General features: G+C 69.7%; 203 protein-coding genes, 9 pseudogenes and 2 riboswitches (2 of these 214 cut by a window edge). Of the genes and pseudogenes, 103 read left to right on the top strand and 109 right to left on the bottom strand.

The genetic code is table 11. The annotated features are described in order from the left end of the window. The 3 genes in view from OG953_RS31670 to ybaK are tightly spaced (at most 28 nt apart) and all read left to right on the top strand, a layout consistent with a single transcriptional unit that may run on beyond the window. A protein-coding gene (locus tag OG953_RS31670) for a hypothetical protein (RefSeq protein ID WP_405688637.1) crosses the window boundary here: on the top strand, nt 1–669 show its 3' portion. The gene continues 369 nt to the left of window position 1, outside the view; only the last 669 of its 1038 coding nucleotides appear in the window; its start codon lies off the left edge, out of view; it ends in the stop codon at nt 667–669. 5 nt (nt 670–674) lie between these two features. After that, nucleotides 675–1418, top strand: coding sequence for an LON peptidase substrate-binding domain-containing protein (locus tag OG953_RS31665; protein WP_405688636.1), 744 nt, complete (start codon nt 675–677; stop codon nt 1416–1418). Nucleotides 1419–1446: 28 nt separating this feature from the next. Further along, the gene (gene ybaK / locus OG953_RS31660) at nt 1447–1950 is read left to right on the top strand and encodes a Cys-tRNA(Pro) deacylase (protein ID WP_405688635.1); all 504 of its coding nucleotides are present in this window, start codon (nt 1447–1449) and stop codon (nt 1948–1950) included. A 164-nt stretch (nt 1951–2114) separates the two neighbouring features. On the opposite strand, the gene OG953_RS31655 is transcribed toward ybaK, so the two are convergent. The 4 genes from OG953_RS31655 to OG953_RS31640 all read right to left on the bottom strand — a co-directional run bounded on the left by OG953_RS31655 (nt 2115) and on the right by OG953_RS31640 (nt 6210). Next, nucleotides 2115–2861 (bottom strand): ABC transporter permease, encoded by a 747-nt coding sequence (locus tag OG953_RS31655; protein ID WP_405688634.1) that lies wholly within the window; start codon nt 2859–2861, stop codon nt 2115–2117. A 34-nt stretch (nt 2862–2895) separates the two neighbouring features. Continuing rightward, on the bottom strand, nt 2896–3783 hold the full coding sequence (locus OG953_RS31650) for an ABC transporter permease (protein WP_405688633.1): 888 nt from the start codon (nt 3781–3783) through the stop codon (nt 2896–2898). 28 nt (nt 3784–3811) lie between these two features. Continuing rightward, nucleotides 3812–4786 (bottom strand): ABC transporter ATP-binding protein, encoded by a 975-nt coding sequence (locus OG953_RS31645; protein WP_405692171.1) that lies wholly within the window; start codon nt 4784–4786, stop codon nt 3812–3814. A gap of 152 nt (nt 4787–4938) precedes the next feature. Continuing rightward, nucleotides 4939–6210: an NYN domain-containing protein gene (locus OG953_RS31640; protein WP_405688632.1), complete on the bottom strand. Its 1272-nt coding sequence runs from the start codon at nt 6208–6210 to the stop codon at nt 4939–4941. A gap of 224 nt (nt 6211–6434) precedes the next feature. On the opposite strand from OG953_RS31640, the gene OG953_RS31635 reads away from it, so the two are divergent. Further along, complete coding sequence (locus OG953_RS31635) at nt 6435–6620, top strand: hypothetical protein (RefSeq protein WP_405688631.1); 186 nt, start codon at nt 6435–6437, stop codon at nt 6618–6620. Nucleotides 6621–6720: 100 nt separating this feature from the next. On the opposite strand, the gene dnaE is transcribed toward OG953_RS31635, so the two are convergent. Beyond that, nucleotides 6721–10260: a DNA polymerase III subunit alpha gene (gene dnaE, locus OG953_RS31630; protein ID WP_405688630.1), complete on the bottom strand. Its 3540-nt coding sequence runs from the start codon at nt 10258–10260 to the stop codon at nt 6721–6723. A 169-nt stretch (nt 10261–10429) separates the two neighbouring features. Between dnaE and OG953_RS31625 the strand changes: the two genes are divergently transcribed. From OG953_RS31625 to OG953_RS31605, 5 genes and pseudogenes are all read left to right on the top strand, one after another. Next, entirely contained in the window at nt 10430–11755 is a 1326-nt protein-coding gene (locus OG953_RS31625; RefSeq protein ID WP_405688629.1) for a DUF2252 domain-containing protein, read from the top strand. 66 nt (nt 11756–11821) lie between these two features. Next, on the top strand, nt 11822–12544 hold the full coding sequence (locus tag OG953_RS31620) for a hypothetical protein (protein ID WP_405688627.1): 723 nt from the start codon (nt 11822–11824) through the stop codon (nt 12542–12544). Nucleotides 12545–12592: 48 nt separating this feature from the next. After that, on the top strand, nt 12593–13408 hold the full coding sequence (locus OG953_RS31615; protein ID WP_405688626.1) for a DsbA family protein: 816 nt from the start codon (nt 12593–12595) through the stop codon (nt 13406–13408). An 88-nt stretch (nt 13409–13496) separates the two neighbouring features. Next, a pseudogene (locus OG953_RS31610) lies at nt 13497–13952 on the top strand (PhoD-like phosphatase N-terminal domain-containing protein); the annotation flags it as partial. Nucleotides 13953–14329: 377 nt separating this feature from the next. Continuing rightward, nucleotides 14330–15331 (top strand): zinc metalloprotease, encoded by a 1002-nt coding sequence (locus OG953_RS31605; RefSeq protein ID WP_405688625.1) that lies wholly within the window; start codon nt 14330–14332, stop codon nt 15329–15331. Nucleotides 15332–15382: 51 nt separating this feature from the next. On the opposite strand, the gene OG953_RS31600 is transcribed toward OG953_RS31605, so the two are convergent. Continuing rightward, nucleotides 15383–15961: a dienelactone hydrolase family protein gene (locus tag OG953_RS31600; RefSeq protein ID WP_405692169.1), complete on the bottom strand. Its 579-nt coding sequence runs from the start codon at nt 15959–15961 to the stop codon at nt 15383–15385. Between the two features lie 37 nt (nt 15962–15998). On the opposite strand from OG953_RS31600, the gene OG953_RS31595 reads away from it, so the two are divergent. Continuing rightward, nucleotides 15999–17123: a mechanosensitive ion channel family protein gene (locus OG953_RS31595; protein WP_405692168.1), complete on the top strand. Its 1125-nt coding sequence runs from the start codon at nt 15999–16001 to the stop codon at nt 17121–17123. Nucleotides 17124–17141: 18 nt separating this feature from the next. Here OG953_RS31595 and OG953_RS31590 read toward each other — a convergent pair whose 3' ends face one another. Then, the gene (locus OG953_RS31590; protein ID WP_405688624.1) at nt 17142–18728 is read right to left on the bottom strand and encodes a Na+/H+ antiporter; all 1587 of its coding nucleotides are present in this window, start codon (nt 18726–18728) and stop codon (nt 17142–17144) included. A gap of 129 nt (nt 18729–18857) precedes the next feature. Here OG953_RS31590 and OG953_RS31585 point away from each other — a divergent pair, with 129 nt between their 5' ends. From OG953_RS31585 to OG953_RS31575, 3 genes are read left to right on the top strand one after another with little or no spacing between them, the layout of a single operon-like run. After that, on the top strand, nt 18858–19235 hold the full coding sequence (locus OG953_RS31585) for a glycosyl hydrolase family 95 catalytic domain-containing protein (protein ID WP_405688623.1): 378 nt from the start codon (nt 18858–18860) through the stop codon (nt 19233–19235). An 11-nt stretch (nt 19236–19246) separates the two neighbouring features. After that, the gene (locus OG953_RS31580; RefSeq protein ID WP_405688622.1) at nt 19247–19504 is read left to right on the top strand and encodes a hypothetical protein; all 258 of its coding nucleotides are present in this window, start codon (nt 19247–19249) and stop codon (nt 19502–19504) included. A 57-nt stretch (nt 19505–19561) separates the two neighbouring features. Beyond that, nucleotides 19562–19843: a hypothetical protein gene (locus OG953_RS31575; RefSeq protein WP_405688621.1), complete on the top strand. Its 282-nt coding sequence runs from the start codon at nt 19562–19564 to the stop codon at nt 19841–19843. 67 nt (nt 19844–19910) lie between these two features. Here the strand turns inward: OG953_RS31575 and OG953_RS31570 are convergent, their stop codons facing one another. The 4 genes from OG953_RS31570 to OG953_RS31555 are packed head-to-tail and all read right to left on the bottom strand — an operon-like array spanning nt 19911 to nt 22858. Beyond that, nucleotides 19911–20387: a GNAT family N-acetyltransferase gene (locus tag OG953_RS31570; RefSeq protein WP_405688620.1), complete on the bottom strand. Its 477-nt coding sequence runs from the start codon at nt 20385–20387 to the stop codon at nt 19911–19913. Next, a complete protein-coding gene (locus tag OG953_RS31565) occupies nt 20384–21325 on the bottom strand; it encodes an RluA family pseudouridine synthase (protein WP_405688619.1) in 942 nt (313 codons plus the stop codon). The genes OG953_RS31570 and OG953_RS31565 overlap by 4 nt, the downstream gene beginning before the upstream one ends. A gap of 23 nt (nt 21326–21348) precedes the next feature. Beyond that, nucleotides 21349–21939: a signal peptidase II gene (gene lspA / locus OG953_RS31560; protein WP_405688618.1), complete on the bottom strand. Its 591-nt coding sequence runs from the start codon at nt 21937–21939 to the stop codon at nt 21349–21351. A 58-nt stretch (nt 21940–21997) separates the two neighbouring features. Continuing rightward, nucleotides 21998–22858: a TraR/DksA family transcriptional regulator gene (locus OG953_RS31555; protein WP_405688617.1), complete on the bottom strand. Its 861-nt coding sequence runs from the start codon at nt 22856–22858 to the stop codon at nt 21998–22000. A gap of 539 nt (nt 22859–23397) precedes the next feature. Between OG953_RS31555 and ileS the strand changes: the two genes are divergently transcribed. Further along, the gene (ileS, locus tag OG953_RS31550; protein WP_405688616.1) at nt 23398–26547 is read left to right on the top strand and encodes an isoleucine--tRNA ligase; all 3150 of its coding nucleotides are present in this window, start codon (nt 23398–23400) and stop codon (nt 26545–26547) included. A gap of 329 nt (nt 26548–26876) precedes the next feature. Here the strand turns inward: ileS and OG953_RS31545 are convergent, their stop codons facing one another. The 16 genes from OG953_RS31545 to rsmH all read right to left on the bottom strand — a co-directional run bounded on the left by OG953_RS31545 (nt 26877) and on the right by rsmH (nt 44863). Beyond that, nucleotides 26877–28019 (bottom strand): DivIVA domain-containing protein, encoded by a 1143-nt coding sequence (locus OG953_RS31545; RefSeq protein WP_405688615.1) that lies wholly within the window; start codon nt 28017–28019, stop codon nt 26877–26879. 49 nt (nt 28020–28068) lie between these two features. Beyond that, on the bottom strand, nt 28069–28353 hold the full coding sequence (locus OG953_RS31540; RefSeq protein WP_405688614.1) for a YggT family protein: 285 nt from the start codon (nt 28351–28353) through the stop codon (nt 28069–28071). Nucleotides 28354–28423: 70 nt separating this feature from the next. Beyond that, nucleotides 28424–29041: a cell division protein SepF gene (locus OG953_RS31535; RefSeq protein WP_266420478.1), complete on the bottom strand. Its 618-nt coding sequence runs from the start codon at nt 29039–29041 to the stop codon at nt 28424–28426. Between the two features lie 126 nt (nt 29042–29167). After that, complete coding sequence (locus OG953_RS31530) at nt 29168–29887, bottom strand: YggS family pyridoxal phosphate-dependent enzyme (RefSeq protein WP_405688613.1); 720 nt, start codon at nt 29885–29887, stop codon at nt 29168–29170. Between the two features lie 6 nt (nt 29888–29893). Further along, nucleotides 29894–30652, bottom strand: coding sequence for a peptidoglycan editing factor PgeF (gene pgeF, locus OG953_RS31525; protein WP_405688611.1), 759 nt, complete (start codon nt 30650–30652; stop codon nt 29894–29896). Next, nucleotides 30649–31863 (bottom strand): cell division protein FtsZ, encoded by a 1215-nt coding sequence (gene ftsZ / locus OG953_RS31520; protein ID WP_405688610.1) that lies wholly within the window; start codon nt 31861–31863, stop codon nt 30649–30651. Before ftsZ ends, pgeF begins: the two co-directional genes overlap by 4 nt. Nucleotides 31864–32140: 277 nt before the next feature. Continuing rightward, nucleotides 32141–32935 (bottom strand): cell division protein FtsQ/DivIB, encoded by a 795-nt coding sequence (locus OG953_RS31515; protein WP_405688608.1) that lies wholly within the window; start codon nt 32933–32935, stop codon nt 32141–32143. A 51-nt stretch (nt 32936–32986) separates the two neighbouring features. Beyond that, nucleotides 32987–34081, bottom strand: coding sequence for an undecaprenyldiphospho-muramoylpentapeptide beta-N-acetylglucosaminyltransferase (gene murG / locus OG953_RS31510; RefSeq protein WP_266361976.1), 1095 nt, complete (start codon nt 34079–34081; stop codon nt 32987–32989). Nucleotides 34082–34087: 6 nt separating this feature from the next. Then, nucleotides 34088–35533, bottom strand: a complete 1446-nt coding sequence (ftsW, locus tag OG953_RS31505; RefSeq protein ID WP_405688607.1) for a putative lipid II flippase FtsW — start codon at nt 35531–35533, stop codon at nt 34088–34090. A 113-nt stretch (nt 35534–35646) separates the two neighbouring features. Beyond that, nucleotides 35647–37074: a UDP-N-acetylmuramoyl-L-alanine--D-glutamate ligase gene (gene murD, locus OG953_RS31500; RefSeq protein ID WP_405688606.1), complete on the bottom strand. Its 1428-nt coding sequence runs from the start codon at nt 37072–37074 to the stop codon at nt 35647–35649. Beyond that, entirely contained in the window at nt 37071–38141 is a 1071-nt protein-coding gene (mraY, locus tag OG953_RS31495; RefSeq protein WP_405688604.1) for a phospho-N-acetylmuramoyl-pentapeptide-transferase, read from the bottom strand. Before mraY ends, murD begins: the two co-directional genes overlap by 4 nt. Further along, nucleotides 38138–39544 carry a UDP-N-acetylmuramoyl-tripeptide--D-alanyl-D-alanine ligase gene (gene murF / locus OG953_RS31490; protein WP_382298728.1) on the bottom strand — a complete coding sequence of 469 codons (1407 nt, stop codon included), beginning with the start codon at nt 39542–39544 and terminating at the stop codon, nt 38138–38140. Before murF ends, mraY begins: the two co-directional genes overlap by 4 nt. Nucleotides 39545–39548: 4 nt before the next feature. Beyond that, the gene (locus OG953_RS31485; protein WP_405688603.1) at nt 39549–41276 is read right to left on the bottom strand and encodes a UDP-N-acetylmuramoyl-L-alanyl-D-glutamate--2,6-diaminopimelate ligase; all 1728 of its coding nucleotides are present in this window, start codon (nt 41274–41276) and stop codon (nt 39549–39551) included. An 18-nt stretch (nt 41277–41294) separates the two neighbouring features. Next, complete coding sequence (locus OG953_RS31480) at nt 41295–43277, bottom strand: penicillin-binding transpeptidase domain-containing protein (protein WP_405688602.1); 1983 nt, start codon at nt 43275–43277, stop codon at nt 41295–41297. 4 nt (nt 43278–43281) lie between these two features. Continuing rightward, nucleotides 43282–43848 carry a septum formation initiator family protein gene (locus OG953_RS31475; protein WP_405692166.1) on the bottom strand — a complete coding sequence of 189 codons (567 nt, stop codon included), beginning with the start codon at nt 43846–43848 and terminating at the stop codon, nt 43282–43284. A gap of 49 nt (nt 43849–43897) precedes the next feature. Continuing rightward, on the bottom strand, nt 43898–44863 hold the full coding sequence (gene rsmH, locus OG953_RS31470; RefSeq protein WP_405688601.1) for a 16S rRNA (cytosine(1402)-N(4))-methyltransferase RsmH: 966 nt from the start codon (nt 44861–44863) through the stop codon (nt 43898–43900). A 379-nt stretch (nt 44864–45242) separates the two neighbouring features. On the opposite strand from rsmH, the gene OG953_RS31465 reads away from it, so the two are divergent. The 4 genes from OG953_RS31465 to OG953_RS31450 all read left to right on the top strand — a co-directional run bounded on the left by OG953_RS31465 (nt 45243) and on the right by OG953_RS31450 (nt 50902). Further along, nucleotides 45243–45806: a beta-class carbonic anhydrase gene (locus OG953_RS31465; RefSeq protein WP_405688599.1), complete on the top strand. Its 564-nt coding sequence runs from the start codon at nt 45243–45245 to the stop codon at nt 45804–45806. A 244-nt stretch (nt 45807–46050) separates the two neighbouring features. Then, nucleotides 46051–47100, top strand: a complete 1050-nt coding sequence (locus OG953_RS31460) for an AAA family ATPase (protein ID WP_405688598.1) — start codon at nt 46051–46053, stop codon at nt 47098–47100. Next, nucleotides 47100–48485: a DUF58 domain-containing protein gene (locus OG953_RS31455; protein ID WP_405688597.1), complete on the top strand. Its 1386-nt coding sequence runs from the start codon at nt 47100–47102 to the stop codon at nt 48483–48485. Before OG953_RS31460 ends, OG953_RS31455 begins: the two co-directional genes overlap by 1 nt. Beyond that, a complete protein-coding gene (locus tag OG953_RS31450) occupies nt 48482–50902 on the top strand; it encodes a DUF3488 and DUF4129 domain-containing transglutaminase family protein (protein ID WP_405688595.1) in 2421 nt (806 codons plus the stop codon). The genes OG953_RS31455 and OG953_RS31450 overlap by 4 nt, the downstream gene beginning before the upstream one ends. Nucleotides 50903–51282: 380 nt before the next feature. On the opposite strand, the gene OG953_RS31445 is transcribed toward OG953_RS31450, so the two are convergent. From OG953_RS31445 to OG953_RS31435, 3 genes are all read right to left on the bottom strand, one after another. Next, nucleotides 51283–51672: a DUF3040 domain-containing protein gene (locus OG953_RS31445; RefSeq protein WP_405688593.1), complete on the bottom strand. Its 390-nt coding sequence runs from the start codon at nt 51670–51672 to the stop codon at nt 51283–51285. Between the two features lie 295 nt (nt 51673–51967). Then, a complete protein-coding gene (locus OG953_RS31440) occupies nt 51968–52726 on the bottom strand; it encodes a class I SAM-dependent methyltransferase (RefSeq protein WP_405688591.1) in 759 nt (252 codons plus the stop codon). A 102-nt stretch (nt 52727–52828) separates the two neighbouring features. Next, nucleotides 52829–53356 (bottom strand): SAV_6107 family HEPN domain-containing protein, encoded by a 528-nt coding sequence (locus OG953_RS31435; protein ID WP_114244081.1) that lies wholly within the window; start codon nt 53354–53356, stop codon nt 52829–52831. A 168-nt stretch (nt 53357–53524) separates the two neighbouring features. Between OG953_RS31435 and OG953_RS31430 the strand changes: the two genes are divergently transcribed. From OG953_RS31430 to OG953_RS31410, 5 genes are all read left to right on the top strand, one after another. Further along, on the top strand, nt 53525–54313 hold the full coding sequence (locus OG953_RS31430) for an ATP-binding cassette domain-containing protein (protein WP_405688589.1): 789 nt from the start codon (nt 53525–53527) through the stop codon (nt 54311–54313). Further along, entirely contained in the window at nt 54285–56372 is a 2088-nt protein-coding gene (locus OG953_RS31425) for a YhgE/Pip family protein (protein WP_405688588.1), read from the top strand. The genes OG953_RS31430 and OG953_RS31425 overlap by 29 nt, the downstream gene beginning before the upstream one ends. 29 nt (nt 56373–56401) lie before the next feature. After that, on the top strand, nt 56402–57013 hold the full coding sequence (locus OG953_RS31420) for a TetR/AcrR family transcriptional regulator (protein ID WP_405688586.1): 612 nt from the start codon (nt 56402–56404) through the stop codon (nt 57011–57013). Nucleotides 57014–57446: 433 nt separating this feature from the next. Beyond that, complete coding sequence (locus OG953_RS31415) at nt 57447–58064, top strand: DUF4126 domain-containing protein (RefSeq protein WP_405688584.1); 618 nt, start codon at nt 57447–57449, stop codon at nt 58062–58064. A gap of 30 nt (nt 58065–58094) precedes the next feature. Continuing rightward, entirely contained in the window at nt 58095–59606 is a 1512-nt protein-coding gene (locus OG953_RS31410) for a phytoene desaturase family protein (protein WP_405688583.1), read from the top strand. A 104-nt stretch (nt 59607–59710) separates the two neighbouring features. On the opposite strand, the gene OG953_RS31405 is transcribed toward OG953_RS31410, so the two are convergent. The 6 genes from OG953_RS31405 to OG953_RS31380 all read right to left on the bottom strand — a co-directional run bounded on the left by OG953_RS31405 (nt 59711) and on the right by OG953_RS31380 (nt 65975). Further along, a complete protein-coding gene (locus tag OG953_RS31405) occupies nt 59711–60619 on the bottom strand; it encodes a hypothetical protein (protein WP_405688581.1) in 909 nt (302 codons plus the stop codon). A gap of 50 nt (nt 60620–60669) precedes the next feature. Beyond that, nucleotides 60670–61587, bottom strand: a complete 918-nt coding sequence (gene metF, locus OG953_RS31400; RefSeq protein WP_405688580.1) for a methylenetetrahydrofolate reductase [NAD(P)H] — start codon at nt 61585–61587, stop codon at nt 60670–60672. A 99-nt stretch (nt 61588–61686) separates the two neighbouring features. Continuing rightward, nucleotides 61687–62340, bottom strand: a complete 654-nt coding sequence (gene thiE, locus OG953_RS31395; protein WP_405688579.1) for a thiamine phosphate synthase — start codon at nt 62338–62340, stop codon at nt 61687–61689. Nucleotides 62341–62443: 103 nt separating this feature from the next. After that, the gene (locus OG953_RS31390) at nt 62444–62809 is read right to left on the bottom strand and encodes an Rv2175c family DNA-binding protein (protein WP_405688577.1); all 366 of its coding nucleotides are present in this window, start codon (nt 62807–62809) and stop codon (nt 62444–62446) included. A gap of 43 nt (nt 62810–62852) precedes the next feature. Continuing rightward, nucleotides 62853–64601 carry a peptide-N4-asparagine amidase gene (locus OG953_RS31385; protein ID WP_405688576.1) on the bottom strand — a complete coding sequence of 583 codons (1749 nt, stop codon included), beginning with the start codon at nt 64599–64601 and terminating at the stop codon, nt 62853–62855. A 117-nt stretch (nt 64602–64718) separates the two neighbouring features. Next, on the bottom strand, nt 64719–65975 hold the full coding sequence (locus tag OG953_RS31380) for an NAD(P)/FAD-dependent oxidoreductase (protein WP_405688575.1): 1257 nt from the start codon (nt 65973–65975) through the stop codon (nt 64719–64721). 456 nt (nt 65976–66431) lie between these two features. After that, a riboswitch (TPP riboswitch) is annotated at nt 66432–66546 on the top strand. On the opposite strand from OG953_RS31380, the gene thiO reads away from it, so the two are divergent. The 6 genes from thiO to OG953_RS31350 all read left to right on the top strand — a co-directional run bounded on the left by thiO (nt 66543) and on the right by OG953_RS31350 (nt 72336). After that, nucleotides 66543–67727 (top strand): glycine oxidase ThiO, encoded by a 1185-nt coding sequence (thiO, locus tag OG953_RS31375; protein ID WP_405688573.1) that lies wholly within the window; start codon nt 66543–66545, stop codon nt 67725–67727. (Overlaps the previous riboswitch by 4 nt.) Further along, nucleotides 67724–67942, top strand: coding sequence for a sulfur carrier protein ThiS (gene thiS / locus OG953_RS31370; RefSeq protein ID WP_405688571.1), 219 nt, complete (start codon nt 67724–67726; stop codon nt 67940–67942). The genes thiO and thiS overlap by 4 nt, the downstream gene beginning before the upstream one ends. Nucleotides 67943–67944: 2 nt before the next feature. After that, nucleotides 67945–68739, top strand: a complete 795-nt coding sequence (locus OG953_RS31365) for a thiazole synthase (RefSeq protein ID WP_405688569.1) — start codon at nt 67945–67947, stop codon at nt 68737–68739. Nucleotides 68740–68860: 121 nt separating this feature from the next. Next, nucleotides 68861–70777 carry a Stk1 family PASTA domain-containing Ser/Thr kinase gene (gene pknB, locus OG953_RS31360; protein WP_405688568.1) on the top strand — a complete coding sequence of 639 codons (1917 nt, stop codon included), beginning with the start codon at nt 68861–68863 and terminating at the stop codon, nt 70775–70777. Between the two features lie 6 nt (nt 70778–70783). Then, complete coding sequence (locus OG953_RS31355; RefSeq protein ID WP_405688567.1) at nt 70784–71641, top strand: deoxyribonuclease IV; 858 nt, start codon at nt 70784–70786, stop codon at nt 71639–71641. 101 nt (nt 71642–71742) lie between these two features. Next, the gene (locus OG953_RS31350; protein ID WP_405688566.1) at nt 71743–72336 is read left to right on the top strand and encodes a DUF4396 domain-containing protein; all 594 of its coding nucleotides are present in this window, start codon (nt 71743–71745) and stop codon (nt 72334–72336) included. 32 nt (nt 72337–72368) lie between these two features. On the opposite strand, the gene OG953_RS31345 is transcribed toward OG953_RS31350, so the two are convergent. Next, nucleotides 72369–73001 carry a sulfite oxidase-like oxidoreductase gene (locus OG953_RS31345; protein ID WP_405688564.1) on the bottom strand — a complete coding sequence of 211 codons (633 nt, stop codon included), beginning with the start codon at nt 72999–73001 and terminating at the stop codon, nt 72369–72371. A 154-nt stretch (nt 73002–73155) separates the two neighbouring features. Here OG953_RS31345 and bfr point away from each other — a divergent pair, with 154 nt between their 5' ends. After that, nucleotides 73156–73635, top strand: coding sequence for a bacterioferritin (gene bfr / locus OG953_RS31340; protein WP_405688561.1), 480 nt, complete (start codon nt 73156–73158; stop codon nt 73633–73635). 15 nt (nt 73636–73650) lie between these two features. Here bfr and OG953_RS31335 read toward each other — a convergent pair whose 3' ends face one another. Further along, nucleotides 73651–73947, bottom strand: a complete 297-nt coding sequence (locus tag OG953_RS31335) for a bacterioferritin-associated ferredoxin (protein WP_405688559.1) — start codon at nt 73945–73947, stop codon at nt 73651–73653. 169 nt (nt 73948–74116) lie between these two features. Continuing rightward, nucleotides 74117–75463 carry a class II 3-deoxy-7-phosphoheptulonate synthase gene (locus OG953_RS31330; protein ID WP_405688558.1) on the bottom strand — a complete coding sequence of 449 codons (1347 nt, stop codon included), beginning with the start codon at nt 75461–75463 and terminating at the stop codon, nt 74117–74119. A gap of 73 nt (nt 75464–75536) precedes the next feature. On the opposite strand from OG953_RS31330, the gene OG953_RS31325 reads away from it, so the two are divergent. Then, nucleotides 75537–75623 (top strand): trp operon leader peptide, encoded by an 87-nt coding sequence (locus OG953_RS31325; protein ID WP_107451293.1) that lies wholly within the window; start codon nt 75537–75539, stop codon nt 75621–75623. 94 nt (nt 75624–75717) lie between these two features. Further along, entirely contained in the window at nt 75718–77655 is a 1938-nt protein-coding gene (locus OG953_RS31320) for an anthranilate synthase family protein (protein WP_405688557.1), read from the top strand. Between the two features lie 21 nt (nt 77656–77676). Here OG953_RS31320 and OG953_RS31315 read toward each other — a convergent pair whose 3' ends face one another. From OG953_RS31315 to OG953_RS31295, 5 genes are all read right to left on the bottom strand, one after another. Next, nucleotides 77677–78678: a 2-hydroxyacid dehydrogenase gene (locus OG953_RS31315; protein WP_405688556.1), complete on the bottom strand. Its 1002-nt coding sequence runs from the start codon at nt 78676–78678 to the stop codon at nt 77677–77679. Between the two features lie 99 nt (nt 78679–78777). After that, on the bottom strand, nt 78778–79806 hold the full coding sequence (locus OG953_RS31310) for a 6-phosphofructokinase (RefSeq protein WP_405688554.1): 1029 nt from the start codon (nt 79804–79806) through the stop codon (nt 78778–78780). A gap of 109 nt (nt 79807–79915) precedes the next feature. Next, nucleotides 79916–80608 carry a response regulator gene (locus tag OG953_RS31305; protein ID WP_405688553.1) on the bottom strand — a complete coding sequence of 231 codons (693 nt, stop codon included), beginning with the start codon at nt 80606–80608 and terminating at the stop codon, nt 79916–79918. Beyond that, on the bottom strand, nt 80605–81828 hold the full coding sequence (gene macS / locus OG953_RS31300; protein ID WP_405688551.1) for a MacS family sensor histidine kinase: 1224 nt from the start codon (nt 81826–81828) through the stop codon (nt 80605–80607). Before macS ends, OG953_RS31305 begins: the two co-directional genes overlap by 4 nt. A 50-nt stretch (nt 81829–81878) precedes the next feature. Then, on the bottom strand, nt 81879–82607 hold the full coding sequence (locus tag OG953_RS31295) for a lysophospholipid acyltransferase family protein (protein WP_405692165.1): 729 nt from the start codon (nt 82605–82607) through the stop codon (nt 81879–81881). Between the two features lie 209 nt (nt 82608–82816). Here OG953_RS31295 and OG953_RS31290 point away from each other — a divergent pair, with 209 nt between their 5' ends. Together OG953_RS31290 and OG953_RS31285 are read left to right on the top strand one after the other, a co-directional pair. Next, nucleotides 82817–83596 carry an alpha/beta hydrolase gene (locus tag OG953_RS31290; RefSeq protein WP_405688549.1) on the top strand — a complete coding sequence of 260 codons (780 nt, stop codon included), beginning with the start codon at nt 82817–82819 and terminating at the stop codon, nt 83594–83596. Continuing rightward, a complete protein-coding gene (locus OG953_RS31285; RefSeq protein WP_405688548.1) occupies nt 83589–84290 on the top strand; it encodes a hypothetical protein in 702 nt (233 codons plus the stop codon). The genes OG953_RS31290 and OG953_RS31285 overlap by 8 nt, the downstream gene beginning before the upstream one ends. A gap of 42 nt (nt 84291–84332) precedes the next feature. Here OG953_RS31285 and OG953_RS31280 read toward each other — a convergent pair whose 3' ends face one another. The 6 genes from OG953_RS31280 to OG953_RS31255 form a co-directional block, all read right to left on the bottom strand. Beyond that, complete coding sequence (locus OG953_RS31280; RefSeq protein WP_405688547.1) at nt 84333–85091, bottom strand: endonuclease/exonuclease/phosphatase family protein; 759 nt, start codon at nt 85089–85091, stop codon at nt 84333–84335. Between the two features lie 78 nt (nt 85092–85169). Then, nucleotides 85170–86111, bottom strand: coding sequence for an ROK family glucokinase (locus OG953_RS31275; RefSeq protein ID WP_405688545.1), 942 nt, complete (start codon nt 86109–86111; stop codon nt 85170–85172). A 74-nt stretch (nt 86112–86185) separates the two neighbouring features. Beyond that, complete coding sequence (locus OG953_RS31270; RefSeq protein WP_351258497.1) at nt 86186–86644, bottom strand: DUF5304 domain-containing protein; 459 nt, start codon at nt 86642–86644, stop codon at nt 86186–86188. 83 nt (nt 86645–86727) lie between these two features. Next, on the bottom strand, nt 86728–88053 hold the full coding sequence (locus OG953_RS31265; RefSeq protein WP_405688544.1) for an ArsA family ATPase: 1326 nt from the start codon (nt 88051–88053) through the stop codon (nt 86728–86730). 4 nt (nt 88054–88057) lie between these two features. Beyond that, on the bottom strand, nt 88058–88507 hold the full coding sequence (locus OG953_RS31260) for an SRPBCC family protein (protein ID WP_405688542.1): 450 nt from the start codon (nt 88505–88507) through the stop codon (nt 88058–88060). A gap of 107 nt (nt 88508–88614) precedes the next feature. Next, the gene (locus OG953_RS31255; protein WP_405688541.1) at nt 88615–89421 is read right to left on the bottom strand and encodes a metallophosphoesterase; all 807 of its coding nucleotides are present in this window, start codon (nt 89419–89421) and stop codon (nt 88615–88617) included. Nucleotides 89422–89701: 280 nt separating this feature from the next. On the opposite strand from OG953_RS31255, the gene OG953_RS31250 reads away from it, so the two are divergent. Then, complete coding sequence (locus OG953_RS31250; RefSeq protein WP_405688539.1) at nt 89702–91498, top strand: AMP-dependent synthetase/ligase; 1797 nt, start codon at nt 89702–89704, stop codon at nt 91496–91498. 93 nt (nt 91499–91591) lie between these two features. On the opposite strand, the gene OG953_RS31245 is transcribed toward OG953_RS31250, so the two are convergent. Continuing rightward, nucleotides 91592–92734 carry a glycosyltransferase family 4 protein gene (locus tag OG953_RS31245; RefSeq protein ID WP_405688538.1) on the bottom strand — a complete coding sequence of 381 codons (1143 nt, stop codon included), beginning with the start codon at nt 92732–92734 and terminating at the stop codon, nt 91592–91594. Nucleotides 92735–92844: 110 nt separating this feature from the next. Between OG953_RS31245 and OG953_RS31240 the strand changes: the two genes are divergently transcribed. Beyond that, nucleotides 92845–94095 carry a glycosyltransferase 87 family protein gene (locus OG953_RS31240; RefSeq protein WP_405688536.1) on the top strand — a complete coding sequence of 417 codons (1251 nt, stop codon included), beginning with the start codon at nt 92845–92847 and terminating at the stop codon, nt 94093–94095. An 11-nt stretch (nt 94096–94106) separates the two neighbouring features. Here the strand turns inward: OG953_RS31240 and OG953_RS31235 are convergent, their stop codons facing one another. The 5 genes from OG953_RS31235 to OG953_RS31215 form a co-directional block, all read right to left on the bottom strand. Further along, nucleotides 94107–95363: a hypothetical protein gene (locus tag OG953_RS31235; protein ID WP_405688535.1), complete on the bottom strand. Its 1257-nt coding sequence runs from the start codon at nt 95361–95363 to the stop codon at nt 94107–94109. 17 nt (nt 95364–95380) lie between these two features. Further along, nucleotides 95381–96412 carry an NlpC/P60 family protein gene (locus OG953_RS31230; RefSeq protein ID WP_405688533.1) on the bottom strand — a complete coding sequence of 344 codons (1032 nt, stop codon included), beginning with the start codon at nt 96410–96412 and terminating at the stop codon, nt 95381–95383. A 238-nt stretch (nt 96413–96650) separates the two neighbouring features. After that, the gene (locus OG953_RS31225; protein ID WP_405688532.1) at nt 96651–97679 is read right to left on the bottom strand and encodes an NlpC/P60 family protein; all 1029 of its coding nucleotides are present in this window, start codon (nt 97677–97679) and stop codon (nt 96651–96653) included. 284 nt (nt 97680–97963) lie between these two features. Next, on the bottom strand, nt 97964–99325 hold the full coding sequence (locus OG953_RS31220) for an NYN domain-containing protein (protein WP_405692163.1): 1362 nt from the start codon (nt 99323–99325) through the stop codon (nt 97964–97966). A 37-nt stretch (nt 99326–99362) separates the two neighbouring features. Beyond that, a complete protein-coding gene (locus OG953_RS31215; RefSeq protein WP_093893615.1) occupies nt 99363–99605 on the bottom strand; it encodes a hypothetical protein in 243 nt (80 codons plus the stop codon). Between the two features lie 161 nt (nt 99606–99766). On the opposite strand from OG953_RS31215, the gene OG953_RS31210 reads away from it, so the two are divergent. Together OG953_RS31210 and OG953_RS31205 are read left to right on the top strand one after the other, a co-directional pair. Then, nucleotides 99767–100519, top strand: a complete 753-nt coding sequence (locus OG953_RS31210; RefSeq protein WP_405688531.1) for a rhomboid family intramembrane serine protease — start codon at nt 99767–99769, stop codon at nt 100517–100519. Further along, on the top strand, nt 100516–100797 hold the full coding sequence (locus tag OG953_RS31205) for an Lrp/AsnC family transcriptional regulator (RefSeq protein WP_093543818.1): 282 nt from the start codon (nt 100516–100518) through the stop codon (nt 100795–100797). The genes OG953_RS31210 and OG953_RS31205 overlap by 4 nt, the downstream gene beginning before the upstream one ends. 80 nt (nt 100798–100877) lie before the next feature. Here the strand turns inward: OG953_RS31205 and OG953_RS31200 are convergent, their stop codons facing one another. The 6 genes from OG953_RS31200 to OG953_RS31175 all read right to left on the bottom strand — a co-directional run bounded on the left by OG953_RS31200 (nt 100878) and on the right by OG953_RS31175 (nt 108058). Continuing rightward, a complete protein-coding gene (locus OG953_RS31200; RefSeq protein WP_405688529.1) occupies nt 100878–102329 on the bottom strand; it encodes an aminotransferase class V-fold PLP-dependent enzyme in 1452 nt (483 codons plus the stop codon). A 174-nt stretch (nt 102330–102503) separates the two neighbouring features. Beyond that, a riboswitch (SAM riboswitch) is annotated at nt 102504–102621 on the bottom strand. Nucleotides 102622–102704: 83 nt separating this feature from the next. Continuing rightward, nucleotides 102705–103769, bottom strand: coding sequence for an anthranilate phosphoribosyltransferase (gene trpD, locus OG953_RS31195; RefSeq protein ID WP_405688527.1), 1065 nt, complete (start codon nt 103767–103769; stop codon nt 102705–102707). A 125-nt stretch (nt 103770–103894) separates the two neighbouring features. Next, on the bottom strand, nt 103895–105520 hold the full coding sequence (locus OG953_RS31190) for a cytochrome bc complex cytochrome b subunit (protein WP_405688526.1): 1626 nt from the start codon (nt 105518–105520) through the stop codon (nt 103895–103897). Beyond that, a complete protein-coding gene (locus tag OG953_RS31185) occupies nt 105517–106569 on the bottom strand; it encodes a Rieske 2Fe-2S domain-containing protein (RefSeq protein ID WP_405688525.1) in 1053 nt (350 codons plus the stop codon). Before OG953_RS31185 ends, OG953_RS31190 begins: the two co-directional genes overlap by 4 nt. Further along, nucleotides 106566–107375, bottom strand: a complete 810-nt coding sequence (locus OG953_RS31180; RefSeq protein WP_405688523.1) for a c-type cytochrome — start codon at nt 107373–107375, stop codon at nt 106566–106568. The genes OG953_RS31185 and OG953_RS31180 overlap by 4 nt, the downstream gene beginning before the upstream one ends. Before the next feature lie 62 nt (nt 107376–107437). After that, nucleotides 107438–108058 (bottom strand): heme-copper oxidase subunit III, encoded by a 621-nt coding sequence (locus tag OG953_RS31175; protein WP_072483270.1) that lies wholly within the window; start codon nt 108056–108058, stop codon nt 107438–107440. A gap of 187 nt (nt 108059–108245) precedes the next feature. Between OG953_RS31175 and OG953_RS31170 the strand changes: the two genes are divergently transcribed. Further along, on the top strand, nt 108246–108647 hold the full coding sequence (locus tag OG953_RS31170) for a response regulator transcription factor (RefSeq protein WP_114244129.1): 402 nt from the start codon (nt 108246–108248) through the stop codon (nt 108645–108647). 57 nt (nt 108648–108704) lie between these two features. Here OG953_RS31170 and OG953_RS31165 read toward each other — a convergent pair whose 3' ends face one another. From OG953_RS31165 to coxB, 4 genes are all read right to left on the bottom strand, one after another. Beyond that, nucleotides 108705–109967, bottom strand: a complete 1263-nt coding sequence (locus OG953_RS31165; protein ID WP_405688521.1) for an Ig-like domain-containing protein — start codon at nt 109965–109967, stop codon at nt 108705–108707. A 160-nt stretch (nt 109968–110127) separates the two neighbouring features. Further along, nucleotides 110128–110526 carry a cytochrome c oxidase subunit 4 gene (locus OG953_RS31160; protein ID WP_405688520.1) on the bottom strand — a complete coding sequence of 133 codons (399 nt, stop codon included), beginning with the start codon at nt 110524–110526 and terminating at the stop codon, nt 110128–110130. Beyond that, nucleotides 110523–112259 carry a cytochrome c oxidase subunit I gene (gene ctaD, locus OG953_RS31155; protein ID WP_405688518.1) on the bottom strand — a complete coding sequence of 579 codons (1737 nt, stop codon included), beginning with the start codon at nt 112257–112259 and terminating at the stop codon, nt 110523–110525. Before ctaD ends, OG953_RS31160 begins: the two co-directional genes overlap by 4 nt. Next, nucleotides 112256–113218: a cytochrome c oxidase subunit II gene (gene coxB / locus OG953_RS31150; protein WP_405688517.1), complete on the bottom strand. Its 963-nt coding sequence runs from the start codon at nt 113216–113218 to the stop codon at nt 112256–112258. The genes ctaD and coxB overlap by 4 nt, the downstream gene beginning before the upstream one ends. Before the next feature lie 270 nt (nt 113219–113488). Here coxB and OG953_RS31145 point away from each other — a divergent pair, with 270 nt between their 5' ends. Continuing rightward, nucleotides 113489–114871, top strand: a complete 1383-nt coding sequence (locus tag OG953_RS31145) for a cysteine desulfurase/sulfurtransferase TusA family protein (RefSeq protein ID WP_405688515.1) — start codon at nt 113489–113491, stop codon at nt 114869–114871. Nucleotides 114872–114885: 14 nt separating this feature from the next. On the opposite strand, the gene OG953_RS31140 is transcribed toward OG953_RS31145, so the two are convergent. Then, the gene (locus OG953_RS31140) at nt 114886–115860 is read right to left on the bottom strand and encodes a carbohydrate kinase family protein (protein ID WP_405688513.1); all 975 of its coding nucleotides are present in this window, start codon (nt 115858–115860) and stop codon (nt 114886–114888) included. A gap of 159 nt (nt 115861–116019) precedes the next feature. On the opposite strand from OG953_RS31140, the gene OG953_RS31135 reads away from it, so the two are divergent. Next, on the top strand, nt 116020–116217 hold the full coding sequence (locus OG953_RS31135) for a hypothetical protein (protein WP_405688511.1): 198 nt from the start codon (nt 116020–116022) through the stop codon (nt 116215–116217). Nucleotides 116218–116356: 139 nt separating this feature from the next. Continuing rightward, nucleotides 116357–117835, top strand: coding sequence for a hypothetical protein (locus OG953_RS31130; RefSeq protein WP_405688510.1), 1479 nt, complete (start codon nt 116357–116359; stop codon nt 117833–117835). 86 nt (nt 117836–117921) lie between these two features. Here OG953_RS31130 and OG953_RS31125 read toward each other — a convergent pair whose 3' ends face one another. Then, nucleotides 117922–118278, bottom strand: a complete 357-nt coding sequence (locus OG953_RS31125; protein ID WP_030933606.1) for an iron-sulfur cluster assembly accessory protein — start codon at nt 118276–118278, stop codon at nt 117922–117924. Between the two features lie 222 nt (nt 118279–118500). Here OG953_RS31125 and nadA point away from each other — a divergent pair, with 222 nt between their 5' ends. The 4 genes from nadA to OG953_RS31105 all read left to right on the top strand — a co-directional run bounded on the left by nadA (nt 118501) and on the right by OG953_RS31105 (nt 126966). Continuing rightward, nucleotides 118501–119697 (top strand): quinolinate synthase NadA, encoded by a 1197-nt coding sequence (gene nadA, locus OG953_RS31120; protein ID WP_405688509.1) that lies wholly within the window; start codon nt 118501–118503, stop codon nt 119695–119697. Nucleotides 119698–119817: 120 nt separating this feature from the next. Next, nucleotides 119818–121236, top strand: coding sequence for a lipase/acyltransferase domain-containing protein (locus tag OG953_RS31115; RefSeq protein WP_405688506.1), 1419 nt, complete (start codon nt 119818–119820; stop codon nt 121234–121236). Further along, nucleotides 121226–126274, top strand: coding sequence for a tetratricopeptide repeat protein (locus OG953_RS31110; protein ID WP_405688504.1), 5049 nt, complete (start codon nt 121226–121228; stop codon nt 126272–126274). Before OG953_RS31115 ends, OG953_RS31110 begins: the two co-directional genes overlap by 11 nt. Beyond that, nucleotides 126271–126966, top strand: a complete 696-nt coding sequence (locus tag OG953_RS31105) for a CHAT domain-containing protein (protein ID WP_405688501.1) — start codon at nt 126271–126273, stop codon at nt 126964–126966. The genes OG953_RS31110 and OG953_RS31105 overlap by 4 nt, the downstream gene beginning before the upstream one ends. Here the strand turns inward: OG953_RS31105 and OG953_RS31100 are convergent. Next, the gene (locus tag OG953_RS31100; protein ID WP_405688500.1) at nt 126896–127234 is read right to left on the bottom strand and encodes a hypothetical protein; all 339 of its coding nucleotides are present in this window, start codon (nt 127232–127234) and stop codon (nt 126896–126898) included. The genes OG953_RS31105 and OG953_RS31100 overlap by 71 nt on opposite strands. 177 nt (nt 127235–127411) lie before the next feature. Between OG953_RS31100 and OG953_RS31095 the strand changes: the two are divergent. Together OG953_RS31095 and OG953_RS31090 are read left to right on the top strand one after the other, a co-directional pair. Continuing rightward, nucleotides 127412–128256, top strand: a pseudogene (locus OG953_RS31095) (Scr1 family TA system antitoxin-like transcriptional regulator). Beyond that, nucleotides 128235–128429, top strand: coding sequence for a DUF397 domain-containing protein (locus OG953_RS31090; protein ID WP_405688498.1), 195 nt, complete (start codon nt 128235–128237; stop codon nt 128427–128429). The pseudogene OG953_RS31095 and the gene OG953_RS31090 overlap by 22 nt, the downstream one beginning before the upstream one ends. Before the next feature lie 81 nt (nt 128430–128510). Here the strand turns inward: OG953_RS31090 and OG953_RS31085 are convergent, their stop codons facing one another. The 5 genes from OG953_RS31085 to OG953_RS31065 all read right to left on the bottom strand — a co-directional run bounded on the left by OG953_RS31085 (nt 128511) and on the right by OG953_RS31065 (nt 135037). Continuing rightward, complete coding sequence (locus OG953_RS31085) at nt 128511–131678, bottom strand: efflux RND transporter permease subunit (protein ID WP_405688496.1); 3168 nt, start codon at nt 131676–131678, stop codon at nt 128511–128513. Nucleotides 131679–131843: 165 nt separating this feature from the next. Beyond that, nucleotides 131844–132539, bottom strand: coding sequence for a response regulator (locus OG953_RS31080; protein WP_405688494.1), 696 nt, complete (start codon nt 132537–132539; stop codon nt 131844–131846). Next, the gene (locus tag OG953_RS31075; RefSeq protein WP_405688492.1) at nt 132536–133795 is read right to left on the bottom strand and encodes a sensor histidine kinase; all 1260 of its coding nucleotides are present in this window, start codon (nt 133793–133795) and stop codon (nt 132536–132538) included. Before OG953_RS31075 ends, OG953_RS31080 begins: the two co-directional genes overlap by 4 nt. A gap of 171 nt (nt 133796–133966) precedes the next feature. Further along, a complete protein-coding gene (locus tag OG953_RS31070; protein WP_093893563.1) occupies nt 133967–134245 on the bottom strand; it encodes a PspA-associated protein PspAA in 279 nt (92 codons plus the stop codon). Between the two features lie 9 nt (nt 134246–134254). After that, nucleotides 134255–135037, bottom strand: a complete 783-nt coding sequence (locus tag OG953_RS31065; RefSeq protein WP_093893567.1) for a PspA/IM30 family protein — start codon at nt 135035–135037, stop codon at nt 134255–134257. Between the two features lie 296 nt (nt 135038–135333). Here OG953_RS31065 and OG953_RS31060 point away from each other — a divergent pair, with 296 nt between their 5' ends. From OG953_RS31060 to OG953_RS31050, 3 genes are all read left to right on the top strand, one after another. Then, the gene (locus OG953_RS31060) at nt 135334–135933 is read left to right on the top strand and encodes a DUF3043 domain-containing protein (protein ID WP_405688490.1); all 600 of its coding nucleotides are present in this window, start codon (nt 135334–135336) and stop codon (nt 135931–135933) included. 83 nt (nt 135934–136016) lie between these two features. Further along, nucleotides 136017–136775 carry a class I SAM-dependent methyltransferase gene (locus OG953_RS31055; RefSeq protein WP_405688489.1) on the top strand — a complete coding sequence of 253 codons (759 nt, stop codon included), beginning with the start codon at nt 136017–136019 and terminating at the stop codon, nt 136773–136775. Nucleotides 136776–136867: 92 nt separating this feature from the next. Then, nucleotides 136868–137941, top strand: a complete 1074-nt coding sequence (locus OG953_RS31050; protein WP_405688487.1) for a S1C family serine protease — start codon at nt 136868–136870, stop codon at nt 137939–137941. Between the two features lie 132 nt (nt 137942–138073). On the opposite strand, the gene OG953_RS31045 is transcribed toward OG953_RS31050, so the two are convergent. Further along, nucleotides 138074–138283 carry a hypothetical protein gene (locus OG953_RS31045; RefSeq protein WP_093893560.1) on the bottom strand — a complete coding sequence of 70 codons (210 nt, stop codon included), beginning with the start codon at nt 138281–138283 and terminating at the stop codon, nt 138074–138076. 127 nt (nt 138284–138410) lie between these two features. Here OG953_RS31045 and OG953_RS31040 point away from each other — a divergent pair, with 127 nt between their 5' ends. The 5 genes from OG953_RS31040 to OG953_RS31020 all read left to right on the top strand — a co-directional run bounded on the left by OG953_RS31040 (nt 138411) and on the right by OG953_RS31020 (nt 144386). Next, nucleotides 138411–139613, top strand: a complete 1203-nt coding sequence (locus OG953_RS31040; RefSeq protein WP_405688485.1) for a bifunctional adenosylcobinamide kinase/adenosylcobinamide-phosphate guanylyltransferase — start codon at nt 138411–138413, stop codon at nt 139611–139613. A 69-nt stretch (nt 139614–139682) separates the two neighbouring features. Continuing rightward, a complete protein-coding gene (locus OG953_RS31035; protein ID WP_405688483.1) occupies nt 139683–140522 on the top strand; it encodes a class I SAM-dependent methyltransferase in 840 nt (279 codons plus the stop codon). A 94-nt stretch (nt 140523–140616) separates the two neighbouring features. After that, complete coding sequence (cobT, locus tag OG953_RS31030; RefSeq protein WP_405688481.1) at nt 140617–141729, top strand: nicotinate-nucleotide--dimethylbenzimidazole phosphoribosyltransferase; 1113 nt, start codon at nt 140617–140619, stop codon at nt 141727–141729. Nucleotides 141730–141813: 84 nt separating this feature from the next. Further along, on the top strand, nt 141814–143619 hold the full coding sequence (locus OG953_RS31025; protein ID WP_405688479.1) for a phosphatidylglycerol lysyltransferase domain-containing protein: 1806 nt from the start codon (nt 141814–141816) through the stop codon (nt 143617–143619). Continuing rightward, nucleotides 143616–144386 carry a hypothetical protein gene (locus OG953_RS31020; protein WP_405688477.1) on the top strand — a complete coding sequence of 257 codons (771 nt, stop codon included), beginning with the start codon at nt 143616–143618 and terminating at the stop codon, nt 144384–144386. The genes OG953_RS31025 and OG953_RS31020 overlap by 4 nt, the downstream gene beginning before the upstream one ends. Here OG953_RS31020 and OG953_RS31015 read toward each other — a convergent pair. Beyond that, nucleotides 144287–145048, bottom strand: coding sequence for a hypothetical protein (locus OG953_RS31015; protein WP_266361871.1), 762 nt, complete (start codon nt 145046–145048; stop codon nt 144287–144289). The two genes, OG953_RS31020 and OG953_RS31015, sit on opposite strands and share 100 nt — an antisense overlap. A gap of 88 nt (nt 145049–145136) precedes the next feature. Here OG953_RS31015 and OG953_RS31010 point away from each other — a divergent pair, with 88 nt between their 5' ends. After that, on the top strand, nt 145137–145916 hold the full coding sequence (locus OG953_RS31010) for an adenosylcobinamide-GDP ribazoletransferase (protein ID WP_405688474.1): 780 nt from the start codon (nt 145137–145139) through the stop codon (nt 145914–145916). On the opposite strand, the gene OG953_RS31005 is transcribed toward OG953_RS31010, so the two are convergent. After that, nucleotides 145913–146740 carry an endo alpha-1,4 polygalactosaminidase gene (locus tag OG953_RS31005; RefSeq protein WP_405688473.1) on the bottom strand — a complete coding sequence of 276 codons (828 nt, stop codon included), beginning with the start codon at nt 146738–146740 and terminating at the stop codon, nt 145913–145915. The two genes, OG953_RS31010 and OG953_RS31005, sit on opposite strands and share 4 nt — an antisense overlap. 248 nt (nt 146741–146988) lie before the next feature. On the opposite strand from OG953_RS31005, the gene OG953_RS31000 reads away from it, so the two are divergent. The 7 genes from OG953_RS31000 to OG953_RS30970 all read left to right on the top strand — a co-directional run bounded on the left by OG953_RS31000 (nt 146989) and on the right by OG953_RS30970 (nt 157644). After that, nucleotides 146989–148545 (top strand): leucyl aminopeptidase, encoded by a 1557-nt coding sequence (locus tag OG953_RS31000; RefSeq protein WP_405688471.1) that lies wholly within the window; start codon nt 146989–146991, stop codon nt 148543–148545. Between the two features lie 383 nt (nt 148546–148928). Continuing rightward, a complete protein-coding gene (gene lpdA / locus OG953_RS30995) occupies nt 148929–150317 on the top strand; it encodes a dihydrolipoyl dehydrogenase (protein WP_405688469.1) in 1389 nt (462 codons plus the stop codon). Nucleotides 150318–150378: 61 nt separating this feature from the next. Next, nucleotides 150379–152199 (top strand): 2-oxoglutarate dehydrogenase, E2 component, dihydrolipoamide succinyltransferase, encoded by a 1821-nt coding sequence (gene sucB / locus OG953_RS30990; protein WP_405688467.1) that lies wholly within the window; start codon nt 150379–150381, stop codon nt 152197–152199. Nucleotides 152200–152346: 147 nt separating this feature from the next. After that, nucleotides 152347–152970 (top strand): GntR family transcriptional regulator, encoded by a 624-nt coding sequence (locus OG953_RS30985; protein WP_093895367.1) that lies wholly within the window; start codon nt 152347–152349, stop codon nt 152968–152970. Between the two features lie 257 nt (nt 152971–153227). Further along, a complete protein-coding gene (aceE, locus tag OG953_RS30980; protein WP_405688465.1) occupies nt 153228–155897 on the top strand; it encodes a pyruvate dehydrogenase (acetyl-transferring), homodimeric type in 2670 nt (889 codons plus the stop codon). Between the two features lie 192 nt (nt 155898–156089). After that, nucleotides 156090–157061, top strand: a complete 972-nt coding sequence (locus tag OG953_RS30975) for a helix-turn-helix transcriptional regulator (protein ID WP_405688463.1) — start codon at nt 156090–156092, stop codon at nt 157059–157061. Between the two features lie 61 nt (nt 157062–157122). Further along, nucleotides 157123–157644, top strand: a complete 522-nt coding sequence (locus OG953_RS30970) for a DUF4240 domain-containing protein (protein ID WP_405692161.1) — start codon at nt 157123–157125, stop codon at nt 157642–157644. A 25-nt stretch (nt 157645–157669) separates the two neighbouring features. On the opposite strand, the gene OG953_RS30965 is transcribed toward OG953_RS30970, so the two are convergent. Beyond that, nucleotides 157670–158440, bottom strand: coding sequence for an SDR family NAD(P)-dependent oxidoreductase (locus tag OG953_RS30965; RefSeq protein ID WP_405688461.1), 771 nt, complete (start codon nt 158438–158440; stop codon nt 157670–157672). Nucleotides 158441–158586: 146 nt separating this feature from the next. On the opposite strand from OG953_RS30965, the gene OG953_RS30960 reads away from it, so the two are divergent. Beyond that, on the top strand, nt 158587–159222 hold the full coding sequence (locus OG953_RS30960) for a TetR family transcriptional regulator (RefSeq protein ID WP_405688459.1): 636 nt from the start codon (nt 158587–158589) through the stop codon (nt 159220–159222). A gap of 15 nt (nt 159223–159237) precedes the next feature. Here the strand turns inward: OG953_RS30960 and OG953_RS30955 are convergent, their stop codons facing one another. Next, nucleotides 159238–159756, bottom strand: coding sequence for a GNAT family N-acetyltransferase (locus OG953_RS30955; RefSeq protein WP_405688457.1), 519 nt, complete (start codon nt 159754–159756; stop codon nt 159238–159240). 101 nt (nt 159757–159857) lie between these two features. On the opposite strand from OG953_RS30955, the pseudogene OG953_RS30950 reads away from it, so the two are divergent. The 5 genes and pseudogenes from OG953_RS30950 to OG953_RS30930 all read left to right on the top strand — a co-directional run. Continuing rightward, nucleotides 159858–160028: pseudogene (locus OG953_RS30950) on the top strand (FCD domain-containing protein); the annotation flags it as partial. A gap of 267 nt (nt 160029–160295) precedes the next feature. Further along, nucleotides 160296–161195 carry a TIGR01777 family oxidoreductase gene (locus OG953_RS30945; RefSeq protein ID WP_405692159.1) on the top strand — a complete coding sequence of 300 codons (900 nt, stop codon included), beginning with the start codon at nt 160296–160298 and terminating at the stop codon, nt 161193–161195. Nucleotides 161196–161365: 170 nt separating this feature from the next. Further along, the gene (locus OG953_RS30940; protein WP_405688454.1) at nt 161366–162679 is read left to right on the top strand and encodes an NAD(P)/FAD-dependent oxidoreductase; all 1314 of its coding nucleotides are present in this window, start codon (nt 161366–161368) and stop codon (nt 162677–162679) included. A 250-nt stretch (nt 162680–162929) separates the two neighbouring features. Next, the gene (locus OG953_RS30935) at nt 162930–163439 is read left to right on the top strand and encodes a LamG domain-containing protein (protein ID WP_405688451.1); all 510 of its coding nucleotides are present in this window, start codon (nt 162930–162932) and stop codon (nt 163437–163439) included. 16 nt (nt 163440–163455) lie between these two features. After that, entirely contained in the window at nt 163456–165714 is a 2259-nt protein-coding gene (locus tag OG953_RS30930) for an alpha-L-fucosidase (RefSeq protein WP_405688448.1), read from the top strand. Between the two features lie 113 nt (nt 165715–165827). Here OG953_RS30930 and OG953_RS30925 read toward each other — a convergent pair whose 3' ends face one another. Next, entirely contained in the window at nt 165828–167588 is a 1761-nt protein-coding gene (locus OG953_RS30925; protein WP_405688446.1) for a regulator, read from the bottom strand. Nucleotides 167589–167850: 262 nt separating this feature from the next. Between OG953_RS30925 and lipB the strand changes: the two genes are divergently transcribed. The 4 genes from lipB (at nt 167851) to OG953_RS30905 (ending at nt 171018) form a co-directional block, all read left to right on the top strand. Continuing rightward, a complete protein-coding gene (lipB, locus tag OG953_RS30920) occupies nt 167851–168663 on the top strand; it encodes a lipoyl(octanoyl) transferase LipB (protein ID WP_405688444.1) in 813 nt (270 codons plus the stop codon). Between the two features lie 132 nt (nt 168664–168795). Continuing rightward, nucleotides 168796–169761 carry a lipoyl synthase gene (gene lipA, locus OG953_RS30915; RefSeq protein ID WP_405688443.1) on the top strand — a complete coding sequence of 322 codons (966 nt, stop codon included), beginning with the start codon at nt 168796–168798 and terminating at the stop codon, nt 169759–169761. 329 nt (nt 169762–170090) lie between these two features. Further along, nucleotides 170091–170291: a hypothetical protein gene (locus OG953_RS30910; protein ID WP_405688440.1), complete on the top strand. Its 201-nt coding sequence runs from the start codon at nt 170091–170093 to the stop codon at nt 170289–170291. 19 nt (nt 170292–170310) lie between these two features. Then, nucleotides 170311–171018, top strand: a complete 708-nt coding sequence (locus OG953_RS30905; protein ID WP_405688439.1) for a DUF4191 domain-containing protein — start codon at nt 170311–170313, stop codon at nt 171016–171018. A 107-nt stretch (nt 171019–171125) separates the two neighbouring features. Here the strand turns inward: OG953_RS30905 and OG953_RS30900 are convergent, their stop codons facing one another. Next, on the bottom strand, nt 171126–171593 hold the full coding sequence (locus tag OG953_RS30900) for an RDD family protein (RefSeq protein ID WP_383081109.1): 468 nt from the start codon (nt 171591–171593) through the stop codon (nt 171126–171128). A gap of 253 nt (nt 171594–171846) precedes the next feature. Here OG953_RS30900 and glnA (OG953_RS30895) point away from each other — a divergent pair, with 253 nt between their 5' ends. Together glnA (OG953_RS30895) and OG953_RS30890 are read left to right on the top strand one after the other, a co-directional pair. After that, entirely contained in the window at nt 171847–173256 is a 1410-nt protein-coding gene (gene glnA / locus OG953_RS30895) for a type I glutamate--ammonia ligase (RefSeq protein WP_405688437.1), read from the top strand. 689 nt (nt 173257–173945) lie between these two features. Beyond that, nucleotides 173946–174854 carry a helix-turn-helix transcriptional regulator gene (locus OG953_RS30890; RefSeq protein WP_405688435.1) on the top strand — a complete coding sequence of 303 codons (909 nt, stop codon included), beginning with the start codon at nt 173946–173948 and terminating at the stop codon, nt 174852–174854. Here OG953_RS30890 and OG953_RS30885 read toward each other — a convergent pair. Together OG953_RS30885 and OG953_RS30880 are read right to left on the bottom strand one after the other, a co-directional pair. Then, nucleotides 174820–175305, bottom strand: a complete 486-nt coding sequence (locus tag OG953_RS30885) for a hypothetical protein (protein ID WP_405688432.1) — start codon at nt 175303–175305, stop codon at nt 174820–174822. The two genes, OG953_RS30890 and OG953_RS30885, sit on opposite strands and share 35 nt — an antisense overlap. Nucleotides 175306–175734: 429 nt before the next feature. Further along, nucleotides 175735–176004, bottom strand: coding sequence for a hypothetical protein (locus tag OG953_RS30880; protein WP_093897585.1), 270 nt, complete (start codon nt 176002–176004; stop codon nt 175735–175737). A gap of 120 nt (nt 176005–176124) precedes the next feature. Here OG953_RS30880 and OG953_RS30875 point away from each other — a divergent pair, with 120 nt between their 5' ends. Beyond that, entirely contained in the window at nt 176125–176484 is a 360-nt protein-coding gene (locus tag OG953_RS30875) for an arsenate reductase family protein (RefSeq protein WP_405688430.1), read from the top strand. 226 nt (nt 176485–176710) lie between these two features. Here OG953_RS30875 and OG953_RS30870 read toward each other — a convergent pair whose 3' ends face one another. Next, the gene (locus OG953_RS30870; protein ID WP_405688428.1) at nt 176711–177622 is read right to left on the bottom strand and encodes a Gfo/Idh/MocA family protein; all 912 of its coding nucleotides are present in this window, start codon (nt 177620–177622) and stop codon (nt 176711–176713) included. A 26-nt stretch (nt 177623–177648) separates the two neighbouring features. Between OG953_RS30870 and OG953_RS30865 the strand changes: the two are divergent. Further along, nucleotides 177649–178101, top strand: a pseudogene (locus tag OG953_RS30865) (ARPP-2 domain-containing protein); the annotation flags it as partial. A 297-nt stretch (nt 178102–178398) separates the two neighbouring features. Further along, a complete protein-coding gene (locus tag OG953_RS30860; protein WP_405688427.1) occupies nt 178399–179019 on the top strand; it encodes a winged helix-turn-helix domain-containing protein in 621 nt (206 codons plus the stop codon). A gap of 70 nt (nt 179020–179089) precedes the next feature. Here the strand turns inward: OG953_RS30860 and OG953_RS30855 are convergent, their stop codons facing one another. Continuing rightward, a complete protein-coding gene (locus OG953_RS30855; RefSeq protein WP_405688426.1) occupies nt 179090–181234 on the bottom strand; it encodes an MMPL family transporter in 2145 nt (714 codons plus the stop codon). Nucleotides 181235–181520: 286 nt separating this feature from the next. Between OG953_RS30855 and OG953_RS30850 the strand changes: the two genes are divergently transcribed. Further along, the gene (locus OG953_RS30850; RefSeq protein WP_405692157.1) at nt 181521–182789 is read left to right on the top strand and encodes a sensor histidine kinase; all 1269 of its coding nucleotides are present in this window, start codon (nt 181521–181523) and stop codon (nt 182787–182789) included. Beyond that, nucleotides 182774–183421 carry a LuxR C-terminal-related transcriptional regulator gene (locus tag OG953_RS30845; RefSeq protein WP_385131051.1) on the top strand — a complete coding sequence of 216 codons (648 nt, stop codon included), beginning with the start codon at nt 182774–182776 and terminating at the stop codon, nt 183419–183421. Before OG953_RS30850 ends, OG953_RS30845 begins: the two co-directional genes overlap by 16 nt. A gap of 214 nt (nt 183422–183635) precedes the next feature. Here the strand turns inward: OG953_RS30845 and OG953_RS30840 are convergent, their stop codons facing one another. Beyond that, nucleotides 183636–184139, bottom strand: coding sequence for a MarR family winged helix-turn-helix transcriptional regulator (locus OG953_RS30840; RefSeq protein WP_405688423.1), 504 nt, complete (start codon nt 184137–184139; stop codon nt 183636–183638). Nucleotides 184140–184221: 82 nt separating this feature from the next. Between OG953_RS30840 and OG953_RS30835 the strand changes: the two genes are divergently transcribed. The 4 genes from OG953_RS30835 (at nt 184222) to OG953_RS30820 (ending at nt 188580) form a co-directional block, all read left to right on the top strand. Continuing rightward, a complete protein-coding gene (locus tag OG953_RS30835) occupies nt 184222–184773 on the top strand; it encodes a carboxymuconolactone decarboxylase family protein (RefSeq protein WP_405688421.1) in 552 nt (183 codons plus the stop codon). Nucleotides 184774–185003: 230 nt separating this feature from the next. Beyond that, complete coding sequence (locus tag OG953_RS30830) at nt 185004–186938, top strand: hypothetical protein (protein ID WP_405692156.1); 1935 nt, start codon at nt 185004–185006, stop codon at nt 186936–186938. Between the two features lie 499 nt (nt 186939–187437). Beyond that, entirely contained in the window at nt 187438–187695 is a 258-nt protein-coding gene (locus OG953_RS30825) for a hypothetical protein (protein ID WP_405688419.1), read from the top strand. Between the two features lie 162 nt (nt 187696–187857). Continuing rightward, a complete protein-coding gene (locus tag OG953_RS30820; RefSeq protein WP_405688417.1) occupies nt 187858–188580 on the top strand; it encodes a TetR/AcrR family transcriptional regulator in 723 nt (240 codons plus the stop codon). 12 nt (nt 188581–188592) lie between these two features. Here OG953_RS30820 and OG953_RS30815 read toward each other — a convergent pair whose 3' ends face one another. The 5 genes and pseudogenes from OG953_RS30815 to OG953_RS30795 form a co-directional block, all read right to left on the bottom strand. Then, the gene (locus OG953_RS30815; RefSeq protein ID WP_405692154.1) at nt 188593–188943 is read right to left on the bottom strand and encodes a 5-carboxymethyl-2-hydroxymuconate Delta-isomerase; all 351 of its coding nucleotides are present in this window, start codon (nt 188941–188943) and stop codon (nt 188593–188595) included. A 123-nt stretch (nt 188944–189066) separates the two neighbouring features. Then, nucleotides 189067–189207, bottom strand: a complete 141-nt coding sequence (locus tag OG953_RS30810; RefSeq protein WP_405692481.1) for a hypothetical protein — start codon at nt 189205–189207, stop codon at nt 189067–189069. Between the two features lie 96 nt (nt 189208–189303). Continuing rightward, nucleotides 189304–192822, bottom strand: a pseudogene (gene pulA / locus OG953_RS30805) (pullulanase-type alpha-1,6-glucosidase); the annotation flags it as partial. Then, nucleotides 192777–192959: an alpha-amylase family glycosyl hydrolase gene (locus OG953_RS30800; protein WP_405692152.1), complete on the bottom strand. Its 183-nt coding sequence runs from the start codon at nt 192957–192959 to the stop codon at nt 192777–192779. The gene OG953_RS30800 and the pseudogene pulA, both read right to left, overlap by 46 nt. Before the next feature lie 186 nt (nt 192960–193145). Then, on the bottom strand, nt 193146–194306 hold the full coding sequence (locus OG953_RS30795; RefSeq protein ID WP_405688414.1) for an RNA-guided endonuclease InsQ/TnpB family protein: 1161 nt from the start codon (nt 194304–194306) through the stop codon (nt 193146–193148). 300 nt (nt 194307–194606) lie between these two features. On the opposite strand from OG953_RS30795, the gene OG953_RS30790 reads away from it, so the two are divergent. The 3 genes and pseudogenes from OG953_RS30790 to OG953_RS30780 all read left to right on the top strand — a co-directional run. Beyond that, nucleotides 194607–195467 carry an alpha/beta fold hydrolase gene (locus OG953_RS30790; protein WP_405688411.1) on the top strand — a complete coding sequence of 287 codons (861 nt, stop codon included), beginning with the start codon at nt 194607–194609 and terminating at the stop codon, nt 195465–195467. A 21-nt stretch (nt 195468–195488) separates the two neighbouring features. Beyond that, nucleotides 195489–195746, top strand: a pseudogene (locus OG953_RS30785) (hypothetical protein); the annotation flags it as partial. Nucleotides 195747–195770: 24 nt separating this feature from the next. After that, nucleotides 195771–195911: pseudogene (locus OG953_RS30780) on the top strand (cytidine deaminase); the annotation flags it as partial. A gap of 193 nt (nt 195912–196104) precedes the next feature. Here OG953_RS30780 and OG953_RS30775 read toward each other — a convergent pair. The 5 genes from OG953_RS30775 to OG953_RS30755 all read right to left on the bottom strand — a co-directional run bounded on the left by OG953_RS30775 (nt 196105) and on the right by OG953_RS30755 (nt 202126). Beyond that, nucleotides 196105–197163 (bottom strand): LacI family DNA-binding transcriptional regulator, encoded by a 1059-nt coding sequence (locus OG953_RS30775; protein ID WP_405688409.1) that lies wholly within the window; start codon nt 197161–197163, stop codon nt 196105–196107. Continuing rightward, a complete protein-coding gene (locus OG953_RS30770; RefSeq protein ID WP_405688407.1) occupies nt 197148–198824 on the bottom strand; it encodes a glycoside hydrolase family 13 protein in 1677 nt (558 codons plus the stop codon). Before OG953_RS30770 ends, OG953_RS30775 begins: the two co-directional genes overlap by 16 nt. A 101-nt stretch (nt 198825–198925) precedes the next feature. Continuing rightward, nucleotides 198926–199822 (bottom strand): sugar ABC transporter permease, encoded by an 897-nt coding sequence (locus tag OG953_RS30765; protein ID WP_405692150.1) that lies wholly within the window; start codon nt 199820–199822, stop codon nt 198926–198928. Then, complete coding sequence (locus OG953_RS30760) at nt 199816–200832, bottom strand: carbohydrate ABC transporter permease (RefSeq protein ID WP_405688405.1); 1017 nt, start codon at nt 200830–200832, stop codon at nt 199816–199818. The genes OG953_RS30765 and OG953_RS30760 overlap by 7 nt, the downstream gene beginning before the upstream one ends. A 19-nt stretch (nt 200833–200851) precedes the next feature. Continuing rightward, nucleotides 200852–202126 (bottom strand): extracellular solute-binding protein, encoded by a 1275-nt coding sequence (locus tag OG953_RS30755; RefSeq protein ID WP_405688404.1) that lies wholly within the window; start codon nt 202124–202126, stop codon nt 200852–200854. 357 nt (nt 202127–202483) lie between these two features. Here OG953_RS30755 and OG953_RS30750 point away from each other — a divergent pair, with 357 nt between their 5' ends. Both OG953_RS30750 and OG953_RS30745 read left to right on the top strand, forming a co-directional pair. Continuing rightward, nucleotides 202484–203551, top strand: coding sequence for a LacI family DNA-binding transcriptional regulator (locus OG953_RS30750; protein ID WP_405688402.1), 1068 nt, complete (start codon nt 202484–202486; stop codon nt 203549–203551). Nucleotides 203552–203638: 87 nt separating this feature from the next. Further along, the gene (locus OG953_RS30745; protein ID WP_405688400.1) at nt 203639–204613 is read left to right on the top strand and encodes a phosphatase PAP2 family protein; all 975 of its coding nucleotides are present in this window, start codon (nt 203639–203641) and stop codon (nt 204611–204613) included. A gap of 110 nt (nt 204614–204723) precedes the next feature. Here the strand turns inward: OG953_RS30745 and OG953_RS30740 are convergent. Together OG953_RS30740 and OG953_RS30735 are read right to left on the bottom strand one after the other, a co-directional pair. After that, nucleotides 204724–204852: pseudogene (locus OG953_RS30740) on the bottom strand (amidohydrolase); the annotation flags it as partial. A 279-nt stretch (nt 204853–205131) separates the two neighbouring features. After that, nucleotides 205132–208122 (bottom strand): bifunctional [glutamine synthetase] adenylyltransferase/[glutamine synthetase]-adenylyl-L-tyrosine phosphorylase, encoded by a 2991-nt coding sequence (locus OG953_RS30735; protein WP_405688398.1) that lies wholly within the window; start codon nt 208120–208122, stop codon nt 205132–205134. A 330-nt stretch (nt 208123–208452) separates the two neighbouring features. Between OG953_RS30735 and OG953_RS30730 the strand changes: the two genes are divergently transcribed. Then, nucleotides 208453–208545: a DUF6191 domain-containing protein gene (locus tag OG953_RS30730; protein ID WP_405688397.1), complete on the top strand. Its 93-nt coding sequence runs from the start codon at nt 208453–208455 to the stop codon at nt 208543–208545. Nucleotides 208546–208583: 38 nt separating this feature from the next. Here the strand turns inward: OG953_RS30730 and OG953_RS30725 are convergent, their stop codons facing one another. The 4 genes from OG953_RS30725 to OG953_RS30710 all read right to left on the bottom strand — a co-directional run bounded on the left by OG953_RS30725 (nt 208584) and on the right by OG953_RS30710 (nt 211257). Continuing rightward, nucleotides 208584–209384, bottom strand: a complete 801-nt coding sequence (locus tag OG953_RS30725) for a putative protein N(5)-glutamine methyltransferase (protein WP_405688396.1) — start codon at nt 209382–209384, stop codon at nt 208584–208586. Nucleotides 209385–209549: 165 nt separating this feature from the next. Continuing rightward, nucleotides 209550–209996 (bottom strand): putative immunity protein, encoded by a 447-nt coding sequence (locus tag OG953_RS30720; RefSeq protein WP_405688395.1) that lies wholly within the window; start codon nt 209994–209996, stop codon nt 209550–209552. 133 nt (nt 209997–210129) lie between these two features. Beyond that, a complete protein-coding gene (locus tag OG953_RS30715) occupies nt 210130–210744 on the bottom strand; it encodes a hypothetical protein (RefSeq protein ID WP_405688393.1) in 615 nt (204 codons plus the stop codon). A gap of 267 nt (nt 210745–211011) precedes the next feature. Beyond that, nucleotides 211012–211257: a group II intron maturase-specific domain-containing protein gene (locus tag OG953_RS30710; protein ID WP_405688391.1), complete on the bottom strand. Its 246-nt coding sequence runs from the start codon at nt 211255–211257 to the stop codon at nt 211012–211014. 242 nt (nt 211258–211499) lie between these two features. On the opposite strand from OG953_RS30710, the gene OG953_RS30705 reads away from it, so the two are divergent. Continuing rightward, nucleotides 211500–211697 carry a helix-turn-helix domain-containing protein gene (locus OG953_RS30705; RefSeq protein ID WP_405688389.1) on the top strand — a complete coding sequence of 66 codons (198 nt, stop codon included), beginning with the start codon at nt 211500–211502 and terminating at the stop codon, nt 211695–211697. 78 nt (nt 211698–211775) lie between these two features. Beyond that, nucleotides 211776–212399, top strand: a pseudogene (locus OG953_RS30700) (tyrosine-type recombinase/integrase). A 75-nt stretch (nt 212400–212474) separates the two neighbouring features. Here OG953_RS30700 and glnA (OG953_RS30695) read toward each other — a convergent pair. Continuing rightward, complete coding sequence (glnA, locus tag OG953_RS30695) at nt 212475–213836, bottom strand: type I glutamate--ammonia ligase (RefSeq protein WP_093897617.1); 1362 nt, start codon at nt 213834–213836, stop codon at nt 212475–212477. A gap of 243 nt (nt 213837–214079) precedes the next feature. On the opposite strand from glnA (OG953_RS30695), the gene OG953_RS30690 reads away from it, so the two are divergent. The 5 genes from OG953_RS30690 (at nt 214080) to OG953_RS30670 (ending at nt 219983) form a co-directional block, all read left to right on the top strand. Continuing rightward, entirely contained in the window at nt 214080–214757 is a 678-nt protein-coding gene (locus tag OG953_RS30690; RefSeq protein WP_405688388.1) for a DUF3105 domain-containing protein, read from the top strand. 2 nt (nt 214758–214759) lie between these two features. Beyond that, nucleotides 214760–215476, top strand: a complete 717-nt coding sequence (locus OG953_RS30685; RefSeq protein ID WP_405688386.1) for a DUF305 domain-containing protein — start codon at nt 214760–214762, stop codon at nt 215474–215476. Nucleotides 215477–215603: 127 nt separating this feature from the next. Continuing rightward, a complete protein-coding gene (locus tag OG953_RS30680; protein WP_405688384.1) occupies nt 215604–216029 on the top strand; it encodes a CBS domain-containing protein in 426 nt (141 codons plus the stop codon). 383 nt (nt 216030–216412) lie between these two features. Continuing rightward, nucleotides 216413–218152 carry a multicopper oxidase family protein gene (locus tag OG953_RS30675; RefSeq protein WP_405688383.1) on the top strand — a complete coding sequence of 580 codons (1740 nt, stop codon included), beginning with the start codon at nt 216413–216415 and terminating at the stop codon, nt 218150–218152. 76 nt (nt 218153–218228) lie between these two features. Next, on the top strand, nt 218229–219983 hold the full coding sequence (locus tag OG953_RS30670) for an NAD+ synthase (protein WP_405688381.1): 1755 nt from the start codon (nt 218229–218231) through the stop codon (nt 219981–219983). Between the two features lie 280 nt (nt 219984–220263). Here the strand turns inward: OG953_RS30670 and OG953_RS30665 are convergent, their stop codons facing one another. From OG953_RS30665 to OG953_RS30655, 3 genes are all read right to left on the bottom strand, one after another. Continuing rightward, on the bottom strand, nt 220264–221295 hold the full coding sequence (locus OG953_RS30665; protein ID WP_405688379.1) for an endonuclease/exonuclease/phosphatase family protein: 1032 nt from the start codon (nt 221293–221295) through the stop codon (nt 220264–220266). A gap of 189 nt (nt 221296–221484) precedes the next feature. After that, entirely contained in the window at nt 221485–222147 is a 663-nt protein-coding gene (locus OG953_RS30660) for a TetR/AcrR family transcriptional regulator (RefSeq protein WP_405688378.1), read from the bottom strand. A 136-nt stretch (nt 222148–222283) separates the two neighbouring features. Then, complete coding sequence (locus OG953_RS30655; RefSeq protein ID WP_405688377.1) at nt 222284–223888, bottom strand: DHA2 family efflux MFS transporter permease subunit; 1605 nt, start codon at nt 223886–223888, stop codon at nt 222284–222286. Between the two features lie 203 nt (nt 223889–224091). On the opposite strand from OG953_RS30655, the gene panB reads away from it, so the two are divergent. The 3 genes from panB (at nt 224092) to OG953_RS30640 (ending at nt 227016) form a co-directional block, all read left to right on the top strand. Then, nucleotides 224092–224979 (top strand): 3-methyl-2-oxobutanoate hydroxymethyltransferase, encoded by an 888-nt coding sequence (gene panB / locus OG953_RS30650; protein WP_405688376.1) that lies wholly within the window; start codon nt 224092–224094, stop codon nt 224977–224979. A gap of 169 nt (nt 224980–225148) precedes the next feature. Beyond that, a complete protein-coding gene (locus OG953_RS30645; protein ID WP_405688374.1) occupies nt 225149–226171 on the top strand; it encodes an ATP-binding cassette domain-containing protein in 1023 nt (340 codons plus the stop codon). Next, nucleotides 226168–227016 (top strand): ABC transporter permease, encoded by an 849-nt coding sequence (locus OG953_RS30640; protein ID WP_405688372.1) that lies wholly within the window; start codon nt 226168–226170, stop codon nt 227014–227016. Before OG953_RS30645 ends, OG953_RS30640 begins: the two co-directional genes overlap by 4 nt. 109 nt (nt 227017–227125) lie before the next feature. On the opposite strand, the gene OG953_RS30635 is transcribed toward OG953_RS30640, so the two are convergent. Next, entirely contained in the window at nt 227126–227362 is a 237-nt protein-coding gene (locus OG953_RS30635) for a hypothetical protein (RefSeq protein ID WP_405688370.1), read from the bottom strand. A 20-nt stretch (nt 227363–227382) separates the two neighbouring features. Between OG953_RS30635 and OG953_RS30630 the strand changes: the two genes are divergently transcribed. Together OG953_RS30630 and OG953_RS30625 are read left to right on the top strand one after the other, a co-directional pair. Then, nucleotides 227383–227808, top strand: coding sequence for a hypothetical protein (locus OG953_RS30630; protein ID WP_405688369.1), 426 nt, complete (start codon nt 227383–227385; stop codon nt 227806–227808). Between the two features lie 58 nt (nt 227809–227866). Then, nucleotides 227867–228664 (top strand): site-2 protease family protein, encoded by a 798-nt coding sequence (locus OG953_RS30625; RefSeq protein WP_405688368.1) that lies wholly within the window; start codon nt 227867–227869, stop codon nt 228662–228664. An 8-nt stretch (nt 228665–228672) separates the two neighbouring features. On the opposite strand, the gene OG953_RS30620 is transcribed toward OG953_RS30625, so the two are convergent. Beyond that, nucleotides 228673–228846: a hypothetical protein gene (locus tag OG953_RS30620; RefSeq protein WP_405688366.1), complete on the bottom strand. Its 174-nt coding sequence runs from the start codon at nt 228844–228846 to the stop codon at nt 228673–228675. Between the two features lie 95 nt (nt 228847–228941). Further along, nucleotides 228942–229532: the 3' portion of an NADPH-dependent F420 reductase gene (gene npdG / locus OG953_RS30615; RefSeq protein WP_405688365.1), read on the bottom strand. The gene runs 120 nt beyond the window's last position; the window shows 591 of its 711 coding nt (coding positions 121–711); its start codon lies off the right edge, out of view; the stop codon is at nt 228942–228944.

The following is a 229532-nucleotide window of genomic DNA, read 5'->3' as shown; positions in this document are numbered from 1 at the left end:
GCAGAGCAGCTGCGCGAGGTGGGACCGCTGATCACCGCGGCGGCCGAGAGCGACCCCCGTGACCCGGTGCCGTGGCGGCTCGCGCTCGACCATGCGCGCGGCACCCATGCCACGCACACCATGTTCGAGGCGCTGTGGGAGCAGGCGATCCAGCGCTCCTCGCACCACTACGGCTGCCATGTCGCGGCGCTGCGGTACCTCTCCGCCGCCTGGTACGGCTCGCACCGCGAGTGCTTCGACTTCGCCGAGCGGGCCGCCGAGGACTCGCTGCCCAGCTCACTGGTGCAGGCGCTGCCGCTGCGGGCCGCCTTCGCCCTGCTGATCGAGGGGCCGGACGTATGGACCACCTCGGTGCAGGAGGAACGGATCGACGCGGCAGCGGATCTGGCGATCATGCTGTCCGCCTCGTTCGCGCCCGGCGATCCCTGGCCCGCCGAGGTCCGCAACCTGCTGGCGTTCGTGCTGGTCGCGCGGGGCCGCTGGGGCGAGGCACTGGAACAGTTCCGGCAGATCGGACTCCATGCGGCGTCGTTCCCGTGGTCGTCGGTCTCCGACGATCCGCTCGGCCGGTTCCTCGACGCGAGGGACGAGGCGCGGCTCCGGGTGGCCTGCGCGACGCCCTTGCCGGGCCGGGCCGACCTGGGTCGGCCCCGCGGCCATTACGCTTGACCGTTGTGACCACCGCTCGCCTGCCTCTGTTCCCGCTGAACGCGGTGCTGTTTCCCGGCCTCGTGCTGCCGCTGAACGTCTTCGAAGAGCGTTATCGCGCCATGATGCGTGAGCTGCTGAAGACCGACGCCGACGAACCCCGCCGCTTCGCCGTGGTCGCGATCCGCGACGGCCGCGAGGTCGCCCCGACGGCCGCCGGAATGCCGGAGGCGGTGAGCACCCCCGCCGAGCGTGGTCCCGCGGACGGCTTCGGGCCCGACCCGATCCAGACCTTCCACCGGGTCGGCTGCATCGCCGACGCGGCGAAGATCCGGGAACGGCCGGACGGCAGCTTCGAGGTCCTCGCGACCGGCACCACCCGGGTCAAGCTGCTCTCCGTCGACGCGAGCGGCCCCTATCTGACGGCCGAACTCGAAGAGCTGGACGAGGATCCCGGCGAGGAGGCCGGCGCACTCGCCGAGGGCGTCCTGCGGGCCTTCCGCAGCTACCAGAAGCGACTGGCCGGGGCGAGCGAACGCTCTCTGACGACGGGTGCGGACCTGCCCGACGACCCCTCCGTCGTCTCCTACCTGGTCGCGGCGGCGGCCGTATTCGACATCCCGTGCAAGCAGCGGCTGCTCCAGGCACCCGACACCGCGACCCGGCTGCGCGAGGAACTGACTCTGCTGCGCTCCGAGACCGCCGTCATCCGGCATCTGCCGTCGCTGCCCGCGGTGGACCTGACGCGTGCCCCGACCCACCCCAACTGACTGACGACCGACCCGAGGACCCTCCCCCGTGGCGAAGAAGCCGAAGAAGCAGCAGCAGTCCGGCGGCACCCCGGCAACGGTCGCATTGACCGCGGCCGGCACGGCGTTCACCGTCCACTCCTACGACCACGACCCGGCGTCGGCCTCCTACGGCGAGGAGGCGGCCGAGGCACTGGGCGTCTCCCCCGACCGGGTCTTCAAGACCCTGGTCGCGGACGTCGACGGCACACTCACCGTGGCGGTCGTCCCGGTGGCCGGCTCCCTGGACCTCAAGGCCCTGGCCTCCGCGGTGGGCGGCAAACGAGCCGCGATGGCCGACCCGACAGCCGCAGAACGCACCACCGGCTACGTACGGGGCGGCATCTCCCCCCTGGGCCAGCGGAAGCGGCTGCCTACGGTGCTGGACGCGTCGGCACAGTCCCACGAAACAATCTGCGTCTCGGCGGGCCGCCGCGGCCTGGAGGTCGAACTCTCCCCCACGGATCTGGCGTCCCTGACGGGGGCGGTGTTCGCGGAGATCGGCCGGGAGTAGCCGCCCTGGGCACTTCTCGGCCCGGCGCTTGCGGGTGCCGTTCAGCCTGCCCGGCGCTGGAGGACGCTTTCAGCCCGTCCGGCGTTCGAGGACCGGCGTCCGGGGCGGAGCCCCGGTCCGGGAAGAGGCAGGCAGGGGACAAACCCCCCGCACCGGCACCCTGTCTAAGACTCAGCCGGCGGCACAGGCGGCACGCCCCCACCTGCGGGCGACGGCCCCGCCCCCGGTACAGGCCCACCCGCGGCCCACCCCGGAAACACCCCCCACTCCGGCTCCGGATCCCGCGGCCCGAACCACGCCGTCAACCCGAGATGAACCGCCATCGCCCCCAGCGGCCACGCCAGCAACGCCGCCTTCGCCCGCAGCTGAAGCGGCGCATCGAAGACCACGCCCTTGCCGACCGCTCGCGCGTGCGCGACCACGTCCTGGTCCGGCCCGAGCCACACCCCCAGCCGCCAGGCCAGCAGCGAACCGAGCAGCCCGCCCAGCGCGAGCCCCACCACCAGGGCGATTCCGCCACGCCGCTGGAACAGGAAGACCAGCGCCGCGGAGAGCGCACCGAAGGCCAGCGCCAGCAGCACGAACGTACCGTCGGCGCCGATCGCCTCCTCGCCCTCACTGTCACTGAGGAAGACGGCCGTGCTGTCGGAGATCAGCGGAACCCGCGGCGCCAGCCACAGCCAGAGAAGTCCGAGCCCGATGCCGGTGACGGTCACGAGAACGGTGACAACAGCGGCACGCAGCAGATCCGACCGGAGATTCCGCTCCTCCTGCGACTCCAGCAGGGTGCCGGAGTGGGCGGCACCCGGGCCGCCGGGACGACCGGGCCCACCCTGACCACCCCATTTCGGCGGGGTCTGCCAGGGGCCGTTGGACGAGGGCTGGTGAGGCGGCGTCAGAGGTGCGGTCACCTTGCCATCGTGCCAGGCGTCCCTGTGCCGCGCCTCACCGGACCGCTGCCCTGCGGTACGCCCAGGTGGCCGCAGCCAGCGAGAGGACGCCGACGACGGCGCAGACCGCGAGATCCAGTGCGACGACCGCCCAGTCGGGGTGGGCGTCGAAGGACCGGGAGAGCGCCTCGACACCGTACGTGGAGGGCAGCAGATCGCGGGCCCAGCCGATCGGCCCGGGCAGCCGGTCGGCCGGCAGGACGCCGAGCAGCAGCGCCGCCGACATGCCCAGCTGCCCGAGCAGCGTGGCCAGCTCCTGCCGGGGCGCGAGGAGCCCCATCGCGGCGCCGAGCCCGGAAAGCGCCGCCCCGGAGAGCGGGATGACGGCGACGAGCACCCACAGATGCGTCAGCGGCAGTCCGAACAGCACGCTCCCCGCCACGGCCGTGACGATCGTGCCGGGCACGGTGAAGGAGGCGTACGCCCCGGCCGCGCCGAGCACCACCGCGGCGGGCGGCACCGGCAGGGTGGCGTAGTAATCGAGTCCGCCGCCGGCCCGCAGCTGCCCGAAGTACTGGGCGAGCAGGTTGAGCGCGACGAAGGCCACCACGAGGACGCTGGATCCGGCGACGACGGCGCGCGCCTCGGAGCCGCCGTCGACGACCCCGCGCATCAGCACCATGATCCCGACGGACTGGAAGGTCGCGACGAAGAGCAGCGGAATACGCGCGACCCTGGCCCTGGACAGCTGGGCACGGTAGACGGCCGCGAGCGAGGGGAACAGCCGGGCCCGTGGCGCGAGCGGCGCGGGAGCTGCCCCCTCCTGGACATCGCGGCCGGCACGGCCGTCATCGGCGGTCCGGACGGGTCCGGTCACCGACTGCGCGGGAACGATGCTCGTCACCTGGCGCTGCTCCTGTTCGCTCCCTGCTCGGCCACGCATGTGCATCCGGTCGCCCCGCCCGCCGCGGTCATGACTTCACCAGCCCCTTGGTCGCGTCCCCGCCGAGCGCGAGATAGACGTCCTCCAGGCTGGGCGTCGCCAGCGTGAAGTCGTCGAGTGCGGCAAAGGCCGCGCCGCCGGTCACGGCGGCGACCGCCGCCCGTGCCTCGTCGGGACCGAGCCTCAGCACCCAGCGCCGCCCGGACTCCTGGGCCGAGCCGCGAAGCACGGCCACTTCGGGCACATCCAGGGGCGCCCGTTCGCGCCACACCAGCTCGACCCGGACCTCGCCGGCGACACGTTCCTTGAGCCCGGTCGGCGTGTCGCAGGCGATGACCTTGCCGCGTTCGATCACGGCGACCCGGTCGAGAACCGTCTCGGCCTCGATGACGTTGTGGGTGACCAGCAGCACCGTCGTGCCGCGTTCGGCCCGGCGCCGGTCGACGGCGGCCCAGACGGCGCGCCGCGCGACGGGGTCCATGCCGGTCGTCGGCTCGTCCAGCACCAGCACCGGCCGCTCGCCGACCAACGCGGCCGCGAAGCAGGCGAGCCGCCGCTGTCCGCCGGAGAGCTTCTTCAGGGGGCGTCCCGCGATCTCGGTGAGGCCGAGTTCGTCGAGTACGTCGTCGCGCTCGGCGCGGGCGTCCCGCACCGCGAGGCCGCGCAGCCGTCCGGTGGTCTCGGCGGCGAGCGAGACGGTCAGCTCGTCGAGGGCGGTGGACTCCTGCCCGAGGTACCCGATCAGCCGGGAGGCCCGCTCGGGATGGCGTACGAGATCGTGGCCCAGCACGGTGACGCCGCCGGAGTCGGGCCTCATCAGCCCGGTGAGCTGCCGCACCAGGGTGGACTTTCCGGCGCCGTTGGGGCCGAGGAGGCCGAAGATCTCGCCGCGCCGCACATCCAGGCTGATCCCGTCGGTGGCGCGCACCTCGGGTGTGGCGGGTGCACCGCGGCGGCCGCGGGCGGCGGGATAGGTCTTGACCAGATCACGCACCGCACACACGGTCCCGGTCACCGTCTGCGCCTGTGCTGTGCCCGTACTCACGAGGTACGAGAGTACGGGGTCGGATGCCCCGTATTGCGCCCGGGGCCATGCCGGTCGGACGCCGACGCCGCAGTCGCAGACCGGGTTGCGCCCGCGTGACCGTTGTGCCGTCAGTCGCCGGACGGGCTCGTCCGCTCCACCGCCGGGGCGTGTTCCGCCGCGGCCCGAACATCGATCTCCCGCCAGAATCCGGCCCGGATCGCGTAGCGGTCGTGCTCGTCGATCTGGTCGTCCTTGTGGGCGAGCAGGCCGAACCGTGCCGCGTACCGCAGCAGTTCGCCGTCGATGCGGTGCGGGATGCGCGGATACATGGTCGACAGCTTCTGCAGATGGGCTGTCTCCGTCAGCCGCTCCATCCAGCGCCGGGCGAAGACCTGGCCCACCTCGAAGGGGTCGCCGCCCACGGTGGTGATGTCCTCCTCTCGGTCCGCCCAGCGCTGCTCGGCACTGGTGAGCTGGGCCAGCGTCGGGAGGGAGGCGGTTTCGGCGGGCTCGCCCAGCGGTCCGCCGCGCTCCATCCAGCCCTTGTCGGAGGACCAGCGCAGTGTGGCGTTGGCGGGCGGCGGCTGGGTGGGCTGGGCGCCGGGGCCGCGCAGGCTGCCCGCCAGGTCCTTGGGTGTGGGGACGCCCCTTCCACCGTGGCCGGGCCGGTCGGCGGTGGAGCTCTCCTCGGGCGGCGGCGCCGCACCGTTGCGGGCGGCCGCAGCCTGGGCCTCCGATGCCCGCTCGGCGGAGGCCGCGAGGGCCGCCTCGGGCAGCGGTGCGGAGAGGATCGCGGCGATCTCCGGTCGGGGGGCCGGGGGCGGGGCGCAGACGCCGCCGGTCTCCTTGGCCCGTACGGCCTGCGTGATCCAGGCCCGGTCGAGCACCCTTCGTTCGTCGGCCTCGGCGACCAGGTCCTCGGACTGGTTGTAGTCGCCGTCGGCGGCCTGGACCGCCCACAGATGGACAGCGACGCCGTGTTCCTTGGCGGACATCAGGCCGGGCAGCAGATCGCCGTCACCGGTCACCAGCACCACGTCGGAGCAGGCCCGGTTCCTGGCCAGTTCGGTGAGCTCGGCGTGCATCGCGGCGTCGACGCCCTTCTGCGCCCAGCGCCCGTCACTGCGGGTGAGAGCGCCGAGCCGGACGGTCACCCGGGGCATCACACGAAGTCTGCGGTGCTCGGGCTGCGGTACGCGGTCGGGGGCGCCGTCGAACCAGTAGATCCGCAGCAGCGGCTGCTGCGTATCGGCCTCTGCCAGCTCACGCAAGCCCCGGATGAGGCCCGCGTGGTCGACGGTGATGCGGGAACGGGCGGGCTCCCCGGCCAGCAGACTCGCGGCTGCACCCAGCAAGTAGCCGGCGTCCACCAGGACGACGCAACGGTCCACGCGTTCCACCCTCTTCCAGAAGTTCGGGTGTGGTCTTTGCCAAGGGTTTCCTTCGAGTCTGCCCGACGGCGCAGGGGTTGACGGCCGGAACTCGATCATCGGCGTGGCGGAACCTGAAAACGGCGCATGATACCCCCTCACTACGCACGGTAATGATCCAACATGCACGCTTTATCCCGTCATGTGAATCTGAACGCGGTCCTGGCCCCGAGAGTCCCCGTAGGAGGAACACCATGGCCAAGAACAAGAACCGCAAGCAGAGCAGCCAGCAGCAGAACCGCGCGTCCGGTCCGGAGCGCGGCGCGAATGCGGAAGAGGCCAAGCCCGCGTACGAGTCGCAGATACAGCCTCAGTCGCAAGCCCAGGGCAGCCCTGCTGATGTTGCCCGTAAGCACCAGCGTCGCTTCGGCCACAACTGACCGGGCGGATCTCCGGTCCCGGCCGCAGGCCGGGTGGCCGAGAGGGGCGCTCCCGCTCTCGCGGGGGCGCCCCTTTCTCGTACGTCGGCCGTGAACCGGCTCAGCCGGCCAGGCAGGACGGTCCGAGCAGCACCTTCAGGTCACCGAAGAGCGCCGGGTCGGGCTTCACCCGGTGCCGGTCGAGCCGGAGCACCGTGGTCTTACGGGGGCCCTGGAGCTTGATCCGCACCTCGGTGTCGCCCCGGTGGTTGCTGAGGACCTCGCCGAGGCGGCTGACCATCGGCGGGGTGATCTTGACCGTGGGGATGGTCAGGACCACGGGGGCGTTGGTGCCGGCCGACGAGATGTCGGGGACCTGCATCTCCATGGCGACGAGCCGGGGCACGTCCTCCCGCTTGTCGAGACGTCCCTTGACGAAGACGACGGTGTCCTCGACGAGCTGGGTGGAGACCAGCTGGTAGGTGGCGGGGAAGAACATGCACTCGATGGATCCGGCCAGGTCCTCGACGGTGGCGATGGCCCAGGCGTTGCCCTGCTTGGTCATCTTGCGCTGCAGGCCGGAGATGATGCCTCCGACGGTGACGATGGCACCGTCGGAGTGCTCCCCGCCGGTCAGCTGGGAGATCGAGGAGTCGGCCTTGTCGGACAGTACGTGTTCCAGACCGAAGAGCGGGTGGTCGGAGACGTACAGGCCGAGCATCTCGCGCTCCTGGGCCAGCAGGTAGGACTTCTCCCACTCGATGTCGGAGAACTCCACGTCGAGCCCGAAGCCCGGCTCGTCGCTCTCCTCCTCGCCCATGCCGCCGAAGAGGTCGAACTGGCCCTCGGCCTCCTTGCGCTTGACCTGCACCACGTTGTCGATCATCGGCTCGTGGTGGGCGACCAGGCCCTTGCGGGTGTGGCCCATCTCGTCGAAGGCGCCGGCCTTGATCAGCGATTCGACGGTGCGCTTGTTGCAGACGACTGCCTCGACCTTGTCCAGGAAGTCGGGGAAGTTGCTGTACTTCCCCTTCGCCTTGCGGCACCGGATGATCGAGTCGACGACGTTCTGACCCACGTTCCGGACGGCCGTGAGGCCGAAGAGGATCACGTCGTCGCCCTGCGCGGCGAAGTTCGACAGCGACTCGTTCACATTGGGCGGCAGCACCTTGATGCCCATGCGACGGCACTCGTTCAGATAGACCGCCGACTTGTCCTTGTCGTCCTTGACCGAGGTCAGCAGCGCCGCCATGTACTCGGCGGGGTAATTCGCCTTGAGGTACGCGGTCCAGTAGGTGACCAGGCCGTACGCGGAGGAGTGCGCCTTGTTGAACGCGTATCCGGCGAACGGGACCAGAACATCCCACAGCGCCTTGATCGCCGCGTCGGAGAAGCCCTTCTTCTTGGCACCGGCCTCGAAGAGAACGAAGTTCTTCTCCAGCTCGTCGGCCTTCTTCTTACCCATGACGCGGCGCAGGATGTCGGCCTCGCCGAGCGAGTAACCGGCGACGATCTGGGCGGCCTTCTGCACCTGCTCCTGGTACACGATCAGGCCGTAGGTCAGGCCGAGGACCTCCTTGAGCGGTTCCTCCAGCTCCGGGTGGATCGGGGTGATCTCCTGGCGGCCGTTCTTGCGCTCGGCGTAGTTCGTGTGCGAGTTCATGCCCATCGGGCCCGGCCGGTACAGGGCCGAGACGGCGGAAATGTCCTCGAAGTTGTCGGGCTGCATCTGGCGCAGCAGGGAGCGCATCGGACCGCCGTCGAACTGGAACACGCCGAGCGTGTCGCCGCGGCAGAGCATTTCGTACGTCTTCGGGTCGTCCAGCGGGAGGCCGAGCAGGTCCAGCTTGACGCCCTTGTTGCTCTCCACCATCTTGACGGCGTCGTCCATGATGGTCAGGTTCCTGAGGCCCAGGAAGTCCATCTTCAGCAGGCCGAGCGACTCGCACTGCGGGTAGTCCCACTGCGTGATGGTGACGCCGTCGGTGTGCCGCACCCAGATCGGGGCGTGGTCGACGATGGGCTCGCTGGACATGATGACGCCTGCGGCGTGCACGCCCATCTGCCGGACCAGGCCCTCGACACCCTTCGCGGTGTCGATGACCTTCTTCACGTCCGGCTCGTTCTCGTACATCCCCCGGATCTCACCCGCCTCGCTGTAGCGCGGGTGCTTGGGGTCGGTGATGCCGTTGAGGTCGATGCCCTTGCCGAGGACGTCGGCGGGCATGGCCTTGGTGAGCCGGTCGCCCATCGCGTACGGGTAGCCGAGGACCCGGGCGGAGTCCTTGATGGCGTTCTTCGCCTTGATCTTGCCGTACGTGCCGATCATGGCGACCTTGTCGGCGCCGTACTTCTCCGTCACGTACCTGATCACTTCGACGCGCCGACGCTCGTCGAAGTCGATGTCGACATCGGGCATGGAGACACGCTCGGGGTTGAGGAACCGCTCGAAGATGAGTCCGTGCTCGATCGGGTCGAGGTCGGTGATGCCCATCGCGTACGCCACGATCGAGCCGGCCGCGGAACCACGGCCGGGGCCGACCGCGATGCCGTTGTTCTTCGCCCACATGATGAAGTCGGCGACGACCAGGAAGTACCCCGGGAACCCCATCTGGATGATGATGTCCATCTCGTACTCGGCCTGCTTCTGCCGGTCGTCGGGGACACCGCCCGGGTAGCGGCGGTTCATGCCGACCCGGACCTCTTCCTGGAACCAGGTGATCTCGGTGTAGCCGTCCGGGATGTCGAACTTCGGCATCAGGTCGCGCTTCTCGAACATGCCGACGGTGTCGATCTGCTCCGCGACCAGCAGGGTGTTGGCGCAGCCCTCCTGCCAGGCGTCGGAGGAGTCGACGGCGTACATCTCGTCGGTGCTCTTGAGGTAGTAACCGGTGCCGTCGAAGCGGAAGCGGTCCGGGTCGGAGAGGTTCTTGCCGGTCTGGATGCAGAGCAGCGCGTCGTGCGCGGTGGCCTCGTGCGCGTAGGTGTAGTGCGAGTCGTTGGTCACCAGCGGCGGGATGCCCAGCTTCTTGCCGATTTCGAGGAGCCCGTCACGGACCCGGCGCTCGATCTCGATGCCGTGGTCCATCAGCTCCAGGAAGTACTTGCCCTCACCGAAGATGTCCTTGTAGTCGGAGGCCGCCTGGACCGCCTCGTCGAACTGACCGAGCCGCAGTCGCGTCTGCACCTCGCCCGAGGGGCAGCCGGTGGAGGCGATCAGGCCCTCGGACCACTGGGCGATGGTCTCCTTGTCCATACGGGGCCACTTCTGCAGCCAGCCCTCGGCGTACGCGTCCGAGGAGAGCCGGAAGAGGTTGTGCAGCCCCGTCGCGTTCGACGCCCAGATCGTCTTGTGCGTGTAACCACCCGAACCCGAGACGTCGTCGCGCTTCTGGTGCGGCTGGCCCCACTGGATCTTCCGCTTGTGCTTGCGCGACTCCGGAGCGACGTACGCCTCGATCCCGATGATCGGCGTCACGCCCGCCTTCTGCGCCGAGTGGAAGAAGTCGTAGGCACCGTGCAGGTTGCCGTGGTCCGTCATCGCGATGTGCGACATGCCCATTTCATTGCAGGCAGCGAACATGTCCTTGAGCCGCGCGGCACCGTCCAGCAACGAGTACTGGGTGTGGACGTGAAGGTGCGTAAAGGGCGGCTTGGTCACGGCGTCGGGCCTCCGGGGAAACAGGCAATGACTGACTGGGGGGACAGCGTGGAAGTCTACGTCTCCGAGGTGACAACCGAGGGGCACTCCCGGGTACGGTCGCGCGTTGAAGGGGCTGAGAAGCCCGTCCCATTTGTCATGCACGTCAGGCACCAGGAGGCACCCAGAGATGTCGGAAGCGCAGACCGGCGCAGCACAGCGCGGGGAGCAGATTCTTGAGGTCTTCGACACCGCGTTCGGGGAGCTGCTGGCCGCCGATCCGGCTGCCTTCCGGGTCAAATTCCGCAAGATGGCGGGCTCGGCGTTCGCCTTCTACCGGGGCACGGCCTGCCTGTATTACGCCGATCTCAGCTCGACGAGGAACGCGGACCCTTATCTGGACGAGCGAACCAGCAGGGTGTGGGTGCACGGCGATCTGCACGCTGAGAACTTCGGCACATACATGGATTCCAATGGCCGCCTTGTCTTTAATGTGAACGACTTCGATGAAGCCTTCGTAGCCCCCTTCACCTGGGACCTCAAGCGGTTCGCCGCCTCCGTCGCGCTGATCGGGTACGCGAAGGCGCTGGGCGACGACCAGATCACCGAACTGGTCCGGATCTACGCGGCGGCCTACCGTGAGCGGATCCACGCACTGGCGACGGGCGCGAAGAGCGACGAGGTACCGCCCTTCACGCTGGACACGGCGGAGGGCCCGCTGCTGGACGCGCTGCGCGACGCCCGGTCGCTGACCCGGTTCTCGCTGCTGGACTCGATGACGGAGATCCGGGACTTCGAGCGCCGGTTCGCGACGGGCGGCGGCTCGATCGACCTGGACGCGGCGACGCGCTACAAGGTGCTGGCCGCCTTCGACGGCTATCTGGAGACGCTGCCGGAGTCGAGCCTGACCCGCCCCGACTCGTACCGGGTCAAGGATGTCGTCGGCCGTCGTGGCATCGGTATCGGTTCGGCCGGGCTGCCCTCGTACAACATCCTTCTGGAGGGCAACAGCGACGCCCTGGAGAACGATGTGGTGATCTATCTCAAGCAGGCGCAGACCCCCGCGGTCTCCCGACACATCACCGACACGGCCGTGCGCGAGTACTTCCAGCACGAGGGCCACCGCACGGTCATCTCGCAGCGCGCCCTGCAGGCACACGCCGACCCGTGGCTCGGCTGGACCGAGCTGGACGGAGCCGGACAGCTGGTCGCCGAGGTGTCTCCGTACGCGGTCGATCTGGACTGGTCGGACATCGACGAGCCGGAGGAGATCGCCGCGGTCGTCGCCGACCTCGGCCGGGCGACGGCGACGATGCACTCCGCGGCGGACGACGAGAGCGGCCACTCGCTGGTGCCGTTCTCCACCGAGCGGGCGATCGACGCGGCGATCGCGGCGGACGAGGAGGGCTTCGCCGGCCTGCTGGTGGACTTCGCCCACAGCTACGGTGCCCGGGCCCGCGCCGACCACCAGATCTTTGTGGATCTTTTCCGCAACGGCCGCATCCCGGGACTGTAGGGCTCCGCACCCAACCGGCCCCCCTTCAGGGGTCACTTACAGGTTCGCATGCGACACTCCTCGACGATGGACATATCCGGGACGCAGCTCAGAGTCGTTCGCGCGGCGCTTTTCACAGCGCTCGTCGTGACGCTCTCCGCTGCGTCCCATGTGCTGCTCTCCCAGGTCTCGCTGCCGCTGACCGTCGTCGCCCTGCTGGCCGGCGTGGTCTTCGCCGTGGCGTACGCGCTGGCCGGCCGGGAGCGCGGCTTCGGGGCGATCGCCGGACTGCTGGTCCCGCTGGAACTGGCCGCCGACACCGTGTTCACCACCGGCCAGCACCTCTGTTACGGCGCGGCAGGCGGCCCGATCGCGGGGCCGCTGCGCTCGGTCGGCGTCGATGTGCTGTGCGGCGGCGGTGACATCGGGGCCGGCGCGCCCCAGGTCGATGACGTCGGCACGCCGCTCACTTCGGTGACCGGCGGCGGACACACGGCAGCCGCGCTGCTGGCCTCCCCGGGCCCGGCGGTGCCGTGGCTGCTGCTCGCCGCCCATGTGACGGTCGGTCTGCTCGCCGCGGCCTGGCTGCGGCGCGGCGAGTCCGCGCTCGTCGGCCTGCTGGGCGCGGTCGCCGTTCTGGCGTTCCGGCCGCTGCTGATCGCGGTCGCCGTGGTGGGTACGGCCGGCCGCTCCGTACACCGCAGGCTGCACCCCGCCGGGCACGGCCCGCACCTGCTCGTACACGCCCGTCTGCTCGTGCACTCCGTGGGACGGAGGGGTCCGCCGCGCTCGGCCCGCGCCATCGCCTGAGCACGCACGTCCCTGACGACATACCACCCGCACCATGGAGAGACGAACATGAGCAACCGCAACAGCCAGGCCAACAAGGCGGCAGCCCGCGAGCGTCTGCGCGCCGAGCGCGAGCGCCAGGCCAAGAAGGACAAGACCCGCAGGCAGATCCTCGTCGGCGTCTCGGTCGTCGGCGTGCTGGCGATCGCGGGCGCCGTCGGCTGGGGTGTCATGCAGATGAACAAGCCGTCCCAGTGGGAGGCGGCCAAGGACGCGAAGAACGTCACGGCACCCAGGAACACCTCGGGCAAGGACGGCACAACCGTCGTCATCGGCAAGCCGACCGCCAAGAAGACCCTCGAGCTGTACGAGGACTTGCGCTGCCCGATCTGCGGAACGCTTGAGCAGTCCATCGGCGAGACGGTGCACAAGGACGTCGACGCCGGAAAGTACAAGATCAAGTACGTCGGCGCCACGTTCATCGACGGCATGACCGGCGGAGAAGGCTCGAAGAACGCGCTGAGCGCGGTGGGTGCCGCACTCAATGTCAGCCCGGAAGCCTTCCTCGACTACAAGTCCGCGCTCTACTCCGCGAAGTACCACCCGGAGGAGACCGACGACAAGTTCAAGGACGACGCGTACCTGATCAAGATCGCCGACACGGTCGACGCTCTGAAGGGCAACAAGGCGTTCCAGAAGGACGTCGAGGACGGTACGTACGACGGCTGGGCGATGAAGATGTCCGCGACGTTCGACAAGAGCGGCGTGCAGGGCACTCCGACGCTGAAGATGGACGGCAAGACGCTCACCGGCGCTGACGGCAAGAACGCGCCGATGACGGTGGCCGACTTCAACACCGCGATCACTGCCGCGCTGAAGGGCTAGCGGCAAACTCCCGGCAGCGGCTCTCCGACGGGCAGGCGAACTTCCTTCATTCGCCTGCCCGTTCGCTATACCGGTCAGTAGGGTTCTCCTGACCAGTCGACACCTTTCTTCGCCGATATCCGCCCCCAGCCGCCGCACGGTCGTCATGGCCGCTGCCGCCACCGCCGTCGCCGCGCCGGTGCTCGGCACCGCCACCACCGCGCGTGCCGCGGACGGGCCCGCCTTCCTGCACGGCGTCGCCTCCGGCGACCCCCTCCCCGACGGCATACTCCTGTGGGCCCGCGTCACCCCGGCCCCCGACGCCGTGCCCGGCTCAGGACGTGGCGCCGATACGGCGGTGCGCTGGGAGGTCGCCGAGGACGAGGAGTTCGCCCGGGGAACGACCGTCGCGAAGGCCGCTTCCGACCACACCGTCAAGGCCGATGTGCGGGGGCTGAGCCCAGCCACCACCTACTGGTTCCGCTTCTCGGCGGGCGACGGTACGGGGATCTCCTCGCCGGCGGGCCGCACCCGTACCGCGCCCGCGGCCAAAGCCGCCACGCCCACACGCAGGGTACGGAGGGCTCCTGGGCCGACCGGGCCGCGGGCGCCAAGCAGGCTTACTTCGAGTGGATGCCGGTCCACCCGGTGCACTGAGGGTCGTTTTTCAGCCACTGCAGTCCATATTGACGGCGCATTACATCGCTACGGCGCGTGGCGTGTTTCCCGACCCCAATGGGGACACACCGCCCTCCGGGGTAACGCGGGACGTTACGTCCGCGTCTCAAACTCTGGAACACGCAGAATTATTTCTTCCCGTCTCCCCGTTTTGCCCCACGATCGATTGGGCCTGATCGATTCTCCTCAAGATCTGACATGCGCACGTAATCTCCCGGCGGCGGGTGAGGAAATTCCTCCCCCACACATCCGCGAGGAGTCCCTGTGCGCGCTCTTGCCCGTATATCGCCGCGTATACGTAACCGTGCGATCGGCACCGCCGTCCTGGCCGGAACCCTGGCCCTGGCACCGCTCTCCGCTTCCACCGGCTCCGCCGCCGCAAAGGCATCCACCTCCTCCGCGTCCGCCGCATCCGCCGAGAAGTGCGCGAGCGAGGCGAGCACCGGCGCCACCGCGCGCGAGGCCCGCCCCTCGGGCACCAACCACGCCGCTGACCCCAATGAACTCACCACGTCCCAGGCCAAGGCCATGGACACGCAGCTCAAGGAGAGACTCGCGGACCGCCGGGTCAGCGGCTCCACGCTCGCTGCCGGAGCGACGATCCCGGTCTACTTCCACGTCATCCACTCCGGCACCACCGGCAAGCTCACCGCGGGCGACATCAGCAGCCAGATGAACGTGCTGAACGCGGCCTACAGCGGTCAGGGCACCGGAAACACCGACTCCGGCTTCCAGTTCTCGCTGGCCGGCACCGACTACACGGACAACGCCTCCTGGTACAACCTCTCGTCGGGCTCCGCCGCGGAGAAGTCGATGAAGTCGACGCTGCGCAAGGGCGGCAAGAACGCGCTCAACGTCTACACCGCCAACCTCGGCGGCGGGCTGCTCGGCTGGGCGACCTTCCCCAGCTCGTACAACTCCAGCCCGAGCATGGACGGCGTGGTCATCCTCGACACCTCGCTGCCGGGCGGCTCGGCCACCAACTACGACGAGGGCGACACCGCCACCCACGAGGTCGGCCACTGGATGGGGCTCTACCACACGTTCCAGGGCGGCTGTAGCGGCAACGGCGACTACGTCTCCGACACGCCCGCCGAGAAGAGCGCCGCGTTCGAGTGCCCGACCGGGCGCGACACCTGCACCAACAAGACAGGGGTCGACCCGATCCACAACTTCATGGATTACACCTACGACGCGTGCATGACCCAGTTCACCGCGGGCCAGGTGCAGCGGATGAGCGACAGCTGGATCGCCTACCGGGGCTGATCCTCCCAGTCCGCGCGAAGGGCCCCGCGCTGTGCGGGGCCCTTCGCGCGGTCACAGCGTGGCGAGGAAGCCGAGCGCGACCTTCCAGGCCAGCTCGGCCGAGGCCGCGTCGTGGTCCGGCAGTTCGGGGTCCGTGAAGAGATGACCCGCGCCCGGATAGCGGTAGACCTCGACATCGGCACCGGTCCGCTGCATCTGCAGATACCAGGAGTTCAGCCAGTCGTGCGTCTCGAACGGGTCCGGGTCCGCGACATGCAGCTGTACGGGCAGTTCGTCCACCGAGGCGTTCTCGGCGATGTCCGAGGTGCCGTGGAACAGCAGCAGACCACGCGCCTTCTCGTCGCCGAGCGCCAGGGTCTGCGCGGTGGACGCCCCGAAGGAGAATCCCGCGTACACCAGGCCCCGGTCGGAGTAGGGCGCGGCGGCCAGTACTGCCTTCCTGAGAAGCTCGTCCTTGCCCACCTCTTCCTTGAAGGCCATGCCTTCCTCGACGGTTTCGAAGGTGTGCCCCTCGAAGAGATCGGGCACGTGCACCTCGTGCCCGGCGGCGCGCAGCCGGTCGGCGGCCGCGTGCACCGCGGGGCGCAGACCGTACGTCGAGTGGAAAAGCATGATGTTCATGAGGCCAATGGTGCCAGCTACGGTCGGGAGCATGGAGAACGACAGGATGGAGATCGTGCTGCGTCCGCTGATCGTCGTCGGCGGCTCGGTCGTGATCACGCTGCTGGTCGGCTGGCTGGTCGATCTGCTGCTCAGACGGGCCGACCGCCGACACCGCGAGACACCGCTGTGGGGTCTGCTGAGACGCTGCCGGATCCCGCTGCAGCTGACCCTGTGCACTGCGCTGCTGCGGGGCACGTACACCCACACCCGGCTCGAACTCGTCAAGGACCACGGGGCCGGGATCGGCCAGGTCCTGACTCTGGTGCTGATCGGGACGTCGGCCTGGCTGGTGGTGCAGATCGCGGCGGCCGTCGTGGACTCCGTCTACGCCCGGTACGCGGCGAGCACCCGCGATCCGGCACGGGTGCGGCGGGTCCGTACGCAGGTGACGCTGATCCAGCGGGTGGTCACCGCGATCGTGGCGACCGTCGCCGTCGCCGCGATGCTGCTGACGTTCCCGGCGATGCGGACGGTCGGCACCTCGATGCTGGCCTCGGCCGGTGTGCTCGGCATCGTCGCGGGCATCGCGGCCCAGTCGACACTCGGCAATCTCTTCGCGGGGCTGCAGATCGCCTTCGGCGACATGGTGCGGATCGGCGACACGGTGGTGGTGGACGGCGAGTGGGGCACGATCGAGGAGATCACGCTGACCTTCCTCGCGGTACGGACCTGGGACGAGCGGCGGATCACGATGCCGGTCTCGTACTTCACCAGCAAACCGTTCGAGAACTGGTCGCGCGGCAGCGCCCAGATGACCGGCTCGGTCTTCTTCCATCTCGACCACTCGGCCCCGGTCGCGGCGATGCGTGACCAGTTGCGGGACATCCTGGGCGAGTGCGCCGCCTGGGACGGCCGTAACTGGTCCCTGGCGGTCACGGACACCACACCGTCGACGATCCAGGTCCGCGCGGTGGTCACGGCCAAGGACGCGGACGACATCTGGACGGTGCGCTGTGCCGTGCGGGAGCAGCTCATCGGCTGGCTGCGCGACCACCATCCGTACGCACTGCCGAGGATCGCGACGGCGCCCGCGACGCTTCCGCCGGGCGACGAGTGGCCCAACTCGCCCCACCCTACGGACGAGAAGCCGACGGGCTGGGACAAGTCCCCCCGCACGGGACGCGGCTGACCGGGCGCGGGCGCCGCGTCACCGCAGGCTGCGCACGTCCAGCTGCCGCAGCACCCGGTCGACGACCTCCGGGTCCGTGCCCGCCTCGTTGCGGGCCGAGAGCACCGCGTGGCGGGCGGCCGACATCATTTCGCGCTGGACGCGGTTGATCGCCTTGAAGCGTTCGGCGCGCTTCGCGTACGCCTCGCGGCGCTCGTCGTCGACCATGTCGGGGCTGATCCGCGCCCCCACGTCGTACGCCAGCCGCTGCAGCCGCTCCGCGACCTCGTCCGGGAACTCCTCGACCTCCCGGATCTCCTTGAGCCGCTGCTTCGCGGCCTTCGCGGCGCGGATCGCGAGGTCCTTCTCCAGCATCTCCTCGGCGTCCGTGTCCGCCCGGACCCGTAGCTTACGGACCAGCCACGGCAGGGTGAGTCCCTGGACGACGAGCGTGGCCATGATCACGGCGAAGGCGATGAAGACGATCTCGTCACGGCCCGGGAACGGCTTCCCGTCGTCCGTCTTCAGCGGAATCGCGAGCGCCAGCGCGACCGAGGCCACTCCCCGCATCCCGGACCACCACATGACGACGGTCTCCCGCCAGCTGGTGGGGATCTCCTCGCTGACGTCGCGCCGGGTGTGCAGCCGCTTGGCGAGCCAGGTCGCGGGCAGCAGATACAGCAGCCGTACGCCGACGACGACCGCGACGACGACCAGGCCCCAGCCGAGCATCTGGAGCTCGCGCCCGTCGGCCGTCCCGAAGACGTTGTGCAGTTCGAGGCCGATCAGCCCGAAGGCGACCCCGGTGACGAGGGTGTCGACGATCTCCCAGAACGTACGGCCGGTGAGCCGCCCGAGGACGTCGTCGGCGTCGGCGGTGTGCTCGGCGAGGAAGAGCGCGGTGGTGAGGACGGCGAGGACACCCGACCCCATCAGCTCCTCCGCGAGGACATAGCTGACGAACGGCACCAGCAGGGTGAGGCCGACCTGGAGCGTGGCATCGCCGAGCAGGCCCATGAGTTTGATGGTGATCCAGCCGAGCGCGACACCCACCGCCACGGCGACGACCGCGGAGAGGATCAACAGCCCGAACGCCTCCGGCAGCGAGAACGTGCCGCTCACCGCGGCGGCGATCGCCACGTGGTACAGCACGATCGCGGTCACATCGTTGAACAGCCCCTCGCCCTCCAGGATGGAGACGAGTCTGCGCGGCAGCCCGACCGAGCCCGCGACGGCCGTCGCCGCGATCGGGTCGGGCGGGGCGACGAGCGCGCCGAGCGCCACGGCGGCGGCGATGGGCAGTCCGGGGACGATCGCGTTGGCGACCGCGGCGACGGCGGCCGTCGTGATGAAGACCAGCGCCACGGCCAGCAGAAAGATCGGTCGTTTATTGGCTGCGAACTGCCGCCAGGAAGTGCGCTGCACGGAGGCGTAGAGCAGCGGCGGCAGCAGCGCGGGAAGAATGATCTCGGGCGGGATGTCCACATTCGGCACGAAGCTGAGGAACGCCATGCCGACTCCGGCGAGCGTCATCAGCACCGGCGCGGGCAGTCCGAGACGCTCCCCGAGTGGCACCGTGACCACAGCTCCGAGCAACAGCAGCAGGAGCAGTGCCATTTGGTCCACGAGGTGCCTTCCGGAACGCGGCGAGCCGACCTCTTCGGTCGGTCGATCTGGACTTCAAGCCTGCCACGCAAGGCCCGCAATCCGGACAACACCCCCTCCGCATCGCCTCTCTGACCGACCATTCCTCCGATGTATCCGATCCTCGCGAAGGCCATCAATTTCTACGCGCACTTCCTGCACGAGGGCCCGGACGGCAGGCTGCATCTGCTGGAGACCCGCTCCCCCGAGTACGCCAACGCCGAGGACTGCACCTGCGACCTCTCGCTCGTCCGCTGGGGTGTGCGCACCCTGATCGCGTCGGCCAAGCTGCTGCGCAACAACGATCCGCGGCTGAAGCGCTGGCAGGACATCGATCAAAGGCTCACCCCGTACGCCGAGGACCCGGCGGCCGGCGTCTTGATCGGCAAGGACGTCCCGCTCGCCGGCTCGCACCGGCACCATTCGCATCTTCTCCGGCTCTACCCGCTGCGCGAACGGAACGGGACCGGGCCGGGGACCGCGATGTGATGCAGCGCTCCATGGACCACTGGATCTCCATGCAGCAGCTGTGGCACGGCTACAGCTACGCCACCGCCTCGTCCATGTACTCGGTGATGGACGAGCCGGAGAAAGCCCTCGACTTCCTGACCTTCTTCACCGATCTGAAGGTGGTCGCGGACTGCCGGATGACCGTCAACACGATGTACCGGGAGGGCAAGAACCTCGCCCCGGAGAGCCCGCTGTCCGCCGCCCAGTCGATGCTCGACATGGTGGCGCAGGGCCACGAGGGGTGGTGAAGGTCTTCCCGTCCGTCTCGGACCGCTGGGCGGACGCGTACCCAGGGCGCCTTCCTCGTGGACGCGGACCGCTCCGGCGGTGCCACGCGCTGGGTACGGGTGCGCAGCGAGGCGGGCGCCCCGCTGCCCCTGAACCACTCCATCGCAGGCCGGATCGACGTGCGGGACGCGCACGGGCGCCCGCTTTACTGGCGGGAGACCGGACCGGGCCGGATCACGGTCGCCCTGCCACGCGGTGGCACGGCGGTGGTCACTCCGCACGGCGCGCGCCACCCCGGGACGGGACCGCGCGATGTGCCGTCGAACGGGGCGTGGACGCGCTGGGGCCTGCCGGACTGACCCGGACGTATGCGGGGGTGCCGCTCGCTCCGTACGGCCGGGGCGACACCCGGCACTCGTCCGCTCGCTACAGAGCGCGGCGCATCGCCCGGTGGGCGATCCCGGCGTCCGGGAATTCGGGGCCGTACACCACATACCCGAGCCGCTCGTAGAAGCCGAGCGCATGGGTCTGGGCGTGCAGATCGACGGCGGCCAGACCGAGCTCACGGGCCGCGTCCTCAATGGCCCGGACCAGCGCCACGCCGACGCCGAGACCGCGCGCCTCCTTGGTCACCGCCAGCCGGCCGAGCGAGCCCACGGTGAGGTCGCCGCCGGTCTTGGCGAGGGCGGCCGGACCGTGCAGAAGTCGCCCGGTACCGAGCGCGGAGCCGTCCGCCGCGACGGCGATCACATGCACCGCGTCAGCGTCGTAGGCGTCGTACTCGATCTCCTCGGGCACGTTCTGCTCGCCGACGAACACGTCCTTGCGGACCTGGAAACAGGCGGCGCGGTCCTGCTCGTCGGCGACGGTACGGGTGGTGTACGGGGCGGACGTGCCGGTCATTCGCTCTCCGCCGCGATCTTGTCCAGGGCCTGCTGGAGGTCGTCCGGGTAGTTGCTGGAGAACTCCACCCAGCCACCGTCGGACGGGTGCTCGAAGCCGAGCCGGACGGCGTGCAGCCACTGCCGCGTCAGGCCGAGGCGCTTGGCCATCGTCGGGTCGGCGCCGTAGGTGAGGTCACCGACGCAGGGGTGGCGGTGGGCCGACATGTGCACCCGGATCTGGTGTGTACGGCCCGTCTCCAGCTTGATGTCCAGGAGGCTGGCGGCGCGGTAGGCCTCGATGAGGTCGTAGTGCGTCACGGAGGGCTTGCCCTCGGCCGTGACCGCCCACTTGTAGTCGAGGTTGGGGTGGCGCCCGATGGGGGCGTCGATGGTGCCGCTCATCGGGTCCGGGTGGCCCTGCACCAGCGCGTGGTACTTCTTCTCGACGACCCGGTCGCGGAACTGGGCCTTCAGCAGGGTGTAGGCCCGCTCGGACTTGGCGACGACCATCAGGCCGGAGGTGCCGACGTCGAGGCGGTGGACGATGCCCTGGCGCTCGGCGGCGCCGGACGTCGAAATCCGGTACCCGGCTGCGGCGAGACCGCCGATGACGGTCGTGCCGGTCCAGCCGGGGCTCGGGTGGGCGGCGACCCCGACCGGCTTCACGATCACGACGATGTCGTCGTCGTCGTGCACGATCTCCATACCCTCGACGGGCTCGGCGACGATCTGCACCGGAGCGGGTGCCTGCGGCATCTCCACTTCCAGCCAGGCGCCGCCCCGTACCCGCTCGGACTTCCCGACCACCGAGCCGTCCACCTGCACCTTCCCGGCAGCAGCCAGGTCGGCGGCCTTGGTGCGGGAGAAACCGAACATCCGGGAAATGGCGGCGTCGACACGCTCGCCCTCCAGACCGTCGGGTACGGGCAGGGTGCGGACCTCGGGATACGTACTCACCTGTCGAGTATGCCTTGCGCCCGCTAGTCCTCGTGCACGGTCCCGTCGGGGTCCAGGCCCTTGAAGGAAAGGATCACGATCAGGATGCCGCCGCAGACGATCGCGGAGTCGGCGAGGTTGAAGACGGCGAAGTGCGCGGGGGCGATGAAGTCCACCACCGCACCCTGGAAGGTGCCGGGAGCGCGGAAGATGCGGTCGGTGAGGTTGCCGAGTGCACCGCCGAGCAGCAGGCCGAGTGCGATGGCCCACGGCAGGCTGTAGAGCTTGCGGGCGAGGCGGGCGATCACGACGATCACGCTCGCGGCGATGAAGGTGAAGATGATCGTGTAGGCCTCACCGAAGCCGAACGCGGCGCCCGCGTTGCGGATCACGTCGAACTTCAGCCAGTCGCCGAGGATCTCGATCGGCGGGTGGTGCTCCAGCTTCGCCACCACGATCGTCTTGCTGATCAGGTCGAGCAGATAGGCGAAGACGGCCACGGCGAAGAGCACCATGATCTTCCGCTTGCCCCTGCTCGGGGCCGTCTCCTCGACCCGGTTCTCGGCCTCGTCCCCTTCGGTCCCCTCAGCATCGGGGATGTCCGGCGTACCGATGATGCGCTCCGCCTCTGCCACGTGAGTCCCTCAACCTAGGTTCCTGACTGAGGACGAGGGTACGGCACACGGCCACGGATCAACCGCGGCGCTCCTGCTTCTGTTTGTCCTCGACGCAGAGCGTGGCGCGGGGGAACGCCTGCATCCGCGCCTTGCCGATCGGATTGCCGCAGACCTCGCACAGTCCGTACGTCCCGGCGTCGAGCCGGGCCAGGGCCCGCTCGGTCTGGTCCAGCATCTCCTGGGCGTTGGCGGCGAGCGACATCTCGTGCTCGCGAGTGATGTTCTTGGTGCCGGTGTCCGCCTCGTCGTCACCCGCCCCGTCGCCGGAGTCGCGCATCAGCCCCGCGAGTGCGGCACTCGCGGCCTCCAGCTCACTGCGCAGCCGCATGATCTCGCTGCTCAGCACGGCCCGTGCCTCTTCGACCTCTTCCGGCGTCCAGGGGTCCTCACCCGGCCGGACCGCCAGCTCGCCGGGGGCTGTCGTCGCGACTCCACGGGCCGGGGGCACGGGCGCCGCGCCCTTGCCGGCCGTGCGGGTCCGGGCCGCGCTCTTCTTGGCTACCACCGTGTGGGCTCCCGTCTGCTCGGCGGCCTCGGCCGCCACCGTGGCCGCCGCAGCGGCCTTCTTCGACGCCTTCTTGGCCGCGCTCTTCTTCGCAGGTGCCTTCTTGGCCTGCGCCGTGTGCTCGGCGGGCGCCGCCCGCTTCCGGGCTGCGGCCTTCTTCGCCGCGGTCTTCTTCGCAGCCGCCTTCTTCACGGCCGCCTTCTTCACGGCCGCCGCCGTCGGGCCGGTCTCGGGAACGGTCTCCGCGTCCGCCGTCTCCACACCCGCCTGCGAACCGCCCTCCGCACCCGCCTCTCCGCTCGTCCTCCCGGCTGCCGCACCCGTGGATCTCGCCGACGCCGACTTCTTTGCGGCGGTCTTCTTCGCCACCATGGCCGCGGCCCCTTCACATATTGTGATCTTGCACGCGAATCGTGCTGGGACGATAAATCGACCCCAGCCCCGCGGCAACGGGGCACGCCGCCGAATCGCCCCTCCCCGTGTCCGGATACCGACGCGCCTGAATCCGTTGTGCCCAGCTCCCCGCCGGGTAATCCGCCTCCCGCCCCCCGCCCGGACTCCGTACGTCCGCGTCTGCCCATTCGGGTCACGCCCCGCCCCACGGGTTGAACCGGTCGGCCGTCGCCCGTACGGGCCCGTACACTGGCCTCAGCGAGAGGCGTGGATGGGACGAGTAGCGTCGTACGCAGCCAGGAGCGACCCGGGGACGGTGCGAGCCCGGGGGCGAGCGCGTCGTGAAGATCACCCGGAGCCGTCGGAAGAAAGCCGCAAGGCGAGTAGAACCGGCATCGCGACCCAATGAGGGGGCCACGGGTGCACACCCGGGGCCAAGGAGGGTGGTACCGCGGGAGTCGACGAGGCTCTCGTCCCTCCGACGGAAGTGGAAAACGTCCGCCGGAGGAAGTCCGCCCATGACATCGCCGCAGTACCGCCAGGTACCCGCCCAGGTCGACCTGCCCGCGCTGGAGCACGCCGTGCTCGATTTCTGGCGCGAGAGCAAGGTCTTCGCCAAGAGCCTCGAACAGTCCGAGGGCCGCCCCGAGTGGGTCTTCTACGAGGGCCCGCCCACCGCCAACGGTATGCCCGGCGCCCACCACATCGAGGCCCGCGTCTTCAAGGACGTCTTCCCCCGCTTCCGCACCATGCAGGGCTACCACGTCGGCCGCAAGGCCGGCTGGGACTGCCACGGACTGCCGGTCGAGCTCGCGGTCGAGAAGGAGCTGGGCTTCAACGGCAAGCAGGACATCGAGGCGTACGGCATCGCCGAGTTCAACGCCAAGTGCCGCGAGTCCGTGACCCGCCACACCGACGCGTTCACCGAGCTCACGACCCGAATGGGCTACTGGGTCGACCTCGACGACGCCTACCGCACGATGGACCCCGAGTACGTCGAGTCGGTGTGGTGGTCGCTGAAGGAGATCTTCAACAAGGGCCTGCTGGTCCAGGACCACCGCGTCGCCCCCTGGTGCCCCCGCTGCGGCACCGGCCTCTCGGACCACGAGCTGGCGCAGGGTTACGAGACCGTGGTCGACCCGTCGGTCTTCGTACGCTTCCCCCTCACCTCCGGCCCGCTGGCCGGCGATGCCTCGCTCCTCGTCTGGACGACCACCCCCTGGACCCTGGTCTCCAACACCGCCGTCGCCGCGCACCCCGACGTCACCTACGTCGTCGCGACCAACGGCGAGGAGAAGCTCGTCGTCGCGCAGCCGCTCGTCGAGAAGGCGCTGGGCGAGGGCTGGGAGACCACCGGCCAGACCTTCACCGGCCGCGAGATGGAGCGCTGGACGTACGAGCGCCCGTTCACCCTCGTCGACTTCCCGGCGGAGGCCCATTACGTGGTCAACGCCGAGTACGTGACGACCGAGGACGGTACGGGTCTGGTCCACCAGTCCCCGGCCTTCGGCGCCGACGACCTCGTCGTCTGCCGCGCCTACGGCCTCCCGGTCGTGAACCCGGTCCGCCCCGACGGCACCTTCGAGGAGAACCTGCCGTTGGTCGGCGGCGTCTTCTTCAAGAAGGCCGACGAAGCGCTCACCGAGGACCTGGCCGCCCGCGGCAAGCTCTTCCGGCACGTCCCTTACGAGCACAGTTACCCGCACTGCTGGCGTTGCCACACCGCGCTGCTCTACTACGCGCAGCCGTCCTGGTACATCCGTACGACCGCCATCAAGGACCGGCTGCTCCAGGAGAACGAGAAGACCAACTGGTTCCCCGACTCGGTCAAGAACGGCCGTTTCGGTGACTGGCTGAACAACAACGTCGACTGGGCGCTGTCCCGTAACCGCTACTGGGGCACCCCGCTGCCGATCTGGCGCTGCGAGGACAGCCACCTCACCTGCGTCGGCTCGCGCGCCGAGCTCAGCGAGCTCACCGGCACCGACCTCTCCGGCCTTGACCCGCACCGCCCGTTCATCGACGAGATCACGTTCACCTGCTCGCACGAGAACTGCCAGCTGGAGGCGTACCGCGTCCCGGAGGTCATCGACGCCTGGTACGACTCGGGCTCGATGCCGTTCGCGCAGTGGGGCTACCCGTACAAGAACAAGGAGATCTTCGAGAGCCGCTACCCGGCGCAGTTCATCTCGGAGGCCATCGACCAGACCCGCGGCTGGTTCTACACGCTGATGGCGGTCGGCACGCTGGTGTTCGACAAGTCCTCCTACGAGAACGTGGTCTGCCTGGGCCACATCCTCGCCGAGGACGGGCGCAAGATGTCCAAGCACCTCGGGAACATCCTTCAGCCGATCCCCCTCATGGATCAGCACGGCGCTGACGCGGTGCGCTGGTTCATGGCGGCGGGCGGCTCCCCGTGGGCGGCGCGCCGCGTCGGCCACAACACGATCCAGGAGGTCGTCCGCAAGACCCTCCTGACGTACTGGAACACGGTCGCCTTCCAGGCCCTGTACGCCCGTACGTCGGACTGGGCGCCGTCCGCGGCCGACCCGGCCCCTGCGGACCGCACGATCCTGGACCGCTGGCTGCTGAGCGAGCTGAACGCGCTGGTGGACCAGGTCACGCAGGCTCTGGAGGGTTACGACACCCAGCGCGCAGGCAAGCTCCTGTCCGCGTTCGTCGACGATCTGTCCAACTGGTACGTACGCCGCTCGCGCCGCCGCTTCTGGCAGGGCGACAAGGCGGCCCTGCGCACCCTGCACGAGGTCATCGAGACGGTGACCCGGCTGATGGCCCCTCTCACCCCGTTCATCACCGAGCGGGTCTGGCAGGACCTGGTGGCTCCGGTCACCCCGGACGCCCCCGAGTCGGTCCACCTGTCCGCCTGGCCGAAGGCGGACCTCGCGGTCATCGACCCGACGCTCTCCACCCAGATGGCGCTGGTTCGCCGCCTGGTCGAGCTCGGCCGCGCCACGCGCGCGGAGTCGGGCGTCAAGACCCGTCAGCCGCTCTCCCGGGCGCTGGTCGCGGCGTCGGGCTTCGACGCGCTCTCCCCCGATCTGCACGCCCAGATCACGGAGGAGCTGAACGTCTCCTCGCTGGCCTCCCTGTCCGAGGTCGGCGGCTCGCTGGTCGACACGACGGCGAAGGCGAACTTCCGTGCGCTCGGCAAGCGGTTCGGCAAGGGCGTCCAGGCGGTTGCCAAGGCGGTCGCGAACGCCGACGCGGCGGCCCTCTCGCTGGCACTGCGTGAGGGCACGGCGTCGGTCGAGGTCGACGGCGAAACAGTCACCCTCTCCCCCGACGAGGTGATCATCACCGAGACGCCGCGCGAGGGCTGGTCGGTCGCGTCCGACTCGGGCGCCACGGTCGCCCTGGACCTGGAGATCACCCCGGAACTGCGGCGCGCGGGCCTCGCCCGTGACGCGATCCGCCTCATCCAGGAGGCCCGCAAGAACAGCGGCCTGGACGTCGCCGACCGCATCGCCGTCCGCTGGACGTCCACCTCCCCCGCCACGGTGGAAGCCCTGACCGAGCACGCGGCCCTGATCGCGGACGAGGTCCTGGCCCTGGACTACGCCCAGGGCGAGGCGGACACGGCATACGGCACCCCGTTCGAGGACGAGGGCCTGTCCCTGACGTTCCGCCTCCGCAAGACGGAGCAGTAGCCCAAGGCCATCGGAGGCCCGCCCGGAACAAGTGCTCCGGGCGGGCCTCCGGCGTTCTCCCCTACCCGCCCCTTCCCCTAACCGGGGGCTTCGCCCCTGAACCCTCGCTCCTCAATCGCCGGAGGGGCTTGATTGCGCCGGGTGCGACGTGAGATTCAGCCTCGCCGGCGTTTGAGGCGCGGGGTCTGGGGCGGAGCCCCGGCTCGGGAAGGGGCGGGTCGGGGAAAAGTCGTACCCCCGCCCACGGCAAAAGGGCCGGGCCCCGGGGAAAACCCCGGGGCCCGGCCCTCTGCCTGCCGACGGCTACGCGCTCACCGCGCGCACCCGGCTCAGTTGTCGTCCTCGTCGATCAGGAACCCGCGCATCGGCGAAGGAGCCTGCTGCATCGGCTGCGGCGCCTGCGGCCGCACCGGCGCCATCGGCTGGGTCATCGCCGGCGACATCTGCTGCTGGCCACCGTACGAGGGCCCACCGCTCATGGACGGGTTGCCGCCCATCTGCTGGTTGCCGTGACCGCCGTGGCTGCCGCCCATGGTGTGACCCATGGCACCCGCACCGGCCGGAGCCAGCGAGGGCGACGGCGGCAGCGAAGCGGTCGCCGGGGTCCGCGGCGGGGCCAGCGAGTCGTCGGCCTGAGTCTCCAGCTGACGCAGCTGGCTCTCCAGGTAGGACTTCAGCCGGGTCCGGTACTCGCGCTCGAAGCCACGCAGGTCCTCGACCTTGCGCTCCAGCGTCGCGCGGGCCGACTCCAGCGAGCCCATCGCCACGCGGTGCTTCTCCTGCGCGTCCCGCTCCAGCGCGTCCGCCTTGGCACGCGCGTCCCGCTCCAGGCCCTCGGCACGGCTGCGCGCCTCGCCGACGATCTTGTTGGCCTCTGAACGGGCCTCCGCGATCGCCTGGTCGGCGGTCTGCTGTGCGAGCGAGAGGACACGGGCGGCGCTGTCGCCGCCGGGGCCCTGACCGGGCTGCTGCATCTGCGGCGGCTGCTGCATCTGCTGCATCTGCTGCTGCGGGGCGTGACCGCCCATGGGGCCGCCCATCGGGCCACCCATGGGACCGCCCTGCATCGGACCGGGGCCGTGCGGGCCCTGCGGGCCGGGGCCGTGCGGGCCCTGGGGACCAGGACCGTGACCGCTGGGACCGGCGGGCAGCTGCGGAGCGCCACCGGGCAGCTGGGGCGGACCCATCTGCGGGGGCTGCTGCTGGACCGGCGGACCCGATATGGCGGCGGGCACAGGTGCCCCGGGCCGGTCCTGCGGCTCCGGCTTGCGCATCCCCTGCTGCTGGTTCTGCGCGGCGGCACGCGTGGCGGCGGCCAGCTTGGCGCGCAGGTCCTCGTTCTCACGGAGCAGGCGGGTCAGCTCGGACTCGACCTCGTCGAGGAAGGCATCGACCTCGTCCTCGTCATAGCCTTCTCGGAGACGGACGGTCGTGAACTGCTTGTTCCGCACGTCCTCGGGGGTCAGCGGCATCTCTTCTTCACCTCTACGTAGTCGTCGGCAGTCGGCAAGACCGTATCGCTCACAGCCTGATCACGATGTTGATCAGGATGTAGACGATGATCATCAGAACGAAGAAGGACAGGTCGAGTGCCACGCCCCCGAGACGCAGCGGCGGGATGAACCGCCGCAGAAGCTTGAGCGGTGGATCCGTGACAGTGTAGGTGGCCTCAAGTATCACCACCATCGGCTTGCCGGGCTGCCATGAACGTGCGAACTGGAAGACGTAGTCCATGACCAGCCGGAAGATCAGCACGATGAGGAAACACATCAACGCGATATAGACAACTTGCAGTACGACGCCCATTTCGCGCTTCCCTCTCCCCTGGCTCTCGTAGCTCCGGCCTTACGGCCGGGTTGTTCCCGGTGTCGTGTTCTCAGCTCTGGTTGAAGAATCCGCCCTCAGCAATGCGGGCCTTGTCCTCCGCCGTGACATCGACGTTAGCAGGCGACAACAGGAACACCTTCTGCGTCACGCGCTCAATGCTGCCATGGAGACCGAAGACGAGTCCTGCGGCAAAGTCGACAAGTCGCTTTGCGTCCGTATCGTCCATCTCCGTGAGATTCATGATCACCGGAGTGCCCTCACGGAAGTGTTCCCCGATGGTACGGGCCTCGTTGTAGGTCCTGGGGTGCAGCGTGGTGATGCGGTAGGGCTCCCGCTCCGACACAACCTTGGGCATGATCACCGGTGCATTCTTCTCCATGTTCGGGCGTTCAGGTGTGATGGATGCCACGGGGGCGATCCGGGCGGGTCGCTCCCTCTCCGCCGGGATCTGAACCGGCTCCCGCTGCGCGGGAGGCTGCACCACTCGTACCGGTTCGTCCCTTTCCCGGTCCCGCTCCACCTGATGCGCGGACTGATGCCGCCGCCGGTCGCGCTCGGGCTCCGGCTCGGGTTCGAATTCGTCGTCGGGGTCGAACCCCGGACCGTCGTACCCATCGTCCTCCACGAGGCCGAGGTAGACCGCCATCTTGCGCATCGCGCCGGCCATGCTCTGAGTCCTCCGCTCTGTGGTGGATCGGCATCTGTCACCAAGTGCCCCGCGATCCACTGAGGCCTGCCCGCCAAAGGCGGGAATGACCATATTTTCTGCTGTGGTCCGACTTGCTTGGCGACGTTACCCGAGCCTCGGTCGGACTCCGAGTACCGCCGTACCGACGCGCACATGTGTCGCTCCGGCCGCAACCGCTTCCTCGAGGTCCGCGCTCATCCCTGCAGAGACCATGTTCGCAGCCGGATGGTTCCCGCGCAGGCGGGACGAGAATTCCATCAGCCGGTCGAAGGCGGCGCGTTGCCGTCCCGCGTACGGTCCGGCGAGCGGTGCGACGGTCATCAGACCGCCGAGCCGCAGCCCGGGCGCGGATTCGACCGCGGCGGCCAACTCCTCGATCCCGTCCGGCGCGACGCCACCCCGGTCACCCCGCTCGCCACTCTCCGCGTCGAGTGCGACCTGAATGAGGCAGCCGAGTTCGCGCCCCTCGCGCACGGCCGCCGCCGAGAGAGCCGTGACCAGTTTGGTCCGATCCACCGACTGCACGACATCGGCATAACTCGCCACAGAACGAACCTTATTCGTCTGCAATTGACCAACAAAGTGCCATGTGAGCGACAGATCCGCACATTCGGCTGCCTTGGGTGCCGCGTCCTGGTCACGATTCTCTGCGACATGACGCACACCGAGTTCATGCAGAATCCGCACATCGCTCGCGGGGTAGGTCTTGGTGACCACGATGAGGGTCACTTCTTCCCGCTCGCGACCGGCGGCGACACAGGCGGAAGCAATGCGTTCCTCCACCAGTGCCAGATTTTCGGCGAGTTGAGCCTTACGGTCCGTCATGCCCTATCAGTCCAACCAGACATATCCGGCGAGCCGCCCGGTGGTGCGGTCGCGGCGGTACGAGAAGTGGTCGCCCGATTCGAGGGTGCAGACCGCAGATGCGCGCCGGTCCTGAACCCCGAGGGCTTCGAGCTGGGCGTGGACCCCGGCGGTGACATCCACAGCCGGGGTGCCCCAGCTGGTCTCGGACCATGAGGCCGGGACGCTCTCGGCGACCTCGGCGCGCATCCGGGACGGGACTTCGTAGCACCGTCCGCAGACCGCCGGTCCGGTGCGGGCGATGATCCGGGAGGGCTCGGCGCCGAGCCCGATCATGGCCTCGACCACGGCGGGGACGACACCGGCGACCAAACCGGGACGGCCCGCGTGCGCTGCCGCCGCGATCCCGGCGACCGGGTCGGCGAGCAGTACGGGGGTGCAGTCGGCGGTGAGCACGGCGAGCGGGAGTCCGCGCCGTGCGGTCACCACCGCGTCCACCGCGGGGATTTCCGAAGCGTCTCCCCACGGGCCGTCGACGACCGCGACGTCCCGCCCGTGCACCTGGTTCATCCAGACAACCTGCGCCGGGTCCAGACCGAGGGCCCGCGCGGCGCGCTCCCGATTGGCCAGAACGGCGGCGGGGTCGTCTCCGACCGCGCCGCCGAGGTTGAGCTCCTCGTACGGGGGGGCGCTCACCCCGCCCCACCTGTCGGTGAAGGCGAAGTGCGCGCGCCCCCCCGAGGGTACTGAAGACACTGCGGGCACTGCGTGGTGCGGACCTATCACTTCAAGAAGTCCGGAACATCCAGCTCTTCGGCCTGGGAGTCCTGGTAGGGACGGGCCGGCGGGATGTGCGGCGGAGCAACCGGCGGCAGATGACTCTCGCCCACCGCCGGAATCGGCTCGGCCTGGACCGGGGGCTCCTCGCGCGGGGGTACGGAGCCCAGTCCGCCGGTCTGGCGCACGGGCTCGGCACTGCGGACCGGAGGGGCCGGCTCCTCACGCTTGGTGGCGTTCGCGCCCAGGACGTTCTCGCGACGGGCCGGCGGCTGTCCGCCGTCGAAGCCCGCTGCGATCACGGTGACGCGTACTTCGTCGCCCAGTGCGTCATCGATGACCGCACCGAAGATGATGTTCGCCTCGGGGTGCGCCGCCTCGCTCACCAGCTGGGCCGCCTCGTTGATCTCGAAGAGACCGAGGTCGCTGCCGCCGGAGATGGAGAGCAGGACACCGCGGGCGCCGTCGATGGACGCCTCCAGGAGCGGCGAGGAGATCGCCATCTCCGCGGCGGCCACCGCGCGGTCGTCGCCGCGGGCGGAACCGATGCCCATGAGTGCCGATCCGGCCTCGGACATGACCGACTTGACGTCGGCGAAGTCGAGGTTGATCAGACCCGGGGTCGTGATGAGGTCGGTGATGCCCTGGACACCCGAGAGCAGCACCTGGTCGGCCGACTTGAACGCGTCGAGCACGCTGACCTGGCGGTCCGAGATGGACAGCAGTCGGTCGTTGGGAATGACGATGAGGGTGTCGACCTCTTCGCGGAGCTCGGCGATGCCGTCCTCCGCCTGGTTCGCGCGTCGACGGCCCTCGAAGGTGAACGGGCGGGTGACCACGCCGATCGTCAGGGCGCCGAGCGAGCGCGCGATGTTGGCCACGACGGGTGCGCCGCCGGTGCCGGTGCCGCCGCCCTCTCCGGCGGTGACGAAGACCATGTCGGCCCCCTTGAGGACCTCCTCGATCTCCTCACGGTGGTCCTCTGCCGCCTTGCGACCGACGGCCGGGTTGGCCCCGGCGCCGAGGCCGCGGGTGAGTTCGCGGCCGACGTCGAGCTTGACGTCGGCGTCGCTCATCAACAGGGCTTGCGCATCAGTGTTGATCGCGATGAACTCGACGCCCTTGAGACCGACCTCGATCATTCGGTTGATGGCATTGACACCACCGCCGCCGACACCGATGACCTTGATGACTGCGAGGTAGTTCTGCGGTGCTGCCACGTCGAAGGCCTCTCGCCTCGAGTTACGTGTCGTCGCTTTGCGGTAGTACCGCCGCGACGACGGATGCCGATTGGGACGGTCCGAAACGCCGACCCAAACCCTAACGTTGAAGTTTAGGGTTACCAGTGTGTCTGCTTCATGGACTCTTCCGAACAGGACACTAAGTCGACAAGTGGCGCACGTTCAACGAACACGCCGAACCTCCCGTTTTTCTTTTCACCCTATGTGATCACCTGTAGCGCTGACCAACCAGGGTGCTGGCCAGGCCAAATACGCGTCAACTGCTCGACACCGCAGGGGCGGTGGGTGCACTCACGTCGAAGTGTCCCGCTTTGGGAGTGGCTTTCATGAGAGCGGTGAGGACTCTCGCCTTCGCCGGGCCTTCTTCACCGCTGCCCCAGACCACCGTGCGACCCCGGGTGAGTTCCAGGGAGATCGAGTCGTACGAGGTGACCCGTACGACCTTGGTGCCCTTCGCGACGCCGGCCGGAAGTTCACTCGCGACCCGGACCGCTTCCTGCGCCAGCCGGGCACTGCCGAAGCGGCGCAGACTCGCGGACTGACCGGGCGTCAATTCCAGCAGCGGTACATGCCCGGGCGATTTGTCCACCGTTGCGAAGCGCACGCCTTTCGCGTCCACTTCAATGAACTTTGCGCCCTTTTTCACCAACAGGACCGGCTGTCGTTCGGTCACCTTAAGTCCGATTCCGTGCGGCCATGACCGTACGACATCCACCGAGTCGATACGAGGCAACTTCTGGCGCAACCGGTCAGCGATGGCGTCGGTATCCACGGAGATCAGCGGGGCCCCGATCGGTACCGCAGCCGCGGCTTCCACCTCGGCCGGTGTCAGTACGTCGACGCCGGTGGTCCTGACCTGCTCGGCCCGGAGCCAGGAGGAGCCGTAGAGCGTCCAGACGGCGCCGGAGGCGAGCAGCAGCACGAGCACACCGATCACGATCAGCTGTCTGCGGCTGGGCAATCTGCGCCCTTCGGGGCGCAGACGCGCCGGGCGGGCCGGGGAGTCCTCCTGCTGCGCTGCACCGCGCTGGGCGGTCGTCGGTCCGGCCACGCTCGCTCCTTATGCCGGGTCCGGGGGCCACCGCTCCCGGACCCGTCCGCCTCACGCGTTGCGGCGTGCGGCAATCGCCTCGTACACCATGCCGACGAGCAGGTCGTCGGCGTCCCGGCGGCCGAACTCGGCGGCGGCGCGGGACATCTCGTACAGCCGGTGCGGATCCGCAAGCACCGGAAGGACGTTGCCCTGCACCCACTCGGGGGTGAGCGCCGCATCGTCCACCAGCAGACCGCCGCCGGCGTTGACCACCGGCTGGGCGTTGAGCCGCTGTTCGCCGTTGCCGATGGGCAGCGGCACATAGGCGGCGGGGAGCCCGACGGCGGAGAGTTCGGCGACGGTCATCGCGCCCGCGCGGCAGAGCATCATGTCAGCCGCCGCGTACGCGAGATCCATCCGGTCCACGTACGGTACCGGGATGTAGGGCGGCATCCCGGGCATGTTGTCGACGCGCGGCAATTCGTTCTTCGGGCCGACCACGTGCAGGATCTGGATCCCGGAGCGCTGCAGCAGTGGGGCGACCCGCTGGACCACTTCGTTGAGGTGGCGGGCGCCCTGCGAGCCGCCGGAGACCAGCAGCGTCGGCAGGTTGGGGTCGAGACCGAAGGCGGCACGCGCCTCGGGGCGGACCCGGGCCCGGTCCAGGGTGGCGATGGTCCGGCGGAGCGGGATGCCGATGTAGCGGGCACCACGCAGCTTGCTGTCGGGGGTGGAGACGGCGACCCCGTGGGCGTACCGCGAGCCGATCTTGTTGGCCAGGCCCGGCCGGGCGTTGGCCTCGTGGACGACGATCGGCACACCGGCCCGCTTGGCAGCGAGATAGCCGGGCAGGGCGACGTAGCCGCCGAAGCCGACCACGCAGTCCGCCTTGGTGCGTTCCAGGACCTGCTCGGCGGCCTTGATGGTGCCGCGCAGCCGTCCCGGGACGGTGATCAGTTCCGGGGTGGGCTTGCGCGGCAGCGGCACGGCCGGGATCAGGGCGAGTTCGTACCCCCGCTCGGGTACGAGCCTGGTCTCGAGTCCGCGCTCCGTGCCGAGGGCAGTGATTCCCACGGTCGGGTCCTGCCTGCGCAGGGCGTCCGCGAGGGCAAGCGCGGGCTCGATGTGGCCGGCGGTCCCCCCACCGGCGAGTACGACATGCACCGAAATTCACCGCTCTCCGGACGGACGCTTCTTGACGCGCCGTCTCATCGTCTTCCATCTCACCCCGGGCCTCCGCATGGCCAGGGCCGCCTTCGCTGCGGGATCCTCTCGCGCGAACGCGATCAGCAGCCCGACAGCGAACATGGTCGGCAGCAGGGCCGATCCTCCGTAGGAGAACAGCGGGAGCGGGACACCGGCGATCGGCAGCAGGCCGAGCACCGCACCAATGTTGATCACGGCTTGCACCGTGATCCAGGTGGTCACACCTCCCGCGGCGTACCTCACGAAGGGGTCCTCCGTGCGTCCGGCCACGCGGATACCCGCATAGCCTAGAGCCGCGAAGAGGGCGAGTACCGACAGCGTCCCCGCCAACCCCAGTTCCTCCCCGGTGATGGCGAAGATGAAGTCGGTGTGCGGTTCGGGCAGTTGACCCCATTTTTCCACACTTGCACCGAGCCCGGAACCGAACCATCCACCGGACGCCAGAGCATAGATGCCGTGCACGGCCTGCCAGCAGGAGTCCCCCGGGCCGGGTTCGCTGGCGCCGATGCAGGCGAGCCTGGACATCCGGTTCGGGCTGGTCTTGATCAGCACGAAGGCGATCACTCCGGCGAAGGCGAGCACTCCGGCGAAGAGCCGGGTGGGTGCCCCGGCCAGCCAGAGCAGTCCGAACAGGATCGCCGTGAGAATGATCGCAGTGCCCATGTCGCCACCGAGCATGATCAGCCCGAGGAGCATGAAGGCGACCGGGACGAGCGGTACGAGCATGTGCTTCCACTGCGTGAGCAGCCGTTTGTCCTGTTTACGGGCGAGCAGGTCCGCGCCCCACAGGACCAGGGCGAGCTTTCCGAACTCACTGGGCTGGAGCTGGAAGGGGCCGCCCAGATAGAGCCAGTTCCGGTTGCCGTTGACCGACATCCCTATCCCCGGCACCTGGACCAGCACCATCAGGAAGACGGTTCCCATGAGCAGCGGATAGGCGAACGCCCGGTGCAGTTTGGTGGGCATCCGGGCAGCCAGCGCCATCAGTCCGGCGCCGATGACGGCGGCGAGGAACTGTTTACGGAAGAAGTAGGTGCCGGGTTTGTCCAGCTCCAGGGCCTTGATCATCGAGGCGGAGTAGACCATCACCAGGCCGAGCACGGTGATCAGCAGGCCGGCGCCCAGGATCAGGTAGTACGCGGTCAGAGGGCGGTCCCAGGCCCGGCGCGCCTGCTCGTACATCCGCCGCACACCGCCGCCGCGGGGGGACCGGGGGCTGCCGGAGCGCCCCTTGGAGCGCGGCGCCGAGGGGCGCCGGGAGCCGGTGACCGACCGGACGCGCAGGGCGGGGCCAAGGGGCGCCGGGGAGCCCACACCCGCGAGCAGGGGCGGGGTGAGCGCCCGGCTGATCGCCGCGGTGGCCCGTGAGCGGTCCCCACGGGGCGCGGCGGAGCTCTCTTCGGCCGGCATTGTCGCTGTCCCCTCCACTGCTCGTGCCCGGGGCTGCTGCCGAGGGCCGGGGCCCGTGGCGCGGCCGCCCGCACCCAATCATCCGGGACAGTACGGCGCGGGGGCCGGGCCCGTCAGTCGCTCTCGGCGGCGAGTGCGCGGACCGCGTCCGCGAACGCCTCGCCCCGCTTGTTGTAATTGACGAACATATCCATCGAGGCGCAGGCCGGGGCCATCAGCACGGTGTCCCCCGGACGGGCGAGCCGTGCCGCCTCGCGGACCGCCTCGGACATCGCCCCAGTGTCGGTCCGGTCGAGGTCGACCACCGGGACCTCGGGGGCGTGTCGCGCGAGGGCTTCACGGATCAGGGCCCGGTCGCGGCCGATCAGTACGACGCCCCGCAGCCGCACGGCTGCCCCGGTCACCAGCTCGTCGAAGGTGGCTCCCTTGGCGAGGCCGCCGGCGATCCAGACAATCGGGTCGTAGGCCGCGAGGGAGGCCTCGGCAGCATGGGTGTTGGTGGCCTTGGAGTCGTCGATGTACGCGACCCCGGCGACGTCCGCGACATGCTCGATGCGGTGCGGGTCGGGGCGGAAGGCCCGCAGTCCGTCCCGTACGGCCGCGGGCTCGACACCGAAGGCGCGGGCCAGGGCCGCGGCCGCCAGGGCGTTGGCGATGTTGTGCGGGGCCGACGGGTTGACGTCGGTTACCTCGGCGAGCTCCTGGGCCTGCTTCTGCCGGTTGGCCACGAAGGCGCGGTCGACGAGGATGCCGTCGACGACGCCCAGTTGGGACGGGCCCGGTGCGGCCAGAGTGAAGCCGATGGCGCGGCAGCCCTCTTCGACGTCGGCCTCGCGGACCAGGTCCTCGGTCGCCTTCTCGGCCGCGTTGTAGACGCAGGCGATACGGTTGCCCTCGTAGATCCGGCCCTTGTCCGCGACGTACGCCTCCATGGAGCCGTGCCAGTCGAGGTGGTCGGGGGCCAGGTTGAGGACTGCCGCGGAGTGGGCGCGCAGCGAGGGCGCCCAGTGCAGCTGGTAGCTGGACAGTTCGACGGCGAGTACGTCGTACTTCTCGTCACCGAGGACGGCGTCGAGAAGGGAGACGCCGATGTTGCCGACGGCGGCGGTGCGCAGCCCGGCCGCCTCCAGGATCGAGGCGAGCATCCGGACGGTCGTGGTCTTGCCGTTGGTGCCGGTGACCGCGAGCCAGGGTGCTGGTTCTCTGCCATCGCGACCGCGCAGCCGCCAGGCGAGTTCGACGTCGCCCCAGACCGGGACGCCCGCCTCGGCGGCTGCGGTGAAGAGCGGCTTGTCGGGCTTCCAGCCGGGGGTGGTGACGATGAGCTCGGTGGACTCGGGCAGGGTCGCCCCGTCGCCGAGGCGCACGGTGATGCCCTGCGCCTCCAGCTCCGCGGCCTGCGTACGGGAACGTTCGTCGTCCCCGTCGTTGACCACCGTGACAACCGCCCCGAGGCTGTGCAGCACCTTGGCCGCCGGGATTCCGGAGACTCCGAGTCCCGCGACGGTGACGTGCTTGCCCTGCCAGTCCTGGTTGCTCACTTCTCGGCTGCCCACCCTGCGTAGAAGAGACCGAGTCCGACGATCACGCACATGCCCTGGATGATCCAGAAGCGGACCACGACAAGGACTTCGGACCACCCCTTGAGTTCGAAGTGGTGCTGGAGCGGCGCCATCCGGAAGACCCGCTTACCGGTCATCTTGAAGGAGCCGACCTGGATGACCACGGACATGGTGATCATCACGAAGAGGCCGCCGAGGATGGCCATCAGGAATTCCGTGCGGGAGCAGATCGCCAGGCCGGCGAGCGCGCCGCCGAGGGCGAGCGATCCGGTGTCACCCATGAAGATCTTGGCGGGCGAGGTGTTCCACCACAGGAAGCCGAAGCAGGAGCCCATCAGGGCGGAGGCGACGACCGCGAGGTCGAGTGGGTCTCGTACCTGGAAACAGGCGTTGGGGTTGGTCAGGGTCTCCGCGTTGACGCAGGACTCCTGGAACTGCCACAGCCCGATGAAGGTGTACGCGCCGAAGACCATCACCGACGCACCGGTGGCCAGGCCGTCGAGACCGTCCGTCAGATTCACGCCGTTGGACATGGCGAGGATCATGAACAGCGCCCAGACGACGAACAGCACCGGGCCGATCGACCAGCCGAAGTCCGCGACGAACGACAGCCGGTCGGAGGCCGGGGTGTTGCCCTGCTTGTCCGCGAACTGGAGCGAGAGGACGGCGAAGGCGCTGCCGACGATCAGCTGGCCCGCCATCTTCGCCTTGGCCCGCAGACCCAGCGAACGCTGCTTGACGATCTTGATGTAGTCGTCGAGGAAGCCGACGAGACCCATGCCGGTCATCAGGAAGAGCACCAGCACACCGGAGTAGCGCATCTCCTCGCCGGTGATCACCTTCGCCAGGACGTACGCGATGATCGTCGCCAGGATGAAGGCAATACCGCCCATGGTGGGCGTGCCCTTCTTGGAGCCGTGGGTGCGCGGGCCGTCGTCCCGGATGAACTGCCCGTATCCCTTGCGGGCGAGCAGCTTGATCAGCAGCGGAGTTCCGACCAGGGTCAGGAAGAGCCCGATGGCCCCCGCGAAGAGGATCTGCCTCATCGGCCGGTGACCTCGCCCTCGGACGCGTTCTCCAGCAGTGCCATGGCGACCTGCTCCAGGCCGACCGACCGGGACGCCTTCACCAGCACGACGTCTCCCGGGCGCAGTTCACTGCGCAACAGGTCGACGGCAGCCTGTGCGTCGGACACGTGCACCGACTCCTCACCCCACGAACCCTCGTTGTATGCGCCCAGTTGCAGCCAGGAGGCTTCTCTGCCCCCGACTGCGACGAGCTTGCTGACGTTGAGCCGGACGGCGAGCCGCCCGACCGCGTCGTGCTCGGCGAGCGAGGCGTCGCCGAGCTCGGCCATGGGGCCGAGCACCGCCCACGTACGCCGGCCCTTCCCCATGGCGGCCAGCGCGCGCAGCGCTGCTCTCATGGATTCGGGGTTCGCGTTGTAGGCGTCATTGACGAACGTCACGCCGTCCGGACGCTCGGTGACCTCCATGCGCCAGCGGGAGAGGGTGCCCGCCTCGGAAAGCCCTTCGGCGATCTCGTCTGCGGACAGGCCCAACTCATGGGCGACGGCGGCCGCGGCGAGCGCGTTCGACACGTGGTGCTCACCGTACAGGCGCATGGTCACGTCGCTGCACCCGGTGGGTGTGTGGAGCTTGAAAGTGGGGCGCCCGTCGTCGGTGAGACGGACCTTCTCTCCCCGTACGTCCGCATCCGCGGCTTCACCGAAGAGCAGCACCCGGGCTTTCGTACGGGAGGACATGGCGCGCACGAGCGGGTCGTCGGCATTGAGTACGGCGAGGCCGTCCTCGGGCAGGGACTCGACCATCTCGCCCTTCGCCTTGGCGATCTGCTCGCGGCCGCCGAACTCGCCGATGTGGGCGGTGCCGACATTGAGGACGAGGCCGATCCGGGGCGGGACGAGGCCGGTGAGGTAACAGATGTCGCCGATGTAGCGTGCACCCATTTCGAGGACGAGGTGCTGGGTGTCCTCGGTGGCACGCAGTGCGGTGAGCGGCAGGCCGATCTCGTTGTTGAGGTTGCCCTCCGGGTAGACGGTGGGCCCCTTGCGTTCGAGGAGCTGGGCGATGAGGTCCTTGGTGGAGGTCTTGCCGGCGGAGCCGGTGAGGGCGACGACGGTGGTACCGAGGCGGCCGACGACGGCGCGGGCGAGCGCGCCGAGCGCGGCCACGACGTCGTCGACGACGATCGCCGGAACACCGACGGGGCGGGCGGCCAGCACGGCTGCCGCGCCCGCCTCGACGGCGCCCTGCGCGAAGTCGTGGCCGTCGACCCGCTCGCCGGTGAAGGCGACGAACAGGCTGCCTTGCTTCACCTCTCGGGAGTCCATGACGACAGGCCCGCTGACGGTCGCTGCCGGATCCGGTATGTCGTACGACTGCCCGCCGACGATTTCGGCGATCTCGGCGAGGGAAAGGGCGATCACTTGGTCATCCCTGACTGTTGTTCTCGTGGGTGTGGGCGCGGTGGGCGGCGCTGTCGGTGCTGCTCCGCCCCAGGGACCGCTCGATGGCCGCGCGCAGGACCACGCGGTCGTCGAAGGGGCGTACCACGCCATGGATGTCCTGGCCCTGCTCGTGGCCCTTGCCGGCGATCAGCACCGTGTCACCGGGCTCGGCGCGGGCGACCACGGCTGCGATGGCGGCGGCCCGGTCGGCGTCGACCAGGACGTCGCCCCGCTCGTGGACGGGCACCTCGGCGGCGCCCGCGAGCATTGCGGCGAGGATTGCGAGGGGGTCCTCGGAACGGGGGTTGTCGGAGGTCAGTACTGCGGTGTCGGCGAGGCGGGCCGCGGCGGCGCCCATCGGTCCGCGCTTGGTGGTGTCGCGGTCGCCGCCGCAGCCGAGGACGATGTGCAGCCTGCCCTCGGTGACCTTCCGCAGGGAGCGCAGCACGGATTCGACGGCGTCGGTCTTGTGCGCGTAGTCGACGACCGCGAGGTACGGCTGTCCGGCGTCGACGCGTTCCAGGCGGCCGGGGACGCCCGGAACGGCGGCGACACCGTCGGCTGCGGTCTGCGGGTCGAGACCCGCGACGGCGAGCGTGACGATCGCGGCGAGGGTGTTGGCGACGTTGAACGGGCCGGGCAGCGGGGCCCTGGCGGCGATCCGCTCGTCCTTGGGGCCGACGACGGCGAAGGTGGAGCCCAGCGGTCCGACCTCGACGTCCTCGGCGCGCCAGTCGGCGTCCGGGTGGCCCTCGGCGGAGAAGGTGACGACCGGGACGGAGGCCTCGGTGACCAGCCTGCGGCCGTACTCGTCATCGAAGTTGACGACGCCCTGCCGGCTGCGCAGCGGGGTGAAGAGCTGCGCCTTGGCCTGGAAGTAATCCTCCATTCCGGAGTGGAACTCCATGTGCTCCGGGCTGAGGTTACTGAAGACCGCGACGTCGAAGACGCAGCCGTCGACCCGGCCGAGCACCAGGGCGTGGCTGGAAACCTCCATGGTCACCGAGTCGACGCCGCGTTCACGCATGACGGCGAACAACGCCTGCAGGTCGGTGGCTTCGGGGGTGGTGCGCTCGGACTTGATGCGCTCGTCGCCGATCCGTGTCTCCACGGTGCCGATCAGCCCGGTGGCACGCCCGGCGCCCCGGAAGCCGCCCTCGATGAGGTAGGCGGTGGTGGTCTTGCCGGAGGTTCCGGTGATGCCGATCTGGAGGAGGTCGGCGCCGGGCCGTCCGTAGATCTCGGCAGCGAGTTCGCCCATCCGGCCGCGTGGGTCCTCGGTGACCAGCACCGGCAGTCCGGTGGCGTCGGCGCGCTCGGCGCCGGCCGGGTCGGTGAGGATCGCCGCCGCGCCGAGGCCGGCAGCCTGGGCCGCGAAGTCGGCGCCGTGGAAGCGGGCGCCCGGCAGGGCCGCGTACACATCACCGGGGCGGACCGCCCGCGAGTCGTGGGTGATGCCGGTGACCTCGCCGGTTCCCGGCGGTTCGACTCCCAGCCGGGCTGCCAGCTCGCCGAGGGGCGTCGGCCTGAGCCGATCCGGGCGGGGCGCTCCCGGGTAGTTCACAGGGGCGTCCTTCTGGGTGGTTTGAAACTGATCAGCGTGGGGCACGGCGGTGAGCGTACCGGGCCCACCCGGCCTCTCGCGAAGTGAGGGGGCGGGGCTCTGGTGGTTCCCGTTCCGGTTCCCGGGATCGGGGGTGATGGTTGTCACTGGCTGGTTTCCCCGTGTTCACTCGCCGGGTTTGAAGGACACCGGCAGCCGGGCTGGCTTGCTGCCGGACGGTGGGGTCTGGAGGGTCTTGAGCGCGAACTCCATGACCTGCTTGTAGATCGGTCCGCAGATCTGGCCGCCGAAGTAGCTGCCCTTGGTCGGGTTCTGAATCGCGCAGTAGACGGTGATCTGCGGGTTGTCGGCGGGTGCGAAGCCCGCGAAGGACGCCGTGTAGCCGTGGTAGCCGCCGCGTACCGGATCGACTCGGTTGGCCGTACCGGTCTTGCCCGCCACCCGGTAGCCCGGGATCTTGGCCTTCGTCCCGGTGCCTTCCTCGTCACCGACCACCGACTCCAGCATGGCGGCGAGCGACTTGGCGGTCTTCTCGCTGACCACCCGGGTCCGTTCGGGAGCGGCGGCGGCCTTGAAGTGGCCGTCGGGGCCCTTGGTGCCACGTACCAGCGTGGGCGCGACGCGCACCCCGCCGTTGGCGATCGTCGAGTAGATGGAGGCGGCCTGCATGGCGTTGAGCGAGAGGCCCTGACCGAACGGGATCGTGTACTGCTGCGAGGTCGACCAATCCTCGGGCTTGGCGAGGATGCCGGGGGTCTCGCCCGGGTAGTCGAGACCGGTCGGCGAGCCGATCCCGAATTTTCGCAGGTAGGAGTAGAGGACCTTGTTGGCCTCGGCCTGGGTCCTGCCGAGTTCTCCGGTGGCCAGGATCGTGCCGATGTTGCTCGACTTGGCGAGTACGCCGTTGAGTGTCAGGTACCAGGTGGGGTGGTCGATGTCGTCCTTGAAGAGCCGGTCGCCGCGGTGCAGCCGGTTGGGGACGGTGACATGGGTGCCGGGGGTGGCGACCCCCTCCTCCAGCACGGCGGCCATGGACATGACCTTGCTGGTGGAGCCGGGCTCGTACACGTCCTGGAGCGCCGCGTTTCCCAGTGACGCCGCGTCGGCCTGCGAGAGGTCGTTGGGGTCGAAGCCGGGTGCGTTGGCCATGGCGAGGACCTCGCCGGTCCTGGTGTTCTGCACGATCACATAGCCGCGGTCCGCCTTGGACTTCTTCACCTGGTCGGTGATGGCCTGCTGGGCGGCCCACTGGATGTCGCGGTCGATGGTCAGCTCGATGTCGGACCCGGCGACGGCCGGGACCTCCTTGGTGCCCGCGGTGGGTACCCGCCGGCCGCCGGACTGGGCGTACTTGATCTTGCCGTCCTCGCCCGCGAGCTCCTTGTCCAGCTGCGATTCGAGGCCGCCTGCACCCTTGCCGTCGGTGTTGACATAGCCCAGTATCCCGGCGGCGAGCCCTCCGTTCGGGTAGACCCGCTTGGTCGTCGACTCCTGGAAGACCCCGGCCAGCACATTGGCTCCGGCGCCGCCGGCCGCCTTGTCCTTCGCGGCCTTCTCGGCGAAGACGGACTTGAGGTCCTTGATCTGATTCCAGACCTGCGGGGTCTGGCGGCGGGCCAGGACGGTGTAGCGGCCCTTCTTGGACAGCTTCTCGGTCAGTTCGGAGGCGTCGGCGCCGAGGATCGGGGCGAGGAGCGCCGCCGCCTGCTGGGGCGCGTCGGGGGTCTTGCTGATCTCCGGCGTGAACATCGACGGGTCGGCGGTGATGTCGTACGCGTCGACGCTGGTGGCCAGCGCGATACCGCTGCGGTCGGTGATCTCGCCGCGCTCTGCGGAGATCGTGTAGCTGAGGTAGCGGTTCTCCTTGGCCTTGGCCGCGTACGCGTTGGCGTCGACGACCTGGACCTGGAGGAGCCGGACGACGAACGTCAGCATGACGAGCGTCAGGGCGAGACTGACCAGGCGTAGCCGGGGACGCGGGCTGCCGAGGCGGAGGGAGCGCGCGGGCCGGTTGCGGGGCGCGCGGACACGCGGTGCCGGGGACGACGGGCGGCGGGCGGCGGGCCGGGGGCGTCCCTGGCCGCCTGCGGCGCTGCGGGGGCGCGCGGGGCCGGGGACCCGGCGGCGCGGTGGTTCCTTGGAAGGCACTGCGTCACCTGCCGGGGCTCGTCGAAGGCTGGTTTGCCAGGGCATGCGGCCCGGCGGGCGAGGCCGCGGAGGTGCTGGGCTTCACGGCGGCGCCCGAAGGGGTGGCCGACATCGGGGGAGAGGGCGAGCCGGCGGACGGCGCGGTCGCGGGGGGCGCCTGGGGGGTTCTGGGCTTCTGCGGCGGTGTTGCGGGGGTCGGCTCGGCGCTGGCCTCGGCGGCTACGCCGCGGACCTTACCGTCCGGATCGAGAAAGGCGGGGCTGCCGCCGGGCACCATGCCCAGCTTGCGGGCGCGCCTCTCCAGGGCGTCCGGCTCGGAGTATCGGTCGACGTCGCGCTGGAGGGCCTGCTGCTCGTCCGTGAGCTCGGTGGTCCGTTTCTTCAGCTCACTCAGCCTGAACGATCCTTCGTTGAGGGCCGAGTTGAGAACCAGAAGCGTGATGAGCCCGCCGCCGAGGAGCAGCACGACCAGCAGGACGAAGGGGGTACGGGCCGCGGTGCTGGGCCCGGACGGCATCAGCCGGGCGAGCCGCGCTGCCCGCCCTTTCAACTGCCCGGCCGGTCTGCTCACCACGCCGCCCCGGGTGTCGCCGGTGTCCGGGTTCCCGGACACCGGACGCTCATCGTTCCTCCTCGCGGATCCGCTGGGCGCCGCGCAGCCTGGCGGGGGCGGCGCGCCGGTTCTCGGCGACCTCCTCCTCCGTGGGCAGCTCCGCGCCACGGGTCAGCAGCTTCAGCCGGGGCTGATAGCGCTCGGGCACGACCGGCAGTCCGGGTGGCGCGGTGGTGGCGGCGCCCGCCGCGAAGACCTGCTTGACCAGCCGGTCCTCCAGCGAGTGGTACGAGAGGACGGCGATACGGCCGCCGACCGCGAGGCTCTGCACGGCGGCCGGAATGGCCCTCTCCAGGACGGTGAGCTCGCCGTTGACCTCGATGCGCAGCGCCTGGAAGGTGCGCTTGGCAGGGTTGCCGCCGGTGCGCTTGGCGGCCTGCGGCAACGCGTCACGGATCAGCTCGACGAGCCGGGCGCTGTTGCTGAACGGCTCCTTCTCGCGCTCGCGTACGATCGCGGAGACGATCCGCTTGGCCTGCTTCTCCTCGCCGTACGCCCGCAGGATCCGTACCAGTTCGCCCGGCGGATACGTGTTGAGCACCTCGGCCGCGCCGATGCCGGTCGTCTGGTCCATGCGCATGTCGAGCGGGGCGTCCTGGGCGTACGCGAATCCGCGGTCGGCCTCGTCCAGTTGCATGGAGGAGACACCGAGGTCGAACAGGACGCCCTGGACCTTGGGGATGCCGAGTCTGGCGAGCACCTCGGGCAGTTCGTCGTAGACCGCGTGCACCAGGGTGGCCCGGTCTCCGTACGGGGCGAGCCGCTCGCCGGAGAGCCGCAGCGCCTCCTTGTCACGGTCCAGCGCGATCAGCCGCGCGGAGGGGAAGGCGGAGAGCAGCGCCTCGCTGTGTCCGCCGAGGCCGAGGGTGCAGTCGACCACCACGGGCTGCGGCGGGCCGGGCGCCTCCAGGGCCGGGGCCAACAGGTCCAGGCACCGCTGGAGCATCACCGGGACGTGTCGGGTCTGGCTCATGCGCCCTCTCAGGCTCAGGTCCCGTGTGGCTGCACGTACGGCCTGGTCCCCGCCCACCCGGAAGGGGAGGTCGGCCGGCGCCGGGGAAGGGGCGTCGGCCGACCGGCGAGCGGGAGAGGGCCGGACCGTACGCACGCCGCACACACGGGGGAAATCTACGGAATGTGCAGGGTGTCGGTAACTTCCCGTCACTTTAGTCCACCCTGCCATTCGATCGATTCCCGATCAATCAACCGGGCAGCGCGTCGCCCTGCCCGCCGTTCACCCGGTCGAATGAACAGCTGTGAGGCTTGTGGGTTACCTCACACAAGCCTCGTTGACGTTCTTTGTCCCTTCTCACAGCACGACGGGACCAAGGGCGAGAGCTAACGTCATATCCATGCCGACTTCCGCGCACTCCTCCGTCGAGCCCTCCGTGCCCGCTGCCGACCAGGCCCGCACCGGGGGCACAGTCACCGACCGCCTCGTCGAGGCGAACGTCCGGTACGCCGCCGAATTCAACGACCCGGGCATGGACGCCAAGCCGGTGCTGCGCGTCGCTGTGGTCGCCTGCATGGACGCCCGGCTCGACCTGCACGACGCACTCGGTCTGTCGCTCGGCGACTGCCACACCATCCGCAACGCGGGCGGCGTGGTCACCGATGACGTGATCCGTTCGCTGACCATCAGCCAGCGGGCTCTCGGCACCCGCAGCGTCATACTCATTCATCACACGAATTGCGGCCTGGAATCGATCACCGAGGAATTCCGCCAAGAGCTGGAAGTGGAGGTCGGTCAGCGTCCGGTCTGGGCTGTCGAGGCATACAAGGACGCCGACCAGGACGTACGGCAGTCGATGCAGCGCGTGCGCACCTCGCCGTTCCTGCTGCACACCGACGACGTCCGCGGCTTCGTCTTCGATGTGACCAGCGGCTTGCTGCGCGAGATCCTTCCCGTCTCCTGACCGCCCGGACGGGCGTACGTCGGGAACCGATAACCTCACCGACCCCGACATATCGCCCCCACTTGTCCACAGGCGAGTGACACGAAGCGGTAACGGCAACAAGAATGCGCATGTGGCATCTCACCGGACGTTTCCGGAGGGGTGTCCGTGTTTCGGGGTGGGCCGGGCCGCTGCATGCGCGTCGGCCCGTGAATGGGGTATCCCCTGCTCCTGGCGAGCGTGGGGCAGGGCCGAGGAGGGCCGGGTGACGACCTATGACGATCGAGCGAGCCTCACAGATCTGACCACGACTGCGGAGCGGGTGCGCAGGTCGGTGGAGAGCGTGATCGAGGGCAAGCCTGAGGTCGTACGGCTTTCGCTGACCGTGCTGCTGGCGGAGGGGCATCTCCTCATCGAGGATGTCCCCGGGGTCGGCAAGACAATGCTGGCCAAGGCGCTGGCACGGTCCATCGACTGCTCGGTGCGGCGTATTCAGTTCACACCGGACCTGCTGCCTTCGGACATCACCGGTGTGTCCATCTTCGACCAGCAGCGGCGCGACTTCGAGTTCAAACCGGGCGCGATCTTCGCCCAGATCGTGATCGGCGACGAGATCAACCGGGCCTCGCCGAAGACCCAGTCGGCGTTGCTGGAGTCGATGGAGGAGCGCCAGGTCACCATCGACGGGCACACGTACGAGCTGCCCGACCCGTTCATGGTGGTGGCCACCCAGAACCCGGTGGAGATGGAGGGCACCTATCCGCTGCCCGAAGCCCAGCGCGACCGGTTCATGGCCCGGGTGTCGATCGGCTATCCGAGTGCGGACGCCGAGCTGCAGATGCTCGATGTGCACGGCGGGACCTCGCCGCTCGACGATCTGCAGCCGGTGGCGCACGCGCACGACATGGTGAAGCTGATCGACGCGGTACGGACGGTCCATGTGGCCGACGCCGTGCGGCGGTATGCGGTGGAGCTCGTCGGGGCCACCCGCAGCCATCCCGATCTCCGGCTCGGCGCCTCGCCGCGAGCCACCCTGCATCTGCTGCGCGCGGCGAAGGCCTCCGCGGCGCTGAGCGGCCGGGACTACTGCCTGCCGGACGATGTGCAGGCGCTGGCGGTCGCGGTGCTCGCGCACCGGCTGCTGCCGACGGCACAGGCCCAGCTGAACCGTCGTACCGCCGAGCAGGTCGTGCTGGAGATCCTGCAGCAGACACCGGTACCCACCGCCGGCGGCGGCGCCGCCCAGGTACAGCCCCAGCACCGGCCGGGCCGTCCGGTGTACAGCCGGCCGCAGCCCGGCGTACGGCGGGTGTGATGACCTCCGGGGGGCCGGCCGCGATGGACGACGGCGACGACAAGGGCGGTCTGCGGGCCGCTCTGAGCGGGCTGACCACACGCGGGCGGTCCTTCCTCGCAGCCGGTATCGCCGCGGCGATCTGCGCGTATGTGCTGGGACAGGCGGATCTGCTGCGGGTCGGGCTGCTGCTCGCCTCGCTGCCACTTGTCTGTGTCGTGGTGCTCGTCCGCACCCGTTACCGGGTCGCGGGCACCCGGCGGCTCTCGCCGTCCCGGGTGCCCGCGGGCACGGAGGCGCGGGTCCATCTGCGGATGGAGTCGCGGCTGCCGACCGGGCTGCTGATGCTGCAGGACCGGGTGCCCTATGTGCTCGGGCCGCGGCCCCGGTTCGTGCTGGACCGGGTGGAGGCGGGCGGCCGTCGCGAGGTCTCCTACCGGGTGCGGTCGGATCTGCGCGGGCGCTATCCTCTGGGTCCGCTGCAGCTGCGGCTGAGCGATCCGTTCGGGATGTGCGAGCTGACTCGTTCGTTCAGCGCCTACGACACCCTCGTCGTCATTCCTCGGACCGAGCCGCTGCCGCCGGTACGGCTGGCGGGCGAGGCCCCCGGGTACGGCGAGGGACGACAACGTTCGCTGGCGCTGGCCGGTGACGACGACGTGATTCCGCGCGGCTACCGGCACGGCGACGATCTGCGCCGGGTCCACTGGCGCTCCACCGCGCGCTACGGCGAGCTGATGGTGCGCCGCGAGGAGCAGCCGCAGCGAGCCAGGTGCACGGTGCTGCTGGACACCCGGCGGATCGCCTATCAGGGGACGGGGCCCGACTCCGCCTTCGAGTGGGCGGTGTCCGGTGCGGCGTCCACGCTGGTGCACATGCTGGAGCGCGGCTTCGCGGTCCGGCTGCTGACCGACGACGGGAACGCGGTTCCGGGCGAGGGCGAAGGAGGCTTCGCCGGATCGACGCAGGAGTCCGCCGACTCCGCGGGGCTGATGATGGACACCCTGGCGGTGGTCGATCACTCCGACGGGGGCGGTCTGTCACGTGCGTACGACGTGCTGCGCGGCGGCAACGAAGGGCTGCTGATCGCGTTCTTCGGTGATCTGGACGAGGAGCAGGCGGCGGTGGCGGCCCGGATGCGGCAGCGCAGTGGCGGCGCCGTCGCGTTCGTACTGGACAGCACGGCCTGGGTTCAGGGCGCCGCCGCGCCCGCGGGGACGGACACGGCGTTCGAACGGCGACTGCGGCTGCTGCGCGAATCGGGCTGGACGGCGGTGGCGGTGGCGCCGGGGACCGGTCTCGCCCGGTATTGGCAGCAAGCGGGACACCAGGGCCTGGCGACTCAGTCCGCTGCCGTCGGCGGCACCACAGGTGGCACGACAGGTTTCTCCGGGGGATGGTCATGAGCGGTCGTGGTCGGCTGACGCTGTGCGCTTTCGCGGCGACGCTGATGGCAGCGGGCTCGATGCTGCCGCTGGTCGAGCCCGCCGGATGGATCCTGCAGGCCGCGTTTCTGCTGGCGGTCCAGAGCGGGATGGGCGCGCTCGCCCGCCGGGTGCCCATGCCCCGGATGCTGATCGTCGCGGCGCAGACACTGGTCACGCTGGTTCTGCTGACGGTGGTGTTCGCCAGGACTCAGGCGTTGGCCGGTGTCCTGCCGGGTCCGGAGGCCGTCCAGCGGCTCGCGGATCTGCTGACGTCGGGCGCCGAGGATGTCGGGAGGTACGCCGCTCCGGCGCCCGTGACGGACGGCATCCGGCTGATACTGATCGGCGGTGTGCTGCTGGTCGGCCTGGCCGTGGACGCCCTCGCTGTGACGTTCCGCAGCGCGGCCCCGGCCGGTCTGCCTCTCCTCGCGCTGTACTCGGTGGCTGCGGGACTTTCCGAGGGCGGAGCGGACTGGCTCTGGTTCCTGCTCGCGGCCGGTGGCTATCTGCTGCTTCTGATGGCCGAGGGCCGGGACCGCCTCTCCCAGTGGGGGCGGGTCTTCAGCGGCGCGACCAGCCCCCCTGGCGGTCCGGCGGTCGGTGCGGCGTTCTCCGGCGGCCGCCCGACGGCACCGGTCCGCACCGGACGCCGCATCGGTGCGCTTGCGCTGGGGATCTCACTGGTCGTACCGGCGGCGCTGCCCGCGCTCGACAGCGGTCTGCTGGCCGGTACGGGCGGCACGAACGGCAAGGGGAGCGGAGGCACCATCTCCGCGGTCAATCCCCTGGTCTCGCTGCAGAACAATCTGAACCAGCCGGAGAACCGGGAGGTGATGTCCTACCGCACCAATTCCGGTGACCCGCAGGGCTTCTATCTGCGGATCCTGTCCCTGGATCAGTTCAACGGAAGAGAGTGGCGGCCCTCCACGCGCCGTCTGGAGGATGTGCCGAAGCGGCTCCCGACCCCGGAGGGCCTCGGCGCGGACGTCTTGGCCACGGAGATCAGGTCGAACATCTCCGCGTCCCGTTCCTACCAGCAGACCTATCTACCGCTCCCCTACCCCGCGACCGAGGTCAGGATCGGCGGGCGCTGGCGGTACGAGCCGATGGGACGGACACTCGTCGGTGACCGCGGGGAGACGACCCGCGGTGCGCAGTACCAGGTCTCCAGTCTGGTGGTCCATCCGACCGCCGATCAGCTCGCCGCGGCAGGCACCGCGCCGGCCGCTCTGCAGCGCGAGTACACCAGTGTTCCCGACTCCCTGCCGAAGGTGGTCAGGCAGACCGCGGACAGGGTGACGCAGGGCGCCGCCAACAACTACGAGCGGGCGGTGAAGCTGCAGAACTTCTTCGCCTCGGACGGCGGCTTCACCTACGACACCTCGGTGAACTCGGGCACCGGGAGCGCGGCGATCGGCCGGTTCCTGAAGGACAAGCGGGGCTTCTGCGTCCACTTCTCGTTCACGATGGCCGCGATGGCGCGGACGCTGGGTATTCCGGCCCGGGTCGCGGTGGGCTTCACTCCCGGCACTGCGCAACCGAACGGTTCGGTGTCGGTGGGGCTGCGCGATGCTCATGCCTGGCCCGAGCTGTATTTCGAGGGCATCGGGTGGACCCGTTTCGAACCGACCCCGACGCGGGGCACCGCCCCGTCGTACACCCAGTCGGACGCCCCCGCCGGCGGCACGTCCGACCCGGCCCGGCCGGAGAAGGGCGCCTCGGCCGCTCCGACGGTCGCGCCGTCCGTCTCGGACAGCTGCCCGGCCCAGATGCGCAAGCAAGGCGAGTGCGGCAGCTCGGCTGCGCCGGGGGTAGCGGCTCCGACGGATTCCGGGACGCCGACAGGCACCGTCCTCGGTCTGGTCCTGGCCGCCCTGGTGATCCTGGCGCTGCCGTTGCTGCCCATGCTCTGGCGGGTTCGGGCGCGCAGGCGCCGGCTGAGTTTCTCCGCCGGGCGTACGCCGGCTGATGCGACGGCCAGAACGCTGGCAGCCTGGCGGGAGATCATCGACACGGCGTGGGACCACGGCATCGAGCCGGATGACTCCCAGACCCCGCGCAAGGCGGCGGCCCGGGTGGTGCGGCTGGGTCAGCTCGGCCCCGACGAGGCCGCCGCGGTGCACCGGGTGGCGGGGGCGGTGGAGCAGGTGCTCTACGCCCCGGAGCCCCGGTCGGGTACCGGGCTCGCCGAGGACGTGGAGACGGTGCGGGCCGGACTGCGGGCGTCGGCCGGGCGGTTCGCCCGGATCCGCGCAGTCGCGGCACCACGCTCGGCCGTTCGGGTGATCTGGGCGGCCTCGGATCGCTGGGCGGCGTTCACCGGTAGGTGGGCGGAGCGGTGGGGCCGGGGCCGGTGGGCTGGTTGGCTGCGACGGCCTTCCCGCCAGCAGGGGTGACGGGGGCCGGCCTGCGACCCGCCTCTGTCACGCCGGCAGGGGTGACGGTGGGCCTGGCCTGCGGCCCCGCCTCTGTCCTCAATCGCCGGACGGGCCAGTAGGCGCCCCGGGCCCACCCGGCAGCCTTTCGCCCCCAGCAGCGGACGGGCTTGAAGCTTCCTGTGGCCCGCTCCTGACAGTCCCTTGCCCTGAATGGCCGGACAGGTTTGGAGCTTCCTCGCACTGCCCCGTATGAAGGTGCGCCCTCAAGCGCCGGGCAGGCTCGATTTTCGGGCCTGCCCGGCATTTGAGGGCAGCGGCGGGCCGAAGGCCGACCCCGGGCACACGTGAGGGGCGGCCGCAGAAATGCGGCCGCCCCTCACCCAAGATTGTCCGAGGCCCTACTGGCCCTGCTCGTCACGGCGACGCTGCCACCGCTGCTCGATCCGATTCATCACGGTCCGGCGTTGCCTGGGCTGACGGCGCTCACCGCCGACGGCTGCCTGTCGCTCGCCCGGCTTGGGCGCTTTGCGCCAACCTGTGACCGCAAGGACCGCGCAGCCGAGCATGACGAGGAACCCCACCACGCTGATCCAGATCTGCTGGGCGACCATTCCGGCCATGAGGAGCGCGATACCCACCAGGAAGCCTGCGACCGCCTGGTAGACCCGTCGCCGGGTGTACATACGCAGCCCGCTTCCCTCGAGCGCTGTCGCGAACTTGGGATCTTCGGCGTACAGCGCTCGCTCCATTTGCTCGAGCATTCGCTGCTCGTGCTCCGAGAGCGGCACGGAGTCCTCCTCGTCGTCGGCCGCGGGGGGCGGCCGGTATGCGGCCCTTCCAGGATAGGCAGGGAATCGCCCCCGTGAAACCCGCCCAATTTGCCAATCAGCCAGTCCGGGCCGCCATGACAGCTCAGCCGCTGAGGCGTTGATTCCCCAACCTCCGATCCGTCATGCCGGATGGTGTCCCCCGATCATACGTGGCGAAGCCCCCGATCGGGGGCCCTGGGGCGTACTCCATCTGCGGCTGCGTCCCTGATCAGCCGCGCTACAGCTGAGCTACCACCGGTCGGCGGCCGCGCCCTCAGGCGCGCTTCGTGCCCAGAACGTGCAGCTGCGTCGCGACCGAGTGGAAGGCGGGCTGTTCGGCCGCGGCCGCCTCCAGCTTGAGCAGGGCCTCCATGGCACCGGGCTCGGTGTCCACCAGGACGCCCGGTACGAGGTCGGCGAAGACCCGTACACCGTGGACCGCGCCGACCTCGACGTCCGCCGCGGAGACCAGCTCGGTGAGCTGTTCCGCGGTGTAGCGCCGGGGCACCGGGTCCCCTTCGCCCCAGCGGCCCGCCGGGTCGCCGAGCGCCTGCCGCGCCTCGGTGAAGTGACCGGCGAGCGCCCGGGCCAGGACCGCGCCACCGAGCCCGGCGGCAAGCAGGCTGAGCGCACCGGACGGACGGAGCGCCTCGACCGCGTTGCGCACACCCTCGGCGGGGTCGTCCACGTACTCCAGGACTCCGTGGCACAGCACCGCGTCGTAACCACCGCGCTCCACCACCTCGAACAGGCCGTGGATGTCGCCCTGGACCCCGCGGACCCTGTCGGCGACCCCGGCCTCGGCGGCTCGGCGCTCCAGGGCGAAGAGCGCGTTGGGGCTGGGGTCGACGACGGTGACCCGGTGGCCGAGACGGGCGACCGGCACCGCGAAGTTGCCGGTGCCGCCGCCGGTGTCCAGGACATCCAGGGCGTCCCTGCCAGTCGCCTTGACCTGGCGGTCAAGGGCGTCCTTAAGGACCTCCCAGACCACGGCGGTACGGAGGGAGGCGCGGGGGCGCAGCTGGTCCGACACGGCAGATGACTCCTCGGCACGGTGCCGCCGCTGACGGCGGAGCGTGAACAGTGCAGGTGGTACAGGTGCTGTCCACCCTATTGCCTCGCGCCCCCGTCGCCGTCATCCTGCGTCGGGCCGCTCCCTGCGGGCCTGTGGGAGCACCGGCTGAAGCGCCAGCAGCCGCTCGACCAGGCGCAGGAACATCGCCGCGTCACGCAGCAGATCGTCGGCGTCCCGCCGGCTGGCCGCGCCCGGTATACCGGCTTCCGCGCGGGCTCTGCGACGGGCGCCGGAGGCGAACAGTGCGCTCCATTCGGTCAGCTCGGGGGCTATTTCCGGGAGAACCTCCCAGGCGCTGCGGATCCGCTCCCGACGCCTTCGGGATGTCTCGGGGCGGCCCCGCACGGCGAGCACGGCGGCAGCGGTGCGCAGCGCGGCAAGGTGGGCGGTGGCATACCGCTCGTTCGGCACATCGAGAACGGCGGCCTCGTCGAGGCCGGCGCGGGCCTGGGCGAGCAGATCGAGGGCGGCGGGCGGCGCCGTGGTGCGGCGCACAACGGGATGGACATCGTTTGCCGGACCGGTCAGTGAGGGGGCAGGGCCGTCTGCGCGGCGCCGGGGTGCGGCTGCTGCGGACGAGTGGGCCATGACGAAACCTCCTGTCTCGTGTAACGGCTCCGTGGCCGTATGTATCCATCGTGAGGGGCGCCACTGACAATCGGGTCCGCCTACCCCCTGACCTGCCCTTTTGCTTCGATCGCGAGTTCGGGATACTTTTTAGACTGACCAGTCAGTTCAAAATGAGAGGGAGAGTCTGTGGACAGCCCGCACGGGGCCGCTGTCACCGCCGAGGATTTCGGGCTCAAGGGACCACGCGGCTGGGCCTTCCGGGGTGTGGGCATCAAGGCCGGGCCCGGCTCACTCGTGGCGATCGAGGGCCCGTCCGGCTCCGGCCGCACCTGCCTGCTGCTCGCCCTCACCGGCCGGATGCGCCCCACCGAGGGCCAGGCGGAGATCGGCGGACTGCGCCTGCCGCGCCAGATGGCCGCCGTACGCCGCATCAGCGCACTGGGCCCGGTGCCCGGGGTCAGCGAGCTCGACCCGGCCTTCACCGTCGCCGAGCACCTGCGGGAGCGGGCCCTGCTGCAGCGCCGCTTCGACGGTTCGCTGCGCGCTCTGCTGCGTCCGCGCGCCGAGCGCATCGCCGCCGCGCAGGAACGGATCGACGCGGCGCTGGACGCCGCCGGACTCGACCCCGCCGCCCTGCCCAAGGCCGAGCAGACCCCTGTACGGGATCTGGAACGGCTGGAGGCGCTGCGGCTGTCCATCGCCCTCGCCCTGATCGGCCGGCCCCGGCTGCTCGCGGTGGACGACACCGATCTCAAGCTCTCCGACGCCGAACGGGCCCAGGCCTGGGAGCTGTTGGGGTCCATCGCCGGCAGCGGGACGACGGTGCTCGCCGTGTGCAGCCAGGCACCCGAGGACGCCATCACCGTACGTACCGACACCACGGCCGCACCGGCGGACGCGCAGGACACCGCAGCCGAGGAAACCACGACCGAGGAGGGATCGGCCGATGCGTTCGCCGAGACTGGCCGCGCTTGAGCTGAAGCGTTTCGGCAGGGGAAAGCTGCCGGTCGCCGCACTGATCGCGCTCCTGCTGCTGCCGCTGCTCTACGGCGCCCTGTACCTGTGCTCCTTCTGGGACCCGTACAGCCGCCTCGACAAGATCCCGGTCGCGTTGGTCAACGACGACAAGGGCACCACCGCCGACGGAAAGCACATCGCGGTCGGCGACGAGATCACCGGCGAGCTCCTCGACTCCAAGACCTTCGAGTGGCACGAGGTGAGTTCCGCCGAGGCGCACAAGGGCGTCGAGGACGGTACGTACTACCTCTCGCTCACCATGCCGTCGGACTTCAGCAAGCGGATCGCGTCCAGTTCGGGTGACTCCCCCGAGACCGGCGCGCTCCAGGTGCGGACCAACGACGCCAACAACTACATCGTCGGGCAGATCTCCCGGACGGTGTTCTCCGAGGTGCGCACCGCCGCGTCGACCAGTGCCTCGCGCAGCTACCTCGACCAGATCTTCATCGGCTTCTCCGACATCCATGACGCGACGGCGGAGGCCGCCAAGGGTGCTGACGACCTCAAGGGCGGCATAGGCGAGGCGAAGAAGGGATCGCAGGATCTGGCTGACGGGCTGAAGGATGCCAAGGCCGGCAGCAGCAGTCTGGCCGGTGGGATCACCAAGCTGAACGAGGGCGCGGGCGACCTCGAAACCGGCTCCCGGCAGGTCGCCGAGGGCACCCAGCTGCTCGCTGACAAGGTCAGCGGGGTGGCGGCCGACGTCCGCCCGTTCCTGAAGGACAACGGCAAGTCGATCGGCGACACCGCCCGGCTGGTCGCCGATTCCTCGCAGACCGTACGGGACAACCTCGACACGCTGGTGAAGTCGGCGCCCACCGCGGCCACCGCCGCCCACACGGCCTCCGACGACCTGGCCGAGGTCTACCGCACCACATGCACGGAGCAGCCGCTCGCCGACCCCACCGCCTGCCCGCCGCTGAAGCGCGCGAAGACCGCGGCGGCCGATGTCGCGAAGGTCGCCGACGATGTGAATGTGCTGGTCACGAACCAGAACGGCGACCTGAAGAAGCTGCGCGCCCAGTTGACCACGCTGCAGCAGCAGGCCAATGACCTGGCCGAGAGCGCGCCGCACCTGGACGAGGACCTGAAGGCCGCGGTGAAGAAGGTCAACTCGCTCAACACCGGCGCCCACGAGGTCGCCAAGGGAGCGGACGAACTGCACACCGGCCTGGACACGGCCAAGACCGGCTCCACCGACCTGGACACCGGTGTGAGCAACCTCAAGAAGGGCGCGACCGATCTGGACGGCGGGCTGATCCGGCTCAGCGACGGTTCGGCCACCCTCGCCCAGGGACTCAACGACGGCGCCGGCGAGATCCCCGACTACGACAAGAAGGACCGCGACGCGCGTACGGAAGTCATGGCCGACCCGGTACAGCTCGCCTCCAAGTCGCTGCACGCGGCCCCCAACTACGGCACCGGCTTCGCCCCTTACTTCATCCCGCTCTCCCTCTGGGTCGGTGCGATGGTGGCGTACATGCTGATCCAGCCGCTCAACCGGCGCGCACTCGCCGCCGGGGCCTCCGCGTGGCGGATCGCCTTCGCGGGCTGGCTGCCGGTGGCCGCGATCGGTCTGGTGCAGGTGGCCGCCCTGATGTCCGTACTGCACTGGGGGCTCGGTCTGCAGATGACCCGTGCCGCCGGGACAATCGGCTTCCTTGCGCTGGTGACCTGCTGCTTCGCAGCGATCGTGCAGTGGCTCAACGCCCGGTTCGGGGCTGCGGGACGGATTCTTGTGCTGGCGGTGCTGATGCTCCAGCTGACCTCGGCCGGGGGCACCTATCCCGTCGAGACCAGCCCCGGATTCTTCAACGCGATCCACCCCTACCTGCCGATGAGCTACGTCGTCGAGGGGCTGCGCCGGCTGATCACGGGCGGCGGGCTCGGTCCGGTCTGGCAGGGCTGCGCGGTGCTGCTGGCCTTCACGGTGGGGGCGCTCGCCCTGACCGCGGTCGCCGCACGCCGCAAGCAGGTATGGACCCTGGACCGGCTTCACCCGGAGCTGAGCCTGTGAGCGCAACCGGACCTGTGAGAATCAGGGGCATGGAAAGCAGTAGCACCACGCGCCGCCAGGCCACCCGGCAGAAGCTCTACGAGGCGGCCGTGACTCTCATCGCCGAGAAGGGCTTCTCGGCGACCACGGTGGACGAGATCGCCGAGCGCGCCGGGGTCGCCAAGGGCACGGTCTACTACAACTTCAAGAGCAAGACCGAGCTCTTCGAGGAGCTGCTGCGCCACGGCGTCGGGCTGCTCACGGCATCGCTGCGCTCGGCGGCGGAGGAGACCGAGGGGCGCGGCGGCACCCGGGTCGAGGCCCTGGACGCGATGATCAGGGCCGGTCTGGTCTTCATCGACCGCTATCCGGCCTTCACCCAGCTGTACGTCGCGGAGCTGTGGCGCACCAACCGGGCCTGGCAGTCGACCCTCCTGGTGGTGCGTCAGGAGGCCGTCGCCGTGGTCGAGGAGGTGCTGCGCGAGGGCGTGAAGAACGGTGAGCTCAGCGAGGAGATCGACATCCAGCTGACGGCTGCCGCCCTGGTCGGCATGGTGCTGGTGGCGGCCCTGGACTGGCAGGCGTTCCAGCCGGAGCGGTCGATCGACGATGTGCACTCTGCGCTGTCGCTGCTGCTGCACGGGCGCGTCAGCGGGCGCTGACCCCCGAGGGGGCCGGCCCTGAGGCGGGGCCGGCCCCCACTGTCGGGCTGTCCCCGCTGCCGGGCCACCCCCGCCGCGGCCGCCCGCACCGACGCACAAAGACGCCGGTCCGGCGAGGCTCGATCCCCCCGAGCCTGCGCCGGACCGGCGTCTGCTGTGCAGCCGGAGAACCTTCCCCCGTGACCCCCGTTTCCCCCCGTGGTCCCCGGGCTCTCCGTCGTGCTCCCCCGCTCCGGAAGGAGTGCCGCGCCCGTTCCGCCGCCCCGTGTCGGCGGTGCCGGTGCCGCGCCCCTCTCCGTGGGCTCCAGTTTCCCGTCCGCGCAGGTGGGAGCCCATCCGCGCACCTACTCATCTCGTTGCCTAGGTACGGATACTCAGGGCTGCGCACCGAACCCCACTCCGGGCCGATCGCCGTCTGGTTACGATCGCGTCCGTGTCCGTACTCCCTCTGGTGTTCACAAGCGGCTGGGCGAGCGGGATCAACGCCTATGCGGTGGTCCTGCTGCTCGGTGTCTTCGGCGCGACCGGGATCACAGACGAGGTGCCCGCATCGCTGCAGCGCACCGATGTCCTCGTCGTGGCCGGTGTGCTCTTCCTGTGTGAGGTGGTGGCGGACAAGATCCCGTACGTGGACTCGGTCTGGGACTCGGCGCACACCGTCATCAGGCCGGTCGCCGGTGCCGTCGTGGCGGCGCTGCTGGCCGGCGAGAGCGGTTCGCTGCCGGAGCTCGCGGCCGGGGCCGTCGGCGGTTCCACCGCGCTGATGAGCCATCTGGTGAAGGCGGGCACCAGGATGGCGGTCAACACCTCCCCCGAGCCGTTCAGCAATATCGCGGTGAGCACGGCCGAGGACCTGGGCGTCGCAGGAATCGTCACGTTCGCGATATTCCATCCGCTGGCGGCCGCGATCATCGCCGCGGCACTGCTGCTGCTCGGCATGGTCATACTGGTCTTCCTGGCCTCCCGGATCCGCCGGTTCCTGCGCCGCAGGGCTCAGCGCCACGAGGAGAATCGCCTGGCCGGGACCGGTTCGCACTGGCCACTGGACTGAGTGTCGGAGGCGGCCGTTAAGGTCACTGACATGGCACGAATTGCGGTGATCGGCGCCGGGATGGGCGCGATGACGGCGGCCGCCCGGCTCGCCGTGGCAGGCCACCGGGTGACGGTGTACGAGCGGTCGGCGACCTTCGGCGGCTCGGTCGGCCGGTATGCCCATGAGGGCTTCGCCTTCGACACCGGTCCCACGCTGCTGCATCTGCCCGCGGTCTACCGCGACTTGTTCGTGAAAACGGGCAAGGAGCCGCTGGAGCGGTGCGTCACCATGACCCAGGTCGATCCGGCGAGCCACCACATCTTCGCGGACGGCACGGCGGTCTCGCTGCCGAATGCCTCACGTGCCGGGGTGGTCGCCGCCCTGGACACCGCGCTCGGGGGCGGCGCGGGCGCGGCCTGGGGCGAGTTCCTCGACCGGGCGCGCGATGCCTGGGACCGGTCCCGGCGTCCGCTGCTGGAGGAGCCGTTGCGCTCCGACTGGCAGGTGCTCGGCCGTGATCCGTATCCCGCGCTCCGGCAGCGCCGGCTGCTGCGCTCGGCACGCCAGGCGGGCACGGTGACGGAGGTCGGCGCGTGGGAGCTCTCGGACCCCCGGCTGGCCGCCCTGCTCGACGGGTACGCCCTGTCGTACGGGCTCGACCCGCTGCGCGCCCCGGCGGCGGCCGCCCTGCTGCCGTACATGGAGGAGACCTTCGGCAGCTGGTACGTCTCCGGCGGGATCCGGGCCCTGGCCCAGGCGGTGTACGAGCGGTGTCTGGCCCGGAAGGTGGAGTTCGTCTTCGGCGGCGAGGTGGCCCGGGTCGTCGAGAAGGACGGCCGGGCAGCGGGCGTCGAGCTCCTGGACGGGACGGTTGCCGAGGCCGGTCATGTGGTGCTGGGGGCCCGTCCGAATCCGGGCCTGGTGCCCGGTCAGGAGCTGTGGCGGGACGGCGATGTCGCGGTGCAGCCGAAGCAGGGGGTGGTGCCGGGCCGGTTCCTGGTCCTGCTGTCGCTGCGCGGCGCCCGGCCCGCGGATGCCGTGCACCGGACCCTGGTGCACCCGGCGGACGGCGGGGCGGAGCGCGGGGCGGTGTTCGGCGGAAGGCTCGCCGACCGTCCCACGGTGACGGTGCTGCGCCCGGACGACCCGTCGACCCGCCCCGACGACGCGCACGAGGCAGTGACGCTGATGGCGACGGTCGCCCCGCACGGCGCGGTGGACTGGACGGACGCGGCGCTGCGCGAGCGGTGCGCCGACGCACTGATCGAAGCGGCCGGCGTGGCCGTGCCCGGCATACGGGAACGGCTGCTCCACGCCGAGGTGCGGACCCCGGCCGAGACGGCGGCCGACACCGGCGCCGAGGGCGGCTCGGTGCCCGCGCCCGCGCTGGCCGGGGCGGGGTGCGCGTATCTGCACCCGGGCAATCGCACCCGGCTGCCGGGGCTCTACATCGCGGGCGGCTGGTCGCATCCGGGTGGCGGGCTCGCCCACGCGGGGATGTCGGGGGCGCTGGTCGCCGGGCTGATCGTGGAGGGGGACGGGTTCCGGGGCTCCCAATGAGGGAGAGGCCGCCGGTCGGCGGCGCCACCGGGGTGCCGAGCGGGTCCGATCGCCGCCCCTGCCCTCGGTCACTCCCGCGGCACCCTGCTCCTGCCGGTCCGCGATCAGTAGCGGTGCTGCTGCTCGTCGTAGCCGGTGTCGTAGCCGTTCGGGTACGGGGCAGGCTGTGCGGGCTGCTCCGGAGGTGCGGACGGGTACTGCTCGCCCTCGCGCTGCTGCGGCACCCAGACACCGCCGGGCGGGGTCTCGGGGGCGTACGGATCGGCGGCGTACTGCTGCTGGCCGTCGTAGCTGTCGTAGCCGCTGCCGTTGCCGTAGCTGTCGTACGAGGCGTACTGCGTGGAGCCGCCGGTGGTGCCGGTCCCGATGTACGGGTCGGAGTACGCGGCGTACTGCTGCTGATCCGTGCCGTAGTCGTACTGCCCGGCGAACGAGTCCTGTCCGGCGTACGGGTCCTGGCCCGGCGCCGCGTACGTGGAGTGGTCGGCGTAGGGGTCGTACGCCGCGTACTGAGGCTGCTGCTCGGGCTGCCGGCCCTGGTTCTGTCCCTGCTGCGACTGCGGGTGATCGCTGTAGACGCCGTACTGCCCGGTGTCGTCCGGCAGCGGCTCCGGCTCGTAGACCGCGGCCCCCGGTGCCGCGGCGTCCGCCCGCTGCGGGACCTGCTCGTCGTACTCCATCTCCAGGTCCGACACCTCGAGCGTGGGCTCGCGGCTGCCCCGGTCGCCCCCGCCCCGGCGGCGACGGCTCTCGCCGGGGCTGCCCCCTATCGCCCAGCCGGTCGAGAAGCCACGCCTGAAGGACAGCGTGACGTACGTCTGACCGGTTGCGAACGCGATCGCACCGACGGCGATGACGAACACGGACGGCATCAGTACGCCGACGACCACACAGCCGAAGCCTGCGAAGGCGAGCAGGCGCCAGCGAAGGCGCGCCTTGTACTGCAGGAGCACCTCGCCGAGCAGCCACAGCGCGACGATTCCGAACGCGATGTAGAGGACTGTCCAGCCCATGCCCGCCCCCTCCTACGGCCACCGCCCCGGGTCGTGGCGGGTACGGCCGGTCACGACTGCTTGTGCAGTCCGAGATTCTCGTAGATTTCGAGCGTCGCCGTCGAGTTGTTGAGCGTAATGAAGTGCAGTCCGGGTACACCCTCGGATCGCAGCCTCGCGCAGAACTGCGTTGCGAAGTCGATACCAATGGAGCGTACAGCGGCGGGATCTTCCTTGGCGGCGAGGATGCGTTCTTTCAGCGCGGAAGGGAAAGACGCGTTGCTGAGCTGCGCAAACCGGTCCAACTGCTTGACGCTGGTCAGCGGCATGACCTCGGGGATGATCGGCGTTTCGCAACCCGCAGCGACCACGCGGTCACGCATCCGCAAATAGTCCTCCGGATTGAAGAACATCTGGGTGATCGCATAGTCGGCACCGGCGCGGCACTTGTCCACGAAATGCCGGGTGTCGGTGTCCCAGTCGGTCGAGCGCGGGTGCATCTCGGGAAATGCCGCGACGCCGACGCAGAAATCGCCGGATTCCTTGATGAGTCGAACGAGATCAGCCGCGTACCGCACGCCCTGCGGGTGCTCGACCCACTCGCCCATCGGGTCGCCGGGCGGGTCTCCGCGCACGGCGAGGATGTTCCGGATTCCGGCGTCGGCGTACTGCCCGATCATGTTGCGCAGCTCGGCGACGGAGTGGTTGACCGCCGTGAGGTGCGCGACCGGGGTGAGGGTGGAATCGGCGGCGATCTGCTGGGTGGCCTTGACCGTCCCGGCCCGGGTGGAGCCACCGGCCCCGTAGGTCACGGAGACGAAGCTCGGCCCCACCGCCTCGACACGGCGCAGCGCATTCCAGAGGTTCCGCTCGCCCTTCTCGGTCTTGGGCGCCCAGAACTCGAACGAATACGAAGTCTTGCCGGTCGCGAGGAGCTCACGCACCGTGCGCGCGTGATCTGTCCTGGTAGAAGGTGTGCCAAGGGCCATACGGGCAGGTTAACCAGAGCGCGACGGCCACAGGACCAGACCAGCGGCAATTGCCCGAATTGACTGGTTGTTTGTCCACCCTTCGGACATCTGGCCGGATCACGCTCCGGTGCGCGCCCGGATTCGCTCGACCAGCTCGGCGGTGGCGGCGGCCGGGTCGGGGGCCTCGGTGATCGCCCGTACGACGACCACCCGGCGCGCTCCGGCGTCCAGCACCTCGTCGAGATTGCCCGCGTCGATCCCGCCGATGGCGAACCACGGACGCCGCTGGTCGAGCGAGGCGGCGTACCGCACGAGGTCCAGGCCCGGGGCGTGCCGGCCGGGCTTGGTCGGAGTGGGCCAGCAGGGGCCGGTGCAGAAGTAGTCCACCCCGGGCTCGGCGACGGCCGCGTCGACCTCGGACTCGGCGTGGGTGGAGCGGCCGATCACCACATCCTGGCCGATGGTGGCGCGGGCGGCGGGGACCGGCAGGTCGCCCTGGCCGAGGTGCAGCACATCGGAGCCGATGGCGTGGGCGACATCGGCCCGGTCGTTCACCGCGAGGAGCCTGCCGTGGCGCCTGCAGGCTTCGGCGAAGACCGCCAGGTGTTCGAGCTCCTCGGCCGCTTCCATGCCCTTGTCGCGCAGCTGGACGATGTCCACCCCACTGGAGAGGACGGCGTCGAGGAACGCGGGGAGATCGCCTTGGCGCCTGCGTGCGTCCGTGCACAGATACAGCCGGGCATCGGACAGCAGCGCGCGAGGCGTGGACATGGCGCGGTTCCCCCTGGAGAGCGTTGCGGAGCGGTTGTCGGTACGGCGCGGGGGTACGGGCCGCGCACTGCTGCGCGGCCCGCCCCTCACATACGGCCTGCGGTCAGACGGCGAGCGCCTGGGCGCGGCGCTTCACCTCCGTGCCGCGATTCTCGCTCAGTGCCTGGGCAGGGGTGCCCGGCAGGGTCGGGTCGGAGGTGAAGAGCCATTCCAGCATCTCTTCGTCGCTGTAGCCGTCGTCCCTCAGGAGCGTCAGGGTTCCGGAGAGCCCCTTGACCACCTTGTTGCCGTCGATGAAGGCGGCAGGCACCTGAAGCGCCCGGTTCTCACCACGTCGTACGGCGATGAGCTGGCCCTCCTTGACCAGCTGCCGCACGCGCGTCACCTCGACATCGAGCATTTCGGCGATGTCGGGAAGGTGGAGCCAGGCAGGGACGAGAGCATCGATCTTTGCGTCAATCTCGGTCACAGGGACAAGCGTGCCATCCCGGACCGACAGTCGGTAGCCGGACTCAGCCCTTCAGGGCGTCGCGGACCACGTCCGCGACGCGGCAGTGGCTCTGCTGGTCGCGGGTGACCCAGCCGTGCGCGGTCGTCAGGGAGCGCGAGTAGCAGGCTCCGGTGTCCGTGGTGCCCCGGTACTTCTCGGTCGAGGCTCCGTCGGCGGACTGGACGACGCCGCCCGTGCGGACGAGGTTGCCGGTCGAGTCCACGGTGTCGTCCGTGACCGCTTCTGTGTGCCACGCGTGTGCGGAGCCCTTACGGGACGTGTCGACGAGCACACGGCGCTGGGTGACGTCGGCCCTGAGGTCGTAGTTGTTGTAATCGCCGTACACCGGGATGTCCATGTCCACGTCGATGGGGTAGGACCAGGTGTGCCGCTGCGCGTCCGTGCGCCCGTGGGTCTGGGTCGTCACCGTGGTGGAACCATGGTCACGCTGATGCATCACCTGATGGCTGCCCGTGCGGGAGACGTTGTCCGTGTTGGTGTAAGCGAACTTCTGCTCGACGGTGGTGGTGACCCGGCCCTTCGAGGTCTCGACATAGCCCGAGATCTTCCAGGAGCGGCCGGTCGACACGGAGACGTCCGTGGAGCCGTCCTTGCCCGGGGTCTGGACGGTCTTCACGACCGGGGTGTGGCTGAGCGTGTTGGTGGTCACCTTGCCACTCGTGCGGGACGCGTGCGCGTCCGTGTCGAGGAAGAGCGAACCATCGACGGTCCAGCCGTCGGCCGCACCGTACGGGGTGATGCTGATGGCGTGCGGCTTGCCGTCGGCCAGCAGACCCGCGAAGGGGGTGAGGTCGATGTCGTACGCCTCGGTCTTGAACTGGTCGATGGCCGGGATCGGGCGCCACAGGGTCGGCACGATGCCGCCGGAGTACACCACGGGGTACGGCTGGGCGAGACCGGCGGGCTGTCCGTCCACCGCGACCTGCACCTCACGGTAGGGGCCGCCGCCGCAGAGGTAGTCCGGAGCGGTTTCCGCCAGGTCGCTGGGGACCGCGTCGAACCACTGCTCGTCGCAGCCGCCCCCGCGTGCGTAGACCTCCAGGCGCGCGTTGGTCAGATTGCGCGGGAAGGTGACCTCGGTGCGGGTGGAGCCGCCCTTGCCGACGTTCATCCAGGGGGCGCCGCCGGAGTTGGTGTCACCGAGCGGGACGATGCTGTCGGCCGTGGTGGCGGCCGGGTGGCGCTTGTCGGCCTGGTAGTACGTGACCGTCAGCTTGATCTTGTACACGCCGGTATACGTCTCGTTGACGACATTGCCCAGTTCGAGCTGGAGCTTCTGCGGGTCCTTGAGGAGCGGCGCGAAGTCGGTGATGTCCTTGGCGACGTGCCAGCTGATGCCGTCGTCGTCGGGCTCGGCGGTGCTGGTGCGGAAGACCTCCGCGCCACCGACGAAGACCGCGGCGAGACGGTCGTACTGACGCCCCTTCACGCTGCCCGACCAGTCGAGGACGACCTTGTTCCACGGCCCCTTGCACTTCTCGGGCGGGGTGAGCGTGGTGGTGTACGGCGGTCCGCCGAGGGTGTAGCCGAAGTCGTGGTCGACGGCCGTCACCGAGCAGTGCTTGGTGTCCGGGCGGGAGACCGGCGGCAGCGCGTCGATCGGGTCCTGGTAGTCGACAGCCGGGTTGGAACCGGGCTGGGGAGCGGTGCCCGCGTACGCCGGGGCGGCGAGTGCGCCTCCGACGAGGGCGATCGACGCCGAGGCCATGGAGATTCCGCGCAGCGCGCGGGCCCATCTGTGTCGAAACATGCGCATCCTTCGAAGAGATATGAAATGAGCACTCTAAAAGATGCACAGTGCACTAACTTTTCCCTCCTCCCAAGGGGTCGTCCACATAGCGGACGTCAACGTCCTTTGCCCGTACGCCTACTGACGAGTCGCCGACTTCAGCGGTACGGACGGGTCACCGGCCCGCTCCGGATCGAGCCGTGCCCCCGCCTCGATGAGCTTGCGCCCCTGCGCCAGATCGCGTGGCCGGCCGACGGCGAGGACCGCGACCAGGACGTCGTCCCGCAGCCAGCACACCGACCAGGAGGGACCGGCCGGATCGCCGCGCCACAGCAGGGTGTCGGCGCTCCCGTGGTGGCCCGCGTACTGCACGAACCGGTCGAACTGCTCGGACCAGAAGTACGGCACAGGGTCGTACGTCCGCGGAGCCGGGCCGTCCTCGGCCCCCGCCCCGATGATGTTGGCGGCGGCGGTCCGAGGGCCCTGGAGTGCGTTGTCCCAGTGGTGGATGAGAAGGCGTTCGCCGTACCGCAAGGAGGGGAACGAGGCGCAGTCACCGACCGCGTACACATCGGGGACCGAGGTGCGCAGCGTCCCGTCGGCGGTCACCGATCCGTCGGGGCCGAGCGCGATGCCGGAGCCGGCCAGCCAGCCCGTGGCGGGCCGTGCGCCGATTCCGACGACGACCGCTCCGGCCGGGATCGTGCGGCCGTCCGCGAGGATCACCCGGCCGGGTTCGATGCGGGCGACCCGGGCTCCGGTGAGGAGTTCGGCGCCGCTCTCGGCGTACCAGGCGGTCATCGGGGCGGCGACCTCGGCGGGCATCGCGCCCGCGAGGGGCCGGTCGGCGGCCTCGACGACGGTGACCTCGCAGCCCGCGGCGCGGGCCGCGGTGGCGAACTCGGCACCGATCCAGCCCGCGCCGACGACCACGACGCCGTGCTGCCCGTCGAGTACGGGCCGCAGCCGTGCCGCGTCGTCGAGGGTGCGCAGCAGATGGACGCCGGGAACCCCCTCGGCGCCGGGCAGGACGACCGGTTCGGCGCCGGTCGCGATCACCAGGACGTCGTATGCAACGGGTCCCGACGGGGTGTCCAGCTCATGCGCGCCCGGCCGCACACCGGTGACTTCGCGGCCCAGCTGCAGATCGATGTCCAGCGCGTCGAAGTCGACGTCGAAGGCGGAGTCCTCGGCCTTGCCGAGCAGTACCGCCTTGGACAGCGGGGGCCGGTCGTAGGGCTGGTGCGGTTCGGCGCCGATCAGGGCGACGGAGCCGGTGAAGCCCTGTTCCCGTAGGGCCACCGCCGTCTGCACGCCGGCCATGCCCGCGCCGACGATGACGACGCGGCGCCCTGCCTGCCGGTCCGGCTGCTCTGACTGCTGCTGCTCGCTCACTAGTACACCTTACGCATCTGACGAATCGTCAGGAAAGGGGGAGCTCTTCGACCGTGCTCGTCCCGCTGCTCTGCAACTCGGTTCACAGCTGCTCGACCAGCGCCCGGTTTTGGCGAACATGGGCACGATTGGGTGAACAGTGTGACGATCTGTGGGTATGCCCGGCCATGTGTGCGTAATGTGCGCGGTGCGATCTGGGACGCCGAGTGTGGCGTCAGCAGTCGGGGCCCCCGTATCACCGGAGTAATGGTTCGGGGCCTCCCCGTCGCCTCTGGCCACACCCACATGACCAGGTCGTAGGGATTCCACCCACCTGGGACGGACCGCATACGGGATATGCGTCGCCGCCCAGGAGGCGAAAGCGGAGGACCAGTGCGCCCAAGACCGTTCGGGGCGTGCCGGTGGGACAGGACCTGTTCCTGCTCACTGCCCAGGAACGGTTTAGGGTGGCCAACGTAAAACACTCGCGGGAGCCCGGACGCACCGGGCTGAGAGGGAGGCTGGAGCGGCCTTCGACCGTACGAACCTGATCCGGGTCATGCCGGCGAAGGGAGGGGTTGGGCACCCATGCGTTCTTCTCGGAACGGGAACGGATCCGATGTCCTTGTCATCGGGGGCGGGATCATCGGTCTGGTGACCGCCTGGCGGGCCGCGCAACGCGGACTGCGCACCGCGGTCGTCGATCCCGAACCGGGTGGCGGAGCCGCCCGGGTGGCGGCCGGCATGCTGGCCGCCGTCACCGAACTCCACTACGGCGAACAGATGCTGCTGGGCCTCAATGTCGCCTCGGCCGCCCGCTATCCGGCCTTCGCGGCCGAGCTGGAGGCGGCGAGCGGACAGGAGACCGGCTTCCGCGCCTGCGGCACCCTGGCCGTCGCGCTGGACTCCGACGACCGTGCCCATCTGCGGGACCTTCACGCCCTGCAGCAGCGTTCGGGCCTGGAGTCGGAGTGGCTCACCGGCCGCGAGTGCCGCCGCCTGGAGCCGATGCTCGCGCCGGGCGTCCGCGGCGGTCTGCGGGTCGAGGGCGACCACCAGATCGATCCCCGCCTGCTGGCCGCCGCACTGCTGACCGCCTGCGAGCGGGCCGGGGTGGTCTTCCACCGCGGCTGGGTGGAGCGCCTGACGGTGATACGCGACCGGGCCGCCGGAGCCGTGCTCGCCGGGGGTACGGAGCTCGCCGCCGACCAGGTCGTGCTCGCCGCGGGCAGCCTCAGTGGCCGGCTCCCGGGGCTGCCGGACGAGGTCGTGCCGCCGGTCCGGCCGGTGAAGGGGCAGGTGCTGCGGCTGACCGTGCCCGCCGCGTACGCACCGTTCCTCACCCGGACGGTCCGGGCCGTGGTCCGGGGCAGCCATGTCTATCTCGTACCGCGCGAGAACGGCGAACTGGTCGTCGGCGCCACCAGCGAGGAGATGGGCTGGGACGCCACCGTCACCGCGGGCGGCGTCTACGAGCTGCTGCGGGACGCCCACGAGCTGGTGCCCGGCATCACCGAGCTGCCGCTCACCGAGACCGGGGCCGGCCTGCGCCCCGCTTCCCCCGACAACGCCCCGCTGCTCGGCCCGACCGCCCTGCCCGGCCTCCACCTCGCCACCGGCCACCACCGCAACGGGGTGCTGCTGACCCCCGTCACCGGTGACGTCATGGCAGAGCTCCTCACCACAGGCGAGCTGCCCGAGGTGGCCCGCCCCTTCACCCCGCACCGTTTCTCGTCCGCCGCCGTCTCCGTACGTCAGGAGCAGCCCGCATGACCGATCCCGCACCCCTCTCCGTGTCCGTGAACGGCGAGGTCCGTCTCCTCGCCGCGGGCACCACCCTGGACACCCTTGTCGCCACCCTGACCGCCGCGCACTCCGGCGTCGCGGCCGCCGTCAACGAGACCGTCGTCCCGCGCGGCCGGTGGTCCACCGCCGCACTCGGTGACGGTGACCGCGTCGAGGTCCTGACCGCGGTCCAGGGAGGCTGACCATGTCCGACGACCTCTTCGCCCTCGGCGATACCGCCTTCGGCTCCCGGTTGATCATGGGAACCGGCGGAGCGCCCAGCCTCGACGTGCTGGAACGCTCCCTGACCGCCTCCGGTACCGAGCTCACCACCGTCGCGATGCGCCGCCTCGATCCGACCGTGCAGGGCTCGGTGCTCTCCGTGCTCCAGCGGCTCTCCATCCGCGTGCTGCCGAACACGGCAGGTTGCTTCACCGCGGGCGAGGCCGTGCTGACCGCCCGGCTGGCCCGCGAGGCGCTGGACACCGACTGGATCAAGCTGGAGGTCGTGGCCGACGAGCGGACCCTGCTGCCCGACCCGATCGAGCTGCTGGACGCCGCGGAGACCCTGGTGGACGACGGCTTCACGGTGCTTCCGTACACCAATGACGACCCGGTGCTGGCCCGCAGGCTCCAGGACGTGGGGTGCGCGGCGATCATGCCGCTCGGCTCCCCCATCGGCTCCGGCCTCGGCATCCGCAATCCGCACAACTTCCAGCTGATCGTCGAGCAGGCCCGGGTGCCGGTGATTCTCGACGCGGGCGCCGGGACGGCCTCGGACGCGGCGCTCGCGATGGAGCTGGGGTGCGCGGCGGTGATGCTGGCGTCCGCGGTGACCCGGGCCCAGGAACCCGAGCTGATGGCCGCGGCGATGCGTCATGCGGTGGAGGGAGGGCGGCTGGCGTACCGCGCGGGCCGGATCCCGCGCCGCCACTTCGCCGAGGCCTCGTCGCCGGTGGAGGGGCGCGCGGCGCTGGACCCGGAGCGCCCGGCGTTCTGACCCACCGGACCGCCGCCGGCGGCTGCGTCGCGCATGTCCCTGTCACGGCTCGGCTGCAGTACGGCCCCGGGTCTGCCCGGGGCCGTGAGCCGTGTCCGTGGCAGCTCGTAGACTCGCATGCGTGGATACGACCCTCCAGGACCCTCTCGTCGGGCAGCTGCTCGACGGCCGCTACCGCGTCGATGCCCGCATCGCCGTGGGCGGCATGGCCACGGTCTACCGGGCCGTGGACACCCGGCTCGACCGGGTGCTCGCCCTCAAGGTGATGCACCCGGCGCTCGCCACAGATGCCTCGTTCGTCGAGCGCTTCATCCGCGAGGCCAAGTCCGTGGCCCGGCTCGCGCACCCCAATGTCGTCGCGGTCTTCGACCAGGGCGCCCAGGGGCAGTACGTCTACCTCGCGATGGAGTACGTCGCGGGCTGCACCCTGCGCGACGTACTGCGCGAGCGCGGCGCCCTGCAGCCGAGGGCCGCACTGGACATCCTGGAGCCGGTCCTCGCCGCCCTCGGCGCCGCGCACCGCGCGGGCTTCGTGCACCGCGACATGAAGCCTGAGAACGTCCTGATAGGGGACGACGGCCGGGTCAAGGTCGCCGACTTCGGTCTCGTACGGGCCGTGGGCGCCGTCACCAACACCACCGGGTCCGTCCTGGGCACCGTCTCCTATCTCGCCCCCGAGCAGATAGAGCACGGCACGGCGGACACCCGCACCGATGTGTACGCCTGCGGTGTCGTCCTGTACGAGATGCTGACCGGCTCCAAACCGCACGCCGGCGACACCCCCGCCCAGGTCATCTACCAGCACCTCAACGAGGACGTCCCGGCCCCGTCGGCCACCGTCCCGGGGCTCCCGGTCGAGCTCGACGACCTGGTGGCCGTCGCCACCGCCCGTAACCCCGAGCTCCGCCCGTTCGACGCGGTGGCGCTGCTCGCCGAGACCCGCGAGGCCCGCTCCGGCCTCACCGACGCCCAGCTGGACGCCGTACCGCCGCAGGCTCTCGCCGAGGTGCACGACGCCGCCGAGGACCGCACGAGCGTGATCCCGCGGCTGCTCCCGGCCGACCAGGGCGTGGCCCACCACACCAGCCGGCTGGAGATGCCCCCGCCGACACCGCCGCAGCCCGCGCCGCACGGCCTGCGCCACGGCGGCCCGCGGCGCTCCGTCATCGCCGTGGTCGTCGCGGTGCTGCTGGCGCTGGGTATCGGCACCGGTGTCTGGTACATCAACTCCGGGCAGTTCACCCGGGTCCCCTCGGTGCTCGGCCAGACCGAGAAGACCGCCCGGGAGCGGCTCTCGGACGCCGGCCTGGAACTCAAGAGCGTCGAACGGGCCTACAGCGATACCGTCGAGCGCGGCAAGGTCATCAGCAGCGACCCCGAGTCCGGTGCCCGCATCCGGGGGAACGATGCGGTGACGCTCGTCGTCTCGCGCGGTCCGGAGACCGTGAAGGTGCCCGATGTCCAGGACCTCTCACTCGGGGATGCCAGGCGCGCGCTGAAGGAGGCGGGTCTGGTGCCCGGTATGGTCACCAAGGAGTTCAGCCAGGAGACGGGACGGGGCGAGGTGATCCGCACGGACCCGGTGGCGGGCACCGAGCGCCACCCGGACTCCGCGGTCGCCCTCGTCGTCAGCAAGGGCGCTCCGGTCGACGTCCCGGATGTCACCGGGCTGTCCGTCGAGGACGCCACCACCGCGCTGGACGAGAAGGGGCTGAAGGCAAAGGTGCTGCCCGACCGGGTCAGCTCCCCCGAGGATGCGGGCGACATCGCCCGTCAGTCGCCGGGCGAGGGCACCGAGGCCGCCGAGGGCGACACCATCACGCTCACGGTCTCCAAGGGACCGCGGATGATCGACGTCCCGGACGTCATCGGGAAGGACGTCGATGACGCCAGGAGCGAGCTGGAGGACGCGGGCTTCGAGGTCAAGGTCGACCGCCCGTTCCTCTCCTTCGGCGACACCATCGACAGCCAGTCCGTCGACGGCGGCAATCAGGCCCCCGAGGGCAGCACCATCACCATCAGGACCAAGGGACTCTAGATCCACATGCGCAACCCAGTCGGCGGCCATGTCCCCGTGGCCGGCGGCCTCGCCAAGGTCGGCCTCCCCTACGCCCGCGAGATGGCGGCGGAGGCCGTCCAGGTCTTCGTCGCCAACCCGCGCGGCTGGGCGACGCCCGCCGGAAACCCGGCCCAGGACGAGCGGTTCCGCGCCGAGTGCGCCGCCGATTCCATACCGGCGTACATCCATGCCCCGTACCTGATCAACTTCGGTTCGCATACCGTGGCCACCGTCGAGAAGTCCGTGGACTCGCTGCGCCACTCACTGCGCCGGGCCCGCGAGATCGGCGCCCTGGGTGTCGTGGTGCACACCGGATCGGCAACGGGCGGCCGGCCGCGCGAGCAGGCCCTCGGACAGGTACGCACGCACATGCGGCCGCTCCTGGACGAGCTGACGCGCGACGACGACCCGTATCTGCTGCTGGAGTCGACCGCCGGGCAGGGGTTCTCGCTCTGTTCGCGGACCTGGGACTTCGGCCCGTACTTCGACGCACTCGACGCCCACCCCAAGCTCGGCATCTGCCTCGACACCTGCCACATCTACGCGGCGGGCCACGACCTGACGGGCCCGGCGGGCATGCGGCAGACACTGGACCTGCTGGTGGACACGGTCGGCGAGGGCCGGCTGAAACTGATCCACGCCAATGACTCCAAGGACGTGGTGGGAGCCCACAAGGACCGGCACGAGAACATCGGCGCCGGACACATCGGCGAGGAGCCGTTCCGGGAACTTTTCACTCATCCGGCGACCGCCGGTGTACCGCTGATCATCGAGACGCCGGGCGGCAAGGAGGGGCATGCGGCGGATGTGGCGCGACTGAAGGAGCTGCGCGACCGGGGCTGAACGGCTCGGCCGCGCACTGATTTCCCCGCCGAGGAATACCCCATGGGGGTATACGGTTCTTGCTGTCGACAGGAACCGCTACTCGGCATTGGGGGATCGCCATGCAGCACGACACACAGCACGAGCAGCACAGCCACCATGAGCGGGGCGAGCAGCACAGGCGGCACACAGGTCGCAGCAGGCGCGTAGACCACGGCGAGCACGCAGCCCACTCAGGTCATGCCGACCACACCAGCCACACCGGCCACCATCTCGGCAAGGCCGGCTGGGCCATCGCCGCACAGGCCACCCTGCACTGCCTCACCGGATGCGCCATCGGCGAGATCCTCGGCATGGTGATCGGCACGGCGCTCGACTGGGGCAACATGGAGACGATGGTGCTCGCGATCGTTCTGGCCTTCTTCTTCGGCTACACGCTGACGCTGCACTCCATCCGGAAGGCGGGCGTCGACTTCCGTACGGCCCTGCGGGTCGCCCTCGCCGCCGACACCCTCTCCATCGCGATGATGGAGCTGATCGACAACGGCGTGATCGCACTGTGGCCGGGCGCCATGGACGCCACTCTCTCCGACACGCTGTTCTGGGGAGCGCTCGTACTCTCGCTCGCCGTCGCCTTCGTCGTCACCACACCGGTCAACAAGTGGATGATCGGCCGCGGCAAGGGCCACGCGGTGGTGCACCAGTACCACCACTGAGGGCGGACCGGGCCGGCCCGGGAGCCATCAGGTCAGAGCTCGGGGCCGTCCCCGGACTCTTCCTGGTAGGAGTAGCGCTGCTCGCGCCACGGGTCGCCGATGTTGTGATAGCCGCGCTCCTCCCAGAAGCCGCGGCGGTCGGCCGTCATGTACTCGACGCCCCGGACCCACTTGGGCCCCTTCCAGGCATAGAGGTGCGGCACGACGAGCCGGAGCGGGAAGCCGTGCTCCGCGGTGAGCAGCTCACCGCCCTTGTGGGTGGCGAAAAGTGTTCGGTCCGAGGCGAAGTCGGAGAGCCGAAGGTTCGAGCTGAACCCGTACTCGGCCCAGACCATCACATGGGTGACGTTCGGCGCGGGTGGCGCGAGTTCCAGGACCGTGCGGGCGAGCACCCCGCCCCATTCGGCGCCGAGCATGCTGAATTTGGTGACGCAGTGCAGGTCGGCGACGACCGAGGTGAACGGCAGTACCGAGAACTCCTGGTGGTTCCAGCAGCGCTTCTCGCCGTCCGCCGTGGCGCCGAAGACCCGGAACTCCCAGCGGTCGGGCTTGAACTTGGGCACAGGCCCGTAGTGGGTAACCGGCCAACCACGCTGGAGTCGCTGTCCCGGCGGAAGCTCGGACTGCTCCGACGCGCTGTTTTCCCGGCTTTCCGGCTGACCCATGACTCCATGGTGACAGACAGGCAGGGGTGGTCCCGACCAGGGCAAGGTCAATTCGGGCAACTCGTACTAAGCATGTACTTACTGGACGATGACGGGGTGCGGTGCGAGGATGCGGCCAACTTGCCCAGTTCACCGGTTGGAAGGAGCCTCTGCGATGCAGGGCGACCCCGAGGTCCTTGAGTTCCTGAACGAGCAGCTGACCGCCGAGTTGACCGCCATCAATCAGTACTTCCTGCATGCAAAGATGCAGGACAACTTCGGCTGGACGAAGCTCGCGAAGTACACCCGCTCCGAGTCGTTCGACGAGATGAAGCACGCCGAGATCCTCACGGACCGCATTCTCTTCCTCGATGGACTGCCCAACTACCAACGACTGTTCCACGTACGGGTGGGTCAGACCGTCACCGAGATGTTCCAGGCCGACCGCCAGGTCGAGGTGGAGGCGATCGACCGCCTCAAGCGCGGGATCGAGCTGATGCGCAGCAAAGGCGACATCACGTCCGCAAACATCTTTGAGTCGATCCTGGAGGACGAGGAGCACCACATCGACTACCTCGACACCCAGCTGGAACTGGTCGAGAAGCTCGGCGAGCCGCTCTACATCGCCCAGCAGATCGAGCAGCCCGACAGCTAGGGCCTGCCCGGCGGATCAGGCCGCTTCAGGGAGCTGGATACCCGGGGCCACGCCCGGGGCGATACCCCGATCGACCTCGGGGACGGTGTCCGTGGCGGCGTCGGCGGCAGTGCCCGGCGTCCGCTTCCGGTCGATCAGCTCGCGGCGCGGGCAGGCGCCGCGGCCGAGCACGGCCTGGATCGCGCGGACGCAGCCGCCGCAGTCCGTGCCCGCCTTGCAGGCGGAGGCTATCTGCCGGGGCGTGCACGCCCCGGCTTCCGCATGTTCCTTGACCTGCTTCTCCGTAATGCCGAAGCACGAGCAGACGTACATGCGGTTCACCTCCCGGCGGGATCGGTCGTCGGCGCCACCCCGTTAATCGGTGAGGCCAACCTAACCTTACCCGGCGCTCCAGGCCCTTGAAAGCCTCCGAACGCCCTGTGGGGCACGGATCACATCGATCCGTGCCCCACAGTCGTACGCGCGTTGCCCGCAGTGATGCCTACTGGTCCCGGTACATCTCGGCGACCAGGAACGCCAGGTCGAGGGACTGGCTGCGGTTGAGCCGCGGGTCGCATGCCGTCTCGTAGCGCTGGTGCAGATCGTCCACGAAGATCTCGTGTCCGCCACCGACGCACTCGGTGACATCGTCACCGGTGAGCTCGACGTGGATGCCGCCCGGGTGCGTGCCGAGACCCTTGTGCACCTCGAAGAAGCCCTTGACCTCGTCAAGGACGTCGTCGAAGCGACGGGTCTTGTGGCCGGAGGCGGCCTCGAAGGTGTTGCCGTGCATCGGGTCGGTAACCCACGCCACGGTGGCGCCGGAGGCGGTGACCTTCTCGACCAGGTCGGGGAGCTTGTCGCGGACCTTGTCGGCGCCCATGCGGACGATGAAGGTCAGCCGGCCGGGCTCGCGCTCGGGGTCGAGGCGTTCGATGTAGCCGAGCGCCTCGTCGACGGTGGTCGTCGGGCCGAGCTTGATGCCGATGGGGTTACGGATCTTCGAGGCGAACTCGATGTGCGCGCCGTCCATCTGGCGGGTGCGCTCACCGATCCAGACCATGTGGCCGGAGGTGTCGTACAGCCGGCCGGTGCGCGAGTCGGTGCGGGTCAGCGCCGACTCGTAGTCCAGCAGCAGACCCTCGTGCGAGGAGTAGAACTCGACCGCCTTGAACTCGGCCGGGTCCGTACCGCACGCCTTCATGAAGTTCAGCGCGTTGTCGATCTCGCGGGCGAGCGCCTCGTAGCGCTGGCCGGACGGAGACGACTTCACGAAGTCCTGGTTCCAGGCGTGCACCTGGCGCAGGTCGGCGTAACCGCCGGTGGTGAAGGCGCGGACCAGGTTCAGCGTGGAAGCGGATGCGTGGTACATCTGCTTCAGCCGCTCAGGGTCCGGGACGCGGGCTTCCTCGGTGAAGGCGAAGCCGTTGACGGAGTCGCCGCGGTAGGTCGGCAGGGTGACGCCGTCGCGGGTCTCGGTCGACTTGGAGCGCGGCTTGGAGTACTGCCCGGCGATCCGGCCCACCTTGACGACGGGTACGGAGGCCGCGTAGGTCAGGACGGCGCTCATCTGGAGCAGCGTCTTCAGCTTGGCCCGGATGTGCTCGGCCGACACGGCGTCGAAGGCCTCGGCGCAGTCACCGCCCTGCAGCAGGAACGCCTCGCCCTTGGCGACGGCTCCCATGCGGGCACGCAGCTGGTCGCACTCACCCGCGAAGACGAGCGGGGGATACGACGCGAGGTCCGCGAGTACATCGCGCAGAGCCTCGGCATCGGGGTACTCGGGCTGCTGCGCCGCGGGAAGGTCTCGCCAGGTGTTGCCACCGGCGACGGAGGTATTGGCGTTCACGGTCACATCGACAACATTACGGGGTCGGGCGGTGCGTCCATCCGTAAGCTCAATAGTTGAGACGCGCCCTCGGATGACGTGGTCATCCGTTAGGGTTCGGAACATGTTCGCGCAGACAAACCAGAACTGGTGGTGGACCGCTCATCCGGCGGCCCACTGATCGATCGCGCGCAACAGACCACGCGAAGGCCGCCCGAGGGGCGGCCTTCTCTGCGTTTCGGGAGCCGTTCCTCCATCCGGAAGGAACACCCCCCATGCCTCACCGCACCGACCTCGTCATCGAGAGGCTTCTCCGTGACGACTGCCCGCCGTTCGCGCTGCTGCGCCGGCGCACCCCCGGCCACGACCAGGACACCGTCGAGGTGCTGATCGGCCCTGTGCGGGAAGCGGACCGGCTCGCCGATCTCCCGGTCGGTGCGCTGCCCTCGCTGGCCCTGGTGCCGTTCCGGCAGATCGCCGAGCGCGGTTTCGACGTGCGCGACGACGGGACGCCGCTGTCCGTGCTGGCCGCGGAGGAGACGTACGAACTGCCGCTGACCGAGGTGCTGGACCACCTGCCGGTCCATGACGTGCGGGTCGAGGGCGGTACCTTCGACGTCCCCGACGAGGAGTACGCCGGGATCGTCCGGCGGGTCATCGAGGACGAGATCGGGCAGGGAGAGGGAGCGAACTTCGTCATCCGGCGGACCTTCCGGGGCGAGATCCCCGGCTTCGGCCGGGCCGACGCACTGGCCCTCTTCCGGCGGCTGCTGGCCGGTGAGCGGGGCGCGTACTGGACGTTCGTCGTACACACAGGTGACAGCGGGCCCGAAGGGCCCTCCGCATCGGGGCGGCGGTGGGTGACGGGTGGGCGGACACTGGTCGGCGCCAGCCCCGAGGTGCATGTGCGGATGTCCGGCGGGACGGTCGTGATGAACCCGATCAGCGGGACGTACCGCTACCCCGCCGAGGGCCCGACCGTCGAGAATCTGCTGGCCTTCCTCTCCGACCGCAAGGAGAGGGACGAGCTCTCCATGGTGGTCGACGAGGAACTCAAGATGATGTGCACCGTCGGCGACATGGGCGGGGTGGTGGTCGGGCCGCGGCTCAAGGAGATGGCCCATCTCGCACACACGGAGTACGAGCTGCGCGGGCGTTCCTCGCTGGACGTGCGGGAGGTGCTGAAGGAGACCATGTTCGCGGCGACGGTCACCGGCTCCCCCGTGCAGAACGCCTGCCGGGTCATCGAGCGGTACGAGCCCGGTGGCCGCGGCTACTACGCGGGCGCGCTGGCGCTGCTGCGGCAGGAGCCGGGCGGGGCGCAGACCCTGGACTCGCCGATCCTGATCCGTACCGCCGACATCTCGGCCGACGGGCATGTGCAAGTACCGGTCGGGGCGACGCTCGTACGCCACTCCGATCCGGACAGCGAGGTCGCCGAGACCCATGCGAAGGCGGCCGGCGTGCTGGCCGCACTGGGGGTGCGGCCAGGCCGGCCGCGGGCCGAGGCGGCACGTCCGCAACTGACGGGCGATCCGCGGGTGCAGGCGGCACTGGACGCCCGGCGCGACGGTCTCGCGCCGTTCTGGCTGCGGATGCAGGAGCGTACGCACGAGCTGTCCGGCCATGCGCTGGTGATCGACGGTGAGGACACCTTCACCGCGATGCTGGCGCATCTGCTGCGCTCCTCGGGTCTGGAGGTGTCGGTGCACCGCTACGACGAGCCGGGGCTGCGCGAGCGCGTACGGGCACACGAGGGTCCGGTCGTGCTGGGCCCCGGGCCCGGGGATCCGGGTGACACCACCGACCCGAAGATGCGGCTGCTGCGCGAGTTCGCCGTGGAGCTGGTCCGTGATCACCGGCACGGGCTGCTGGGGGTCTGCCTCGGCCATGAGCTGATCGCGGCGGAGCTGGGTCTGGAGATCGTCCGCAAGACCGTGCCGTACCAGGGCACGCAGACCCGGATCGATCTGTTCGGGCGGCCGGAGACGGTCGGCTTCTACAACAGCTTCACCGCGCGCTGCGACGACGGCGCGGTCACCGAGCTGGCGGCGCACGGTGTCGAGGCGAGCCTGGACGAGGCGACCGGGGAGCTGCACGCACTGCGCGGTCCGGGCTTCGCCTCGGTGCAGTTCCACCCGGAGTCGGTGCTGACACTGCGCGGCGCGACGATCGTGGCCGGGCTGCTGGCAGGGCTGCCGGTGGCCGGCTGAAGGGGGCTCCCGGGTCCCGGTTCACCGGGAAAGCACCGGGACGAGGACGTTGTCGCTGCGGCGGTCGGCCAGATAGTCGGCGACGTTCTGGACGGTGGCGTCGATGATCTGGGCCACGGCGTCCTGGGTGTAGTACGCCTGGTGCGAGGTCACGACGACGTTCGGGAAGGTGACGAGCCGGGCGAGCGTGTCGTCGTCGATGCCCTCCAGGGACTTGTCGAGGAAGAAGAGCCCGGCCTCCGCCTCGTACACATCGAGTCCGACACCCAGGAGACGGCCCGCGCGCAACTCGGCGACCAGCGCCGTGGTGTCGATGAGTCCGCCGCGGCTGGAGTTGATCAGGATCGCGTCGTCCTTCATGTGTGCCAGGGCGTCCTTGCCGATGATGTGGTGCGTCGAAGGCAGCAGCGGGACGTGCAGGCTGATCAGATCGGAATCGGCGAGGAGCTGTTCCTTCTCCACGTACTCCATGCCGAGCCCGACGCAGACGGGGTTCTCGACGACGTCCCAGCCGAGCAGCTTCATGCCGAAGCCGTGGGCGATCCGGGTGAAGGCCTCGCCGATCTTGCCCGTACCGATCACACCGGCCGTGCGGCCGTGCATGTCCCGGCCGAGGAGGCCGTCGAGCCGGAAATCGAAATCGCGGGTGCGACTCGCGGCCCGGATGATGCGGCGGTTGACCGCCATCGCGAGCGTCCAGGCGAATTCCGCGACCGAGTAAGGCGAATAGTAGGAGACCCGGGCGACCCGCAGGGCGAGCCGCTCGGCGACGTCGAGATCGATGTTGTTGAAGCCGGTGGAGCGCTGGGCGATCATCTGCGTGCCACCCGCTGCGAGGGTCTGCAGGACGCTGCTGCCCAGGTCGGCGTTGACGCTGGTGGAAATGATCTCGTGGCCCGCTGCGATGGGGGCGGTGTCCTTGGTGAGGAAGACGTCCAGGCAACGGACCTCGTGCTGTCCGGCGAAGGCCTTCTCGAGCAGCGGCTTCTCGTCGGACTGCACACCGAATGCCAGGATTTCCATGACTTCTCCCGTTCATTGCGCAGATCAGGGGACACGGGCCGGTCATCGCGAATATACGACCCATGCCCCAGGTGCGCCGCCCGGTCCCCGGTGCGCCGCTCAGCCGAAGAAGACACCTGCCTCCGCGTAGAGGGCCGCGTCGACGGTCTTGAGCCGGGCAGTCGCCTCCGCGATCGGCACCCGAACGATGCCGGTGCCCTTCAGGGCGACCATCGTGCCGAAGTCGCCGTCCCGCACGGCATCGATCGCGTGCAGGCCGAAGCGGGTGGCCAACCAGCGGTCGAAGGCGCTGGGGGTGCCGCCGCGCTGGACATGGCCGAGGACGGTCGTTCTGGCCTCCTTGCCGGTGCGGCTCTCGATCTCCTTGGCCAGCCATTCGCCGACGCCGGAGAGCCGGACATGACCGAACGAGTCGTGCGATCCGTCCTTGAGAATCATCTCGCCCTGCGCGGGCACGGCTCCTTCGGCGACCACCACGATCGGTGCGTAGCTCGCCCTGAAACGGGAGGCCACCCAGGCGCATACCTGATCGATGTCGAAGCGCTGTTCCGGGATGAGGATGACATTCGCGCCGCCGGCCAGTCCCGAGTGGAGCGCGATCCAGCCCGCATGACGGCCCATCACCTCGACGACGAGAACCCGCATATGGGATTCGGCGGTGGTGTGCAGCCGGTCGATGGCCTCGGTGGCGATGCCGACAGCCGTGTCGAATCCGAAGGTGTAGTCGGTGGCGGAGAGGTCGTTGTCGATGGTCTTGGGAACGCCGACGCACTTGATGCCGTGTTCGTCGGACAGGGTCGCCGCCACGCCCAGGGTGTCCTCGCCGCCGATCGTGATGAGCGAATCGACCTCGTACTTGGCGAGGTTGTCCCTGATCCGGCGGACGCCGTGCTCCGCGCCGAGCGGATTGGTGCGCGAGGAACCGAGGATGGTGCCGCCACGCGGCAGGATGCCGCGCACCGCCGGAATGGAGAGCGGCACCGTCTCGCCCTCCAGCGGGCCGCGCCAGCCGTCCCGGAATCCGATGAAGTCGTAGCCGTATTCCTGCACGCCCTTGCGGACGATGGCACGGATGACTGCATTGAGCCCGGGGCAGTCGCCGCCCCCGGTCAGTACTCCGACCCGCATGGAAGCATCCCTTCGCCGAGTGAGCTCGCTGATGACCACGCTAATCGTGATCCAGGTCACTCAGGAATGGGTCGGAAGGTCAAATTCCGTGCAATCCGGGCGGGTTGGGTCAGGCGTCGTCGAGGCCGCGCTCGATCGCGTACCGCACGAGCTCCACCCGGTTGTGCAACTGGAGCTTGCCCAGGGTGTTCTGGACGTGGTTCTGGACGGTGCGGTGCGAGATGACCAGACGCTCGGCGATCTGCTTGTACGAGAGCCCCTTGGCGACAAGCCGCAGCACCTCGGTCTCGCGTTCGGTGAGTTGCGGGGCCTTGGGTTCGTCGGAGGCGACGGGCGTGGGGTCGGAGGCAAGCCTTCGGTACTCGCCGAGGACCAGTCCGGCAAGGCCCGGGGTGAAGACGGGGTCGCCGACGGCGGTGGATCGCACGGCCTCGATCAGCTCCTGCGTACTGGCCGATTTGAGCAGATAGCCGGTGGCGCCGGACTTGACCGCCTCCAGCACGTCGGCGTGCTCGCCGCTCGCGGAGAGCACCAGGACGCGCAGTCCGGGGTGGGAGCCGACGAGTTCCTTGCAGACCTGTACGCCGGGCATGCCGGGCAGGTTGAGGTCGAGTACGAGGACGTCGGGGGTGGCTGCCTTCGCCCTGCGGACGGCCTGCGGCCCGTCACCGGCGGTCGCCACCACTTCGAAACCGGACTCGGAAAGATCGCGGGCGACGGCGTCGCGCCACATCGGGTGGTCGTCGACGACCATCACCCTGATGGTCCGCTCCTCGGCACCCTGGATGTTCTCCGTGCTCATCTTGCTGATCCTGCCTTCCCCCGTGAAACCTTCGGAACCTTCAACTCGACCTCGGTGCCCTGGCCGGGCACCGAAATCAACTCCGCCGTGCCGCCCAGGTCACGCAGCCTTCCCCGGATCGACAGGGCGACCCCCATCCGCCCCTCCCCCTCGGCCTGGGCGAGCCGCCCGTCCGGGATGCCGGGGCCGTCGTCCCGGACCGTCACGATCACCTCGTCCGGCCAGTCCTCGACGAGGATCCAGGCCTGGGCACTCTCTCCCGCATGGACCCTGACATTGTCCAGGGCGGCACCGACAGCGGCAGCCAGTTCCTTCGCCGCCCCGGGAGCGAGCAGCACCGGTGCGCCGGGCTCCGCGAAGCTGATCCGGGAGCCGGCGTGCGGGGCCAGCAGGGAGCGCAGATCGCACTCGGCCTGCCCGGACGGCTCGTCGTCGACCTCGACGCTGCGGACCACGGCGCCCTCGGCGGCGTCCTCGGAGACCCGGGTGGTGGGCACCAGACCGCTGGAGACCAGGGTGCGCAGGGCGACTTCCTGCTCCCCGGCCATCCGGCCCAGTTCGGCGGCCTCGCCGCCCAGCGCCGCGCCGCGACGCTGCACCATCGCGAGAACCTGGAGCACGCTGTCGTGGATGTCGCGGGCCAGCCGTTCCCGCTCGCGGGTGGCGGCCTCGATCTCCAGGGCGCGGGCGAGGGTGCGCTCACTGGCCCTGGCCACCTCCACGACGTAACCGATGGCGATGGAGGCGACCCAGACCAGCAGGACGTTGTGGAAGGTGTCCCGGCTGGGCTCGCCGCGCTCGATGATGTTGACGACGGCGACAAAGGTGGAGGCGAAGGCCGCCCAGCGCCAGCCGCCCTTGATCGCGAAGGCCAGCACGGAGCCCGCGGTCCAGATGGACGGCAGCGTCGGACCGTCGACGTGCTGGGCCTCGAAGTCGGCGAGCGGGGTGAGGAGGATGCCGACGAGGGCGAGGGCCAGGTCGGCGCCGAGGAAACGCTTGGTGCAGGCGACGGCGCCCGCGACCTTCGGGAGGGTGCCGAGTGTCCAGGCCGCCATCACCACCAGGAAGGCGATGGCCACCCACGGCCGGTCGTACCTCGCCCGGCCGAAGACGGCGAGCAGGATCGCGTAGAGCATCGTCAGAATGCGGTACGCCGTCAGCGCACGCCACAGCGGCTGCTCGACCGACATGCGCACGACCCGCTCGCGCCTGGCCATTTCCCCACCCCCCGGACGGAAACGACGCGGTTACGCGCCGGACCGTTCCGTCACCCTTGCGTTCCGGACTCTCTGCCCTCGTGCTTCTGCTCCTCGGCGCGGCGCTTCGCCTCGTCCGCGATCTGCCGCTTGGCGGCGGTCGCGTAGATGTCGACGTACTCCTGGCCGGAAAGCTTCATGATCTCGTACATCACCTCGTCGGTGACCGAGCGCAGGATGAAGCGGTCTCCCTCCATGCCGTGGTAGCGGCTGAAGTCGAGCGGCTTGCCGATCTTGATCCCCGGGCGCATCAGCTTGGGGATCACCTGGCCCGGCGGCTGGATCTTCTCCGTGTCGATCATCGCGACGGGGATGACGGGCGCTCCTGTGGCCAGCGCCACCCGGGCGAGTCCGCCGGGCTTGCCGCGGTAGAGACGGCCGTCGGGCGAGCGGGTGCCCTCCGGGTAGATACCGAAGAGCCCGCCGCTTTCGATGACCTCGATGCCCGCCTTGATGGCCGCCTCGCCGGCGCCTCGGGCACCCGAGCGGTCCACCGGGAGCTGGCCGACACCCTTGAAGAACGCAGCGGTCAGTTTGCCCTTCACACCGGGCGCGGTGAAGTACTCGGACTTGGCGATGAAGGTGACCTTGCGGTCCAGGACGGCCGGCAGGAAGAAGGAGTCGGAGAACGACAGGTGGTTGCTCGCGAGGATCGCCGGTCCCTGCGCGGGGATGTTCTCCAGGCCCTCCACCCATGGCCTGAAGGCGAGCTTCAACGACCCGCCGATGGAGAACTTCATTGCGCCGTAGATCAACTCGGGTGCCTCCTGTGTGCTGTCGACAGACCTTAACCCGTGGGGCCGTCCGCGCTCCCGCCCGGCACCGAGCCGAAGCGGCGGCCGGGGCCGTGACGACCCTGGTCGGTGTCAGTCCGGTCGCGTACGGTGAAGTAATCCTTCTGCACTCCCCCCTTTCGCTCCCCTTCGAGCCTCACGAACAGGAGACCCCGGTGCCGGTCCTGCCTGGAGCCGAGCCGTTCCGCCACGAGGGCGGAGAGGTCGGCATCCTTCTCTGTCACGGATTTACCGGTTCCCCGCAGTCGCTGCGCCCCTGGGCCGACTATCTGGCGGCGCGCGGGCTCACCGTCTCGCTGCCGTTGCTGCCCGGGCACGGCACCCGCTGGGAGGACATGCAGCTCACGGGCTGGCAGGACTGGTACGCGGAGGTGGACCGGGAGCTGCGCGCCCTGCTGGAACAGTGCAGCCAGGTCTTCGTCTTCGGGCTTTCCATGGGCGGAGCGCTCACGCTGCGACTGGCGGCGAAGCACGGGGACGCGATCAGCGGTCTGGTGCTCGTCAATCCGGCGAACAAGGTGCACGGCCTGTCGGCGTACGCGCTGCCGGTCGCCCGGCATCTGGTGCGGACGACGAAGGGGCTGGCGAGCGATATCGCCCTGGAGGGCTCCGCCGAGGTGGGGTACGACCGGGTGCCGTTGCACGCGGCGCATTCGCTGCGGAATTTCTTCCGCCTGGTCGACGCCGAGCTGCCCCAGGTCACCCAGCCGATCGTCCTGCTGCACAGCCCGCAGGACCATGTGGTGCCGCCCGCCGACTCGGCCCGGATCCTCAGCCGGGTGTCATCGACGGACGTCGAGGAGATCCTGCTGGAACAGAGCTACCACGTGGCGACGTTGGACCACGATGCGGAGCGGATCTTTGACGAGAGCTACCGGTTCATCGGCCGCCTCGCTCCGAGCGTAGGGAAGAAGGGGAGCACGTCAGGTGGCTGAGCACGACGCGGAGCGCGCGGGCAGCGAGGAGGGACGCGAGCCCCTGCCCGCGGAAGGAGCCGCCCTCCCCGCGGAGGGAACGTCCGTCCCCGACGACGGTACGGGTCCGCAGGATGCTGTTGCCCAGAAGGTGCCGCCGGGCGCCGACGGCGAGCGGTCCGACCGGTCGGTCGACGAGGACGCCGTGTGGAAGGCGATCGTGGCGGGGTACGGCGAGGAGCCGCCGGACCCGCCGGGCGCCAAGCCGTTCAGGTCGATCGAGGATCTCGCACTGCTGGAGGACGATCAGTCGGGCGTCCTGGATCCCGACAAGGGGGTCGGCAAGAAGGCCCCGAAGCCGCCGGAGAAGCCGCTCGGCAGCTCGATCGTGTTCGCCCCCGGCGTCGCCGGTCCGCGCGACTACGAGGTCGAGGAGCCGAAGGACGGTGACATCGACGACAGCGACGAGGGGCATTTCGTCCCTCCGGAGCCGCCGCCGCTGCCGGAGGCCGATGTCACGGCGAAGTTCGCCTGGCTCGCGGTCGTCGGCGGTCCGGTGCTGATGCTGGTCGCGGTGCTGCTGCGGTGGGACATGACCTGGTGGCTCACGACGGTCTGCGTCGGCGGATTCCTGGGCGGCTTCGTCACGCTGGTGGCGCGGATGGAGGACGACGACGAGGACGGCGACGACCCGGGGCGCGGAGCGGTGATCTGAGACCGGGCCGGTCGAGGTGGCCTTGAGCTGCTGCCGTGCAGCTCAAGGCCTGGTCGCGGGCACCCGTAGTGCCGCCAGCACCGGCAGGTGGTCCGTGGCCGCCCGCAGGTCCGCGTCGGTGACACCGGGCAGCCCTGTGGGGACACCGCAGCCGAGCACCTCGATCCCGCCTGTCGCGAACACGGCGTCGATGCGCCGCCGCGGATGGTCCGGCGAGAAGGTGTTCTCGTCGCCCCACGGATTCACGGCCCAGCAGTCCTGGAGCCGCCCGGCCAGCCGTCGGAACGCCGTCCCGGTCGGTACGTCATTGAGGTCGCCGGCCGCGATGGCGTGCTCGACGCCCATCGCGTCCAGCCGTTCCAGCAGCATCTGCGTCTGGGCCAGGCGTTCGTCGCGCTGCAGGCTCAGATGGAAGCTCAGCAGGCCGATCCGGGTGCCCGCGATCCGTACCACCGATGTGGCGAAGCCCCGGCGGTGCAGTCCGGGAGTGAGTGGCAGCAGCAGGTCCTGTGTCCGTTCCACGGTGGCCCGCAGCGAGCAGAGCAGCAACGGCCCGGCCGCCGTGGCGCCGCCGCTCAGGACGACCAGGTCGGTGCGGGCCGCGAGCCAGGCGGCGCGCTTGCGCCAGCGGAAAAAGCGCGGGGCCTCCTGGATGAGGACGAGGTCGGGGGCGCAGGCGCTGATGACGCGGGCCAGTGCCTCGCAGTCGTCGCGCATCGACCGGACGTTGTAGCTGAGCACTCTGATGACGGCTGAACCATCCGGCTCGGTACGGGAGTCGGGCAGCGGCGTCAGGACCATGCGCCTCACGATACGACGGACGCCCGCCGCTCCCCAGGGGGCGCGACGGGCGTCCGGCTCTGTGCGGTTCCGGGTGGTTCAGCCCTGGCGGGCCAGGTCAGCCGCGCCCACCAGACCTGCCTTGCCGCCCAGTTGGGCCGCGAGCACCTGGGCGTGCGGACGCCATTCGCCGCCGATCAGCCAACGCCGGAACGACTTGCGGATCGGGTCGAGGACGAGCTCGCCCTCGTCCGACACGCCGCCGCCGACGATGAAGGCGGACGGGTCGAAGAGCGAGGCGAGGTCGGCGAGTCCGGCGCCGGCCCAGCGGGCCAGCTCGCGGAACGAGTCGATCGCCACCGCGTCGCCCTGCCGGGCGGCCGCGCTGATGTGCTTGCCCTCGATGCCGTTCACCGTGCCGTCGCCGAGCGACAGCAGGATCGTAGCGTTCTCCGGAGTGGCGTTGGCGCGCTGCTTGGCGTACCGGACGAGTGCGCGCCCGGATGCGTACTGCTCCCAGCAGCCCTGACTGCCGCAGCCGCAGAGCAGGCCGTCCGGGACGACCCGGATGTGGCCGAACTCGGCGGCCACACCGAAGCGTCCACGGCGCAGCTTGTTGCCGATGATGATGCCGCCGCCGAGACCGGTGCCGAGTGTGATGCAGATGACGTCGTCGTGGCCCTGTCCGGCGCCGAAGCGGTATTCGCCCCAGGCCGCGGCGTTGGCGTCGTTCTCGACGACGACCGGAAGACCGACGCGCTGTTCGACCTTGTCCTTCAGCGGCTCGTGCCGCCAGTTGATGTTCGGCGCGAACAGCACGGTGGCGCGCTTGTCGTCGACATATCCGGCGGCGCCGATGCCGACGGCGTCGATCTGGTGGCCCTCGCTCGCACCGGACACGGCCGTCGCGATCGCGTCGACAATGCCTTCAGCCGTCGGCGGGGTCGGCACCCTGAACATCGAGAGGATCTGTCCCTCTTCGTCGACCACTCCAGCTGCGATCTTCGTGCCGCCGATATCGACGCCGATGGTGAGTCCCATGAATCCCTCAGTTTCGGTCGAGCCCCGCTGTGGCCAACGGTACCCGAGCCGGGGACCCGGCCCATCGGTGCAGGTCAGTCCAGGTCGATGTGTTCGCCCGCGGCGGGGCCCTCGTCGCGCGGGTCGGTGGGGTCGTCGGCCTTCTTTTCTGTGCCTGCGGGGGCCCCGGCGCCCTGGGTCCAGCGGCGTTCCTGGCCTTCCACGGCGGAGCGGTAGGCGGCGAGGAGTTCGTTGCCGGCCGCGGCGATATGGTCGAAGACGTCCGGGTTGCGTTCGATGACGGGCTCGACGGCGGACTTGGCCTGCTTGATGATCTGCTGCACGGTGCCCTGGGCCGCCGCGCCGAACAGCGGCGACTGGAGGGACGAGACCTTGTCGGCCACGGCGTCAACCAGCTTGCGCAGCTCCTCGGCTGCGGAGCCGGGCGGCGGGCCGTGCTGGGCGCGGCGGCGGGCCTTCTCCGCTTCGAGGTCCTCGGCGCAGGCCTTCGCCCACGCGTCGTCGTCGACGGGACGATCGGTGGCTTCGCTCATGGCGGACTCCTGCGACGTGGTTTTCCGGCGGCCCGGCATACGGGACACGTACTACCGACGTTACCCGAACCGTGATGCGCCGTTCAGCTCGTCCGGGGCCACAGGCCGGGGTCCGGCGTGAACCGGACCCGGAGCACCCCGTCGGTGAGGGCGGCGCCGGAGACGGTGCAACGGCGCAGCCCGGACTCCAGGGGGACGATCCGGTGGAACGGTCCCACGGTGAGGAGCAGTTCGTCGCCGCGGCGCACCAGCTGGAGGTCCGACTTGACGACGCCGGGCAGGGGCAGGCACCAGACCAGAACGCAGTCGCCCTCGCCGGGCGACGGGGCGGTCACGATCCGGCTGCCGGGCAGCAGCGGCCGCAGCTCGTCGAGGCCGTCCGGGGCGTTCGGGTCCTCGATCCACCAGGGGTCGTCGGCCCGGCCGGGGCTCCGGTCGTCCAGTTCCGCGGCAAGTCCGTCGCCCTCGAAGAGGCCGCCGCCGGTGCCCGCCTCCTCGAAGACGGTGGAGCCGGCTCCGGTGTCGAGGAGGGTGAGGTCGTCCAGGCCCCGCGGATCGCGGCCGAGGTGGGGCACTTCGCACAGGGCTGCCGCGGGCACCCATTCCTCGTACCAGTGGTCGATGGTCTTCTCCTGCTGCGCGGCGAGCGCCGCGAACCAGGGGTCGCCGGAGTGCCTGGGCAGTACCCGGTTCACCGCGAGGGTGTCGACGCGCAGTCCGTGCAGGGCGAGTCCGGTGCGGGCGGTGCGCAGGGCGTCCTCGGCGGCGGGGCCGGGTTCGGCGACCAGCCGCAGCGTGGTGTTGCGGTCCTCGATCAGTGCCTGGACGGCGGCCAGTTCGGCGTCCCTGCGGGCGGCGGCCTCGTACAGCCACTGGGCGGGCATGGGTACGCCGGCGAGCTGGGCGAGCATCGGGCGCAGGGCGCGTGCGGCCTGGCGTTCCTGGGGCAGCAGCCGGCGCAGATAGCGGCGCAGCTGTTCGGGCAGGGCGAGGACGGCGAGCGCTTCGCGCAGCGGCGGCAGGTCGACGACGAGGAGTTCGTAGCCGCCCGGCGACCAGTCGCCCTGGGCGGCGCGGCGCAGGGCGTGCAGGAGGGCGAGCTGGGTACTGCCGGGAAGTTCGGTGAGTTCCTCGCCGTCCAGCCGGTTCCCGCCGAGCAGGTCGAGCACACCGGACGCCTGGTCCTGGAGGGTGAGCAGTTCGCTGCGGAAGTGTTCGCCGGAGTCGATGCGGGCGGACCACAGGCCGTCCGTTACCTCGGTGGGTTCTGTGCCTTCGGGGAAGCCGGGTATGGCGTCGGCGGAGAGCAGCAGGGTGCGGCGCCCGCGACGGGCCGCGGCCAGCGCGGTCGCCGCCGCGACGGTGGTACGGCCGGCGCCGCCGGGGCCGGTGACGAGGACCGTACGCACCGGGTCAGGCCTTCGGGACGGACTCGACGCGCTTCTTCAGGCCGGCCAGGGCGCGGTCGATGATGACCTTCTCGGCCTTGCGCTTGATCATGCCGAGCATCGGGATCTTGACGTCGACGGTCAGCCGGTAGGTGACTTCGGTGCGGTCGCCGTCGCCGAGCGGGGCCAGCGCGTAGGAGCCGTCGATGGCGCGCAGCATCTGGGACTTGACGAGGGTCCAGCTGACCTCGTAGCCGCCGATCCAGGTGTACGCGAGGGTGTGGTCGTCCTTGATCGCTCCGGCGTCGAGGACGAGACGGACCTTCTCGGCACGGCCCTGGTCGTCGGTGGAGAGGACCTCGGCCTCCTTGACCTCGCCGGTCCACTCCGGATAGCGGGCGAAGTCGGCGATCACTCCCATGACGTCGGCCGGCGCCGCCTCGATCGTGATGCTCGAGCTGGTGTGTTCAGCCATCGCCGTGGCTCCTCCAGTGCGGTGTACCGGTGCGTCGGCAGAGGCCTGCCGTCAGAAGGCTATCGCGTGCGCGCGGCGCCTCGTTCCAGGGTCCGGTGCCGGTGCGGTCACCATTCCAGGGCCCAGGGCCTGCCGGTGGAAGCGAAGTGGCCGACGTTCACACATTCGGTGGTGCCGATCCGCATCCGGCGGACCAGCGGCTGGTGGACATGGCCGAACAGTGCGTACCGGGGGCGGGTCCTGCGGATGGCGTCGAGCAGGGCCCGGCTGCCGCGTTCGAAGCGGCGCGCCACCGTGTCGTACGTCAGCTCCGGCACATCGGGGGGAATGTGGGTGCAGAGCACGTCGACCGGGCCGACGGCCTCGATCTTGGCCGCGTACTCCTCGTCGCTGATCTCGTACGGCGTGTTCATCGGGGTCTTCAGGCCGCCGCCGACGAAGCCGAATACGCGGCCGCCGATCTCGACGCGGTCGCCGTCGAGGACGGTGGTGCCCGGGCGTGCGTACTCGGGCCACAGGTCGGGGATGTCGACGTTGCCGTAGGTGGCGTACGTCGGGGCGGGGAAGGCGGCGAAGAGTTCGGCGTACTGCTTGCGCACCGCCGAGACGATCGCGGCGTTGCGGTCCATGCCCGCCCACAGGCCGCGGCCGAACTCGCGGGCCTCCTCGTAGCGGCGAGCGGTGCGCAGTTCGACGATCCGGTCGGCGTTCTCCACGCCGAACAGATCGGGGAAGATGCCGCGCGAGTGGTCGGCGTAGTCGAGGAAGAGCACCAGGTCACCGAGGCAGATCAGCGCGTCGGCGCCGTCCCCGGCGCGGGCCAGGGCCTCGGTGCTGCCGTGCACGTCACTGACCACATGAACGCGCGTGCGCCGTGCGGTCGAGGTTCCTCGGCTGTTCGGTCCGGCTGGCATGACGATCACCCTAGAACTCTGCTGTCCACCTGGGTAGAGGCCGCGGGACCTGCGACGACCTCCGGGTGGAAACCACAGTGGACTACTGTGCGCGCAAGGATCACCGTTGTGTGTGACGCATAAGACATCTGGCCGGAACCCTCTATCGGGAACCGAGTACCGGTGGGTAACGTCCGGGCAGTCCAGTCGTGCTCACCCCACTGAGCACCCGCCAATCTTGGACCGCAGCCGGTGCGTCACACAGAGCCGTGGCACCGGAGCCCGATGAGGAGCAGCAGTCTTGCGCGAGTTCAGCCTTCCGGCCCTGTACGAGGTCCCCTCGGACGGCAACCTGACGGATCTCATCCGCCGCAATGCCGCTCAGCATCCCGACGTCGCGGTAATGAGCCGGAAAGTGGCGGGGGTGTGGACCGATGTCGACGCCACACAGTTCCTGGCCGAGGTCAGAGCCGTCGCCAAGGGCCTGATCGCCGCGGGCATCGAAGCGGGCGACCGGGTGGCCCTGCTCTCCCGTACCCGATACGAGTGGGTACTGCTCGACTTCGCGATCTGGAGCGCGGGCGCGATCACCGTCCCGGTGTACGAGACCAGCTCGCCCGAGCAGATCCAGTGGATCCTCGGTGACTCCGGTGCCACCTTGTGCATCGTGGAGTCGGAGGCGCACCGGGCCGCCGTGGTCTCGGTCCAGGCGGATCTGCCTGCCCTGAAGGGCATCTGGCAGATCGAGGACGACGCGGTCCGCCGGCTGTCGGCGACCGGCGAGGACGTCTCGGACGAGACCCTGGACCTGCGGATGGCGAGCGCCAAGGCGGACGACCCGGCCACCATCGTCTACACCTCGGGCACCACCGGCCGTCCCAAGGGCTGTGTGCTCACGCACCGCAGCTTCTTCGCGGAGTGCGGCAATGTGGTGGAGCGGCTGAAGCCCCTCTTCCGTACCGGCGAGTGTTCGGTGCTGCTCTTCCTGCCCGCCGCGCATGTCTTCGGACGGCTGGTCGAGGTGGCCTCGGTGATGGCCCCGATCAAGCTCGGCTGCGTACCGGACATCAAGAACCTCACCGATGAACTGGCCTCCTTCCGGCCGACGTTGATCCTCGGTGTGCCGCGGGTCTTCGAGAAGGTCTACAACTCGGCGAACGCCAAGGCGCAGGCCGACGGCAAGGGCAAGATCTTCGACAAGGCCGCGAACACGGCGATCGCGTACAGCCGCGCGCTGGGTACCCCTCAGGGCCCGTCCCTGGGCCTGAAGTTCAAGCACAAGATCTTCGACCGGCTGGTCTACAGCAAGCTGCGGGCCGTCCTCGGCGGACGCGGCGAGTACGCGATCTCCGGCGGCGCACCGTTGGGCGAGCGGCTCGGCCACTTCTACCGCGGTGTCGGCTTCACCGTGCTCGAGGGCTATGGCCTCACCGAGACATGCGCGGCCACCGCGTTCAATCCGTGGGACCGGCAGAAGATCGGTACGGTCGGCCAGCCGCTGCCCGGCTCGGTCGTCCGGATCGCCGACGACGGCGAGGTGCTGCTGCACGGCGAGCACCTGTTCACCGGCTACTGGAACAACGAGGTGGCGTCGGCCGAGGCGCTGGCCGACGGCTGGTTCCACACGGGCGACATCGGCACACTCGACGAGGACGGCTATCTCGCGATCACCGGACGCAAGAAGGAGATCATCGTCACGGCGGGCGGCAAGAACGTCGCTCCCGCGGTGATCGAGGACCGCATCCGCGGGCACGCCCTGGTCGCCGAGTGCATGGTGGTCGGCGACGGGCGGCCGTTCGTGGGCGCGCTGATCACCCTGGACGAGGAGTTCCTGGGCCGCTGGGCCGAGGAGCACGGCAGGCCGGCCGGCTCGACGGCCGTGTCGCTGCGTGAGGACCCGGAGCTGCTGGCCGAGGTGCAGCGGGCGGTGGACGACGGGAACGCCGCGGTGTCGAAGGCGGAGTCGGTACGCAAGTTCCGCATCCTGGCGTCCCAGTTCACCGAGGAGGCGGGGCACATCACACCGTCGCTGAAGCTGAAGCGGAATGTGGTGGCGAAGGACTTCGCGGACGAGGTCGAGTCGATCTACCGCGGCTGACCGGAAATACGTGAGAGGGGGCCCGCACGGCGTGTGCGGGCCCCCTCTCACGTACTCGCGCGGGCCCCTCCCGGCGTACCGCGTCACATGGGGTCAGAGCAGCGCCCGGAGCCTGTCGGCCATCAGGTCCCAGCGCCACTTCTCCTCGACCCAGGCCCGCCCCCGCTCCCCCATCCGCTGCCGCAGCTCCGGGTCGCGGAGCAGGGTGACGATCCGGTCGGCCGACTCCTCCACGGAGCCGCCGCGCACCACCCACCCGGTCTCGCCGTCGAGCACGGCGTCCGGTGCACCGCCCGAGTCGCCCGCCACCACCGGCAGTCCGGTCGCGGACGCCTCCAGGAAGACGATGCCGAGGCCCTCCACGTCGAGGCCGCCGCGACGGGTCCGGCACGGCATGGCGAAGACGTCGCCCGCGCCGCAGTGGGCGGGCAGTTCGTCCCACGGCACCGGCCCGGTGAAGCGCACCGAGTCGCCGACCCCCGTCTCCTCGGCCAGCCGCTTCAGCTCCTTGGCGTACGGCCCGCCACCGACGATCAACAGCACCGCGTCCGGTACCTGCGCCAGGATCGCGGGCATCGCGAGGATCAGCGTGTCCTGACCCTTGCGCGGCACGAGCCGTGACACACAGACGACGACGGGCCGGTCCGAGAGCCCGAGCCGGGCCCTGATCAGGTCCCCGCCGGAGTCGGGGTGGAAGGTCTTCTCGTCGACGCCGGGCGGCAGTTGGACCATGCGGCCCGCCGCCTCGGGGCTGAGTGTGGTGGCGATCCGGGAGCGGGTGTACTCCCCCAGGTAGGTGATCGTGTCCGTGGTCTCCCCGATCCTTCCCAGCAGCTGCCGGGCCGCGGGCAGCTGGGCCCAGCCCGCCTCGTGCCCGTGCGTGGTGGCGACCAGGCGGCGGGCACCGGCCCTGCGCAGCGCCGGAGCCATCAGCGCGAGCGGGGCCGCGGCGCCGAACCAGACGGATGTGCAGCCGTGTACGCGCAGCAGCTGCACCGCGCGCCGGGTGACGCGCGGGGTCGGCAGCAGCATCGTCGTACGGTCCCGGACGACGGTGAACGGCTGCTCCGCGTCGAAGGCGGCGGTGGCCGCGATGCCTTCGGGGCTGCGTTTCCAGGTGGAGGCGTATACGACGATCTGTCCGGGGTCCAGGCGCAGTGCCATGTTGTGCAGGAATGCCTGGATGCCACCGGGGCGGGGCGGGAAGTCGTTGGTCACGATCAGGGTCTTGTCCATCCCGGCCGACAGTACCGGGCGGCCGGGCCGATGGCTCTCGCACGGGCCGGGCGGGCATCATGGCTCGTCGTACCCACCGAGTACGCACTGACGAAACGGATGAGGCGTCCATGACGGGATCGACCGGCGCGCGGCTCGCTCTCGCGGTGTGGGCCCTCACCAGGGTCGCGCTGCTGCTCTGCGTCACGAAGGTGATCACGCTGCCCGGACCGGACGTGACCAGTGATGTCTCGGTGATCTACCACGGCTGGTCCGAGATCCTGAAGACCGGTACGTACCCGCGGTCCGACGTCACCTGGCAGTACCCGCCCCTCGCCGCGCTCGCCATCCTCTCCCCCGCCCTGCTGCCGTTCCTGGACTACGCCTCGGCCTTCTTCGTCCTCGCGTTCCTGTGCGACGGGCTGGTGCTGGGGCTGCTGCTGTACGCGGGCCGCCGGACCGGCCGGTGGACGGCGGGCGCCTGGGTGTGGGTGGCGGGGGTGCCGCTGCTCGGTACGACCGCCTACGCCCGCTACGACGTGATGGTGGCGGCGGTGGCGGTGGCGGCGCTGCTTGTGGGGGTGCGGCATCCGCGGGTGCTGGGGGTGCTGGCCGCCGTGGGTGCACTGCTGAAGGTGTGGCCGGCGCTGATCCTGGCCGGTACGGCGCGCGGCCGGCAGACGCGGCTGGCATGGACGGCCGCGGCGGTGGCGGCGGCCGGGCTGCTGGCGGTCTGCACCGTGGCGATGCCCGGTGCGCTGGCCTTTCTCGGCTTCCAGCGCGACCGGGGCACCGAGGTCGAGTCGCTGGGGGCGCTGGTCTTCCATGTGTGGCGGCAGTTCGGCTGGCAGGGCCGGGTGGAGCTGCACTACGGCTCGCTGGAGTTCCTGGGTCCGCATGTGCCGCTGGTGAGCACGCTCGCCCTCGGCCTGTCCGTCGTGGCCTTCGGCTGGCTGCTGGTGTGGCGGCTGCGGGCCTGTGACTTCCGGGTGAACACCCCGGCCGACGCGGCGTTCACGGCGGTGTTGCTGTTCACGACGACGAGCCGGGTGATCAGCCCCCAGTACATGCTGTGGCTGGTCGGCCTGGCGGCGGTCTGCCTGGTCTTCCGCGACAGCCGGATGGGGCTGCCGGCCGTTCTGGTGCTGCTCGCCACGGGCATCACTCAGCTGGAGTTCCCGCTCGGCTTCGTCCATGTGGTGGCCAGCGACGCGACGGGCGTGACGCTGATGTTCCTGCGCAACGGCCTGCTGGTCGCGGCGACACTGATCGCCTGCCGGCAACTGTGGCGGCAGGCGGTGTCCGGGGGGCCGCGCGAGGGTGGCCGGCCGCCGGCCGCCCGGTCCGGCGTCGGCCGGGAGGCTGAGCCGGTCGGCTCCTGAGCGCGTCCCGCTCAGCCGAGCCGGAAGCGCAGATACTCGCGCCAGCGTGCCGTGAAGTCCTGCGGGGTCGTGGAGAGCACCTCCTGCATGGCCTGCTCCACCGCCCCGTCCCGCCCTGAGTGCCCTCCGACGGCCCGGTAGAAGGCGAACAGCTTCTGCTCGCCCCAGTGGTCGGCGATCAGCTCGCAGGCCAGCCAGGCGCCCTCGTACGCCCTCGCCAGGCGCGCGGCGTCTCCCGCGAAGCCGAAGTCCTCGTCCGTGGGGAGCTCGGCGGGCAGATCGCCGCGCAGGACGGCTTCGGCCAGTTCGGGGGCGGCCTGTGCGGCGGTACGGTCCTCGGCGCGGTAGGCCGCCCAGTCGGCGAAGCCCTCGGAGAGCCAGGTCGGGGTGGCGGCAAAGGTGCGGGCGCGGGTGGCGACATGGGTGATCTCGTGGGTGAGGACGATCCGCTGCCCGAAGGTGCCGAGCATGCCGTACGCCTGCGGGTTGACGATCACCCGGTCCGCGGGCGCCCGGTCCGGACCGCCGGTCTGCCCGGTGGTGACGGCCGCGATCCCTCGGTAGTTCGCCGCCGGTGACCCCAGCAGATCCGCCATGTCCTCCACGGTGTGCGGTACGAGCACCAGCACGCGGCCTGCCCAGCGTTCCGGCCAGGCGTCCGAGACGGCGGGCACCGCGCGGTCCGCCGCCCGGGAGATCCGGTGCAGCTCCTGCTCGGTGCGGCCGACCCCGAGGACGAGGCTGTGCTTTCCGCCCACCACCTGGACATCGCCCTGCTGCCAGAGCTGCCGGCCGCCGTCCTTGCCCGCCCGGTCGCCGACGATGTACCAGCGGTCGTCCGCGCTGTCCCGTCTCAGATCGAGCACCCGGTCCGCGGCGACCGGGGCGGCGTCGTAGCCCTTGATCCGGTAGCGCAGCTGTATGTCCGCGGTCGCCCGGTCGGTGCCCTGTCCGGTCACATCCGTCAGCCGGTACGTCCATGAACTCAGCGGCACGTCCGCGAGGTTGTCCAGTTCCCTGCGCTGGGCCGTGCGCAACCCGGTGGCCCGCGGGTCTATGGCGGCCAGATAGGCATCCGTGTCGTGTTCCAGCACGGCGGCCGCGCGGCGGTCCAGAGTGGCGCGGATACCGCGGGCGGTGGAGTCCGGGGCGGCGCCGTCGTCGGGGGCCGCGCAGGCGGAGGCGAACAGCAGCCCGGCGAGCAGCACTCCCGCCGTGCGCCGTCCTCCGTTACGTCCCCGCCGTGCGGTACGCCGCCTGTCAGCCACCCGGTCGAGGGTACGGGTCAGATGCGGGTGACCGAGGAGACGGGCATCATGCCGACGGGGTCGTAGCGCACCGGGGCGCCCGGGTACGGGGCGTGGATCACCTGGCCGTTGCCGACGTACATGCCGATGTGGCCGGCGTCCGCGCGGTAGGCGACCAGGTCGCCGGGTCGGGCCTCGGAGAGCGGCACCATGCGTCCCGCGTACCGCTGGGCCTGCGAGGTGCGCGGCAAGCTGACCCCGGCCTGGGCGTACGCCCACTGCATCAGCCCGGAACAGTCGAATCCGGCGGGTCCGTTGGCCCCCCAGATGTACGGGCGGCCCAGTGCCTCCCGGACCGCCATGACGGCTGCGGCCGCCCGTGCGGAGCCGGCCGGCACAACGGCCATGCCCGGGAACGCGTCGTCGCGGCCGGAGCGCGAGGACCGCTCGAAGTCCGCCCGGTCGGCGCCGGGCAGCGCGTCCAGCAGCTGCTCGGCCCGGGCGAGCTTGCGCTCGACGGTCCGTTTGTGGCGGGTGGCGGCCGCCCTGTTGCGCTCCAGATCGGCCAGCGCCCGGGCGGCCTCCGCGCGGGTCTGTGCGAGAGAGCGCTGAGCCTGCTGGAGCTGCCGCAGCTCGGCGGCCTGATGCTCGGTCAGGCGGTCCAGGGTGGCCGCCCGGTCGAGGTAGGTGTCCGGATCGGAGGAGAGCAGCAGAGCGAGCGAGGGATCGAGGCCACCCGAGCGGTACTGCGCGCTCGCCACCGAACCGAGCGCCGTACGCATCCGGTTGAGGCGTTCCTGATCACGGGCCGCCCGGTCCTGGGTCCGCTTCAGCTCGCCGCGCAACCGGTCGGCTTTCTCACCGGCCTTGTTGTACTGCTCGGTGGCCCGCTCCGCCTCGCCGTACAGCCGGTCGACCCGGGCCTTGGCGGTCCCGGACGTGTCCTGCGGGTCGGCGTTCGCGGTGGCCGCCCCGAGCGTGGCGGCCGCGGTCGCCGCCGCGGCCGACAGAACAGTGACCCGGGCGCCCCGGTTGAGGCCGGGCTGTGTGGAACGGCGATGGGACACCACAGGACGCCGCACTCCCTTCCGCTGTACGCAGATGTGCGCAGCCCCTGCCGCCCGGGGCGGGCGGACCGACGACCGGGAGCTGCACGGCAGGCAGACAGTAGTCGGGCGATTACGCAGCGGCCAAAGACCGCGCCGGGCGGACGGGCGGCAGAAACAGCTACGCCCCAGCGGTGACCTGTGGTCTCAGCCAGGGCGCACTGTCTGTGCGGGGCGCGGGAATTCGCCCGTTCGGGCGTCGTCAGCCGATGCGCACGCCGAACTGGAAGCTGCCCATGGTGTTCATCGACTCGTAGCGGACCACCGTGCCCGGGTACGGGGCGTGCAGCACGGTGTTGTTGCCCGCGTAGAGGCCCACGTGCGAGGTGTTGTTGAAGAACACCAGGTCGCCCGGCTTCAGCGCGCTGCGCCCGATCCGGGGGCCGTCGTTGACCTGGGTGTACGTGACCCGGGAGATGTTGACGCCGGCCTGGGCATAGGCCCACTGGGTCAGGCCCGAGCAGTCAAAGGAACTGGGGCCGGTGCCGCCGGAGCGGTACGGCTTGCCCTGCTGGGTGGAGGCGGCCTGGAGGGCCGCGGCGCCGCGGGCGGAGGCGGGCACCTCGTTACCCAGGTCCACCCGGTCACCGGCGGCACGGCTGGCGCGCTGGTCCTTCTCGCGCATCTCCTCGCGCTCGGCGACGGTCAGCGTGTTGAGCAGGCGCTGCGCGTCGGCAAGCTTGCCCTGGAGCTTCTTCTTCTTCTCGCCGAGCGTCTTGCGGACGTCCGCGAGGTCGCCCAGCTTGTCCTGGGCCTCCTTGCGCTGCTGTGCGAGGACCCGCTGCTTCTCCTGGATCTTCTCCAGCGTCTCGGTCTGCTTGGCCGTCAACTGGTCCAGGGCCGAGGCCTGGTCGAGGAAGCTGTCGGGGTCCGAGGCGAGGAAGAGCTGCACCGACGGGTCGATGCCACCGGAGCGGTACTGCGCGGCGGCGAGCGAACCGAGGCCGTTGCGCAGGGTGTTGATCTCCTGCTGGCCGCGGGCCACCTTGTCCTGGAGCGCGCCGACTTCCTTCTCCAGCTTCTGCTGCTTCTCCTTGGCGCCGTAGTACTGCTCATTGGCATCGCCGGCCTCGTGGCTGAGCTTGTCGACCTTCGCCTTGACCTCGCTCTTGGAGGGCTTGGGGTCGGCCTGGGCCGCCTGGGAGGTCAGAGCCACGGCTGCGGCTGCGGTCGCGGTGACCACGGTCACACGGGCGCGGCTCGGCTGCTTGGGACGACGGTGGGACGCCACGGAGGCGAGCTCCTTCTTCCTCGAGCCGCCTACCGGGCTGTGGGGGATTTGAATCCCCGGCTCCGTGCACGTCACGGACTCGGCGGTGCCTTCGCAGTCACCCCGGATGGGTGATCAACCGTGCGAAGGTTCGAGGCCCGACCCTAGTGACCAACTTGTGATCAGTTCAAATCCTCACAGGAAAAATCTCGTCACAGGAAGCACTTCTTTACCCACGACACACGGGGTGTAGCGGCGACTTGACGGTCCGTTCCCTGATTTCCGCCGAGTCCCGACAAGTGTCACTAGACGCGCGAAAGGCGCTTCAGGAGCAAGGCGGACGCAACGGGCCTGGCGCCCGACTTCGCCACACCGTCGGCGACTTCGCGGTCGGTGGAGACCACCACGACCGGCCGGCCCGGCGGTTCGGCGCGCGCCAGCTGACGGATGAGCTCATCGGCGGTCACACCGGGCTTGCTGAACAGCACCCGGACCCCGCGCGGCGGTGCGAGCAGCACCGGTGCGGCCAGTTCGGCCCCGTCGAAGACACAGGTCATCTCGGCGCCGGTCTGCGCCGCGAGGACCGCGAGACCGCCCAGCAGCCTCAGCCGCTGCTTCTCCAGCGGCAACTGCGGATAGCCGGTCTTGGTGACGTTGTAGCCGTCCACGATCAGATGCGCCTGCGGCAGCGCGAGCAACTGGTCGAGCAGGGCCGGATCGGTCTCCGAAAGGGCCCTGGCGGCAATGTCCTTGGGCGACATCCGGCCCGGCTCAACCGCGTCGACACTGTCGGCGGGACGGATCGAGGAGGGCGGCAGGGCCAGTTCGCGACGGAGCCCGCTCGCCGCGTCGAGCACCGTGTCCAGCAGCAGCCGCAGCCGCATGTCCTCGACCGAGCGGCCCTCCCTGGCGGCCCTGCGGCCCGCCTCGACGGACGCCTCGGCCTCACCGAGCCGCGCCTTGAGCCGGCGGGTCTCGCTCTCGGCCGCGGAGACCTGGGCGGCCGCCTCGGAGCGTACGGCGTCGGTCTCGGCCCGGCTGCGGCGCAGCGCGGCCTCGCCGCGCTTGACCTCGTTGACGACACTGCGCAGTTTGCGCTGAAGGGATTCGGCTTCCTTGCGGGCCGCGTCCAGCTCGCCGCGAAGCCGTTCGGTCTCGCTCTTCGTCTGGGAGCGGGCCTGAGCGAGTTCCTCGCGCAGCCGTTCCAGCTCGCGGCGGCTCTCCTCGTCGGCGCGCTCGGCGTCGGCCCGTTGAGCCTCCTCGCCGGCGGAGGTGACCAGCTTCACCCAGCCGGCCGGGCGCAGCACATAGGCCGCGGCGGCCACATCGACGGGGTCGGCGGCGGCGGGCGGCGAACCGGCCTCCAGCGCGGCCGTCAGCTCCGGCTGCTCCTCCTTGAGCCGTTCGCCGATGCGCTGCCGGAACAGCGCGTCGCTCTCCAGGGCGGCCGCCATCGCGTTCCCGGCGAACTTGGCGCGCCGGGTCGGGGTGAAGCGGGCGTACTGCCTCAGCTGGGCCGGCAGTTCGGTGACCGTCAGGTCGCCGAACGCGTCCGAGACCAGCGCGACGACCCGTCGCCGTACACCTTCGGGCAGCGGGCGGTCGAGCGCCTCGACGGCGTCGTCGGCCGCCTCGGCCGACTCGGCGCCGCTAGCGGGCTGCTCCACCATCCGTCACCCCAAATTGTCTGTCCGCACGGCCCCGTCAGGAGTCGGCACCCGGCCTGTCCACCAGTTCGATCTGATCCACCGCGTTGCACCAACGGCAGCGCACCGACTCGATGGTCTCACTGACCACCTCGCGTTCCTCGACGGTGGACTCCCCGGCCAGGTCGAGATGGACGTATTCAATGACCTTGGAGGAACGCGTCACGTCGAACCGTGTGAGGTTTCCGCAGAGCGTGCAGCGCCAGCGGGTCCCGTCGGTCGGCTGGGGAACCGTCGTCATCGTGCGTCCTCTTTCGTCGAGCCTCGTGCTGCCTGCTTCAAGGATCTCGCGGTGCGCCGTCGAACTGCGGATGTCCTGCCGTAACCCTACGGCCTCGCCACGTCCCCCCGACACGGCGAGGCGGTCTGTCCCGTTCCCTCCGCTTGCGTCATGCTCTGTTCATGATCGATCGGCGGGCTGCGGCCGCCAGATTAACCAGTGGACTCCTACGGACGGTCACCTCGGGCGGACCGCCCGTGACCTATGCCCTGATCACCCTGTGCTGCCTGATCTTCCTGATCAGTCCGCTCTCCGGCTTCAACCCGCCCTACGGCACCGCCGACGCCCTGCTCGCCGCCCAGGCCGGGTATTTCGAACGCTGGGGCGTGATCCCGAGCGAGCTGTGGGACGGCTCCGCACGCGCCCTGCTCACCCCGCTCACCGCCCTCTTCGTGCACGGCAGCTGGCTGCATCTGCTCGGCAACATGCTCTTCCTGTACGTGTTCGGGGCGATGACCGAGGAGCGCATGGGCCATGCCGAGTTCACCTTCTTCTATCTCGGCTGCGGCTATCTCGCTCTGGTCGCCTATGCGGCCGCGCACGCCACGTCCGACCAGACACTCGTCGGTGCGTCGGGGGCGATCTCGGCGGTACTGGGGGCATTCCTCTACCTGTTCCCCAGGGCCCGGGTCACCAGTCTGTTCCCGTTCCTCTTCTTCCTGCCGCTGCGCTTCCCCGCCTGGATCGTGCTGATCTTCTGGTTCGTCCTGCAGTGGCTGGCGGTCCAGGGCGCGGGCAGCGGGGGCCCCGGCGTGGCCTATCTGGCCCATGTGGTCGGCTTCGTCCTCGGCTTCCTCTACGCCTGGGGGCGTTACCGGCGTACGGATAGAGTGAAGACTCCAGCCACGGCCACCGAGGGAGAAAGCCAGCCGTGATCACCGCGATCGTGCTCATCAAAACCAGCGTGGACCGGATTCCCGAGATCGCCGAGGCCATCGCAGCGCTGGACAGCGTCAGCGAGGTCTTCTCGGTCACCGGTACGTACGACCTGATCGCCATGGTCCGGGTGGCCAAGCACGACGATCTGGCGGACGTCATCCCCGGCCGGATCAGCAAGATCCCCGGCGTCGAGGCCACCGACACGCATGTGGCCTTCCGTACGTACTCGCAGCACGACCTGGAGGCCGCCTTCGCCATCGGCCTCGACGCGTAGGTACGCCCCTTATTACGGCGTAGCACTTCGGCGGGGGACGGGCAGTCGCGCCCGTCCCCCGCCGAAGTGTTGCGCGCCCGTCAGAGCTGCGCTGCGCCCCGGTCCGGGACGCAGCGGCCTTCCTCGGTGCGGTACTTCCACTGGGCGCCCTTGCTCACCAGTTCCTTGACCGCGCGAACGAATCGCTCGATGTGCTCGTCCGGCGTACCGGCGCCGAAGCTCACCCGGATCGCGTTGAGCAAGGGGGTTCCCCCGGTCGAGTCCGTTCGAGACCGGGGGAGCTCGCCCGGCTCGGCCTCGGGCGCGCCGCACTCGCCGGCCTCCTGCGGGTCGCTGCCCAGCAGGGTGCGGACCAGCGGGTGGGCGCAGAACAGTCCGTCGCGGACCCCGATGCCGTATTCGGCGGAGAGCGCGGCCGCGAAGTGCGAGCTGTTCCAGCCCTCCACCACGAAGGAGATGACGCCGACCCGCGGGGCGTCGTCGCCGAACAGCGAGAGCACCTTGACCTCGGGGACGCCGGCGAGTCCGGCCCGGACCGCGGTGACGAGGTGCTGCTCCCGGGTGACCAGGTTGTCGAAGCCTGCCTCGGTCAGCGCCCTGCAGGCGGAGGCGATGGAGTAGACGCCGATGACGTTGGGCGAACCGGCCTCGTGCCGGGCGGCGGTGGAGTGCCACTCCACGTCCACACCGCCGTCGGTGCGCCGGGCGACCTTCCGGGAGGCGCCGCCACCGGCCAGGTACGGCTCGGCGTCCTGCAGCCAGTCGGCGCGACCCGCAAGCACACCCGAGCCGAATGGCGCGTACAGCTTGTGTCCGGAGAAGGCGACCCAGTCGACGTCCAGCTCGGCGATGTCGACGGGGTGGTGCGGGGCGAGCTGCGCGGCGTCCAGCACGATCCTGGCACCGTGGGCGTGCGCGGCGGCCGCCAGCTCCTTGACCGGCCACAGTTCGCCGGTGACGTTGGAGGCGCCGGTGACGCAGACCAGCGCGGGGGCAATGGGGCCTCCCCTGCTCGAACGGAGTTGAGAGCTTGGGGAAGGGTCGCGGTCGGCGAGCGCCCGCTCCAGCGTCTCGACGGCCTGGGCCGGGGTACGCGGGGCGTTCAGGTAGGTCACCCGGGCGTCGCGCCACGGCAACAGCGAGGCATGATGCTCGGTCTCGTACACGAAGACCTGGCAGTCGGCGGGGACGACGGCGGCCAGCAGGTTGAGGGAGTCGGTGGTCGAGCGGGTGAAGATCACCTGATCGTCGGCGCGGCAGCCGAGGAACTCCGCGACGGTCGCGCGGCTGTTCTCGAAGAGGTCCGTGGAGAGCTGCGAGAGGTACCCGGCGCCGCGGTGGACACTGCCGTAGTACGGGGCGTACGCGGCGACGTCGTCCCAGACGCGCTGCAGGGCCGGGGCGCTTGCGGCGTAGTCGAGAGCGGCGTACGTGACTTCGCCACCCGTGACCAGCGGAACCGTTACATCCTTGCCCAGAACCGACAGAGGGGCACAAAGCGACTGGTCGGCGGCAGCGGTGAAGACAGACATGGCGAACTCCCGTAACAGGCAGGCGAATTACATGCGCCGGCGGATACGCGGCAGCGCAGCAGAAAGTGAAAAGGGTGTGCGGAGAAGGGCCGATAAGCCCTATCGCATTCGCTTGCTCACAAGAGACTCCCTAGGGACCAGGACCCCGGGGGCTGGCATTCACAGATGCCGAGGGGCCCGCGCTTGCCGCAGACCTCGCTGCCTGCGGCCTGGTCTTCACCCGGGGCACCCCGCCACGGACGGAGGGTTGCCGGACAGCGGGCCGGGGCCGTAGTCGCTGTCACTCATGACCTGCCCAGCATCCTGCCATACGTGCGTCGACGCGCAAGGCGCGGTCCAAGATCTGGACCGCGCCCTGCGTCATATTCCGTCCGGTCAGGCGTTGCTGACCGCCACCCAGCGCTCCAGCGCCTGCCGGGCCGCCCCCGAGTCGATGGACTCGGCGGCCTTCGCGATTCCTGCGGCGAGCTGCTCGTTCAGCGTGCCGTCCGTCGGGTCCAGCGCGACCAGTGCCGCTGCCGAGTTGAGCAGCACGGCCTCCCGTACGGGCCCTCGCTCGCCGGCCAGTACCCGACGGGCCACATCCGCGTTGTACGAGGCGTCGGCGCCACGCAGCGCCTGTGCCGGCACCAGCTCCAGACCGACGTCGCGCGGGTCGAACGCCTCCTCGCGCACCGTTCCGTCCCGGACCACCCAGACGCGTGAGGTCGCGGTGGTCGCCAGCTCGTCCAGGCCGTCGTCGCCGCGGAAGACCAGCGCCGAATTGCCGCGCTCGGCGAGGACACCGGCGACGATGGGCGCCATCCGCAGGTCGGCGACGCCGATGGCCTGGGAGCGCACCTTGGCCGGGTTGGTGAGCGGCCCGAGGATGTTGAACGTCGTCGGGGCGCCGAGCTCCTTGCGGGCCTTGGCGGCGTAGCGCAGGGCGGGGTGGAACTTCACCGCGAAGCAGAAGGTGATGCCCGCCTCCTCGGCGACCTCGACGACCCGCTGCGCGCTGAGCTCCAGATTGACGCCGAGCCTTTCCAGCACATCGGAGGAACCGCTCGCCGACGAGGAGGCGCGGTTGCCGTGCTTGACGACCTTGGCGCCGGTACCCGCGATGACGATCGCCGACATCGTGGAAATGTTGACCGTCTTGGCGAGGTCGCCGCCGGTGCCGACGATGTCAACCGTGCGACCCGGTACGTGGATCGTGTTGGCGTGCTCGTACATCGCGCTCACCAGGCCGGACACCTCGTCGACCGTTTCGCCCTTGGCGCGCAGGGCCACCGCGAAACCGGCGATCTGCACATCGGTCGCCTCACCGCTCATGATGCGGTCCATCGCCCATGCGGTGTCGTCCGCGGTCAGGTTCTCGCCGCGCAGCAGCGGGTTCAGCACGCCGGGCCAGGAACGGTCCGCCACGCTGTCGCCGCCGACCGGGGTCACAACGTTCATGGTCCGCTCCTGGGGGTCCACAGCCGATAAAAGGGGTTGCCCCCACCCTATCGAGCGCCACGGACAGCGAAGAGCCCCGTCCATCGGATGGACGGGGCTCCTGCTGTGGCGATCAGTTCAGGCGATCAGTGGTGACCGTGGCCGCTGGTGATCTCCTTGTACTCCTCGGTGGTGGGCTTGGCGATCTGGTTGTCCTCGCCGTAGTAGCCCTTGCTGAGCCTGGCCCGCAGCTTCTGCAGTACGGGCACCTTGCGCTCGACACCGTTCTCGTCGACCGTCGGGCCGATCTCGACCGGCTTGTACTGCTCGTGCGCGGTGAGCGTGTGCAGCTGCTCGGGGCCGAGCGGCTCGTGGATCTCGACGAACTCACCGTGCGGCAGGCGCTTGATGATGCCGGACTCGCGCCCGTGCAGCACCTTCTCCTTGTCGCGGCGCTGGAGGCCGAGGCAGATCCGCCTGGTGACGATGAACGCGATGACCGGGCCCACGAAGATGAAGATCCGGACGAACCAGGAGATGGCGTTCAGCGACAGGTGGAAGTGCGTGGCCCACAGGTCGTTGGCACCACCGATGAAGACGACGACGTACTCGGTGATCCAGGCGACGCCGAAGGCAGTCCGGGTCGGAGCGTTGCGCGGGCGGTCCAGGATGTGGTGCTCGCGCTTGTCCCCGGTGATCCAGGACTCGATGAACGGGTAGACCGCGATGATCGCGAGTACCAGTCCGAAGGCCATCAGCGGAATGAACACCCCCAGGACGAGCGTGTGGCCCCAGAGGTTGATCTCCCAGCCAGGCATCACTCGGATCAGCCCCTCGGCGAAGCCCATGTACCAGTCGGGCTGGGCGCCGGTGGAGACCTGGTCCGGGCGGTACGGGCCGATGTTCCAGATCGGGTTGATCGAGGCGATGGCCGCGATGATGGCGATGATGCCGAAGACCAGGAAGAAGAAGCCACCGGCCTTCGCCATGTACACCGGCAGCAGCGGCATGCCGACGACGTTCTTGTTGGTGCGGCCGGGACCCGCGAACTGCGTGTGCTTGTGGTAGAAGACCAGGATCAGGTGCGCCACCAGCAGACCGAGCATGATGCCCGGCAGCAGCAGGATGTGGATCGAGTAGAACCGGCCGATGAAGTCGTGACCGGGGAACTCTCCGCCGAACAGGAACATCGAGATGTACGTGCCGACGATCGGCATCGACAGGATCGCGCCCTGGGTGAAGCGGACACCCGTACCGGACAGCAGGTCGTCCGGGAGCGAGTAGCCGGTGAAGCCGGTGAACATGCCCAGCACGAACAGCAGGAAGCCGAACAGCCAGTTGATCTCACGCGGCTTGCGGAACGCACCCGTGAAGAAGACGCGCATCATGTGCACGAACATGCCGGCCAGGAAGATCAGCGCGGCCCAGTGGTGGATCTGGCGGACCAGCAGACCACCGCGGACGTCGAAGCTGATGTCCAGCGTCGAGGCATAGGCCGCGGACATCCGGATGCCCTGCATCGGCTCGTACGAGCCGTGGTACACGACCTCGCTCATGCTCGGGTCGAAGAACAGCGTCAGATACACACCCGTGAGGATGATGATGATGAAGCTGTAGAGGGCGATCTCACCGAGCATGAAGGACCAGTGGTCCGGGAAGATCTTGCGCATGTTGGACTTGGCCAGGGAGTAGATCCCCAGGCGTCCGTCCGCCCAGTCGGCCACCCGCTCACCGGCGGGCGCCTTGCGCTGTGTGTCGGTCGCAGTACTCATCCGCGCTCCCAGAATGCAGGACCGACGGGCTCTTCGAAGTCACCGAGCGCTTCGAGGTTGCCCTCGGCGTTCACACCGATCCGCAGCTGCGGAAGGGCGTGACCGGCCGGACCGAAGATGACGCGGGCGCCGTCGGAGAGGTCGAAGGTGGACTGGTGGCACGGGCAGAGCACGTGGTGGGTCTGCTGCTCGTACAGGCTGATCGGGCAGCCGACATGGGTGCAGATCTTGGAGAAGGCCACGATTCCCTCGTGGGCCCACTCGCGCTCGCGCTTGTCCTTGATGTTGTCCGGCTCGATGCGGATGATCATCAGCGCGGCCTTGGCCATCTGGTTCTGGAAGTCGTGCGCGTCCTCCTCCAGGCCCTCGGGCATGGCGAAGGTCAGCGAACCGACGGCGACGTCCTCGGGACGCAGCGGCTCCATCGTGTTCATGTTGATGAGCTGCTTGCCCTTGGCCCACAGGGTGTTGCGGAGCTTCTTCTCCGGCAGCGGACCGAGGTCGCGCAGCAGCACCACGCCGGAGAGCGGCACCAGGGCCAGCGCGCCGAACATGGTGTTGCGGATCAGCTTGCGCCGTCCGAACGCGGACTCCTCGGCACCGGCCGCGAAGTCGGCCAGGACCTTCGCCTTGACCTCCGGCGTCGCCTCGATGGCGTGCCGGTCGTCGGCGACCTCCACGTCGGACATCAGCGTGCGCGCCCAGTGGACGGCGCCGGCGCCGATCGTGAAGAGGGCCACGCCCAGGGTCAGACCCAGGGAGAAGTTGAGCGCGCTCACGTGGCCGAAGGGCCAGATGTACACGATCTTGTCGACCGGGAAGATGACGTACGAGGCGATGAAGCCGACCGTCGCCAGCATGGACAGCGTGAACATGAACGCGACGGCGCGCTCGGAGCGCTTCGCGGCCCGTTCGTCGATGTCCTGGATGCGCGGCTTGTGGGCCGGCAGCCCCGGGTCGGCGAACGGGTCGTCCGCGACCTCTACCGCGCCGTGCGCGGTGCCCTGCTCAGCGGGCAGGTTCTCTTCTGGAATCTCTTGGCTACTCATGACTTCTTGGCCTTAGCGGTGTGGGCCGCGACCCAAATGGCAACTGCGATCAGTGCGCCGAGCCCGAAGATCCAGGCGAACAGCCCCTCACTGACCGGCCCCAGGCCGCCCAGCTTCAGACCACCCGGGTTCTCCGACTGGCCGCTGTTCACGGTCTGGACGTACGCGATGATGTCCCGCTTCTCCTGCTCGGGCATCGTCGTGTCCGGGAAGGACGGCATGCTCTGCGGGCCGGTCTGCATGGCCTCGTAGATGTGCTTCGGGTCCACGCCTTCAAGGCTGGGCGCGTACTTGCCGTTCGACAGCGCGCCGCCCTCGCCGGTGAAGTTGTGGCACTGGGCGCAGTTGGTACGGAACAGGTCGCCACCCTTGGCGATGTCCGCACCGTCAGGGCTTACCTGGCTCTTGTTCGGAATGATCGGGCCGGCGCCGAGCGACGCGACGTACGCCGCGAGCTGGTCGATCTCGGCCTGGCTGTAGATGACCTTCTTCTTCGGTACCTGGGCACCCGGCTGCTGCGCCGGCATACGGCCCGTACCGACCTGGAAGTCAACGGCGGCGGAGCCCACGCCGACCAGGCTCGGCCCGTCGGTGGTGCCCTGACCGCCGGTTCCGTGGCAGCTGGCGCAACCGACGGAGTACAGCTTCTTGCCCTCATCGATGGCAAGGGACTGGGCGGTTTCGTCGGCCTGCGCCTTACTCGCGGGCGCAAACGCGGCGTACAGCCCCCCAGTGGCCGCCAGCGCGAGGAGTAGTACGACGACCGCCGCCAACGGATGGCGTCGTCGTGCGGAGAGCTTTTTCACGGATTACCCCGGTGTCAGGATCTTCTGCGTCGATGCTGGATGTGGTTCGGGTTCGAACCCGGTTACTTGATCATGTAGATCGTGGCGAAGAGGCCGATCCACACGACATCGACGAAGTGCCAGTAATAGGACACGACGATGGCTGCGGTCGCCTGTTCGTGGGTGAACCTCTTGGCTGCGTATGTCCTGCCCAGAACGAGCAGGAAGGCGATGAGACCGCCTGTCACGTGCAGACCGTGGAAGCCGGTGGTCAGGTAGAACACCGAGCCGTACGGGTCGGAGGACAGCGAGAGACCCGCTTCCTTGACCAGCTCGGTGTACTCGAGGACCTGGCCTCCGATGAAGATCGAGCCCATCACGAAAGTGATAATGAACCAGGTGCGGAGCTTCTTCACATCACCCCGCTCCGCGGCGAAGACGCCGAGCTGGCAGGTGAGTGAGGAAAGCACCAGGATCGTGGTGTTCGTCGCCGAGAACGGGAAGTTCAGGTGCTCGGCCATCTCCTTCCAGTGATCCGGTCCCGTCACCGATCGCAGGGTGAAGTACATCGCGAAGAGGGCCGCGAAGAACATCAGCTCGGAACTCAACCAGATGATGGTTCCGACGCTGGTGAGGTTCGGTCGATTGACCGACGGGTGCGCGTGCCCGGTTTCTACTGTCGTTGCTGTCGCCACGACCGACATTATGTCGGTCCCTTATCCCGCCCTCACTCCGGGGGGTGCCGTTCGGTGTGTCAACAGGGTGTGCCCTCCCCGAACGGCCCATGAATCCGCTGTCCCGGGCGGTGCTGACAGCCCATCGGGCGGAGTACGATCCGCGCATCGGTTCATGCCCGGAAAGCCCCGAAGACACAGATGTCACGGAGGAACAATGCAGCCGACCGCCACGGTCCTGGTCTACAGCGACGACGCCAACACCCGTGAGCAGGTGAGGCTGGCAGCCGGGCGCAGGCCCGCGGCCGATGTGCCACCGGTGGAATTCCTTGAGTGCGCCACCCTGCCCGCCGTCCTGGACGCACTGGACAACGGCGGCATCGATGTCTGTGTGCTGGACGGCGAGACGGCACCCGCGGGCGGCATGGGCGTCTGCCGGCAGATCAAGGACGAGATCTTCCACTGCCCGCCCGTACTGCTGCTGATCGGGCGCCCGCAGGACGCCTGGCTGGCCACCTGGAGCCGTGCGGACGCCGCGGTGACCCTGCCGGTCGAACCGGTCGAGTTCGCGGACGCCCTGGCCGCTCTGCTGCGCAGCAGGGACTGCGTGGACGCCTGAGCCCTGCCGGGGTTCTGTCCGCAGTCCCGCTGAGGGGCAGCGCACTCCCCGGGCCGGTCAGACCTCGGGGCGCAGTCGCGCCGCCTGGAACGTGTCTGTGCGGTCCGGGGTGTCGTTCTTGCGAAGAGCGCTGCCCTGCTGCCATTTGGCCCAGGAAAGGTTCCAGTCGCCGTAGCCGTTGTCGAACGGCGTCATCGTCTCGCCCTGACTGCCGACGACCTGGACGATGTCGCCCGTGCGCACGGTGTTGAAGAACCACTCGGCCAGGCTGGTGCTCATGCCCGTACAGCCGTGGCTGACGTTCGCGATCCCCTGCGAACCGGTGGACCAGGGGGCCGCGTGCACGTACTCGCCGCTCCAGGTGACACGGGTCGCGTAGTAGACCAGCAGGTCGTACCCATCGCTGGAATCCGACGAGATGCCGATGGTCTCCCCGCGCATGCGTACGGAGTACTCCTTGCTCAGCACGACCTTGACGCCGTTTCGGGTGGCGAAGCCCGGCTTGCCGGTGGTCACCGGAATGGTGTTGATCACTTTCCCGTTGCGCCTGACGGTCATCGTGTGCGCTGCGGCGTCGGTGATGGCCTCGACACGGTCGCCCGTGGTGAGCTTCAGCGCCTTCGCGGGGACTCCGTACAGCGTGTCGGTCACCTTGATGCCCGCCAGGCCGCTGGTGACGTCGATGGTGGCCTTGGCAGGCCAGTAGTCCTTGGGGCGGTAGTGCAGGATCTTGTCGTCGACCCAGTACCAGGAGCCGGTCACGGCGGGTTTGGAGCGGACCCGCAGGGCGCGCTCCACGATGGCCCTGGACGCCTTGTCCTTGACCGGAGCACTGAGTTCCGCCGTAATGGGCTGTCCGACGCCGTAGGTGCCCGCCTGAGGGCCGAAGGTGACCTTCAGGAGCTTCTTGGCCTTGACGGAGGCGGTCTCGAAGGAGAGCGTGCGGCTGCCCGGGGCGCCGTCGCCGTCCTCCATGCTGACCCGGACCGTGTAGCGGGCGCCGGCGGCGAGCGGAGAGGTGGAGTGCCAGCGCTTCCCGTCGGCGTCGAGCTCGCCGGCCAGATGGCGTCCGATCGCGTCCACGGCCGACACGTCCGTGATCCGGCCGTCATCGTCGTTGACGGATACTTCGAGCGGCTTGTCGGAGTCGGCCTTCTCGTCGCCCTCGGGAACGTTGGCGGAGATCTCGTCCGCCGCGTCGTACGGTTTCGCCGCGAGCGGGTGGCCATTGGACCCACCGCAGGCGGTCACACCTGCGACCAGGGTCACGACCAGCAGAGTGCAGCTCACTACGGGGCGGAAGCGCGGCGCGTGGTTCATGAACACACGCTATGAAGATTCATCCCTATAAGCGCGCAATGTGACTGCAAACGGGGGATTTGCACTTCTTTTGGCGGAGAAGTACACGCCGAACGGGGGGCCTGCACTTCCCTCGGTGGAGAAGTGCAGGCCCCCCGTCAGGTGGAGCGGCGACTCGCTGTCACTGGGTGCGGTTCTCACCGCGGTAGTACTCGAAGACCCAGCCGAACAGGCCGATCAGGATCACCGGGAGCGAGAAGTAGAGCAGCCACCAGCCGAAGATGACGCCCATGAAGGCGAGGGCACCACCGATGGCCAGCGAGAGCGGCTGCCAGCTGTGCGGGGAGAAGAACCCCACCTCGCCGGCCTCGTCCGCGACATCGGCTTCCTTGTTGTCCTGAGCCATGGCGTCGACCCGCTGCGCCGTGAAGGCCAGGTAGAAGCCGATCATGACGCTCAGGCCGAAGGCCAGGAAGAGCGCGGTGGTACCGGCCGGCTCCTTCGACCACACGCCGTACGTGATGGCCATGGCGAGCATGAAGACGCTCAGCCAGAGGAACATCTTGCCCTGGATCTTCACTTGCCGGCCTCCTTGCCACCAGCGAGGGCCTTGTCATCCGCGGAGTGGTGCTCCAGCTGCTCGAGCGCCGAGATCTCCGGGTGATGCAGGTCGAACGCCGGGGATTCGGAACGGATCCGCGGCAGCGTGAGGAAGTTGTGCCGCGGCGGCGGGCAGGAGGTCGCCCACTCCAGCGAACGGCCGTAGCCCCACGGGTCGTCGACCTCGATCTTCTTGCCGTACTTCGCGGTCTTCCACACGTTGTAGAAGAACGGCAGCATCGACAGCCCGAGCAGGAACGAGGAGATCGTCGAGATCGTGTTCAGCGCGGTGAAGCCGTCTGCGGCCAGGTAGTCCGCGTAACGACGCGGCATGCCCTCGGCACCCAGCCAGTGCTGCACCAGGAACGTGCCGTGGAAGCCCACGAACAGCGTCCAGAACGTGATCTTGCCGAGCCGCTCGTCCAGCATCTTGCCGGTGAACTTCGGCCACCAGAAGTGGAATCCGGAGAACATCGCGAAGACCACGGTGCCGAAGATGACGTAGTGGAAGTGCGCGACGACGAAGTACGAGTCCGAGACGTGGAAGTCCAGCGGGGGCGACGCCAGGATCACACCGGTCAGACCACCGAAGGTGAAGGTGATCAGGAAGCCGACGGCCCAGAGCATCGGTGTCTCGAAGGACAGCGATCCCTTCCACATCGTGCCGATCCAGTTGAAGAACTTCACACCGGTCGGTACCGCGATGAGGAATGTCATGAACGAGAAGAACGGCAACAGCACACCGCCGGTGACGTACATGTGGTGCGCCCACACGGTCACGGAGAGGCCTGCGATGGCGATCGTCGCGCTGATCAGACCGATGTAGCCGAACATCGGCTTTCGGCTGAACACCGGGATCACTTCGGAAATGATTCCGAAGAATGGCAAGGCAATGATGTACACCTCTGGATGGCCGAAGAACCAGAAGAGGTGTTGCCAGAGCAATGCGCCGCCATTGGCCGCGTCGAAGATGTGCGCACCGAACTTGCGGTCCGCCTCCAGCGCGAAGAGCGCGGCGGCGAGGACCGGGAAGGCCAGCAGGACCAGCACACCGGTCAGCAGGACGTTCCAGACGAAGATCGGCATGCGGAACATCGTCATGCCGGGGGCACGCATGCAGATGATCGTGGTGATGAAGTTGACCGAACCGAGAATCGTGCCGAAGCCGGAGAAGGCCAGACCCATGATCCACATGTCGGCACCGATACCCGGCGAACGGACGGCGTCCGAGAGCGGGGAGTAGGCGAACCAGCCGAAGTCGGCCGCACCCTGCGGGGTGAGGAAGCCGGCCACCGCGATGAGCGAGCCGAAGAGGTACAGCCAGTACGCGAACATGTTCAGCCGCGGGAACGCCACATCGGGCGCGCCGATCTGCAGCGGCATGATCCAGTTCGCGAATCCGGCGAACAGCGGCGTCGCGAACATCAGCAGCATGATCGTGCCGTGCATCGTGAACGCCTGGTTGAACTGCTCGTTCGACATGATCTGCGTGCCGGGACGGGCCAGTTCGGCGCGCATGAAGAGCGCCATCAGACCGCCGATGCAGAAGAACGCGAACGATGTGACCAGGTACATCGTGCCGATCGTCTTGTGGTCAGTGGTGGTCAACCACTTGATGACGATGTTTCCCGGCTGCTTCCGCCGGACCGGCAGCTCGTCCTCGTACGAGTCGTCTGCTGCCGCGGCACCCTGAGGTTCGTTGAGGATGCTCACAGTTTGTTCGTCTCCGCATTCCTGGCCGGGTCAGTCTGCTCGATGCCGGCCGGCACGTAGCCCGTCTGGCCCTTCTCCGCCAGCTCCTTGAGGTGCGCCTGGTAGCGCTCCGGGGAGACGACCTTGACGTTGAAGAGCATCCGGGAGTGGTCGACGCCGCAGAGCTCGGCGCACTTGCCCATGAAGGTGCCCTCCTGGTTGGGAGTCACCTCGAAGGCGTTGGTGTGGCCCGGAATGACGTCCTGCTTCATGAGGAACGGCACCACCCAGAAGGAGTGGATGACGTCACGCGAAGTCAGAACGAAACGGACCTTCTCGCCCTTCGGCAGCCACAGGGTCGGACCCGGGTTGCCGTTCTGCGGGTTCCGGGTTCCCGGGACGCCGAAGTCGTAGACGCCTTCCGCGCCCTTGGGGAATTCCTTCTGGTACCTGTCCGGGATGGCGTCGAGTTCCTTGGGGATCTCATTGCCCGTGGCGGTGGAACCGTCCACGTTCTCGATGTAGTTGAAGCCCCAGCTCCACTGGTAGCCGACCACGTTGATCGTGTGGGCAGGCTTCGGGGAGAGCGAGAGGAGCTTCGCTTCATCGCGCGCGGTGAAGTAGAACAACACCGAGACGATGATCAGAGGGACCACGGTGTACAGCGCCTCAATGGGCATGTTGTACCTGGTCTGCGGAGGAACCTCGACCTTGGTGCGGCTGCGCCGGTGGAAGATGATCATCCACAGGATCAGGCCCCAGACCAGCACGCCCGTGGCGAGCGCTGCCGCCCACGAGCCCTGCCAGAGGGAAAGGATCCGTGGTGCCTCTTCCGTTACCGGCGTGGGCATACCAAGGCGGGGGAAGTCCTTGTATGTGCAACCGGTGGCGGTCGCCAGGATCAGGCCCGCAGTCAGCACCTGCGGCAGCTTCCGCCGCATCGGGCGCCGCGACGAGCGGTCGGAGCCGTTGGGACTCACGTAGCGCCTTCCCGAGAGTCTCGCCCGCGCGGTCGGCGCGGCCGTCTGTCTGGTCGGTCGCCGCCCTGACGCGGGCAGGGGTTTGGATGTTTATGCGGACCAAACCCTACTGGACGCTATTTGGGGTCGCGCGGGGAGGGTGCCCAACGCGCCGTCCGACTCCCCGAAGGGGTGGAATACGGGCCTCCGGCCACCATCTGACGCCCTCTCTCCTGGCTGGACGGGCGGCCCGTCCCCGGGTGCGGGCCCGGTGCGGGCTAGCGTGGCCGCGTGCCCTACTTCGACGCCGCATCCTCCGCCCCCCTGCACCCCGTCGCCCGCCAGGCGCTGCTTGCCGCGCTGGACGAGGGGTGGGCCGACCCGGCCAGGCTCTACCGCGAGGGGCGCCGGGCCCGGCTGTTGCTGGACGTGGCCCGGGAGGCCGCCGCGGAGGCCGTCGGGTGCCGTCCGGACGAGCTCACATTCACTCCTTCGGGTACGCATGCGGTGCACTCCGGAATTTCCGGGGCTCTCGCGGGGCGTCGGCGTGTCGGCCGCCATCTGGTCTTCTCCGCGGTGGAGCACTCGTCGGTGCTCCATTCGGCCGCCGCCCATGAGGCGCAGGGCGGATCGGTCTCCGAGGTCGCGGTGGACCGGTCGGGGGCGGTGAGTGCAGAGGCGTACGCGGATGTGCTGCGCGAGGACACCGCGCTGGCCTGTCTGCAGTCCGCCAATCACGAGGTCGGCACCGAACAGCCGGTGGCCGAGGTGGCGGAGGTCTGCCGGGCGGCGGGGGTGCCGCTGCTGGTGGATGCCGCGCAGTCGCTGGGCTGGGGGCCGGTGCCGGACGGCTGGTCGCTGCTGGCGGCCAGCGCTCACAAGTGGGGCGGGCCCGCGGGTGTCGGGCTGCTGGCGGTACGCAAGGGGGTGCGGTACGCGGTTCCAGGGCCGGCCGACGAGCGGGAATCGGGGCGGGCCGCAGGGTTCGAGAATCTTCCGGCGATCGTGGCCGCGGCGGCATCGCTGCGGGCGGTGCGGGCGGAGGCGGCGGCGGAGTCCGTACGGCTGCGGGCCCTGGTGGACCGCATCAGGGCCCGGGTGCCGCAGCTGGTGCCCGATGTGGAGGTGGTCGGCGATCCGGTGCGGCGGCTGCCGCATCTGGTGACCTTCTCCTGTCTCTATGTCGATGGAGAGACACTGCTGCATGAACTGGACCGGGCCGAATTCTCCGTATCATCCGGTTCGTCCTGCACCAGCAGCACACTGACGCCGAGCCATGTGCTCAGGGCGATGGGCGTGCTGTCGGAGGGGAACGTACGGGTGTCGCTGCCGACCGGCACCGCGGACGAGGAGGTCGAGCGCTTCCTGGACGTGCTGCCGCGGGTGGTGGCAGAGGTACGGGAGAGGCTGGGGGCTCCCGTTTCCGCGCCCCCCTCCCCTGCCGTGACCGCGCCCCTGGTGGTCGACGCCCTCGGGAAGCGCTGCCCGATCCCTGTGATCGAGCTGGCAAAGGCGATCGGGGAGGTACCGCTGGGCGGGACGGTGACCGTGCTCTCCGACGACGAGGCGGCGCGCCTGGACATCCCGGCCTGGTGCGCGATGCGCGAGCAGGAGTACGTGGGCGAGGAGCCGGCGGACCGCGGCTCGGCCTATGTGGTCCGCCGGCTGACCTGAGGTTCTTCTTCGGCTCAGCCCAGGTGCGCGCGGACCTCGGCGGCGGCGTCGTGGCCGTACGCCTTGGTGAAGCGGTCCATGAAGTGGGCGCGGCGCAGGGTGTACTCCTGGGTGCCGACCGTCTCGATCACCAGGGTGGCGAGCATGCAGCCGACCTGGGCGGCGCGCTCCAGGCCGACGCCCCAGGCGAGACCGGAGAGGAAACCGGCCCGGAAGGCGTCGCCGACACCGGTCGGGTCGGCCTTGATCTCCTCCTCCGGGCAGCCGACCTCGATCGTCTCCTGGCCGGCCTGCTCGATCCGGACACCGCGGGCTCCCAGCGTGGTGACCCGGTGGCCGACCTTGGCCAGGATCTCCTCGTCGCTCCAGCCGGTCTTGGACTCGATGAGCCCCTTCTCGTACTCGTTGGAGAAGAGGTACGTGGCGCCGTCGAGGAGGATCCGGATCTCGTCGCCGTCCATCCGGGCGATCTGCTGCGAGAAGTCCGCGGCGAACGGGATTCCGCGGGAGCGGCACTCCTCGGTGTGGCGGAGCATCCCCTCGGGGTCGTCGGCGCCGATCGAGACGAGGTCGAGGCCGCCGACACGGTCGGCGACGGCCTTCAGCTCGATGAGCCGGGCCTCACTCATCGCGCCCGTGTAGAAGGAGCCGATCTGGTTGTGGTCGGCGTCCGTCGTGCAGACGAACCGGGCGGTGTGCAGGACCTCGGAGATCCGGACCGAACTGGTGTCGACGCCGTGGCGGTCGAGCCAGGCACGGTACTCGTCGAAGTCGGAGCCCGCGGCACCGACCAGGATCGGGTTCGTGCCCAGCAGACCCATGCCGAAGCAGATATTGGCGGCGACACCGCCCCGGCGCACGTCGAGGTTGTCGACCAGGAAGGAGAGCGAGACCGTGTGCAGCTGATCCGCGACCAGCTGGTCGGCGAAACGGCCGGGGAAGGTCATGAGGTGATCGGTGGCGATGGAGCCGGTGACTGCGATTCGCACGGGGAGACTGCTCCTGCGGAGATCGGGGGGAACGGGTGACTGCGTTCCCGGGGCGGCGTGACAGTTCACGCTACCCGTTCCCCGCACTCGCACTGAAGGGGGAAAACTACCCGATAGTAGGGCTTTCTTCCTGAGGCGTGCGATGCCTACGGTGCGGTTATGTCGAACCACATCGCCACACGCGAGTCCGAGATCAGCCTGGCGGAGCTGCGCGGTGACTGCGCACGAATGGCTCCGCACTGGGTGGCCCCCGCGAAGTCTGCCCCCGTTCGGGTGGCGCCGTCCCTGATTCACGGGGTTACCGTGCCTGCCGCCTCCGCCCGGCTGATCGACGCCATGTCCGAATACGGCGACTGAGACCGGCACCGATCGCGTCCGACACCCACCGAGGGAACCGTGCGCTCCTGTGCCCCGTCCCACCGTTGTCCCCACCCGCGGGACGGACAGCAGGCCGGATGACGGCCTGTGACGGCGATGCAGGCGAAGGAGCGATCCGGTGAGCACCGAGCGACCCGACAACGATGTGACCGGCCCCCGGCGGCGTTCACCGCTCGCCGTGGCCTCGGTGGCGGCAGCCGTACTGCTGGCCGGGGGCGGCGGTGCGTACTGGGCCGCGACCGCCGCGGACGGGGAGGGCGGGAGCAGCGGCAGCGCGGCAGGCAGCGGGGAGCGCACCCCTCCCCTGCTTGCCCTGGACGAACGCGCGGGCGACCCGACGGCGCCCGACGGGTCCTCGCCGGGCATCGCACCCGGCATCGCACCCGGCGAGCCCGATCCGCACGGCGGCCAGGTGGTCTACCGCGCGTCCGGCAAGCTGCCCGAGGGGCCGCGCACGGCCGCGGTGCAGCGCGCGGAGGGGACCGTCTCCGCGACGGAGGTGGCCCGGCTGGCGAAGGCGCTGGGGGTGCAGGGCACGCCGCAGGCGGAGGGCACGTCCTGGAAGGTGGGGTCCGACGGGGACGGCTCGGGCCCTGTCCTCCGGGTGAACAAGCAGGCTCCGGGCACCTGGAGCTTCGCCCGGTACGGCTCCGGCGGTACGGACAACTGCCAGAGCACCGCGGTCTGTTCGAGCGAGAAGCAGGCCCCGGGCGGCAGCGGCTCCCCGGTGAGCGAGAGTGCCGCCAGGGCTGCCGCGGCACCGGTCCTGAAGGCGGTGGGACAGGACGACGCCGCCCTCGACGCCCGCCAACTCATGGGTTCGGTACGGGTGGTGAACGCCGACCCGGTGGTGGACGGACTTCCCACCTACGGCTGGTCGACCGGGATCCAGGTGGGTTCGGGCGGCGAAGTGGTAGGCGGCAGTGGGCAGTTGAAGGGTCTGGAGAAGGGCGACAGCTATCCGGTGATCAGCGCGGGCGAGGCGCTGAAGCAGCTGAACGGGGCGGCGTCCCGGACGGACGGGCGCGCGGACGTCGGCGGGTGTGCCACTCCCGTACCGCTGCAGGATGGCCTGAAGTCGCCGAAGGTCCACTGCGGGACGCGGGCCGGGGCGGAGCGGCCGACGACGACCGTGACGGTCGACAAGGCGGTGTTCGGACTGACCAAGCAGTACGTGGCGGGCAAGCAGACGCTCGTACCGTCCTGGATCTTCTCGGTGCGGCCGGCCGCGGGCGGCACGGGTGACACCGTGTCGCAGATCGCCGTGGACCCCGCGTATTTGGCGAAGGACGCACCGCCGGCGACGACCCCGTCCCCGGGGGGCACGGAGAAGTCCCGGCGGCAGATCCTGTCGTACAGCGCCGACGGGCGAACCCTGTCGGTGACGTTCTGGGGCGGGGTGTGCAGTAAGTACGCGGCGAGCGCGACCGAGGACGGGAGGACGGTGCGGGTGACGGTGACGGAGTCGCAGCCGGCCGAGAAGAAGATCTGCATCATGATCGCCAAGGAGCTGACCCGGACGGTGACGCTGGACGCCCCGCTCGGCGACCGGACGGTGGTCGACGCGGCGTCGGGCGGCGATGTGCCCCGCGCCTGACGCCCGATCCCCTGCGTACGACAACGGCGGCGGCCCCGGAATCCGGGGCCGCCGCCGTTCTGCTGTTCTGCCGCTGCCTTCAGGGCCTAGCTGAAGGAGTCGCCGCAGGCGCAGGAGCCCGTGGCGTTCGGGTTGTCGATCGTGAAGCCCTGCTTCTCGATGGTGTCGACGAAGTCGATGGAGGCGCCACCCAGGTACGGAGCGCTCATCCGGTCGGTGACGACCTTGACGCCGTCGAAGTCCTTCACGACGTCGCCGTCGAGGGAACGCTCGTCGAAGAAGAGCTGGTAGCGCAGGCCCGAGCAGCCGCCGGGCTGGACGGCGACGCGCAGCGCCAGGTCATCACGGCCTTCCTGCTCCAGCAGGCCCTTGACCTTGGCTGCGGCGGCGTCGGACAGGAGGATGCCGTCGCTCACGGTGGTGGTCTCGTCCGATACGGACATCTGCTTCTCTCCCGGGTTGTACGGAGACTGCTTGCCGACGTTGCAACCGTTGGGACCGCGGATTCATTCCGGGCCGAGCGCTTGCCTGTTCCATTCATGCTCGCACACAGGCCACTCGGCGGTATGCGTCACATAGACACTATGGCCGTCGTCAAAGTGACGTGAACCGGATATGATAGATAACGTCAATTCGACGAAAAGGCTTTCCGCAGAAAAGAAAGGGTGCGTGACGTGACCACGGCCCACCCCGTCCAGGATCTCGACGTCCAGCCGACGCCCCTCGCCCTGCTCCTGCTGGGCCGTGAGGCCGACCCGAGGAGCGAGCGCGGTGTCGAGTGTCCCGGCGACCTGCCCTCCCCGTCCGACCCGGACCTGGTGGAGCGTGCCCGCGCGGCCAAGGCGAAGCTCGGGGACAAGGTCTTCGTTCTCGGCCACCACTACCAGCGCGACGAGGTCATCCAGTTCGCGGACGTCACCGGCGACTCGTTCAAGCTCGCCCGGGACGCGGCCGCCCGGCCGGAGGCCGAGTACATCGTCTTCTGCGGCGTGCACTTCATGGCGGAGTCCGCGGACATCCTGACCACCGACGACCAGAAGGTCGTGCTGCCGGACCTGGCCGCAGGCTGCTCGATGGCCGACATGGCCACCGCCGAGCAGGTCGCCGAGTGCTGGGACGTGCTGACCGAGGCCGGGGTCGCCCAGCAGGTCGTACCCGTCTCGTACATGAACTCCTCCGCCGACATCAAGGCCTTCACCGGCCGGCACGGCGGCACGATCTGCACCTCGTCCAACGCGAAGCGGGCGCTGGAGTGGGCCTTCGAGCAAGGGGAGAAGGTGCTCTTCCTGCCCGACCAGCACCTGGGCCGGAACACCGCGGTCCGGGACATGGGGATGTCGCTGGAGGACTGCGTCCTCTACAACCCGCACAAGCCGAACGGCGGCCTGACCGCCGAGGAACTGCGCAACGCCAGGATGATCCTGTGGCGCGGGCACTGCTCGGTGCACGGGCGCTTCTCCGTCGAGTCCGTCAACGATGTGCGCGAGCGGATTCCGGGCGTCAATGTGCTGGTGCACCCGGAGTGCAAGCACGAGGTCGTGGCGGCGGCGGACTACGTCGGCTCGACGGAGTACATCATCAAGGCCCTGGAGGCGGCGCCGGCCGGCTCGAAGTGGGCGATCGGCACCGAGCTGAACCTGGTGCGGCGCCTGGCGAACCGGTTCGCGGCCGAGGACAAGGAGATCGTCTTCCTCGACAAGACGGTGTGCTTCTGCTCGACGATGAACCGGATCGACCTGCCGCACCTGGTGTGGGCGCTGGAGTCGCTGGCCGAGGGGAACCCGGTCAACCGGATCGAGGTCGACCCGGAGACGGAGAAGTACGCGAAGCTGGCGCTGGAGCGGATGCTGGCGCTGCCGTAGCCGGTTCCGTACCCCGGGAGGGCCGGACAGGCCGATTTTGTCCCGTCCGGCACTGGGGCGCCCCTCCCGTACCTACGCTGCTGTACCCACAGCTTGGATAGGTACGGGGGTATGGGCCACATGACACAGCGCAGCAGGGTCGACGACTTGATGGTTGTCGTGCCGGGCATTCTGGGCAGCCGGCTGGCGGATGCGGACGGGCACGAGGTCTGGGGGCTCTCCGGGAAGGCGCTGTTGCGGGGCATCCAGACCTTCGGGAAGTCCGTCAAGGGACTGACTCTCCGCCCCGATCTGGGCAACGATCACCCTGGCGACGGCGTACGGCCCATCGGGCTGATGCGCGATCTGCACTCCCTGCCCGGCGTGTATATGCCGATCGACGGATACAACACACTGCTGGACTGGCTGGAGCGGAACTTCACGCTTCGACGCCGCCTGCCGGGCGACGAGGCCGACGCCCCGGTCAACCTGATCGACTTCGCCTACGACTGGCGACTCTCCTGCCGCTACAACGCGGACCGGCTGGCCGAGCGGGTCGACGAGGAACTGGGTCGCTGGCGGGCGTCCCGAGCCGACCGGCGGGACGCCAGGGTCATCTTCCTCTGCCACTCCATGGGTGGCCTCGTCACCCGGCAGTACGTCGAACAGTGCGGGGGTGCGGAGGTCACCCGGCGAGTGATCACGCTCGGGACGCCGTACCGCGGGTCCCTGGACGCCCTGGTGTACCTGGTCAACGGTCTGCGATACGGGATCGGCCCGCTGGGCCTCGACCTCACCACGTTCGCCCGCAGCCTGCCCTCCCTGCATCAGCTCACCCCTGACTACGCCTGCCTGACGACTGCCGCCGGTACGCCGTTGCGGTACGCGCGCGAGGTCGCGGGGCTGCCCGGCGTCGACGCGGCGCTGTTGCGGGACGCCGCGCTGTTCCATGCGGACCTGCGGGCATCGGGGGCGGGTGCGGACTACGGAGTGGAGTACGTACCGGTCAGCGGGGTGCTCCAGCCGACGCCGACGACGGCGGAGATCCACGGCGACACCCTGAACGAGGCGCTCACCATCGACGGGCTCGACGAGGGTGGCGACGGGCGGGTGCCCCGGCTGTCCAGTGCCCACGTGGGTGCGGGGCGGCCCGCGTACACCCCTTGGGAGAAACACGGATCGCTCCAGAACAACAAGGCCGTCCGCCAGGCTCTGTACAACTGGCTCACTCCGGAGCCGCCGGTGCACCGGGGTTCCGACGACGATGACGTACCGCTGTCCGTGGACGCCCCCGAGATGCTCACCGAGGGCGAGACCTACGAGATTCGGGCCACCGTCCCACTGGGGACACCAGGTCACGACCGGGTCGCCCTCTTCGTGGGCGTGGAGGGCGGGCCGGTGCGCAAGATGACCAACCGAGGCGGCGGACAGTACGGCGCCCGGCTGACCGAACTGCCGACGGGCGCGCATCGAATGCGGGTCAGCACGCGGGTTTCGGCCAATGTGGTGATGACGGCGCTGGTGCTGGTTCTGGAACGGGGTGCCGACGGTGACGCGTGAGGCGGGCGGGGACCGGCCGGAACCGGTGGGCACAGCGCTGTGTGTGGTGTGCGAGGAGTACGCCGACGAGCGGAGGTTCCCCCGGCTGACGGGGGCGGTGGCCCAGATGGACGAGATCGTCGGGCTGCTGGAGGGGCTTGGGTACGAGGCCCGGAAGGTGGGGGGCGGGAATCCGTCGCTGGCCACGTTCACCGCGGAGAGCGACGCGTGGTGCGAGGGCTGGAACGCCACGGGAGCGTCCGGGCCGGCTCTGGTCATCTGGTCGGGGCACGGCGAGCTCGCCGACGAAGAGTTGCGTCTTGTGCTGTCGGATCTGGAGCTGGGCGACGATCCGGGTATCCGGGAGGCACGCCTCCGGAAACGTGGAGTCCTGGTCGAGACGCTGATCAACGACGCCGCAGCTTCCGGCGCCGACCAGATTCTGGTGATCATCGACACCTGTTACGCGGGCGGTGCCGTGGCGCAGAGTGTGGAGACGGCGCGGAGGCGCTGGGAAACCGTGTCCATGCCTCCTGGCCGCACAAAGTGGCTCGGGATCATGGCGAGTTGCCAGAAGAACGAGACTTCCGACGGCAGCGGTCCCCTGCTTGCCGCTCTGGCGGAGGTACTGAAGGCCGGGCCCGAGACCGACGAGTACCGCTCTGCGTGGAGCGCCCACAACGCGCTCGTCAGCGGCACGGACCTGCTGGATGCGCTGACCGGCCACTGGAAGGGTGAAGGCCAGAACCCTGTCCCCGCGACCCTCGGCACCGGGCGGCCCGTCTTCCCCAATCCGCTCCACAGCCCCGGGGCTCCGGCCAAACTGGTCGAGCATCTGGTGCTGGCCGCACGCGGGGTCGGACACCGTGAGGAGGGGTGGTTCTTCACCGGCCGGAAGAAGGTGCTGGGCGACATCATCGCCTGGATGGCTGCGGACAGATCCGGGCTCTTCCTGGTGACAGGACCGGCTGGCTGCGGGAAATCCGCGGTGCTGGGACGCATCGCCACCCTCACGGACCCGGTACAGCGCGAGGAAGCCATCGAGCACGGCGCCCTGCGCGACGACGACCCCGATCCGGGCGTCAGGGCCGACCGGACTCTCGCAGCCGTACATCTACGCGGCCTGACTCCGTTGCAGGCAGCAGCCGAGCTGGCCCGGAATCTGAAGCTCCCCACGCCACGGAACGCGGACGACTTCCGGGGTGAGCTGCGGGAGCTGTCGCCGCAGCCAGTGCTGGTCATCGACGGCCTCGACGAAGTGCCCGCCGAACACACGCAGGGCATGATCGAGGAGTTGATCTTTCCGCTGAGCCGGACGGTACCTGTGCTGCTCGGCTCCCGCGCACGTCCGTTCCGGAACCAGCTCGACGAGAACGAGACCCTGCCGAAGGCCCTGGCCCGTCTCATCGGGGCGGACGTCGTGACCGTTGACCTGGAGCACGAGCCGCACACCCAGGAGAACATCAGCGAGTACGTCTTCCGCAGGTGCACGGCGGCCGGGGTCACGGACACCCGGGCGCGTGATGCCGGCGTGGCGATCTCGGAGCGAGCAACAGCCGTCGACGGCGGTTTCCTCTTCGCTCGGCTGGTGACCAGCACGCTCCTCACGGAATTCCGCTCCCCTGACCGCGCCGAGGAAGACGGCCTGCTGACCCGTCTGCCGGACTCCATCGGAGCCGCCTTCGAGAACGAATTGCAGGCAGGCCCGGTGCGCGTTGGGGAAGACGGCACTGAACTTCCCTCTGCGGCAAGGGATCTGCTCGCCGCACTGGCTTGGACAGTGGGCCGAGGCATGCCGGCCGGCGGCGTATGGGAGGTGGTGGCCGGAGCACTGGGCGGCGGCGTCGCCTATGACGAGAGCGACGTGGACTGGGTGCTGTCCGCCTACGGCCCCTACATCGTGGAGGATGCCGAGGACACGCAGGCGGTGTACCGGCTGTACCACCGGGAGTTCGTGTCCCACCTCATGCGTCGGGACGGACCTGGCGGGGCAGACGCCGACCACGTGGTGGCGCGGACGATTGTCGACCTGGTCAAGCGGCAGGCCCGGGTTGGAGATTGGGCCGGGATCGACCCCTATCTTGCGCGCGGCCTGGTGACGCACGCAGTGCGCGACGGGGGTTCCGGAATCGAGATGTTGCGTGAGCTTGTGGCGTGGGACGAAGAGAGTGCACTTCCATATCTGGCGGGGGCCGTTAACGATTTCTCACTCGCGCTGTCCAAGGCGGGGAAGCGCGAGGAAGCGCTGACCTACTCCCGCGAGGCGGTCAGTCTCTACGAGGAACTCAACGAGATCCGTCCTGCAGCGCATCTGTCCGACCTCGCCATGTCCCTCAACAACCTCGCCAACCGTCTCGCGGAAACCGGAGACCGCCAGGGCGCACTCACCCCCGCACACGAAGCCGCACGCCTCTACCGCACCCTCGCCGAACAACACCCCACCGCCTTCCTCCCCAACCTCGCAGGCGCCCTCAACAACCTCGCCGCCCACCTCGCGGACACCGGAGACCGCCAGGGCGCACTCACCCCCGCACACGAAGCCGCACACCTCTACCGCACCCTCGCCGAACAACACCCCACCGCCTTCCTCCCCAACCTCGCCACATCCCTCAACAACCTCGCCAACCGTCTCGCCGAGACCGGAGACCGCCAAGGCGCACTCACCCCCGCACACGAAGCCGCACACCTCTACCGCACCCTCGCCGAACAACACCCCACCGCCTTCCTCCCCGACCTCGCCATGTCCCTCAACAACCTCGCCGCCCACCTCGCGGACACCGGAGACCGCCAGGGCGCACTCACCCCCGCACACGAAGCCGCACGCCTCTACCGCACCCTCGCCGAACAACACCCCACCGCCTTCCTCCCCAACCTCGCCACATCCCTCAACAACCTCGCCGCCCACCTCGCGGACACCGGAGACCGCCAGGGCGCACTCACCCCCGCACACGAAGCCGCACGCCTCTACCGCACCCTCGCCGAACAACACCCCACCGCCTTCCTCCCCGACCTCGCCATGTCCCTCAACAACCTCGCCAACCGTCTCGCGGACACCGGAGACCGCCAGGGCGCACTCACCCCCGCACACGAAGCCGCACGCCTCTACCGCACCCTCGCCGAACAACACCCCACCGCCTTCCTCCCTAACCTCGCCACATCCCTCAACAACCTCGCCGCCCACCTCGCCGAGACCGGAGACCGCCAGGGCGCACTCACCCCCGCACACGAAGCCGCACGCCTCTACCGCACCCTCGCCGAACAACACCCCACCGCCTTCCTCCCCAACCTCGCCATGTCCCTCAACAACCTCGCCAGCCGTCTCGCCGAGACCGGAGACCGCCAGGGCGCACTCACCCCCGCACACGAAGCCGCACGCCTCTACCGCACCCTCGCCGAACAACACCCCACCGCCTTCCTCCCCAACCTCGCCATGTCCCTCAACAACCTCGCCAACCGTCTCGCCGAGACCGGAGACCGCCAGGGCGCACTCACCCCCGCACACGAAGCCGCACGCCTCTACCGCACCCTCGCCGAACAACACCCCACCGCCTTCCTCCCCAACCTCGCCACATCCCTCAACAACCTCGCCAACCGTCTCGCCGAGACCGGAGACCGCCAGGGCGCACTCACCCCCGCACACGAAGCCGCACGCCTCTACCGCACCCTCGCCGAACAACACCCCACCGCCTTCCTCCCCAACCTCGCCATGTCCCTCAACAACCTCGCCAACCGTCTCGCGGAAACCGGAGACCGCCAGGGCGCACTCACCCCCGCACACGAAGCCGCACGCCTCTACCGCACCCTCGCCGAACAACACCCCACCGCCTTCCTCCCCAACCTCGCCACATCCCTCAACAACCTCGCCAACCGTCTCGCCGAGACCGGAGACCGCCAAGGCGCACTCACCCCCGCACACGAAGCCGCACACCTCTACCGCACCCTCACCGAACAACACCCCACCGCCTTCCTCCCCAACCTCGCAAGCGCCCTCAACAACCTCGCCAACCGCCTCGCCGACACCGGAGACCGCACGGCAGCGATCCAGACATACGAAACAGCCATCGCGGATCTGATCGCCACACAGCCGGCGGCCTGCCGGGCCCTCGCGCTTGAACGCAACACATTCCTGATCCGCAGGCCTGAGTGTTCGCCCGGAGCAGGCCTCAGTGGCCTCGTACAACTACTCAACGGCCAATCCGCTGACAGCTCCGACCTTGTCGGCCTGCGCGCTCGACAGGTCCTTCGCTCATACGTACGTGAGAGCGCTCAGAACCAAGACGCACTCGCCACGATCTGGCAGGACAAGACCGGCACCTCGGTCCCCGAGTGGTTGGCGCTCTCCGCGGAGGTCCTGGACGCAATCGCCTCATGGTTGGCCACACCCACCTGGTCGGATTCGTGCGACTACTGGTCGGAGCACGCCGATGTCTTGAGCAGCGCCGAAGCCGCAGTCGCCCTTGCCGAATACGTCCTTGTCTCTCCCGAGGGAGCAGCCCAGCACGAAGCACTTCGCGAGCGGATTCTCGCCAACGGTGTGTCCGAGGCATTCCGCCCGTTCATTCTCGGCGACCAACTCGCAGAGTGGACAGAATGCGACACCTGGGAGGAGTCGGAGCAGTTCCTCCGCGCGCACACCGGTCTCCTGAGTACCGGACTCCCCGCTTCACCCTCGCTCACCCACGCTGCTCTGCTCCACGTCGCCCGTACGCGGGACATCGCCGCCGCCTATGCCCTCGTTCGCGACCGCAGTCACCTCCAAGACTACGTACAGCGCGCCCTCACCGCCGGGGACGCCGAGGCTCTCCTCCATGCCTCGGCCATCGAGGGCGAGGTCTTCTCCGACCCGCTCTCCTCCCTCACCCATGCCCAGTCCGCCCAGGTGCTCGCCGGGGCCGTCGATGACATCGATCCCGATGATCTCGCCGCCCTCGCCGCCGACGCGTCGCCCGACCTCCGTAACCGTCTGCTTTCGGAGATCGCCACGCTCAGCGCGATGCATGCCCACCAGCACGCCGCACTCTGGGTCCGGATTATCCAGGTGCTCGCCAAGACCGCATGATGTCAGCCATTTGTCTCGTCCTCGCCGCCTCACCCGGAGTCGGCAGGGCGCCCGCTCTCCATGAGGAGCACCGGGACGTGCAACGCAGCATCACGCACGCCCGGTTCGGGCGTCTGCTCCGGCTCGATGTGCTTCCGGCTGCCCGTGCCGAGGCTCTGGTGCAGTACCTGGCAGGCACCACTCCGCATGTTCTTCACTTCGCCGGGCGCGGCACGCCTGACGGTGGACCACGGTTCGTCACCGACGACGGCGGCGAAGCCCCCGTCGCGCTGAAAGACTTACGCGACTGCGTCGTCGCCGCCGCTTCCCTCGGCCTGCGCCTGCTCGTCCTCAACGCCTGCTGGACGGAGCCGCTCGCCAAAGAGCTGGTCGGCTCCGTCCCGGTCGCCATCGGCTGGCAGGGACAGGTCCCCGATGCGTACGCGTGCACCTTCGCCCGGGTTTTCTACCGCAACCTCGCCGAGGGCGACTCCGTCCTCCGGGCCCACACGACGGCCTGTCTCATGCTGGGGCTGATCGGCTGTACGGACCTGCCTGTTCTGCACACCGCCCCCGGGCATCTGCCCGAGGCCCATTTCCTGATCCGTTCCGAGGAACGCCCCGTCCCCCCGGGCCGGCCTCTCAAGCCTCGCTGGTACAGGAGCAGTGCTCGGCTGCGTAAGCCACGGTTTCCTCGTCCTCCGCAAGCGTGAGCCCGGCTTCCAGTCGCTCTCCCCGGCTCGTGGCGATCCGCAAGGTGTCCCGCAGCGACTCCGCGAGCCGCACACCGGCGAACCGCAACTCCCGCTCCCCCACTGCGGCTTCAGCCAGCAACGCCCTTGCCCCGGTCAGTACGTACTCGGCCGAGACGAGCAGATCCGCTTCCACCTCGTCGGCCAACCGCGACATCCGGCTGTCCGGGTCGTCGGTGCTCAGGTAGCACGGCGCCCCGCTCTGGCTGACCCACGGGAGCAAACGCATGGGCCGCCCCTTCGCATCGAACATCATGTCGTCACTGCCTCCGTTCGAGGGGCCCTATGGCACCCGGCCGCACACGCTGGTTACCGTGTGTGCCGCAATCGTCGCGTTGCGACGGGTCGCACCAACAGGGTTGCCCTGTCCCGGCGTTGAGAGCGGGACACACGGAAGGCACGCACCATGACGTTCAGGCCTCAGCCCCTCACCCCGTATCTCTCCGCCCGCCACTACTTCGGCTCCGAGCAGCGCCGACACCGCGAGCGCGCGGATCTTCCCTCGTACAGCTGGCGGACATCCTGAACTCCAGCAAGAGCACGCTCGCCCGGATCGAGACGGCTGAGCTGATGCCGCCGCCGGACATCCCCGGTCGGCTCGACGCGGCGTTCGGCACCGACAAGCACTTCCACGGGTTGTACGAGCTGGCCAAGAAGGAGATCCATCCGGATCAGTACCGCCGGTACATGGACTTCGAGTCCAAAGCCGAAGTCATAGAGCAGTACGGGGCGCAGGCCCTGCCAGGTCTGCTCCAGACCGAGGCGTACGCACGCGAATTCCTTCGCTGTCAAAAAGACTTGAGCCTGGATCAAATTGAGCAACGAGTCGCGGCCCGAATGTCCCGGCAGGAGAGGCAGCGCTCCAGTACGCCCCCTTTCCGGTGGGCGATCATCGACGAAGCCGCGCTGCGGAGGCAGATGGGCAGCCCCGTGTCCATGAGTGAGCAACTGGCTTCGCTGCTCGACCAAGTCGATACTCCGGACAGTAATATTCAAGTGATGCCGTTCAGCGCGGGGCTCCACTCGCTCATGGGCTGCGCGCTGACTTTGCTGACACTCGCCGACGGCACCCGAGTCGCCTACGAGGAGGGCATCCAGGCCGGTCACCTCTACGAGGACCCGAGCAGGGTGGAGAAGTGGCGGCGGCAGTACGAGGTACTGCGGGCCAACGCACTCTCACTGCCCGAGTCGGCGCACATGATCCGGACGCTTATGGAGGGCTACACATCATGCGACACATCCCCGAGCTGAGCACCGCCCGCTGGCGCAAGAGCAGCTACAGCAACTCCAACGGGGGCGAGTGCGTCGAGATCGCCGACGCCTTCCCCGGCATCATCCCTGTACGCGACAGCAAGCACCCCACCGGCCCCGCACTTCTCATCCCCACCTCTGCCTGGAACGACTTCATCGCCTCCCTCAAGTAGGGCGCGAGAAGAGCAGAACGGCCTGTCCCACGCTCCCGCGTGGGACAGGCCGTTCTCGCTTTTACCGGTTCACCGAACCGACTACACGCCCGACGGCTCCGCCGTGCGCGTCTCGTCCGACTCGTCCGACTCGGTGGACTCGGCCTGCACCGGACCGCCGGCCTTCTTGGCGCGCTTGATCGCCTTCTTCTTCGCCCGGCGCTCCTTGCGGAGCTCCACCATCGCGTAGAGCGTCGGCACCAGGAGCAGCGTCAGCAGCGTCGAGGTGACCAGGCCGCCGATCACGACCACCGCGAGCGGCTGCGAGATGAAGCCGCCCTCGCCAGTGACGCCGAGCGCCATCGGGAGCAGGGCGAAGATCGTCGCCAGGGCGGTCATCAGGATCGGACGGAGCCGGTGGCGGCCGCCCTCGATGACTGCTTCGACGACGCCCATGCCCTGCGTCCGGTACTGGTTGATCAGGTCGATCAGCACAATCGCGTTGGTTACCACGATGCCGATCAGCATCAGCATGCCGATCATCGCCGGTACGCCCATCGGGGTGCCGGTGATCACGAGCAGGCCGATCGCGCCGGTTGCCGCGAACGGGATGGAGACCAGCAGGATCAGCGGCTGAATCAGGGACCGGAAGGTCGCCACCAGCAGCATGAAGACGATCGCGATCGCGGCCAGCATGGCCAGGCCGAGCTTCAGGAACGCGTCGTTCTGGTCCTCGGAGACACCGCCGATGGTGGCGGTGGCGCCGTCCGGGAGCTTCAGGGCGTTGATCTTCGTCTGGAGCGCGGCGCTGACCGCACCGGTGTTGTCACCGGTGGGCTTGGCGGTGATGGTCGCGGCGCGCTGGCCGTCGATCCTCGTCATCGAGACCGGCCCGGGGACCAGCTCGACGTCGGCGATCCGGCCGAGCTTCACCGGGCCGAGCGAGAGGTTCTTCAATTCGGCCATCGTGGTCGCCGGGTGGGCGGACTTGATGACGATGTCCCGCTCGGTGTCGTCCATGATCGCCTTGCCGGACGGGGTACCGCGCACCGCTCCGGCGACGGCCGCGCCGAGCGTGGTCTGGTTGAAACCGGCGTCCGCGGCCTTGGCGTTGGCCTTGACCGAGATCCGCGGGACGCTCTGCGCCAGGTCGCTCTGGACGTCGGTGACGTCCTTCAGCTCGGCCACCTCGGCCCGTACCTCTTCGGACGCCTTCTTCAGGACGTCCGCGTCGGCCGCCTTGACCACGACGCTGAGGTCCTGGCTGCCGAAGCCGTCGCCCGCGGCGATGGTGGTGTCGCCGATGCCGTCGAGCTTGCCGAGGCCCTCGTCGATGCGCTTCTGGGTGGCGTCGAAGTCGGCCGAGTCCTTCAGGGTGACCTGGTAGGAGGCCTGGTTGGATCCCGTACCGCCGCCGAAGGCCGCCATGAAGCCGGAGGAGCCGACGGTGACCTGGTAGTCCTTGACGCCCTGGTCGCCGGCGAGGAGCTTCTCGACCTTCTTGGCCGCCTCGTCGGCGGCCGCCAGGCTGGTGCCGGGGGTCAACTCCTGCTTGATGGAGAGGACTTCCTGCTCTCCCTGGTCGAAGAAGTTGGTCTTCAGCAGCGAGGCCATGCCGAAGGTGCCGAACAGCACCACGACGGCGATGACGATGCTGGTGACACGGCGCCGGGTCGCGAAGCGCAGCACCGGGATGTACAGCCGCTGGAGCCGGCTGCGGGCTTCCTTCTCCTCGGCCTTGCGACGGGCCTCGTCCGGGTTCTCCGTGCTGCCCTTCGGGGCGCGCAGGAACCAGTACGACAGGACGGGGACGACGGTCAGCGAGACCAGCAGGGAGGCCAGCAGGGCCGCGGTGATGGTCAGCGAGAAGGAGCCGAAGAGCTCGCCGACCATGCCGCCGACCAGACCGATCGGCAGGAAGACGGCGACCGTGGTGAGGGTCGAGGCGGTAACCGCGCCGGCCACTTCCTTCACCGCGGCGAGGATCGCGGACTGGCGCTCTTCCCCATAACTGAGGTGACGCTTGATGTTCTCCAGGACCACGATCGAGTCGTCGACGACGCGGCCGATCGCGATGGTCAGCGCGCCGAGCGTGAGCATGTTGAGCGAGAGGTCGCGGGTCCAGAGCACGATCAGCGCGAGGACCACGGAGAGCGGGATGGAGACCGCGGTGACCAGGGTCGAGCGGAGCGACGCGAGGAAGACCAGGATGACGATGACGGCGAAGAGCAGACCGAGCGCGCCCTCGGTGGTCAGACCGGAGATGGCTTTGGAGACGGCGGGGCCCTGGTCGGAGACGACGGTCAGTTCGGCACCGGCGCCGAGGTCCTTGCGGAGGTCGGGGAGCTTGTCCTTGACCGCGTCCGAGATGGCGACGGCGCTGCCGTCCTTGTCCATCGTGGCCATCACGGCGAGGCTCGGCTTGCCGTTGGTACGGGTGAGGGAGACCGCGGTGGACGGCTCCTGCTTCACCGTGGCGATGTCACCGACGCGGACCGGCTCGCCGGGCTTGCCCGTCGCCGGGTCCTGGCCGGTGACGCGCAGGTCCTCGATCTGCTTCAGGGAGGTGAAGGCGCCGCCGACCTGGACGGTACGGCTCTTGCCCGACTCCGAGAAGGCACCGGCGGGAACGGTCGCGCCGCCCGCCTGGAGCGCCTGGGAGAGCGTCACGGCGTTCAGACCGGCCGCTGCAAGCTTCTTGTCGTCGGGGGTGATGGAGACCTGGAGGTCCCGCACACCGTCGACGGAGACCTGACCGACGCCCTCGATGTCCTCCAGCGCGGGAACGACGGTGCGGTCCAACTGGTCGGCGAGCGCCTGCTGGTCCTTGTCGGAGGTGACGGCGAGGACGACGGCCGGGATGTCGTCCGTCGAACCGGCGACGACCTGCGGGTCCACGTCGTCGGGAAGCTGGACGCGGGCGCGGTTCACCGCCTGCTGGATGTCGGCGACGAGCTGCTTGGTGCCCTCGCTGCCGAAGTCGAAGGTCGCCATGATGACGGCGTTGCCCTCGCTGGCGGTCGAGGTGGTGCCGGTGACGCCGTCGACGGCCTTGATGGAATTCTCGAGGGGTTCGACGACCTGCTTCTCGACCACATCGGGGGACGCACCCTGATAGGGGGCGAGCACCGACACCATCGGGAGTTCGATGGTGGGCAGCAGCTGCTGCTTGAGCTGCGGGATCGCGATCGCTCCGAATACGAGGGCGACGATCGAGATCAGCCCGATCAGGGCCCGTTGCGCGAGGCTGAATCTGGACAGCCAGGACATGGGTGGGTCTCTCTTCTGTGGCTTACGCGGCAGATGGGCGGGTGGCTGGGGGGCAGACCCGGCCCAGCTATACGATCAACCATCCGCAAGACCGAAAGCGTCGGCCCCAGGTCGCTTTCTTATGCCGCGCATACCGCAGGTGGAGTACGCCGTATCTCCACCCCGTCACTCCACCCTGGGGCGCACCAGGCCCGACTCGTAAGCAATTACTACCAATTGAGCCCGGTCCCGAGCTCCCAACTTCGCCATCGCCCTGTTCACATGGGTCTTGACGGTGAGCGGGCTGACGACGAGCCGCTCGGCGATCTCGTCGTTGGAGTGCCCGCCCGCGACCAGGACCAGCACCTCGCGTTCGCGGCCGGTGAGCGCGGCGAGCCGCTCGGAGCACTCCGCGGGGCTCGGCCCGTCACCACCCGAACTGCCGCCCTGCGCAAGGAAGGTGGCGATCAGGCCCTTGGTCGCGGCCGGCGAGAGCAGCGCCTCACCGCCCGCGGCGATACGGATGGCATTGAGCAGTTCCTCCGGTTCCGCCCCTTTGCCGAGAAAGCCGGACGCCCCGGCCCGCAGCGACTGCACCACGTACTCGTCCACCTCGAAGGTGGTGAGCATGACGACCCGTACGTCCGCCAGTTCGGGATCGGCACTGATCATCCGGGTGGCGGCGAGTCCGTCCGTACCGGGCATCCGGATGTCCATCAGCACCACGTCGGCACGCGTCGAGCGGGCCAGTTCCACGGCCTGTGCGCCGTCCGCCGCCTCGCCGACCACCTCCATGTCGGCCTCCGAGTCGACCAGCACCCGGAACGCGCTGCGCAGCAGCGCCTGGTCGTCGACGAGCAGCACCTTGATGGGCGGTGTCATGTGTTTTCCCCCGTCCGGCCCGCCGCGCCCGGCTCCTTGGGCTCTGCCGTGCGGGCCTTGACGGGCAGGATCGCATGAACCCGGAATCCGCCGCCGTAGCGGGGCCCCGCGGTGAGGGAGCCGCCGAGCGCGGTGACGCGTTCGCGCATACCGAGGAGGCCGTGACCGCCGCCGTCCCCGTTGCGGACGCCTCCGCCCGAACCGTTGTCGATCACGGTGACCTCGGCCGTGGCGCCGACCCGTACGACGCTCACCTCGGCCTTCGCCCCGGGGCCCGCGTGTTTGCGCACATTGGTCAGCGCCTCCTGGATCACCCGGTACGCGGCCAGGTCGACGGCCGCGGGCAGCGGGGGCCGCCGGTCGGTGCAGGCCACCTCGACCGGGAGCCCGGCCCGCCGGACGGTGTCCACCAACTCGTCGAGGACCGCGAGCCCCGGGGCCGGTTCGGTCGGCGCCTCCGGGTCGCCGGACTGACGCAGCAGCCCGACGGTGGCCCGCAGTTCGTTCAGCGCGGAGCGGCTGGCCTCCCGGACGTGGGCCAGCGCCTCCTTGGCCTGGTCGGGGCGCTTGTCCATGACGTGGGCGGCCACCCCGGCCTGGACATTGACCAGGGCGATGTGGTGGGCGACGACGTCGTGCAGTTCGCGGGCGATCCGCAGCCGTTCCTCGGCGACCCGGCGCCGGGCCTCCTCGTCACGGGTGCGCTCGGCCCGTTCGGCGCGCTCCCTGATCGCGTCGACGAAGGCGCGCCTGGAGCGTACGGCGTCCCCCGCGGCACCGGCCATGCCGGTCCAGGCGAAGACGCCGAAGTTCTCCTGGCTGTACCAGGGCGCCGGACCGAAGAACATCGCGGCGGCCGTCAGCGCGGCCATGGTCAGCAGACCGACCCGCCAGGTGGTGGGCCGGTCGGTGCGAGCGGCGACGGTGTAGAGCGCGATGACGGTGCTCATCACCACGGGCGCGGGCGGGTCGGATCGCACCAGCGCGACGATCGTCAGCCCGGCGGTGGCCGCGAGCACCGCCTTGGGATTGCGCCGCCGCCGGATGAGCGCCACGGCACCGAGCACCATCAGGAGCACACTGCTCGCCTCGGGCCTGAGAGTGCCGAAGGTGGGACGGTTCGGTACGCCCGGGCGGACGAACGACCCGATGATCATGGCCACCAGTACGGCCAGGGCGAGCGCTGTGTCCAGCGCGAGGGGATGGTCGCGCAGCCAGTGCCGGATGCGCAGAACCCCGGTTCCGAGGGTGGTCACGTCAAGCTACGTTACGGCGTGTCGCGCGCGAATCGGTCCGGGTCGTACGGAGAAACCGGCACGGAGCGCGCTGAACCGCCACAGCGCCGTGCCACGGACACAGCCGTGCCCCGTGTCCGGCGGACCGGACACGGGGCACGGACTTGTGCGGGTGCTGGAGAGCGACCGGCGTCAGCCGGGGATCAGGCCGTCGTCCCGGAGCATGGCGCGCACCTCTTCAAGGGTCGCGTCGGACGACGGCAGGATCAGCTCGGACGGCTCCAGGGAGTCGTCCGGCAAGGGTGTGCCGAACTCGCGCACCCTGGCGAGGAGTGCGTGGAGAGTGGAGCGGAAGCCGGGGCCGTCGCCGCTCTCCATCTCGGCGAGCAGTTCGTCGTCGAGCCTGTTGAGCTCGGCGAGATGGCTGTCGGCCAGTGCGACCTGGCCCTCCCCCATGATCCGTACGATCATGACGCTGCCTTAACTCTTGTCGAACCTGTGCGGGGACTGCGACGACTGCTGCTGCGCCGCATCCTGCGGGCCGCCCTCGATCGCCTGCTGCTGGGTGGAGCCGCCGGCCAGCTCGGCCTTCATGCGCTGCAGCTCCAGCTCCACATCCGTACCACCGGAGATCCGGTCCAGCTCGGCGGCGATGTCGTCCTTCGCCGTCCCGGTCGGGTCGTCCAGGGCGCCGGAGGCGAGCAGCTCGTCGATCGCGCCGGCCCGTGCCTGCAGCTGCTGGGTCTTGTCCTCGGCACGCTGGATCGCCAGGCCGACATCGCCCATCTCCTCGGAGATCCCGGAGAAGGCCTCGCCGATCCGGGTCTGCGCCTGGGCTGCGGTGTAGGTGGCCTTGATGGTCTCCTTCTTGGTACGGAAGGCATCGACCTTGGCCTGCAGCCGCTGGGCCGCGAGAGTGAGCTTCTCCTCCTCGCCCTGCAGCGTGGTGTGCTGCGTCTCCAGGTCGGTGACCTGCTGCTGGAGTGCGGCGCGCCGGGACAGCGCCTCGCGGGCCAGGTCCTCGCGGCCGAGCGCGAGCGCCTTGCGGCCCTGGTCCTCCAGCTTGGACGACTGACCCTGCAGCTGATTCAGCTGCAGCTCCAGCCGCTTGCGCGAGGTCGCCACATCGGCGACGCCGCGGCGCACCTTCTGAAGCAGCTCCAGCTGCTTCTGGTACGAGTAATCGAGGGTCTCGCGCGGATCCTCGGCCCGGTCAAGGGCCTTGTTTGCCTTCGCGCGGAAGATCATCCCCATACGCTTCATGACACCGCTCATGGGCTTCGCGCGCCCCCTTCTGACGGACTGAGCTCCAGCACTCCAACAGAACCCACAGTACGGGCCCTGCCTCTATTACCGCACTGTTCGAGCACGGATGTGCTCCTCCCCAAGGACGACTGCACCCGGTCACCGCTCCGGCCCAGGGAGTAGGTGGCGGTCGGGGAAACCGGTCGGGACGTCCGCGGCAAACCCATGGGGACACCTGCCAGGACGCAGGCCGTTGCCGGATCGTTCCCGACCGGCCTGGGGTCGCGGCGATCGAACCCGTACCCTTGGGCCTTGTGTTCCGTAGCCGTTCGAAGGAAGAGAAGGCGCCCACCAACAAGGTGACGGCGGACCTCTCCAAGCAGCCCCGCGACCCGCAGGCCCCCAAAGGTCGCCCCACCCCCAAGCGCAGCGATGCCCAGTCGCAGCGCCGTCGTGCCTCCAGTGGCGCGCCGCTCGACCGCAAGGAGGCCGCGAAGCGGCAGCGCGAAGCGCGCCGTGTGGACATGGCCAAGCAGCGTGAGGCGCTCGCCAGTGGCGACGAGCGCTATCTGCCGGTTCGCGACAAGGGCCCGGTGCGGCGCTTCGTCCGCGATTACGTGGACTCGCGTTTCTGCATCGCGGAGTTCTTCCTGCCGCTCGCCGTGATCATTCTGATCCTCAGCGTGATCCAGGTGCAGAACATCCAGACCATCTCGCTGCTGCTCTGGCTCATCGTGATCGTGCTGATCGTCATCGACTCGATCGGGCTCGCGTTCCGCCTGAAGAAGCAGCTGAACGAGCGCTTCCCCGATACGCCGAAGCGTGGCGCGGTCGCCTACGGTCTGATGCGTACGCTTCAGATGCGTCGGCTCCGGCTGCCGAAGCCGCAGGTCAAGCGTGGAGAGCGGCCCTGAGTACGGATATCTCCGGCTCGGCCGGTGGTCCGTCCGCCGACGCCGCTCCCGCCACCGTCACCGGATTCTCGGGAGCCTCCTCGGTGTGGCTGAAAGGGCTCGGCGGGCTGCGCAACTTCGTCCGCCAGGAGCTCGTCGCCCGGCAGATCGACGAGCAGATAGCGGCCCGCTTCCCGGTCGGGCAGCGACTGCGCATCCTCGACGTCGGCATGGGCCAGGGCACCCAGGCGCTGCGCCTGGCCAGGGCCGGTCACAGCGTGACGGGCCTGGAGTCCGACGCCGAGATGCTGCGGGTGGCCCGTGAGGCACTCGGCAGCGAGCCCGCGGGCATCCGCGAACGGGTCCGGCTCATCGAGGGCAACGGCCTGGACACCGGGGTGCACTTCCTGCCCGGCAGCTTCGACGTGGTGCTCTGCCACGGCGTGCTGATGTATGTCCGGGAGCCGGACGCGATGCTTGCCGGACTTGCCCGGATGCTGGCCCCGGGCGGACTGCTCTCGCTGCTCGTACGGAACGCCGATGCGCTGGCGATGCGGCCCGGGACCGCCGGGGACTGGGACGCGGCGCTGGCCGCCTTCGATACGGATGCGTACACCAATCGGCTGGGTCTCGCGGTGAGAGCCGACCGGCTGGACGCTCTGACGGCCACGCTCGCCGGTATCGCGGCCCCCCTGCACGCCTGGTACGGGGTGCGCGTCTTCACGGACAACGTGAGCAACGACGCGGAACTGCCGGCCGCCGACGAACTGGAGCGGGTACTGGCCGCGGAGGACCGCGCCGGACGGACCGATCCGTACCGCCGGGTGGCCGCGCTGCTTCATCTGTGCGGAGTGCGGGGCTAGAACCTCCGGGTCGCCGCCGGAGTTGTCCGGCGGCGTACCCGATCGGCCGAACTCAACAGGCCCCCAATGGGGCTAAAAGCAATAATTCGGACATGGATGCATCCCACTCCCGCAGCCGTGTACGCCATCTGCTGCTGCCTCTGACCACAGGTGTCTGCGCGGTCGCCCTGGTGAGCAGCTGCTCGGGCACGAAATCCGATTCTCCGGCCCAACCCACTACGTCGACCTCCGCTTCCCGGCCCGTCGGCGATCTCCAGAACGAATACCAGGACGTGATCAAGAACGTCCTGCCGTCGGTCGTGCAGATCGAAGCCTCCAACAGCCTGGGCTCCGGCGTCATCTACGACTCCAAGGGACATATCGTCACCAACGCCCATGTGGTCGGCAACGAGAAGACGTTCAAGGTCACCGTCGCCACAGGCGAGAAGGTGGTGGAGGCCTCGCTGGTCGCCGCCTATCCGGAACAGGATCTGGCCGTCATCAAGCTCGCCGGCGTCCCGGAAGGGCTGAAGCCCGCGAAGTTCGGCGACTCGGAGAAGGTCGAGGTGGGACAGATCGTGCTGGCGATGGGCTCGCCGCTCGGACTGTCCTCCAGCGTCACCCAGGGCATCGTCTCGGCGCTCGGCCGGACCGTCAGCGAAGGCCGCACGGGCGGTGGCACGGGCGCGACGATCGCGAACATGGTGCAGACCTCGGCGGCCATCAACCCGGGCAACAGCGGCGGTGCGCTGGTCAATCTGAACAGCGAGGTGATCGGCATCCCGACGCTGGGGGCGATCGACCCGCAGATGGGTGACAGCTCGGCGCCGGGGATCGGGTTCGCGATCCCCGTGTCGATGGTGAAGACGGTCGCCGATCAGATCATCAAGAGCGGCAAGGTCACCGACTCGGGCCGGGCGGCGCTGAACATCACCGGACGCACGGTCATCGACGACACCTACCGTCCGGTCGGGGTGGCGCTGGTCGGCGTGACGAAGGGCGGCGCCGCGGACAAGGCGGGGCTGCGGGTCGGCGATGTCATCACCAAGGTCGGAGATGTGCGGGTCCCGACGATCACGTCCCTGTCGGAGGCGCTGGCCTCGGACAAGCCGGGCGAGAAGGTCACGGTGACGTATCTGCGCAACGGGGCCGAGACGACGGCGCAGGTCACCCTGGGCGAGATCTAGCTCCCGGTCGTCGCCGTACAGGCCCGATCGGGGTCGTACGGGCCTGATGACCGCCGCACGACCCCGATCGTCAGTCGTACGGGGCCTGGAGACAGACCCAAGCCCGTACGGCTGTTCACGCGCCGGGGCGGATCAGCCCTGGTCGGCCTGGAGGCTCATGGGGCCGTAGATCTTTGTCGTGTCGTCGAAGAGCGTCACCTGGTCCGCCCCGCCGTCGAGGAGTTCCTTCCAGTACTCACCGATCCAGGACTCCGCATCGCCCTGCGTAGTGAATTCCTCCGGCTGCAGGGCCGGCTCCGTCTCCGTACCGTCGGACTTCTCGAACCGCCACGTCCACGCCATGTCCGCCTCCTGGGTCACTTTGCTGCCCGCAGCCTAGTGCCTCCAACCAGTGCGGGAACGGGTCCTGCGCCCACCCGGACACCCCCAAGTCGCGCACCCGCTGCGCGGACGCGGGAGGATCGGAGACGTGGAACTGACTCTGCTCGGCACCGGAGCCCCCGACGGGCTGCCGCGGCCCGAATGTCCCTGTGCCGCCTGCGCCACCGCCCGCGGTATGCGCTCGCGGGCCGCGACCGCACTGCTCGTCGACGACGCGCTGCTGCTCGATCTCACCCCGGGGGCCGTGTTCGCCGCAGCCCGTGCGGGGCATTCGCTCACCGGCGTACGGCAGGTGCTGCTCACCCATCCGCACGACGGGCCCGCCGTGGAACTGCCCGCCGGACTGCCTCCGGCGGGACGCGTGCCGGACGGGCGGGAGCTGACGCTGATCAGCGGTCACCGGGTGAGGGCGGTGCCGATGGACGCGCCGGGGACGGGTTACGAGGTGACGGCTCCGGAGGGCGCACGGCTGCTCTACCTGCCGCCGGGCGCCGCGCCCTCCGGTCTCGCGGACCGGGTGGCACAGCCCTACGACATGGTGGTCGGCGATGTGGTCGGGCGGCCGGACGCGGTGGCGCGGCTGCGGGCCGTCGAGGCGATCGGGCCGACCACCGAGATCATCGCCGTCCATCTGGACCATGACGCACCGCCCGGCGTCGAGCTGGACCGGCGGCTCGCGGCGGCCGGCGCGCGGACCGTGCCCGACGGGACGACGCTGGTGGTGGGCGAGTACCGCTCGGTGCCGGACGTGCCGCGGCGCACGCTGGTGACGGGCGGTGCCAGATCGGGGAAGTCGGTGGAGGCCGAGCGACGTCTGGAGACGTTCCCCGAGGTGGTGTACGTGGCGACCGGTGGCGGCAGGGAAGGGGACGCGGAGTGGGCGGCCCGGATCGGGCTGCACCGGGACCGCAGGCCGGCCGCCTGGCGCACCGAGGAGACCTGTGAGCTGGTGGAGCTGCTGGAGTCGGACGGGCCGCCGCTGCTGATCGACTGTCTGTCGCTGTGGCTGACGGATGCGATGGACCGGGTGGATGCCTGGGACGACGCGGCGTGGGCGAACGGCGGCGAGAGCGCGTTGCGGGAGCGGACCGCCGAGCTGGTCGCCGCGGTGCGCGGAACACGGCGCACGGTCGTCGCCGTGACCAATGAGACCGGCTCGGGCGTAGTGCCCGCGACGGCTGCCGGTCGGCGGTTCCGGGACGAGCTGGGCCGGTTGAACGCCGCGTTCGCCGACGAGTGCGAACAGGTGCTGCTGGTGGTGTCCGGACAGGCGCTGACGCTGCGCGGCTGACCGGGACTCGGCAACGCGGAACGCAGAAACGCAACGCAGGGACGGGACGCGAGAACAGGAGGAGCGGACATGGCACGTGTGCGACCGATGCTGAACGGGGTCCCGGAGACCTTGTTGTGGACGCTCTACAACCGGGCGTACGAGGCCGGGCAGCCCTATCCCGTGCTGGATGATCCGATGGCGCTCCGATTGCTGAAGGATCTGGACTACCCCTTCGAGGAACGGTTCGGGCGGCCGAACGCGTTCCACTCACAGGCCCAGGGGCTGCGCTCGCGCTGCTTCGACCTGGCCGTGCAGGGGTATCTCGCCGACCGGCCGCAGGCCACTGTGGTCGCGCTCGGCGACGGTCTGGAGACCGGCTTCTGGAGGGTCGACAACGACCGGCTGAACTGGCTGAGCGTGGAACTGCCCGAGGTCGCCGAGCTGCGCCGGGCGCTGCTGCCCGCCTCGGACCGGCTGCGCACCCTGTCCCGTTCGGCAACCGATCTGTCGTGGCTGAACGAGATCGAGGACCCGGAGGGACGCGGTGTTGTCGTCACGACGCAGGGTCTGCTGATGTATCTGCCCCCCAAGGAGGTACGGAGGATCCTGGCGGCCTGTGCCGAACGGCTGCCCGGCGGCATCCTCGTACTGGACACGATGGCGCGCTGGCCGGCCAGGGGCACGGTGGCCGGCGCGTCGAAGGTCGGCGGGATGACCATTGCGCCGATGCGCTGGGCGATGAACCCCGGCGAGCGGCACAAGCTGCGCAGTGCGCACCCGGGGATCACCGAGGTGCGGGCGCTGCGGCTGCCGCGGGGGCGGGGCGCGATGGGCGAGCTGATCCGGATCCAGTCGCTGCTCCCGGGGCTGCGGACCCTGACGCCCGCGATGACGCAGCTGCGGTTCGGGGGCAGAACCTCGCACTGACCGGGTGCCGGAAACGTGGCGGTACTGTTCCGCAGTGAGCCCGCCGCCGGGCTCACCGGCCCACTCCACGTATCGACCCGCGAGGCAGACCCCCGTGAATCTGGACGACTTCTCCGACCTGATCGAACGCCCCGACGGCGGCGTACGGCGCGACGCCGAGGAACGACGGGAGCGCCTGGTCGTTCCCCCGGGCGCCCTCGGCCGCCTGGACGAGCTGGGCGAATGGCTCTCGGCCGCCCAGCAGTCCGTACCGGTCAAGGCGATCGAGCAGCCGCGCGTGGTGCTCTTCGCCGGTGACCACGGGGTTGCCGAACTGGGCGTCTCCGGGCGCGCGGCCGGGACTGCGTACGAGCTGGTTCGGGCCACGCTGGAGGGTGCGACTCCGCTCGCCGTGCTGGCGCGCCAGTTCTCCGTACCGGTACGGATCGTCGACGCCGCTCTGGACTGCGACCCCGAACTGCTGCCCGAGTCGGTGGTACGTCACCGGGTGCGGCGCGGGTGCGGCCGGATCGACATCGAGGACGCGCTGACGGCCGAGGAGGCCGAGCAGGCGGTACGTCTCGGCATGGCGATCGCCGACGAGGAGGCCGACTCGGGCACCGATCTGGTGGTGCTCGGCGATCTGAGCGTCGGCGGTACGACGGCCGCGGCCACGCTGATCGCGGCGCTGTGCGGCACGGACGCCTCGGTGGTCACCGGGCGCGGCGGTGCGGGGATCGACGATCTGGCGTGGATGCGCAAGTGTGCGGCGATCCGGGACGCGCTGCGACGGGCCAGGCCGGTCCTCGGTGATCAGCTGGAGCTGCTGGCCACGGTGGGCGGTGCGGACCTGGCGGCGATGACCGGGTTCCTGCTGCAGTGCGCGGTGCGCAGGCTGCCGGTCATTCTGGACGGTGTGGTCTCGTCGGCCTGTGCGCTGGTGGGTCAGCGGGCGGCCTTCCGGGCGCCGGACTGGTGGCTGGCGGGTCAGGCGAGCGGCGAGCCCGCGCAGGCCAAGGCGCTGGACCGGATGGCACTCAACCCGTTGCTGGACCACGGCGTCATCGTGGGCGAAGGAAGTGGGGCACTGCTCGCACTTCCGCTTGTCCGGGCCGCGGCCGCGCTGGCGGCGGAGCTGCCCGAGCGTGCACCCGTCGCCGACGAGAAGGACGGCGCCGGCGAAGGAACCGACGGAAACGACGCGGACGGCGACGCGACCGACGGCTGACGGACCCTGCAGTGCTGCGGCCGCCGAGCACCGGCCGCAGCACAGTCTCCTCATGCAGCGCGATGCACCATATGATCGCTTTTCATGGGAGAGGTCCGATTGGCCACCGAGGAATCCGGGCGGGGCAGCACCCGACCACCGAGCACCGTCCGGTCACGCCGCAGCGCCGCGTTCGCCATCTGGTATCTGCGCGTCGTGTCGTTCATCAATTTCCTGAGCGCCGTCTGGGTCACTCTCGGCAATGATCTGCGCCGTCACAACACCGCGAACTACTTCACCCCGTACCTGCTCACCGCGGGCTTCTCCTCCGGGGTGGTCGCGCTCTTCCTCGCGGTGACCATGCGCCGCCGCAAGCGGGCCGCGTGGATCGTGAACATGGTGGTGAGCAGCCTTCTGCTGCTGCTCTTCGCCCTGGTGATTCCGTTCCCGGAGGTCCGGCAGTACCCGCAGAACTGGATCTCGCTGGCGCTGACCGCCGCTTTCGTCCTGGCGCTCGTCCTCGGCCGGCGCGAGTTCTACGCGAAGGGCGACCGGTCCAATCCGAAACTGGCCGCCGTCGTCGCGGCCGGCGGGCTGCTGGTCACCTCGCTGATCGCCGCGGGCCTGGTCACCCTCACCAACACCGCGCACGACGAATACCGTTCGTCCTTCCTGGACCGCTGGCGCTACGGCGCCCTGCGGCTGGTCTCGGTCGCCGCCAACGATGTCGATTTCCCCGGAATCACCACGCCCGGCTGGGTCAATGTCACCATCAACATCCTCTCCACGCTGCTGCTGATCGCCGTCGTGTACGCGGCGTTCCGGGCCCGCCGGGCCGTCGACCCGATCACCCCGAAGGACGAGGCCCGGCTGCGGGCGCTGCTCGACAAGCACGGCGACCGCGACTCGCTCGGCTACTTCGCACTGCGCCGGGAGAAGAGCGTCATCTGGTCACCGACCGGGAAGGCCGCCGTCGCCTACCGGGTGGTCGGCGGGGTCTCGCTCGCCTCCGGTGATCCCATCGGCGACCCGGAGGCCTGGCCCGGAGCGATCGATCCGTGGCTGGCCGAGGCCCGCGAGCACGGCTGGATCCCGGCGGTGATGGGCGTGAGCGAGGAGGGCGGCACCGTCTACGCGCGGCACGGCCTCGACGCCCTGGAACTGGGCGACGAAGCGATCGTGGAGACCGCCGAGTTCACCCTCGAAGGACGCGCGATGCGGACCGTCCGCCAGGCGTACAACCGGGTCAGGCGCGCCGGGTACGACGTGACCGTGCGCCGGCACGCCGACATCCCCGACGACGAGATGGCCGAACTGGTGCGGCGCGCCGACGACTGGCGCGACGGGCCGACCGAACGCGGCTTCTCGATGGCGCTGGGCCGGCTCGGCGATCCGGCCGACGGGCAGTGCGTGATGCTCGAATGCCGCAACGCGCCCACCGAAGAGGGCGGCGGGCCCGGCGAGTTGCGAGCCGTACTGAGCTTTGTGCCATGGGGACCGAACGGCCTCTCGCTGGACCTGATGCGCCGTGACCGGGACGCCGAGAACGGCCTGATGGAATTCATGGTCATCGAACTCCTGCAGCGTGCCGAAGAGATCGGGATCACCCAGGTCTCACTGAACTTCGCGATGTTCCGGTCCGTCTTCGAGCGGGGTTCACGGCTCGGCGCCGGACCGGTGCTGAGGCTGTGGCGCTCCATGCTCAGCTTCTTCTCGCGCTGGTGGCAGATCGAGTCGCTCTACCGCGCCAACGCCAAGTACCGACCGATCTGGGAGCCGCGCTTCATGCTCTTCGAGAAGAGCTCCGACCTCCTGCGCATCGGCCTCGCCGCGGGCCGCGCCGAAGGGTTCCTGGAGGCACCCGGTCTGCCCAAGTGGATGCATCGCTCGCATCTCGGGGCCGGTGGATGAGACCCGTACGCGCGCTGGGCCGGGCGGCTCGCCGCGAGTGGGGTCCGCTCGCGGGGACCGTACGCGCAGGGCTCGCCGCCTCCCGGCTGCGGGCTGTCCCGATGACGCTGACCTCGGTCTGTCTGACGGCGCTGCTCCATGCGGTGCAGAACCAGTCGTGGGGCTTCGGAGTGGTACGCGAGCTCGGGGCGGTGCGGGCCGAGGATCCGTTGTGGCAGGCCCTGCTGCGTACCCCGTTGTCGCTGTTCGTCCCGGCGCCGGATCTGCCGGTGTGGGGGGCGCTGGTGCAGATCCTGGTGGTGTTCGGGAGCGCCGAGATCTGCCTCGGCCGATGGCGCACACTCGTGATCGCGCACGTCGCGACGGTGGCCGGGACGCTGTACGCGCGGATCGGTGTCGCGCTCGGTCCTGACGGGCTGTTCGGGCTGCCCGCCTCCGACGCCCGGGTCGTCGACACCGGTCCGTCGGCGGCGGTGGTCGGTGTCGCCGTCTATGTGTGCTGCGTCTACCGGGCCTGGTTCACCGGGGCGCTGGTGGTCGTGGCGATGGTCGTCGAGGTGCTCTTCAAGAACAATCTGGCCGGCAAGGAGCATCTGGCGGCGATCGCCGCGGTGCTCGTGCTGTGCGCCGTCATGGTCGGCCGGGACCGGCATCCGCGCCGCCGTGATCAGGGCTTGCGTACGGGGGCCGGAGCCCGGTCCGGTGCGCCGCCGATCAGGTCCTGGAATCTGCGGCGCGGACCCGCCCAGCGCACATCGTGGTGGTAGGCGCGCAGCACCGCCCGGGCGCGGGCGCGGTGGCGGTTGCGGTAGAAGCGCTTCGCCCACATCGAGGTCGGCCGGGCCAGCCGGATCGCCCCGATCAGCGCGACGAACGGGACGAGGGTGCCGACGACCGCGAGCCGCGCCTTGCCCTTGAACAGGGCGATCAGCACGAAGCAGAAGTTGACGACCAGGGTCAGGATGACGCCGAGCCTGCCCTGCTGCTGGTCACTGCTCAGCTCGTTCACGCCGAGCGGTGAGAAGCCGGCCAGGACCAGCAGCACCAGCGCCGCGGTGAGGACCACGACCTCCACGCTCTGGCGGCCCTCCTCGGTCCAGTACACATCGTCGAGGTGGAGGATCAGGGCGAACTCGTCCAGCACCAGACCCGCACCCATGCCGAAGATCACCGCACAGACCCCCGCGGTGACACCCTGGCGGCCACTGGCGACCGCCCCGAAGCCACCGATGACGCTCAGCACCACACCGGGCACCACATGGTGGACATGCACTCCGCCGGGCGTGATGTTGCGGAACGGGCCCTTCCCGGCCCGGATCATCCGCGTGATGACCCGGGTGATGGCGAAGGTGAGCACGAAGGCGGCCAGGGCGAGGAGCAGCGGCAGCTTTCCCGGCTCGACGATGTTCTGATCGAACCAGTGACCCATGCCACCCACTCCCGATAAGCCGCTTTTGCCACGATCTGCCGTGTTCTGCACAATCTATCGGCCCGTCACACCGATTAGCCTGCGCGCCGTGACTTCCCTGAACAGCCATGGCCTGCGCTTCGCCTTCGGCACCCTGACCGTGCTCCCCGTCCGCGTCACCCGCTGGGACCGCCAGGCCGCCCGCGCCGGGATGCTGTGCGCGCCGCTAGCCGGTCTCGTCGTGGGGCTGCTCGCAGCGGTGCCCGGCTGTCTGTTGCTGCTGCTCGGCTCCGGTCCACTGCTCGCCGCGGTCGCCTCCGCCGCCGTACCGGCGGTACTGACCCGGGGTCTGCATCTGGACGGTCTCGCGGACACCGCCGACGGCCTGGGCAGCGGCAAGCCCGCCGACGATGCCCTGCGGATCATGAAGCAGTCGGACATCGGGCCATTCGGTGTGATCACCCTGCTGTTCGTGCTGCTGGCCCAGGTCGCGGTCCTCCACCAGCTCTACGGGCAGAGCTGGGCGCACGGCGCGGTGGCGGCGGTCGTCGCCGCGGTGACCGCCCGGCTGGCGCTCACCCTGGCTTCCCGTCAGGGCGTACCGGCTGCCCGTCCGGAAGGGCTGGGTGCGGCGGTGGCGGGGACGGTCACGGTCCGGGCCGCGGTGACGGTCGGGGCCGTCACGGTCGCGGCCTGTGCGGGTGCCGGTGCGCTCCTCGGCGGGTACGGGGCGCTGCACCATGCCCTCGCCGCGCTGACCGCCCTCGGCGTCGCCCAACTCCTGCTGCGGCACTGTGTGCGGCGCTTCGGCGGGGTGACCGGCGATGTCTTCGGCGCACTGGCGGAGACGGCGGCGACGGCGGCCCTGGTGGTCCTGGCACTCGGTTAGGGGCGGGCCTTCGGGCACTCCTGGCGCCACACGCCCAGCTCGTACTTCTTCCGCAGTGAACTGAGCCCGAGCCGCTTCGACCCGGCGCAGAACCGGGCGACCGGCAGCTCGTACTCCACATGGAAGACGGCCTTGCCCGCCTTCACGAACGGTGTGAGGGCATCGCACTCCCCGTACTGCGCGCACTGCTCATTGACCGCGAAGTCGAAGTCCGGCTCCAGCTCCGGTATCTGACCGAGGTCGTTCTTCAGGCCGACGGCGAGTCCATGGCGGTGGGCGATACGGGCGATGAGCCGGTTGTAGCGCAACTGGTCGGCGGCGGTCAGCGGGAAGCCCGTGCGGTTTCGGTAGCCGTCCATGTTGTCGGGCTCCACCGCGTCGAAGCCCTTCTTCGCGCACATCGCGATCCGCGCCTCCATCAGCGGCTCCAGGACGTCCGTACGGCGGATGTCGAGCCACCGCTCCCCCGCCCAGCCGTTGCCCTTTCCCCGTACCGAGGCGGGGAACTTCCCGGCGTCCGGGCGGAACTCCTCCCAGGCGCCGGTGGAGAGGTAGCAGATCACCTTGCGGCCCCGGCGGTGCAGGTCGGCGACGGCCGAAGCCTTGTGCTCGAAACCGTCGATGTCGTACACCGGGACGTCCACCGTGGGGTCCAGCCGGCCGGAGAGCTGCCACTGCCAGCCGATGCCCGGCTCCGGCCGCCAACGGGCCGTGCCGGCGGGTGCCGGCGCCGAGGTGCAGCCGGCCAGCAGGACCAGCAGAATCAGTAGGGAGCCCAGCGCCGGTCCCGGCCGGGTCGCGCGTGCAGCCCCACAGGCGCGCATGGTTCTCCCCCCGTCGGTCCGGCACCACCAACGACCCTACTTCCACGGCACGTTCCAGCTGCACGGCTCCGGCCCCGGCCGCCCGGAACCGAGGCATCGACGCCACAACGGGCCGCCGACGTGATCCCGCAGCAAAGGCGCGCGTAGGCTCATTCCCGGCACATTGCGGCGGCGTCTACGATGCGCCGGGCACGGTCGGCCCACCCCTCGACCGACAACGAACTCAACGGAAGCGAGATTTCACCACCGTGACTGCTCTCACTCTCAGCACTGCCGGTGCGGCGACGCTGCGCGCCGACGCACTCGTCGTCGGCGTCGCCAAGGGCGCTGGATCCAAGTCTGGGGACCTGGTCCTCGCACCGGGCGCCGAGGCCGTGGACAAGGCGTTCGACGGAAAGCTCGCCACCGTCCTGGAGGCCCTGGGCGCCACAGGTGCCGAGGGCGAGGTGACCAAGCTCCCCGCTCCCGCCGACCTCAAGGCCCCGGTCGTCATCGCGGCCGGACTCGGCTCCGTCCCGGAGAAGGACGCGGCGTACGACGCCGAGGTGCTGCGCCGGGCCGCGGGCTCGGCCGCCCGTGCCCTGAGCGGTTCGAAGAAGGCCGGCTTCGCGCTGCCCATCGAGTCCGCCGAGGACGCCGAGGCGATCGCCGAGGGCGCGCTCCTCGGTGCGTACGCCTTCACCGCGTACCAGGGCGGCGAGAACAAGCTGGCGCCCAAGGACAAGAAGAACGGCAACGGCGCGAAGCTGCCGCTCGGCGAGGTCGCCCTGCTCGGTGCCAAGCCGCGCGACAAGGCGTTCAAGGCGGCCGCCGAGCGTGCCGTCGCGGTCGTCGAGGAGATCAACCGGGCCCGCGACCTGATCAACACCCCGCCGAACGACCTGTACCCCGAGTCCTTCGCCGCCGTGGCCACCGCCGCCGGCAAGGAGCACGGCATCAAGGTGCAGGTCCTCGACGAGAAGGCGCTCGTCAAGGGCGGCTTCGGCGGTCTGCTGGGCGTCGGCCAGGGCTCGACCCACGGCCCGCGTCTGGTGAAGCTCGCCTACACGCACCCGAAGGCGGAGAAGACCCTGGCCCTGGTAGGCAAGGGCATCACCTACGACTCGGGCGGCATCTCGCTGAAGCCGGCCGGCCATAACGAGACGATGAAGTGCGACATGAGCGGCGCCGCCGCCGTGTTCGCAGCCGTCGTCGCGGCCGCCCGTCTCGGCCTCCAGGTCAATGTCACCGGCTGGCTGGCGCTCGCGGAGAACATGCCGTCCGGCAACGCCACCCGCCCCGGTGACGTGCTGCGCATGTACAGCGGCAAGACCGTCGAGGTCCTCAACACGGACGCCGAGGGCCGGCTCGTCCTCGCCGACGCGCTGACCCGCGCCTCCGAGGAGAACCCGGACGCGATCGTCGACGTGGCGACCCTGACCGGCGCGATGGTGCTGGCACTGGGCAACCGCACCTTCGGCATCATGGCGAACGACGACGCCTTCCGTGCCTCCATCCACGAGATCGCCGAGGAGGTCGGCGAGGCTTCCTGGCCGATGCCGCTCCCCGCCGACCTGCGCAAGGGGATGGACTCCCCGACCGCCGACATCGCCAACATGGGCGAGCGGATGGGCGGCGGCCTGGTGGCCGGTCTGTTCCTGCAGGAGTTCGTGGGCGAGGGCATTGCCTGGGCGCACCTGGACATCGCGGGCCCGGCCTTCCACGAGGGCGCGCCGTACGGCTACACGCCGAAGGGCGGCACCGGTTCCGCCGTCCGCACGCTGGTGAAGCTGGCGGAGCGCACCGCTGCCGGAGACCTCGGCTGAGGTCGCAGCCGACATACGGCCCCGGGCATACGTCCGGGGCCGTATGTGTTCCCCCGGTGGCATCGCAGCACGGATCCGGCAGGTTTCGCTCTCAACGAAATCAGTAGGCCCTCCCGTTTCCCACCACCACCCTTCCAAGGCCGCGCTGCGCGCCTATCTTTTTATTTCTACGCAGCGGTAATCACCCGAGACGGATGATCATCCGTCTCAGACCCGGGCCCCGCGTCCCGCCCACCGTCAACAAGTGCGAAGATGGGTTCTCGGCAGGACAGGGCCCCCACCACAGGGCCGAACACAAAAAAGCGGCCGAACACCAGCCGACCGGCCGGTCATCCCCCAGCGACGGGGCCCGGCGTACGGCGCACATGCATGGAGGACGTGACGTGGCGAACGACGCCAGCACCGTTTTCGACCTAGTGATCCTCGGCGGTGGTAGCGGCGGTTACGCCGCGGCCCTGCGCGGAGCGCAGCTGGGCCTGGACGTCGCTCTGATCGAGAAGGGCAAGGTCGGCGGTACCTGCCTGCACAACGGTTGCATCCCCACGAAGGCCCTGCTGCACGCCGGCGAGATCGCCGACCAGGCGCGCGAGGCCGACCAGTTCGGTGTCAGGGCCACCTTCGAGGGCATCGACATCGAGGCCGTCCACAAGTACAAGGACGACGTGATCTCGGGCCTGTACAAGGGTCTGCAAGGTCTCATCGCCTCGCGCAAGGTCACCTACATCGAGGGTGAGGGACGGCTCTCCTCCCCCACCTCGGTGGATGTGAACGGCCAGCGTGTCCAGGGCCGCCACGTGCTGCTCGCGACCGGCTCCGTGCCGAAGTCGCTGCCGGGTCTGGAGATCGACGGCAACCGCATCATCTCCTCGGACCACGCGCTGAAGCTGGACCGTGTCCCGAAGTCCGCGATCGTGCTGGGCGGCGGCGTCATCGGCGTCGAGTTCGCCTCGGCGTGGACGTCCTTCGGCACCGACGTCACGATCATCGAGGGCCTGAAGCACCTCGTCCCGGTCGAGGACGAGAACAGCTCGAAGCTTCTTGAGCGCGCCTTCCGCAAGCGCGGCATCAAGTTCAACCTCGGTACGTTCTTCCAGAGCGCCGAGTACACGCAGGACGGCGTCCGCGTGACCCTCGCCGACGGCAAGACCTTCGAGGCCGAGGTGCTGCTGGTCGCCATCGGCCGCGGCCCGGTCTCGCAGGGGCTGGGCTACGAGGAGGCCGGCGTCGCGATGGACCGCGGCTACGTCCTCGTCGACGAGTACATGCAGACCAACGTGCCCACCATCTCGGCCGTGGGTGACCTGGCCCCGACGCTCCAGCTCGCGCACGTCGGCTTCGCCGAGGGCATCCTGGTGGCGGAGCGGCTGGCCGGTCTGAAGACCGTTCCGATCGACTACGACGGTGTCCCGCGGGTGACGTACTGCCACCCCGAGGTCGCCTCCGTGGGCATCACCGAGGCCAAGGCCAAGGAGCTCTACGGCGCGGACAAGGTCGTCGCTCTGAAGTACAACCTTGCGGGCAACGGCAAGAGCAAGATCCTCAAGACCGCGGGCGAGATCAAGCTCGTCCAGGTCAAGGACGGTGCCGTGGTCGGCGTCCACATGGTCGGTGACCGTATGGGCGAGCAGGTCGGCGAGGCCCAGCTGATCTACAACTGGGAGGCGCTGCCCGCCGAGGTCGCGCAGCTCATCCACGCCCACCCGACCCAGAACGAGGCGATGGGCGAAGCCCACCTGGCCCTGGCCGGCAAGCCCCTGCACTCCCACGACTGATCAGTCGACCGGGCGCGACGACCGACCTACTTCCGCACTTTCGTAAGGAGCAACTGAAACCATGTCGGTTTCCGTAACCCTTCCGGCGCTCGGCGAGAGCGTCACCGAGGGCACTGTCACCCGCTGGCTGAAGGCCGAGGGCGAGCGCGTCGAGGCCGACGAGCCGTTGCTCGAGGTTTCGACCGACAAGGTCGACACCGAGATCCCGGCGCCCGCCGCCGGCATCCTCGCGTCCATCAAGGTCGCCGAGGACGAGACCGTCGAGGTCGGCGCCGAGCTGGCCGTCATCGAAGACGGCACGGGTGCGCCCGCCGCCGCTGCGGCCCCGGCCGCCGAGCCCGCGGCCGCCCCGGCCCCGGCGCCGGTCGCCGAGGCCCCCGCTGCCGCTGCTCCGGCCCCCGTGGCCGAGGCTCCGGCCGCCGCCGCACCGGCCGGTGGCGCCGCCGGTACCGACGTCACCCTCCCGGCGCTCGGCGAGAGCGTCACCGAGGGCACCGTCACCCGCTGGCTGAAGGAGGTCGGCGAGGAGGTCACGGAGGACGAGCCCCTCCTGGAGGTCTCCACGGACAAGGTCGACACCGAGATCCCGGCCCCGGTTTCCGGTGTGCTGCTGGAGATCGTCGTCGCCGAGGACGAGACCGCCGAGGTCGGCGCCAAGCTCGCCGTCATCGGTGCTGCCGGTGCCGCTCCGGCGGCTGCCCCGGCACCGGTCGCTCCGGCGCCCGTCGCCGCCCCGGCTCCGGCCGCCGCTGCCCCCGCACCGGCACCGGTCGCTCCGGCCGCCCCCGCGCCGGCTCCGGCCCCTGTGGCGCCCGCCGCCCCGGTCGCCGCTCCGGCCCCTGTGGCGCCCGCCGCTCCGGCCCCGGCCGCCCCGGCGCCGGTTGCCGCGCCGGCTCCGGTCACCCCGGTCGCCCCCGCCGCGACCTTTGGTGACGACGGCGCGTACGTCACGCCGCTGGTCCGCAAGCTCGCCGCCGAGAACGGCGTCGACCTGGGCGCGGTCAAGGGCACCGGCGTCGGTGGCCGTATCCGCAAGCAGGACGTCGTCGCCGCCGCGGAGGCCGCCAGGGCCGCCGCTGCTGCGCCGGCTCCGGCCGCCGCCGCTGCGACTGCCGGAGGCCATGCAGCCTCGAAGGCGCCGAAGCTGGAGGCCTCCCCGCTGCGCGGTCAGACGGTCAAGATGACCCGCATGCGCAAGGTCATCGGCGACAACATGATGAAGGCGCTGCACTCGCAGGCCCAGCTGACCTCGGTCCTCGAGGTCGACATCACGAAGCTGATGAAGCTGCGCAACCAGGCGAAGGCCGCGTTCGCCGCCCGTGAGGGCGTCAAGCTGTCCCCGATGCCGTTCTTCGTGAAGGCGGCGGCCCAGGCGCTGAAGGCCCACCCGGTCATCAACGCCCGGATCAACGAGGACGAGGGCACCATCACGTACTTCGACTCGGAGAACATCGGCATCGCCGTGGACGCCGAGAAGGGTCTGATGACCCCGGTCATCAAGGGTGCGGGCGACCTGAACATCGCCGGCATCTCGAAGAAGACCGCCGAGCTGGCCGGGAAGGCCCGCGGTGGCGGCCTGACGCCGGACGACATGTCCGGCGCCACCTTCACCATCAGCAACACCGGCTCGCGCGGTGCGCTGTTCGACACCGTCATCGTGCCCCCGAACCAGGCAGCCATCCTGGGCATCGGTGCCACGGTCCGCCGCCCGGTGGTCATCGACCACCCGGACCTCGGCGAGACGATCGCGGTGCGGGACATGACGTACCTCTCGCTCTCCTACGACCACCGTCTGGTGGACGGTGCGGACGCCGCCCGTTACCTGACCGCGGTCAAGGCGATCCTGGAGGCCGGTGAGTTCGAGGTCGAGCTCGGCCTCTGAGCACCACGGTTGTAACCAGCCTCACCAGCGGCGCCCCCGTCCGGATCACTTCCGGGCGGGGGCGCCGCCGTATTGTCTAGACACCACCGGTCGCCCCGGCAGCCGTGATGGCGCAGACAGCACCGGTTTGCCCCGAAGGAGCCCCTCATGACCCCGCCCGTCGTCCACTCGCTGCGCGAACAGATCCGCGAGCACATCGTGGACGGGATCGTCAGCGGGCGATGGAAACCGGGCGAGCGGATCGTGGAGCGCCGGATCGCCACCGAGCTGGAGGTCAGCCAGACGCCCGTGCGCGAGGCGCTGCGGGAGCTGGAGACGCTCCGGCTGATCGAGTCGGCCCCCAACAAGGGCGTACGGGTCCGCAATCTCACCGCGGCCGATCTGGAGGAGAGCTATCCGGTACGGGCCGGTCTGGAGCAGATCGCGGCCGAGCTGGCGGCTCCGGTCCTCGGCGAGGACTGCTCGCGCCTCGCGCCGCATGTGACGGCGCTGTACGAGGCGGACCGGCTGGCCGACGGTGAGGCGCAGGTGCGGCACACCGTGGGGTTCCACCGCGAGATGGTGCGGGCCGCCGGGAACGCCGTGCTGCTGCACACCTGGGAGGGGCTGGGCATCGAGGTGTTCACCGCCCTGTCGATCCGGTGGCTGGGCACGGTCCAGAAGTCGTACGCGGAGGAACACGAGGCGCTCATCGAGGCGTTCCTGCGGAAGGACCCGGACATCGGTGTGCTGGTCAAGGCGCATGTGCTCGGCTGCGCACCGCGCGCCTGAGGAGCGTACGCATCTGTCGTGAGGGGTGCTCGACTGTGCAGGCGAGCGCCCCTTATGCGTATTAAATCCCGTCACTCCGTGCCCCGTTTCGCGGCACCGAATGCCAATTTCTTCATATCGAGAAGTTTTGCCGTTCATCCTTTGATCGATCATCGATCGGCGACTTACAGTTCACTCCGCGGGCCCACCGGCCCCATCGCCCTGTCCTGCCAGTCAGGGCCTTTCTCCACCCCCCTCCACTCCGGAAGGCGGCGATCATGACCGACCCCGTAGGAAAGCTTCCGAGCGAGCTCGACCAGCTCCCGGACCGTGACCCCGAGGAGACCGCCGAATGGGCGGCCTCCCTGGATGCCGTCACCAAGGCCGCGGGCCCGCACCGCGCCGCGTACCTGATGCGCCGCTCGCTCCAGCACGCCGAGGGCGCCGGTCTCGCGCTGCCCAAGCTGCTGGAGACCGATTACGTCAACTCCATCCCGACCGCCGCCGAGCCCGCGTTCGACGGCGACCTGGAGATGGAGTCCAGGATCACCGCCTGGAACCGCTGGAACGCGGCCGCGATGGTCACCCGTGGCTCCCGCCTCGGCGTCGGCGGCCACATCGCCACCTTCGCCTCGGCCGCCTGGCTGTACGAGACCGGCTTCAACCACTTCTTCCGCGGCAAGGAGGGGGACGGCTCCGGCGACCAGCTCTACATCCAGGGCCACGCCTCCCCCGGCATCTACGCCCGCGCCTTCCTCGACGGCCGGCTCGGCGAGCAGCAGCTCGACAACTTCCGCCAGGAGGCGGGCGGCGACGGTCTGCCGTCCTACCCGCACCCGCGGCGGCTGCCCTGGCTGTGGGAGTTCCCCACCGTGTCGATGGGCCTCGGCCCGCTCTCGGCGATCTACCAGGCGCGCTTCAACCGCTATCTGGCCAACCGCAACATCAAGGACACGTCGAACTCGCACGTCTGGGCCTTCCTCGGCGACGGCGAGATGGACGAGCCCGAGTCGACCGCAGCCCTCGCCCTCGCGGCGCGTGAGCGGCTCGACAACCTGACCTTCGTCATCAACTGCAACCTGCAGCGCCTCGACGGCCCGGTCCGCGCCAACTTCCGGGTGGTCCAGGAGCTGGAGGGCGCGTTCCGCGGCGCCGGCTGGAACGTCATCAAGACGCTCTGGGGCAACGCCTGGGACGAGCTGTTCCGGCTGGACACCACCGGTGCGCTGGTCCGTCGGCTCCGTGAGGTCCCGGACGCGCAGTTCCAGACGTACGCCACCCGTGACGTCGCGTACATCCGCGAGCACTTCTTCGGCGCCGAGCCGGCGCTCGCCGAGCTGGCGAAGCTGCTCACCGACGCGAAGATCGCCGAGTGCTTCTACACCTCCCGCGGCGGCCACGAGGCCCGCAAGGTCTACGCGGCCTACCGCGCGGCTCTTGAGCACAAGGGCGCGCCGACCGTGATCCTCGCGCAGACGGTGAAGGGCTACACGCTCGGCAAGGGCTTCGAGTCCAAGAACGCCAACCACCAGATGAAGAAGCTGTCCGTCGACGAGTTCAAGGACATGCGCGAGCTGCTCGGACTCCCGATCCCCGACAGTGCCTTCGCGGACGGGCTGGTGCCCTACGGCCACCCCGGCGCCGACTCCCCCGAGGTCCGTTACCTCCAGGAGCGCCGCGCCGAGCTCGGCGGCCCCGCCCCGGCCCGCCGGGTGCACGCGGTAGCGCTGCCCGAGCCCCAGGAGCGGGCGTTCGCCGCGCTGAAGAAGGGGTCCGGCAAGCAGGAGATGGCCACCACCATGGCGTTCGTGCGCCTGGTCAAGGACCTGATGCGGGACAAGGAGACCGGCAGGCGCTGGGTGCCGATCGTCCCGGACGAGGCCCGTACCTTCGGCATGGAGTCGCTGTTCCCCTCGGCCGGCATCTACTCCCCGCTGGGCCAGACGTACGAGCCGGTCGACCGCGACCAGCTGATGTACTACAAGGAGGCCAAGGACGGCCAGATCCTCAACGAAGGGATCACCGAGGCCGGGGCCATGGCCGACTTCATCGCCGCCTCCACGTCGTACGCGACGCACGGCGAGACGATGATCCCCTTCTACATCTTCTACTCGATGTTCGGCTGGCAGCGGACCGGCGACCAGATGTGGCAGCTCGCCGACCAGCTCGGCAAGGGCTTCATCGTCGGCGCCACGGCCGGCCGGACGACGCTGACCGGCGAGGGCCTCCAGCACGCGGACGGCCATTCGCACCTGATCGCGTCCACGAACCCCGCGTCGCTCAACTACGACCCGGCGTTCGCTTACGAGATCGCGGTGATCGTCAAGGACGGTCTGCGCCGGATGTACGGCCCCGAGGCCGAGAACGTCTTCTACTACCTGACGGTCTACAACGAGCCGAAGCCGCAGCCTGCGATGCCGGAAGGCATCGAGGAGGGCATCGTCAAGGGCCTGTACCGCTTCAAGGAGGGCACGCCCGCGACGGCGGACGCGCCGCGCGTCCAGCTGCTGGCCTCCGGTACGGCGATCCACTGGGCCCTGGAGGCGCAGGAACTGCTGGCCGCGGACTGGGGTGTGACGGCCGACGTGTGGTCCGCCACCTCGTGGGGCGAACTGCGCCGTGAGGCGCTGGAGTGCGACGAGGCGCTGCTCCGCGGTGAGCAGCGGGTGCCGTACGTGACCCAGGCGCTGGAGGGCGCACCGGGTCCGGTCCTCGCGGTCAGCGACTGGATGCGGCAGGTCCCGGACCAGATCAGCCAGTGGGTGGAGCAGGACTGGTCCTCGCTCGGCACGGACGGCTTCGGGCTCTCCGACACCCGTGATGCGGCCCGCCGCCACTTCGGTGTCGACGCCCAGTCGATCACGGTCGCGGCCCTGGCCCAGCTGGCCCGCCGCGGCGAGGTGACCGCGTCCGCGGCCAAGGAGGCCCGGGAGCGGTACGGGCTCTGACGCGTGAAGGCGGCCGGGTACGCCCGGCCGCCGCCTCGCCCCCGGTCCGGCAAAGGCTCCGTCCTCGATCGCCGGACGGGCTTGAAAATCAAGCCCGTCCGGCGATCGAGGACATTTTTGAGCCCGGCCGGGGATCGAGGCCACCCCCGGGCCTGCGGGCCGGGGCCCGCGCACCGCGGCCACAATGGCCGCATGCGTGCTGCCCGCCTCATCAAAATGGTGCTGCTCCTGCAGTCCCGCCCCGCCATGACCGCCGCCGAGCTCGCCCAGGAGCTCGAGGTGTCCGAGCGGACCGTCACCCGGGACGCGCAGGCACTCTCCGAAGCGGGCGTCCCGGTGTACGCGGACCGGGGCCGGGCCGGGGGCTACCGGCTGGTCGGCGGGTACCGCACGCACCTCACCGGACTCGCCCGTAACGAGGCCGAGGCGCTCTTCCTCTCCGGACTGCCGTCCGCCCTGCGCGAGATGGGCCTGGAGGACGCCGCGTCCGCCGCCAGGCTCAAGGTGTCGGCGGCCCTGCTGCCGTCCCTGCGCGACGCCTCGGACAGCGCCGCCCATCGCTTCCACCTGGACGCTCCCGGCTGGTACCAGGAGCCGGTCACCCCCGAACTGCTGCCCGCCGTCGCGGAGGCGGTCTGGAACGACCGGATCGTCCAGGCCCGCTACCGCCGCAGCGGCCGGGACGACGAGGTGGAGCGGGAGCTGGCCCCGTACGGACTCGTCCTGAAGGCCGGGGTCTGGTATCTCTGCGCCCGCGTGGCGGACGACTTCCGGGTGTACCGGATCGACCGGTTCTCGGCCGTCTCGGTGTCGGATGAACGGTTCGAACGCGACGAGCAGTTCGATCTTCCGGGCTTCTGGGACGAACGGGCCGCCCAGTTCGCCCGCTCGCTCCTGCGTACCGAGGTGACGGTACGGGTGACGGAAAAGGGTGTACGCCGACTGCCGTACGCCATGGACCGTTCGGCGGTCCATGACGCGCTGGAAGCGGCCGGCCCGCCCGACGCACAGGGACAGCTCACCGTCACCCTGCCGGTCGAGTCCCTCGATGTCGCGTACAGCCAACTGATGGCCCTGGGGCCGGAGTCGGAGGTCCTCGAACCGGCCGCCCTGCGGGCGCGTTTCACCGCAGCCGCCGAACGCCTGCGCGAGCTCTATCGCTGAGGGCTTCTTTTCGCCGCGTCCGCGTGCGTCGCCCGCCGTCAAGGCCGATGCTTGTCCCGTGATGGACGAGACGGAGTTCTGGGAGATCATCGACAGCACCCGCGAGGCCGCCGAGGGCGACCCCGAGGACCAGGCCGATCTGCTCGTCGAACGGCTGGTGCGGCTCGATCCCGAAGCCGTGCTGGATTTCGCCAGGCACTTCGAGGCCCGTTACAACCGTGCCTACCGATGGGAGGTGTGGGGCGCCGCCGCCGTACTGCTCGGCGGCGCGAGCGACGACGCCTTCGACTTCTTCCGCTGCTGGCTGATCGGGCAGGGCCGGGAGATCTTCGAGGGCGCTCTGCACGATCCGGACAGTCTCGCCGATCTCCTCGACGACTTCGACGAGGAGATCGACGGGGACGCCGAGGATCTCGGCTATGCCGCCGACGAGGCGTACGAGCAGCTCACCGGCGTGGTCACCCCGGACCTCGGGCTGCCGCCCCAGGCCTCCGAGCCGGAGGGCACCCCCTTCAGTTTCGAGGACGACGCGGCCCTGGCGGAACGCTTCCCCGCGCTCTGGGAGCGATTCGGAGCCGGCTGAACGCGCCCGGGGCCCTGCCGCCCCGTCAGAAGTGGGTTCCGCCGTCGATCCGGATCTCCGTACCCGTGATGAACGCCCCGTCCTGCGATCCGAGCATCGCGACGACGCCCGCGACGGTGTCCGGGCTGGCGAAGCCCTCCCCGAGCGCCGGAGACAGCTTCATGAAGAGCGACATGTCGGCATCGGTGGGCAGCCCCGGGCCGTTGCCGCTGGTCATGTCGGAGGAGATCGAGCCGGGCGCGACGGCGACGACCCGCAGCCCCTGCTTGCTGTACTCGCTCGCCAGCGCGTGCGTCATCGACTGGACGCCGCCCTTGCTCGCCGCGTACGCCGACATGTAGGGGTGCGCGAAGCTCGCCGAGGTGGAGGAGAAGTTCACGACGACCGGCCTGTCGCCCACCAGCAGGGCCGGTATCGCCTCACGAATCATCAGGAACGTCCCCGTGAGGTTGACCGCGAGGATCTTGTTGAAGAACTCCAGCGACGTCTTGTGCGTGTGCTCGGAGCGCAGAATTCCGGCCGCGTTGACCAGTACGTCGAGGCCCCCGAGGGTGGCCACGGCGGAGGCGACGCCCGCCTGGACGGCCGCCTCGTCCGAGATGTCGAGGACGAGGGTAGTGAGGCGGTCGGCGGTGCCGTTCGCCACGGCTGTCGCGTACGTGGCCTTCAGCCCGGTCTCGTTGACATCGGCCGCGACGACGCGGCCGCCCTCGGCGAGGACACGGTGGACGGTGGCCTGGCCGATGCCGGAGCCACCACCGGTGATGAGTGCGCGGCGGCCTTCGTAGCGGTTCATGTCTGTTCTCTCCCGATCCCGGTGACTGCTGTCCCGAGGCTGTCTCGGTACTTCCTCGATCGATGTCCACCGTACGCCCAAGTGGCACGTTTTGCCACAACGTCATTTCATGCACACCTCTCCTCTGCCGGGGTAATCTCCTGGGAATGAGCCCCAAGCCGAGTCAGCCGTCCCTCACCGAACGCCGTAAGGCCGCAACCCAGCTGGACATCGCGCGCGCCGCCGCCGCGCTCTTCGCCGAGCGCGGACCCGAGGACACCACGGCGGAGGACATCGCCCATCGGGCGGGCGTCGCTCTGCGTACCTTCTACCGGTACTTCCGCTCCAAGCAGGACGCGGTGGGCCCACTGCTCTCCGGCGGCGCCGAGCGCTGGCGGGCGCTGTTGGAGGCGGCCGAGCCGGGGGAGGCGCTCGCCGGGGTGCTGGAGCAGGCGGTCACCGAGGCGCTCCGGGTGCCGGGCGCGGACGCCGCCGAGCAGCTCGGCTGGACGCGCGGGCTGCTGCGGGCGGCGGTGGGGGACCCGGCGTTGCGTGCCGTCTGGTACCGGGTCAATCAGGATTCGGAGGAACGGCTGCTGCCGGTGCTGACCCGGCTGGCGGGCGACGGGGCGGACCCGCTGGAGATCCGGCTCGCCGCAGCCGCCGCCACGGACGCGGTGCGCGTCGCGCTGGAAGCCTGGGCGGAGACGGACGCGCCGACGAGCGGGCCCGGCTCACCTTCCGATCTGGCGGTGCGCTGCCTCCATGAACTCATGGGTGGCATGCGGCTGTTCAAGGGCTGAGCAGGAAACAAGGGGTCACGGCGCCAGCGAGCGGCCCATCATGACGTCGTCGACGTAACGCCCGCCCAGGAAGAACTCGCCGGGCAGCACACCCTCGACGACGAACCCCTCCGACTCGTACAGCGCCCGCGCGGGTGCGTTGTGCCCGAGCACCCGCAGCGTCATCCGGTTCGCCCCGTCACTCCGCGCCGCCGCGAACGCCGCCCTCAGCAGGGCCCTGGCGATTCCGCGGCCGCGCGCCCAGTCGGCCACGGCGAGGCCCTGTATCTGGCGCACATGCGTGTTGCAGGCGAGAGGGGTCGGCACGTCGGCCCGGATGTAGCCGGCGATGCGTATCTCACCCGCCAGGTCCTCCGCCTCGGCCACGAGCAGGTGCTCGGGCCGGTTGCGGTCGTCGAAGAACGGTTCGTACGGCGGGTGCGGCCGCGGTGTTACGGCGTGGAGGGTCGACCACGTGGCCCGGTCGAGCTCCCCGAGAGCGGTGTCGTCGGAGAGCACGGCAAGGCGGACGGGGCGGATGTGGATCTTGGGCATGGGCGCCACTGTGCCACGACCCGCCCGGTCGCGTCATCGCATATCTGCCGGGCGCTCGGCGGAGCCGAACGGGAGGCGACGGCGGAAAGAATCTCTTCGACATGCGCGAGGCGCTGGAGGTGCTCGCGGTCCGGCCCGCCGTCGAACGAGCCACCGACAGCCAACTGCAGCAACCGGCAGCCCTGTTGGAAACGGCACGCCGGGCCACCCTGTCCGGCGGACCGGAACGCATCTCGCGGGCCGACGCCGCCTTCCACCACCACATCGTCGAGCTGTCCGGCATGAGCTGCCGGCCACCACCCCGGAGTCGCTGGAGGGGCGGCTGCACCGGCTGTTCCAGCAGATCGACGACCCGGGACCGCTCCGGGAGGAGCACCGGCTGCTGTCCGCCGCCATCACCGCGGCGGACAGCGAGGCAGCGGCGCTCTGCGCCCTGCGGCATGTGCGCCACTACCGGGATGTCGCCCTACAACTGCTGTTCGAGTGATTCGGACGGTACGGGCGAGGCGCCCCCTGCGCCGCTGCGGCAGGATGGGGCCATGGTGTACTCCCGTATCGCTGTCACCGGATCCACCGGACTCATCGGAGCCGCGCTGGTGCGCTCGCTGCGGGCCGACGGGCACAAGGTCGTGCGCCTGGTCCGGCACCCGGCGCGCGCCGGGGACGAGGTCGAGTGGGACCCGAAGCGGGGTTACGTCGACGGGGCGGGCCTGGTCGGCTGCGACGCCGTCGTCCATCTCGCCGGCGCCGGGGTCGGCGACCACCGCTGGACGGAAGAGTACAAGCAAGAGATCCGGGACAGCCGGGTGCTGGGCACAGCGGCGATCACCGAGGCGGTGGCCTCCCTCGATGTACCGCCGAAGGTGCTGCTGTGCGGGTCGGCCATCGGCTACTACGGCGACACCGGGGACCTCGCGGTCGACGAGAGCGCGCCGCACGGCACGGGCTTCCTGCCGTCCGTCTGCGTGGACTGGGAGGCTGCCGCGGCCCCGGCGGAAGCGGCAGGTATCCGGACGGTGTACGCGCGCACGGGTCTGGTCGTCGCCCGGGAGGGCGGGGCCTGGGGGCGGCTGTTCCCACTGTTCCGGGCGGGGCTCGGCGGGCGGATCGGCAACGGGCGCCAGTACTGGAGCTTCATCGCGCTGCACGACCACATCGCGGCCCTGCGGCACCTCCTCGACACGCAGTCGCTGTCCGGACCGGTGAACCTGACCGGCCCCGACCCCGTGACCAACGGCGAGGTGACAGCCGCGATGGGGCGCGTGCTGCACCGTCCGACGCTGTTCACCGTCCCGGCACCCGCGCTCCGGATCGCCCTCGGGGACTTCGCGGAGGACGTGCTGGGCAGCCAACGGGTGCTGCCCGCACGGCTGCTGGACTCGGGGTTCACCTTCGCCTTCCCCGGCATCGACGGCGCCATTCGCGCGGCGCTGCGCTGACCACGAACGGTCGAATCACACGGATGTGCGACCCCGTGCAACGGTGCCCCGGGCCGCGCGCGACTGTGCCCGAACCGGACCCCTCCTAGCCTCGTGGCGAACTCGGTCATTCCGGGGGCCTGTCGGGGGCAAGAGCCTCCCAGCAGTTGCGCCGACTCGGGGAGGGGCACGTGCTCAGCACGGCACACCACGCGGACGTCGTCATCATCGGTGCCGGGATCGCCGGCCTGTCAGCAGCCCATCAATTGACCAGTGCAGGGGTCAGCGTCAGCGTTCTGGAGGCCGGCCCACGCGTCGGCGGCCGGATGACCACCGAGGAGGTGGACGGGTTCCGGCTCGACCACCTCGGCCCGCTTCTCAGCACCTCGTATCCGGAACTGCGCACGACGCCAGGTCTCGAAGGGCTCGCGCTGCGGAACTTCGCGCCGGGGGTGCTCGTCCACAGCGAGGGCCGCCAGTACCGGACCGGCGACGTGCGGCACACACGGAGCGCACGGGGCGCACTCAAGGCGGCACGCGCCCTGGCGAGCGCCCCTCGCCCGCCGATGGGCGGGCCGATCGACCAGGCCCGGCTCGGCGCCGCCCTGGCCCGGCTCGCCACCACCCCGGTGTCCCGCATCCTGGCCCGGCCGGAGCGGACCGCGCTCGCCGCCCTGTCCAGCCGCGGCCTGCCGTCCCGTACCGTCAACGGCTTTCTGCGCCCGCTGCTCACCGCGCTGCTCAGCGACCCCGGGCTCACCACATCGAGCCGCTGCGCCGATCTCGCCCTGCGCGGCTACGCACGCGGCCGGCTGTGCGTACCGTCCGGCGGTTCGGCCACGCTGCCCGACCTGCTGGCGGCGGCCCTGCCGCCCGGCACCGTGCGGACGGGGGTCCATGTCACCGCCGCCGACATCACCTCCGTACGCACCAAGGAACACGGTGAACTGGGCTGCCGTTCCCTGCTGCTGGCCACCGGCGCGAGCGCCGCGGCCGAGCTGCTCCCCGGCCTGCGGGTGCCGCCCTTCCATCCGGTGACGGTCCTGCACCACACCGCCCCCGCTCCCCCGCCGACCGGCGCCTCACTGCTGCTGGACGCCGACCGCTCGGGCCCGGTCGCCCACACCTGCGTGATGAGCGAGGTCGACCCCTCGCGCGCCCCGCACGGCCGGACCCTGATCACATCGACGGTGCTCGGCACCCCGCCACCCGACCTCGACCGGTCGGTCCTCGCCCATCTCGCCGCGCTGTACGGCACCCCCACGGACGACTGGGAACTCCTCTGCGCCCACCACGACCCGGAGGCGGTCCCCGCCATGCCACCCCCGCACGATCTGCGCCGCCCGGTCCGGCTGCTCGCCGGGCTGTACGTGTGCGGCGACCACCGGGACACGAGCACGGTGCAGGGCGCCCTGTTCTCAGGCCGCCGCGCGGCGCACGCCATCCTCGGCGATCTGGGCATCCGGCCCGGCCACCTGGAGACGGAGCTGCGCGAAGCGGCCTGAGTCCGCCCGCGCGCATCCTGCCCCGGTCAGGCCGGCCCCAACCCCCAGCGCTCCTTACAGATCGGATCTCTCACCCCACCTCCCGCTTTCGAGAGTGGTCCACACCACTCCCGCAAACACCCTTGTCGTGCAACACATCTACCGCTACGGTCCTGGCGAAACCGGACTTCAGGAGACCGTAGTGCGCCGAGTCCTGCCCGTTCTGCCGCTCCTCATAACCCTAGTCATCGGATCTATATCTCCCGTCGCGGTGGCAAACGAGCCTCCGGACGAACCCGCGTCGAACGCAAGCGCCACAGCAGCCGCACCAGGGCCTCCCGTTGTTCCCGGACCGACCCGGTGGACCGGCCTCGGCGGCCTCGACCCGGCCGAACCGTGGACCGTCTCCGGCTGGGTCAGGACGACCGGCAGGACCAGTGACCAAGTGCTGCTCGGCTCGAAGGTCGGCGCGCTCAAACTCCAGCAGTGGGGCACCGGCAAGGTCGGCTTCACCCTCTACGGCGCGGCCGACCACAGCTTCGACTACACCCTGCCGCTGAACCAGTGGGTCCAGCTGACCTGGGTCACCGAGCCGGGCCGCACCACCCTGTACGCGAACGGCGAGCGCGTCGGCACGGTCGACGCGTCCATTCCGCTCCCGCTGCGCTCGATCGGCACCGAGAAGGCCGGGCTGCGCGGAGATCTCGACGAAGTCACCACCTGGGACGAGGCGTTGAGCCCCGAACAAGTCCAGGCCGACTACGCGCACGACGACCGCTGACCGGAAGGAACCCGCAGTGACCCGCACCCGCACCCATGCCCGTACCCGTACCCGTACCAGACTCGTCGGAGCGACAGCCCTGGCGGCCCTCGCCGGCCTCCTGACCACCCCGGCCTCCGCCGCCCCCGAACCCCCGTCGAAGGACTACGAGCCGACGGTGGAATCCCTCGACAGCCACCCCACGCCGTCGTGGTTCAACGACGACAAGTTCGGCATCTTCATCCACTGGGGCGCCTATTCGGTACCCGCCTGGGGCCCGCGCGGCAGCTACGCCGAGTGGTACTGGAACTACATGAACAGCAAGGGCAGCGCCACCAACACCCACCAGAAGGACACCTACGGAACGGCCGCGAACTACGACGACTTCATCGGCCGGTGGAAGGCCGAGAAGTACGACCCGGACGCCTGGGTGAAGCTGTTCAAGGACGCCGGTGCCAAATACTTCGTGCTGACCTCCAAGCACCATGAAGGCGTCGCCCTGTTCGACAGCAAGGTCAGCGGCCGCGACACCGTGGACCTCGGCCCGAAGCGCGACCTGGCGGGCGACCTGTTCAAGGCGGCGCGCAAGGACACCGAGGGCGGGCAACTGAAGGCAGGCTTCTACTACTCGTTGTACGAGTGGTACAACCCGTCGTACACCGGCAGCCCCGTCCGCAACCCGTACACCGGCGCCGAAGTCCCGTACACCGGCGCCCCGTCGGTCAAGGACTACGTCGGCGACTACATGGTGCCGCAACTGAACGAGCTGGTCGATCAGTACGATCCCGACATCATCTGGTGCGACGGGCAGTGGGACAAACCCGCCTCGTACTGGAAGACCGCGCCCGTCATCGCCGACTACTACAACCGCGCGAAGAACCGGGCGCACCCGAAGGAAGTCGCGGTCGCCAACCGCTGCAAGATCGAGACCGGTGCGCTGGACAGCAAGGAACTCGACTTCCAGACACCCGAGTACACGGTCAAGCCGGACATCGACCCGAACAAGTGGGAGGCGAGCCGGGGCATCGCGCACTCGTACGGCTACAACCAGAACGAGCCCGAGGAGGACCACCTCACCTCCGACCAGCTGATCGACTCGCTCACCGACATCGTCAGCAAGAACGGCAACCTGCTGCTCGACATCGGCCCGCGCGCCGACGGCACCATCCCCGAGATCCAGCAGCAGCGACTGCTCGACATCGGAGCCTGGCTGAAGATCAACGGCGAGGCGATCTACGGGACGACCTACTGGCACCACGCCGAGGAGCCGTCCAGCGACGACAAGATCCGCTACACGGTGAAGGACGGCACGCTGTACGCGACCGCGCTGGAGTGGCCCGGCGCCGAACTCACCCTCGGTGCCGACACGCCCGTCGCCGCCGACTCCCGTATCACTCTGCTCGGTTCGGACGGCGGCGCACTGCCCTGGCACAAGGACTCCGCAGGCCGCGTGATCGTCGAGACGCCGAAGGACGGGGCGTCGGCCACCGGGAGCACGAGCGCGTACGTCTTCAAGGTCACCACTCCGGGCGTGAACACCCTCGTCCGCACGAGGACCGAGCTACCGAAGGAGCTCAACCCCGAACGCGCCGCCGACGGCACCCTGACCCTCACCAACACCGCCCGCACGCGCGCATCCGGGACCGGGGTCGGGCTGTCCGGACCCGAGGGCTGGACCGTCACCCCGGCGGCCACCCGGGTGAACCCGCTGGCGCCGGGCGCGGACGCGAAGGTCCCGTTCACCGTGACGCCGCCCGCTTCCGCGGCCCCCGGTACGTACACACTGGACATCACCCTGCGCCACGGCCGTCTCACGACCACCACGGCGGTCAAGGTCAGGGTGGCCCCGGAGAACCTCGCCCGGAACAAGCCGGCCACCCAGAAGAGCACCGCGTGGGACGCCCCTGCCTCCCGCGCCGTCGACGGGAACACCGACGGCTCCTTCGGGTCGGGCTCGGTGACCCACACCGCGGAGCCCTCGTCGCAGGCATGGTGGCAGGTCGACCTGGGCGCCTCGAAGTCACTGTCCGCAGTCGACATCTGGAATCGCACCGACTGCTGCTCCGACCGGCTCAAGGACTTCTGGGTCCTGACCTCGGACACCCCGATCACGGCCGACGGACTCGATGACGCACGGACCGCCCCCGGTGTGACGGCGGTGCATGTCACCGGCCAGGCCGGACGGCCGTCCACCGTGCAGCTCCCGGCGGGCACCTGGGGCAGGTACGTCCGCGTGCAGCTGACGTCCGGCACCGACCCGCTGTCGCTGGCGGAGGTCGAGGTACACGGGCACTGAGAGAGCCCCGCCGAACGGGTGGCCCGGACCGATCGCTCCCGGTCCGGGCCACCACCCGTGCTGCCGCGCGGAAGAGTCACGCGGAGGAGTCACCCGTGGTCACGCCGGAGAGATCACCCGAGGGCCGCGACCCGCTCGCGGTATCCCCGTACCGGGGCCGCGTCCCGGTACGGCTCCAGGCGTCGCTCGAAGTCCCGCACGTACTCCGTCGCCCGTACCGACCGCATCTCCGCCGCCTGCTGGGCGGCCTCGGCGCCGAGCACGCACGCCTGGTCGAGCTCGCCGAGCCCGAGCCGTGCGGAGGCCAGCACCACCCGGCAGAACAGCCTGCTGCGGGCGTACGCCGGGGCGCGCAGCTGGAGGGAGCGCTCGGCGTGCTGCGCCGCGGCCCGGTACTGCTGCAGATCCCGGTGGCAGTGGCCGAACTCGTCGGCGAGCTGGGCCTCGTCGAAGTACTGCGCCCAGTGCGGCACCTCGTCCCCGGGGCGGGCGGTCTCCAGCGCGCGTTCCGCCCGCGCCAGTGAGGCGGTGCAGAGCCTCGCCTCGCCGAGCACCCCGTGACCGCGTGCCTCCACGGCGTGCAGCAGGGCCTGGACGACGGGCGGCGCCGCCGAACCGATGCCCTGCTGGGCGACGCGGGCCAGCTGTACGGCTTCCCTGCCGTGCCCGAGGTAGACCGCCTGCCGGCTCATGGTGATCAGGACGTAGCCGCCGTACGCGCGGTCCCCCGCGGCCTGGGCGAGCCGCAGCGCCTGGACGAAGTACCGCTGGGCCAGGCCGTGGGCCGCGATGTCGTACGAGGTCCAGCCCGCCAGCCGGGTCAGGTCGGCGGCGGCGGAGAAGAGCCGGCGCCCGGTGGCCTCCCCGTAGGTCCCGCGAAGCATCGGCTCCGTCTCGTGCTCCAGATACCGGACGAGGGCCTGCCGGGCGTGGCCGCCGCCGTAGGCGTTGTCGAGGGCGCGGAAGAGTTCGCCGACCGACCGCAGGGCGGCGACATCACCGCTGCTGACCCGCTGGCCGGCGCCGCGGTCGCTCTGCCGTTGCCGGGGTACGCCGGGGGCGCCCGACAGGCCTGTTCCCAGGGCGGCGGGAGCGGTCGAGGGTGCGGGGGACCCGGATGGCGCGGACGGTCCGGAAGGCCGGGACGGGACGGGCCCACGGAACCCGCCGCGGCCACTGACGCCGGACGCCCCCGTCAGACCGTGTCCACGGTCGCCGGGCCAGTGCGACCCGTGCAACCCCTGCGCCCCGATCCCGCGCGCCCCACCGGGACCGCCGGACCGCGCCGAACCACCGGCCTCAGTGGCCCCTGCAGCCCCCGCAGCCCCAGAGGCCCCGACGGACCTGCCGTGCGCACCAGCCGCACGGGCACCAGCGGCCCCACCGGCGCCGCCCGGCACCGGGGGCGAGGACTCGCTCCCCCGTCCCACCCACTCATCGGCCCGGCCGATCAGCCAGTCCCTGCTGGGGACGACGAGCCCGGCCGGGGTGAAGGCGATCTTGCGCAGCTCCGCATGGCTGCCCGAGTCCTTCCGCCACAGTCCGCTGACGATGTCGACCGCCTCGGCGGGCGTGGCCGCGAACTCCAGGCCCGCGTAGACAGGGGCGCATGAGTCGAGGCCCAGGTCCTGCGCGGAGAGGCGGCGCCCGAGCCGCCGGGTGAAGACCTCGGCGATCAGCGCGGGCGTGGTTCCGCGCGGCTGCTGGCCGCGCAGCCAGCGGGTCACGGAGGTCTTGTCGTACCGCAGGTCGAGGCCGTGTTCCAGGCCGAGTTGGTCCACCCTGCGGGCGAGGCCGGCGTTGGAGAAGCCGGCCTCGGTGATGAGCGAGGCGAGGCGGCGGTTGGGGGTGCGCTGCGGAGGTCGTTCCGACATCAGCTGTACGGTCTCCTGCCTTCGGGGCCGGTCGGGCAGCCCTAATGGAACGGCGTGAATTTAGCGGCCTCCGCGGCGGTCGCAGCCGCCTTCGCTTCACTTTCATCCGATCGTGTGAGGATTGGGGGTGGCGCTGACGGGAACGACCTGCTGGGCCACCGCCCGGAGTCCGGTCGTACAGTGGCTCGGGGCTGATTCAGTGCATGGTGGCGTGGCTCCGGGCACCCCGGCTCCCCGCACCGCGAGTAGGGAGGCATCTGTCGTGACTGGGCTTCGGTTCGTCCGGCTGGGATTCGGCGAGGAAGCAGTCGACTACCAGGAGGCCTGGCAGAAGCAGCGCGAGGTGCACGCGGCCAGATTCGAGGACACCGTCCCGGACACCTGTCTGCTGCTGGAACACCCGCCCGTCTACACGGCGGGGCGGCGCACGACCGACAGCGAGCGCCCGCTGGACGGCACCCCGGTCATCGATGTGGACCGCGGCGGGAAGATCACCTGGCACGGTCCCGGACAGCTGGTCGGCTACCCGATCCAGAAGCTGCCCCGCCCGGTGGATGTCGTCGCGCATGTCCGCCGGCTGGAGGACGCCCTGATCCGTACCGCCGCCGAATTCGGTCTGGAGACCTCCCGGGTCGAGGGCCGCAGCGGGGTCTGGGTCCTCGGCGACCCGGTCGAGGACCGTCCGTCGCTCGGCGGCCTCTCCCTCGACTTCGACCCGCGGCTGCAGGACGAGGAGTTCGACCCGCGGCTGAACGGCCCCGAGTACGCCCCGTCCAACGCCGGGCAGCGCCGCGAGGACCGCAAGCTGGCCGCGATCGGTATCCGGGTGGCCAAGGGCGTGACCATGCACGGCTTCTCGCTCAATGTGAACCCGGACAACACCTGGTTCGACCGCATCGTGCCGTGCGGCATCCGGGACGCGGGCGTCACGTCACTCGCGTACGAACTGGGTCGCGACATCGCAATCGCGGAGGTGCTCCCGGTCGTCGAGAAGCACCTCAAGGACGTCCTGGAGAACGCGCAGCTCGCCCCGCGCACCATCGAGCGCCCGGCGGATGCCGTGGCCACGGCATGACAGCCTGGACACCCGGCGGGGAATAGGGCCTGCCGGCCACAGGTTGGCCAGACGTAAAGCCATTTGAACTACGGGCGTACCCTGGTGTTCGCCGAAGAATCCAATGCAGTGAAAGCAAAGGGGAGTGCCGGAGTGTCCGCTGTCGCACCCGACGGGCGCAAGATGCTGCGCCTTGAGGTCCGGAACAGCCAGACCCCCATCGAGCGCAAGCCCGAGTGGATCAAAACCCGGGCGAAGATGGGCCCCGAGTACAGCCGGCTGCAGAAGCTCGTGAAGAGCGAGGGTCTGCACACGGTGTGCCAGGAGGCCGGCTGCCCCAATATCTTCGAGTGCTGGGAGGACCGCGAGGCCACGTTCCTCATCGGCGGCGACCAGTGCACCCGGCGCTGCGACTTCTGCCAGATCGACACGGGCAAGCCGCAGGCGCTGGACCGGGACGAGCCCCGCCGGGTCGGCGAGTCCGTCGTCACGATGGACCTGAACTACGCCACCATCACCGGCGTCGCACGCGACGACCTGGAGGACGGCGGTGCATGGCTGTACGCGGAGACCGTGCGCCAGATCCACGCGCTGACTGCGGACCGGGAGGCCGGCCGCACCAAGGTCGAGCTGTTGATCCCCGACTTCAACGCGGTGCCCGAGCAGCTCGCCGAGGTCTTCTCCTCGCGCCCCGAGGTGCTCGCGCACAACGTCGAGACGGTGCCGCGGATCTTCAAGCGGATCCGTCCCGGTTTCCGTTACGAGCGCTCCCTGGAGGTCATCACGAGGGCCCGCGAGGCCGGCCTGGTGACCAAGTCCAACCTGATCCTCGGCATGGGCGAGACCCGCGAGGAAGTCAGCGAGGCGCTCCAGGATCTGTACGACGCGGGTTGCGAGCTCATCACGATCACGCAGTACCTGCGGCCGTCCGTGCGCCACCACCCGGTCGAGCGCTGGGTGAAGCCGCAGGAGTTCGTGGAGCTGAAGGAGGAGGCCGACGAGATCGGCTACTCCGGCGTGATGTCCGGGCCGCTGGTCCGTTCCTCGTACCGCGCGGGCCGTCTTTTCCAGCAGGCGATCGAGCGGCGCGGCGCCGTCGCAGCGGCGCCCGCTGTGTGAATCCGAGCACAAGAAGCTACCGAGCGGTAATAGCTGGTTCGACGCGGCCCATACGCTCCCCGCAGGCCGGGGGCGCGTATGGGCCGCGTCGGCGTGCGCTGCGCCCATATCAAGGTTTCATTGGTGTTTGACCGACCGGTCATGCGCTGGTAACACCGAGCAATGACGCTGGGTGCAACGGCGCAGCGACTCTGCGGGCCGCTGCCACCCCTGTTTCCCGCACCCAGCGCACGCCACCCACTTCGCGCAACGCAGTCCCGGGCAGATCGGCCCGGGCAACTGAGTCCACGCAACTCAGTCCGCACATCCGCTCCGAGGAGATTTCCACGATGCAGGCCGTGCCGGTACGCGCCACCGCCATCCCTTCCGTCACCCATGCTCTCCGTGCCGTCGAGTCGCTGCTGTTGAGCAGCGGCCAGCGCACCGCCCGCCGCAATGCCTGGACCGCCGTCCTGGAGGACCGGCGCCGGGCCAAGGACCGGGTCGAGACCGAGTACGTACTGGAGGCCGCGGCCGACCACCGTTCCTAGGCCACGTAAACTTCCGTACATGGCGAGGAAGGCAAACACTGAAGGCGCGGACAGCGCCGAGAACGCGGGGCGGCTCAAGCAGATCGCCCTGACCTACAAGATGACCCGGCGGACCGACCCCAAGATCGGTCTTGTCGTCGCGGGTGTGGGAATCGTCACCTTCGGTGTCCTCCTCGCGGTCGGTTTTCTGATCGACCACCCGATCTACCTGGGCATCCTGGGCTTTTTGCTGGCCCTCCTCGCGATGGCGATCGTCTTCGGACGGCGTGCCGAGCGCGCGGCCTTCGGGCAGATGGAGGGACAGCCTGGCGCTGCGGCGGCAGTGCTGGACCGGGTGGGCCGTGGCTGGACCACGACCCCTGCGGTCGCGATGAACCGCAGCCAGGACGTCGTCCACCGCGCCGTGGGCAAGGCGGGCATCGTCCTGGTCGGCGAGGGCAACCCGAACCGGGTGAAGCTGCTGCTCGCGGCCGAGAAGAAGAAGATGGCACGCATCCTGGTCGACGTACCGGTGCACGACATCGTCGTCGGCAACGACGAGGGCCAGGTGCCGCTCAGGAAGGTGCGCACCAAGATGCTGAAGCTGCCGCGCGTCCTGACCGGCCCGCAGGTGACGGCCGCCAATGACCGGCTGCGCGCGATGGGCGACCTGATGAGCAACATGCCGCTGCCCAAGGGCCCGATGCCGAAGGGCATGCGGATGCCGCGCGGCGGAAAGATGCGCTGACGCCTCCCTCGTACATATCCGCTGTACGCACGAAGAGGGCGGGTTGCGAACCGGTTCGGTTCGCAACCCGCCCTCTCCTCATGCCGTCTGCGGTATCCGTCCTCGGCTCAGATACGCACCTGAACAGCGCGGGCCAGCCGGTCGTGCAGGCCGCGGCCGTCGCGGTCCCAGACCAGGGCCGGAATCGCCAGGCACAGCAGCACACTCCGGACGATCACCCGCCCGAAAGTGAGCCGGCCACCGTTCTCGGCGACGACCCTGATGCCCAGGAGACGCTTGCCGGGCGTGCAGCCGATGGTCCCGACGGTGAGCACACTCAGCACGAGAAAGACGCCGAGCGCCCAGTTCCCGGCCGTCTGCTGGTCACCGCGAGCGAACAGCCCGTATGCGATCACCATGCACAGGACCCAGTCGATGAAGAGCGCACCGAAGCGCCGGCCGAGCGGCGCCACGGATCCCGGCCCGTGCTCGGGCAGACCGAGCCGCTTGCCCCGGTGACCGAAGTCGGCCCCCATCTCCTCGGCGGCCGCGCGCGGCCCGGAGAGCCACGATCCGATTGCTTGCCTATTGTCCACCCGACCACGGTACTGCGCCCGCCCGCGCGCCCTGCCGGGCGGGGGCCGCTACGGGCTGCCGCCCGGCAGGGACGAGGGCCCCGGACCGGCCACAAGGTGCCGCTCGCGCCCGGCTCGGTTAACTTCTGCGAAACAAATGGGTCATGCTTGAGAAATCCGGTCTGCCTATGGTCGGGTCCAGCGTGTGCCACCGCACCGGCCGCACCACGAGCTACAACCCCGTCCCTCCCGGGCCGGGAGTAGGAGGAGTTGGATGTTCCAGAACGCCGACGACGCGAAGAAGTACATCGCCGACGAAGACGTCAAGTTCATCGATGTCCGGTTCTGCGACCTGCCCGGTGTGATGCAGCACGTCACCGTACCGGCGGCAACCTTCGAACCGGCCGACGAGCTCGCCTTCGACGGCTCGTCGATCCGCGGCTTCCAGGCCATCCACGAGTCCGACATGGCGCTGCGCGCGGACCTGTCGACCGCCCGCGTCGACCCGTTCCGCCGTGACAAGACCGTCAACATCAACTTCTTCATCCACGACCCGATCACGGGCGAGCAGTACAGCCGTGACCCGCGGAACGTGGCCAAGAAGGCCGAGGCGTACCTCGCTTCCACCGGCATCGCCGACACCGCGTACTTCGGTCCCGAGGCAGAGTTCTACGTCTTCGACAACGTCCGCTTCCAGACGTCGGCGAACGAGAGCTTCTACCACATCGACTCCGAGGCCGGCGCCTGGAACACCGGGTCGGAAGTGAACAACCGCGGCTACAAGGTCCGCTACAAGGGCGGCTACTTCCCGGTCCCGCCGGTCGACCACTTCGCCGACCTGCGTGCCGAGATGTCCCTGGAGCTGGAGAAGAGCGGTCTTCAGATCGAGCGCCAGCACCACGAGGTCGGCACCGCCGGCCAGGCGGAGATCAACTACAAGTTCAACACGCTGCTCGCCGCGGCCGACGACCTGATGCTCTTCAAGTACATCGTGAAGAACGTCGCCTGGCGCAACGGCAAGACCGCGACCTTCATGCCGAAGCCGATCTTCGGCGACAACGGCTCGGGCATGCACGTCCACCAGTCCCTGTGGGCCGGCGGCGACCCGCTGTTCTACGACGAGCAGGGCTACGCGGGCCTCTCGGACATCGCCCGCTACTACATCGGCGGCATCCTCAAGCACGCCCCGTCACTGCTGGCCTTCACCAACCCGACGGTGAACTCGTACCACCGCCTGGTCCCCGGCTTCGAGGCCCCGGTCAACATGGTGTACTCGCAGCGCAACCGCTCGGCTGCGATGCGCATCCCGATCACGGGCTCGAACCCGAAGGCCAAGCGCGTCGAGTTCCGCGCCCCGGACCCGTCGTCCAACCCGTACCTCGCCTTCTCCGCTCTGCTGATGGCAGGCCTCGACGGCATCAAGAACAAGATCGAGCCCGCCGAGCCGATCGACAAGGACCTCTACGAGCTGGCTCCCGAGGAGCACGCGAACGTCCAGCAGGTCCCGACCTCCCTCCCGGCCGTCCTGGAGGCGCTGGAGGCGGACAACGAGTACCTGCAGGCCGGCGGCGTCTTCACGTCCGACCTGATCGAGACGTGGATCGACTACAAGCGCACCAACGAGATCGCCCCGATCCAGCTGCGCCCGCACCCGCACGAGTTCGAGCTGTACTTCGACCTCTGAGCCGCTGGGTCGACCTCGCTGGGCCCCGAGGCGGGCGGCGTCCAGCGCGGTCGCGTCCGCTGCGGCCCGGCCGCCGGCCTTCAGCCGGGCGAGCCGCACCGTGACGGTGAAGGAGAACAGGCCGGGACCCGTCCCGGCCTGTTCTTCTTTGATCCGCCAGGCCGGCGCTCACCGAACTCGGCCATGGCATCGAAGGCCGCGTCCTTCGCCGGTGAACCCGAACTTCCGTGCATGGCAGCGGTGTCGGGGAACACAGGACGCGAACGCGCCCCACGCGATGGCTGATCGGGCGTCACCCGACTGGATGGGGGAACGGAATTGACCGTCCTCCCAGTGTTCGAGGCCAGGCCATTCTTCCTGGACGGGTCATGCGACGCCCCCCAATCCGCAACCGCACGGGATAAACCTGACACTGCCACTCCCAGGTGAGCGGTCTCGTGTTGCACATCAGCCCTGATGCAACGCTTTCCTTGCACGGACCCATCACAAAGGGGAATCTCATGCAAGGAAAGGCCCGCCGCTGCGACCACGTCGCGGCACCGGGCCCTGCGGCATTGCAGCACGCCGGCGATGGTGATCCAGCAGCAGCCACACACGTCGCAGAGCGCGCATCCAGAAACCGACTATCCTAGGGGAGATGTCCCAGGTAATAAACATCCGCAGTAGTCGCCCAGCAGAGGGGACAACGGATGAATTACGACCAACGGCGAGCGGAGCTCGCGGACTTCCTCAAAAAACGACGGCTGGCCCTTCAGCCGGAAGAGGTCGGCCTTCCGTCGCGAGCATCGCGGCGAACGCCGGGCCTGCGGCGGGAAGATGTCGCCGACCTTGCGGGGATCAGCGCCTGCTGGTACTCCCGCCTCGAACAGGCCCGGGACATCCGGGTCTCCGACCAGGTCCTCAATTCGCTGGCCGAAGCCCTTCGCCTCAGCGCCGATGAGCGCGACTATCTCCTGTCCTTGGCCAACAGGGGCGCCCGTTCCAGCGCGAGCGTTCCCGCGGACGGTGTGTCTCCGGCGCTCCAGCGCATCCTGGACAGCCAGCATCCGCATCCGGCATTCGTTCTCGGTCCTCGATTCAACATTCTTGCGTGGAACCAGGCAAGAACCGATGTCTACGGTGATCTCACCAGAATCCCCCCTGAACACCGGCATATGCTGTGGCTGTTCTTCGGCGGATATATGCGTGAATTGATTCGGAACTGGGAGTCGAGCGCCCGATCCGTACTGGCCGATTTCCGCGCGGCCACCGGATTGTACGTCCACGAACCATGGTTCACCACACTGGTCAGCGAACTGGGGAAGAACAGCCCGGAATTCCAAAAATGGTGGCAGCAGCACGAAATAGAAAGGCACCATGTCACCGCTCGGGAAGTGAGCCATCCTTTCGTCGGCCGTATGGTGCTGGAGGAGAGCGCGCTCATTGTCGACGACTGCTCGGATCGGCGGATCATTCTCGAGATCCCGCAACCCGGCACCGGCACCGAGAACAAGCTGACGGCACTTTCCTGCCGACCTCAGGTAACTGCCCATGAAATGCAGGCAGTTGTGGCGCGATCCACGATCAGTGCCGCAGGGCGGTTCCCACGTCGACCTTGATGTCGCCCGACAGCTTGCGGTTGCTGCGGGCCGTGGCGTCCTTGGAGGCCTTCGGACCGACGTCGTCGACCGTCACCACCACCGTGTCGAGCAGATTGCCGCTCGGGTCACGGAAGTTGATCTGCACGGCGTACGACTTCGCCGAGTCGGCGCTGTTCATCACCGTGACCTTCGCGGTGGCGCGGCCGTCGTGGCCGGTGCTCGGCGTGCCCAGCGTGACGTCGCTCTTGGCGTTCACGCCGTTCTTGAAGCCCTTCAGCTTCTCGCCTGCGGCGGCTGTCGCCGAGGCCACCACGTCGGAACCCCTGGATGCCACCGACGCCGCGGCGGACGCGGCTTCGGACGCCGTGCTGGAGGCGTTGCCACCCTCGTTGGAACAAGCGGCGGCCGTCGACATCACGGCCGCCGTCAGCAGTGCGACCCACAGACCTTGCGCGGCTTTCCTCGTCATCGTGCCTCCCAGTACTGGCCCATCGCCCCAGTCAAAGGGGCGGCGGGCCAGGCCGCATGCCGTGCACGCCGGACGGGTGATGGGCCGGGCCGGAGCGGAGGTCGTACGTCAGGGAGCGGCTGCCCCGTGGAGTCGCGGCGTACCGGGCGACGGCCGAGTCCGGTGGCATGAGCGACCAGGACCCGGGCGGCGTCCCGGACCAGCCATGGACCCAGCCGCAGCCACAGCCCCGTCGGCGACGGCAGTGGCCCCGGGTGGTGCTGGTCGTCGTGCTGGTACTGGCGTGTGCCGTCCGGACGGCCGCGGCGTCCGGGGCCTTTGCCACTGCCACCTGCAGCGGGTTCTGAGCCGGGTGCGGTCGTACGTGCCTGTGCCCCCGGGTTTCCGGAGGCACAGGCTTCGCGTGCGCGAGCAGTCGCTCGTCAGCCGTCAGCGGCCGTAGCGGATCAGGGCGCGGACCATGCGGCAGGTCGTGTCGGACGGCGGGTGGATGCCGATGCGCTCGGCAGTCGTACGTATCTTGTCGTTGGTCGCGGTCGACGGGTAGTAGACGCCCGTGTCGAGCAGGGCGATCGCCAGGCGCATGGCCTTCAGGCGGCGATTGTGCGAGACGTACCACTCGCGGGGCCGGCCCGCGGGGAGCGGCTTCTTCTGCAGGGGCTTGTGGAGCGGCTTGGTCGTGACTGCGGCAACGGCCATGGGCAACCTCCTGGCACGGTCGTGAAACCCTCACGAACTACCTCTATTTTACGGCCCACCACTGACAATCGACGCTGGCCGGACGGGCTTTCACGGTGTCCCTCCCGTACCGTTGACCCCATGGAGATCTGGATCAATCCCGCCTGTTCCAAGTGCCGCAGCGCGGTGCAGCTGCTCGACACGGAGGGCGCCGAGTACACCGTCCGCCGCTATCTGGAGGATGTGCCGTCGCCGGACGAGATCCGGGCCGTGCTCGACCGGCTCGGGCTGGAGCCGTGGGACATCACGCGGACGCAGGAAGCGGACGCGAAGGAGCTCGGACTCAAGGAGTGGCCGCGCGAGGCCGGTTCGAGAGAGCAGTGGATCTCGGCGCTCGCCGGGCATCCGAAGCTGATCCAACGGCCGATCATCACGGCGGACGACGGCACCGCCGTCGTGGCGCGCACGGACGAGGCGGTACGGGACGCCATGGGGCGCTGAGCAACCCGCGCGGCGAGAGCTACCGGGTCATCAGGAAGTCCTCGATCCTGCGGTTCAGTTCGTCGGCCGTCGGCTCGTGCAGCGGCAGGGTGTGGTGCGTCGCGCCGGGAATCGTCGCCGTCTGCGCGTGCGGAAGCAGCCGGGCCGCCGCGGCGGCGACGCGGGCGCCCGTACGGGGCGGGCCGCACCGCCTCCCCGTACCGGCCCGGCCCCATGCCCCGTCTCCCTACACCCCCGCATGCTTCTCCGCCTCGGCCAGCAGTTCCGTCAGGCGTAGTCCGAACCGGACGTCGCAGGGGTGCGGCTCCCCCGTGCGTACCGAGTCGATCAGTGCGTCCACCGCTGCCCGGAAGGAACCGACCGCGTCGCCCCACCGCGGCAGTGTGGCGATTCCCTGTTCGCCTTTGAGTTCGATCTCCGTGCCTACCGCGCCCACCGGAGCCCCCAGTGCGAGCGTCACCGTGCTGGATGCGCCGGAGGTGTGGCGGAGGATCAGGTGGGTGGTGTCGGACGGGCCGCGGGCCGCGGTCAGATGTGTCACGTCGCCCAGTACCGGGATCAGGACCGACAGGACATGCGGGCCGACGTCCCACAGGCCGCCCTTCTCGCGGCGCCAGGGCGAGGCGGCGTACTCGCTGGTCGTGCCGGGGGCGAACAGCGCTCCGATCCACTCGGCGCGGGCGGTGAACCAGCCTTCCAGGGCGGCCTGTTCGGTGATCCAGGCGGATGTCTCGGCCGCGAACCGCAGGGTGCAGAAGACGACGGACGCGACCCCGGCCTGCTCGACGGCGCGGGCGACCTCGCGAGCTCCGGCGACGGTGGTCGCCACGGGCTTGTCCATCAGCAGATGACGGCCGGTGGCCGCGGCGCGGGCGGCGAGCGGGGCCTGGATGTCCGGCGGCACGGCGAACGCGACGGCGTCGCTGGCCGCGAAGAGCTCGTCGATGCCCTCCTCATCGGTGTACGCCGTGGTGCCGTGGGCGGCGGCCAGCGCGTTCGCGGCCTCGGGGCGGCGGCCCCACACGCCGCTCAGTGCGACGCCGGGGTGGGCGGCGAGGGCTGGGGCCTGGGTGTTCCGGGCCCAGGGGCCCGTGCCGACGAGGCCGATGCGCAGGGGGGTCGCGGGAAGTGTCGTCATGGGGCAAGTCTGCCGGGTTCGCCGCCGCGCCGGTGGCGGAGTTCGCGGCGCGGATTTCCGATGGACCGCATCTGCGGACGCTCGCCGGTCTTCGGGCGGCGGCGCGGGCGCAGGAGCGGGAGTGGGCCGAGACGCACGACACCCTGTTCGCGCGTGAGCTGCTGGACACCTCGTACGCCTTCGACCGGGTGTACCGGATGGGCTCGTTCACACTGTGGCGGTTCCTGCCGCCGTTCCTGCGCAATGGGGAGGGGCGGCACATCGGTGAGACGATCACCGATCACAAGGGGCAGGTCGCGTATCTGAAGACGTTCCGACTGTCCGAGGCCCAGATCAGGCGTGGTCATCTGCTGCACCGGCTCTCCGACGCGGACTGGCGGCTCGCGCAGGCGGCCGTGGCGCTGGGCACCACCGAGGAGGAACTGGTGCGCCGGATCCGTGCCGCCGGTTTCGAGTCGCTGCTCAGGGCCCGCGCATAACGCAGAAAACCTCGGTAACACGAGGTTCACATTCGGGCAACGGACGGGTGAGAGAGGCCTGCTGCGCCGTCGCGTTCTCTGGTTCAATGGGGGCATGGCCAGCATCCAGTACACCTCGACAGGTCGCAGCGACCTCGAACCGTTCTGGCCGTCCCGTCAGCACCACGACTTCGACCGGGTGTGTTGCCGCGCGTTGAACGCGCAGGCCCTCTAAAGCCGCTCACCCGGCCTTCGGTCCGCGCGCACGCAAGCAAGTCCGTCCATCGACGACTCCTTCGCGCGAAAGAGCTGACCCTCATGGCGAACACTCGTTCCTTCTCCGCCGCAGCCGCTGCCACCGCGGCGCCTTCGGCGACCGCTGCGGCCACCACCTCCGCCCTCTCCCTCTCCCCCAACCGCCACCGGCTGCGCGCCGTCGACCCCGATGAGGTCGTCCAACCGGCCGATGTGGCCGGGTTCCTGCCGCCGGGTGCCACCTGGCTGCCCGCACCCCAGCACACCGTTCCGGCGCTGCCGGGCCGGCCACCGATGATCGGCTACCTGGTGCTCGTACCGGCCGATCAGCAGTCGGCCGTCACCGCGGCTGCCGCTGCGGCCGCCCAGTACGTGGTGCCGTCGCCGGTGGAGGACCCGTCCGCGGGTCCGGTGCGCATCGACCCCGTACAGCGCACCGCGACGGTGGACGGGAACACGCTCGACCTCACCTTCCTGGAGTTCGAGCTGCTCGCCCATCTGGTCACACACCCGCACCGGGTGCACACCCGCGACCAGTTGGTGACCACGGTCTGGGGCTACGGACATGTGGGCGACGGACGCACCGTGGACGTCCATGTCGCCCGGCTGCGCCGCAAGCTGGGCGCCGAGCACCGCCGGTCGATCCAGACGGTGCGGCGTGTCGGCTACAAGTACGCCCCCTGACGGCGCTGAAGGCGCATGAGAGCGGCCCTGGTCCGGTATGTACCGGACCAGGGCCGCTTCGTCTGCCGGGTCAGCCACGCAGCCCCGAACCCACCGGAGCCTCGGCCGGCCCCGTCCCCCTGCCCGTCTCCCGCTCGCCGTGCTCCAGGCCCGGCAGTCGGGTCAGTCCGCGCGGGGTCCGCCAGTTCCGCTCCCCCAGCAGCGCCATCACGGAGGGCAGCAGGACCATCCGTACGATCGTGGCGTCCAGCAGCACAGCGACAGCGAGGCCGACGCCCATCTGCTGCATGTCCTGCATCGACAGCGTCCCGAAGACCGCGAACACCGCGACCATGATCACGGCCGCGCCGGTCACCGCCCCCGCCGTCCGCCGGATGCCCTCGTCGATCGCGGCCCGGGTGTGCAGACCGCGGTCGCGGGCCTCACGGATCCGGGAGACCACGAACACGTGGTAGTCCATGGAGAGTCCGAACAGGACGACAAGGACGAACAGCGGAATCCACGCCTCGATCGCGCCGACCCCTTCCGAGCCGATCAGCGAGGCCCCCCAGCCGTGCTGGAAGACGGCGACCATCACTCCGTACGCGGCGGCCACGGAGAGCAGGTTGAGCAGGATCGAGGTCACGGCGATGACGTACGAGCGGAAGCAGAACAGCATCAGCAGGAAGGTCACCGCCGTGATGAACGCGAAGACGGGGACGATGCCGCGCTCCAGCTGGTCGTTGAAGTCGACGGACCCGGCGATCTCCCCGGTCACGTACGCCTGGGCCCCGGTCCCGTCGAACGCGGCGGGCAACCGCTCCTTGCGGAGCTCGGAAAGGCCGGCCTTGCCGTCGGGGAGCGGAACCTCGATCTCCGCGACGTTCTGCGCCTTGTGGACGGTCACCTTGTCGAAGCCGTCGAACGCCTTGCGCAGTGCGGGCGCCTCGATGTTGTCGGCCTTGACCACCACCAGCGCCGGAGCTGGGCCACCGGGGAAGCTCTCATTGATCTGCCGGTAGGCGACCGACAGCTGCGAGTCCGAGCCGAACTGCTTCTCCAGACCCAGCTGTTCGGTCTTCATGCCGAGGGCGGGCGCGGCCAGGGCGAGCAGCACGACGACCGAGGCGACCGCGAAGATCTTCGGCCTGGACAGGACGGGCTTCAGCACCGTGCCGGCGAGCCCGCCACTGGTGCGTGCGCGCCGGCTGCCCCGCCGGTTGAGGAGCGGCACACGTCCCGCGTCGATCCGGTCGCCCAGCCAGGACAGCAGCGCGGGCAGCACCGTCACCGAGCCCAGCATCGCGATGAAGACCACGATGATCGTGGCGAGGGCGAAGCCCTTGAACAGCATCAGTCCGGACAGGAACATGCCGGCCATCGCGACCATGACCGTGAGCCCGGAGACGAGCACGGCCCGGCCGCTGGTCGCTGCCGCGATCCGCAGCGCCGTCTCGGCATCGCGTCCCGCCGCCCGCTCGTCGCGCTCGCGCCGCAGGTAGAAGAGGCAGTAGTCGACGCCGACGGCGAAGCCCATCAGGAACATCACGGAGTACGTGGTCTGGAACAGGTGCAGTTGGTGGCTGGCGAGCGACAGCAGTCCGAAGGCGGCCATGCACGCGGTCAGTGCCAGCCCGACGGGGAGCAGCGCCGCGACGACGGCGCCGAAGGCGACCAGCAGAATACCCAGGGCCAGGGGTACGGCGGTGAACTCGGCCTTCTTGAAATCCTCCGAGAGCAGATCGCCGAGCCACTTCCCGGCACTGGCTTCGCCGAACTGGTGGATGGTGACGTCGGGATGGTCCGCACGGACGGCGGAGACGGCGTCGAGCACGGGCTGCACCCTGTCCGGCGCCGTCGCCGCGTCCCCCTTCATGTCAAAGGTGATCAGCGCGTCCTTGCCGTCCTCGGAAGGGATCGGCGCCGCGAGGTTCGCCACCTCGCCGGTCTTCCCCATGGCGGCGGAGACCTCGCGGGCTGCGCCCTGCCAGTCACCCGCCTTCGCGGTGGACACCATGACCAGCTCGCCGGCGGGCTGCCCCAGCCCGGCGTCGTCGAGGATCTGTTCGGCCCGCGCCGAATCACCCGCGGCGTTCTCCGAGTCGGTCATCTCGACCAGACCGGATGCGCCGCCGATGCCTGCGGCGAGCACGACGAAGAGCAGCCAGCCGAGAATGGCGGTCTTGCGGTGGTGTGCGCTCCACACACCGATGCGTGCCGCGAGGTTGCGCCTCATGGCGTGTTCGCCCCCAGAAGTCAGACGGAATCAGATGGAAGTGGAAGAAATGCGAGGAAGTAAGAGGAAGTCGACGTCGAATGCGTCGTCGATGAATCTAGGAACGGGACGCCGCGCGCCCCAGCCGCCGAAACCCCCTCTCGCGGAGCCGTAGGGCGAGGTCGGCAGGGTGGTGCTGGGTACACCCCGCCCGGGTGGCGAAACGGCTGACGCCCGGGGAGCCCACCGGGTGAGACTGTCTGCGGACGAGCCCGATACCGGGGCCGGCGAGGGGAGATGGACCGAGATGAACGCGATACGGGCCCGGGTACGGGGCGCGCTGCTGGCCGCCGGGCGGGGAGCCGTGCTGTCGATCGCCAGCCTGGCCGGGTCGATCACTCTCTTCGTATGGACGGTGCTCTCCATCGCCTTCATCCCGCTGGGCATCGGTCTGGTCACCACCCCCTACGTGCTGGAGCTGGTCCGCAAGCACGCCAACCGGCGCCGGCTGCTCGCGGTCACCTGGTCCGACGTCCGCATTCCGGTCCCGTACCGCCCCTTCCCGAAGGATCTGCGCACCGGATTCACCGGGCAGGTGGAGCGGACCACGCTGCTGCTGAAGGACCCGGCGACCTGGCGGGACATCCGGTGGCTGCTGGTCGACATGACGGCCGGCTATGTGGTGTCGATCGTGGCCGGTGCGCTGCTGCTCTACCCGGTGGAGGGCTTCGTCCTGGCGGCGGGCCTGTGGCGGGTCTTCACCGACGACCGTTACTGGTACGCGTTCGTTCCGGTCGACAGCCAGGCGTCGGGGCTTGCCGCCGCCGCGCTCGGTATGGTGCTCTTCGCGACCGGCGTGCTGGTCAGTGAACGGCTGCTGCGGCTGCACTTCGTGATCGCCCGCTCAGTGCTGGCCCCCACCCATGAGCAGGAGCTGGCCCGGCGCATCGACCGCCTGACCGAGACCCGGCACGAGGCCGTGGACACCGCGGCCTTTGAACTGCGGCGCATCGAGCGCGACCTGCACGACGGTGCGCAGGCCCGGCTGGTCGCCATGGGCATGAACCTGGGCACCGTGGAGGCGCTCATCGAGAAGGATCCGGCGCAGGCGAAGAAGCTCCTCGCCATGGCCCGCGAGTCATCGGCCGAAGCCCTCACGGAGCTGCGCGATCTGGTCCGGGGCATCCATCCGCCGGTCCTCGCCGAACGCGGACTCGGGGACGCGGTCAGGGCGTTGGCGCTGCGACTGCCCTTCGAGTCGGAGGTCCAGGTGGAGCTGAGCGGCCGGGCGGACGCCGCGATCGAGTCGGCCGCGTACTTCGCGGTGAGCGAGACGCTGACGAACGCCGCCAAACACTCGGGGGCCGACCGCGTCTGGGTGGACATCCGCCACGCGGACGCCGCGCTACGGGTCTCCGTCACGGACAACGGCAGGGGCGGTGCGGCGGTCGGATCCGGCTCGGGCCTGAGCGGAATCGAACGCCGACTCGGTACATTCGACGGCATCATGGCCGTCAGCAGCCCCGCGGGCGGTCCCACCATGGTGACCATGGAGATCCCTTGCGAGTTGTCCTAGCCGAAGATCTCTTCCTGCTGCGCGACGGGCTGGTCCGCCTACTGGAGGCGTACGACTTCGAGATCGCGGCGGCTGTGGAGACGGGGCCCGAACTGACCCGGGCCCTGGCCGAGTTGGAGCCGGACGTCGCGGTCGTCGACGTCCGGCTCCCACCGTCCCACACGGACGAGGGCCTGCAGTGCGCGCTGGCGGCCCGGCAGGCCAGGCCGGGGCTGCCGGTGCTCGTGCTCTCGCAGCATGTTGAGCAGCTGTACGCGCGCGAGCTGCTGGCGGACGGCAACGGGGGCATCGGCTATCTGCTCAAGGACCGGGTCTTCGACGCGGAGCAGTTCATCGATGCGGTACGCAGGGTCGCCGCGGGCGGCACCGCGATGGACCCGCAGGTGATCTCGCAGTTGTTGTCGCGGCGTTCGCAGGACAAGCCGATGGGCGGGCTGACCCCGCGTGAACTGGAGGTCATGGAACTGATGGCACAGGGCCGTTCGAACGCGGCGATCGCCTCGCAGATGGTGATCACGGAGCGGGCGGTGGCCAAGCACACCTCGAACATTTTCGGGAAGCTCGGCCTGCCGCCGTCCGACGACGACAACCGCCGTGTTCTCGCGGTGCTCGCCTATCTGGACCGGGGCTGAATCACACCGTTCCGCCCCGGAAGGCCGTGCGACCCCGGCGGGGTCGCACGGCCACAGGGGTTACGGAGCGGTGCTCAGGTGCGGCGTCGTGGCCCCCCGGATGCCGGCCGGGCCTGAGCGAGACGTCGGCCTCGGCCGGGTACCACTGGAGATAGTTGACCGCCGGGTCGAGGATCTCGGCATCGCAAGGCCCGAGCGCAACCCCGACGCCGCCTCAGTCGTTGAACCACCCCGGCGCATCGAGCCGGAACGCGCTCGCGGGCGCCATCGCACGCAGATCGGCCTCCATCGCCCGCACCCGATCGGCACCCAGCACCCGGACCCACTCGGCGCGCAGCCGGTCGAATCCCTCGGCCGATCTGACCAGGACGTCGATGCCCCGCGCGGTCAGCCGGACCAGCTTGCGCCGGCCGTCGCGGGGATCGTCGACGCGCTCCACGTACCCGAGACCTTCGAGCTTCTCGACGGTCTTCCCGGCGGCCTGCTTGGAGACCCCGAGCCGTCGGCCGATCTCGCTGGCCGTCGCACCGTCACGGCCGACGGCCTGGAGCGCGAAGCCGTACGCGGGCCGCACGTCGCGGTGGCCGTGCTCGGCCAGCTCGCGGTGCAACTCGTCGATGATCGACCGGAATCCGGCGAACAGCAGCAGGGGCAGCTCGAAGCCCGCCCCGTCACCCGGGGACGACCGCGCGCCCGGCTCGACCCCTCGCTCAGCCATGGTGAAACTCGACAACCTGGTTTACCTTTTCGTCAATCACGTTGTCGATTTTAGCGCGAGCATCCACCAGGAGAGGTCAGCCATGTCCGCATCCGCGTTCCCCGACCACACCCTCGAATCCGCCCCCGCCGCCGCCCGCCGCACCATGGAGGCGGTGACGAAGAAGCAGGGCTATCTGCCCGCCGGCGTCGCCCGGCTCGCCGCATCACCGGAGCTGCTCGACGGCTTCCTGAAAATCAGCGCCATCTTCGAGTCCTCCACCCTGGACCCGCTCTCCCGAGAGGTCCTGATCATGACGATGGCGACCCGCAACGACTGCCACGTCTGTGTGGCGATGCATACCGCGAAGCTCACCGCACTCGGTGCGGATCCCGAGCTGATCGCAGCACTGCGCGAGCCGGAGGCACGCACCCTGCCGGATGAACGACTCGAATCCGTAAGACAGTTCACCCTGTCGGTGATCGCGACGTCCGGAGCCGTCGACGACGAGACGCTCCAGGCGTTCCTGGCGCACGGGTACACCGCCCGCAACGCGCTGGAAGTGGTCCTGGGCATCGGCGCGTACACGATGTCGACGCTGGGCAACCGGATGACCGGGGCGCCGCTGGATCCCCAAATGGTGGCCTTCGCCTGAGACTTGGGCATTCCATCCGGTTCAAGGACGGAGCTTCCCACGAATTCCGCGACCGAGTGAACGGACCGCACGCCGGTGCTGTACGGGCGACACGCGCGCGAGGAACGGCGGGAGCGGGTTGCGCGGCACGGTCGAGTTCAGTGGAAAACAGCTGTCGTGAGGGGGTGCCCGGTGCATCGCACATGAGCGCACCGGGGTGACCATCGCACGATTCGCTCGTTCTGTTGAACGTGCGCCCACTGCCAGAGGTACCTTCCGCAGCCGCCCCGGCCGATGTGGAGCATGCCGGAGCCGCGCTCGTCGAGCACTATCCGCGACTGGTCCGGCTCGGCTATCTCGTACTGCCGCCGTCCCTCGGCTGCCATCGCCGTGTTCTGACGGCGCACGCCCTGGCCCAGCGGGCGCTGCTGTCGGGGCGCAGGGCAGGGTGTGTGGCCGAGGGCCGCGTCCCACCACCACGCAGGTCCGCCGGTGCGGTGGTGGTGGACCCGTCCTTTGCGTACGTCTGCGGGAAGGTGCTGCGTGGGGCGCTGGAGGCGGGCCGTCCACTGCGCCGCGTCCGGGTGACACCCCTCCTCCCGCTGGTGTGGGGGCTGCGGCTGTTCCCGCATTCCGGTGGATCGGATGAACTCACCCTGGAACAGGCCCTGTCGGCCCTCTCCGCTCCCGCCCGCGCCGCCTGCGTGCTGCGCGGACTGGAGCGGCTGCCCGATGCGGAGGTGCGGCGGGTGCTCGCCGCTGCCGGGGTGGCAAACCCGCATGCGGCGCTCGCTGAGGCGGAGGGCGTCAAGGCTCCGTACGCGCTGCTCGGCTCCCCGGAGTTCGACCCCTGCTCGCTCCAGGCCCGCCCACCGGATCTGCTGCGCCGCCGACAGCACGCGAAGGCAGCGGTGGCGGCCGTCGCGGCGCTGCTGGTGTGCGGGGCGCTGCTGGGGCTGCCGGTCAACGGCTGGGGGCGTGACACTCCGCCCGTATCGCCGTACACCCGCAACGCCGCCGCCGAACAGGCCCTGGATCCGGGCGCGTTGCACCGGGTGTCCGCAACGTTCTGGCGGCGCTCGCCCCGTACCGATTTCACCTCCTGGCCCACCCGTGGCGACCGCGCCAAAGACACCCGGCTGCTGCGCCGAGCGCTCACCGTATGGGCGCATCCGGACGGCGCGGTGCGTGCGTCGGCGACTCCGAGGACACCTGTCGGCCCGCCGATGGGTGCGCCGCAGCTGCTGTACGCGGGTGAGGTGGACCGGGCGACGGTGGTGCTGTTCTACGACGGGCTGCGCATCGTGCGGTACGCGGAGCCGCGTGACGCCTCTCCGGCCGAAGGCGTGACGCTCGACTTCGCCCGGGTCGACGGTGCGGACAGGGCCTCGGCCGGCGCCCTGATCGCGGGCCGTACGCGCGACCGGGTCCGCTACCTCACCGCGCCCTGGGTGCATGCGGTCTCCGTACGGAATCTGCTCGCGCCGGGCAGCGCCCCGCAGCCGCTGCGCCGCACCCCCGACGGCGTGACCGCCGCGCTGACCAGCCCGGCGACGGCCAGGAGTTGCCGCGCCTGGGATGCGATCGAGCTGCGCGACGGCTCGGCGACGCGTCTGATGACGGACCTCGGCGAGCTGGCCCCCGCCCGGCTGACGTCGGGCCCGCCGTCCGCGGCGCACGATGTCTCCGGGCGGGCGGAGCGGGACAGCTGGGCGCGGACCGCCTGCCTGCTGCCCTCGGTCCGTTCGCACGGCGTACGGTCGGTGAACTCCTGGCAGTACGCCGAGCAGTTGCTGCCCGAGGACAGCGGCTCCGCGCACTGGCTCTGTACCAGGGCGGAGACCTGGCGCGGCACCGGAAGCCGGGTACTCGCCCAGTTCCAGGCCCCGTCGGCACCGTCCGTCGCAACGGGCGGCCCGCCCGGGGCGGTCGCGGCCCGGGCCGAGGACACACCGGCCTGCGGGATGCGCGATCCACGGGTGCTGGCCGGGGTGCTGTGGAGGTCACACGGCGGACGCTGGTACGTACTGGCCGCGGGCAGCGAGCAGTTCGCCTCGCTGACCACCTCGGGCGGGGTGGAGGGGCGGTCCGACAGCCGTCTCCTCGCCGTACCGGCCAGGGCGGGCGACCGGGCGCGGCTGAACGGGACGCTGACGGACGGCAGTCGGGTGGGCGCCCTGCGCTGACGCCCGGGCTTCTTTGGGGGTCAGGAATTTTGAGGGCACTGTTCAGCGAGTGCTGTCCTGCCTGCCTGCGAGCAACAGCTGCTGGAGTGTCCATCCGCGCCCCCGCGGATCGAGCGGGCGAGTGGCCGCGCTGAAGATCTCCGCTGCGCGGCGGTACGAGAGGCGGCCACGGCTGGTGGTGAACAGCGGCCCGTCCACTCGGCCGAGCACCAGCAGGGGGAGCAGCCGGGCCGTGCCTTCGCCCCAGCGCAGGGTCGGGTCCGCGCACTGCTGTACGGAGGGGGTGCGGTGGCCGGCGGCCTGGTCATGCTCGGCCGCCGGCCGCGCCGACCGCTCCTTGTGGCCACGGTGGCCACGCTCGGCTGGTCACTGCCGTCCGCCGCCCTCGCCACTGATCGGTCGCTGCCATGGCTCTGGCACCGCGCTGGTCGCAGGCGCCGGATCGGCAGTCTGCGGCACCCTCTACGCGACCGCCACACAGCGCCAGGTTCCGCCGGACGTGCTCGCCCGGGTCAACGCCTGCACCTCCTTCGGGGCATTCGCTCTCGGCCCCGTCGGGCTGGCCGCCGCCGGGCCGATCTCCGCACTCGTCGGCACCTCGTGGGTCCTGGGTTTCGGCGCGGTGTGGCAGATCGCGGCTGTCACCGCGGTCCTCACGCTTCCCTCCATACGCGCCGGGCTTCCCCTGCCGTCTCATGGGGAGCCCCCCGGGCGCCGACACGGCGGCGAGCGCGAACCCTCGACGCCACAGCACTGATGAGGATCTCCGAAACATCTACGTGGTCATCGGGTTACGCCCGGGCCATCCAGAAGTCAGCACTCGTTTGCCCCAGGCGTGGGGGCAGGCTGTCGCTCCACGGCCTGAGCGGCCCCGGCCCACCACCCCTCCCCCACCGCCCCACTGGGTACCCTGTCCACCATGACGACCGGGGTGCGGCGCAGGATGGGCGTCGAGGAGCGCAGGCAGCAGTTGATCGGTGTCGCGCTGGAGTTGTTCAGTCACCGCTCCCCGAACGAGGTGTCGATCGACGAGATCGCGGCCGCTGCGGGGATCTCGCGGCCGTTGGTCTATCACTACTTCCCGGGGAAGCAGAGCCTGTACGAGGCGGCGCTGCGGCGGGCGGCCGACGAGTTGGCGGCGCAGTTCGTCGAGCCGCGTGAAGGGCCGCTCGGGGCACGGCTGTTGAGGGTGATGGGGCGGTTCTTCGACTTTGTCGAGGAGCACGGTCCGGGGTTCTCGGCGCTGATGCGGGGCGGGCCCGCGGTCGGGTCGTCGACGGCGAACGCGATGATCGACGGGGTGCGGCAGGCGGCCTACGAGCAGATCCTGGCCCATCTGGGGGTCGAAGATCCCCCGGCGCGACTGGAGTTGGTCGTCCGGTCGTGGGTTTCGCTGGCCGAGTCGACGGCGCTGATCTGGCTGGACGGGCGGCGAATTCCGCGCAGGGAACTGGAGATGCAACTGGTGCACGACTTCGCGGCGCTGGCCGCGGTGAGTGCCGCGTACAACACGGAGATGGCGGGCATCGCGTTGAGGGTCTTCGCGCAGGAGCCGGCGGACGGACCGTTCGGCGAGCTGTGGAACCGGCTCTCCGCTCTGGCGCCCGCCGCGCCGGCCGTTCCCGTGCAGCGGCTTCCGTAACGGCTGTACGGCTCAGCGCTTGCGGTAGGACGGGTCCAGATGGCGGGTCTCCGCCGACGCGTGGACGGTGACGCCGTCGACGGGCTTGAGGTGGGCGGCCAGCAGCTCCAGTACGGAATCGGTCAGTTGTGCCTTGAGCTCCTCGGTACGGCCGGGCAGCAGGGCGATCGAAATGTTCAGGACCGCGTCGCCGGTGGCCGTGTCGCCCGCCACGAATTCCTCGATGCGCCGGAAGCGGGTCTTGCAGGCGGCGATCTTCGTGGTGACCGTCTCGGCGACCAGCGGGTGCAGGGCGAGTGCGAAGCCGCGGCGGTCGAAGCTGTCGTCGAGCTCGGCGGAGTAGTCGACAGTGATCTGCGGCATCATGCGCTCCTGGGTGGGGTACAGCGGGTACGGCCGGTTGCCGGACCTCACATTTACGCTGATCGGCATGACCGCACAAGAGGATTCGTTTCTTGATCCGGATGCTCCGGGTGCCCTCAGACCCTACGTGAGCAGTTCGCCCTGGAGCGCGGCCGCGAGGCCCACCTCCGCGTTGTCCGCCCGGCCCCTCTCGAAGGCGCGTTGGTAGGCGGCGTCGCCGACGGCCGCGCGGGCCTGGCGTTCGCAGGCCTCGCGCAGGACCATGGCCGCCTCCGCCGCCTCGTCCAGTCGGCCGAGGCTGGTCAGGGCGATTCGCGGGTCTGCGGCAGACTGCTGCCTCTCAACGTAGTCCCGTACGGCTCAGCTCACGGAAAACACCGCCACCGTGCGCCCCGGGACGGTGAAGCTTCCCGAACTCCTCTCGTACGTCGACTCTTTGACGGTAGGATCCGCGCCCGCAGCCTGGACGGGATGCAGGGTGTACTGCTGCCCGGCCAGGCCGGCGGCCTTCTGGGTCTCGGTGCCGGGGGTCGCGTTGAGGACGACCACCAGCTTTCCGAGCCTCATGGTGATCACACCCGGTGTCTCGTCCTTTCCGGAGAGCGGGAAGGACAGGGCGGACTGGACCTGCTCGGTGGTGGAGAGGTCGAAATCCTTCTCCGTGGAGCGGACGGTGAGCAGGTCCTGGTACGCGGCGGACGCGCCGTTGATCTGTGCGCAGCCGGGGCTGAGCGCGGCCCCGGTCAGCAGCGGCTTGGCATAGGACCACTTGGACTCGTTGTCGGCGGCCGGGGGCAGTCCGCGGCCGAAGCCGTTGCCGTCGCGGCAGTCCCAGTGCAGGGCGTTGAACCAGTCGCCGCTGTCGTACGAGTTTCGGTCCAGGGACTTGGAGCGCAGCAGATCGGTGCCCGCCTGGGAGAGCGAGGGCCCCTGCGAGAGGGTGGCCGTCGCCATCGCCAGGACCTGCATACGGGCCCGGTCCGCCGCTGATGTGCCCGCCGGGAGCTTGAACGCGAGTGCGTCGTACAGCGACTCGTTGTCGTGTGCGTCCGCGTAGGCGAGGGCGTCACCGGGGGCCGCTGCGTAACCGGCCGGGGCGCCGTTGTAGTCGACGCCGGACCCCTTGACCCTGTTGCCGGACGAGTCGGTGAAGGTGTAGTCGGCGAGGTTGCCGGTGAGGCCGACCTTGATCAGGTCCTGGTAGTGGAGCAGCCGGGCCTTCTGTTCGGCCTTCGTGCCATTGGCGGCCGAGGTGTTGGGGTCGGTGTAGAGGCCGGTGGCGAAGCCCTGTACGCCCGGGTCCTCGTCGAATGGGCTGCCGCCGCGGACGGCGTCGCGGGACCGGTCGGAGAAGGTGGCGATGCCGGTTCCGGCCATGTTCTTCTGGGTGGCCTGGACGAAGCGGGCGTCGTCGGCGGCCTCGCCGAAGTTCCAGCCCTCCCCGTACAGGATGATCTTCTTGCCGTCGACTCCGTCCTTGGCCACGGTCAGCGCGTCGAGCGCCTTGCGGACGGCAAGGATGTTGGCCTTGGGATGGTGGCCCATCAGGTCGAAGCGGAAGCCGTCGACCTTGTACTCCTTGGCCCAGGTGACGACCGAGTCCACGACGAGCTTGCCCATCATGGTGTTCTCGGGTGCGGTGTTGGCGCAGCAGGTGGAGGTGGCGACGGTGCCGTCCTCCAGCAGCCGCTGGTAGTAGCCGGGCACGATCCGGTCGAGCACGGACTTGTCCTCCTGGCCGGAGGCCACGGTGTGGTTGTAGACGACGTCCATGACGGTCCGCAGACCCGCGCCGTTCAGCCCCTGCACCATCTGCCGGAACTCGACCGTCCGCCGCGTGCCGTTCGGGTCGGAGGCGTACGAACCCTCCGGGACGGTGTAGTGCAGCGGGTCGTAGCCCCAGTTGAACCCGTCCTGCGCCGCGGCCTTCGCCACGCAGGCCTGCTGCTCCTCGGAGTCGGGGGCGTACACGGACAGATCGCAGGCCGGCTTCTGCCGGTCGGACTTCTTCTCGGGGATGGTGCCGATGTCGAAGGCGGGCAGCAGATGGACGTAACCGGTACCGGAATCCGCGAGCTGCTCGAGGTGCTTCATCCCGTCGGAGCGGGTGTCGGTGAAGGCGAGGTATTCGCCGGGGTGCTTCGAGGTGCGGTCCGCGATCGAGAAGTCGCGGATGTGCAGCTCCTGGATCCGGGCGTCACGCAGCGGGACGGCAGCGGGCTTCTTCAGCCCGGACCAGCCCTTCGGCGCGAGGCCCGGGTCGTCGAGGTCGACCACGAGGCTGCGCGCGGAGTCCGTGGTCAGGGCGGTTGAGTAGGGGTCCGTGACCTTGTTGGTGACAATCTTCCGGACGGTGGGTGCCCAGACATTCACGACGTAACGGTAGGGCTTGCCCGTCCACTTCCTCGTGCCCGTGACGGACCAGACGCCCGTGCGGTCGTCGCGGCGCATCGGGACGCTCCGGCCGTCGAGTTCGAGGGCGACGGTACGGGCGGTGGGCGCCCAGACGGACAGCGTGGGGCGGCCGTGGTCGAAGACCGGGCCGAGCGAGGCGGTGGCCGCGTTCTTCCCGTAGAGGTCGTCGAGCGCTCCCGCGCTCTGTACGCCGGTGGCGGCGAGCAGCGCACCGTTGGCGGCGCGCTGGGTGGCGATCAGCTGGCCGCGCAGCGCCTCACGCACCCTGTCCCGGTCGCGGACGTCGACGGTGAACGCCGGATAGTCCTTGAGGTGCGGGTACTTCCCTTTCTGCGCGTCGGTCAGCGCGGTCGGCGTGAGCCGCAGCCACTGCCCCTCGTCGGAGAGCGCCCCGTCGACGACGGAGATGCCGCCGTCGGGTGCGTGGACGAGCTGCTGGCTGGTGGCTTCGGTGGCTTTCACCTTCCATACGACGGTGTCGGCGTCGATCCACTGCGCCTCGGCCTCGGTGAGGTCGGGCGTGGGTACGCCGCCGGTCTGCGGCAGCAGGTAGCCGGGCGTGGAGCCGAGCATCCAGACCTCGTGCCCGTAGGTGGCGATGTCGAGCGACTGGTCGCTGGGGAGGTCCTTCTCGTCGCCCTTGTGCAGGATGTAGCTGAGCGAGGTCGCGCCGTCGGTGAGCGGCACCTCGAAGGTGACGCCGGAGGCGTCCTTCTTCACCGGCTGGAGCGGCTTGGCCCAGTCGGTGGGGTCCTTGGCACCGGTCCAGGTGTGCAGTCCCCAGCCGTCGTAGTCGCCGTCGGCCCGGTAGTAGTGCAGTACGGCCTTCGTGGTGTCCTGCGGCGGGTAGGCGCCGTCGGGAGCCTCGTCGGCCTGGCCGTCCTTGCCCTGCTCGATCCAGACCTGTCCGGTCTTCGCGAGGTCTACGGTGCGCTGCGGCCCGTCGGCGGTGCCGGACTTCTCCACGCTGTACGGGACCGAGGTGGTGCCCTCGTCGACCTTGATCCAGGCGAAGGCGCCGTAGGCGTCCCGCCCGGTGAACCCGGCCGACTTGTCGCCCGCCTGGATCCGCCAGCCGTCGTAGTCGCCGTCCGCACGCCTGTAGTGGACGACGGCGTAGTCACGCTCGACCGCGACGGGCTTCTCGGCGGCGGGTGCCTGACCCGCGGTGGACGAGGCGAGGGCACTCGCGGTGCGGCCGGCACGGTCGACGACAACCGCCTTGTACCGCAAGGGGGTTCCGGCGGGCACCGTGTCGCCCACGGTCTGGGTGACCTTGTACGGGGCGTGGTCGGCGGAACCGAGCGTGACCCACTTCCCGTTGCCGGTCCGGGCGGCGAAGACGACCCGGTTCAGCTGTCCGCCGTCGACGTCGGCGGAGATCTCGACGGTGCCGGTGGCTCCGGCGGCCGGGGCCTTCAGGGTGATGGAGGGCTTGGCGGCCGGAGCGCCCAGCGCCTTGTCGAGGTGCGGGTGGGCGCCCTTCGGCTTGTACCCGCACGTCTTCTCGGCGTAGTCGACGGTGCCGCGGTGTGGTTGGTGATGACGTCGAAGAAGACCTTCATGCCCTTGCCGTGGGCCTTGTCGATCAGTTTCGACAGGTCGGCGTTGGTGCCGAAGTGCGGGTCGACCTGGGTGAAGTCGGTGATCCATTGACCTCCTCCCCCGCATGAGTGTGGGGGATTCTCTCCCTGGCGTCCGTGTGTGCGGTGCGCCTTGAGGCGGGTTCCTGGTTCCTCCCCACCGATGGGTGGGGGTTGTGCGCGCTGCCGGGACGAGTCCTGGTCTTACGTGCGCTCCGCAGGCGTATACCTCGTCCGTTGCCGGGCGAGGGCCCCCGGTCCGGGGGTGGGTGGTACAGCCTGTTGTGCGGCGCGGATGCGCCGCCCTTCGTGCTTGATGTTCTGGCCCGCGTTGTGGTCCCGGTCGTGCCGGGTGCCGCACGCGCTACAGGTCCAGGCCCGGATGTGCAGGGGCTTGGGTCCGTCGCGGTAACCGCAGGCGGAACACACCTGCGAGGACGGGAAGGCGCGGTCCACCTTGGTCAGGGTGCGCCCATATCGGGTCGCTTTGTAGTCCAGCATGGTCACGAAGGAGGACCAGCCCGCGTCGTGCACGGACTTCGCCAGGCGGGTGCGGGCGAGGCCCTTCACGTTCAGGCTCTCCACGCTGACGGCTTGGTTCTCGCGCATCAGCTTCGTGGACAGCTTGTGGTGAAAGTCCCTCCGCGCATCCGCCACCCTCGCATGAGCACGGGCCACCCTGATCCGCTGCCTGTTCCGGTTCCTCGACCCCTTCGCCTTACGCGACAGCCGACGCTGCTCCCTCTTCAGCTTCTTCTCCGCCCGGCGCAGGAACCGGGGCGAGGTGACGCGGGAGCCGTCCGCCATCACGGCGAAGTGGGTCAGGCCCAGGTCGATGCCCTGATCCGTCTCCAGCGCGGGCAGCAACTCGTCCGCCGGGTCGGTCTCCACGACGAACGAACAGAAGTACCGGCCGGACGCGTCCTTGATCACCGTCACCGTGGACGGCACGGACGGAAGCCGACGCGACCAGCGGACCTTCACCGGACCGATCTTGGGAAGGTTCAGCTTCCCGTCCCCGGTGATCGACCACCGGGCATTCGCGGTGAAGCGGACGGATTGCCGGTTGTCCCGCTTCGACTTGAACCGGGGCTCGGCGATCTTCGGCCCCTTGCGGGTGCCCTTCAACGAGGCGAAGAAGTTGTTGTACGCCGTGTCCAGGTCCCGCAGCGACTGCTGCAGCACCACAGCGGACACCTCACCCAGCCAGCCACGCCCGGTGGTCTTCTTCGCCTCGGTGATGAACCTCTTCGACAACTCCGCCGACTTCAAAAACGGCTCGCCCGCAGCGCGGGCGTCCCGCCGCGCCCGCAGACAGTCGTTCCACACCACCCGCGCGCAACCGAACGCCCGGGACAACGCCATGCGCTGCCCTTGCGTCGGCTCAATACGGAAGGAGTACCGGAGCTGCATGACAACTCACCCTACATACCCGGTTTATGGCTTACATGCAGAACATCAGAACTGGTCGGCACTGCACTTTCGCCCTCCATGCCCACTTGGTTTTCGTGACGAAGTAACGTTCCCAGTCAAGTCTTTCTGTTCAGGAGCTGGAGGACCTCGGAAGGGTTTCAGAGGATTGGCCATGACCCTGGTGCGCGACAGTGAGCGGATCGGGCCGCCTATTCCGTGGCGGATCACTGCGCCACCTGCGAGCATCCGCGCATGCTGACTTTCGACGTGCCCGACGGGACCCGCCTCGCCTACCACCGGAAGGGCTCCGGAGGCGATCGACCGCTTGTCTGCGTTCCAGGCGGTCCGATGATGCGCTCCGCCTACTTCGGCGACCTTGGTGGGCTGGCCGCACAGAGGGAGCTGGTGCTGCTGGACCTACGCGGCACCGGGGACTCGGCCAAGCCCTCCGCCCTCGCGGGCTTCCGGGTAGACCGGCAGGCCGAGGACATCGAGGCGCTTCGTGTCGCCCTCGGCCTGGAGCAGTTGGACCTTCTTGGCCATTCGGCCGCTGGTGACCTCGTGCTGGCCTACGCGGCCCGCTACCCGGAGCGGGTGCGCTCGCTCGTACTGGTCTGCGCGCGTGCGCGCACTGCCGGGATCGACTTCCCTGTCGAGCGGCGGCGCGAGGCACTGGAGTTGCGCCGTGACGAGCCTTGGTATGAAGAGGTCCGACCGGCCTTCGAGCGGGCGGTGTCCGGGGAGGCGAGCGGCGCGGACTTCGCGCTGCTCGACCGCCTGTCCTACGGCCGCTGGGACGCCGCTGCGCAGACGCATGCCGCCACGTGCGAGGAGTGGTTCGACGAGAAGGCGGCGGGTGCCTACCTGGCTCCGGGCGCCTTCGACGGTGCGGACGCCGCCCGCGCGGTACTGGCTGAACTGGACGCGCCCGTCCTGGTGATATCTGGTGCGCTGGATGGCTCCCCGCGCCCGGACTCCGCCGCCGAGGTGGCTGGGCTATTCCCACGCGGCGAGCACATTGTTCAGGCAGACGCCGCGCACAACCCGTGGGTGGACGGTCCGGACGACTTCGTCCGGACCGTCACGGAGTTCCTGGCCAGGGACCATCGCTAGTGCCGCATCGGGCAACGTTCGACCACGAAGAAGTGCCAGCGGGTCGGCACCTGGACGGCAGCGAACAACGTCGGGATCGCCTACACCCCTACCAACTCCTCGTGGCTGAACCGCATCGAGGCCCAGTTCACCGCCTTGCGCTACTTCACCCTCGACGGCACCGACCACGCCAGCCACAAAGAGCAAGGCAGCATGATCCGCCGCTACATCACCTGGCGGAACAAGCACACCGCCGATATTCGCTTGCGCACCATCGTCACGCGGGTCAACGTCGCCTGACACCTTACGAAGGCAGAGAAGACGACCACGCAGACCCACCACGTCGACCACGAACTCATCCAGGCTGCAGCCCACATCGCGCGCACTCGCTGCCGGGGCGACAACCACACCATGGCGGCCGCAGCCCGTGCCCAGGACGGCCGGATCATCGCCGCGGTGAACGCCTAGGATCTGCCCGGGCCGCGCCTCGGGTTCACCCCGCCCGCGTGGGATGCGTTCGTGACGTACGCCTCCGAGAGCTGACCCACCGTCGCAGCCGCCGTGGGCGTCACGGAAGCCGACCTGCCCACGGCGCTGACGCAACGAAACGCGAAAGGCCGGGTCCCACTCCGGACCCGGCCCCGTTCTCGCGCCCGCCTCAGACGCCGCGGACCGCAGCGGTGGACCCCCGTACCACCAGCTCCGGCTGGAACACATACTCCGTACGCTGCACGGGGCTGCCGCCGATCTCCTCCAGCAGGGCGCTCACCGCGGCCGCCGCCATCGCCTGTACGGGCTGACGCACCGTCGTCAGCGGCGGATCGGTGAACGCGATCAGCTGCGAGTCGTCGAAGCCCACCACCGAAACATCGCGCGGCACGTCGAACCCGCGCTCCCGGGCCGCACGCACCACACCCAACGCCATCAGGTCGCTGCCGCAGACGATGCCGGTGCACCCCCGGTCGAGCAGCGCACCGGCCGCGACCTGGCCGCCCTCGACGCCGAACAGCGTGGAGCAGACGAGGAGTTCGGCCTCGGCGCGGCCCAGGCCCAGCAGGTTCACGGCGGCCTCGACGAAGCCCTCCCGCTTGCGGCGGGACGGCACATAGCGCTGCGGTCCGATGGCCAGGCCCACCCTGCGGTGGCCGAGATCGGCGAGGTGTCCGACGGCCATCCGCACGGCGGCGGAGTCGTCGGGCGAGACGAACGGGGCGCTGATCCGTTCGTTGTAGCCGTTTATCAGGACGAACGGTACGCCGCGCTCGGTGAGCGCGGCGTACCGGGCCGGATCGGCCGACAGGTCGGCGTGCAACCCGGACAGGAAGACGATCCCGCCGACGCTGCGCTCGACGAGCTGCTCGACGAGTTCGTCCTCGGTGGCGCCGCCGGGCAATTGGGTGCAGAGCACCGGCGTGTAACCGTGCCCGGCCAGTACTTGTTCGACTGACTGCGCGAACGCCGGGAAGATCGGGTTGGTGAGCTCGGGCGTCACCAGTCCGATCAGCCCGGCGCTGCGCTGCCGCAGCCGTACGGGACGTTCGTAGCCCAGGATGTCCAGCGCCGCGAGCACCCGCTGACGCGTGCTGTCCGCGACGCCCGGTTTCCCGTTGAGCACCCGGCTGACGGTCGCCTCGCTGACCGCTGCCTGGCCGGCGATGTCCGAGAGCCTCGGCGCACCGCCACTCCTGGACAGGGGGACGGTCACACCGTCCACCACACCGTGGTGTCCGCGGGCAGCTCGATCTCGGCGCCGTCGGCGGCGACCGGGGTGCTGGACAGCAGGACGGTGCCGCGTACGGGGATGCGTACCGGACGGCCCGTCGTGTTGACGGTGCAGACGAAGCCGGGGCGGGCGAAGATCAGCAGCCCCTCGGGGGCCTGGAGCCACTCCACCGTGGTCCCTGCGCCGAGCCCCGGGTGCACCCGGCGGGCGGCGATCGCGGCCCGGTACAGCTCCAGCGTGGAGCCCGCGTCGCCGGTCTGCGCCTCGACGCTCAGAGCGCCCCAGCCGTCGGGCTGCGGCAGCCAGCTGCCACCGCTGCCGAAGCCGTACGAGCTGCCGTCGCGGGTCCACGGAATCGGCACCCGGCAGCCGTCGCGGAAGCCGTCCTGGCCCTCCGCGCGGAAGAACGACGGGTCCTGGCGGGCCTCGTCGGGCAGGTCGGTGACGTCGGGCAGACCGAGCTCCTCACCCTGGTAGACGTACGCGGAACCGGGCAGCGCCAGCATCAGCAGGGTCGCGGCGCGGGCCCGGCGCAGGCCCAGCTCGCGGTCGCCGGCCGTGCGGATCTGGGTGCCGAGGCCGGGCGGGTTGGCGAACCGGGTGGTGTGCCGGGTCACGTCGTGGTTGGAGAGCACCCAGGTGGCTGGGGCGACGACCGGACGCATCGCGTCGAGCGAGGTGTCGATGACCTTGCGCAGTTCGGCGGCGTCCCAGGCGGTGGAGAGGTACTGGAAGTTGAACGCCTGGTGCATCTCGTCGGGGCGCACGTAGTTGGCGGTGCGCTCGACGGTGGGGGTCCACGCCTCGGCGACGGCGATGCGGTCGCCGGGGTACTCGTCGAGGATGGTGCGCCAGGAGCGGTAGATCTCGTGCACCCCGTCCTGGTCGAAGAACGGCATGACGTCGTTGCCGAGCAGCTTGAGCTGGTCGTGTGTGCCGAGGTCGGGCAGGCCCTCGGCCTTGACGAGGCCGTGGGCGACGTCGACCCGGAAACCGTCGACACCCATGTCGAGCCAGAAGCGCAGGATCGAGCGGAACTCGTCGGCGACGGCGGGGTGTTCCCAGTTGAAGTCGGGCTGCTCGGGCGCGAAGAGGTGGAGGTACCAGTCGCCGGGGGTGCCGTCCGGGTCGGTGGTCCGGGTCCAGGCGGGGCCGCCGAAGATGGACTCCCAGTCGTTGGGCGGGAGTTCGCCGTCCGTGCCCTTGCCGGGGCGGAAGTGGTAGCGCTCGCGCAGTGCGGAGCCGGGGCCCTCGGCGAGGGCGCGCTTGAACCACTCGTGCTGGTCGGAGGAGTGGTTGGGCACCAGGTCCACGATGATCCGCAGGCCCAGGTCGTGGGCGTCCCGGATCAGCGCGTCGGCGTCCAGCAGGGTGCCGAACATCGGGTCGATGGCACGGTAGTCGGCGACGTCGTAGCCCGCGTCGGCCTGCGGGGACGCGTAGAACGGGCTGAGCCAGACCGCGTCGACGCCGAGGTCCTTGAGGTACGGAAGTCTGCCGCGTACGCCTGCGAGATCGCCCATGCCGTCGCCGTTGCCGTCGGCGAAGCTCCGCGGATAGACCTGGTAGATCACCGCGTCCTGCCACCAGCCGGTGCGGTGGCCCGGAGCGTCGTCGGACGTGCCGGTGGAGGGGGCAGCGAGGTGCTGGGTCATGTCGTCCCTGGGGTGTCTGGGTGGGGAGCGTCGCCGGGACCGGGTCGGGATTCCGGCGACGCCGTGACTTGGTGCGTGCGGGTCGTACGGGGCGTGCTGTGTCAGCCCTTGACGGCTCCGGCGGACATGCCGGTGACCAGATGGCGCTGGGCGAAGAGGAAGACCAGGGCCGCGGGTATCGCGATGAGCACGGACGCGGCGGTCATCGGCCCCCACTGGGCTCCGTACTGGTTGACGAAGAGCTGCAGTCCGCCCGCGAGGGTGAGGTTGTCCTCGCCGACCATGAAGGCGGAGGCGTACGCCACTTCGCCCCACGCGGTGATGAAGGAGTAGAACGCGGTGACGGCGAGGCCGGGCTTGGCGAGCGGCAGGACGAGCCGCCAGAACGTGCCGAACGGGGTGAGGCCGTCGACCTGCCCGGACTCGTCGATCTCGCGCGGGATGGTGTCGAAGAAGCCCTTCATCATCCAGGCACAGAACGGCACCGAGATGGTGAGGTAGGTGATGACGAGGCCGGCGGGCTGATTCAGCAGCCCCATGCCCGACATGATGTTGTAGATCGGCACGATGAGGACGGCGACCGGGAACATCTGGGTGATCAGCAGCGTCCACATCAGCCCGCGCTTGCCGGGGAAGCGGAAGCGGCTGACGGCGTAGCCGGTGGAGGCGGAGATGATGACGCCGAGAAGCATGGTGAGCCCCGCGACGAGCAGGGAGTTGCCGAACCAGGTGAGGAACTTCGTGTCCCGGATCAGGTTCGTGTAGTTCTGAGTCGTGGTCTCTTTGAAGAAGTCCGTGGTGGTCGCGTACGCGGCGGGCTTCAGCGAGGTGAGCAACACCCACAGCACGGGGAAGACGGCGATCACGGACGCGACGACGAGCGTGAGGTGCAGCCCGACTGAGGCGATCGGCGAACGCTCGCCGCGCAGCCGGACCTTGCGCACGGAGTGCCGCGCGGAGGTCGCCGGGACGGTGGTTGCGGGGGCGGTGGTCACCAGTCGTCTCCCTGTGTGCGGAGGACTCGCCGGTAGACGGCGGCGAAGATCATCAGGAGTACGAGGATCAGCACGCCCCAGGTGGAGGACTGTGCGAAGTCGCGCGGGCTGATCTCGAAGGAGAACTTGTACGCCTGGGTGACCAGGATCTGGGTGGCTTCACCGGGTCCGCCGCGGGTCAGCAGGAAGATCACCGGGAACATGTTGAAGGTCCAGATGGTGGAGAGCAGGATCACCGTGGTGGAGACCGGCCGCAGTCCGGGCAGCGTGATGTGGCGGAACCGCTGCCAGGCGGTGGCGCCGTCCATCTCCGCGGCCTCGTACTGCTCGCTGGGGATCGACTGCAGTCCGCCGAGCAGAGCGACCATCATGAACGGCACACCGAGCCAGACGTTGACGGCGATGACGGAGAACTTCGCCCAGGTCGGGTCGTTCAGCCACGGGATGCCGTCGATTCCGCCACCGGAGAGGATCTTGTTGAGCAGCCCGCGGTCCTCGTTGTAGAGGAAGCGCCAGGCGAAGACGGAGACGAAGCCGGGAATGGCCCAGGGCAGGATGAGCGCCATCCGGTATGCGGAGCGTCCGGCGATCCTGCGGTTGAGGATGTTGGCGAGGGCCATGCCGAGGGAGAAGGTGATGGCCACGCAGGAGACCGTCCACACCAGGGTCCACCCGAGCGTGCCGAGGAACTGATCGCCCGTGAGAGCGTCGGCGTAGTTGTCCAGGCCCACGAACTCGTACGTGGCGGGCGAGTGGTTGACACCGATGGACCGCTCGACGTTGCGCTCATTGGCATCGGTCATCGACAGGTAGATGCCGCGGACCAGCGGATAGCCGATGATCACGCCGATCACGACGACGACCGGGGCGACCATGGTCCAGGCGTACCAGTGGGTCGACAGAGCCCGACGGAGCCTGCTCGGCGGCGGGGGGTTGCCAGTACCGCGGCTCCGGCCGCGGGCGACGTCGTCGCCCGCGGCCTTCGCCACCGACTGGCTGGTGTGGACAGCCATCAGCCGGCCTGCCTTCCTGTTACTTCCAGCCCTTGAGGAGCTTGCGGTAGGAGTCGCCGGTCGTCTTGACGGCCTTCTCCGGCGTGGCCTGGCCGGTCAGGACCTTGGTGTACTCGGTGACGAGCGGCGCGAAGAGGCTGCCGGTCTCCGGGATCCAGGGGCGCTCGACGGCGGTCTCGACGACGGGCTTGAAGAAGCCGACGATCTCGTTGTCGACGACGTCCTGCTTGGCGTAGGCGGAGGTACGGGTCGGCAGGAGGCTCAGCTCCTTGGTGACCTTGGCCTGGGTGTCCGCGGACGTCATGTAGTCGACGAACGCGTAGGAGGCGTCGAGGTTCTTCGAGCCCGCGTAGACGGCCAGGTTGTGACCGCCCTGCGGGGCACCCTGCGCGGCGGAGCCGGCCGGGACCGGGGCGATGCCCAGGTTGGCCTTGTCCTTGAAGTCCTTGCCGGCGTAGGTGTCGGCGACGGCCCACGGGCCGTTGATCATCATGGCGACCTTGCCGTCCTTGAAGGACGCCTGCATGTTCTCCCAGCCGTCCGTGGCATCGGTCTTGGCCGCACCGGAGTCGACGAGGTCCTTGACGACCTTCATCGCCTTGACGCCCTCGGGGTTGTCGATGGTGACGGACTTGGTGGAGGCGTCGACCATGTCGCCGCCCTCGCCATACAGGAAGGAGAGGAACCAGTACGCGTCGTCGCCGCGCAGGTACATACCGGTCTTGCCGGTCTTGTCCTTGATCTTCTTGGATACGGTCTTCAGCTCGTCGACGGTCCTGGGAACCTCGACCCCGGCCTCCTTGAAGATCTTCTTGTTGTAGAAGATGCCCATGGAGTCGATGACCTGCGGCACCGCGTACGTCTTGCCGTTGTACTTGGTGGACGCGGCGGCCTGCTTCAGGAAGTCGTCCGGCCTCTGCAGCGCGGGGGTGTCGTCCAGCGGGGCGAGGTAGTCGAGGTCCGCGAACTCGGGGGTCCAGGCGACCTCGGAGCGGATGACGTCGGGAGCGTCGGAGCCGGACTGGGCCGCGTTCTTGAACTTGTTCTGCGCGTCGCCGAAGGGCACGTTGACGTACTTGATGTGGACCTTCGGGTGCTGCTTGGTGAAGTCCTCAGCGATCTTCTTGAAGACCTTGTCCTCGCTGCCCGCGGTGGAGGTGTCCCACCACGTCACCGTGCCGGAGAGCTCGCCCGAGCTCTTGCTCGTGCCGTCGGACTCGCTGTCGCTGCCGCAGGCGGTAGCCGCAAGCGCCAGGGCCGCGACCAGGGCGGTGGCCGTTATGCCACGTCGCATCTGAACTCCTTCAACTGCCGTACCGCTCCGTCGCGGCGCCGGGTCGACGTGAACGTAACAAGGATGAAAGAACGCCGAAAGAGTTTGCGGAAGATTTCTGCAAGCATCGGCGATCGTTACATTCGCGTGTCCTCACGGTTGCCGTCAAGCCTCTTGACGCGAGCCGTTAATCCCTGGCAGTGGCAGGCCACAGCCCACGATCCAGTAGTGCGACGATCTGACTGCGGTCCGCAAACCGGGCCCGCAAGACCTTGCAAGATGTTGCTGCGATGCCACCCCGAACCACCGCGCAGGTGCGGTCGTCCGATTCCTGTGGATGGTGGGCAATCCGACATACGCCCGGTACAGTCCACTTCCATGACCGCACGGCTTGCCGATATCGCAACTCAGGCGGGGGTCAGCGAAGCGACGGTCAGCCGTGTACTGAACGGCAAGCCAGGTGTCGCAGCGGCCACCCGTGAATCCGTTCTCGCCGCGCTCGACGTTCTCGGCTACGAACGGCCCGTACGGCTGCGCAGGCGCAGCGCGGGACTGGTCGGGCTGATCACGCCCGAGCTGGAGAACCCCATCTTCCCGGCGCTGGCCCAGGTCATCGGGCAGGCACTGACCCGGCAGGGCTACACCCCGGTGCTGGCGACCCAGACCCCCGGCGGCTCCACCGAGGACGAGCTGACCGAGATGCTGGTCGACCGCGGTGTCTCGGGCATCATCTTCGTCTCCGGGCTGCACGCCGACACCTCGGCCGATATGCAGCGCTACGAGCAACTGCGCGCCCAAGGCGTCCCGTTCGTCCTGGTCAACGGCTTCTCACCCAAGGTGCAGGCGCCGTTCATCTCGCCGGACGACCGGGCCGCCATGCGGCTCGCGGTGACGCATCTCGTGTCGCTGGGCCATCAGCGGATCGGCCTGGCGGTAGGGCCCAAGCGGTTCGTGCCGGTCCTGCGCAAGATCGAGGGCTTCCACTCCACCATGCAGGAGCAGTTGAACCTCGGTCCGGACGAGGTGGAGGAGCTGATCCAGCACTCGCTGTTCACCCTGGAGGGCGGGCAGGCCGCCGCGTCGGCGCTGATGGAGCGGGGTTGCACGGCGGTGGTGTGCGCGAGCGACATGATGGCGCTCGGCGCGATCAGGGCCGCCCGCCGGCTGTCGATGGAGGTGCCGCGCGATCTGTCCGTGGTCGGTTACGACGATTCGCCGCTCATAGCGTTCACCGATCCGCCGTTGACAACGATCCGTCAGCCGGTCACGGCGATGGGCCAGGCGGCCGTGCGCACCCTCCTTGAGGAGATCGGCGGCACACCCGCTCCGCACAGCGAATTCGTCTTCATGCCCGAACTTGTCGTTCGCGGTTCAACGGCCGCAGGTCCCGGGCCCGCTCCGGCCTCCGCCGCCGGAACCGTTCCAGGATCGCACGCCCGCTCCTAGCGCGCAGTACCAGCAGTCAGATGTGCGGCCCCGAACCGATCGGAGGATGATCGGGCGGGGGGAACATTTCTGGCAGACTCTGTGCCTATGGGTGAATTGAGCGTGACGTCACAGGAAGGCCGGTCGGAGGCCACCCCGTCACCCATCGTGGACGAGGCGGCCCCCACGGCGAACGCTGGGCAGAACGCCGGGTGGCAGGGCGGCGGCCCGGCGAGACTACGTTCCCTGCGTTCCCCTCGCCGGCCGCGCATCTGGTTCGAAATCCTGCTGATTGCAGCCAGTTACTGGGTGTACTCGCTGGTGCGCAACGCCGTCCCTGAGCAGAAGGCCGAGGCCCTGCACAATGCCGACCGGATCTGGTCGGTGGAGACATACATGGGCATCGCCGTGGAGCAGACGGTCAACCATGCGGTGAATTCCGTGACATGGCTGATCGTGTCGATGAACTACTACTACGCGACACTGCACTTCATCGTCACCGTCTGTGTGCTGGTGTGGCTGTTCCACCGTCACCCCGGCCGTTACGCGGCGGCCCGTCTGGCCCTGTTCGCGACCACGGCCGTGGCACTGCTCGGCTACTACTTGTATCCACTGGCACCGCCCCGCCTGATGAACGGCGGCCACTTTATCGACACCGTCCTGGTCCATCAGACCTGGGGATCGATGGCCTCGGGCAACTTCAAGAACATGTCGAACCAGTACGCGGCGATGCCCTCGATACACATCGGCTGGTCGCTCTGGTGCGGCCTGACCATCTTCGCGCTGGCCTCCGCCCCCTGGGCGCGCATCCTGGGCCTGCTCTACCCGGCAGTCACCCTGCTGGTGATCGTGGCGACAGCGAACCACTTCTGGCTGGACGCGCTGGGTGGCATGACGTGTCTGGCCTTCGGTTACGCGATCTCGTACGCCTGGTACGGCTCGCTGCCGCACCACCTCCCGAAGCGGGTTCCGCTGCCGCGGGGGAGGTCGCGGCCGGCAGGTCTGTCCACGGGCACGCCGATCCGGACGCAACACCCGGCGACGGACACGGCAGCACGCAATTCAAGCCCGTCCGGCGTTTGAGGACCGGGGGCCGGGGCGAAGCCGCATATCGATGCTGCCGGGAAGGGGCGGGTAGAGGACAGGCCCGCCGCAGGCGCCCCGGCATCGCGCAGGTCCCGGCAGCACCAGGTCCGGCCGGCCCAGTCGGCGTGTTCCAGCCACGCGGCACCGCCCTCGACGGTGCCGTCCATGAAGAACTTCACGCCGCCGACCCGCCGGAGCCGGCCCGCCTCGCTCCGCACACGTACCAGCTCGTCCAGGGGTGGCGGCCATGCCGGAAAAGAGTTCCACGCGGCGGGTGCGGCGCCTCGTGGGTGAGGGAGACACCTGCCTGCCTTGCGATGGCGGGCCTGACGCGGCGTGCGCGCCTGACGACTGCCCTCCCGGCAGCCGGGATGAGCGCGAGGCCCGTCCGGTACAGATGCAAGAGGCGTCCTCGGCCACGCCCCATGGAAGCCGTTCGCGCAGCTCCGGGAGCCGGGGCCCGCGGCGGAGCCCCGAACCTCGGAGCAAGGCCCCGCGCCGCAGCGGGCGCCCCCTCACGCCCCGTAGAACCGCTCCTCCACCACTGCGCGCGCCCGCCGCGTAATCCGCCGGTAGTCGTCCAGCATGTCCCCGACATGCCCCGGCTCGTACCCCAAGTACCGCCCCACCGCCGTGAGTTCGCGCGGCCCCGACGGAAACGTGTCGCCCGGCCGCCCCCGTACCAGCATCACCGCATTGCGGACCCGCGTCGCCAGCACCCACGCCTCGTCCAGCGTCTGCGCGTCCTCGCCCGAGATCAGCTCCGCCGCGCACGCCGCGGCCAGCGCCTCGCGGGTACGGGTCGTCCGCAGCCCCGGTTCCACCCAGCCGTGCTGCATCTGCATCAGCTGGACCGTCCACTCGACATCGCTCAGCCCGCCGCGCCCCAGCTTGGTATGGAGCGTCGGGTCAGCGCCGCGCGGCAGCCGTTCGGACTCCATCCGGGCCTTCAGGCGGCGGATCTCGCGGACCGCGTCCTCCCCGAGGCCCTCCATCGGGTAGCGCAACGGATCGATCAACTCGATGAAGTCACGGCCGAGTTCCTCGTCACCGGCCATCGGCTCGGCGCGCAGCAGTGCCTGGCTCTCCCAGACCAGCGACCACCGCCGGTAGTAGGCCTCGTACGACCTCAGCGTACGCACCAGCGGCCCGCTCTTGCCCTCCGGCCGCAGATCCGCATCGATGATCAACGGCGGGTCGGCGGTGGGCAGTTGCAGCAGTCTCCGCATCTCGGACACCACCTGGTTCGCGGCCCGGCCCGCCTCCTGCTCGTCGACGCCCTCGCGCGGTGAGTGGACGAACAGCACATCGGCGTCGGAGCCGTATCCGAGCTCGTGTCCGCCGAAACGGCCCACACCGATGACCGCGAACCGGGTGGGGAGAGTGTCCCCCCACTGCTCGCGTACGGCGGCGCGCAGGGCGCCCGCGATCGTGACGGCGTTGAGATCGGTGACAGCGTTGCCGACCCGGTCGACGAGAGCCCCGGGGTCCTCCTCGGCGGGGCTCTCCTCCGTACCGTACGAGCCGATGAGGTCCGCGGCCACGGTCCGGAACAGCTCGCGCCGACGCACCCCGCGGACCACGGCGACGGCGGATTCGGCGCCCTCCGCGCGCCCCACCGCGGCCAGCACCTCCTGCTCCAGGTGCTCGCGGCTGCGCGGCTTCAGCCCCTGCGGATCGCCGAGGATCGCCACCGCCTCGGGCGCACGGAGCAGCAGGTCGGGGGCGAGCCGGCCGGCCGAGAGCACCCGGGCGAGGTTCTCCGCGGCGGCGCCCTCGTCCCTCAGCAGCCGCAGGTACCAGGGGGTCTTGCCGAGTGCGTCGGACACCTTGCGGAAGCCGAGCAGCCCGGCGTCCGGATCGGCGGAGTCCGCGAACCAGCCGAGCAGCACCGGCAGCAGGGTGCGCTGGATGGCGGCCTTGCGGGACACCCCGGACGTCAGCGCCTCCAGGTGCCGCAGCGCGGCGGCCGGATCGGCGTATCCGAGCGCTTCGAGCCGGTGCTTGGCCGCCTTCGCGCTGAGCCTGGACTCGCCGGGCGCGAGCTGGGCGACGGCGTCGAGCAGCGGCCGGTAGAACAGTTTCTCGTGCAGCCGCCGCACCACGGAGGCGTGCCGCTTCCACGCCTGGTTGAGCTCGGTGATCGGGTCCGCACGCATCCCGAGGGAGCGCCCGAGCCGCCGCAGATCCGCCTCGTCCTCCGGCACCAGATGGGTGCGGCGCAGCCGGTAGAGCTGGATCCGGTGCTCCATGGCACGCAGGAAGCGGTACGCGTCGTCCAACTGCGCGGCGTCCACCCGCCCCACATAGCCGCCCGCGGCGAGCGCCCGAAGGGCCTCCAGGGTGGTGCCGCTGCGCAGGGTGGCATCACTGCGGCCGTGCACCAGCTGGAGCAGCTGTACGGCGAATTCGACGTCCCGCAGCCCGCCGGGACCGAGCTTGATCTCGCGGTCGACGCGGTCGGCGGGGATGTTGTCGACGACTCGGCGGCGCATCTTCTGTACGTCGGCGACGAAGTTCTCGCGGTCCGCGGCCTGCCATACGAGCGGCGAGACGGCCTCGACGTACTCCGCGCCCAGTTCGGGGTCGCCGGCCACCGGCCGGGCCTTGAGGAGCGCCTGGAACTCCCAGGTCTTGGCCCAGCGCTGGTAGTACGCGAGGTGCGAGGACAGCGTCCGTACGAGGGGCCCGTTGCGGCCCTCGGGACGGAGGTTGGCGTCGACGGGCCAGATGGTGCCCTCGACGGTCGTGTCGGAGCAGATCCGCATCATGTGCGCGGCCAGCCGGGTGGCGGCCTGCACGGCTGCGCTCTCCTCGTAGCCGTCGACGGGTTCCGTGACGAAGATGACGTCGACGTCGGAGACATAGTTCAGCTCGTGCCCACCGCACTTGCCCATCGCGATGACGGCGAGCCGGCACTGGGCGGCGTCGGCGGGTGCGGCCGTACGGGCGATGGCGAGCGCCGCCCGCAGGGTCGCCGTGGCCAGATCGGCCAGTTCGGCGGCAGCCTCGGCGACGTCCGTCGTACCGCACACGTCGCGGGCCGCTATGGCCAGCAGGCACCGGCGGTAGGCGACGCGCAGCGAGTCGGGGTCGTCGGCCCCGGCGAGCCCCTGCTCGAATTCGGCCACCCCGGGGTGCAGATCGGTGGCCTCGTAGGTGACGAGCGCATGCCAGTCGCGGGGGTGGCGGGCGAGATGGTCACCGAGCGCCTCGGACGCCCCGAGCACCCCGAGCAGCCGGTCCCGCAGCGGTTTGGCGGTGACGAGGGTGTCCAGGAGGACCTGCCGCTCGTCCGGCTCCTCGGCCTCCACCAGCCGGACGACGCCACGCAGTGCCAGATCGGGGTCGGCGGTGCCCCCGAGGGCGTCGAGCAGCACCGGATCGGAGCGTACGGACGACAGCTCGGGCAGGTCGAGGAGCCGCTCGGCGGCGGAGGGGTCGGTGAAACCGTGCCGCAGCAGTCGGGTGAATGTACTGCTCCTGCGCCCCGGCACCGTCGTCATTCCGTGCTCTCCCGCTCGCCGTCCACACACACTTCAGCATTCCGAGCCTAGCCTCGCACCGATGAATTCGTGGCGGATGCGCCGTCCGCACTTCGGGGGCACGATCGCTTCAAGGACCCGACCGGGAGGCCCGCATGTCCGGATTCGAACCCTTCGCCGAGCTGGATACCCGTTACAGCCACGAGAGCGCGACGGCCGGCCGTTGGTCGGCGGCGAAGGAGTTTCTGACCAGGCCGGAGACGTAGAACCGGCCGGCCGCGGCCTGGGAGTCGAAGTACGGCCCCGAATGGCACTTCGACATCCAGGACGGCACGTCCCGGCACGCGGGCCATGTGGGACGACGCACTGGACGGCGCGCCGCCCCGCATGGGGGTGGACCTGGACGCCGGGACGGCGGTGGTCCGGCGGAAGCCGAAATCCTGAGCCGGACCGGACCGGGCCGCCTCTGCGCCCGTCCGCGCTCAGTTCCCGGACGGCTCCGGCCGGGTCGCGATGATGACGGTCGCGAACAGCTCGGCAGAGGTGACGACGCGCGGGACCAGGCCGCTGCGGGCGACGGTCTCCTCGGCCCGCGCCGCCTGCCGTTCGCTCGTCTCGACCAGCAGATGCCCGCCCGGTGCCAGCCATCGCGGGGCCTCGGCGGTGACCCGCCGCAGGACGTCGAGGCCGTCCCCGCCGCCGTCGAGTGCGACGCGTGGCTCATGGATACGGGCCTCCGGGGGAAGCAGCTCGACGTCCTGCGTCGGTACGTACGGCACATTGGCGAGCAGAATCCCCACCCGGCCGCGCAACGAGCCGGGGAGCGGCTCGAAGAGGTCGCCCTCGTACACCCGGCCCCCGTCGCCGATGTTGCGGCGGGCGCACCGTACGGCTGCGGGTTCGACGTCGGCGGAGTGCAGTTCGATCCGGTCGAGCGTTGCGGCAAGCGCGGTGCCGAGGGCTCCCGAACCGCAGCAGAGGTCGACGACGACCGCCCCGGGCCCGGCGAGGGCGGCGGCCTGCCGGACCAGGAACTCGGTGCGGCGACGGGGTACGAAGACACCGGGGTCCACGGCGATCCGGAGACCGCTGAACTCGGCCCAGCCGAGGACGTGTTCCAGGGGCAGGCCGGCGGCCCGCCGTTCGACCATGGAAGCGAGTTCGGCGTGGTCGGCGGCCGTGGAGACGATCAACTCCGCCTCGTCCTCGGCGAATACGCAGCCGGCGGCGCGGAGTGTGGAGACGATGGAGGAAACGGCGAGCGGTGAAGCGGAAACCGACATGAAGCGGAGCCTTTCGGGAAAGCCGATGGGCGCTCCGCGGTCGATTATGTCGGGTCGACCACGCGATCGTGAGGGGTGAGCACCCAGCCTGATGCAGCGGTAATGGCTCTCACCTCCTTGGTCGGTCCCCGTGTTGGGGTGGGCCACACTACCCCAGTCGCGGCCTCAGTCGGTGTGCCCGGCCGGGAAGGCCACCTGACGGAGATGTCCGGGGAGGCGCCGGTACTGCCAGTCGCGTTCCGCCGCCGTTGCTCGGGCGGAGGTCACCTTGTACGCGGGGGTGGCCCCGGACTCGTCCGTGGCGCGTGCGGAGTGGCGGGCGTGGCCCGGGACAGGGGCGGTCACCACGGCGTGACCGGCCGCGCGGGCCACAGCGCGGGCGGCCGGGCCTTCGGCGTCGCGTGCCACGCTGTGGGCCGCGAACGCGGCGGCGCGGGCCTGATTCATCGTCAGCTCTCCGCGCGCCCAGGCGCGCCCCGCTACGACTGCTTTGCTCGACCGGTCGTCACCGAAGTCCGCTGCTCGAAGTGCGGGAGCACGCGCTCGGGGCAGTCCGTGCCCCGGAGCGCCAGCGTGCGGCGTGCTCAAGCGAGTTGATCCTGCCGGGTTCATTCATGCCTTCGTCCCCCCTCCGTACCCACCGCCACCGGCCTCGGTCGGTGAGTAGCCGCGGCCGATCCGGGATACGACGAAGGGCCCAAGCACCAAGGTCCGGCCCTCCAGCCGGACCTTGGTGTTCCGCTAGCTAGTGGTTTCTCGAGCCCCCGTCACGCCCTCCGTCACTGTTGTGGTCCAGAGCCTTGGGCTGGGCCTTCTCGCTGACGCATGGAGCGTAAGTGGTCTTTGCGTTCTCGAGTCCCTCCGCGTAGCCCTTGCTGTACGCCGGGGTTGACTTGTCGTCAGCGCGCAGCCTGAAAATCTTGTTCAGGTCGCACGAGACCTTTCCATCCGCTCTCCCCGCTGCGAATCCCAAGTCATGGTCCTGCACTGCGGCGGTAATTGGTCCGGTGTCAGTATCGGATTTCGTGGTGGTGGTGGTGTTGTTGAACGGATTCTCGCAGGTTCTGCCGACACCACCCGTGGTTTGGAAAACGAACGTCCCTTCCGGGCCAGCGGGGAGGGCGATATTCGCCTGCCCATTAGGGGCGGTTGTGACGCCCTGAGTAAGCAGGGTTCCATTCCTCAGAGCGGTGAACGGGGTGGTGACGTCGAAGCCCTCGGCCGCGAGTTCGAATGTGGCACCATTTTGTACCACCGAGCAATTTGGCGGCGGAATGGCAGATGCCGGGGAAGGAGAGGCGATTACGCCTGCCCCCAGGATGAGAGGCGCTACTGCGGCTATTGCGATTCTCTTCCTCACCGGTCTCTCCGTTCGTCGGGGTCATCCGGTTAGCAAAAGTCTAATCGCTGTCGGCGTAGTTGGCCTTTTGGCGTTGGGCCCGATCCTCACGAGCCGACTGGCCCCCGACAGGAGATCGGGAGCTGGGCAGCATGGCGCGAAAACGCACCATCGTTGGCGGCTTAGTAGGGTCGGGGACTGGCGCGGTGGCCCGTGAGGGCTCCGTTTCCAGCCCCCGCCCGTCAAACCGTGCATGCGCTTCTCGCGCACACGGCTTACCGACATCGTTCACCGGCTGGCATGCACCGCCACCCTGCGCACGTTCCCGGACACGCGGAACACTCCGAGTCGGGTGAACCATGCGCCGTCGTGGCGCTTTCCCCACCGTCTGCCCGGGATGCCGCGCTTGCGATTTTCGAAAATCGCGAGTCGCTCGTGGACGTAACTGTCGATCGTTGAGAACTTCCCGGCTGAGTTGCCGTTACGGAAGTACGCCGCCCAACCCCGCAGGGCCGGGTTCAGATCGGCGACCACGGTTCGGCCGCAACCTGCTCTCCGTCGTCCCGCAACTGCACCGCGCCCGCCCCCGCGACGCCTACGGCCGACAAGTGGCCACGTACTACGGGATCACGCTCAACACGTCCGAACCACATTTGCCTGAGTCGTGACTCAAGCGACTCAACACCCCTCTCGCACCGCCTCTGAGTTGCTTGAGTCGCGACTCACAGCAATGTGACTGCAACCCACCCACACCCCGGACGAACCGAGGAGCCACGGTGACCACCGCCCTGCCTGCCCGGTACCTCACCCCCGACGACATCGCCACTCTGCTCTCCGTCCCGCCGGAAACCGTCTACGCCTGGCGCAAAAAGCGCACCGGCCCACCCGAATTCCGCATCGGCAAGCACCTGCGCTACGACCCCGAAGCCGTCCATGCCTGGATTGGCGCTCGCATCGAAGCCGACGCCGCCTGACCAAACCCGCCACCACCACAGGGGCATGACCCGCATGGGTCGTGCCCCTGCCGCGTCCGTTCCTCCCAGGAGCCCCAATTGGCAGGCCACATCCAAGACCGCTGGTACAAGACCGCCACCACCGACGGCAAGACAAACCGCGTCAAGACCGACCGCCACGGGACCGGCATGCGTTACCACGCCCGCTACATCGGCCCTGACGGCACCGAGAAATCCAAGTCATTCCCCGACCGACAGAAGCGCCGCATCCCAGACCACCGACACGACTACGCGCACCTCGGTTGCTGTGCAGCTTCGGCTGCACGCCTTTCCGTACATCGGGTCGCACCCCCTCGACTCCTTCCAGCCCTCGCGCATCCTCAACCGGCTCAGCGAGTTGGAACGCGCGCTCCCCATGTCGTCGTACCGCCGCGTCATCTTCGCGAGCGTGTCCGCGGTTCTTGCGGCGGATGACGATCTACAGGCCGCCCGCGAGCACGGGATGCATGCGCTCCGGCACTTCTACGCCTCGGTACTGCTGGACGCAGGGAGAGCATCAAGGCGCTCTCCACCTGCCTCGGGCACTCCGACCCCGGCTTCACTCTCCGGACGTACACGCACCTGATGCCGAGCAGCGAGGGGCGCACCCGGAAGGCCGTGGACAGCATGTACGACGCCACCGCTTGTGCGCCTGACGGCCCACAGACGGCCCAGGGCGATTGAACGGACTCCGGGCCAGAGGCACGACGCCTCTGGCCCGGATCGTCACTGCGTCGCCGTAATGCGGCTGACCTGCTGTTACAGCACCGGCAGCAGTGCCTTCAGCTCGAAGGCCGTGACCTCGCTGCGGTACTCCTCCCACTCCTGCTTCTTGTTGCGCAGGAAGAAGTCGAAGACGTGCTCGCCGAGCGTCTCGGCGACCAGTTCGCTCTTCTCCATCAGCGAGATCGCCTCGCCGAGGTTCTGCGGCAGGGGTTCGATGCCCATCGCGCGGCGCTCTGCGTCGGACAGGGCCCAGACGTCGTCGTCGGCGCCGGCCGGGAGTTCGTAGCCCTCCTCTATGCCCTTGAGGCCCGCGGCGAGCAGCACCGCGTACGTCAGGTAGGGGTTGGCGCCGGAGTCGATGGAGCGGACCTCGACGCGGGCGGAGCCGGTCTTGCCGGGCTTGTACATCGGGACACGGATGAGCGCGGAGCGGTTGTTGTGGCCCCAGCAGATGTACGAGGGGGCCTCGCCGCCGGCGCCCGCGGCGCGGGAGGAGCCGCCCCAGATGCGCTTGTAGGAGTTGACCCACTGGTTCGTCACGGCGGAGATCTCCGCGGCGTGGGTGAGCAGACCGGCGATGAAGGAGCGGCCGACCTTGGACAGTTGATACTCCGCGCCCGACTCGTAGAAGGCATTGCGGTCGCCCTCGAAGAGGGAGAGGTGGGTGTGCATGCCCGACCCGGGGTACTCGGAGAACGGCTTCGGCATGAACGTCGCCTGCACGCCCTGCTCCAGCGCGACCTGCTTCATCACCAGGCGGAAGGTCATGATGTTGTCGGCGGTGGAGAGCGCGTCCGCGTACCGCAGGTCGATCTCCTGCTGACCGGGGGCGCCCTCGTGGTGACTGAACTCGACCGAGATGCCCATCGATTCGAGCATGGTGATCGCCTGGCGGCGGAAGTCCATGCCGACGTTCTGCGGGGTGTGGTCGAAGTAGCCGGAGCTGTCGGCGGGGGTGGGGCGGCTGCCGTCGACCGGCTTGTCCTTCAGCAGGAAGAACTCGATCTCCGGGTGGGTGTAGAAGGTGAAGCCCAGGTCGGAGGTCTTGGCGAGGATGCGCTTGAGGACATAGCGCGGGTCCGCGAAGGACGGCGAACCGTCGGGCATCAGGATGTCGCAGAACATCCGGGCCGTGCCGGGGGCCTCCGCGCGCCACGGCAGGATCTGGAACGTACCCGGGTCCGGCTTGGCGATCATGTCGGACTCGTACACCCGGGCGAAGCCCTCGATGGCCGAGCCGTCGAAGCCGATGCCCTCGTCAAACGCCTGTTCCAGCTCGGCGGGGGCCACGGCAACGGACTTGAGGTAGCCGAGCACATCGGTGAACCACAGCCGTACGAAGCGGATGTCGCGCTCCTCAAGCGTCCTGAGGACGAATTCCTGCTGCTTGTCCATAGCCACATCCTTGCAGTTCAGACGGTCCGTGCACCACCGCCCGGGGTAGGGGAGAAGCTCCAGTATCACGACCCGGGATTTCACCCAGATTACGCACACGATGTGAGATGGAGCACCCGGCCACCCACTACGATCGGCGCCCATGGTGCGCACGGAGCGGAGCGGCTTCGCAACTGCCCGGTACGCACCGGTTTTCCCGACCGCTTCTTGTCCCCCCGCCCCTTCGCAGAAGGACCTGACGACATGAGCTTCGACCGCAGGACCCGCATAGAGCAGATGCGCAACGCCGACCGCGCGCGGGAGCGCCGCAACCGTGTCCTGGCCATAAGCCTGAGCGTCCTCGCCGTCGTGGGCCTGGTCGGTTTCGGCTCGTACATGGTGCTGGACAAGTCCGAGGCATCGGAGAAGAAGAAGGCCGTTCAGGCGGAGGACGCCAAGGCGTCCGCGGCGGAGCAGAAGAAGCTCGCCGCCGAGCCCATCGAGGGGCTGAAGACGTGGGACGCGAAGAAGCTGACCCGCAAGCACGTCACCACGCCGGTCACGTACCCGATGAAGCCCCCGGTCGGCGGTGACCACAACCCCGTATGGACGAACTGCGACGGCGAGGTATACAAGAAAGCGATCCCCGACGTGAACGCCGTGCACTCGCTGGAGCACGGATCGGTGTGGGTGACGTACACGGACAAGGCCTCGAACGCCGATGTGGCGAAGCTCGCAGAGCGGGTCGGCAGGACGCCGTACTCGCTGATGAGCCCGTACGAGGGCCAGGCCGGGACGATCATGCTGAGTGCCTGGGGCAATCAGGTGACGGTGGACAGCGCCGATGACCGGCGGGTCGACCAGTTCTTCGCCAAGTTCGTCCAGGGGCCGCAGACACCCGAGCCCGGTGCCGCGTGCACGGGCGGGCTGGGGACCCAGTGACCGTGGTGAAACGCGACCGGCGCATCCAGTGGGTGGCGGGCTCCGCCGTCGTGCTCGCACTGCTGTTCGCGGGGGTGGCGACGGTCGCCTCCGCGCGGGACGACGGCGCGGACCATGCCGCCGCCCCCGCCACGCGCACGCCGGCGGTGGACTCGGCGGACGCCGGTTTCGCCCGCGACATGGCGGTTCACCATCAGCAGGCCGTCGAGATGTCGTTCATCGTGCGTGACCGTACGAAGGACGAGGAGGTACGCCGTCTCGCGTACGACATCGCCAATACGCAGGCCAACCAGCGGGGCATGATGCTCGGCTGGCTGGACCTGTGGGAGCTGCCGAAGGCGGCCGCCGGGCAGGAGCCGATGGCCTGGATGGCGGCGGGGCACGACGGACACACGATGGACGGCATGGAAGGAATGGGCGGGACGGCGGGCATGGGGGCCGGTTACCGGGCCCATGACGGCTCCCTCATGCCCGGTATGGCCACCAGGACCGAGCTGAACCGGCTCCGCAGGGCGAACGGCAGGAAGGCCGAGATCCTGTACCTCCAGCTGATGACCGACCACCACAAGGGCGGCATCGACATGGCCCGCGGCTGCGCCCGGCTGTGCACGGTGAATGTGGAGAAGCGGCTGGCCCAGGGAATGGTCGAGGCCCAGCAGTCCGAGCTGGACATGATGACCCGGATGCTGGCGGCACGAGGCGCGAAGCCCCGGCCCTGAAAGATTCCCTCCGAGCTGCATACACACCCGAACGGGTGATAGCGGTCGCGTGCCCCGAACGGGCCCATGACGATGGGTTCGCTCGGGGTCGTACAGCATGCCCACCGGCACGCAGGAGGAATCCCTCATGACCACCGCCAAGGACATCATGCACACCGGGGCCACATGGATCCCCGCGCACGAGACGCTCGACCGCGCCGCACAGCTGATGCGCGAGCACAAAGTGGGCGCGCTGCCCATCTCGGCCAAAGGCGAACGGGACCGGATGATCGGCATACTCACGGACCGCGACATCGTGGTCGGCTGTGTGGCGATGGGACACGATCCGTCGAAGATGACCGCGGGCGACCTCGCCAAGGGCACCCCTCGCTGGATCGACGCAGAGGCGGGTGTGGAGATGGTTCTGGAGGAGATGCAGACCCATCGGATCCGCCGGCTTCCCGTGGTCGAGAACAAGAAGCTGATCGGCATGATCAGCGAAGCCGATCTGGCGCATCACCTCTCCGACGAGCAGATCGCCCTCTGGGTGGAGAAGGTCTACGCCCCCAGCTGACCGGCTCGCGATCACACAGCCCGATGGCCCGGTACCCCTTGCCCACGAGGGGTACCGGGTCGCTGTGCGTTCTCTCCGCCGGGCCCTGTATTGCTGCGGCGATACGTTTCCGCGCGCGGCGCATACGGGGCGGGGGTAGGGTGCTCGACATGACCCTGAGTGGATGTGTGGCATACGGACAGTTGTTGCTGTCCGTTGCGCTGCTCATCGGGATCATTCGCCTCCTCAGGGGCGTCGTGGCGCGAGTGCCGCCGGCCGCGCGGCCGGTATCCCGGCCGGGCCGGACCCATCTCGCTTCGTTGTCGGTGCTGTGCATATAGGAGGGGTGCCTCCCCCTCCCCCAGCAGACCGAAATACCGACAACACCCCGAGGTGCTTCCGCCATGCGTACTCCACCCACCCGACGCGCCGTGCTCGGCGCCGCTGTCGCCACTGCCGGTACGGCAGTCCTGGCCGCCTGCTCCGGCGAATCCGACACGGCCCGCGGCGGTACGAAGGCCGGCGGCCCGAACGCCGGCGGCACGAGCCACGGCGGTGCGAACCACGGGACCGCCCCCCACGCGAAGCCCAGGGGCGAGTACGTCTCCCCCGACGGGGAGGAGGTCGCCGCGGCCGAGGTCGGGCGGGGTTCCGGCCCCGTACACAAGATCCACCTCACCGCCACCCCGTCCCGCCTCGATCTGGGCGGCGGGCTCGTCGTCGGCTCCTGGGCGTACGAAGCCCGGCTGCCCGGCAAGGAACTCCGGGTCGCGGTCGGCGACACCCTGGCGCTCACCCTCGCCAACCACCTTCCGGCGACGACCAGCCTGCACTGGCACGGGCTCAATGTGCGCAACGACATGGACGGCGTACCCGACCTGACCCAGCCGCCCATCAAGCAGGGCGCCGAGTACGCGTACCGCTTCAAGGTGCCGCACCCGGGAACGTACTGGTTCCATCCGCACACGGGCGTCCAGCAGGACCGCGGTCTGTACGCGCCACTGATCGTCGACGACCCCAAGGAGCCCCTCAAGTACGACAAGGAGTGGGTCGTCGTCCTCGACGACTGGGTCGACGGGGTGGACGGCTCCACGCCGGACGGGGTGCTCGACGAACTCAGCGGGGGCCGGGGCGGCATGGGCCACGGGATGGGCCACGGGATGGGCCATGACGGCATGGGCGACAAGAGCGACATGGATGACAAGAGCGATTCGGGCGACGCCGGGCACGGAGGTTCCCCCAAGTCCCCCAAGTCCGCCAAGCGCCGCTCCGGCCCCTCCCGTGTCATGAAGAACTCGTTCAGCGAACTGCTCGACAGCCACGGTGGCAATGTCGACTACCCGCATTACCTGATCAACGGCCGCATCCCGAAGGCCCCCACCTCCTTCGCCGCCAAGCCCGGCGACCGGATCCGGATTCGCATCATCAACGCGGGCGGCGACACCGCTTTCCGTGTCGCGCTCGGCGGCCACCGGATGACGATCACCCACACCGACGGCTACCCGGTCCGGCACACCACGACGGACGCCCTGCTGCTGGGCATGGGTGAGCGGTACGACGTGGTGGTCACCGCCGGGGACGGGGTGTTCCCGCTGACCGCGCTCGCCGAGGGCAAGCGGGCGTCGGCGCTGGCCCTGCTCCGTACCGGACGGGGCGCGGCGCCCACCGCCTCCGTACGGCCGAAGGAGCTGGACGGAAAACTGGTGGAGGCGGGCGAGCTGTCGCCGGACGAATCCGTGGCGCTGTCCGTCCGCGAGCCCGACCGGACCATCCGGTTCAAGTTGACCGGCAACATGGCTGCGTACAACTGGGGCTTCAACCACAAGCCGTACAGGCCCGGGCAGCGCCACCCGGTCAAGGCGGGCGAGCGGGTCAGGATGGAGTTCTACAACGTCACGGAGATGTGGCATCCCATCCATCTGCACGGACACTCGTTCGGGCTGGTGGGATCGGCAGGGCCGGAGCACCGGGCCTCCCACCGGCGCGAGGCCACATGGGCGCGCAAGGACACCGCGATCGTCCGGCCGGGCAGCTCGATCGCCGTGGAGTTCGACGCGGACAACCCGGGCCTGTGGATGCTCCACTGCCACAACATCTACCACTCGGACGTGGGCATGATGACGGTCCTCGGCTACCACCACTGACCCGTTCCTGGCGGGCGGCTCCGCGATTGCACTGCCCGCCAGGACATCGCGTCAGTCAGACGATTACACTGGGCGCGTGCCTCAACTACGCCTCGCACTGAATCAGATCGACTCGACCGTCGGTGATCTCTCCGGCAACGCCGAGGCGGTCGTCCACTGGACCCGGCACTCCGCCGAACAGGGCGCCCATCTGGTGGCGTTCCCCGAGATGATGCTGACCGGCTACCCCGTCGAGGACCTGGCCCTGCGGTCGTCCTTCGTCGAGGCCTCGCGTCAGGCGCTGCGCGCGCTCGCCGCCCGTCTCGACGCGGAGGGCTTCGGGGAGCTGCCGGTCGTACTCGGTTACCTCGATCGCTCCGAGACGGCCCAGCCGCGCTACGGGCAGCCCGCCGGTGCCCCGCAGAACGCCGCCGCGGTGCTGCACCGCGGGCAGGTCGCGCTGACCTTCGCCAAGCACCACCTCCCCAATTACGGTGTCTTCGACGAGTTCCGGTACTTCGTGCCGGGCGACTCGATGCCGGTCGTGCGGGTCCAGGGCGTCGATGTGGCACTCGCGATCTGCGAGGACCTCTGGCAGGACGGCGGCCGGGTGCCGGCCGCGCGGGCCGCCGGCGCCGGACTGCTGCTGTCGATCAACGCCTCGCCGTACGAGCGGGACAAGGACGACACCCGGCTGGAACTGGTCCGCAAGCGGGCCCAGGAGGCCGGCTGCACGACCGCGTATCTGGCGATGATCGGCGGCCAGGACGAGCTGGTCTTCGACGGCGACTCGATCGTCGTCGACCAGAACGGCGAAGTGATCGCCCGCGCCCCGCAGTTCGCCGAGGGCAGCGTCGTCCTCGACCTGGACCTGCCGGCCGCCGCGGCCGAGGCGCCGTCCGGTGTCGTGAACGACGGGCTGCGGATCGACCGCGTGGTGCTCTCCGAGGAGCCCCTCCCGGCGTACGAGACGGAGCTGACCGGCGGTTACGCGGAGCGTCTCGACGACGACGAGGAGCTGTACTCGGCGCTGGTCGTGGGCCTGCGTGCGTACGCCGCCAAGAACGGCTTCAGCAGTGTGCTGATCGGGCTCTCCGGCGGGATCGACTCGGCGCTGGTCGCGGCCATCGCCTGCGACGCGCTGGGCGCACAGAACGTGTACGGCATCTCGATGCCGTCGAAGTACTCCTCGGACCACTCCAAGGGCGACGCGGCCGAGCTGGCCCGCCGTACCGGGCTGAACTTCCGCACCGTACCGATCGAGCCGATGTTCGACGCGTACATGGGCTCGCTGGGGCTCACCGGCCTTGCCGAGGAGAACCTCCAGTCCCGGCTGCGCGGCACGATACTGATGGCCGTCTCCAACCAGGAGGGCCAGATCGTCCTCGCGCCGGGCAACAAGTCCGAGCTGGCGGTCGGCTACTCGACGCTGTACGGCGACTCGGTCGGGGCGTACGGCCCGATCAAGGATGTCTACAAGACGTCGATCTTCCGCCTCGCGAAGTGGCGCAACCGCGCCGCCGAGGAGCGTGGGCAGACCCCTCCGATCCCGGAGGCGTCCATCACCAAGCCGCCCAGCGCCGAGCTGCGCCCGGGACAGGTCGACACGGACTCGCTGCCCGACTACGACGTACTGGACCGGATCCTGGAGCTGTACGTCGACCGGGACCAGGGCCTGGACGAAATCGTCGCGGCCGGGTTCGACGAGGCGCTGGTGGCGAAGACGCTGCGGATGGTGGACACGGCGGAGTACAAGCGGCGGCAGTACCCGCCGGGCACGAAGATCTCCCCGAAGGGCTTCGGCAAGGACCGGCGGCTGCCGATCACCAATCGGTGGCGCGAGTCGGGGTGACCGGGGCGGGGTGACCGGGGCCGCGACGCGCTCGCGCTGCGTCTCCCGAAGCCGTGGCCCCGTGCGGTGGGGTGGCTGCTGACGGCCGTCGCGGTCCCGGCCGGACGCCCCGCCAAAGCGGCTGCCCATGAGCCTCGCGGGCTGGCCCGGCCGGCTGGCCATGGCCCCCTTGGTTGTCGTCCTCGCCCGTACGGGCAGGCTCGCGCTTCCCGGCGCCCGGACCGACCGGGGGTGAGGCACTGAACGCCTCCGAGCCCGCTGGAACCGGACCGGCCGCCGGTCACAGCCGCACGCGCGCCGCGATCGGCAGGTGGTCGCTGTCCGTCGCCGGGAGCGTCCACGACGACATCGGCTCGACGCCCTTCACCATGATCTGGTCGATCCGTGCCATCGGGAACGACGCCGGCCAGCTGAAGCCGAAGCCGTCGCCGGCGGCGCCCTGGGTGGACCTCATCTGGGAGGTGACCTCGTTGAGCGAGCGGTCGTTCATCGTGCCGTTGAGGTCACCGAGCAGGATCACCTTGCCGAGCCGTTCGTCGGCGATGGCCTCGCCCAGGGCGTCCGCGCTGTCGTCGCGCTGGTTGGCGGTGAATCCGGCGTGCAGCTTGACCCGTACGGACGGCAGATGGGCCACGTAGACGGCGACCTCGCCCTTGGGCGTCGTCACCGTGGAACGCATCGCCCGGGTCCAGCCCATCTTGATGTCGACCGGCCGGGTGTCGCTCATCGGGTACTTGCTCCACAGGCCGACGGTCCCCTGCACCGAGTGGTACGGGAAGCGGTCGGCGAGCGCCGCCTCGTACGCCGATACCTTGCCGCTCGGCAGTTCCTCCAGGGCGATGATGTCGGCGCCCGAGTCCGCGACCTGCCGGGCGGTGCCCGCGGGGTCGGGGTTGTCGGCGTTGACGTTGTGGGTGGCCACGGTGAGGTCGCCGCCGCTGCCCGACTTGTCGGAGAGCATCAGCCCGCCGAAGAGATTGAGCCAGACCACGACCGGCAGCAGCAGGGCGACCAGCGCGGTCGCCGAGCGGCGCACCAGGCCCAGGATCAGCAGCAGCGGGACGAACACACCGATCCACGGCAGGAACGTCTCGGTGAGGCTGCCCAGGTTGCCGATGGTGTTCGGGATGTCGGCGTGGAAGACCATCACGAGGGTGAGGAGGACCGCGCAGACGGCAAGGACGATTCCGCGCCGCCAGATGCCCTTGTCGCCGGTCCATCTGTCGCGCAGGTCCTGGAAACGGGATCCGGACCCGGTGCGCCGCGGCTCCGGACGGTCGTTCCCGGTGTCCGCTCCGTACGCCTGCACCATCGCGCTGTCCTCACTGCCTTGCCGTGCATGTCGTGCGCCCTCGACCCTAGGCGATGAGCGGCGTGTTTCCTGCCGTCCACGACGGCTGTACTGCCACGAGGACGAAGGACGGGGTCCGACGGGTTCCGGCCAGGAGGGGTCTGCGGGTGCTTGTGACAGAACGATCACACTCGGGCGGGTCCGGGGGTGTCAGCCGTCGGCAGCGGGCCGGGGGGCGAGGCCCTCGGTCAGAACCTGGATGATGCTGTCGGCGAGATCCTCGGGCAGCGGCGCTTCGGGCCGGTGAATGGTGCGTACGAGCATGGGCCCCAGGAACAGGTCGTCCATCAGTTCCACGTCCAGGTCTCCGCGGAGCTCGCCGGCATCGACCGCCCGCTGCACGGCGGCCAGCATGGCGGCGCGGCGGGGGGCTATGACGGTGCATTGGTATTCGGACCACAGTTTGGGGTGGCTCTTCATCTGCGCGAAGACGTTGTGGAGCAGGACGGAGGAGCGCTGGGCCAGGCCGCGCCTGCGCAGTGACTCCAGCAGCAGCCGCAGGTCGTCGAGTCCGGCAGCGCCGGAGACGGTGGGTTCCGGGGGCTCGATGTCTCGCAGTACATCGACGAAGAGCTCCTCCTTGCCGCTCCATCGCCGGTAGATGGTCGCCTTGCCGACCCCGGCGGTCCGGGCTATCCGCTCGATGGACAGGCCGGCGAGGGGCTCACCGGCCTCCAGCAGTTCGACGACGGCGTCCAGGATCGCCCGTTCGGCCGCCGCACTGCGCGGTCGGCCCCTTCGCGGTTCCGGATCCTCCCGGACCGGGCAGCCTTGGCCCTGTGCCTGTGCCTCTGCCTCTGCCTCTGCCTGCACGTGAAACCGCCTCTCGCCGGACCGTCCGCCGTTCCGATTCTCGCCGACGCGGGCGGTGCCTCGGTGAGCCGCCCCAGGGTTCCGGGGGCCGCCCGGAACCCTGGGCGGCGTTTTCGGTTCTCCGGGGCCGTGGCTGTCACCGGCCCGCCCCGGCACGTACCGACCGTTCGCCCTCGCCGGACTCCTGTCCGGCGAGCGTCTTCCCCGGCAGGAACATCGCGACCACGAGAGCGCCCACCAGGGCGATGGTCGCCGAACCGATGGCGGTGACATGCATCGCCTTCAGGAACGCGTCGTTCGCCGCGGCGATCAGCGGGGCGCCCGCCGGGCCCAGCTTGTCCGCGATGCCGAGCGTCGCTTCGATCGACTCCCCCGCGGCCTCCCTGGCACCGGCCGGGAGCGCACCGAGGTGGCCCTCGATGTCGCCGCGGTAGACGGTGGAGAGCACCGAGCCGAGCACTGCTATGCCGAGCGCCCCGCCGACCTGCCGGAACGTGTTGTTGACGGCCGATCCGGAACCGGCCTTCTCCCTGGGCAGTGCCTGCATCACCGAGACCGTGACCGGCGTCATCACATGCGCCATGCCCGTGCCCTGGACGAAGAAGAGCACGCACAGCACCCAGACCGGCGTGGTGGCGTCGAACAGCGCGAACGCCGCGAGGCCGAGCGCGACCAGCAGCATGCCGACGGTGCAGACCACGCGGGCGCCGAACCGGTCGACGACCAGCCGGGCGCGCGGCGCGAAGATCATCTGGGCGGCGGCCAGCGGCAGGATCAGCAGACCGGCCTGCAGCGCGCTCCAGCCGCGCACGCTCTGCATGTAGAAGGCGGAGAAGAAGGTCACGCCCATCAGCGCGAAGAAGACGAGCGCTATGGCGGCGACGGCCGCGGAGAACGACGGCTCCTTGAAGTACGAGATGTCGATGGCCGGGTGGCTGGTGCGCTTCTCGTGCCAGACGAATGCGGTCAGGACGACCAGACCGCCGATGACCGAGAGGAGCACGGTGGGGTCGGCGAAGTCGGCGAGCTGGCCGCCGCGGATGATGCCGTACACCAGCAGGACCAGACCGACGATGGACAGCACGACACCGCGCGGGTCGGTCCGGCCCGGGTTCGGGTCCTTGGAGTCCGGCACCAGCACCGCCATCGCGATCAGCGCGACGATCACCACGGGCACATTGACCAGGAAGATCGAGCCCCACCAGAAGTGTTCGAGCAGCAGACCGCCGGTGATCGGGCCGATCGCGATGGCGAGGCCGACGCTGCCGGCCCAGATGCCGATGGCCTTGGGCTGCTCGTCGCGTTCGAAGACGTTCATCAGGACGGCGAGCGTGGCCGGCATGACGAACGCCGCACCGAAGCCCATCACGGCACGCCAGGTGATCAGCTCGCCGGGCGAGCCGGACATGGCGGCGAGGGCGGAACCGATGCCGAAGAGGAGGATGCCGAAGAGCAGCACCCTCTTGCGGCCGATGCGGTCACCGAGCAGGCCCGCGGTGAAGAGGAGTCCGGCGAAAACGAGCGTGTAGGCGTTGATCGCCCACTCCAGCTCGCTCTGGGTGGCACCGAGGCCGGTGGGTGCGGGGCTGGCGATGGTCTTGACCGCGACGTTCAGGATCGAGTTGTCCAGCACCACGATGAGCAGGCTGAACATCAGAACGACGAGGATCGCCCAACGGCGGCGGTGGACCGCCTCGGGGACTTGGGGCAGGGCGGTGCGAGCGCCCGACGGTATGGACATGGCGGCGAGGTTATATGATTTCGATACGATACCGTCTCGTATTGTAAAGTCTTTACCGGGCGGGCGCCTGCCGGAGACGTGTGCCCGGGCCCACTTCCCGCGGTGTGCGGACCCACTTCCCGTGGACGGCCGCGGGATGCCACCATGGAACCGGTCCGGGGACGCCGTCAGGGCGCCTCGAGATGACAAAGGAGCCGTTGGCAATGTCGCTTCAGGCTGCACAGAACAAGTCCGCCGCATCCCCCGCGGGTGCCCCCACCGACAGCAGCAAGGCGCTGTACGGGGGCAAGAGCACCCGCCGTATCTCCATCCATGACATCGCCGCCGCCACCGAGCGCGGTGAGAAGTGGCCCATGCTCACCGCCTACGACGCGATGACCGCGTCCGTCTTCGACGAGGCCGGTATCCCGGTCATGCTCGTCGGCGACTCCATGGGCAACTGCCACCTCGGTTACGAGACCACCGTGCCCGTCACGATGGACGAGATCGCCATCCTTTCCGCCGCTGTCGTACGGGGCACGAAGCGCGCCCTGATCGTCGCCGACCTGCCCTTCGGGGCGTACCAGGAAGGGCCCGTCCAGGCCCTGCGCAACGCAACCCGGCTGATCAAGGAGTCCGGTGTCGGCGCGGTCAAGCTGGAGGGCGGTGAGCGCAGCCACGAGCAGATCCGGCTGCTGGTCGACGCCGGCATCCCGGTCATGGCCCACATCGGTCTGACCCCGCAGTCCGTCAACGCGATGGGATACCGGGTGCAGGGCCGCGGCGAGGAGGCAGCCCAGCAGATGCTGCGTGACGCCAAGGCCGTGCAGGACGCGGGCGCGTTCGCCGTCGTCCTGGAGCTCGTACCGGCCGAGCTGGCCGCCGAGGTCACCCGCACCCTGCAGATCCCGACCGTCGGCATCGGCGCCGGTCCCGACACGGATGCCCAGGTGCTGGTCTACACCGACATGGTCGGGCTGACCGGCGGCAAGGTGCCGCGCTTCACCAAGCAGTACGCGAACCTGCGCAAGACGCTCGGTGACGCGGCGAAGGAGTTCGCCGAGGAGGTCGTGGGAGGCGGCTTCCCGGCCCCGGAGCACACCTTCCACTAGGCCGTGCGGCCTAGTTCCACCCGGGCCTGATCAGCAGGAAAGGCCCGGGGCAGATCCGAAGGAAGGCCCCGGGCACGGGCCACTGCCCGCACCACCGACAGCCCGCCGACATCCCCCATCGGCGGGCTGTCGGCCTGTTGTCGGCGGACTGTCGGTGGCACCTGGTCCCATGGTGGGCATGACGCGAATCGACAAGAACCCCAGGAGCGGCCCGAACGCCGTCGAGGTCCGGGGGCTGGTCAAGCACTACGGCTCGACCAAGGCTCTGGACGGCGTGGACCTCGATGTCCGCGAGGGCACCGTGCTCGGTGTGCTCGGCCCCAACGGAGCCGGTAAGACCACGCTCGTACGCTGCCTGTCCACCCTGATCATCCCCGATGCGGGACACGCCACCGTGGCGGGCTACGACGTGGTGAAGCAGCCGCGGCAGCTGCGCCGCACCATCGGTCTGACCGGGCAGTACGCCTCGGTCGACGAGAAGCTCTCCGGCTGGGAGAACCTCTACATGATCGGGCGGCTGCTCGACCTGCCGCGCAGGACCGCCCGGTCCCGGGCCGACGAGCTCCTGGAGCGGTTCTCCCTCACCGACGCGGCCAAGCGTGCCGCGATGGACTACTCCGGCGGCATGCGGCGCCGGCTCGACCTGGCCGCCTCGATGATCGGCAGCCCGGCCGTCCTCTATCTGGACGAGCCGACGACGGGGCTCGACCCCCGGACCCGTAACGAGGTCTGGGACGAGGTGCAGCGGATGGTCGCGGAGGGGGCGACCGTCCTGCTCACCACCCAGTACATGGAAGAGGCCGAGCAGCTCGCCGATGAGCTCACCGTCATCGACAAGGGCAAGATCATCGCCAGTGGCGGGGTGAACGAGCTCAAGGCGAAGGTCGGCGGCCGCACCCTGCAGATCCGGCCCTCGGACCCGGCGCAGCTGCCCGCGATGGCGCAGGCGCTCAGGGAGGCCGGACTCGACGGGGTAGCGGGCGCGCAGGCCGTCCCGGACGAGGGACTGCTGTACGTACCGATCCTCAGCGACGAACAGCTGACGGCCGTCATCGGCCTGCTCGGCACCCGGGGCTTCTCGCTGGCGCACGTCGCCACCGCGCTGCCCAGCCTGGACGAGGTCTTCCTGGCCATCACCGGCGAGAAGTCCACTTCCGCCGCCGCATCGATCCCTGAGGAGGTCGCGGCATGAGCACAGCGACTCTGACGCCCGCCCCCACCGAGACCGCACCAGCGAAGGCACGCCACGACGAGGGCCGGATCGGGCTGCGCGCCAATCTGCGGCACATCGGGGCGCTGGCACGGCGCAATGTCCTCCAGATCAAGAAGGATCCGGAGTCGATGTTCGATGTGCTCCTGATGCCGATCGTCTTCACGCTGCTGTTCGTGTACGTGTTCGGCGGTTCGGTCGGCGGCAGCATGGGCGGCGGCCGGCAGGAGTATCTGAACTATCTGGTCCCCGGCCTGATGGCGATGATGGGCATGAACATCGCCATGGCGGTCGGCACCGGTGTCAACGACGACTTCCGCAAGGGAGTCATGGACCGGTTCCGGACGATGCCGATCGCCCGTTCCTCGGTCCTCATCGCGAAGATCGCGGTCGAGCTCGGCCGGATGATGGTCGCCACGCTGATCCTGCTGGGCATGGGCTTCGCGCTCGGCATGGAGCTGCAGACCTCGGTGTTCGGACTGATCGGGGCGGTCGCGCTGTCGGCGGTGTTCAGCGCCGCCATCATGTGGATCTTCATCCTGCTCGGGCTGGCCATGAAGACGGCCCAGGCGGTTCAGGGAATGGGGATGCTCGTGCTGATGCCGCTCCAGTTCGGCTCTTCGATCTTCGCCCCTACCAAGACGATGCCCGGCTGGCTCCAGACGTTCACCGATTACAACCCGCTGTCCAATCTGGCGGACGCGGTGCGCGGTCTGATGATGGGCGGCCCGATCGCCCACTCGGTGTGGGTGACGCTCGGCTGGGCCGCGGTGATCACCGCGGTGGCGGGGCCGCTCGCGGTCGCCACGTTCCGCAAGAAGTCCTGAGCCGCGGTCCGACGCCGGTCGGTACCCGTGCCCGTGCCGGTGTCGGTACGCGGTCGGCCGGTGGTCGGCGCCGGTACGTACGCGGCCGGCCGGTGGTCCGGGCCGCGGTTCACTCCCTGTGCGCGTCGACGAGGGCGGCGGCCTCCTCCAGGGTGCGGCCGCCGCCCTCGGCGTACGCGGCGTCGTAGGCGGCCCGGCCCAGGACAGCGACGGCCAGTTCCTCCGCCTGGGCGCAGTCGTGCCGCTCCATCGACGTCGGCACATGCCCCCGGGGCAGCAGCTGCCGGCCGGCCCCCAGCAGCCGGGCTGCGAGCGTGGCCCGGTGCTCGCCACCGATTCCGGCCAACGCCCGTGCGAGGGTGACGAGTGATCCTCTCGGAGATCGGCCACAAGCCGGTCACCAGGCGGATCTACGTCCAGGGCGATGGGTCGGCCGAGCGGCTGGCGGCAGTTGAGGCTGCAATCAACTACCACGTGGCACAACTACTGCCGCGCGGCATCTACAGTTCAGAGACCCTCCGAACGAAAGGGGAGCAGGCGCTCACCGGGCTACGACAAGAGTTCGAGCGACTGCACCTGTCGGAAGAAGACGGACAGGATCGCTGGGAGTATGCCGAAATCGGAATGACCTTCGCCGAACGATGGCGGGACAAGGACCCAACTACCCTCGCGAATGACCTTGTTCAGGCAGGTATCACCGTCGAATGTCACCCTCAGGACAGAGGTGGACATTTCCTGCGTCTGCCCAAGGACCTGAAGCAGCGCTTCGCCCGATCGCTGGGCCGACCGTAACCCCGGCCGCTTCAGCCTCAGGCTGTGGACTCTCAACAGCCGCCGCTACCCTCGGTCCATGAACACTGCTACCGCCGCAGCAGGGCGTCGCGTCAGCCCGGTCTTCCTCGGAATCGTCGCGGTGATGGCCGTTTCGGGCTGGGCTGTCTGGGTCCGGTTTGCGTCGACCCCGGGCATCGCAGTCTTTCTCTTCGTCACCACGGCGTGGATCGTCTCACTCTGTCTCCACGAGTACGCTCACGCCCGCACCGCGCTACACAGCGGCGACATCACCGTCACCGCCAAGGGCTATTTGACGCTCAATCCGTTCGCCTATACGCATGCGCTGCTGAGCATCGTGCTGCCGGTGCTGTTCGTGATCATGGGCGGTATCGGTCTGCCCGGCGGTGCGGTCTTCATCGAGCGGGGCCGGATCAGCGGGCGCTGGAAGCACAGCCTGATCTCTGCGGCGGGCCCGCTGATGAATGTGCTGTTCGCGTTTCTCTGCACGGCGCCGTTCTGGCTGCACGCGCTGGACGGCGTCCCGGTCGTCTTCCAGTACGCGCTGGGCTTCCTGGCACTGCTCCAGGTCACCGCGGCGATCCTCAACTTCGTCCCGGTCCCGGGGCTGGACGGTTACGGAGTGATCGAGCCCTGGCTCTCGTACCGGATCCGACGGCAGGTCGAGCCGTTCGCCCCGTTCGGGCTGATCGCGGTCTTCGGCATCCTGTGGATCCCCGAGGTCAACCACGTGTTCTTCGACGCGATCCATTCCCTGTTGCGGGCACTGGGCGTCAGCGACTTCACGACGTACTGCGGTTTCGACACCTACCGCTTCTGGCGGTCGGCCGACCAGGCCTGCACGGCCGGCCTCTGATCCACCGCTCAGCCGGCGGTCTGTGCACGCTGCCGGCGCAGGTAGAACCACGCCATGTTGGACGAGAGCCCGGCAAACAGCACCCAGACGATCCCGAGCAAGCTGCCCTGGACGAACGAGATCACGGCCGCGACGACGGCCAGGACGCAGACAGCGATGGCGTAGAGAGCGAGGCGGGGCATGGGGGCGGCTCCTGTCCGGGGTGATGCACGGTCCCGTCCAGTGTCCCCCATGCCCCTTTCCGCTCGCCGCAGGGTGCGCCGGGAACGTGTCCGGTTCAGACGTCGGTGGTACGCAGACCCGCGTGCGCCTTGTAGCGACGGTTGACCGAGATCAGGTTGGCGACCAGCGACTCGACCTGGTGGGCGTTGCGCAGCCGCCCAGCGAAGATGCCGCGCATGCCGGGAATCCGGCCCGCCAGCGCCTGTACCAGGTCGGTGTCGGCACGGGCCTCGCCCAGCACCAGCACATCGGTGTCGATCTCCTCAATGGCCTCGTCCTGAAGAAGCACCGCCGAGAGGTGGTGGAAGGCGGCGGTGACCCGGGACTCCGGCAGCAGGGCGGCGGCCTGCTCGGCAGCGCTGCCCTCCTCGGGCTTCAGGGCGTAGGCACCCTTCTTGTCGAAGCCGAGCGGGTTGACGCAGTCGATGACGAGCTTGCCCGCGAGCTCGTCGCGCAGCGACTCCAGGGTCTTGGCGTGGCCGTCCCACGGCACGGCGACGATCACGACGTCGCTGCGCCGGGCGCACTCGGCGTTGTCCGCGCCCTCGACGCCGTGGCCCAGCTCGTCGGCGGCGGTCTGTGCGCGGTCGGCGGCACGGGAGCCGATGATCACCTTCTGCCCGGCGCGGGCGAACCGGTAGGCGAG

It is taken from the genome of Streptomyces sp. NBC_00057 (assembly GCF_045041165.1).
In the GTDB taxonomy this organism is placed as follows: domain Bacteria; phylum Actinomycetota; class Actinomycetes; order Streptomycetales; family Streptomycetaceae; genus Streptomyces.
Note: the sequence above shows the minus strand (reverse complement) of the source record. Positions and strands in the feature narration are given on the sequence as shown.

What these genes read in the sequence shown, in the direction of transcription:
- OG953_RS31090 (WP_405688498.1), top strand. Translation starts at nt 128,235, where the DNA reads ATGCGACACATCCCCGAGCTGAGCACCGCCCGCTGGCGCAAGAGCAGC.
- OG953_RS31245 (WP_405688538.1), bottom strand. Translation starts at nt 92,734, where the DNA reads ATGGACAAGACCCTGATCGTGACCAACGACTTCCCGCCCCGCCCCGGT.
- OG953_RS31620 (WP_405688627.1), top strand. Translation starts at nt 11,822, where the DNA reads ATGGACATATCCGGGACGCAGCTCAGAGTCGTTCGCGCGGCGCTTTTC.
- OG953_RS30820 (WP_405688417.1), top strand. Translation starts at nt 187,858, where the DNA reads ATGACGACCGGGGTGCGGCGCAGGATGGGCGTCGAGGAGCGCAGGCAG.
- OG953_RS31465 (WP_405688599.1), top strand. Translation starts at nt 45,243, where the DNA reads ATGCCGACTTCCGCGCACTCCTCCGTCGAGCCCTCCGTGCCCGCTGCC.
- OG953_RS30835 (WP_405688421.1), top strand. Translation starts at nt 184,222, where the DNA reads ATGTCCGCATCCGCGTTCCCCGACCACACCCTCGAATCCGCCCCCGCC.
- OG953_RS31580 (WP_405688622.1), top strand. Translation starts at nt 19,247, where the DNA reads ATGGACCACTGGATCTCCATGCAGCAGCTGTGGCACGGCTACAGCTAC.
- OG953_RS30645 (WP_405688374.1), top strand. Translation starts at nt 225,149, where the DNA reads ATGGTGGGCATGACGCGAATCGACAAGAACCCCAGGAGCGGCCCGAAC.
- OG953_RS30675 (WP_405688383.1), top strand. Translation starts at nt 216,413, where the DNA reads ATGCGTACTCCACCCACCCGACGCGCCGTGCTCGGCGCCGCTGTCGCC.
- OG953_RS30855 (WP_405688426.1), bottom strand. Translation starts at nt 181,234, where the DNA reads ATGAGGCGCAACCTCGCGGCACGCATCGGTGTGTGGAGCGCACACCAC.
- OG953_RS31045 (WP_093893560.1), bottom strand. Translation starts at nt 138,283, where the DNA reads ATGGCGTGGACGTGGCGGTTCGAGAAGTCCGACGGTACGGAGACGGAG.
- OG953_RS30985 (WP_093895367.1), top strand. Translation starts at nt 152,347, where the DNA reads ATGACCCCGCCCGTCGTCCACTCGCTGCGCGAACAGATCCGCGAGCAC.
- sucB (WP_405688467.1), top strand. Translation starts at nt 150,379, where the DNA reads ATGTCGGTTTCCGTAACCCTTCCGGCGCTCGGCGAGAGCGTCACCGAG.
- OG953_RS30960 (WP_405688459.1), top strand. Translation starts at nt 158,587, where the DNA reads ATGAGCCCCAAGCCGAGTCAGCCGTCCCTCACCGAACGCCGTAAGGCC.
- OG953_RS30925 (WP_405688446.1), bottom strand. Translation starts at nt 167,588, where the DNA reads ATGTCGGAACGACCTCCGCAGCGCACCCCCAACCGCCGCCTCGCCTCG.
- OG953_RS30910 (WP_405688440.1), top strand. Translation starts at nt 170,091, where the DNA reads ATGCAGGCCGTGCCGGTACGCGCCACCGCCATCCCTTCCGTCACCCAT.
- OG953_RS30680 (WP_405688384.1), top strand. Translation starts at nt 215,604, where the DNA reads ATGACCACCGCCAAGGACATCATGCACACCGGGGCCACATGGATCCCC.
- OG953_RS31105 (WP_405688501.1), top strand. Translation starts at nt 126,271, where the DNA reads ATGATGTCAGCCATTTGTCTCGTCCTCGCCGCCTCACCCGGAGTCGGC.
- OG953_RS30885 (WP_405688432.1), bottom strand. Translation starts at nt 175,305, where the DNA reads ATGACGAGGAAAGCCGCGCAAGGTCTGTGGGTCGCACTGCTGACGGCG.
- OG953_RS31365 (WP_405688569.1), top strand. Translation starts at nt 67,945, where the DNA reads ATGTCCGACGACCTCTTCGCCCTCGGCGATACCGCCTTCGGCTCCCGG.
- OG953_RS31310 (WP_405688554.1), bottom strand. Translation starts at nt 79,806, where the DNA reads ATGCGGGTCGGAGTACTGACCGGGGGCGGCGACTGCCCCGGGCTCAAT.
- OG953_RS31455 (WP_405688597.1), top strand. Translation starts at nt 47,100, where the DNA reads ATGACCTCCGGGGGGCCGGCCGCGATGGACGACGGCGACGACAAGGGC.
- OG953_RS30815 (WP_405692154.1), bottom strand. Translation starts at nt 188,943, where the DNA reads ATGCCGCAGATCACTGTCGACTACTCCGCCGAGCTCGACGACAGCTTC.
- OG953_RS31065 (WP_093893567.1), bottom strand. Translation starts at nt 135,037, where the DNA reads ATGAAGCGTATGGGGATGATCTTCCGCGCGAAGGCAAACAAGGCCCTT.
- OG953_RS30730 (WP_405688397.1), top strand. Translation starts at nt 208,453, where the DNA reads ATGTGGGACGACGCACTGGACGGCGCGCCGCCCCGCATGGGGGTGGAC.
- OG953_RS30860 (WP_405688427.1), top strand. Translation starts at nt 178,399, where the DNA reads ATGGCGAACACTCGTTCCTTCTCCGCCGCAGCCGCTGCCACCGCGGCG.
- OG953_RS31410 (WP_405688583.1), top strand. Translation starts at nt 58,095, where the DNA reads ATGGCACGAATTGCGGTGATCGGCGCCGGGATGGGCGCGATGACGGCG.
- OG953_RS31035 (WP_405688483.1), top strand. Translation starts at nt 139,683, where the DNA reads ATGGCACGTGTGCGACCGATGCTGAACGGGGTCCCGGAGACCTTGTTG.
- OG953_RS31530 (WP_405688613.1), bottom strand. Translation starts at nt 29,887, where the DNA reads ATGACGGACCGTAAGGCTCAACTCGCCGAAAATCTGGCACTGGTGGAG.
- OG953_RS31385 (WP_405688576.1), bottom strand. Translation starts at nt 64,601, where the DNA reads ATGTTTCGACACAGATGGGCCCGCGCGCTGCGCGGAATCTCCATGGCC.
- OG953_RS31125 (WP_030933606.1), bottom strand. Translation starts at nt 118,278, where the DNA reads ATGTCCGTATCGGACGAGACCACCACCGTGAGCGACGGCATCCTCCTG.
- thiE (WP_405688579.1), bottom strand. Translation starts at nt 62,340, where the DNA reads ATGTCCACGCCTCGCGCGCTGCTGTCCGATGCCCGGCTGTATCTGTGC.
- trpD (WP_405688527.1), bottom strand. Translation starts at nt 103,769, where the DNA reads ATGAACGTTGTGACCCCGGTCGGCGGCGACAGCGTGGCGGACCGTTCC.
- OG953_RS30640 (WP_405688372.1), top strand. Translation starts at nt 226,168, where the DNA reads ATGAGCACAGCGACTCTGACGCCCGCCCCCACCGAGACCGCACCAGCG.
- OG953_RS30870 (WP_405688428.1), bottom strand. Translation starts at nt 177,622, where the DNA reads ATGACGACACTTCCCGCGACCCCCCTGCGCATCGGCCTCGTCGGCACG.
- OG953_RS31020 (WP_405688477.1), top strand. Translation starts at nt 143,616, where the DNA reads ATGAGACCCGTACGCGCGCTGGGCCGGGCGGCTCGCCGCGAGTGGGGT.
- mraY (WP_405688604.1), bottom strand. Translation starts at nt 38,141, where the DNA reads ATGAGGCAGATCCTCTTCGCGGGGGCCATCGGGCTCTTCCTGACCCTG.
- OG953_RS31025 (WP_405688479.1), top strand. Translation starts at nt 141,814, where the DNA reads ATGGGAGAGGTCCGATTGGCCACCGAGGAATCCGGGCGGGGCAGCACC.
- OG953_RS31555 (WP_405688617.1), bottom strand. Translation starts at nt 22,858, where the DNA reads ATGGTGGCGAAGAAGACCGCCGCAAAGAAGTCGGCGTCGGCGAGATCC.
- OG953_RS31260 (WP_405688542.1), bottom strand. Translation starts at nt 88,507, where the DNA reads ATGGCTGAACACACCAGCTCGAGCATCACGATCGAGGCGGCGCCGGCC.
- OG953_RS31435 (WP_114244081.1), bottom strand. Translation starts at nt 53,356, where the DNA reads ATGGCCCACTCGTCCGCAGCAGCCGCACCCCGGCGCCGCGCAGACGGC.
- OG953_RS30905 (WP_405688439.1), top strand. Translation starts at nt 170,311, where the DNA reads ATGGCGAGGAAGGCAAACACTGAAGGCGCGGACAGCGCCGAGAACGCG.
- OG953_RS30720 (WP_405688395.1), bottom strand. Translation starts at nt 209,996, where the DNA reads ATGAACCCGGCAGGATCAACTCGCTTGAGCACGCCGCACGCTGGCGCT.
- OG953_RS30770 (WP_405688407.1), bottom strand. Translation starts at nt 198,824, where the DNA reads ATGACCCAGCACCTCGCTGCCCCCTCCACCGGCACGTCCGACGACGCT.
- OG953_RS31100 (WP_405688500.1), bottom strand. Translation starts at nt 127,234, where the DNA reads ATGCGTTTGCTCCCGTGGGTCAGCCAGAGCGGGGCGCCGTGCTACCTG.
- OG953_RS31335 (WP_405688559.1), bottom strand. Translation starts at nt 73,947, where the DNA reads ATGTACGTCTGCTCGTGCTTCGGCATTACGGAGAAGCAGGTCAAGGAA.
- OG953_RS31255 (WP_405688541.1), bottom strand. Translation starts at nt 89,421, where the DNA reads ATGCCAGCCGGACCGAACAGCCGAGGAACCTCGACCGCACGGCGCACG.
- OG953_RS30880 (WP_093897585.1), bottom strand. Translation starts at nt 176,004, where the DNA reads ATGGCCGTTGCCGCAGTCACGACCAAGCCGCTCCACAAGCCCCTGCAG.
- OG953_RS31085 (WP_405688496.1), bottom strand. Translation starts at nt 131,678, where the DNA reads ATGTCCTGGCTGTCCAGATTCAGCCTCGCGCAACGGGCCCTGATCGGG.
- OG953_RS31070 (WP_093893563.1), bottom strand. Translation starts at nt 134,245, where the DNA reads ATGATCGTACGGATCATGGGGGAGGGCCAGGTCGCACTGGCCGACAGC.
- OG953_RS30755 (WP_405688404.1), bottom strand. Translation starts at nt 202,126, where the DNA reads ATGCGACGTGGCATAACGGCCACCGCCCTGGTCGCGGCCCTGGCGCTT.
- OG953_RS31175 (WP_072483270.1), bottom strand. Translation starts at nt 108,058, where the DNA reads ATGTCGGTCGTGGCGACAGCAACGACAGTAGAAACCGGGCACGCGCAC.
- OG953_RS31165 (WP_405688521.1), bottom strand. Translation starts at nt 109,967, where the DNA reads ATGAACCACGCGCCGCGCTTCCGCCCCGTAGTGAGCTGCACTCTGCTG.
- OG953_RS30965 (WP_405688461.1), bottom strand. Translation starts at nt 158,440, where the DNA reads ATGAACCGCTACGAAGGCCGCCGCGCACTCATCACCGGTGGTGGCTCC.
- OG953_RS31535 (WP_266420478.1), bottom strand. Translation starts at nt 29,041, where the DNA reads ATGGCCGGCGCGATGCGCAAGATGGCGGTCTACCTCGGCCTCGTGGAG.
- OG953_RS31345 (WP_405688564.1), bottom strand. Translation starts at nt 73,001, where the DNA reads ATGGGTCAGCCGGAAAGCCGGGAAAACAGCGCGTCGGAGCAGTCCGAG.
- OG953_RS31200 (WP_405688529.1), bottom strand. Translation starts at nt 102,329, where the DNA reads ATGTCTGTCTTCACCGCTGCCGCCGACCAGTCGCTTTGTGCCCCTCTG.
- OG953_RS30760 (WP_405688405.1), bottom strand. Translation starts at nt 200,832, where the DNA reads ATGGCTGTCCACACCAGCCAGTCGGTGGCGAAGGCCGCGGGCGACGAC.
- OG953_RS31635 (WP_405688631.1), top strand. Translation starts at nt 6,435, where the DNA reads ATGGCCAAGAACAAGAACCGCAAGCAGAGCAGCCAGCAGCAGAACCGC.
- OG953_RS31540 (WP_405688614.1), bottom strand. Translation starts at nt 28,353, where the DNA reads ATGGGCGTCGTACTGCAAGTTGTCTATATCGCGTTGATGTGTTTCCTC.
- OG953_RS30625 (WP_405688368.1), top strand. Translation starts at nt 227,867, where the DNA reads ATGAACACTGCTACCGCCGCAGCAGGGCGTCGCGTCAGCCCGGTCTTC.
- glnA (WP_405688437.1), top strand. Translation starts at nt 171,847, where the DNA reads ATGTTCCAGAACGCCGACGACGCGAAGAAGTACATCGCCGACGAAGAC.
- OG953_RS31015 (WP_266361871.1), bottom strand. Translation starts at nt 145,048, where the DNA reads ATGGGTCACTGGTTCGATCAGAACATCGTCGAGCCGGGAAAGCTGCCG.
- OG953_RS31320 (WP_405688557.1), top strand. Translation starts at nt 75,718, where the DNA reads ATGCCTCACCGCACCGACCTCGTCATCGAGAGGCTTCTCCGTGACGAC.
- OG953_RS31315 (WP_405688556.1), bottom strand. Translation starts at nt 78,678, where the DNA reads ATGGAAATCCTGGCATTCGGTGTGCAGTCCGACGAGAAGCCGCTGCTC.
- OG953_RS31305 (WP_405688553.1), bottom strand. Translation starts at nt 80,608, where the DNA reads ATGAGCACGGAGAACATCCAGGGTGCCGAGGAGCGGACCATCAGGGTG.
- OG953_RS30690 (WP_405688388.1), top strand. Translation starts at nt 214,080, where the DNA reads ATGAGCTTCGACCGCAGGACCCGCATAGAGCAGATGCGCAACGCCGAC.
- OG953_RS30735 (WP_405688398.1), bottom strand. Translation starts at nt 208,122, where the DNA reads ATGACGACGGTGCCGGGGCGCAGGAGCAGTACATTCACCCGACTGCTG.
- metF (WP_405688580.1), bottom strand. Translation starts at nt 61,587, where the DNA reads ATGGCCCTTGGCACACCTTCTACCAGGACAGATCACGCGCGCACGGTG.
- OG953_RS31595 (WP_405692168.1), top strand. Translation starts at nt 15,999, where the DNA reads ATGGAGATCGTGCTGCGTCCGCTGATCGTCGTCGGCGGCTCGGTCGTG.
- OG953_RS30890 (WP_405688435.1), top strand. Translation starts at nt 173,946, where the DNA reads ATGAATTACGACCAACGGCGAGCGGAGCTCGCGGACTTCCTCAAAAAA.
- ftsW (WP_405688607.1), bottom strand. Translation starts at nt 35,533, where the DNA reads ATGCCGGCCGAAGAGAGCTCCGCCGCGCCCCGTGGGGACCGCTCACGG.
- OG953_RS31625 (WP_405688629.1), top strand. Translation starts at nt 10,430, where the DNA reads ATGTCGGAAGCGCAGACCGGCGCAGCACAGCGCGGGGAGCAGATTCTT.
- OG953_RS30945 (WP_405692159.1), top strand. Translation starts at nt 160,296, where the DNA reads ATGGTGTACTCCCGTATCGCTGTCACCGGATCCACCGGACTCATCGGA.
- OG953_RS31615 (WP_405688626.1), top strand. Translation starts at nt 12,593, where the DNA reads ATGAGCAACCGCAACAGCCAGGCCAACAAGGCGGCAGCCCGCGAGCGT.
- OG953_RS31295 (WP_405692165.1), bottom strand. Translation starts at nt 82,607, where the DNA reads ATGAAGTTCTCCATCGGCGGGTCGTTGAAGCTCGCCTTCAGGCCATGG.
- OG953_RS31185 (WP_405688525.1), bottom strand. Translation starts at nt 106,569, where the DNA reads ATGAGTAGCCAAGAGATTCCAGAAGAGAACCTGCCCGCTGAGCAGGGC.
- OG953_RS31275 (WP_405688545.1), bottom strand. Translation starts at nt 86,111, where the DNA reads ATGGGACTCACCATCGGCGTCGATATCGGCGGCACGAAGATCGCAGCT.
- OG953_RS30850 (WP_405692157.1), top strand. Translation starts at nt 181,521, where the DNA reads ATGAACGCGATACGGGCCCGGGTACGGGGCGCGCTGCTGGCCGCCGGG.
- bfr (WP_405688561.1), top strand. Translation starts at nt 73,156, where the DNA reads ATGCAGGGCGACCCCGAGGTCCTTGAGTTCCTGAACGAGCAGCTGACC.
- OG953_RS30875 (WP_405688430.1), top strand. Translation starts at nt 176,125, where the DNA reads ATGGAGATCTGGATCAATCCCGCCTGTTCCAAGTGCCGCAGCGCGGTG.
- OG953_RS31115 (WP_405688506.1), top strand. Translation starts at nt 119,818, where the DNA reads ATGACACAGCGCAGCAGGGTCGACGACTTGATGGTTGTCGTGCCGGGC.
- OG953_RS31080 (WP_405688494.1), bottom strand. Translation starts at nt 132,539, where the DNA reads ATGACACCGCCCATCAAGGTGCTGCTCGTCGACGACCAGGCGCTGCTG.
- OG953_RS31350 (WP_405688566.1), top strand. Translation starts at nt 71,743, where the DNA reads ATGCAGCACGACACACAGCACGAGCAGCACAGCCACCATGAGCGGGGC.
- OG953_RS30810 (WP_405692481.1), bottom strand. Translation starts at nt 189,207, where the DNA reads ATGGTCCTGCGCGAGGCCTGCGAACGCCAGGCCCGCGCGGCCGTCGGC.
- OG953_RS30725 (WP_405688396.1), bottom strand. Translation starts at nt 209,384, where the DNA reads ATGTCGGTTTCCGCTTCACCGCTCGCCGTTTCCTCCATCGTCTCCACA.
- OG953_RS30655 (WP_405688377.1), bottom strand. Translation starts at nt 223,888, where the DNA reads ATGTCCATACCGTCGGGCGCTCGCACCGCCCTGCCCCAAGTCCCCGAG.
- OG953_RS31170 (WP_114244129.1), top strand. Translation starts at nt 108,246, where the DNA reads ATGCAGCCGACCGCCACGGTCCTGGTCTACAGCGACGACGCCAACACC.
- OG953_RS31585 (WP_405688623.1), top strand. Translation starts at nt 18,858, where the DNA reads ATGTATCCGATCCTCGCGAAGGCCATCAATTTCTACGCGCACTTCCTG.
- OG953_RS30970 (WP_405692161.1), top strand. Translation starts at nt 157,123, where the DNA reads ATGGACGAGACGGAGTTCTGGGAGATCATCGACAGCACCCGCGAGGCC.
- macS (WP_405688551.1), bottom strand. Translation starts at nt 81,828, where the DNA reads ATGGCCAGGCGCGAGCGGGTCGTGCGCATGTCGGTCGAGCAGCCGCTG.
- OG953_RS31325 (WP_107451293.1), top strand. Translation starts at nt 75,537, where the DNA reads ATGACGTGGTCATCCGTTAGGGTTCGGAACATGTTCGCGCAGACAAAC.
- thiO (WP_405688573.1), top strand. Translation starts at nt 66,543, where the DNA reads ATGCGTTCTTCTCGGAACGGGAACGGATCCGATGTCCTTGTCATCGGG.
- aceE (WP_405688465.1), top strand. Translation starts at nt 153,228, where the DNA reads ATGACCGACCCCGTAGGAAAGCTTCCGAGCGAGCTCGACCAGCTCCCG.
- OG953_RS31005 (WP_405688473.1), bottom strand. Translation starts at nt 146,740, where the DNA reads ATGCGCGCCTGTGGGGCTGCACGCGCGACCCGGCCGGGACCGGCGCTG.
- OG953_RS30975 (WP_405688463.1), top strand. Translation starts at nt 156,090, where the DNA reads ATGCGTGCTGCCCGCCTCATCAAAATGGTGCTGCTCCTGCAGTCCCGC.
- OG953_RS31280 (WP_405688547.1), bottom strand. Translation starts at nt 85,091, where the DNA reads ATGGTCCTGACGCCGCTGCCCGACTCCCGTACCGAGCCGGATGGTTCA.
- OG953_RS31210 (WP_405688531.1), top strand. Translation starts at nt 99,767, where the DNA reads ATGATCGATCGGCGGGCTGCGGCCGCCAGATTAACCAGTGGACTCCTA.
- OG953_RS31570 (WP_405688620.1), bottom strand. Translation starts at nt 20,387, where the DNA reads ATGACCGGCACGTCCGCCCCGTACACCACCCGTACCGTCGCCGACGAG.
- OG953_RS30750 (WP_405688402.1), top strand. Translation starts at nt 202,484, where the DNA reads ATGACCGCACGGCTTGCCGATATCGCAACTCAGGCGGGGGTCAGCGAA.
- OG953_RS31405 (WP_405688581.1), bottom strand. Translation starts at nt 60,619, where the DNA reads ATGGGCTGGACAGTCCTCTACATCGCGTTCGGAATCGTCGCGCTGTGG.
- OG953_RS31190 (WP_405688526.1), bottom strand. Translation starts at nt 105,520, where the DNA reads ATGAGTACTGCGACCGACACACAGCGCAAGGCGCCCGCCGGTGAGCGG.
- OG953_RS31215 (WP_093893615.1), bottom strand. Translation starts at nt 99,605, where the DNA reads ATGACGACGGTTCCCCAGCCGACCGACGGGACCCGCTGGCGCTGCACG.
- OG953_RS31240 (WP_405688536.1), top strand. Translation starts at nt 92,845, where the DNA reads ATGACGGGATCGACCGGCGCGCGGCTCGCTCTCGCGGTGTGGGCCCTC.
- glnA (WP_093897617.1), bottom strand. Translation starts at nt 213,836, where the DNA reads ATGGACAAGCAGCAGGAATTCGTCCTCAGGACGCTTGAGGAGCGCGAC.
- OG953_RS30795 (WP_405688414.1), bottom strand. Translation starts at nt 194,306, where the DNA reads ATGGCGTTGTCCCGGGCGTTCGGTTGCGCGCGGGTGGTGTGGAACGAC.
- OG953_RS31545 (WP_405688615.1), bottom strand. Translation starts at nt 28,019, where the DNA reads ATGCCGCTGACCCCCGAGGACGTGCGGAACAAGCAGTTCACGACCGTC.
- OG953_RS30955 (WP_405688457.1), bottom strand. Translation starts at nt 159,756, where the DNA reads ATGCCCAAGATCCACATCCGCCCCGTCCGCCTTGCCGTGCTCTCCGAC.
- rsmH (WP_405688601.1), bottom strand. Translation starts at nt 44,863, where the DNA reads ATGAGCCAGACCCGACACGTCCCGGTGATGCTCCAGCGGTGCCTGGAC.
- OG953_RS30790 (WP_405688411.1), top strand. Translation starts at nt 194,607, where the DNA reads ATGCTGACTTTCGACGTGCCCGACGGGACCCGCCTCGCCTACCACCGG.
- OG953_RS31355 (WP_405688567.1), top strand. Translation starts at nt 70,784, where the DNA reads ATGCGCAACCCAGTCGGCGGCCATGTCCCCGTGGCCGGCGGCCTCGCC.
- OG953_RS31270 (WP_351258497.1), bottom strand. Translation starts at nt 86,644, where the DNA reads ATGAGCGAAGCCACCGATCGTCCCGTCGACGACGACGCGTGGGCGAAG.
- OG953_RS31135 (WP_405688511.1), top strand. Translation starts at nt 116,020, where the DNA reads ATGTCGAACCACATCGCCACACGCGAGTCCGAGATCAGCCTGGCGGAG.
- thiS (WP_405688571.1), top strand. Translation starts at nt 67,724, where the DNA reads ATGACCGATCCCGCACCCCTCTCCGTGTCCGTGAACGGCGAGGTCCGT.
- OG953_RS30745 (WP_405688400.1), top strand. Translation starts at nt 203,639, where the DNA reads ATGGGTGAATTGAGCGTGACGTCACAGGAAGGCCGGTCGGAGGCCACC.
- panB (WP_405688376.1), top strand. Translation starts at nt 224,092, where the DNA reads ATGTCGCTTCAGGCTGCACAGAACAAGTCCGCCGCATCCCCCGCGGGT.
- OG953_RS30665 (WP_405688379.1), bottom strand. Translation starts at nt 221,295, where the DNA reads ATGGTGCAGGCGTACGGAGCGGACACCGGGAACGACCGTCCGGAGCCG.
- OG953_RS31425 (WP_405688588.1), top strand. Translation starts at nt 54,285, where the DNA reads ATGCGTTCGCCGAGACTGGCCGCGCTTGAGCTGAAGCGTTTCGGCAGG.
- OG953_RS30620 (WP_405688366.1), bottom strand. Translation starts at nt 228,846, where the DNA reads ATGCCCCGCCTCGCTCTCTACGCCATCGCTGTCTGCGTCCTGGCCGTC.
- ileS (WP_405688616.1), top strand. Translation starts at nt 23,398, where the DNA reads ATGACATCGCCGCAGTACCGCCAGGTACCCGCCCAGGTCGACCTGCCC.
- OG953_RS30840 (WP_405688423.1), bottom strand. Translation starts at nt 184,139, where the DNA reads ATGGCTGAGCGAGGGGTCGAGCCGGGCGCGCGGTCGTCCCCGGGTGAC.
- OG953_RS31650 (WP_405688633.1), bottom strand. Translation starts at nt 3,783, where the DNA reads ATGCGTGGCCGAGCAGGGAGCGAACAGGAGCAGCGCCAGGTGACGAGC.
- OG953_RS31050 (WP_405688487.1), top strand. Translation starts at nt 136,868, where the DNA reads ATGGATGCATCCCACTCCCGCAGCCGTGTACGCCATCTGCTGCTGCCT.
- OG953_RS31420 (WP_405688586.1), top strand. Translation starts at nt 56,402, where the DNA reads ATGGAAAGCAGTAGCACCACGCGCCGCCAGGCCACCCGGCAGAAGCTC.
- OG953_RS31450 (WP_405688595.1), top strand. Translation starts at nt 48,482, where the DNA reads ATGAGCGGTCGTGGTCGGCTGACGCTGTGCGCTTTCGCGGCGACGCTG.